Source organism: Streptomyces sp. NBC_00690, assembly GCF_036226685.1.
GTDB lineage: Bacteria > Actinomycetota > Actinomycetes > Streptomycetales > Streptomycetaceae > Streptomyces.
The window spans coordinates 3,452,014-3,682,699 of sequence record NZ_CP109009.1 but is presented as its reverse complement, the minus strand read 5'-3'; the positions used below and the strand labels follow the sequence as shown (position 1 = coordinate 3,682,699).

At 68.7% G+C, this 230,686-nt stretch carries 178 protein-coding genes, 2 tRNA genes, 3 rRNA genes and 1 riboswitch; of the genes, 104 read left to right on the top strand and 79 right to left on the bottom strand.

Features of this window, described 5'->3' with window-relative positions; genetic code table 11:
• The first annotated feature begins 336 nt into the window (after nucleotides 1-336).
• From OID54_RS16095 to OID54_RS16035, 12 genes are all read left to right on the top strand, one after another.
• Complete coding sequence (locus tag OID54_RS16095; protein ID WP_443055780.1) at nucleotides 337-1,491, top strand: ubiquitin-like domain-containing protein; 1,155 nt, start codon at nucleotides 337-339, stop codon at nucleotides 1,489-1,491.
• Nucleotides 1,488-2,345, top strand: coding sequence for a 16S rRNA (adenine(1518)-N(6)/adenine(1519)-N(6))-dimethyltransferase RsmA (gene rsmA / locus OID54_RS16090; protein ID WP_329020169.1), 858 nt, complete (start codon nucleotides 1,488-1,490; stop codon nucleotides 2,343-2,345). Before OID54_RS16095 ends, rsmA begins: the two co-directional genes overlap by 4 nt.
• Nucleotides 2,342-3,253, top strand: coding sequence for a 4-(cytidine 5'-diphospho)-2-C-methyl-D-erythritol kinase (locus tag OID54_RS16085; protein ID WP_329020166.1), 912 nt, complete (start codon nucleotides 2,342-2,344; stop codon nucleotides 3,251-3,253). Before rsmA ends, OID54_RS16085 begins: the two co-directional genes overlap by 4 nt.
• Nucleotides 3,254-3,337: 84 nt before the next feature.
• The gene (locus tag OID54_RS16080) at nucleotides 3,338-4,678 is read left to right on the top strand and encodes an acyltransferase family protein (protein ID WP_329020164.1); all 1,341 of its coding nucleotides are present in this window, start codon (nucleotides 3,338-3,340) and stop codon (nucleotides 4,676-4,678) included.
• Between the two features lie 91 nt (nucleotides 4,679-4,769).
• Nucleotides 4,770-6,569 (top strand): ABC-F family ATP-binding cassette domain-containing protein, encoded by a 1,800-nt coding sequence (locus OID54_RS16075; protein WP_329020161.1) that lies wholly within the window; start codon nucleotides 4,770-4,772, stop codon nucleotides 6,567-6,569.
• A 277-nt stretch (nucleotides 6,570-6,846) separates the two neighbouring features.
• Nucleotides 6,847-8,742 (top strand): outer membrane protein assembly factor BamB family protein, encoded by a 1,896-nt coding sequence (locus OID54_RS16065; protein ID WP_443055602.1) that lies wholly within the window; start codon nucleotides 6,847-6,849, stop codon nucleotides 8,740-8,742.
• 148 nt (nucleotides 8,743-8,890) lie between these two features.
• On the top strand, nucleotides 8,891-10,681 hold the full coding sequence (locus tag OID54_RS16060) for an outer membrane protein assembly factor BamB family protein (RefSeq protein WP_329020152.1): 1,791 nt from the start codon (nucleotides 8,891-8,893) through the stop codon (nucleotides 10,679-10,681).
• A gap of 224 nt (nucleotides 10,682-10,905) precedes the next feature.
• Nucleotides 10,906-11,637 (top strand): helix-turn-helix transcriptional regulator, encoded by a 732-nt coding sequence (locus OID54_RS16055; RefSeq protein WP_329020149.1) that lies wholly within the window; start codon nucleotides 10,906-10,908, stop codon nucleotides 11,635-11,637.
• A 385-nt stretch (nucleotides 11,638-12,022) separates the two neighbouring features.
• Nucleotides 12,023-13,066, top strand: coding sequence for a galactose-1-phosphate uridylyltransferase (galT, locus tag OID54_RS16050; RefSeq protein ID WP_329020146.1), 1,044 nt, complete (start codon nucleotides 12,023-12,025; stop codon nucleotides 13,064-13,066).
• Complete coding sequence (galE, locus tag OID54_RS16045; protein WP_329020143.1) at nucleotides 13,063-14,022, top strand: UDP-glucose 4-epimerase GalE; 960 nt, start codon at nucleotides 13,063-13,065, stop codon at nucleotides 14,020-14,022. The genes galT and galE overlap by 4 nt, the downstream gene beginning before the upstream one ends.
• Nucleotides 14,019-15,122, top strand: coding sequence for a galactokinase (gene galK / locus OID54_RS16040; protein ID WP_329020140.1), 1,104 nt, complete (start codon nucleotides 14,019-14,021; stop codon nucleotides 15,120-15,122). Before galE ends, galK begins: the two co-directional genes overlap by 4 nt.
• Before the next feature lie 474 nt (nucleotides 15,123-15,596).
• Entirely contained in the window at nucleotides 15,597-16,373 is a 777-nt protein-coding gene (locus OID54_RS16035; RefSeq protein ID WP_329020137.1) for a response regulator transcription factor, read from the top strand.
• Here the strand turns inward: OID54_RS16035 and tamR are convergent.
• The gene (gene tamR, locus OID54_RS16030; protein ID WP_329020134.1) at nucleotides 16,332-16,829 is read right to left on the bottom strand and encodes a MarR family transcriptional regulator TamR; all 498 of its coding nucleotides are present in this window, start codon (nucleotides 16,827-16,829) and stop codon (nucleotides 16,332-16,334) included. The two genes, OID54_RS16035 and tamR, sit on opposite strands and share 42 nt — an antisense overlap.
• A 129-nt stretch (nucleotides 16,830-16,958) precedes the next feature.
• Here tamR and OID54_RS16025 point away from each other — a divergent pair, with 129 nt between their 5' ends.
• Entirely contained in the window at nucleotides 16,959-17,837 is an 879-nt protein-coding gene (locus OID54_RS16025; protein ID WP_329020132.1) for a trans-aconitate 2-methyltransferase, read from the top strand.
• 176 nt (nucleotides 17,838-18,013) lie between these two features.
• Here the strand turns inward: OID54_RS16025 and OID54_RS16020 are convergent, their stop codons facing one another.
• Both OID54_RS16020 and OID54_RS16015 read right to left on the bottom strand, forming a co-directional pair.
• Nucleotides 18,014-18,694, bottom strand: coding sequence for a TetR/AcrR family transcriptional regulator (locus OID54_RS16020; protein WP_329027543.1), 681 nt, complete (start codon nucleotides 18,692-18,694; stop codon nucleotides 18,014-18,016).
• Nucleotides 18,694-19,683, bottom strand: coding sequence for an acyl-CoA desaturase (locus OID54_RS16015; RefSeq protein WP_329020128.1), 990 nt, complete (start codon nucleotides 19,681-19,683; stop codon nucleotides 18,694-18,696). The genes OID54_RS16020 and OID54_RS16015 overlap by 1 nt, the downstream gene beginning before the upstream one ends.
• 216 nt (nucleotides 19,684-19,899) lie before the next feature.
• On the opposite strand from OID54_RS16015, the gene ppc reads away from it, so the two are divergent.
• Nucleotides 19,900-22,629: a phosphoenolpyruvate carboxylase gene (gene ppc, locus OID54_RS16010; protein ID WP_329020124.1), complete on the top strand. Its 2,730-nt coding sequence runs from the start codon at nucleotides 19,900-19,902 to the stop codon at nucleotides 22,627-22,629.
• Between the two features lie 87 nt (nucleotides 22,630-22,716).
• On the opposite strand, the gene OID54_RS16005 is transcribed toward ppc, so the two are convergent.
• The 6 genes from OID54_RS16005 to OID54_RS15980 all read right to left on the bottom strand — a co-directional run bounded on the left by OID54_RS16005 (nucleotide 22,717) and on the right by OID54_RS15980 (nucleotide 27,543).
• Nucleotides 22,717-23,187 (bottom strand): hypothetical protein, encoded by a 471-nt coding sequence (locus tag OID54_RS16005; protein WP_329020122.1) that lies wholly within the window; start codon nucleotides 23,185-23,187, stop codon nucleotides 22,717-22,719.
• Between the two features lie 66 nt (nucleotides 23,188-23,253).
• Nucleotides 23,254-23,850 carry an aminoacyl-tRNA hydrolase gene (gene pth / locus OID54_RS16000; RefSeq protein WP_329020119.1) on the bottom strand — a complete coding sequence of 199 codons (597 nt, stop codon included), beginning with the start codon at nucleotides 23,848-23,850 and terminating at the stop codon, nucleotides 23,254-23,256.
• An 80-nt stretch (nucleotides 23,851-23,930) separates the two neighbouring features.
• A complete protein-coding gene (locus OID54_RS15995; protein WP_329020115.1) occupies nucleotides 23,931-24,530 on the bottom strand; it encodes a 50S ribosomal protein L25/general stress protein Ctc in 600 nt (199 codons plus the stop codon).
• A 293-nt stretch (nucleotides 24,531-24,823) separates the two neighbouring features.
• Nucleotides 24,824-25,801: a ribose-phosphate diphosphokinase gene (locus tag OID54_RS15990; RefSeq protein WP_329020111.1), complete on the bottom strand. Its 978-nt coding sequence runs from the start codon at nucleotides 25,799-25,801 to the stop codon at nucleotides 24,824-24,826.
• A 113-nt stretch (nucleotides 25,802-25,914) separates the two neighbouring features.
• Nucleotides 25,915-27,363, bottom strand: a complete 1,449-nt coding sequence (glmU, locus tag OID54_RS15985) for a bifunctional UDP-N-acetylglucosamine diphosphorylase/glucosamine-1-phosphate N-acetyltransferase GlmU (protein WP_329020108.1) — start codon at nucleotides 27,361-27,363, stop codon at nucleotides 25,915-25,917.
• 109 nt (nucleotides 27,364-27,472) lie between these two features.
• Nucleotides 27,473-27,543, bottom strand: a tRNA-Gln gene (locus tag OID54_RS15980).
• Between the two features lie 205 nt (nucleotides 27,544-27,748).
• Here OID54_RS15980 and OID54_RS15975 point away from each other — a divergent pair.
• The gene (locus tag OID54_RS15975; protein ID WP_329020105.1) at nucleotides 27,749-29,065 is read left to right on the top strand and encodes a sensor histidine kinase; all 1,317 of its coding nucleotides are present in this window, start codon (nucleotides 27,749-27,751) and stop codon (nucleotides 29,063-29,065) included.
• 874 nt (nucleotides 29,066-29,939) lie between these two features.
• Here OID54_RS15975 and OID54_RS15970 read toward each other — a convergent pair.
• Both OID54_RS15970 and OID54_RS15965 read right to left on the bottom strand, forming a co-directional pair.
• The gene (locus tag OID54_RS15970; RefSeq protein ID WP_329020102.1) at nucleotides 29,940-30,431 is read right to left on the bottom strand and encodes an SUKH-3 domain-containing protein; all 492 of its coding nucleotides are present in this window, start codon (nucleotides 30,429-30,431) and stop codon (nucleotides 29,940-29,942) included.
• Between the two features lie 10 nt (nucleotides 30,432-30,441).
• Nucleotides 30,442-30,957: a YwqJ-related putative deaminase gene (locus OID54_RS15965; RefSeq protein WP_329020099.1), complete on the bottom strand. Its 516-nt coding sequence runs from the start codon at nucleotides 30,955-30,957 to the stop codon at nucleotides 30,442-30,444.
• Between the two features lie 231 nt (nucleotides 30,958-31,188).
• Here OID54_RS15965 and OID54_RS15960 point away from each other — a divergent pair, with 231 nt between their 5' ends.
• The 4 genes from OID54_RS15960 (at nucleotide 31,189) to OID54_RS15945 (ending at nucleotide 37,078) form a co-directional block, all read left to right on the top strand.
• The gene (locus tag OID54_RS15960; RefSeq protein ID WP_329020097.1) at nucleotides 31,189-32,223 is read left to right on the top strand and encodes an SMI1/KNR4 family protein; all 1,035 of its coding nucleotides are present in this window, start codon (nucleotides 31,189-31,191) and stop codon (nucleotides 32,221-32,223) included.
• 7 nt (nucleotides 32,224-32,230) lie between these two features.
• Nucleotides 32,231-34,798, top strand: a complete 2,568-nt coding sequence (locus OID54_RS15955) for an SUKH-4 family immunity protein (protein WP_329020094.1) — start codon at nucleotides 32,231-32,233, stop codon at nucleotides 34,796-34,798.
• A gap of 233 nt (nucleotides 34,799-35,031) precedes the next feature.
• On the top strand, nucleotides 35,032-35,919 hold the full coding sequence (locus tag OID54_RS15950; RefSeq protein ID WP_329020091.1) for a cellulose-binding protein: 888 nt from the start codon (nucleotides 35,032-35,034) through the stop codon (nucleotides 35,917-35,919).
• Between the two features lie 247 nt (nucleotides 35,920-36,166).
• Nucleotides 36,167-37,078, top strand: a complete 912-nt coding sequence (locus tag OID54_RS15945; RefSeq protein ID WP_329027541.1) for an AraC family transcriptional regulator — start codon at nucleotides 36,167-36,169, stop codon at nucleotides 37,076-37,078.
• Between the two features lie 25 nt (nucleotides 37,079-37,103).
• On the opposite strand, the gene OID54_RS15940 is transcribed toward OID54_RS15945, so the two are convergent.
• A complete protein-coding gene (locus tag OID54_RS15940; protein ID WP_329020088.1) occupies nucleotides 37,104-38,648 on the bottom strand; it encodes an MFS transporter in 1,545 nt (514 codons plus the stop codon).
• Nucleotides 38,649-39,037: 389 nt separating this feature from the next.
• Between OID54_RS15940 and OID54_RS15935 the strand changes: the two genes are divergently transcribed.
• Nucleotides 39,038-39,826 (top strand): ABC transporter ATP-binding protein, encoded by a 789-nt coding sequence (locus OID54_RS15935; RefSeq protein WP_329020085.1) that lies wholly within the window; start codon nucleotides 39,038-39,040, stop codon nucleotides 39,824-39,826.
• Nucleotides 39,823-42,393: an ABC transporter permease gene (locus OID54_RS15930; protein ID WP_329020082.1), complete on the top strand. Its 2,571-nt coding sequence runs from the start codon at nucleotides 39,823-39,825 to the stop codon at nucleotides 42,391-42,393. The genes OID54_RS15935 and OID54_RS15930 overlap by 4 nt, the downstream gene beginning before the upstream one ends.
• Before the next feature lie 108 nt (nucleotides 42,394-42,501).
• On the opposite strand, the gene OID54_RS15925 is transcribed toward OID54_RS15930, so the two are convergent.
• Together OID54_RS15925 and OID54_RS15920 are read right to left on the bottom strand one after the other, a co-directional pair.
• Nucleotides 42,502-42,966, bottom strand: coding sequence for a hypothetical protein (locus OID54_RS15925; protein WP_329020079.1), 465 nt, complete (start codon nucleotides 42,964-42,966; stop codon nucleotides 42,502-42,504).
• Between the two features lie 215 nt (nucleotides 42,967-43,181).
• The gene (locus tag OID54_RS15920) at nucleotides 43,182-44,393 is read right to left on the bottom strand and encodes a helix-turn-helix domain-containing protein (RefSeq protein ID WP_329020076.1); all 1,212 of its coding nucleotides are present in this window, start codon (nucleotides 44,391-44,393) and stop codon (nucleotides 43,182-43,184) included.
• A 232-nt stretch (nucleotides 44,394-44,625) separates the two neighbouring features.
• Between OID54_RS15920 and mfd the strand changes: the two genes are divergently transcribed.
• The gene (gene mfd, locus OID54_RS15915; RefSeq protein WP_329020073.1) at nucleotides 44,626-48,156 is read left to right on the top strand and encodes a transcription-repair coupling factor; all 3,531 of its coding nucleotides are present in this window, start codon (nucleotides 44,626-44,628) and stop codon (nucleotides 48,154-48,156) included.
• A gap of 64 nt (nucleotides 48,157-48,220) precedes the next feature.
• Here the strand turns inward: mfd and OID54_RS15910 are convergent, their stop codons facing one another.
• Together OID54_RS15910 and OID54_RS15905 are read right to left on the bottom strand one after the other, a co-directional pair.
• Nucleotides 48,221-48,631: a DUF4259 domain-containing protein gene (locus OID54_RS15910; RefSeq protein ID WP_329020070.1), complete on the bottom strand. Its 411-nt coding sequence runs from the start codon at nucleotides 48,629-48,631 to the stop codon at nucleotides 48,221-48,223.
• Between the two features lie 66 nt (nucleotides 48,632-48,697).
• Nucleotides 48,698-49,123: a hypothetical protein gene (locus OID54_RS15905; RefSeq protein ID WP_329020067.1), complete on the bottom strand. Its 426-nt coding sequence runs from the start codon at nucleotides 49,121-49,123 to the stop codon at nucleotides 48,698-48,700.
• A 143-nt stretch (nucleotides 49,124-49,266) separates the two neighbouring features.
• On the opposite strand from OID54_RS15905, the gene OID54_RS15900 reads away from it, so the two are divergent.
• Nucleotides 49,267-50,028 (top strand): HNH endonuclease family protein, encoded by a 762-nt coding sequence (locus OID54_RS15900; protein ID WP_329020064.1) that lies wholly within the window; start codon nucleotides 49,267-49,269, stop codon nucleotides 50,026-50,028.
• A 145-nt stretch (nucleotides 50,029-50,173) separates the two neighbouring features.
• On the opposite strand, the gene OID54_RS15895 is transcribed toward OID54_RS15900, so the two are convergent.
• Both OID54_RS15895 and OID54_RS15890 read right to left on the bottom strand, forming a co-directional pair.
• Complete coding sequence (locus OID54_RS15895; protein WP_329020061.1) at nucleotides 50,174-51,025, bottom strand: hypothetical protein; 852 nt, start codon at nucleotides 51,023-51,025, stop codon at nucleotides 50,174-50,176.
• Nucleotides 51,026-51,561: 536 nt separating this feature from the next.
• Nucleotides 51,562-52,431, bottom strand: coding sequence for a DUF4352 domain-containing protein (locus OID54_RS15890; RefSeq protein WP_329020058.1), 870 nt, complete (start codon nucleotides 52,429-52,431; stop codon nucleotides 51,562-51,564).
• Nucleotides 52,432-52,644: 213 nt separating this feature from the next.
• On the opposite strand from OID54_RS15890, the gene OID54_RS15885 reads away from it, so the two are divergent.
• The 16 genes from OID54_RS15885 (at nucleotide 52,645) to OID54_RS15810 (ending at nucleotide 74,550) form a co-directional block, all read left to right on the top strand.
• Entirely contained in the window at nucleotides 52,645-54,783 is a 2,139-nt protein-coding gene (locus OID54_RS15885; protein ID WP_329020055.1) for an N-6 DNA methylase, read from the top strand.
• A gap of 271 nt (nucleotides 54,784-55,054) precedes the next feature.
• Entirely contained in the window at nucleotides 55,055-55,747 is a 693-nt protein-coding gene (locus OID54_RS15880; protein WP_329020052.1) for a hypothetical protein, read from the top strand.
• Nucleotides 55,744-57,291 carry a protein kinase domain-containing protein gene (locus tag OID54_RS15875; protein WP_329020049.1) on the top strand — a complete coding sequence of 516 codons (1,548 nt, stop codon included), beginning with the start codon at nucleotides 55,744-55,746 and terminating at the stop codon, nucleotides 57,289-57,291. The genes OID54_RS15880 and OID54_RS15875 overlap by 4 nt, the downstream gene beginning before the upstream one ends.
• Nucleotides 57,292-57,354: 63 nt before the next feature.
• On the top strand, nucleotides 57,355-57,822 hold the full coding sequence (locus OID54_RS15870) for a GtrA family protein (RefSeq protein WP_329020045.1): 468 nt from the start codon (nucleotides 57,355-57,357) through the stop codon (nucleotides 57,820-57,822).
• A gap of 517 nt (nucleotides 57,823-58,339) precedes the next feature.
• Nucleotides 58,340-60,487, top strand: coding sequence for an RNA polymerase recycling motor ATPase HelR (helR, locus tag OID54_RS15865; RefSeq protein WP_329020042.1), 2,148 nt, complete (start codon nucleotides 58,340-58,342; stop codon nucleotides 60,485-60,487).
• Between the two features lie 490 nt (nucleotides 60,488-60,977).
• Nucleotides 60,978-61,622, top strand: coding sequence for a SurA N-terminal domain-containing protein (locus tag OID54_RS15860; RefSeq protein WP_329020039.1), 645 nt, complete (start codon nucleotides 60,978-60,980; stop codon nucleotides 61,620-61,622).
• Nucleotides 61,623-61,758: 136 nt separating this feature from the next.
• Nucleotides 61,759-62,727 carry a nucleoside triphosphate pyrophosphohydrolase gene (locus OID54_RS15855; RefSeq protein WP_329020036.1) on the top strand — a complete coding sequence of 323 codons (969 nt, stop codon included), beginning with the start codon at nucleotides 61,759-61,761 and terminating at the stop codon, nucleotides 62,725-62,727.
• Between the two features lie 404 nt (nucleotides 62,728-63,131).
• Nucleotides 63,132-64,394, top strand: coding sequence for a cytochrome P450 family protein (locus tag OID54_RS15850; protein WP_329027539.1), 1,263 nt, complete (start codon nucleotides 63,132-63,134; stop codon nucleotides 64,392-64,394).
• A 112-nt stretch (nucleotides 64,395-64,506) separates the two neighbouring features.
• Nucleotides 64,507-65,481 (top strand): transglycosylase family protein, encoded by a 975-nt coding sequence (locus OID54_RS15845; RefSeq protein WP_329020034.1) that lies wholly within the window; start codon nucleotides 64,507-64,509, stop codon nucleotides 65,479-65,481.
• Between the two features lie 265 nt (nucleotides 65,482-65,746).
• Nucleotides 65,747-65,920, top strand: a riboswitch (cyclic di-AMP (ydaO/yuaA leader).
• Between the two features lie 4 nt (nucleotides 65,921-65,924).
• Nucleotides 65,925-66,623: a transglycosylase family protein gene (locus OID54_RS15840; RefSeq protein ID WP_329020031.1), complete on the top strand. Its 699-nt coding sequence runs from the start codon at nucleotides 65,925-65,927 to the stop codon at nucleotides 66,621-66,623.
• A gap of 685 nt (nucleotides 66,624-67,308) precedes the next feature.
• Nucleotides 67,309-68,595, top strand: coding sequence for a phosphopyruvate hydratase (eno, locus tag OID54_RS15835; RefSeq protein ID WP_329020028.1), 1,287 nt, complete (start codon nucleotides 67,309-67,311; stop codon nucleotides 68,593-68,595).
• Between the two features lie 284 nt (nucleotides 68,596-68,879).
• Complete coding sequence (locus OID54_RS15830; protein ID WP_329020025.1) at nucleotides 68,880-69,350, top strand: FtsB family cell division protein; 471 nt, start codon at nucleotides 68,880-68,882, stop codon at nucleotides 69,348-69,350.
• Between the two features lie 124 nt (nucleotides 69,351-69,474).
• The gene (locus OID54_RS15825) at nucleotides 69,475-70,014 is read left to right on the top strand and encodes a DUF501 domain-containing protein (protein ID WP_329020022.1); all 540 of its coding nucleotides are present in this window, start codon (nucleotides 69,475-69,477) and stop codon (nucleotides 70,012-70,014) included.
• 74 nt (nucleotides 70,015-70,088) lie between these two features.
• Complete coding sequence (locus OID54_RS15820) at nucleotides 70,089-71,003, top strand: Ppx/GppA phosphatase family protein (protein WP_329020019.1); 915 nt, start codon at nucleotides 70,089-70,091, stop codon at nucleotides 71,001-71,003.
• Between the two features lie 345 nt (nucleotides 71,004-71,348).
• Nucleotides 71,349-72,734 (top strand): NAD(P)/FAD-dependent oxidoreductase, encoded by a 1,386-nt coding sequence (locus OID54_RS15815; RefSeq protein WP_329020016.1) that lies wholly within the window; start codon nucleotides 71,349-71,351, stop codon nucleotides 72,732-72,734.
• Between the two features lie 409 nt (nucleotides 72,735-73,143).
• Complete coding sequence (locus tag OID54_RS15810) at nucleotides 73,144-74,550, top strand: cyclopropane-fatty-acyl-phospholipid synthase family protein (RefSeq protein WP_329020013.1); 1,407 nt, start codon at nucleotides 73,144-73,146, stop codon at nucleotides 74,548-74,550.
• Nucleotides 74,551-74,640: 90 nt separating this feature from the next.
• On the opposite strand, the gene OID54_RS15805 is transcribed toward OID54_RS15810, so the two are convergent.
• Nucleotides 74,641-77,187, bottom strand: a complete 2,547-nt coding sequence (locus OID54_RS15805; RefSeq protein ID WP_329020010.1) for an ABC transporter permease — start codon at nucleotides 77,185-77,187, stop codon at nucleotides 74,641-74,643.
• 49 nt (nucleotides 77,188-77,236) lie between these two features.
• The gene (locus tag OID54_RS15800; RefSeq protein WP_329020007.1) at nucleotides 77,237-78,007 is read right to left on the bottom strand and encodes an ABC transporter ATP-binding protein; all 771 of its coding nucleotides are present in this window, start codon (nucleotides 78,005-78,007) and stop codon (nucleotides 77,237-77,239) included.
• Nucleotides 78,008-78,568: 561 nt separating this feature from the next.
• Here OID54_RS15800 and OID54_RS15795 point away from each other — a divergent pair.
• Both OID54_RS15795 and OID54_RS15790 read left to right on the top strand, forming a co-directional pair.
• Nucleotides 78,569-78,650 (top strand) — tRNA-Leu (locus OID54_RS15795).
• Nucleotides 78,651-79,266: 616 nt separating this feature from the next.
• A complete protein-coding gene (locus OID54_RS15790; RefSeq protein WP_329020004.1) occupies nucleotides 79,267-80,154 on the top strand; it encodes a Bax inhibitor-1/YccA family protein in 888 nt (295 codons plus the stop codon).
• Nucleotides 80,155-80,249: 95 nt separating this feature from the next.
• Here OID54_RS15790 and OID54_RS15785 read toward each other — a convergent pair whose 3' ends face one another.
• A complete protein-coding gene (locus OID54_RS15785) occupies nucleotides 80,250-80,480 on the bottom strand; it encodes a DUF4287 domain-containing protein (RefSeq protein ID WP_329020001.1) in 231 nt (76 codons plus the stop codon).
• Between the two features lie 99 nt (nucleotides 80,481-80,579).
• Between OID54_RS15785 and OID54_RS15780 the strand changes: the two genes are divergently transcribed.
• Nucleotides 80,580-80,906 (top strand): hypothetical protein, encoded by a 327-nt coding sequence (locus OID54_RS15780; protein WP_329019999.1) that lies wholly within the window; start codon nucleotides 80,580-80,582, stop codon nucleotides 80,904-80,906.
• A gap of 40 nt (nucleotides 80,907-80,946) precedes the next feature.
• On the opposite strand, the gene OID54_RS15775 is transcribed toward OID54_RS15780, so the two are convergent.
• Nucleotides 80,947-81,807: a hypothetical protein gene (locus OID54_RS15775; protein ID WP_329027537.1), complete on the bottom strand. Its 861-nt coding sequence runs from the start codon at nucleotides 81,805-81,807 to the stop codon at nucleotides 80,947-80,949.
• Between the two features lie 219 nt (nucleotides 81,808-82,026).
• On the opposite strand from OID54_RS15775, the gene OID54_RS15770 reads away from it, so the two are divergent.
• On the top strand, nucleotides 82,027-82,155 hold the full coding sequence (locus OID54_RS15770; protein WP_329019996.1) for a hypothetical protein: 129 nt from the start codon (nucleotides 82,027-82,029) through the stop codon (nucleotides 82,153-82,155).
• Here OID54_RS15770 and OID54_RS15765 read toward each other — a convergent pair.
• Complete coding sequence (locus OID54_RS15765) at nucleotides 82,148-83,368, bottom strand: acetyl-CoA C-acetyltransferase (RefSeq protein ID WP_329019994.1); 1,221 nt, start codon at nucleotides 83,366-83,368, stop codon at nucleotides 82,148-82,150. The two genes, OID54_RS15770 and OID54_RS15765, sit on opposite strands and share 8 nt — an antisense overlap.
• 247 nt (nucleotides 83,369-83,615) lie before the next feature.
• Nucleotides 83,616-84,632, bottom strand: coding sequence for an SGNH/GDSL hydrolase family protein (locus OID54_RS15760; protein ID WP_329019991.1), 1,017 nt, complete (start codon nucleotides 84,630-84,632; stop codon nucleotides 83,616-83,618).
• Between the two features lie 143 nt (nucleotides 84,633-84,775).
• On the opposite strand from OID54_RS15760, the gene OID54_RS15755 reads away from it, so the two are divergent.
• The gene (locus tag OID54_RS15755) at nucleotides 84,776-86,176 is read left to right on the top strand and encodes a cystathionine beta-synthase (protein WP_329019988.1); all 1,401 of its coding nucleotides are present in this window, start codon (nucleotides 84,776-84,778) and stop codon (nucleotides 86,174-86,176) included.
• A 346-nt stretch (nucleotides 86,177-86,522) separates the two neighbouring features.
• On the opposite strand, the gene OID54_RS15750 is transcribed toward OID54_RS15755, so the two are convergent.
• The gene (locus OID54_RS15750; RefSeq protein WP_329019985.1) at nucleotides 86,523-86,954 is read right to left on the bottom strand and encodes a hypothetical protein; all 432 of its coding nucleotides are present in this window, start codon (nucleotides 86,952-86,954) and stop codon (nucleotides 86,523-86,525) included.
• A 210-nt stretch (nucleotides 86,955-87,164) separates the two neighbouring features.
• Here OID54_RS15750 and OID54_RS15745 point away from each other — a divergent pair, with 210 nt between their 5' ends.
• Nucleotides 87,165-88,010: a MurR/RpiR family transcriptional regulator gene (locus OID54_RS15745; RefSeq protein ID WP_329019980.1), complete on the top strand. Its 846-nt coding sequence runs from the start codon at nucleotides 87,165-87,167 to the stop codon at nucleotides 88,008-88,010.
• Between the two features lie 225 nt (nucleotides 88,011-88,235).
• The gene (locus tag OID54_RS15740; protein ID WP_329019977.1) at nucleotides 88,236-88,796 is read left to right on the top strand and encodes a hypothetical protein; all 561 of its coding nucleotides are present in this window, start codon (nucleotides 88,236-88,238) and stop codon (nucleotides 88,794-88,796) included.
• Nucleotides 88,797-88,944: 148 nt separating this feature from the next.
• On the opposite strand, the gene OID54_RS15735 is transcribed toward OID54_RS15740, so the two are convergent.
• The 5 genes from OID54_RS15735 to OID54_RS15715 all read right to left on the bottom strand — a co-directional run bounded on the left by OID54_RS15735 (nucleotide 88,945) and on the right by OID54_RS15715 (nucleotide 92,997).
• Entirely contained in the window at nucleotides 88,945-89,319 is a 375-nt protein-coding gene (locus OID54_RS15735; RefSeq protein WP_329019974.1) for a hypothetical protein, read from the bottom strand.
• A gap of 130 nt (nucleotides 89,320-89,449) precedes the next feature.
• Nucleotides 89,450-89,869 carry a roadblock/LC7 domain-containing protein gene (locus OID54_RS15730; RefSeq protein ID WP_329019971.1) on the bottom strand — a complete coding sequence of 140 codons (420 nt, stop codon included), beginning with the start codon at nucleotides 89,867-89,869 and terminating at the stop codon, nucleotides 89,450-89,452.
• Nucleotides 89,870-89,907: 38 nt separating this feature from the next.
• The gene (locus OID54_RS15725) at nucleotides 89,908-90,738 is read right to left on the bottom strand and encodes a transcriptional regulator (protein ID WP_329019968.1); all 831 of its coding nucleotides are present in this window, start codon (nucleotides 90,736-90,738) and stop codon (nucleotides 89,908-89,910) included.
• Entirely contained in the window at nucleotides 90,735-91,196 is a 462-nt protein-coding gene (locus OID54_RS15720; RefSeq protein WP_329019966.1) for a hypothetical protein, read from the bottom strand. The genes OID54_RS15725 and OID54_RS15720 overlap by 4 nt, the downstream gene beginning before the upstream one ends.
• Before the next feature lie 421 nt (nucleotides 91,197-91,617).
• Entirely contained in the window at nucleotides 91,618-92,997 is a 1,380-nt protein-coding gene (locus tag OID54_RS15715; protein WP_329019963.1) for an APC family permease, read from the bottom strand.
• Between the two features lie 268 nt (nucleotides 92,998-93,265).
• Between OID54_RS15715 and OID54_RS15710 the strand changes: the two genes are divergently transcribed.
• Nucleotides 93,266-94,042: a DUF5984 family protein gene (locus tag OID54_RS15710; RefSeq protein WP_329027535.1), complete on the top strand. Its 777-nt coding sequence runs from the start codon at nucleotides 93,266-93,268 to the stop codon at nucleotides 94,040-94,042.
• A 175-nt stretch (nucleotides 94,043-94,217) separates the two neighbouring features.
• On the opposite strand, the gene OID54_RS15705 is transcribed toward OID54_RS15710, so the two are convergent.
• Both OID54_RS15705 and OID54_RS15700 read right to left on the bottom strand, forming a co-directional pair.
• The gene (locus OID54_RS15705; RefSeq protein WP_329019960.1) at nucleotides 94,218-94,688 is read right to left on the bottom strand and encodes an SRPBCC family protein; all 471 of its coding nucleotides are present in this window, start codon (nucleotides 94,686-94,688) and stop codon (nucleotides 94,218-94,220) included.
• A gap of 302 nt (nucleotides 94,689-94,990) precedes the next feature.
• Nucleotides 94,991-96,304, bottom strand: a complete 1,314-nt coding sequence (locus OID54_RS15700; protein WP_329019957.1) for a diaminopimelate decarboxylase — start codon at nucleotides 96,302-96,304, stop codon at nucleotides 94,991-94,993.
• Between the two features lie 119 nt (nucleotides 96,305-96,423).
• Between OID54_RS15700 and hutU the strand changes: the two genes are divergently transcribed.
• The 6 genes from hutU (at nucleotide 96,424) to OID54_RS15670 (ending at nucleotide 102,679) form a co-directional block, all read left to right on the top strand.
• On the top strand, nucleotides 96,424-98,112 hold the full coding sequence (hutU, locus tag OID54_RS15695) for a urocanate hydratase (protein ID WP_329019953.1): 1,689 nt from the start codon (nucleotides 96,424-96,426) through the stop codon (nucleotides 98,110-98,112).
• A gap of 29 nt (nucleotides 98,113-98,141) precedes the next feature.
• Nucleotides 98,142-99,332: an allantoate amidohydrolase gene (locus OID54_RS15690; protein ID WP_329027534.1), complete on the top strand. Its 1,191-nt coding sequence runs from the start codon at nucleotides 98,142-98,144 to the stop codon at nucleotides 99,330-99,332.
• Nucleotides 99,323-100,678 (top strand): formimidoylglutamate deiminase, encoded by a 1,356-nt coding sequence (locus OID54_RS15685; RefSeq protein ID WP_329019950.1) that lies wholly within the window; start codon nucleotides 99,323-99,325, stop codon nucleotides 100,676-100,678. The genes OID54_RS15690 and OID54_RS15685 overlap by 10 nt, the downstream gene beginning before the upstream one ends.
• 58 nt (nucleotides 100,679-100,736) lie before the next feature.
• Nucleotides 100,737-101,873, top strand: coding sequence for a Fic family protein (locus OID54_RS15680; protein ID WP_329019947.1), 1,137 nt, complete (start codon nucleotides 100,737-100,739; stop codon nucleotides 101,871-101,873).
• Nucleotides 101,874-102,162: 289 nt separating this feature from the next.
• Nucleotides 102,163-102,387 carry a hypothetical protein gene (locus OID54_RS15675; protein WP_329027531.1) on the top strand — a complete coding sequence of 75 codons (225 nt, stop codon included), beginning with the start codon at nucleotides 102,163-102,165 and terminating at the stop codon, nucleotides 102,385-102,387.
• Nucleotides 102,353-102,679, top strand: a complete 327-nt coding sequence (locus OID54_RS15670; RefSeq protein ID WP_329019944.1) for a hypothetical protein — start codon at nucleotides 102,353-102,355, stop codon at nucleotides 102,677-102,679. Before OID54_RS15675 ends, OID54_RS15670 begins: the two co-directional genes overlap by 35 nt.
• A gap of 143 nt (nucleotides 102,680-102,822) precedes the next feature.
• Here the strand turns inward: OID54_RS15670 and OID54_RS15665 are convergent, their stop codons facing one another.
• Together OID54_RS15665 and OID54_RS15660 are read right to left on the bottom strand one after the other, a co-directional pair.
• Nucleotides 102,823-103,038, bottom strand: coding sequence for a DUF397 domain-containing protein (locus tag OID54_RS15665; RefSeq protein WP_329019941.1), 216 nt, complete (start codon nucleotides 103,036-103,038; stop codon nucleotides 102,823-102,825).
• Nucleotides 103,029-103,898, bottom strand: coding sequence for a helix-turn-helix domain-containing protein (locus OID54_RS15660; protein WP_329019938.1), 870 nt, complete (start codon nucleotides 103,896-103,898; stop codon nucleotides 103,029-103,031). Before OID54_RS15660 ends, OID54_RS15665 begins: the two co-directional genes overlap by 10 nt.
• 293 nt (nucleotides 103,899-104,191) lie before the next feature.
• Here OID54_RS15660 and OID54_RS15655 point away from each other — a divergent pair, with 293 nt between their 5' ends.
• Genes OID54_RS15655 through hutI form a run of 3 tightly spaced genes read left to right on the top strand, consistent with a single transcriptional unit; the run spans nucleotide 104,192 to nucleotide 106,276 of the window.
• Nucleotides 104,192-104,680 carry an ATP-binding protein gene (locus tag OID54_RS15655; RefSeq protein WP_329019935.1) on the top strand — a complete coding sequence of 163 codons (489 nt, stop codon included), beginning with the start codon at nucleotides 104,192-104,194 and terminating at the stop codon, nucleotides 104,678-104,680.
• Complete coding sequence (locus OID54_RS15650) at nucleotides 104,677-105,075, top strand: hypothetical protein (protein WP_329019932.1); 399 nt, start codon at nucleotides 104,677-104,679, stop codon at nucleotides 105,073-105,075. The genes OID54_RS15655 and OID54_RS15650 overlap by 4 nt, the downstream gene beginning before the upstream one ends.
• Nucleotides 105,076-105,103: 28 nt before the next feature.
• Nucleotides 105,104-106,276, top strand: coding sequence for an imidazolonepropionase (gene hutI, locus OID54_RS15645; RefSeq protein ID WP_329019929.1), 1,173 nt, complete (start codon nucleotides 105,104-105,106; stop codon nucleotides 106,274-106,276).
• On the opposite strand, the gene OID54_RS15640 is transcribed toward hutI, so the two are convergent.
• From OID54_RS15640 to OID54_RS39205, 7 genes are all read right to left on the bottom strand, one after another.
• Entirely contained in the window at nucleotides 106,255-107,121 is an 867-nt protein-coding gene (locus OID54_RS15640) for an SDR family oxidoreductase (RefSeq protein ID WP_329019926.1), read from the bottom strand. The genes hutI and OID54_RS15640 overlap by 22 nt on opposite strands.
• A 124-nt stretch (nucleotides 107,122-107,245) precedes the next feature.
• Entirely contained in the window at nucleotides 107,246-108,403 is a 1,158-nt protein-coding gene (locus OID54_RS15635) for a glycosyltransferase family 39 protein (protein ID WP_329019923.1), read from the bottom strand.
• Between the two features lie 82 nt (nucleotides 108,404-108,485).
• The gene (locus OID54_RS15630) at nucleotides 108,486-109,784 is read right to left on the bottom strand and encodes a cytochrome P450 (protein WP_329027530.1); all 1,299 of its coding nucleotides are present in this window, start codon (nucleotides 109,782-109,784) and stop codon (nucleotides 108,486-108,488) included.
• Nucleotides 109,785-109,786: 2 nt separating this feature from the next.
• On the bottom strand, nucleotides 109,787-110,374 hold the full coding sequence (locus tag OID54_RS15625) for a GTP-binding protein (RefSeq protein ID WP_329027528.1): 588 nt from the start codon (nucleotides 110,372-110,374) through the stop codon (nucleotides 109,787-109,789).
• 433 nt (nucleotides 110,375-110,807) lie between these two features.
• Nucleotides 110,808-111,167, bottom strand: coding sequence for a DUF742 domain-containing protein (locus tag OID54_RS15620; RefSeq protein ID WP_329019920.1), 360 nt, complete (start codon nucleotides 111,165-111,167; stop codon nucleotides 110,808-110,810).
• Entirely contained in the window at nucleotides 111,164-111,610 is a 447-nt protein-coding gene (locus OID54_RS15615) for a roadblock/LC7 domain-containing protein (protein ID WP_329019917.1), read from the bottom strand. Before OID54_RS15615 ends, OID54_RS15620 begins: the two co-directional genes overlap by 4 nt.
• Nucleotides 111,607-113,745 carry an ATP-binding protein gene (locus OID54_RS39205; RefSeq protein ID WP_443055598.1) on the bottom strand — a complete coding sequence of 713 codons (2,139 nt, stop codon included), beginning with the start codon at nucleotides 113,743-113,745 and terminating at the stop codon, nucleotides 111,607-111,609. Before OID54_RS39205 ends, OID54_RS15615 begins: the two co-directional genes overlap by 4 nt.
• Before the next feature lie 533 nt (nucleotides 113,746-114,278).
• Between OID54_RS39205 and OID54_RS15605 the strand changes: the two genes are divergently transcribed.
• From OID54_RS15605 to OID54_RS15595, 3 genes are read left to right on the top strand one after another with little or no spacing between them, the layout of a single operon-like run.
• On the top strand, nucleotides 114,279-115,295 hold the full coding sequence (locus tag OID54_RS15605) for a GNAT family N-acetyltransferase (RefSeq protein WP_329027526.1): 1,017 nt from the start codon (nucleotides 114,279-114,281) through the stop codon (nucleotides 115,293-115,295).
• A 47-nt stretch (nucleotides 115,296-115,342) separates the two neighbouring features.
• Nucleotides 115,343-116,632: a glycosyltransferase gene (locus tag OID54_RS15600; RefSeq protein WP_329019915.1), complete on the top strand. Its 1,290-nt coding sequence runs from the start codon at nucleotides 115,343-115,345 to the stop codon at nucleotides 116,630-116,632.
• Nucleotides 116,629-117,444 carry a polysaccharide deacetylase family protein gene (locus OID54_RS15595; protein WP_329019912.1) on the top strand — a complete coding sequence of 272 codons (816 nt, stop codon included), beginning with the start codon at nucleotides 116,629-116,631 and terminating at the stop codon, nucleotides 117,442-117,444. The genes OID54_RS15600 and OID54_RS15595 overlap by 4 nt, the downstream gene beginning before the upstream one ends.
• Before the next feature lie 207 nt (nucleotides 117,445-117,651).
• Here the strand turns inward: OID54_RS15595 and OID54_RS15590 are convergent, their stop codons facing one another.
• The 6 genes from OID54_RS15590 to OID54_RS15565 all read right to left on the bottom strand — a co-directional run bounded on the left by OID54_RS15590 (nucleotide 117,652) and on the right by OID54_RS15565 (nucleotide 126,801).
• Complete coding sequence (locus OID54_RS15590) at nucleotides 117,652-118,740, bottom strand: glycosyl hydrolase (protein WP_329019910.1); 1,089 nt, start codon at nucleotides 118,738-118,740, stop codon at nucleotides 117,652-117,654.
• 5 nt (nucleotides 118,741-118,745) lie between these two features.
• The gene (locus tag OID54_RS15585) at nucleotides 118,746-119,189 is read right to left on the bottom strand and encodes a hypothetical protein (RefSeq protein WP_329019907.1); all 444 of its coding nucleotides are present in this window, start codon (nucleotides 119,187-119,189) and stop codon (nucleotides 118,746-118,748) included.
• On the bottom strand, nucleotides 119,186-122,038 hold the full coding sequence (locus OID54_RS15580) for a hypothetical protein (protein WP_329019904.1): 2,853 nt from the start codon (nucleotides 122,036-122,038) through the stop codon (nucleotides 119,186-119,188). The genes OID54_RS15585 and OID54_RS15580 overlap by 4 nt, the downstream gene beginning before the upstream one ends.
• A gap of 50 nt (nucleotides 122,039-122,088) precedes the next feature.
• Nucleotides 122,089-124,389 carry a lipopolysaccharide biosynthesis protein gene (locus OID54_RS15575; protein WP_443055597.1) on the bottom strand — a complete coding sequence of 767 codons (2,301 nt, stop codon included), beginning with the start codon at nucleotides 124,387-124,389 and terminating at the stop codon, nucleotides 122,089-122,091.
• Nucleotides 124,382-125,653, bottom strand: a complete 1,272-nt coding sequence (locus tag OID54_RS15570; protein WP_329019903.1) for a DegT/DnrJ/EryC1/StrS family aminotransferase — start codon at nucleotides 125,651-125,653, stop codon at nucleotides 124,382-124,384. Before OID54_RS15570 ends, OID54_RS15575 begins: the two co-directional genes overlap by 8 nt.
• A gap of 170 nt (nucleotides 125,654-125,823) precedes the next feature.
• On the bottom strand, nucleotides 125,824-126,801 hold the full coding sequence (locus OID54_RS15565; protein ID WP_329019900.1) for an RNA polymerase sigma factor SigF: 978 nt from the start codon (nucleotides 126,799-126,801) through the stop codon (nucleotides 125,824-125,826).
• A gap of 429 nt (nucleotides 126,802-127,230) precedes the next feature.
• Here OID54_RS15565 and OID54_RS15560 point away from each other — a divergent pair, with 429 nt between their 5' ends.
• Together OID54_RS15560 and OID54_RS15555 are read left to right on the top strand one after the other, a co-directional pair.
• Nucleotides 127,231-127,599, top strand: a complete 369-nt coding sequence (locus OID54_RS15560) for an STAS domain-containing protein (RefSeq protein WP_329019897.1) — start codon at nucleotides 127,231-127,233, stop codon at nucleotides 127,597-127,599.
• 229 nt (nucleotides 127,600-127,828) lie between these two features.
• Nucleotides 127,829-128,320 carry an ATP-binding protein gene (locus OID54_RS15555; RefSeq protein ID WP_329019894.1) on the top strand — a complete coding sequence of 164 codons (492 nt, stop codon included), beginning with the start codon at nucleotides 127,829-127,831 and terminating at the stop codon, nucleotides 128,318-128,320.
• A gap of 422 nt (nucleotides 128,321-128,742) precedes the next feature.
• Here the strand turns inward: OID54_RS15555 and OID54_RS15550 are convergent, their stop codons facing one another.
• Complete coding sequence (locus tag OID54_RS15550; protein ID WP_329019891.1) at nucleotides 128,743-130,242, bottom strand: peptide MFS transporter; 1,500 nt, start codon at nucleotides 130,240-130,242, stop codon at nucleotides 128,743-128,745.
• 498 nt (nucleotides 130,243-130,740) lie between these two features.
• On the opposite strand from OID54_RS15550, the gene OID54_RS15545 reads away from it, so the two are divergent.
• The 4 genes from OID54_RS15545 (at nucleotide 130,741) to OID54_RS15530 (ending at nucleotide 135,185) form a co-directional block, all read left to right on the top strand.
• A complete protein-coding gene (locus tag OID54_RS15545) occupies nucleotides 130,741-131,418 on the top strand; it encodes a response regulator transcription factor (protein ID WP_250920445.1) in 678 nt (225 codons plus the stop codon).
• 105 nt (nucleotides 131,419-131,523) lie between these two features.
• A complete protein-coding gene (locus OID54_RS15540; protein WP_329019888.1) occupies nucleotides 131,524-133,122 on the top strand; it encodes a hypothetical protein in 1,599 nt (532 codons plus the stop codon).
• Between the two features lie 242 nt (nucleotides 133,123-133,364).
• Nucleotides 133,365-133,715 carry a hypothetical protein gene (locus OID54_RS15535; protein ID WP_329019885.1) on the top strand — a complete coding sequence of 117 codons (351 nt, stop codon included), beginning with the start codon at nucleotides 133,365-133,367 and terminating at the stop codon, nucleotides 133,713-133,715.
• Between the two features lie 201 nt (nucleotides 133,716-133,916).
• The gene (locus OID54_RS15530) at nucleotides 133,917-135,185 is read left to right on the top strand and encodes an ATP-binding protein (RefSeq protein WP_329019882.1); all 1,269 of its coding nucleotides are present in this window, start codon (nucleotides 133,917-133,919) and stop codon (nucleotides 135,183-135,185) included.
• 72 nt (nucleotides 135,186-135,257) lie between these two features.
• On the opposite strand, the gene OID54_RS15525 is transcribed toward OID54_RS15530, so the two are convergent.
• Nucleotides 135,258-135,878 carry a GtrA family protein gene (locus OID54_RS15525; protein WP_329019880.1) on the bottom strand — a complete coding sequence of 207 codons (621 nt, stop codon included), beginning with the start codon at nucleotides 135,876-135,878 and terminating at the stop codon, nucleotides 135,258-135,260.
• A 141-nt stretch (nucleotides 135,879-136,019) separates the two neighbouring features.
• On the opposite strand from OID54_RS15525, the gene OID54_RS15520 reads away from it, so the two are divergent.
• The 3 genes from OID54_RS15520 to OID54_RS15510 are packed head-to-tail and all read left to right on the top strand — an operon-like array spanning nucleotide 136,020 to nucleotide 138,986.
• Nucleotides 136,020-137,165, top strand: coding sequence for a 5-(carboxyamino)imidazole ribonucleotide synthase (locus OID54_RS15520; RefSeq protein WP_443055779.1), 1,146 nt, complete (start codon nucleotides 136,020-136,022; stop codon nucleotides 137,163-137,165).
• Nucleotides 137,162-137,698, top strand: coding sequence for a 5-(carboxyamino)imidazole ribonucleotide mutase (purE, locus tag OID54_RS15515; protein WP_329019875.1), 537 nt, complete (start codon nucleotides 137,162-137,164; stop codon nucleotides 137,696-137,698). Before OID54_RS15520 ends, purE begins: the two co-directional genes overlap by 4 nt.
• A 7-nt stretch (nucleotides 137,699-137,705) precedes the next feature.
• Entirely contained in the window at nucleotides 137,706-138,986 is a 1,281-nt protein-coding gene (locus OID54_RS15510) for a dipeptidase (protein ID WP_329019873.1), read from the top strand.
• Nucleotides 138,987-139,103: 117 nt separating this feature from the next.
• Here the strand turns inward: OID54_RS15510 and OID54_RS15505 are convergent, their stop codons facing one another.
• From OID54_RS15505 to OID54_RS15495, 3 genes are all read right to left on the bottom strand, one after another.
• Nucleotides 139,104-139,382 (bottom strand): hypothetical protein, encoded by a 279-nt coding sequence (locus tag OID54_RS15505; RefSeq protein ID WP_329019872.1) that lies wholly within the window; start codon nucleotides 139,380-139,382, stop codon nucleotides 139,104-139,106.
• A 220-nt stretch (nucleotides 139,383-139,602) separates the two neighbouring features.
• Nucleotides 139,603-139,965 (bottom strand): VOC family protein, encoded by a 363-nt coding sequence (locus OID54_RS15500; protein ID WP_329019869.1) that lies wholly within the window; start codon nucleotides 139,963-139,965, stop codon nucleotides 139,603-139,605.
• Nucleotides 139,966-140,122: 157 nt separating this feature from the next.
• On the bottom strand, nucleotides 140,123-141,460 hold the full coding sequence (locus tag OID54_RS15495; RefSeq protein WP_329019866.1) for a UDP-glucose dehydrogenase family protein: 1,338 nt from the start codon (nucleotides 141,458-141,460) through the stop codon (nucleotides 140,123-140,125).
• 158 nt (nucleotides 141,461-141,618) lie between these two features.
• On the opposite strand from OID54_RS15495, the gene OID54_RS15490 reads away from it, so the two are divergent.
• The 3 genes from OID54_RS15490 to OID54_RS15480 all read left to right on the top strand — a co-directional run bounded on the left by OID54_RS15490 (nucleotide 141,619) and on the right by OID54_RS15480 (nucleotide 144,289).
• Nucleotides 141,619-142,785, top strand: a complete 1,167-nt coding sequence (locus OID54_RS15490; RefSeq protein ID WP_329019863.1) for an acyl-CoA dehydrogenase family protein — start codon at nucleotides 141,619-141,621, stop codon at nucleotides 142,783-142,785.
• A 680-nt stretch (nucleotides 142,786-143,465) separates the two neighbouring features.
• A complete protein-coding gene (locus OID54_RS15485) occupies nucleotides 143,466-143,753 on the top strand; it encodes a hypothetical protein (RefSeq protein ID WP_329019860.1) in 288 nt (95 codons plus the stop codon).
• Nucleotides 143,750-144,289, top strand: a complete 540-nt coding sequence (locus OID54_RS15480; RefSeq protein ID WP_329019857.1) for a hypothetical protein — start codon at nucleotides 143,750-143,752, stop codon at nucleotides 144,287-144,289. The genes OID54_RS15485 and OID54_RS15480 overlap by 4 nt, the downstream gene beginning before the upstream one ends.
• Nucleotides 144,290-144,454: 165 nt before the next feature.
• Here the strand turns inward: OID54_RS15480 and OID54_RS15475 are convergent, their stop codons facing one another.
• Nucleotides 144,455-145,756, bottom strand: a complete 1,302-nt coding sequence (locus OID54_RS15475; RefSeq protein ID WP_329019855.1) for an LCP family protein — start codon at nucleotides 145,754-145,756, stop codon at nucleotides 144,455-144,457.
• Nucleotides 145,757-146,089: 333 nt separating this feature from the next.
• Here OID54_RS15475 and OID54_RS15470 point away from each other — a divergent pair, with 333 nt between their 5' ends.
• The gene (locus tag OID54_RS15470; RefSeq protein ID WP_329019852.1) at nucleotides 146,090-146,638 is read left to right on the top strand and encodes an acyl-CoA thioesterase; all 549 of its coding nucleotides are present in this window, start codon (nucleotides 146,090-146,092) and stop codon (nucleotides 146,636-146,638) included.
• A gap of 35 nt (nucleotides 146,639-146,673) precedes the next feature.
• Here the strand turns inward: OID54_RS15470 and OID54_RS15465 are convergent, their stop codons facing one another.
• Nucleotides 146,674-148,119 carry an LCP family protein gene (locus tag OID54_RS15465; protein ID WP_443055778.1) on the bottom strand — a complete coding sequence of 482 codons (1,446 nt, stop codon included), beginning with the start codon at nucleotides 148,117-148,119 and terminating at the stop codon, nucleotides 146,674-146,676.
• 382 nt (nucleotides 148,120-148,501) lie between these two features.
• On the opposite strand from OID54_RS15465, the gene OID54_RS15460 reads away from it, so the two are divergent.
• Entirely contained in the window at nucleotides 148,502-149,518 is a 1,017-nt protein-coding gene (locus tag OID54_RS15460) for a glycosyltransferase family 2 protein (RefSeq protein WP_329019849.1), read from the top strand.
• Nucleotides 149,519-149,615: 97 nt separating this feature from the next.
• Here the strand turns inward: OID54_RS15460 and OID54_RS15455 are convergent, their stop codons facing one another.
• From OID54_RS15455 to OID54_RS15440, 4 genes are all read right to left on the bottom strand, one after another.
• On the bottom strand, nucleotides 149,616-151,322 hold the full coding sequence (locus tag OID54_RS15455) for an LCP family protein (protein WP_443055596.1): 1,707 nt from the start codon (nucleotides 151,320-151,322) through the stop codon (nucleotides 149,616-149,618).
• A gap of 28 nt (nucleotides 151,323-151,350) precedes the next feature.
• Nucleotides 151,351-153,117: an LCP family protein gene (locus tag OID54_RS15450; RefSeq protein ID WP_329019845.1), complete on the bottom strand. Its 1,767-nt coding sequence runs from the start codon at nucleotides 153,115-153,117 to the stop codon at nucleotides 151,351-151,353.
• Nucleotides 153,118-153,341: 224 nt separating this feature from the next.
• On the bottom strand, nucleotides 153,342-155,042 hold the full coding sequence (locus OID54_RS15445) for an LCP family glycopolymer transferase (RefSeq protein WP_443055595.1): 1,701 nt from the start codon (nucleotides 155,040-155,042) through the stop codon (nucleotides 153,342-153,344).
• Between the two features lie 184 nt (nucleotides 155,043-155,226).
• Complete coding sequence (locus tag OID54_RS15440; RefSeq protein ID WP_329019842.1) at nucleotides 155,227-155,985, bottom strand: TIGR03089 family protein; 759 nt, start codon at nucleotides 155,983-155,985, stop codon at nucleotides 155,227-155,229.
• 128 nt (nucleotides 155,986-156,113) lie between these two features.
• On the opposite strand from OID54_RS15440, the gene OID54_RS15435 reads away from it, so the two are divergent.
• The 3 genes from OID54_RS15435 to OID54_RS15425 all read left to right on the top strand — a co-directional run bounded on the left by OID54_RS15435 (nucleotide 156,114) and on the right by OID54_RS15425 (nucleotide 159,999).
• Entirely contained in the window at nucleotides 156,114-157,487 is a 1,374-nt protein-coding gene (locus tag OID54_RS15435) for a peptidoglycan recognition protein family protein (protein WP_329019837.1), read from the top strand.
• Nucleotides 157,488-157,588: 101 nt separating this feature from the next.
• On the top strand, nucleotides 157,589-158,671 hold the full coding sequence (locus OID54_RS15430; protein WP_329019833.1) for an NDP-sugar synthase: 1,083 nt from the start codon (nucleotides 157,589-157,591) through the stop codon (nucleotides 158,669-158,671).
• A 290-nt stretch (nucleotides 158,672-158,961) separates the two neighbouring features.
• Nucleotides 158,962-159,999, top strand: a complete 1,038-nt coding sequence (locus OID54_RS15425; RefSeq protein WP_443055594.1) for a DNA-3-methyladenine glycosylase family protein — start codon at nucleotides 158,962-158,964, stop codon at nucleotides 159,997-159,999.
• A 34-nt stretch (nucleotides 160,000-160,033) separates the two neighbouring features.
• Here the strand turns inward: OID54_RS15425 and OID54_RS15420 are convergent, their stop codons facing one another.
• From OID54_RS15420 to OID54_RS15410, 3 genes are read right to left on the bottom strand one after another with little or no spacing between them, the layout of a single operon-like run.
• Nucleotides 160,034-161,329, bottom strand: coding sequence for a coenzyme F420-0:L-glutamate ligase (locus OID54_RS15420; protein ID WP_329019825.1), 1,296 nt, complete (start codon nucleotides 161,327-161,329; stop codon nucleotides 160,034-160,036).
• Entirely contained in the window at nucleotides 161,326-162,282 is a 957-nt protein-coding gene (gene cofD, locus OID54_RS15415; protein ID WP_329019822.1) for a 2-phospho-L-lactate transferase, read from the bottom strand. Before cofD ends, OID54_RS15420 begins: the two co-directional genes overlap by 4 nt.
• A 47-nt stretch (nucleotides 162,283-162,329) precedes the next feature.
• Nucleotides 162,330-162,830, bottom strand: coding sequence for a cysteine dioxygenase (locus tag OID54_RS15410; protein WP_329019819.1), 501 nt, complete (start codon nucleotides 162,828-162,830; stop codon nucleotides 162,330-162,332).
• Between the two features lie 707 nt (nucleotides 162,831-163,537).
• On the opposite strand from OID54_RS15410, the gene OID54_RS15405 reads away from it, so the two are divergent.
• From OID54_RS15405 to OID54_RS15395, 3 genes are all read left to right on the top strand, one after another.
• Entirely contained in the window at nucleotides 163,538-163,801 is a 264-nt protein-coding gene (locus OID54_RS15405; protein WP_006348971.1) for a WhiB family transcriptional regulator, read from the top strand.
• Nucleotides 163,802-164,698: 897 nt separating this feature from the next.
• On the top strand, nucleotides 164,699-168,367 hold the full coding sequence (locus OID54_RS15400; protein WP_329019816.1) for a glycosyltransferase family 2 protein: 3,669 nt from the start codon (nucleotides 164,699-164,701) through the stop codon (nucleotides 168,365-168,367).
• Nucleotides 168,364-169,914 (top strand): DUF5719 family protein, encoded by a 1,551-nt coding sequence (locus OID54_RS15395; protein WP_329019813.1) that lies wholly within the window; start codon nucleotides 168,364-168,366, stop codon nucleotides 169,912-169,914. The genes OID54_RS15400 and OID54_RS15395 overlap by 4 nt, the downstream gene beginning before the upstream one ends.
• Nucleotides 169,915-170,009: 95 nt before the next feature.
• Here the strand turns inward: OID54_RS15395 and OID54_RS15390 are convergent, their stop codons facing one another.
• The gene (locus OID54_RS15390) at nucleotides 170,010-170,435 is read right to left on the bottom strand and encodes a DUF3499 domain-containing protein (RefSeq protein WP_329019811.1); all 426 of its coding nucleotides are present in this window, start codon (nucleotides 170,433-170,435) and stop codon (nucleotides 170,010-170,012) included.
• A 297-nt stretch (nucleotides 170,436-170,732) separates the two neighbouring features.
• On the opposite strand from OID54_RS15390, the gene OID54_RS15385 reads away from it, so the two are divergent.
• The 8 genes from OID54_RS15385 to OID54_RS15350 all read left to right on the top strand — a co-directional run bounded on the left by OID54_RS15385 (nucleotide 170,733) and on the right by OID54_RS15350 (nucleotide 179,807).
• Entirely contained in the window at nucleotides 170,733-171,161 is a 429-nt protein-coding gene (locus OID54_RS15385) for a metallopeptidase family protein (RefSeq protein WP_329019808.1), read from the top strand.
• A 55-nt stretch (nucleotides 171,162-171,216) separates the two neighbouring features.
• Nucleotides 171,217-172,581: a phosphomannomutase/phosphoglucomutase gene (locus OID54_RS15380; protein ID WP_329019806.1), complete on the top strand. Its 1,365-nt coding sequence runs from the start codon at nucleotides 171,217-171,219 to the stop codon at nucleotides 172,579-172,581.
• Nucleotides 172,582-173,155: 574 nt separating this feature from the next.
• Nucleotides 173,156-173,338, top strand: coding sequence for a Trm112 family protein (locus OID54_RS15375; RefSeq protein ID WP_329019803.1), 183 nt, complete (start codon nucleotides 173,156-173,158; stop codon nucleotides 173,336-173,338).
• Nucleotides 173,339-173,531: 193 nt separating this feature from the next.
• Nucleotides 173,532-174,668, top strand: coding sequence for an SIS domain-containing protein (locus OID54_RS15370; RefSeq protein ID WP_329019801.1), 1,137 nt, complete (start codon nucleotides 173,532-173,534; stop codon nucleotides 174,666-174,668).
• A 45-nt stretch (nucleotides 174,669-174,713) separates the two neighbouring features.
• Entirely contained in the window at nucleotides 174,714-175,877 is a 1,164-nt protein-coding gene (gene manA, locus OID54_RS15365; RefSeq protein ID WP_329019796.1) for a mannose-6-phosphate isomerase, class I, read from the top strand.
• A gap of 114 nt (nucleotides 175,878-175,991) precedes the next feature.
• On the top strand, nucleotides 175,992-176,972 hold the full coding sequence (locus tag OID54_RS15360) for a cation diffusion facilitator family transporter (RefSeq protein ID WP_329019793.1): 981 nt from the start codon (nucleotides 175,992-175,994) through the stop codon (nucleotides 176,970-176,972).
• A gap of 414 nt (nucleotides 176,973-177,386) precedes the next feature.
• Entirely contained in the window at nucleotides 177,387-178,844 is a 1,458-nt protein-coding gene (gene ahcY, locus OID54_RS15355) for an adenosylhomocysteinase (RefSeq protein ID WP_329019790.1), read from the top strand.
• Nucleotides 178,845-179,177: 333 nt separating this feature from the next.
• The gene (locus OID54_RS15350; RefSeq protein ID WP_329019787.1) at nucleotides 179,178-179,807 is read left to right on the top strand and encodes a hypothetical protein; all 630 of its coding nucleotides are present in this window, start codon (nucleotides 179,178-179,180) and stop codon (nucleotides 179,805-179,807) included.
• 142 nt (nucleotides 179,808-179,949) lie between these two features.
• On the opposite strand, the gene OID54_RS15345 is transcribed toward OID54_RS15350, so the two are convergent.
• On the bottom strand, nucleotides 179,950-180,972 hold the full coding sequence (locus tag OID54_RS15345) for an RDD family protein (RefSeq protein WP_329019784.1): 1,023 nt from the start codon (nucleotides 180,970-180,972) through the stop codon (nucleotides 179,950-179,952).
• A gap of 119 nt (nucleotides 180,973-181,091) precedes the next feature.
• On the opposite strand from OID54_RS15345, the gene OID54_RS15340 reads away from it, so the two are divergent.
• The 4 genes from OID54_RS15340 to rrf all read left to right on the top strand — a co-directional run bounded on the left by OID54_RS15340 (nucleotide 181,092) and on the right by rrf (nucleotide 187,860).
• Nucleotides 181,092-182,099 (top strand): stage II sporulation protein M, encoded by a 1,008-nt coding sequence (locus OID54_RS15340; protein ID WP_329019781.1) that lies wholly within the window; start codon nucleotides 181,092-181,094, stop codon nucleotides 182,097-182,099.
• 590 nt (nucleotides 182,100-182,689) lie between these two features.
• A 16S ribosomal RNA gene (locus OID54_RS15335) occupies nucleotides 182,690-184,215 on the top strand.
• Between the two features lie 331 nt (nucleotides 184,216-184,546).
• A 23S ribosomal RNA gene (locus OID54_RS15330) occupies nucleotides 184,547-187,675 on the top strand.
• 68 nt (nucleotides 187,676-187,743) lie between these two features.
• A 5S ribosomal RNA gene (gene rrf, locus OID54_RS15325) occupies nucleotides 187,744-187,860 on the top strand.
• The 16S, 23S and 5S rRNA genes sit together here, the layout of an rRNA operon.
• A 151-nt stretch (nucleotides 187,861-188,011) precedes the next feature.
• Here the strand turns inward: rrf and OID54_RS15320 are convergent.
• Genes OID54_RS15320 through OID54_RS15300 form a run of 5 tightly spaced genes read right to left on the bottom strand, consistent with a single transcriptional unit; the run spans nucleotide 188,012 to nucleotide 193,397 of the window.
• Nucleotides 188,012-189,322, bottom strand: a complete 1,311-nt coding sequence (locus OID54_RS15320) for a DUF58 domain-containing protein (protein WP_329019778.1) — start codon at nucleotides 189,320-189,322, stop codon at nucleotides 188,012-188,014.
• An 11-nt stretch (nucleotides 189,323-189,333) separates the two neighbouring features.
• Nucleotides 189,334-190,317 carry an AAA family ATPase gene (locus tag OID54_RS15315; protein ID WP_329019774.1) on the bottom strand — a complete coding sequence of 328 codons (984 nt, stop codon included), beginning with the start codon at nucleotides 190,315-190,317 and terminating at the stop codon, nucleotides 189,334-189,336.
• Nucleotides 190,314-191,507 carry a DUF4350 domain-containing protein gene (locus OID54_RS15310; protein WP_329019771.1) on the bottom strand — a complete coding sequence of 398 codons (1,194 nt, stop codon included), beginning with the start codon at nucleotides 191,505-191,507 and terminating at the stop codon, nucleotides 190,314-190,316. Before OID54_RS15310 ends, OID54_RS15315 begins: the two co-directional genes overlap by 4 nt.
• A complete protein-coding gene (locus OID54_RS15305) occupies nucleotides 191,504-192,187 on the bottom strand; it encodes a DUF4129 domain-containing protein (protein WP_443055593.1) in 684 nt (227 codons plus the stop codon). Before OID54_RS15305 ends, OID54_RS15310 begins: the two co-directional genes overlap by 4 nt.
• Before the next feature lie 4 nt (nucleotides 192,188-192,191).
• Nucleotides 192,192-193,397, bottom strand: coding sequence for a DUF7544 domain-containing protein (locus tag OID54_RS15300; protein WP_329019765.1), 1,206 nt, complete (start codon nucleotides 193,395-193,397; stop codon nucleotides 192,192-192,194).
• 182 nt (nucleotides 193,398-193,579) lie between these two features.
• Between OID54_RS15300 and mtnA the strand changes: the two genes are divergently transcribed.
• The 6 genes from mtnA to OID54_RS15270 all read left to right on the top strand — a co-directional run bounded on the left by mtnA (nucleotide 193,580) and on the right by OID54_RS15270 (nucleotide 202,359).
• Nucleotides 193,580-194,722 carry an S-methyl-5-thioribose-1-phosphate isomerase gene (gene mtnA / locus OID54_RS15295; RefSeq protein WP_329019762.1) on the top strand — a complete coding sequence of 381 codons (1,143 nt, stop codon included), beginning with the start codon at nucleotides 193,580-193,582 and terminating at the stop codon, nucleotides 194,720-194,722.
• 4 nt (nucleotides 194,723-194,726) lie between these two features.
• Nucleotides 194,727-195,416: a two-component system response regulator MtrA gene (mtrA, locus tag OID54_RS15290; RefSeq protein WP_329019759.1), complete on the top strand. Its 690-nt coding sequence runs from the start codon at nucleotides 194,727-194,729 to the stop codon at nucleotides 195,414-195,416.
• Nucleotide 195,417: 1 nt separating this feature from the next.
• A complete protein-coding gene (mtrB, locus tag OID54_RS15285; RefSeq protein WP_329019756.1) occupies nucleotides 195,418-197,460 on the top strand; it encodes an MtrAB system histidine kinase MtrB in 2,043 nt (680 codons plus the stop codon).
• The gene (locus OID54_RS15280) at nucleotides 197,450-199,297 is read left to right on the top strand and encodes an LpqB family beta-propeller domain-containing protein (protein WP_443055591.1); all 1,848 of its coding nucleotides are present in this window, start codon (nucleotides 197,450-197,452) and stop codon (nucleotides 199,295-199,297) included. The genes mtrB and OID54_RS15280 overlap by 11 nt, the downstream gene beginning before the upstream one ends.
• A 1,408-nt stretch (nucleotides 199,298-200,705) precedes the next feature.
• On the top strand, nucleotides 200,706-201,398 hold the full coding sequence (hpf, locus tag OID54_RS15275; RefSeq protein ID WP_329027519.1) for a ribosome hibernation-promoting factor, HPF/YfiA family: 693 nt from the start codon (nucleotides 200,706-200,708) through the stop codon (nucleotides 201,396-201,398).
• A gap of 205 nt (nucleotides 201,399-201,603) precedes the next feature.
• Nucleotides 201,604-202,359 (top strand): response regulator transcription factor, encoded by a 756-nt coding sequence (locus OID54_RS15270; RefSeq protein WP_329019754.1) that lies wholly within the window; start codon nucleotides 201,604-201,606, stop codon nucleotides 202,357-202,359.
• A gap of 210 nt (nucleotides 202,360-202,569) precedes the next feature.
• On the opposite strand, the gene OID54_RS15265 is transcribed toward OID54_RS15270, so the two are convergent.
• Nucleotides 202,570-203,733, bottom strand: coding sequence for a winged helix-turn-helix domain-containing protein (locus tag OID54_RS15265; protein WP_329019751.1), 1,164 nt, complete (start codon nucleotides 203,731-203,733; stop codon nucleotides 202,570-202,572).
• A gap of 143 nt (nucleotides 203,734-203,876) precedes the next feature.
• A complete protein-coding gene (locus OID54_RS15260) occupies nucleotides 203,877-204,452 on the bottom strand; it encodes a GNAT family N-acetyltransferase (RefSeq protein ID WP_329019748.1) in 576 nt (191 codons plus the stop codon).
• A gap of 237 nt (nucleotides 204,453-204,689) precedes the next feature.
• On the opposite strand from OID54_RS15260, the gene secA reads away from it, so the two are divergent.
• Nucleotides 204,690-207,497: a preprotein translocase subunit SecA gene (secA, locus tag OID54_RS15255; protein WP_329019745.1), complete on the top strand. Its 2,808-nt coding sequence runs from the start codon at nucleotides 204,690-204,692 to the stop codon at nucleotides 207,495-207,497.
• Between the two features lie 193 nt (nucleotides 207,498-207,690).
• On the opposite strand, the gene OID54_RS15250 is transcribed toward secA, so the two are convergent.
• Nucleotides 207,691-208,113 (bottom strand): Rv3235 family protein, encoded by a 423-nt coding sequence (locus tag OID54_RS15250; RefSeq protein WP_329019743.1) that lies wholly within the window; start codon nucleotides 208,111-208,113, stop codon nucleotides 207,691-207,693.
• Nucleotides 208,114-208,390: 277 nt separating this feature from the next.
• On the opposite strand from OID54_RS15250, the gene OID54_RS15245 reads away from it, so the two are divergent.
• Nucleotides 208,391-208,897 (top strand): DUF6912 family protein, encoded by a 507-nt coding sequence (locus OID54_RS15245; protein ID WP_329019741.1) that lies wholly within the window; start codon nucleotides 208,391-208,393, stop codon nucleotides 208,895-208,897.
• An 80-nt stretch (nucleotides 208,898-208,977) separates the two neighbouring features.
• Entirely contained in the window at nucleotides 208,978-209,655 is a 678-nt protein-coding gene (locus OID54_RS15240; protein WP_329019738.1) for an HAD family hydrolase, read from the top strand.
• A 268-nt stretch (nucleotides 209,656-209,923) separates the two neighbouring features.
• Here OID54_RS15240 and OID54_RS15235 read toward each other — a convergent pair whose 3' ends face one another.
• A complete protein-coding gene (locus OID54_RS15235; RefSeq protein ID WP_329019735.1) occupies nucleotides 209,924-210,487 on the bottom strand; it encodes a DJ-1/PfpI family protein in 564 nt (187 codons plus the stop codon).
• Between the two features lie 468 nt (nucleotides 210,488-210,955).
• Between OID54_RS15235 and OID54_RS15230 the strand changes: the two genes are divergently transcribed.
• Nucleotides 210,956-215,893 (top strand): NAD-glutamate dehydrogenase, encoded by a 4,938-nt coding sequence (locus OID54_RS15230; RefSeq protein ID WP_329019732.1) that lies wholly within the window; start codon nucleotides 210,956-210,958, stop codon nucleotides 215,891-215,893.
• A 60-nt stretch (nucleotides 215,894-215,953) separates the two neighbouring features.
• Here the strand turns inward: OID54_RS15230 and OID54_RS15225 are convergent, their stop codons facing one another.
• The 3 genes from OID54_RS15225 to OID54_RS15215 all read right to left on the bottom strand — a co-directional run bounded on the left by OID54_RS15225 (nucleotide 215,954) and on the right by OID54_RS15215 (nucleotide 219,118).
• A complete protein-coding gene (locus OID54_RS15225; protein ID WP_329019729.1) occupies nucleotides 215,954-217,180 on the bottom strand; it encodes a glycosyltransferase 87 family protein in 1,227 nt (408 codons plus the stop codon).
• Nucleotides 217,181-217,370: 190 nt separating this feature from the next.
• The gene (locus OID54_RS15220; RefSeq protein ID WP_329019726.1) at nucleotides 217,371-217,895 is read right to left on the bottom strand and encodes a GNAT family N-acetyltransferase; all 525 of its coding nucleotides are present in this window, start codon (nucleotides 217,893-217,895) and stop codon (nucleotides 217,371-217,373) included.
• On the bottom strand, nucleotides 217,880-219,118 hold the full coding sequence (locus OID54_RS15215) for an XRE family transcriptional regulator (protein ID WP_329019723.1): 1,239 nt from the start codon (nucleotides 219,116-219,118) through the stop codon (nucleotides 217,880-217,882). Before OID54_RS15215 ends, OID54_RS15220 begins: the two co-directional genes overlap by 16 nt.
• Nucleotides 219,119-219,357: 239 nt before the next feature.
• On the opposite strand from OID54_RS15215, the gene OID54_RS15210 reads away from it, so the two are divergent.
• Nucleotides 219,358-219,768, top strand: coding sequence for an ATP-binding protein (locus OID54_RS15210; RefSeq protein WP_329019720.1), 411 nt, complete (start codon nucleotides 219,358-219,360; stop codon nucleotides 219,766-219,768).
• A gap of 172 nt (nucleotides 219,769-219,940) precedes the next feature.
• Here the strand turns inward: OID54_RS15210 and OID54_RS15205 are convergent, their stop codons facing one another.
• The 4 genes from OID54_RS15205 to OID54_RS15190 form a co-directional block, all read right to left on the bottom strand.
• A complete protein-coding gene (locus tag OID54_RS15205) occupies nucleotides 219,941-220,840 on the bottom strand; it encodes a carbohydrate ABC transporter permease (protein WP_329019717.1) in 900 nt (299 codons plus the stop codon).
• Nucleotides 220,837-222,189, bottom strand: a complete 1,353-nt coding sequence (locus OID54_RS15200; protein WP_329019714.1) for a carbohydrate ABC transporter permease — start codon at nucleotides 222,187-222,189, stop codon at nucleotides 220,837-220,839. The genes OID54_RS15205 and OID54_RS15200 overlap by 4 nt, the downstream gene beginning before the upstream one ends.
• 3 nt (nucleotides 222,190-222,192) lie before the next feature.
• Nucleotides 222,193-223,554 (bottom strand): ABC transporter substrate-binding protein, encoded by a 1,362-nt coding sequence (locus OID54_RS15195; RefSeq protein WP_329019712.1) that lies wholly within the window; start codon nucleotides 223,552-223,554, stop codon nucleotides 222,193-222,195.
• Nucleotides 223,555-223,701: 147 nt separating this feature from the next.
• Nucleotides 223,702-226,911 (bottom strand): FtsK/SpoIIIE domain-containing protein, encoded by a 3,210-nt coding sequence (locus OID54_RS15190; RefSeq protein ID WP_329019708.1) that lies wholly within the window; start codon nucleotides 226,909-226,911, stop codon nucleotides 223,702-223,704.
• A 503-nt stretch (nucleotides 226,912-227,414) separates the two neighbouring features.
• On the opposite strand from OID54_RS15190, the gene OID54_RS15185 reads away from it, so the two are divergent.
• Both OID54_RS15185 and OID54_RS15180 read left to right on the top strand, forming a co-directional pair.
• On the top strand, nucleotides 227,415-229,157 hold the full coding sequence (locus tag OID54_RS15185; RefSeq protein ID WP_329019705.1) for a serine/threonine-protein kinase: 1,743 nt from the start codon (nucleotides 227,415-227,417) through the stop codon (nucleotides 229,155-229,157).
• A gap of 145 nt (nucleotides 229,158-229,302) precedes the next feature.
• The gene (locus tag OID54_RS15180; RefSeq protein ID WP_329019702.1) at nucleotides 229,303-230,559 is read left to right on the top strand and encodes a protein kinase domain-containing protein; all 1,257 of its coding nucleotides are present in this window, start codon (nucleotides 229,303-229,305) and stop codon (nucleotides 230,557-230,559) included.
• Nucleotides 230,560-230,686 lie beyond the last annotated feature (127 nt).

Genomic DNA, 230,686 nt, shown 5'->3' with positions numbered 1-230,686 from the left:
CAGGCCAACGGCTCGGGGCCAGGCGTCGGAGGACTGTCCGACCACTTCGATCCGTACCACGCGTCCGATGAGCCGACCGGGCCGCCGCTGGACCACCGCTTCACCCCGGGCCCCGGGCCCGTCTTCCGCCCCCTGCCCAGCCTCTTCGACCAACCGGAAGCAGCGGCCGGCCACCAGCGCCCATGGTTCGAAGGCTCCCTCGGCCCCGAGGCGCACGACCCCGCACTGGACGTCGACCTCGGCCCGGACGCCTACGAGGATGCCCGGCCCGGACCGCAGCAGGCACCCCCGCCATCGCAGCCCGTACCGCCGCAGCCCGTACCGTCCGGGCCCGATGTGCCGAAGGCCCCGGAGCCGCGACCGCCCACCGCCCCCGTCCGTCGGCGCGCGGCCGACCGGCCGGACTCCCTGCGCAAACTCGTCCCCCAGGCCCTCGTGGTCGCCTTCCTCGCCGGCGGCACCTCCGCCTTCGTCGCCAGCGACAAGGCCGTGCGCCTCACCGTCGACGGCGTCCCCCGCACGATGCACACCTTCGCCGACGACGTCGAGGAACTCCTCGCGGACGAGGGCGTCGAGGTCGGCGACCACGATCTGATCGCCCCTTCGCCCAGTCAGGACCTCGTCAGCGGCGATGATGTCGTCGTCCGCTACGGCAGGCCCGTCACCCTCACGCTCGACGGGGAACGCCGTCGGGTGTGGACCACGGCCCGCACCGTCGAAGGCGCCCTGCGCCAACTCGGGGTGCGCGCCGAGGGCGCCCATCTCTCCGCGTCCCGTTCGCTGCCGATCTCCCGCCGGGGCCTCGCCCTCGACGTGCGGACCGAACGCGCCGTCACCTTCATGGCCGACGGCCGCGCACGCACCGTCCGCACCACCGCGGCCACCGTCGCGCAGGCCCTGGCCGAGGCCGGCATCACCCTGCGCGGACAGGACACCACTTCCGTGGCCCCGGACAGCTTCCCGCGCCAGGGGCAGACGGTGACCGTGATGCGGATCTCCGGCTCACGCGAGGTGCGCGAGGAGTCGATCCCGTACGACACGGTCAGGACCGAGGACCCACAGCTGTTCCGGGGCACCGAGATCGTCACCCAGCAGGGCCGGCCGGGCACCCGGCGGGTCACCTACGAACTGCGGAGCGTCAACGGCGTCCGGCAGAAGCCGAAGAAGCTCGCGGACGAAGTGGTCCAGGAGCCGGTGACCCGACTGATCAAGGTCGGCACCCAGCGGATGCCGCAATCCGTCGAGGGCGCCGAAGGACTCAACTGGGACGCGCTCGCCCGCTGCGAGTCCGGTGGCCGTCCCGACTCCGTGGACTCGTCGGGCACGCACGGCGGCCTGTACCAGTTCGACACCGGCACCTGGCGGGCCCTGGGCGGCAGCGGCCGACCGCAGGACGCACCCGCCGCCGAGCAGACGTACCGGGCGAAGAAGCTGTACGTGCAAAGGGGCGCGACTCCGTGGCCGCACTGCGGCCGTAGGCTGTATCGGTGAGCACCACTGAGCCCGACGCACTTCTGAGCCCCGCCGACATTCGCGAACTGGCCGCAGCACTGGGCGTACGCCCGACCAAGCAGCGCGGTCAGAACTTCGTCATCGACGCCAACACCGTCCGCCGGATCGTCCGTACCGCGCAGGTGCGCGCCGACGACGTGGTCGTGGAGGTGGGACCGGGGCTCGGCTCGCTGACTCTGGCGCTCCTGGAGGCGGCCGACGAGGTGGTCGCCGTCGAGATCGACGACGTACTCGCGAGTGCCCTGCCCGCCACGATCGTCGCCCGGCTGCCCGAGCGCGCCACGCACTTCTCCCTCGTCCACTCGGACGCGATGCTCATCGAGGAACTGCCCGGCCCGCCGCCGACCGCACTGGTCGCGAACCTTCCGTACAACGTGGCCGTGCCCGTGCTCCTGCACATGCTCGACCGTTTCCCCAGCATCGAGCGGACGCTGGTCATGGTGCAGGCCGAGGTCGCGGACCGACTGGCCGCGTCTCCGGGCAACAAGGTGTACGGAGTGCCGTCCGTGAAGGCGAACTGGTACGCCGATGTGAAGCGGGCCGGCTCCATCGGACGCAATGTGTTCTGGCCCGCTCCCAACGTGGACTCCGGTCTGGTCTCCCTCGTGCGCCGCGACCCACCGGAGACCACCGCCACCAAGGCGGAGGTGTTCGCCGTGGTCGACGCCGCGTTCGCGCAGCGCCGCAAGACCCTGCGCGCGGCCCTCGCGGGCTGGGCCGGCTCCCCCGCGGCTGCCGAACAGGCCCTGGTGGCGGCCGGGGTCTCGCCCCAGGCGCGCGGCGAGTCCCTGACGGTGGCGGAGTTCGCCAGGATCGCGGAGGCCAAGGCATGAGCGGTGTCGACGACCGGAGCGTGACCGTACGCGTCCCCGCCAAGGTCAACGTCCAACTGGCCGTGGGCGGTGCCCGCCCCGACGGCTTCCACGACCTGGCCAACGTCTTCCTCGCGGTGTCCCTGTTCGACGAGGTGACGGTGACGCCCGCGGCCCGGCTGACCGTCACCTGCGCGGGACCCGACGCCCACCAGGTCCCCCTAGACCCGACGAACCTGGCGGCGCGCGCCGCCACCCTGCTCGCCGAACGCCACGGCATCGCCCCCGATGTGCACATCCACATCGCCAAGGACATTCCCGTCGCCGGTGGCATGGCCGGAGGCAGCGCGGACGGTGCCGCGGCGCTGCTGGCCTGCGACGCCCTGTGGGGGCTGCGCTCCACCCGCGCAGCACTGCTCGCCGACTGTGCGGAACTGGGCAGTGACGTCCCCTTCAGCCTGGTCGGCGGGGCGGCGCTCGGCACCGGGCGCGGGGAACAGCTCACCGAACTGCCCGTGGGCGGCAACTTCCACTGGGTCTTCGCGGCGGCGGACGGCGGACTGTCGACCCCCGCGGTGTACGGCGAGTTCGATCGCCTCAACGAAGGCGTGCGGGTGCCCGAGCCCCAGGCGTCCGACGCACTGCTGGACGCGCTCCGCTCAGGGGACCCCACCGCACTCGCCGGAGCCCTCTCCAACGACCTCCAGCCCGCGGCCCTGTCCCTGCGGCCCTCCCTGCGCTCCACCCTGGACCTGGGCATGTCGGCCGGTGCACTCGCCGCTCTCGTCTCGGGTTCCGGTCCCACGACGGCGTTCCTGGCCAAGAACGCGGAAGCGGCGACCGAGGTGGCCGAAGCGCTCAGGACATCGGGCACCTGCCGCACGGCCCGGGTTGCGACCTCGCCCGCGCCCGGCGCCACCATCGTCTGAACGCCCGCGCCACCCGTACTCAGATACGGACATGAGTACGACGACCCTGACCGCGAACCCGCCCCGCGGGCGACCGTATGACGCATGGAAGCACGCGTTCGCGATCTCGCCGCCGCAACACCCGACACCCGGGACCGGTACGTCGACCTGCTCCGGGTCGCCTCCCTGGGTGTCGTGGTGCTCGGGCACTGGCTGATGGCCGCCGTCACGGACGACGGCGTCGGCAATCTCCTCGCCGTGATCCCCGAGTTGCAGCTGCTCACCTGGGCGCTCCAGATCATGCCGGTCTTCTTCTTCGTCGGCGGGTTCTCGCACGCGCTCTCCTACCGTTCCCTGCGCCGCAAGCACCCGGATGGATCGCCCCTCTACGCCGTGTTCCTGCGCGCCCGGCTCCAACGCCTGCTGCGGCCGACGGTGGTGTTCATCCTGGTCTGGGGCGTCGCAGCGCTGATTGTGCAACTCCTCGACGGCGACGGCGGGCTGACCGGCGTCGCCCTGCGACTGGTCACCCAGCCGCTGTGGTTCATCGGGATCTATCTGGCGATGGTCGCCTTCACTCCCCTGCTGCTGAAGCTGCACGAGCGCCACGGCTGGGCGGCCTTCGGTGCCCTCGTCGCCGCTGCCGCGGCCGTCGACGTGGCGCGCTTCGCCTTCGACGTGCCACACATCGCCTTCGCGAACTTCGTCTTCGTCTGGCTCGCCGTCCACCAACTGGGCTTCCTCCGGGCCGACGGCCGTATTCGGATGCCCGCCGCGCTCGCCGGCGCCGGACTGCTCGGCGCCGCCGCACTGGTCGCTTACGGGCCCTATCCGCTCTCCATGGTGGGGATGCCGGGCGAGAAGGTCTCCAACATGGCCCCGCCCACCCTCGCCCTGCTCTGCCACGGCCTCTGGCTCGTCGGAGCGGTCGAACTGCTGAAGAACCCGGGCACCCGGCTCGTGCGGCGCCCCCGCGTCTGGCACGCTGTCGTCGCCGCGAACGGCCTGGCCATGACCGCCTTCCTCTGGCACCTGACCGCGATGCTCGGGGTGTACGGGGCGATGCTCGCGCTCGACATCCCGCTGCCCGAGCCCGCATCCGCCGCCTGGTGGGCGCAGACCCCGATCCGCATCGCGCTCGCCGCGGGAATCACCGCACTCCTGGTCGCGACCTTCCGCAGCTTCGAGCGCCCCAAGGCCACCGGCCCGGGGGCGGGCGGCTCAGGACCCTTCGCGGCGGTGGGGATCACGCTCTGTCTGCTGGGCGTCCTCGGGCTGTCCATGGTGGGCTTCGCCGGACTGCTGGAGGGCAGGTCCGCGATGCTGATAGCGGTCGAGGTCACCGCCCCCACGACGGTTGCGATGGCGCTGATCGGCTGGCTGCTTGTCGAGCGGGCGGCCGGTGGGCGCCTGGCCGTACGGGACGGGGCGGCGGGACCGAAGTGACGGGCTCCCCGGGCGCTAGCTGAGCGCGATTCTGGGCGGCCCGCACGGCGACTACTCTGGAAGCCGATCCGTCCCCCCGTACAGGAGAGTAATGGCCGTCAATCTGGTCAATGTCGAGGCTGTCAGCAAGGTGTACGGGACCCGTCCCCTGCTGGACTCCATTTCCCTCGGCGTCTCCGAAGGTGACCGCATCGGTGTCGTCGGGCGCAACGGCGACGGCAAGACCACCTTGATCCGGTTGCTCGCCAAACTGGAGGAGCCCGACACCGGTCGGGTCACCCAGAGCGGCGGGCTCCAGCTGGGCGTCCTCACCCAGCACGACTCCCTCGATCCCAAGGCGACGGTGCGCCACGAGGTCATCGGGGACCTCGCCGACCACGAGTGGGCGGGCAACGCCAAGATCCGGGATGTGCTCACCGGTCTGTTCGGCGGGCTCGACCTGCCGGGATTCCCCCAGGGCCTGGACACCGTCATCGCACCGCTCTCCGGTGGTGAGCGCCGTCGGATCGCCCTGGCGCAGCTCCTCATCGCCGATCAGGACCTCCTCGTCCTCGACGAGCCCACCAACCACCTCGATGTCGAGGGCATCGCCTGGCTCGCCCGCCACCTCCAGGCCCGGCGCTCGGCGCTGGTCTGCGTCACCCACGACCGCTGGTTCCTGGACCAGGTCTGCACCCGTATGTGGGACGTCCAGCGCGGCGCGGTCTACGAGTACGAGGGCGGCTACAGCGACTACGTCTTCGCCCGGGCCGAGCGTGAGCGCATCGCCGCCACCGAGGAGTCCAAGCGGCAGAACCTGATGCGCAAGGAGCTGGCCTGGCTACGGCGCGGTGCACCCGCCCGCACCTCCAAGCCGCGCTACCGCATCGAGGCCGCCAACGAGCTGATCGCGGACGTGCCGCCGCTGCGGGACTCCAGCGAGTTGATGAAGTTCGCCAGTGCCCGGCTGGGCAAGACCGTCTTCGACCTGGAGGACGTGACCATTGAGGCCGGCCCGAAGCTGCTGCTGAAGCATCTGACCTGGCAGCTGGGCCCCGGTGACCGAATCGGCCTGGTCGGGGTGAACGGCGCGGGCAAGACCTCGCTGCTGCGGGCGCTCGCCGACGCCCAGAGCAGTGGCGGTGAGATCCAGCCAGCCGCAGGAAAGATCACTGCCGGCAGGACCGTACGACTGGCGTACCTCTCCCAGGACGTCACCGAACTGCCGCCCGCCCTGAGGGTGCTGGAGGCCGTCCAGCAGATCCGGGACCGCGTCGACCTCGGCAAGGGCCGGGAGATGACCGCGGGCCAGCTGTGCGAGCAGTTCGGCTTCGGCAAGGAGAAGCAGTGGACCCCGGTCGGCGACCTCTCCGGTGGTGAGCGCCGACGGCTGCAACTGCTGCGGCTACTGATGGACGAGCCGAACGTCCTCTTCCTGGACGAGCCCACCAACGACCTCGACATCGAGACCCTGACCCAGTTGGAGGACCTGCTCGACGGCTGGCCCGGCACGATGGTCGTCATCTCCCACGACCGGTTCTTCATCGAGCGCACCACGGACCGCACCTTCGCCCTCCTCGGCGATCTCACGCTGCGGATGCTGCCGCGCGGCATCGACGAGTACCTGGAGCGGCGGCAGAAGATGATCGAGGCCGCTGTGCCCGCGCTGGTGGTGTCCGCGGCGCCCAAGGCGAAGTCCGCCGGAGAAGCGCGAGCCGCCCAGAAGGAATTGCAGCGAATCGAGCGCAGGCTCGACAAGATTTCCGACAGCGAACGGAATCTGCACACCCAAATCGCTGAGAACGCCACCGATTTCGAGAAGGTCGGAAAGCTGGACGCGGATCTGCGCGCGCTGTTGAACGAGCGCGAGGAGTTGGAGATGCGTTGGCTGGAATTGGCTGAAGATTCCTGAGCCGTTCTTGGCGTCCCGCTTCCCACAAGAGCGTGGAAACTTGGTGGAGAAGGCGTAACAACGGCATTACAGGCCGGTCCGCCCTTGGGTACAGCGTGGACCGGACACGCATCTGAACTGACTCGGGTGATAGAAAGAAGTCCCGCTCAGATGCAGTGAGAACGCGGGACCCCTGTCCGAAAACGCTCCGTCCCGGTGGCGGCCCCTACCCACGGGGTCACCGGGACAGCGGGGGAGGCAGCTCGGGCGGCGGTTCCGTACGAAGGGGGATGCGCTGATGTCTCAGCCGCCCGATCAGGAACCGCAGGGAGGCTTCGGAGCTCCCCAGGACCCGCACCAGCAGGTCCCTCAGCCGCCCACCGCCCCACCGGGTTACGGCTATCCGCAGCAACCGCCGCAACAGCCGCAGCAACCCGGTCCGTACGGTCAGCCGCAGCAACCTGCCCCGTACGGTCAGCAGCCCGGCCCTCACCAGCAACAGCCGGGGCCCTACCAGCAGGCTCCCGGTCCATACGGCCAGCAGCCGCAACAGCCCGGTCCGTACGGCCAGCAGCCGCCGTCGCAACAGCCCGGTCCGTACGGTCAACAGCCGCCGGCCAGTGCGCCGGGCTACGGCTATCCGCAGCAGCCCGCGCCCTTCCAGCAGGCTCCCGGTCAGTACGGCTATCCCCAGCAACCGCAGTACCCGGGCGGTCCCGTACCGCCCCCACCGCCGAACAGCGGTGGACCCGGCCGGTTCTTCAAGGGCAAGCCGGGGGTCATCATCGCCGGGGCGGTGGCCGCCCTCCTCGTGATCGGCGGCGGCACGTACCTCCTCGTCGGCGGCGATGACGAGGGCAAGAGCAAGAAGAAGAACGTCAGCAAGAGTGAGGACCCGAAGCCCTCTCCCTCCGCATCGGTCGACGAGGGCGACGGCAGCGGCGGCGAGAAGGCCGACGACGACCTCAACGCCGGCCGCAAGAGCGGCGAGGCGAAGGTCCTCTTCCTGACGACGAACGATGTGGACCTGCCGCGCAACGGCTCCGATGTGTACGGGCCCTGGGTGTCGGGCGATGTCGTGGCCAAGGCCATGTACAAGGAAGTCGCCGGGTACTCGGTCACCGACGGCACCAAGAAGTGGTCCGTACCCGTCGCCACCGAGGTGTGCTCGGCACCCGCACAGGCGTCCGCCGGTGGGACGATCGTCGTCGGCGTCAAGAACGGCACCACCGACAAGGCCAAGTGCCTCGACCTCCAGATGATCGACATCAAGACCGGCAAGGCCGGTTGGAAGAAGTCCATCCCCGAGGGATTCGGCTTCTCCGGTCTGAGCGAGTTCACCCTGTCGATCAGCGGCAACACCCTTACCGCGGCCGGCACTGGCAGTTCCTACGGGTTCTCGCTCACCGACGGCAGCCAGCTCTTCAAGGGGCCGACCTCGGGCTGCAAGCCGTTCGCGTTCGCCGGCGGACCCAAGCTGCTCGCCGCCTCCAGTTGCCCATCGGCTGACTACAACAAGCCCCAGCAGCAGATCCACGAGGTGGACCCGACCACGGGCAAGCACCGGTGGACCTTCAAGCTGAAGCCGGGCTGGGAAGTCGACAAGGTCTACTCGACCAACCCGACGGTGGTCTCCCTGATCCAGCGCGAACCGAAGAAGTGGGCCATCCTCGCGCTCAACGCGAACGGCACCCAGCGCTCGCAGATCGACGGCGGGAAGGACAAGTTCCGCCCGCGCTGCGGCGGCTCGTTCGTCATCTTCGGCGAGAACCTGGAGGGCTGCACCGGCGTCGCCGCCGACGCCAACACCTTCTATATGTCGACCGAGGGCCAGCGGCTCGGCGGTGCCAACGAGGTCGTCGCCTTCAACCTCGACACCGGCAAGGCCAAGTGGCGCTCCCCGGCCATCGGCGACCGGGCGATGACCCCGCTGCGGATGGAGGGCGACGACCTCCTCGTCTACCAGTCGGGATCGTTCAGCAAGGGCGGCGCGGTGGCCACGATCTCCCCGGCCGGTGGTGCGCCCAAGGTGCTGCTCCAGCACCCGGAGTCGACCTCGCGGATCGAAGGCACCATCTGGACGCCGCGCATGGTCTACGCCGACGGCCGGTTCTTCATGGCGAGCACCCGTGTCTCCGCGTCCAACGACGCCGAGGAGAAGCAGGTCAAAACCATGATGGCGTTCGGCAAGTGAGCAGCTTCACCCCTGGTTCCCGGGGGCCGGTCCACACCGGTCCCCGGGCCGCTCGCCGGCTGGACGCGCCGGCCGCTCTCGGGCCAGTCCGCAGCACCCGTGCGGACCCCTTCCCGGTCTCCCACTCCCCTTCCGAGGTACGTACGCCATGACGCAGCCACCTCCGCCGAACCAGCCCCCGCAGGGCGGTGGTTTCGGCGCACCACAGGAGCCGCCCGCAGGGGGCTTCGGTGCCCCGCAGGAGCCTTCGGGCCAGGGCTTCGGTGCTCCGACGCCCGCTCCCCAGGGCCAGCCCGGATACGGCTATCCCCAGGCGCCCGGGGCGCCCCAGCAACCGCAGTACGGCTATCCCCAGCAGGCACCGCAACAACCGGGATACGGCCAACAACCGGCTTATGGCCATCCGACCACGCCCATGCAGCCGCAGTATGCGGCCCCGGGTCCGGGAGGCGGCCCCGGGGGCGGCAAGAAGATCAGCACCCAGATGCGGATCATCATCGCGGCTGCCGTCGCCGTGGTCCTGATCGTGGGCAGCGGGGTCTACTTCGCCAGCACCCGGGACGACGACGGCAAGAAGGACACCGCCGACAAGAACACGTCCCAGCCCAAGGACGGCTCGTCCGAAGGCGGTTCGGGGGGTGAGAAGGGCGAGGGCGAAGGACAGGCCGGTGACGGCCCGGGCAAGGAGAAGGCGCCCGCCAACGTCAACTCGAAGGTGGCCTTCCAACTGCCGGAGCCGGCCCGTACCGACCTCACGGACGTCCAGGGCTCCTGGGTGACCGACAAGGCGTATGTGAAGCCCGGGGTGCGGTCGATCACCGGCTACGACGCGGCCAAGGGCACCGTTCTGTGGACCCTGCCGCTGCCGGGCCAGATCTGTGCGTCCTCCCGTCAGCAGCCCACCGACAACAAGGTCGCGATCGCCTTCGAGGCCGGCAAGCGCACGCCCCCGCGCAACTACCAGAAGTGCACGGAGGTCGGTGTCGTCGATCTGGCGGCCGGCAAGCTGTTGTGGAGCAAGTCCCTCACCAGCACCACCACCGGCGACGGCAAGGTGAGCTTCAACGAGATCACCCAGAGCGGTCAGACGGTGGCCGCCGGCGGCCTGGACGGCGGAGCGGCCTTCGACCTCAACAGCGGCGCCATCCGCTGGAAGCCGACGGTCAACGCCGACCAGTGCGAGGACCTGGGATACGGCGGCGGCCCCGCCTTGGTCGCGATCCGCAAGTGCGGTGGCTACGACAATCCCCAGCTCATCGTGCAGGCGGTCAACCCCGACAACGGGACCCCGCTGTTCTCGTACAAGCTGCCTGCCGGTGTCGAGTACGCGAGCGTCGTGTCCAGCAAGCCGCTCGTGGTCGCAGCCGACGTGGGCGACACGGCCGGCTCCAGCGGTTTCTCCGACCTCTTCTCGCTGGACGACAAGGGCACGCTCCGGGCCAAGATCTCGGCGACGGGCGACAAGTTCGAGGCGCGCTGCCGGGTCACCGAAGTGGAGAACTGCACCAAGATCGTCGTCGGCAACGGCCGGGTCTACCTCCCGACCGCCGACCACGACGGCGCCAGCGAGTACGGCGACACCAACGAGATCGTCTCGTACGACCTCGCCACCGGAAAGCCCACCAGCGACCGGGCGGATGCGGGCGACCGCTACACGATGTTCCCGTTGCGCATGGACGGCGGGAACATCATCGCCTACAAGTGGCCCCCGTATGACGCGGGCGGTCAGGTCGTCAGCATCGACGGCGCCACCTTCAAACAGACCGTGCTCATGGAGAACCCGTCGGACCGTTCGGTACGGGAGTCAGAGACCGCCTTCTCCTCGGACTCGGCCGAGTACCGGTTCGCCAATGGCCGGCTCTATGTCGGTGCCACGTTGATGAGCAAGTCGTCCATCGGAAAGAAGTATCTGGCGGTCGCCTTCAGTACGGCCGACTGATAGCCGCTTCTCCCGCTTCCTTGGCCCGGCCGATCGGTGAACCGAAATGCCGGGCCAAGGTCATGCTTTGGTCATGGGAAGGTCATAAGTAGCCCTGTTTGGTGAAGAATTCGGCAGTACGGGGGACTTCTCACAAGTTAGCGCGGCGCAAAGTCGAACAAGCGTGTAACTTGCCGGGGCAGGGCCGGGGTGGAGCGGCAGCGGCGGGGGATAGGAGTTGCTCGATGGGCGTGCGGCTCATGGTGGTCGACGATCACCGACTGCTCGCGGAGGCGCTCGCCTCAGCATTGAAGTTGCGGGGGCACCGGGTGCTCGCCGCGGCGGCGCCGGCTGCGGGTGCGGCTGACCTGGTGGTCAGTAGGGCGCCGGAGGTTTGTCTGTTGGGCACGGCGACGCCGGCGGAGCCGGGCGCCTTCGATCCGATCGTGAAGATCAAGCGGGAGCGGCCCCAGGTGGCCGTGGTGGTGCTGGGCCCGGTGCCCTCCCCTCGCGGCATCGCAGCGGCCTTCGCCGCCGGTGCCTCCGGGTATGTGCGCCACGACGAGCGCATAGAGGGCGTCGAGCGGGCCATGGTCAAGGCGCGGGCGGGCGAGGCGGTGGTCGCCCCTCAGCTCCTCCAGGGCGCTTTTTCGGAACTGCTCAACCCGGTGGCCCAACCCGACGACGAGGGCCAGCGGTTGCTGCACCTGCTGACCCCGCGCGAGGTCGAGGTGCTGGTGCGGGTCGCCGAGGGGGAGGACACCCGGCTGATCGCGGCGGGCATGGGGATCGCGCCCAGCACCGCCCGTACCCATGTCCAGCGGGTCCTGATGAAGCTCGGCGTCGGCTCCCGGTTGGAGGCCGCCGCGCTGGCGGCCCGCACGGGGCTGCTGGACCGGGCGGCGGCGTCGCCGGGGGTCTTCCCGCCCGCGCTGTCGTCCATGGTGCCCCGGCCGTCGTTGCCGATGGAGCGCTGACCCCCGAGTCGTTACGCGTGCCTGCGGGCGGCGGTGTCCAGCACCGCGGTCCGGCCATGTCGCCGAGCAGTACGGATGTCGAAGACGCAGCGGCCTTGCCGCACCCCCGTTCGCGGAGGGTGCGACAAGGCCGCTCTGCTGTGTCCGTCGCGCTGGCTGTCTCTCTCGGTGTTGCCGGTGCTGCTGGCGGTGGCGCCTGTGCCGTTGACCGTCCTTCCGGTGTTGAGCTCGCTGGTTCCTCGAAGGGTCACCGGCCGCTGAGCGGGCGGTCCGAACGGGTGGTCCGATCGCGACAACATGACCGAAGAGCAGCCCGTTCCTTGCCATGAATGTTTGATTGTGATTTTTTATGTGTGATTCTGTTGGAGTAGGAGGGAGTCTGTGGGTGAAGAAGACCGCGACCCGTCTGGCCGATGGCCGGGAGCTGCTCTACTACGACTGCCGTGATGACACCGTGCGCGAGGTGGTCGACCGACGGCCCCTCGACCCCGTCACCACCGGCTCGGAGATCCGGCGCGATCCCCTGCTCGGCGACTTCGTCGCCATCGCCTCCCACCGCCAGGAGCGCACCTATCAGCCGCCGCCCGGCGAATGCCCCCTCTGCCCGTCCCGGGACGGCCGCGTCAGTGAGATCCCGGCCGCCGACTACGACGTGGTCGTCTTCGAGAACCGCTTCCCCTCCCTGGCGGGGGACTTCGGCCGCTGTGAGGTCGTCTGCTTCACCCCCGACCACCACGCCTCCTTCGCCGACCTCGACGAAGAGCAGACCGCACTCGTCCTCGACGCCTGGACCGATCGCACCGCGGCTCTCGCCGCCCGCCCCGGGGTCGAGCAGGTCTTCTGCTTCGAGAACCGCGGCGCCGACATCGGAGTGACGCTCGGCCACCCCCACGGACAGATCTACGCCTATCCCTTCGTGACCCCGCGTACGGCCTTGATGCTGCGATCGGTCGACGAACACCGACGGAGCACCGGCGGCAACCTCTTCGATGACGTGGTCGCCCGTGAACTGGCCCAGCGCGAACGGATGGTTCTCATGGGAGAGGAGTGGCTGGCGTTTGTGCCCTATGCCGCGCACTGGCCGTACGAGGTCCATCTATATCCACGACGTCGCGTCGCCGACCTTCGTGGACTCGATGAAGCGGCCCGAGCCGAATTCCCCCGGATCTATCTCGAACTCCTTCGAAGATTCGACCGATTGTTCGGAATCTCCGGGCCTCCGACGCCCTATATCTCCGCGTGGCACCAGGCGCCCTTCCACGCACCGGGCCGGGATGACTTCGCACTCCATCTAGAGCTTTTCACCATTCGCAGGACTTCCGGCAAGCTGAAGTACCTGGCCGGCTCCGAGTCCGGTATGAGCGTCTTCATCAACGATGTGCAGCCGGAGTCCGCGGCCCGGCGACTGCGAGAGGCGGCGAGTCAATGAGCAGGTACCTGGTGACCGGTGGAGCCGGATACATCGGCAGTGTGGTGACGCACCATCTGCTGTCGGCGGGACACGAGGTCACCGTCCTCGACAATCTCTCCACGGGGTTTCGCACGGCGGTCCCCGAGGGCGCCGACTTCATCGAGGGGGATGTCAGCGAGGCCGCCGACTGGCTCGATCCCACCTATGCCGGAGTCCTGCACTTCGCGGCCTTCTCCCAAGTCGGCGAGTCCGTCCAGCACCCGGAGAAGTACTGGGAGAACAACACGGCCGGCACGATGGCACTGCTCGCGGCCATGCGCAGCCACCGCGTGCGGACCCTCGTCTTCTCCTCCACGGCCGCGGTGTACGGGGAGCCCGCCCGCACGCCCGTCACCGAGACCGATCCGACCGCGCCCACCAACCCCTACGGCGCGACCAAACTCGCCGTGGACCACATGATCTCGGGCGAGGCCACAGCCCATGGGCTTGCCGCGGTGTCCCTGCGCTACTTCAACGTCGCCGGTGCCTACCGGGGCTTCGGCGAACGCCATGACCCCGAGTCCCATCTGATCCCGCTCGTCCTCGGCGTCGCCCTCGGCACCCGGGCGTCCATCTCCGTGTACGGGGACGACTACCCCACCCCTGACGGCACCTGCGTACGCGACTACATCCATGTCGCCGACCTCGCCGAAGCCCATCTGCTGGCGCTCGGTGCCGCAGCCCCCGGAGAGCATCTGATCTGCAACCTCGGCAACGGCCAGGGCTTTTCGGTGCGCGAGGTCATCGACGCCGTACGCGAGATCACCGGACACCCGGTGCCGGTGGTCCCCGCACCCCGCCGCCCCGGCGATCCGGCCGCCCTGGTGGCGTCCGCGACCCTCGCCCGGGAGCGCCTCGGCTGGACGCCTAAGCGCTCGGACCTCACCGGGATCATCACGGACGCCTGGGAGTTCGCCCGAGGGCGTGCCTCATGAGCGAGGGGGTGTGGACCGCGCCCGGCCGGGTGAACCTCATCGGTGAACACACCGACTACAACGACGGTCTGGTGATGCCCTTCGCCCTACCGCTGTCGATCGAGGTCAGCGCGGACCGGGGTACTCCCGGACGGCTGCGGCTCTCCTCGGCGAACGTCCCGGGCCAGAGCGTCGAACTCCGGGTCGAGGATCTCGCACCCGGCCGTGGACCCGGTGGGTGGAGCGACTATCCCGCGGGGGTGGTCTGGGCCCTGCGGGAGGCGGGCCATCCGGTCACGGGTGCCGACCTTCACTTCGAGTCGACGCTGCCGACGGGCGCCGGACTCTCCTCGTCGGCGGCGCTGGAGGTCGCCACCGCGCTGGCCCTCGGCGACCTCTTCGCACTGGACCTGGACCGTACGGAACTCGCCCTGCTCTGCCGTCGCGCGGAGAACGTCTACGCGGGCGCCCCCACCGGGATCATGGACCAGATGGCCTCGGCGTGCTGCACCGATGGGCACGCCCTGCTGCTGGACACCCGCGATCTGTCCTGCCGACAGATCCCCCTGGACCTGACTGCGCACGACCTGGCCCTCCTGGTCATCGACACCCGCGTCACCCATGCGCACAGCCAAGGGGAGTACGGGGAACGCCGGGCGGGCTGTGAGGCCGCGGCGCGGCTGCTGGGGATCCCCGCACTTCGGGACCTAGCTCCCGAACGCCTCCCCGCGGCGCTGGAGCGACTACCGCCGGCACTGGGGCCCCTGGTGCGCCATGTGGTGACCGAGAACGTCCGGGTGGAGCGGGCGGCGGACCTGCTGCTGACGGGTGCGCCCGAGGAGCTCGGTCCGATCCTCACCGAGGGCCATGCCTCGCTGCGGGACGACTTCCGGGTGTCCTGTCCGGAACTGGACCTCGTGGTGGAGGCGGCGCTGGCCGCGGGCGCGCTCGGGGCGCGGATGACCGGTGGTGGATTCGGCGGCTCGGCGATCGCCCTGGTCCCCGGGCCGCGGGTGCGGGCGGTGGGGGACGCAGTCGAGTCCGCCTTCGCCCGGGCGTCGTACCGCCCGCCCGAGGTGCGGGACGCCGTTGCTGCGAGTGGGGCGAGACGCCTTTCCTGAGCCGCTTCGCCGACCCCCCGACGAAGGGACTGCGCCGCGGGATTTCCTTTCCGGTGAAGGTTCGCGACCGCATCCTGTCCGGTAGCGCGGTGCGGGCTCCCGGTCGGGTGCCGGGAGGCCGGAGCGGGTTGGTCGCCGGTCGGGCGGGTTGGAGAAAGCGCGGGGTAGAAGAAGTGCGTCGACTCTCCATCGCCAACTCGTCGATCTCTGTCGACTTCCGCCCCAATACCAAACAATCAGCCCACCTGGCACAGTTCAGGCAATCAGTTCTGCAAATATCCTTCCCCCAGGTCCCCCCGCCCGTACTCTGATCCTCAGCGCCGGTGGGGGCCGGTGTTGATCAGGGGGCGAGACAGTCGGATAGGACACCCGGGGGCGGGGTACCAGGACCAGCACGGCGTCGGCCGGGCGGATGCTGCAACCATGTCTCCGGGCGCCGAGTCCGTCGATCGCCCTCCGAGCCAGGGGGTGTCTGTGGTCCGTATTCGGGTCCTGGTGGTTGATGACCACCGAATCTTTGCTGAGTCGCTCGCTGCCGCTCTTGCGGCCGAGCCCGACGTCGACGTCGCTGCTGCCGGTAGTGGACCTGCCGCGCTGCGATGTCTTGAGCGGGCAGCGGGTGAAGGTCGTACGTTCGACGTCATGCTCGTCGACGCCGATCTCGGCGCGGCGCACGGCGGTTTCGCCCGTGCGCCCGTTGCCCGTGCCGTTTCCGACGAGGGCGATGACGGCCTCGTGGATGGCATAACGCTGGTCGAGGGCGTGCGCTCCGGGCAGCCGGCCGTACGCACGGTGGTGCTGGCCGAGAAGGACGATCCACGCCGGGCCGCCCTGGCGCTCCAGGCCGGGGCCTCCGGCTGGGTCGCCAAGGACTGCTCGCTCCAGCGGCTGTTGGCCGTGATCCGTGGAGTGCTGCGGGACGAGACGCATCTGCCGCCGGCATTGCTCACCGGTGTGCTGCGGGAGTTGACGGCGGCGCGCAAGCACCGCACCGAGAGCGAGAGGCTCGTGGAGTCCCTCACCCCGCGCGAGCGCGAGGTGTTGAGGTGCATGGTCGCGGGTCTCGGTCGCAAGGCCGTGGCCGAGCGGCTCTTCCTGTCGCCGCACACCGTCCGCACCCATATGCAGAACGTGCTGGGGAAGCTGGGCGTGCACTCCACGCTCGCCGCAGTGGCGCTCGCACGCCGTGCGGGTGTGGGGCCGGTGGACCTAGCCGGGGATGTTGTCGAACGGGGCGGTCAGCTGGCGTAGCAACGCCGCCAGCTCCGCCCGCTGGGCCCGGGACAGCTCGCCGAGGATCGCACGCTCTTGGTCGAGCAGTCCCGCCAGCGCCTGGTCCGCGCGGTCCCGGCCCTCGGCGGTCAGGCGCACTAGTACGCCGCGCCGGTCGCTGGGGTCGGGCAGCCGCTCCACGAGACCCTTCTTGGCCAGCCTGTCGATGCGGTTGGTCATGGTGCCCGATGTGACCAGCGTCTGGGTCAGCAGTTGGCCGGGGGAGAGCTGATAGGGCGCCCCCGCGCGGCGCAGTGAGGTCAGCACGTCGAACTCCCACGGTTCGAGCTGGTGCTCCGAGAACGCGAGTCGACGGGCGCGATCGAGATGACGGGCGAGCCGGGAGACCCGGCTGAGCACCTCCAGCGGTTCCACGTCGAGGTCAGGGCGCTCGCGACGCCACGCTGCGACCAGTCGATCGACCTCGTCCTCCATAAAGATCAGTGTAGAGGGTCTGTCGACATGAAGTCTCTTGACGTCAAGATATTCCCTGCTGGACGATGACGCCGTCGGCGAAACCCGCTCCCGCCGTCCGTCCCCGTACGCCCCAGCAAGGAACTCACCATGACCAGCGAACCAACGGTCCCATCCGCACCGGCGACCTGGGACCCGCAGCAGTATCTGCGCCACTCCGGTCACCGCACCCGCCCGTTCCTGGACCTCCTCGCCCGCATCCCCGATCTGCCGGGCCAGGGCGGCACGGGCGGCGAGGCCGGCGCAGTGCATCCGATCCGGATCGCCGACCTCGGTTGCGGCGCCGGCAATGTCACCGCACTGCTCGCCGACCGCTGGCCCACCGCCCGGATCACCGGCTTCGACAACTCCCCCGAGATGCTCGCCGCGGCCGAACGCGACCACGCGGGCCCCACCCGCGGCGGCGGACACCTCGACTTCCGCCCCGGCGACGCCCAGGACTGGACGCCCCGACCGGCGTCGTACGCCCTGATCGTCTCGAACGCGCTCCTGCACTGGGTGCCCGACCACGCCGCCTCCTTCGGCCGCTGGATCGACGGCCTCACCCCGGGCGGCACCTTCGCCTTCCAGGCCCCGGGCAACTTCGCCGCCCCGAGCCACACCCTGCTCGCCGACCTCCTCACCGCACCGCGCTGGCACCAGCGCCTCGCCGGAGCGCGTGAGCGCGCCGCCGTACTGGAACCCACCGACTATCTGAACCGGCTGATGGACCTCGGCTGCACCGCCGACGTCTGGGAGACCACCTACGCCCAGCTACTGCCCGGCGAGGACCCCGTGCTCGACTGGCTCAAGGGCACCACGCTGCGCCCGGTCCTGACCGAGCTGGCGGACGACGAGGAGGCGCGGGAGGAGTTCATCGGTGAGTACCGGGAGCTGCTGCGCACCGCGTATCCAAGGGGAGCGCACGGCACGGTCTACCCCTTCCGCCGGATCTTCGCCATTGCCCGGAAGGCAGCCCCCACGGGTTGATGCAACGCATATGAGCGACGCCTCGGTGGGAAACCGTCCGGAGTTCCCGCAATCCGGCCGCCCACCGAGGGGGCCGGCCCGTGGCGTCGATGTCCCCTTCGAGGGGTCCGCACGACACCGCCCCGGTCGCTCATGAGGTGAGCGGCCGGGGCGGTCGAGTGTGCGTCGAGCGTCCGTCAGTTCTTGCGGTGGCCTATCAGCCGGGGCTTCTGTTCCAGCCCGTCGAGGCCGTGCCAGGCCAGATTCACCAGATGGGCCGCCACCTCGGCCTTCTTCGGCCGGCGCGCGTCCAACCACCACTGGCCGGTCAGCGCGACCATCCCCACCAGCGCCTGGGCGTACAGCGGGGCCAGCTTGGGATCGAAGCCGCGGTTCTTGAACTCCATCCCGAGGATGTCCTCGACCTGGGTGGCGATATCGCTGATGAGCGAGGCGAAGGTGCCCGTCGACTGGGCCACCGGAGAGTCCCGGACCAGAATCCGAAAACCGTCCGTGTAGCGCTCGATGTAGTCGAGCAGGGCGAAGGCCGCCTGCTCCAGCAGCTCACGCGGGTGGCCGGCCGTCAGAGCGCCCGTGACCCCCTCCAGCAACTGGCGCATCTCGCGATCCACCACCACCGCGTACAGCCCCTCCTTGCCGCCGAAGTGCTCGTACACCACCGGCTTGGAGACCCCGGCCTTGGCGGCGATCTCCTCAACCGACGTGCCCTCGAAGCCCTTGTCGGCGAACAGGGTGCGACCGATGTCCAGCAGTTGTTCCCGACGCTCCGCGCCGGTCATCCGCACCCGGCGCGCCCGCCGTCCTGCGCGGGCCTTGTCCGTACCACTACTGCTGCCTTCGGTCGCCACGTCCTCCATCATGCCGTGTCAGTGCTCGGAACGGGATCGCTCTTGCGCTTGGCATCGATACGGGACTCGCTGGGCCAGCGGACGTCGGAGGCCCAGCCGAACTGCTCGAACCAGCGGATCAGCCGGGCGCTGGAGTCCACCTGGCCCTTCAGCACCCCGTGCCGCGCGCTCGTCGGGTCCGCGTGGTGCAGGTTGTGCCAGGACTCACCGCAGGAAAGCACCGCCAGCCACCAGACGTTGCCCGAACGGTCCCGGGACTTGAACGGGCGCTTGCCGACCGCATGGCAGATCGAATTGATCGACCAGGTCACGTGGTGCAGGAGCGCCACCCGGACCAGGGAACCCCAGAAGAAGGCCGTGAACGCCCCCCACCAGGACATCGTCACCAGACCGCCCACGATCGGCGGGATTGCGAGCGAGAGGATCGTCCACCAGATGAAGTCACGGGAGATCCGGCGGATCGCCGGGTCCTTGATCAGGTCCGGGGCGTACTTGTCCTGCGGGGTCCGTTCCTCGTCGAACATCCAGCCAATGTGCGCCCACCACAGCCCCTTCATAAGGGCGGGAACCGTCTCCCCGAACCGCCACGGCGAGTGGGGGTCGCCCTCGGCGTCCGAGAATTTGTGGTGCTTGCGGTGATCGGCCACCCAGCGCACCAGCGGGCCCTCCACCGCCATCGACCCCGCGATGGCGAGCGCGATGCGCAGCGGGCGCTTCGCCTTGAAGGAGCCGTGGGTGAAGTACCGGTGGAAGCCGATGGTGATCCCGTGGCAACCGAGGAAGTACATCGCCGTCATCAAACCCAGGTCCAACCAGCTCACGCCCCAGCCCCAGGCCAGCGGCACGGCCGCGACCAGCGCCAGGAACGGAACCACGATGAACAGCAGCAGGGCGATCTGTTCGATGGAACCCTTGCTGTCTCCACCGAGGGTGGCGGATGGAAGGCCCTCGACGTCCTGTTTCTGGGCGTCGCCGAGCACATCGGGGCTTGTCGTCATGAAGGTCCCCTGGGGGGTGAGAGAGGTGAAGACCGGGGCGTGGCTACGGATGCGTAACCTACGGCAACGTAAGTATGTCAGTGCGTAGCTCCGCGGCAAGGGCCCTGTGGATAACGTCAAAGGGTGGGCGCCTATCCTTAGGTCTCGTCGGACAGCGCGGTCCGCAGCCTCCAGTACCCCTCCAGACGTGCTTAAACACTGCAAGGAGCCGCACCTGTGAGCAGTGCCGACCAGACCCCCACGGCCAGTGCCGAACTCCGTGCCGACATCCGCCGACTGGGCGACCTCCTCGGCGAGACCATCGTTCGCCAGGAAGGTTCCGATCTGCTCGACCTCGTCGAACAGGTCCGCGCCCTGACCCGCAGCGACGGTGAGGCGGCGGCGCAGCTGCTGGGCGATACCGACCTTGAGACCGCGGCCAAGCTGGTGCGCGCGTTCTCCACCTACTTCCACCTGGCCAACGTCACCGAGCAGGTGCACCGCGGCCACGAGATGCGCGAGCGGCGGGCGGCCGAGGGCAGTCTGCTGGCCCGTACCGCCGACCGGCTCAAGGACGCCGACCCGGACCACCTGCGCGAGGCCGTCAAGAACCTCAATGTGCGACCGGTGTTCACCGCGCACCCCACCGAGGCCGCCCGGCGCTCGGTGCTGAACAAGCTCCGCCGCATCGCGGAGCTGCTGGAGGCCCGCGTCGGCCAGGACGACCTGCGCCGCTCCGACCTGCGCCTCGCCGAGAACATCGACCTCATCTGGCAGACCGACGAGCTGCGCGTGGTGCGGCCCGAGCCCGCCGACGAGGCGCGCAACGCCATCTACTACCTCGACGAGCTGCACGCGAACGCCGTCGGCGACGTCCTTGAGGACCTCGCCGCCGAGCTGGAGCGCATCGGCGTCGAACTGCCCGCCGACACCCGTCCGCTGACCTTCGGCACCTGGATCGGCGGTGACCGCGACGGCAACCCCAACGTCACCCCCGCCGTCACCCGTGAGGTGCTGATCCTCCAGCACGAGCACGGCATCACCGACGCCCTGGCGCTGATCGACTCCCTGCGCGGACTGCTCTCCAACTCCATCCGCTACACCGGTGCCACGGAGGAGTTGCTCAGCTCGCTCCAGGCCGATCTGGAACGACTGCCGGAGATCAGCCCCCGGTACAAGCGCCTCAACGCCGAGGAGCCGTACCGACTCAAGGCCACCTGCATCCAGCAGAAGCTCGTCAACACCCGCGAGCGCCTCGCCAAGGGCATCCCGCACGAGCCGGGCCGCGACTACCTCGGCACCGCCGAGCTGATCAGCGATCTCACCCTCATCCAGACCTCGCTGCGCGAGCACCGCGGTGGACTGTTCGCCGAGGGCCACATGGACCGTACGATCCGTACGCTCTCGGCCTTCGGGCTCCAGCTCGCCACCATGGATGTCCGCGAGCACGCGGACGCCCACCACCACGCCCTCGGCCAGCTCTTCGACCGGCTCGGCGAGGAGTCCTGGCGGTACGCGGACATGCCCCGCGAGCACCGCGAGAAGCTGCTCGCCAAGGAGCTGCGCTCGCGCCGGCCGCTGGCACCGTCCCCCGCGCCCCTGGACGCGGCGGGAGAGAAGACGCTGGGGGTGTTCCTCACCGTCAAGGAGGCGTTCGAGCGGTTCGGACCCGAGGTCATCGAGTCGTACATCATCTCGATGTGCCAGGGCGCGGACGATGTCTTCGCCGCGGCGGTCCTCGCCCGCGAGGCCGGGCTGATCGACCTCCACGCCGGCTGGGCGAAGATCGGGATTGTGCCCCTGCTGGAGACCACGGACGAACTCCGGGCCGCCGACGTCATCCTCGACGGGATGCTCGCCGACCCCTCGTACCGTCGGCTGGTCTCCCTGCGCGGCGATGTGCAGGAAGTGATGCTCGGCTACTCCGACTCGTCGAAGTTCGGCGGCATCACCACCTCGCAGTGGGAGATCCACCGGGCCCAGCGACGACTGCGCGACGTCGCCCACCGCCACGGTGTGCGGCTGCGCCTCTTCCACGGCCGCGGTGGCACGGTCGGCCGTGGCGGCGGCCCCTCGCACGACGCGATCCTCTCGCAGCCGTGGGGCACGCTGGAGGGCGAGATCAAGGTGACCGAGCAGGGCGAGGTCATCTCCGACAAGTATCTGATCCCGTCGCTGGCCAGGGAGAACCTGGAACTGACGGTCGCCGCCACCCTTCAGGCGTCCGCCCTGCACACGGCACCGCGCCAGTCCGACGAGGCGCTGGCCCGGTGGGACGCGGCGATGGACACGGTGTCCGACGCCGCGCACTCGACCTACCGGAAGCTGGTCGACGACCCGGATCTGCCCGCGTACTTCTTCGCCTCCACCCCGGTGGACCAGTTGGCGGACCTGCACCTCGGTTCCCGGCCGTCCCGCCGCCCCGACTCGGGCGCCGGTCTCGACGGGCTGCGGGCGATCCCGTGGGTCTTCGGCTGGACCCAGTCCCGGCAGATCGTGCCCGGCTGGTTCGGCGTCGGATCGGGGCTCAAGGCGGTACGGGAGGCCGGGCTCGACACGGTCCTCACCGAGATGCACGAGCGCTGGCACTTCTTCCGCAACTTCATCGCCAACGTGGAGATGACGCTCGCCAAGACCGATCTGCGGATCGCCCGTCACTACGTGGACACCCTCGTGCCGGACGACCTCAAGCACGTCTTCGAAACGATTGTGGCCGAACACGAGCTGACGGTCAGTGAGGTCCTGAAGGTGACCGGGGGGACGACGTTGCTCGACTCCAACCCGGTGCTCCAGCAGACCTTCGCGATCCGCGATGCCTATCTGGACCCGATCTCCTACCTCCAGGTCTCGCTGCTCGCCCGCCAGCGCGGTGCGGTGGCGCGGGGTGAGGAGCCGGACCCGTTGTTGGCGCGTGCGTTGCTGCTGACGGTCAACGGAGTTGCGGCCGGACTGCGAAACACGGGCTGACACCCCGTCCCAACACCCGCTGCCCGGTGCGCCGTCAGCGCACCGGGCAGCGGTGTTTTCGGGGGTCTGTCGGGCGGGTCGGCAGCGCTAGATGGTCAGGAAGGCGCCGGCGAGTACCGCACCGCCCAGGGCCGCAGAGGCCCATGCACATCGGGTGAGCCCCAACCCGCCGCCGATGACGAGGGCACCGAGCACCAGCGCGCCGCCCAGCGGCATCCAGGCGTGGAAGAGGCCACCCGTGCCCGCCCGCACCACTTCGGCCGTACCGGGCTTCACCACCACCGGTAGCTTCTCGCCCTTCTGCACGGCCACGGACTTCTCGATCGTCATCCCGGTGCGCGGAGCGGCGGTGCCGTCGGGGTCGTACGAGCCGGTGCACGTCTCCTCGCCACAGCCCGCGATGGTGATCGTGCCGTGCTCCCGCCCCTTGGAGAGGATGACGTGCTGTGCCGTCTCCCAGGACGACCAGACTCCAGCCACCAGGAGCACCAGCGCGACCACCGACATCAGGAAGTACCGTCCGTACGTCAGCGCGCGGTGCGAAGAACTCCGCTTCATGGGGCGCGATCCTTGGCCATCCGACCGCACTCGGTCAACCTTTGGCCTGAACTGCTGGCTGACTTTTCAGGAGTTATACGTACTCTGTGCGCGCTCCAGGCCCTCGATCACCAGACACTCCACCGCGTCGGCCGCGCGGTCGACGAAGTAGTCGAGTTCCTTGCGCTCCGCACCGGAGAAGTCCTTGAGCACGAAGTCGGCGACCTGCATCCGGCCGGGCGGGCGCCCGATCCCGAACCGCAGGCGGTGGTAGTCCGGTCCCATGGTCTTGGTCATCGACTTCAGACCGTTGTGTCCGTTGTCCCCGCCGCCCAGTTTCAGCCGCAGCACGCCGTAGTCGATGTCCAACTCATCATGGATGGCCACGATTCGAGCGGTGGGCACCTTGTAGAAGTCGCGCAGGGAGACCACCGGGCCGCCGGAGAGGTTCATGTACGACATGGGCTTGGCCAGCACGACCCGGCGTCCGGCGTCTCCCGGAGGTCCGATGCGGCCCTCGACGACCTGGGCCTGCGCCTTCTGGGCGCGCTTGAACTTCCCTCCCACGCGTTCCGCGAGGAGGTCGGCGACCATGAAACCGATGTTGTGGCGGTTGGCCGCGTAGCCGGGGCCGGGGTTGCCGAGCCCCACGATCAACCAGGGGGCGTTCGCCTCTGTCGTCATCTGACCGTCTCCATCCGGACGACCAGCCGCCGCCCGGGCCGAAGGGCCCGGGCGGCGGCTGAAGAGAAAGCGGCGCAGACTCACGCCTCGGAGTTGCCCGCGTCCTCGCCGGACTCGCTGTCCGCAGCGGGCTCCTCGGCCTGAGCGGAGAGGATCTGGATGACGACGGCGTCCTCGTCGATGGCCAGGGTCGTGCCCTTGGGCAGGGTGATGTCCTTGGCGTGGATGGCGGCGCCAGCCTCAAGGCCCGCGATGGAGACCGTGACGGACTCGGGGATGTGGGTGGCCTCGGCCTCGACGGTGAGGGTGTTGAGGACGTTCTCCACGAGGAAGTTGCCCGGGGCCAGGTCGCCCTCGGTCAGGACGGGGATCTCGACGGTGACCTTCTCGCCGCGCTTGACCAGAATCAGGTCAACGTGCTCCAGGTGGCCCTTCAGCGGGTCGCGCTGCACGGCCTTCGGGATCGCGAGCTCAGCGTTGCGGCCTTCGATGTCCAGCGCGAGCAGGACGTTCGAGGTGCGGAGGGCGAGCAGCAGTTCGTGGCCCGGGAGGGAGATGTGGACCGGGTCGGTGCCGTGGCCGTAGAGGACACCGGGCACCTTGTTGGCGCGGCGGGTGCGACGGGCGGCGCCCTTGCCGAACTCGGTGCGGAGCTCAGCGGCGATCTTGACCTCGGACATATGCACTCCTCGTAGTGGTGAGAGAACTGGGGTCACCCGGCCACGACTGGCCTGCTACGAAGAGCGCGTCGATAACGGACCGCCGCGTCCGAAGACGCAGCCTCCCTCGCCGAGCAACTCGCACAGTCTACGCAAGCCGACCCCCAGCACCCAATTGATCACTGCGGGCCTGTGCTGTGGAGGTGTGCTGGAGCTGGCTATAGCTGGTCAGAGGCGGTCGGGGTGGTCGGGGGAGCGGCTGGATATGGCGCAGGGCCCGTACCCCGGAGCGGGGTACGGGCCCTGCGCCATGACTATGCCTGCTCGTCGAAGAGGCTGGTCACCGAGCCGTCCTCGAAGACCTCACGCACCGCGCGGGCGATCGTCGGGGCCATGGACAGGACCGTGATCTTGTCCAGCTCCAGGTCCAGCGGGTCGGGCAGGGTGTTCGTGAAGACGAACTCGCTCACCTTCGAGTTCTTCAGCCGGTCCGCGGCGGGACCGGAGAGCACTCCGTGGGTGGCGGTCACGATCACATCTTCGGCGCCGTTGGCGAACAGGGCGTCGGCGGCGGCGCAGATCGTGCCACCGGTGTCGATCATGTCGTCGACCAGGATGCAGACCCGGCCCTTGACGTTGCCGACGACCTCGTGGACGGTCACCTCGTTGGCGACATCCTTGTCACGGCGCTTGTGCACGATGGCCAGGGGCGCACCGAGGCGGTCGCACCAGCGGTCGGCCACCCGGACGCGACCTGCGTCGGGGGAGACCACGGTGAGCTTGGACGGGTCCACCTTGGCGGCCACGTAGTCCGCGAGGAGCGGCAACGCGAACAGATGGTCGACCGGACCGTCGAAGAAGCCCTGGATCTGGTCGGTGTGGAGGTCCACGGTGAGGATCCGGTCCGCGCCGGCCGTCTTCATCAAGTCGGCGACCAGACGGGCGGAGATCGGCTCACGGCCGCGGTGCTTCTTGTCCTGCCGGGCGTAGCCGTAGAACGGGACGATCACGGTGATGCTCCGGGCGGAGGCCCGCTTCAGAGCATCGATCATGATCAGCTGTTCCATGATCCACTTGTTGATGGGGGCCGTGTGGCTCTGCATCAAGAAACAGTCGGCGCCGCGCGCCGACTCCTGGAAACGTACGTAGATCTCGCCGTTGGCGAAGTCGAAGGCCTTGGTCGGCACCAGGCTGACACCCAGTTGATGTGCGACTTCCTCGGCCAGCTCGGGGTGGGCGCGGCCGGAGAAGAGCATCAGTTTCTTCTCGCCGGTCGTCTTGATCCCGGTCACAGCACTGTCTCCTCAGAGGGTGTTCTCTGGCCGCGGTGTATTCGCCAGTCGCGAGCCAGCCGAATTTGTGTGCACGTATCACGGTACGCCGAGTTCGGCGCAGCTGTTTCCGGTCAGTTCTCGTCAATGGCTCGATCCGTGGCCGCTGCGGCGGCCTGCGCAGCCGCGCTGCCGGGGCGCTTGCGGGCCACCCAACCCTCGATATTCCGCTGCTGGCCGCGGGCGACGGCCAGCGAACCGGCTGGTACGTCCTTGGTGATGACCGAGCCGGCCGCGGTGTAGGCGCCGTCCCCGACCGTGACGGGAGCCACAAACATGTTGTCCGACCCCGTCTTGCAGTGGGAGCCGATCGTCGTGTGGTGCTTGGCCTCGCCGTCGTAGTTGACGAACACGCTCGCGGCGCCGATGTTGGTGTAGTCGCCGATGGTCGCATCGCCCACATAGGACAGATGGGGGACCTTGGTGCCCTCGCCGATGACGGCACTCTTCATTTCGACATACGTGCCTGCCTTGGACTTCGCGCCCAACCGGGTGCCCGGGCGCAGATAGGCGAACGGGCCGACCGAGGCTCCGTCGCCCACCTCGGCCGAGTCGGCGACGGTGTTGTCCACCCGGGCGCCGTTGCCGACCTTGGTGTCCTTGAGTCGGGTGTTGGGTCCGACCTCGGCGCCTTCGCCGAGATGGGTGGAGCCCAACAGTTGGGTTCCGGGGTGCACGATGGCGTCTGGCTCAAAAGTGACGGTGACGTCCAGCAGTACGGACCCCGGGTCCATGAACGTCACCCCGGCCAGCATCGCCTGCTCCAGCAACTGCTCGTTGAGCAGCCTGCGGGCCTCGGCCAACTGGACGCGGTTGTTGATGCCGAGGATCTCGCGGTGATCGGTCGCCACCGAGGCTCCGACCCGGTGCCCGTCCGCGCGCAGTATGCCGAGGACGTCGGTGAGGTACTCCTCGCCCTGGCTGTTGTCCGTACGCACCTTGCCGAGGGCATCGGCGAGGAGTTGGCCGTCGAAGGCGAACACCCCGGAGTTGATCTCCTGGATCGCGCGCTGGGCGGCGGTGGCGTCCTTGTGTTCGACGATCGCGGTGACGGCGCCCGAGGCGGCGTCGCGCACGATGCGGCCATAGCCGGTCGAGTCAGGGACCGCGGCTGTGAGGACCGTCACGGCATTGCCGTCGGCGGAGTGGGTGGAGGTCAGCGCGGTGAGCGTCTCGCCGGAGAGCAACGGGGTGTCGCCGCAGACGACCACCACGGTCCCGTCCAGGCCCCCGCCCAGCTCTTCGAGCGCCATGCGGACGGCGTGGCCGGTGCCGTTCTGCTCGGCCTGGAAGGCGGTGCGGGTGCCGGCGTACTGCTCGGTGAGGTGCCCGGTGACCTGCTCGCTCGCATGGCCGACGACCACGACCAGGTGCTCTGGCTCCAGCTCGCGTGCGGCGCAGACGACATGGCCGACGAGGGATCGCCCACTGATTTCGTGCAGGACCTTGGGAGTCTTCGACTTCATGCGGGTGCCCTCACCCGCTGCGAGGACGACGACGGCTGCCGGGCGGTTGACGCTCACGGAAATGCCCTTCGGCTTCGAGTGGTGGACATCCGCAGGATACCGGGGGGTTTCGCCAAGAAAATAAGGGTGGGTCCCGACCTTTGAGGCCGGGACCCACCGCTCTGTGCTCCCAGGGAAGGAATCGAACCCTCATTCAATGGACCAAAACCATTTGTCCTGCCATTAGACGACCTGGGATAGATCGCCCCCTATGTCCGATCTGGCTCGTCGCTGAGCTTTGCGCGATCGGACGCGATAGGGCAGCCCCTACTATGCCGTACCAACGGCACTTGATGCGACGGTAGGGCGTGGCGCCCTCGAACGAACATCGATTTCGACGGCCGGAACCAGCCCCGTAAAAGTGCCGGGGAAAAGCCACACCCTCGCCCTTAGGCTGGGAGTCATGACCACAACGGGGGCACACCAGGACGCCACGGGCACGACCGCCCGCGGCTGGCTGTGGTGGGGACGGCGGCGCAGTGTTGCGTTGGATGTGGGGCTCGGCCTGTTCTCCGCCTTGGAATGCGCTGTGGAGGGGGTGGCCTTTGCGGACAGGACCGCACTGCCCGTTCCCATCGGAGTGCTGTTCGGGCTGATCGCGGGATCGGTGATCGTCCTACGGCGGCGCTGGCCGATCGCGGTGGTCCTGCTCGCCATCGCCGTCACACCGGCCGAGATGGGCTATCTGCTGTCCGTCGTCGGCCTCTACACGCTCGCCGCGTCCGAAGTGCCGCGGCGGATCATCGCCATCCTCACCGGGATGTCGCTGATGGGCACACTGATCGTGAGCTTCGTCCGGGTCGGCCAGGACGTCGCCGCATCGGACCTCGACGACCCGGGCGTCTGGTACGTCCCGCTGATGTCCGGCTTCATCGCCATCGGCGTCACCCTTCCCCCGGTGCTCTTCGGCCTCTACATAGGAGCCAGACGCCGGCTGATGGAAAGCCTGCGGGAACGTGCCGACAGCCTGGAACAGGAACTCTCCCTCCTCGCCGACCGGGCCGAGGAGCGCGCGCAGTGGGCACGCACCGAGGAACGCACCCGCATCGCCCGTGAGATGCACGACGTCGTCGCCCACCGGGTGAGCCTGATGGTCGTCCACGCCGCCGCGCTCCAGGCCGTGGCACTGAAGGACCCGCAGAAGGCCGTGAAGAACGCCGCGCTCGTGGGGGACATGGGTCGACAGGCACTGACCGAGCTCCGGGAGATGCTCGGGGTGCTGCGCACGGGCGAAGGAGAGCAGCGCGGGACGGCTTCCGTGCCGCTGGCCGCGGTCGGCGCGGCAGCGGCTGCCGCCGCGGCGGCAGCCGCAGAGGTCGGCCCCTCCCTCACCGAGGTGGACGCGCTCGTCGGCCAGTCAAGGCAGGCGGGCATGGTGGTGGAACTGCTGGTGCAGGGCGAGGTGAGGGAGTACGCGCCCGAGGTGGAGCAGACCGCGTACCGCGTGATCCAGGAAGCCCTCACCAACGTCCACAAGCATGCGGCGGGCGCCAAGGTGCGGGTGCGCATCGCTCACCGGGACGCCGAGGTGGCCATGCAGGTGGAGAACGGGGCCCCGGACACCTCGGGCGCGGGGGGTACGGGGGGTGCGGACCTGCCGAGCGGAGGGAACGGGCTGGTGGGGATGCGGGAGAGGGTGCAGGCGTTGGGCGGGGTGTTCGTGTCGGGGGCGACGGATGCGGGGGGGTTTAGGGTGTCGGCGGTGTTGCCGGGGGGGTGAGGTTGGGGGTGGGGTTGGCTCTCTCCGGGGGGCCTGTGCCTGGGTTTCCGCCTTGGGTGGCGGGGGGTTCCGTCCTCAAGCGCCGGACGGGCTGGGTTGGCTTGGGCTGCGGGTTTTGGCTCTCTCCGGGCGGAGCCCGTTCTGTGAGTTCGGCCCTGGGGGGTGGGGGGTTCCGTCCTCAAGCGCCGGACGGGCTGGGTGGGGCGGGTGGAGCTTGTGTTGTGGGCTTGGCCTTGGGGGGCGGGGCTTTGGGTGGTCCGGCTGGGGTTTGGGTGGGGTGCGGGTGGTGGGGGTGCTTTCGGGCGTGACTCCTCAGCGCCGGCGGCCAGCGGCTGGCCCGTTGGTGGCGGCTCTGAAGCCGCCGACGCTTCCGGGGACACCCCCTGCGCGCCCCCAGTGCCGCAACTGGCTCTGCCTGCCCCCGGCCCATCCACAAGTCGAGCTCAGGACGGCGCTACCCAACACCGCAACCAGGTCTTGCTTGCCCCACGCTCGTCCATGGGGTGGGAAGTCGGGCTCAGGGCAGGTGCCGAGTGGCGCAACCAGGTCTGCCCGGCCCTGGCCCTGGCCATGGGGTGGGCTCAGGACGGCGCTAGCCAATGCCGCGACCAGGTCTGCCCGGCCCTAGCCCGTCCACAAGTCGGGAAGTCGGGCTCAGGACGGGCGCCCAGTGGGCAACCAGTTCTGCTTGCGCCTGGTGCTGTTCGCGGGTTGAGCTCAGGTTGGTGCCCGGTGGCGCGACTGGCTCTGCCTACTCCCGGCCCTGTTCATGGGGTGGGCTCAGGGCGGGAGCGGCCAGGGGTGCGAGTGGTGCTGCTTGCCCCCTGCCCATCCATGGGTTGAGCCCCGGGCGGAGTGGTCGCCGGGGTGGGAGTCAGGTGAGGGTTAGGCGTTGGGGTTGGAGGCCGAGGAGCAGGGTGGAAAGGGCCTGGTCGATGTCTGCGCCCAAGTACCAGTCCCCGGTGTGGTCCACGCTGTACACCCGCCCCGACGAGTCGATCGCCAGTACCGCTTGGTCGTCCCCTTCCGCACCCAGCGGGGAGATCTCGGTTTCCAGGGCGCGCCCGAGGTCGGACAGGGTGCGCGCCAGATGGAGGCCGGCGAGCGGGTCGATGCGTACCGCGAGGGGGGTCGTCTGGCGGCCGGGGCCGGCAGCCGTGATGCAGAGGCCGCCGAACTCGGCCCACGCCTCCACCGCGGCGGGAAAGACCTTGTGCTGGTGTCCGGCCGGGGACGCGTAGGCGCGCAGGCTGTCGGCCCACTGCTCGGCGATCTTGATGTCCCAGCGGCCGGGCTGCCAACCCGACTCGCGCAGTGCGGCGTCGACGGCGACGGGGAACCGGGTCGTACTGAGGCGATCGGACATCGGTGCGGATTCAGCCGTTCTCGTTCGTGGACGGGCCCACCGCTCGTACGCCGAAGTGGTCGAGCATCGGCGTGCAGGAGCGGCACGGCGGTGCGTAGCTGCCGTGCAAGGGATCACCGTCCTCCCGGATTCTGCGTGCCGTCAGTTTCGCCTGTTTGAGTGCCCGTTTGGCCTCGCTGTGGCTAAGTGGCCTGCGGCGGGCCCGTTTGGAGCGTTTGCCTTCGGCGGTGGTGAGATGGCGTGAGAGCAAGATCGCCTCGGGGCAACGGCCGGTGAAGCGCTCCCGCTGGCCACTGGGAAGTCGATCCAGGAAGTCCTGGACGAGAGGGTGGAGCACAGGTGGCTGATCGCCCTTGCCCGCGGTGGACTTCAGCGTCTCTCCCTGTACGGAGAGCGCGGCTGCGACAGCCGGCAGGATGCCGTCCCTTCGATGGTTCAACGCCGGTGCGGGCACCTCATCGGTGCTGCTCCAGCTGAGACGAGGGTCACTTGTGGTGACCGGTTGACCTGACTGCGCTGTGTGCATGGTGTCGCTGTCCCCTCCCGTGCACTCCCCCGAGTTGGGTGAACACCTTGCCAAACGCCGTGCGCGGTGTGGAAGCGGGGTGGGTGAAACGTGTCCGCTCGTCGTCTTTCGGTCACTCGACCGTGACGTTTGGTGACGGCGGAAGGGTGTCCTGGGAGGACCGGTACTGCCTCCGGGCCCACCCGCATAGGCTGTCCTGAACAGTCGGAAGCCAGCAGGGGGCAGATCGCCATGACGACAGGTCGGCAAGGGCTGGGGGCACCGCCCGGCCCCCAGGGGCACGTCGCGCCACCGAACGGTCCTGTGAACGCCGCACCGCCGAACGCGGCCTACGCCGGTCAGATCGTGTACTTCCCCGACCCGGTACGGGCCGCCCGCCACCCGCGCGGTGTGCGGATCGACGCCGACGGCTATCCCGACTTCTCGCCTTACGCCCGTGCCATCGCCGAGATCGCAGAGCCGCCCCAGGGCTTCGGCATCGACGAACTGCGGCTCACCGACTACGTATCGGCGAACGCCGCGCTCCACGGGAGCGGCCACCAGTTGTGGGACACCCTGCCTGCGGTGGCCACGCCGCACGGTTGGACCTGGCACCACGTCCGCGGCACGCGGCGGCTGCAGCTGATTCCCGTCGAGGTGAAGGCGCTGCTGCGCCACCACGGCGGATTGGCCACCACCGCCGTCGATCACCACAAGCGGGGCACCCGCCCGCTCCAGGAGACCAGGCCCGCTCACTTCGGGCTCCCCAAGGGCGACCTGTCCGTCACCGAGCAGCAGATCCTCGGTGTGGAGGAGGAGCTCGGATACCGGTTGCCGGGTGCGTACCGCTCCTTCCTGAAGGCCGCCGGCGGCTGTGCCCCGGTGGGTGTCGCGCTCGATGCGGAACTCGGCCTGCTGGTGGACCAGCCCTTCTTCACCGTTCGCGACGAGGCCGCCGCCAACGATCTGGTGTACGTCAACAAGTGTCTGCGTGACCATCTGACCAAGGACTTCCTGGGCGTCGGCTTCGTCCAGGGCGGCATCCTGGCCGTGAAGGCCAGGGGGCCGCAGACCGGTTCCGTGTGGTTCTGCGCGTACGACGACGCGCGGGACCAGAACGGATGGCACATCCAGGACCGGGTCGAGCGACTGTTGTTGCCCTGCGGTGCCGACTTTGACGGTTTCCTGAAGCGGCTCGCCGGCAGTCCGCCCGAGTTGGAGACCGTGGCCAATCTGATGGTGGACGGCGGTTTCGCGTACGTCGTCCCGAACCCGGACGGGGAGTGACGCTCCGATGGTGACCTTCGCGCAGGCGCAGGAGCGTGCGGAAGAGTGGGTCAACGGCGACATGCCCGTGTACCAGCACCGTGAGGTGCTGGTCCGTGAATTCGAGTTGGGCTTCGTCGCCTGGGCCCAGGACCGCGAGGACGTGGCCACCCCCGACGGGGGGCACCAGCGTCTGGTGATCGCGCGGGACAGCGGAGAGGCGACGCTCTGGCCGGGACTGCCGATCGGTGAGGTGATCAGGCGGTACGAGGAGGAGTACGGCTCCCGGGCCCAGGCCGTCGCGGACACTCCGCCGCCCCAGCGGATCGATCTCAATCAGACCTCCTTCCTGCTCACTCCGCCCGAGTGGCTCCAGGACGCTGCCGATCGGCTGGGGACGTCAGGGGGGCAGCCCGCGGCCGGGGGCGCCGCCCCGTCGCAGGGTGCCGGGATCAGCCAGCAGGACAGCCGGCAAGACAGCCAGCAGAGCAATGGGCAAAACGGTCAACTGAGTAGTCAGCAGGACCCCGGGGCTGCGCCTGCCGGGGGTGGGGACAGCGCCGGAGCGGCTGGCGGTTCGGGGGCGGTCTTCGTGCCGACGGACGCGCCGATCGGTGCCACCCCCCGTGCTCCGATCTCCTACGTCCGACCGTCGGCGCCCGTCCCCGCGCCCGTCGTTGAGCCTGCGCCAGTGGTCGATCCCGCACCTTCGGTCCCGCCCTCGCGGGGACCGCAGGACACGCCCGCCCCTGCCGTGGGGGAGAGCAGCCAGGGCGGGTCGGTACCCCTGCCACGGGCGGACGACGGCCCGTCTGCCGGTGCTGCCGGAGCGGGCGCCCGCCCGATGGGAGCCGACCGCTCGCAGGGCGGCAACGCGCCGCAGGGCGGCACCGTATGGCTGGCCGGCGCCGACGCGGGGGAGCAGGAGCGGACCCCGTCCCACGGCAGGTCCTGGACCGACACCAGTTCCGTGAACACCGACGACGTCTCCGTACCCCTGCCCGACACGGTCTTCGCGCCGCCCATCGCCGGTGTGGACGACGACGGCACTCCTCCTTCCGGCGTCGGTCCGGACGCTCCCACCGCGCTGATGTCCGGCGGCAGCCAGTTGCCTCAGACGCTGAGGCAGGAGTCGACCGGTGGGCTTCGGCCACCGGTCGGTGGTGCCGCAGACATAGCGAATGCCGCGACGAGCAAGGCCCGACCGCCCTCGCGCTCCTCGCGCAGTGGCGGCCCGGCCACCCCGCCGCCCCCGGGCCCGCCCCCCGGTGTCCAGGGCCCGCCTCCGCCCCCCGGCCCGCCGCCCGCACCCGGCTCCACCCCGGCTGCCCCCGGCATTCCCGCCAACGGCTATCTGCCGACGCAGCTGACACCGCAACTCCCCTCGGAGCAGTCGGCCCGGCCCGGCCCTCCGGCACCGCCCGGTCCCCCGGGACCGCCGCCTGGCGCGAATCCGCCGCCCGGCGGGGTGCACCACGCCGCGACGATGCTCGCCGATCCGAGCCAGCCCGGCTTCGGCGGCCCCGGTGCACCCCCGCCGCCCGGCCCCCCGGGACCGCCGCCGGGTTCCCTCCCGGGCAATGGACCCGCTCCGTACGGCTATCCGCAGCAGCCGCCCGGCGTGCCGACCGTCGGCCCCGGCTACCAGGCCGTACTGCGCTACCGGGCGCCCGACGGTTCCGAAGCCCAGCTGATCCGCCGCTCGGCTCCCGGTACGCCGCATCCCGAGTGGCAGATCCTGCACGAGCTGCGGGCGCTCAACGTGCCGCCGCAGCAGGTGCTGGAACTCCACACCGAGTTGGAGTCCTGCCAGCTCCCGGGTGGCTACTGCGCTCGGATGATCAAGGAGACCTGGCCCCAGGCCCGGATCACCAACATCGCCCCCTACGGCCGGGACCACGCCGGTCGACAGCAGGGCATGCAACAACTGTTGACGCACCAGGGCGAGCTGCACCAGGTGGCCGACGGTCCCGCTCGGCCCGCTCCGGTGCGGGCGCCGCTCCAGCACGTCCAGCCCGCCCCCGCGGTGCCCCCGCAGGCGGTGGCGCAGGAGTTGGTGGGCGCGTTCGGGCCCCAGGGCATCTGCCGCTTCGACCAGCGTGCCGTCTCGCGTCAGGGGGTGCCGGAGGTCGTGGCGGCGACCCTGGTGTGGGCGGGGCTGCCGGGCGACTTCAACCCCTTCTTCTGGGCACAGCCGGCGCATCCGGTGGTGCCGACCCTGGCGGAGCTCGCCGCCCAGCGCCAGGTGCAGGCCGCCATGGACGCGGGTTCCTATCTGGTGGTGGGCAGCGACTTCGGCCGGGCGATCTGCGTCCAGTACGGCACCGCGCACATCGTGGCCGTACCCGTGGAGGCCGGCCCCGGGGGGCAGCCGACGGCGCCCCAGTTCGTCAACAGCGGGCTTCCTGAGTTCGTCCGCTGCATGGCTCTGCTCGGCCGTATGTGGCGCTTCCGCTACGGCCTCAACCCGGAGCAGGCAGGCCGCTGGACCGTCGACTTCCAGGCACAACTGGCGGCCCTGGACCCGGCCGCGCTGGCATCGCCCGAGAACTGGTGGTCGGTACTGCTGGAGCAGATGTGGGACGGTTTGCTCTAGGACGTGTCTGACGAATAGCGTCGCCGGCCGGACGGGATCTGTCAGACCCGGCCAAGTCCTGCCACGCCGTGCCCCGGGCGTCCGATCCGTTCTGATGGATCGGACGCCCCTTGGGTTTTTCTTTGGGCGGGTAGCGCATCCTTAGACCGATATGGACAGGTGGAGTGTCGCTTTCTCGGCGCTTTACCGGAATCCGGGATGATATGTGCAAAATCGCGGAAGGGGCTTGAAGGATGAGTGCCGCATCAGTGTCGCCTCATGGCTTCGCCGTCGTACGCCGTGGCTACCGGATGGAACAGGCCGACGCCCACGTCGACGCCCTGTCCCAGGACCGGGACGAGGCATGGGAGCGCGCGGCTCGGCTGACCGTACTCGCCAAGGAGATGGAGGCGGAGGCGGCCGGACTGCGCGAGACCGTCGCGACGCTGGCTCCCCAGACCTACGAGGCGATGGGTGAGCGCGCCCAGCGGTTGCTGGCCCTCACCGAGGAGGAGGCGCAGGACGTACAGGGCACTGCGCACGCCGCTGCCCGTGCAACGGCCGACGCGGCGGATGCGGAGGCCCGACGGTTGCGCGGCGAGGCCCGCGAGGAGGCCGACCGACTGCTGGCCCAGGCCAACGAGGAGTCCGAACGCACGCTGCGCGCCGCCCAGAAGTCCGCGGACGAAGCGCTGCGGGAGGCGCGCGACGAAGCGCAGGACCTGCGTGACGAAGCCCTCGCCGGTTGGCAGGACATGCGTGAGCGGGCCGAGGGCCTGCTCTCCGATCTGGAGACCCAGCAGTCGGCTCGGTGGGAGTCGGACAGCCGTGAACTGACTGCGCGCCTCGCCGAGCACGAGGCGCGCCACACGGAGTTGGCGACCCTGGCGGACAGCGTCCTGGCGAAGGCGAAGCGGGCGCTGGCCGAGACGGAGGAGAAGGCCCGTCACGACCAGGAGGACGCGGACGCCCGCGCGGCCGAGTTGATCTCGCAGGCCAGGGTCCAGGAGGAGCGGACCACCCGGGAGACGGATCGCATCCTGCGGGAGCACGAGGAGTCCCGCGAGGAGATGCAGGCCCACATGACGCATGTGCGCAGCAGCCTGGCCGCGCTGACGGGGAAGGCCCCCACGGACGGCTGACACGGACGGCTGACACGACTGCTCCACCGAGGAAGCGAGCGGGCTGTGCGAGAACGAGGTCGTTCTTGCACAGCCCCTTTGTCGTTCGGTGCGTTCCGGGCGGTGTGCAGTTGATCGGGGCGCCCGTGGTCGGTGCCCGGCTGTGTGTGCGTTCCGGTGGGGCTTCCCGACCGGAACGGGCACAGGATGTCGGGTCCGCCGGGGTGCGACCTTCCTAATGTGAGTGGGGAAAGGGAAGGAGGACCGGGTGCTGGAGCGGCTCAACCAGGCGATGGAGCACATCGAGTGCCATCTCGATCAGCGGATCGAGGTGTCCGATCTGGCGCGGATCGCGGTCACGTCGGAGTACCACTTCCGGCGACTGTTCTCCGCGCTGGCGGGGATCCCGCTCTCGGAGTACGTCCGGCGCAGACGGCTGACGGTCGCGGGCGCCGAAGTGCTGGCCGGGGAGCGGACGCTGCTGGAGGTCGCGGTGCGCTATGGCTACACCTCGGGCGAGGCGTTCGCGCGTGCGTTCCGTGCGATGCACGGCGTCGGCCCCGGTGAGGCCAGGCGGGCCGGTGCGAGTCTTCAGTCCCAGCCCCGGATGTCCTTCCGCCTCATCGTCGAAGGGAGTAGCAGCATGCGGTACAGAATCGTGGAGAAGGAGGAGTTCCGGGTGGTCGGCAAGAAGGCGCGGGTCCCCCTCGTGCACGAGGGGATGAATCCGGCCATCGTCGCCTTCATCCGGGGCCTCGCTCCGGAGACCTTGCAGCGGATCGCAAGCCTGTCCGATCAGGAGCCGGAGGGGATCGTCTCGGTGAGCGACGATCTCGACGACAGTCGCGCCGAGGGCACCGAACTCGACTACTACCACGGTGTGGTGACGAGCGTCCCGGCCCCCGACAGCCCCGACAGCCCCGACAGCCCCGACAGCCCTGAGTCCCCCGAGGAAATGGACGTACTCACCGTTCCGGCCGGGACCTGGGCAGTCTTCGAGAACTCCGGACCGTTTCCGCAGGCGCTCCAGTACCTGTGGCGGGATGTGTTCACCCAGTGGTTCCCGTCCAATCCGTATCGGAGCCGGCCGGGTCCCGAGATCCTGCGGACCCGGCTGTCACAGGACGCGGCGCAGGCGGACGCGGAGTTGTGGATACCCGTGGAGCGGACCGTGGTCTGAGCGGTGGAGTGATCCCGTGGTGCCGTCAGACGGGGTCTTCCTGCGCTTCGGTCTCGTCGAACACCGGGAACCGGCGCGGGGCGATGAACAGCAGGGCCAACAGGGCGAGTGCGGCTGCCATGGCGGCGCCGATGTAGACGTGGTCCACGGCGGCGTCCACCGCGCGCCGGAGCCGTTCCAGGGCGTCGGCGGTGAGGGAGTCCGGATTCTCCAGGGCGGTGGAGACCGAGTCGAGATCGCCGGCGCCGCCGAGTCGGGAAGTCAGTACGCCGTTGGCCACCGCGCCGAACAGGGCCGCTCCCACGCTCTGCCCTATCTGGCGGTAGAAGAAGACGGAAGCCGTGGCCGTGCCGCGTTCCGACCAGCCGACGGTGGCCTGTACGCCGACGACCAGCGGTAGTTGGAAGAAGCCGAGCGCCCCGCCGAGGAGCAGCATCAGCAGGGCGGGCTGCCAGGGGGAGCCCGGGTAGGGGAGGAGGGGGAAGACCGCCAGGATCAGCGAGGCGAGCCCGATACCGATCATGGCGGTCCTGCGGATCCCGATGCGGTTGTAGAGATGGCTGGAGAAGGCGGCGGCTGTCGGCCAGCTGATCGTCATCACGGAGAGGACGAAACCCGCGGCGACCGGTCCGAGGCCCAGGACGGCCTGGGCGTAGGTCGGCAGGAAGACGATGGGGGCGATCATGACGAGCCCCAGTGCTCCCAGTGCGAGGTTGGCGGCGGCGATGGTGCGTCGGCGCCACACCCAGCCGGGGAGGATCGGATCGGCGGCGCGCCGTTCCACGACGACCGTGAGCGCGATGCACAGGGCGCCCGCGGAGAGCAGGGCCACCGAGGTCGTGGAGAGCCAGGGCCAGGCGATGCCTCCCTGGACGATGGCGATGAGCAGACAGGAGCCAGCACCGAAGACGAGCAGTGCGCCCTGCCAGTCGATGGCCGGGCGGGGGGTCGTCCTCGTACGGGACGGTTCGTGCAGATGGCGATGGATCAGCCAGAGCGCGATCAGTCCGATGGGGAGATTGACCAGGAAGATCCAACGCCAGTGGGTGTAGGTGGCCAGCAGTCCGCCGATCGCCGGTCCTGCGATCGCCGATGTCGCCCAGACCGTGGAGAGCCTGGCCTGGATCTTCGGCCGTTCCTTCAGTGGGTAGAGGTCCGCCGCGATCGTCTGCACGGTGCCCTGGATGGCGCCACCGCCCAGGCCCTGGACGATCCGGAAGGCGATCAGTGACGCCATGCTCCAGGCGGAGGCGCACAGGATCGTGCCCACGAGGTAGATGACGATGCCCGCGATCAGCACGGGCTTGCGCCCGAGGGTGTCGGAGAGCTTGCCGTAGATGGGGATGGTGACGGTGAGGGCGAGCAGATAGCCCGAGAAGATCCAGGAGAAGAGGGAGAAGCCGCCGAGGTCTCCGACGATCTGGGGCACGGCGGTGGACACGATGGTGCCCTCCAGCGCGGCGAGCGCGGTGCTCATCATGAGTGCCGCGACCAGAGGTCGTCGCCCGCGCGGTTGATCGGGTGCGGGGGGCCGCCTGCCCGCCTTGGACAGCTTCGGTCTCTCTCGCACCCGAAATCCTTTCGGTGTACATCTTTTTGCCGGAGACACCTTCTCACTTGAGGTTCACGCAAGGGGAGGGTGCAGGCTCCCACTGAGGCGCATCTCTCGTCCCGGCGGACCCGTCGGGGCGGGGGTCTTCTCCATCCGGGGGTGGAGGTCCCCTAGGGGCTCCTCCCTACGTCGCGCGGCGGAACGTTGGTACCCCGGGACGACGAGGCGGGTGGGGCTCGTTGCCTACCTTGATTCCTACGGCGCCGGGGAGTTGGGAGCGCGGTCGGGGGTGGGGAAAACCCCCCGCTCAAGACTGCGCCCCGCCCCAGCGCGCCGGACGACTTTCGCCGACAGACTCATTCCCGTAGCGCGGCGACACCTGAACCAAGCGACATAGGAGACACAAAGTGACAACGGCTGTTACCACTCCCCGCCACGGGGGCACCGGAGGGCGTACGGCCGTCGCCGCACGCGGTCGGCAGGTCGTCAAGGCGTACGGCTCCGGCGAGACCCGCGTGGTCGCCCTCGACCACGTCGACGTCGACATCGCCAGCGGACAGTTCACCGCGATCATGGGACCGTCCGGCTCGGGCAAGTCCACGCTGATGCACTGCCTCGCCGGCCTCGACACCGTCACCTCGGGCAACATCTATCTCAACGACACCGAGATCACCGGGATGAAGGACAAGAAGCTCACCCAGCTCCGTCGGGACCGGATCGGCTTCATCTTCCAGGCGTTCAACCTGCTGCCCACGCTCAATGCCCTGGAGAACATCACGCTCCCCATGGACATAGCGGGCCGCAAGCCGGACACCGCCTGGCTCAACCGGGTCGTCGAAACTGTCGGCCTCTCCGAGCGGCTCAAGCACCGGCCCACCCAACTCTCCGGCGGGCAGCAGCAGCGCGTCGCCGTCGCCCGGGCGCTCGCCGCCCAGCCGGAGATCATCTTCGGTGACGAACCCACCGGCAACCTCGACTCCCGGGCGGGCGCCGAAGTACTCAGCTTCCTGCGCCGCTCGGTCGACGAACTGGGCCAGACCATCGTGATCGTCACCCATGACCCCGTCGCCGCGTCCTACTCGGACCGGGTCATCTTTCTGGCGGACGGCCGGATAGTGGACGAGATGTTCCGTCCCACCGCCGACGCCGTACTGGACCGCATGAAGGACTTCGACGCCCGGGGGCGTACCTCGTGAGCGTACTCAAGACTTCCCGGCGCAACTTCTTCGCGCACAAGGGGCGCATGGCCCTCTCCGCGATAGCGGTCATGCTGTCCGTCGCCTTCGTGTCGGGGACGCTCGTCTTCACCGACACCATGAACACCACCTTCGACAAGCTCTTCGCCGTCACCGCATCCGACGTCAACGTCAGTCCGCGCGAGAAGGACGAGGACGAGGTCCGGCAGTCCGGAAAGCCCGAGACCCTGCCCGCCTCCGTCCTGGCGAAGGTCGCATCGGCCCCGGGAGTGAAGTACGCGGAAGGCGCGATCTCCACCGACGGCGTCACCGTCGTCAACTCCAAGAACAAGGACATCGGCGCCAGCGGCGGAGCCCCGACCATCGCCGGCAACTGGACGAAGAACGACCTCCGCGCCATGGAGATCTCCTCCGGACGGGCCCCGCGCGGACCCACCGAGGTGCTGGTCGACGTCCAGACGGCCGACAAGCACGATCTCGCCATCGGCGATGAGGTCCGCACCATCAGCGCCGTCGGTGACTTCACCACCAAGGTCGTCGGCCTCGCCTCCTTCAAGGTCACCAACCCGGGTGCGGCGCTGTTCTTCTTCGACACTCCCACCGCCCAGCGCGAGTTGCTCGGCGCGGAGGGCCCGTTCACCTACGTCACCGCCGAAGCGGCCGACGGCGTGAGCAATACGCAGCTCAAGAAGGACATCGCCGGCCTGCTCGGCGCCGACTACGACATCAAGACCGCCAAGGAATCGTCCGACGAAGGCCGCGAGGAAATCGGCGAGTTCCTGAACGTCATGAAGTACGCGATGCTCGGCTTCGCCGGAATCGCCTTCCTCGTCGGCATCTTCCTCATCGTCAACACCTTCTCGATGCTGGTCGCCCAGCGGACCCGTGAGATCGGTCTGATGCGGGCCATCGGATCCAGCCGCAAGCAGGTCAACCGCTCCGTGTTGATCGAGGCGCTCTTCCTCGGCATCGTCGGATCCATCCTCGGTGTCGCTGCGGGAGTCGGCATCGCGGTCGGTCTGATGGAGCTCATGGGCAGCATGGGCATGAACCTGTCCACCGACGATCTGACCGTCAAGATCACCACACCCGTCGTCGGGCTCGCCCTCGGTGTGATCGTCACCGTCCTCGCCGCGTACATCCCGGCCCGCCGCGCCGGCAAGGTCTCGCCGATGGCAGCCCTGCGGGACGCCGGCACCCCCGTCGACGCCCGGTCCAGCTGGATCAGGGCCGCGATCGGTCTGCTACTGACCGGCGCCGGCGCAGCGGCACTCGCCGTCACCACCCAGGTCGACGAGGCCGCCGACGGCTCGCTGTTCCTCGGCCTCGGTGTGGTGCTCACGCTCATCGGCTTCATCGTCATCGGCCCGCTGCTCGCGGCGGTCCTGGTACGGGCGATCAGCGCGGTCGTCCTGCGCTTCTTCGGACCGGTCGGCCGCATGGCCGAACGCAACGCACTGCGCAACCCACGCCGTACGGGTGCCACCGGCGCGGCCCTGATGATCGGCCTCGCCCTCGTGGCGTGCCTGTCCGTCGTCGGATCGTCCATGGTCGCATCGGCCACCGAAGAGCTCGACAAGTCGGTCGGAGCTGACTTCATCGTCCGCACCAACACCGGTCAGCCGATCGTGCCCCAGGCGTACGAAGCCATGAAGAAGGCACCGCACGTCGACCACATCACCCAGTACAAGGACGTGTCGGCCAAGGTCACGGGACCCGACGGGAAGACCGCCAAGGAGACCGTCGTCGCGGCGGACCCGACCTACCCCACCGACCTGCGCCGCAAGACCGTGGAAGGCGACCTCGCCGCCGCCTACCGCAAGGGCGGGATCTCCGTCGGTGACGAGTACGCGGCCAAGCACAAGGTGAAGCTGGGCGACACGCTCACCGTCGAGTTCCCCGGTGGCGACACCGCACGGCTCAAGGTCGCCGCCGTCACCGCGGACGACACCAGCCTCGACCAGGGCGTGAAGTACATCAGCACGGCGACCCTGGAGCAGTACGTCCCGGCCGACAAGAGGCCGCAGAACCTGATGCTGCTCGCATCGGCCGAGGACGGCAAGGAGAAGGAGGCGCTCGCCGCCCTCAAGACCTCGCTGGAGCCGTACCCCCAGTACAAGGTGCAGGACCAGAGCGACTACAAGAAGACCCTCCAGGACCAGATCGGGCAACTGCTCGACATCATCTACGGACTGCTCGCCCTCGCGATCATCGTCGCGGTGCTGGGTGTGGTGAACACGCTCGCCCTGTCCGTGGTCGAGCGGACCCGTGAGATCGGTCTGATGCGGGCCATCGGCCTCTCGCGCCGCCAACTGCGCCGCATGATCAGGCTGGAGTCGGTGGTGATCGCCCTCTTCGGCGCACTGCTCGGCCTCGGTCTGGGCATGGGCTGGGGAGCCGCGGCACAGCAACTGCTGGCGCTGGAGGGCCTGAAGGTCCTGGAGATCCCCTGGTCGACGATCCTGACGGTCTTCGTGGCCTCGGCGTTCGTCGGACTGATCGCCGCCCTGGTCCCGGCCTTCCGGGCCGGCCGGATGAACGTACTGAACGCCATCGCCACCGAATAGGGCGACGGGAAGCCCTCCGGGGCTGCGGTAACGGGGGACGGCCCCGGGGTGCGCGGAGGAACCGCACCCCGGGGCCGTGCGTTGTGCCCGCACCGGGTCGTACGACCGCTACCGGTCGCCTTGTACGTTCTGCCGCCAGGCCGCGATGAGGGCGTCGATCTCCTCGCTCAGACGGTGGTATCCGGGGGCCTGGCTGAGCGCTTCGATCTCCGGATCGCACAGGTCGTAGCTGTGCCGCCCCGGGTGTCGGGCGAAGAGGGTGCAGGCTTCCTCATCCTGAGCCGACCACCCGTTGTGGGCGGGGCAGTCCGGCAGCAGGAGCACGACTTCGGGCGCGCGGCCATCTGTCCACACCGCCCACATCTCGCCCCGCCGCGCGTCGTCCAACTGCCACACCAGGTCGTAGTGACGCCCCTGCGCGTGCTCCTCCAACTTGCAGCGCAGGAATGTCTCCACGTAGAGCGGATCGCCCGCATCGGGCGCCAGCCGCATCATCTGCGCGGCGAGCGGCATGGGCATGACGGCGAGAGAGCCACAGACCTGGCGGCCGTCACCGTCGGGTGGATGGACCATGTCCCGCCCCCGCTCGCCCTGAGATCCGCCAGTCGGCCCTGGGACGGACCGGTACGTGTATGGCGTGCAGGAGGATCGCCGCGTCGGGTTGTCTCAGCGCACTCTTGCCGGTCATCGCTCTGGCCGTCCCTTCCGTCCGATCTCTTACACCAGAACCATTTCGTTCAGGAGCAGGGACCCGACAGGGACGGAACGTCCCAGTTTCCGCTGGGCTATTAGGTGGTGACGCCAAGGAACTCCGCAAGCGTCCGTAGCCCCGGCGGATGAACGGATCCGGCCCAGAGATCACTCACTATCGACACCGCGAGCGTGTGATGGCGCATCCAGCCAGGAGCCGCACGAAGCAGTGACTGCAGGGCCTGGACGGCTCCTTCGGCGTTACCCAGGTCCGTGTGCGCTCGGGCGACGTCCAAGAGCAACCAGGTCCGCCACGACACGGGCGTATCCGGACTCAGTCGCATTCCCCGTGCGAGGGTCAGGGCCTCGTCCGGGCGGGCGTGCTGCACCGCCAGACGGACCCGCTCGATACGCACGGAGGACCGGCTGAACACCGACACCATCCGGCCGTCCGTAGCAGAGGGAAGCCCGCCGAGCCGGCCTGCCGCGTCCTCGGCCGTGTGCATCATGCTGCCGGCCGTTTCATAGTCGCCGCTGCGAGCCACGCTCGTTGCGGCGGACATCACCAGCCCACCCCAGACCCGCATTGCCTCCGTGGTGGTGACACCCTCCCGGCCGAGGGAATCGGCAGCGTGCACTGCGAGCCGTTCGGCATCGGGCAGGCGATTTTGGCGTTGGTAGTTCCACGCCACCGAGTTGCTGACCATCGGAGCGAGCAGCGGGTCCGACGACTGCTCTGCTGCGGCCATCGCCCGCTCCAGAGCCGATAGCGCCAGATCGGTCTTGCCGAGACGAATGGCAAGATGGCCGCCGAGTTGGAGTGCCTTCCCCAGGGCGGCCTGGCCGGCTGCACGCTGGTCCGCCGTGCCCACCGCAGCGAGGAACCGGGCATCGGCGAGGACTCCGGGTAGGGCGTCCATCAGCGGGCCGAATTCTGCGCGGTGGTAGAGCGTCCACCCTTCGGCGATCGCCGCTTTGACCAGTGGCAGGGTCAGGGCGTCGGCGCCGGTCGGCTCCGCGAGCGGCGCGAACAGCGGAGGCATGATCGCCCGGCGCACCGCGACCAACTGGGGCGGGTCGGCCTCCCCGTTGGAAGGGACGCCGGGCGGATCGCCCAAGAGCGCGGTGAGCTCCACGCCCAGCCCTCTGGCCAGGGAGTGGAGGGTGGGCAGCCGAGCACTGTGCTTGCGCCTCTGCTCCAGCTTCCGGATCACGTCCACGGATACGCCCGACCGCTCCGCCAGACCTTCTTGCGTCTGGTCGGCAAGCCGCCGCAGCCGGCCCAACCGGTCTCCCAGGTGCTCAGCCATGTACAGAGGGTACGGTCGGCGGACACGTTGAGTACGTCTGTCGACCGGCATCGTCCAGTGCCGGACCACCCGGCCACCATGGCTCACCCGGCGTGGGGGCCACCGGCCCCCATCCCCGGCGCGGGTCGCAGCGGAGGCGGGTGTGTCCCCTGCGGGCGTACGCTGGAGAGCCCCGGCCCGTTGGACGTGTCGGGTCATTTGTGTTGCGCACCCCCGGGACGGAAACCCTTTCATGAGCCTGCACGGTCTCCTCGATGCCGTCGTCCGCGACCCTGCGCTTGCCGAGGCGGTGCAGGCAGCCCGGGGCCCCGGCCCCGGGCACATGGATCTGGTCGGTCCGCCAGCGGCCCGACCGTTCGCCGTGGCCGCGCTGGCGCGGGGCACCGGGCGTACCGTCCTCGCCGTCACCGCGACCGGGCGGGAGGCGGAGGACCTCGCCGCCGCCCTGCGCTCGCTGCTCCCCGAGGACGGCATCGTCGAGTACCCGTCGTGGGAGACGCTGCCCCACGAGCGGCTCTCCCCCCGCTCGGACACCGTCGGACGCCGGCTTGCCGTGCTGCGCCGGCTCACCCATCCGTCCGTCGACGACCCCTCCGCAGGTCCGGTCTCCGTCGTGGTCGCACCGATCCGTTCCGTGCTCCAGCCGCAGGTCAAGGGGCTGGGGGAGCTGGAGCCCGTGGCGTTGCGCTCCGGGCAGCAGGCCGATCTCGGGGACGTGGTGGACGCCCTGGCGGCAGCCGCGTACTCCCGGGTGGAGCTGGTCGAGAAGCGCGGCGAGTTCGCCGTGCGCGGCGGCATCCTGGATGTCTTCCCGCCGACCGAGGAGCATCCGCTCCGGGTGGAGTTCTGGGGCGACGACGTCGAGGAGATCCGCTACTTCAAGATCGCCGACCAGCGTTCGTTGGAGGTCGCCGAGCACGGGCTGTGGGCGCCGCCCTGCCGTGAGCTGCTGCTGACCGACGAGGTGCGGCGGCGGGCGGCGGCACTCGCCGAGTCCCACCCCGAGCTCGGCGAACTGCTTGGCAAGCTCGCGGAAGGCATCGCCGTCGAGGGCATGGAGTCGCTGGCGCCGGTGCTGGTCGACGAGATGGAACTGCTGTTGGACGTGCTGCCCAAGGGTTCGATGGCGGTGGTCTGCGACCCCGAGCGGGTGCGGACCAGGGCCGCCGACCTGGTGGCGACCAGCCAGGAGTTCCTCCAGGCGTCCTGGGCGGCCACGGCCGGCGGCGGCGAGGCTCCCATCGATGTGGGCGCGGCCTCGCTGTGGGGCATCGCCGACGTCCGGGACAGGGCCCGGGAGCTGGATGTGATGTGGTGGACGGTTTCGCCGTTCGCCGCCGACGAGGAACTGTCCGAGAGCACGATCAAACTGGGGATGCACGCCCCCGAGTCGTACCGCGGCGACACCGCCCGGGCGCTCGCCGACACCAAGGGGTGGCTGGCGAGCGGCTGGCGCACGGTCTACGTCACCGAGGCGCACGGCCCCGCGGCCCGTACCGCGGAGGTGCTGAGCGGTGAGGGCATTCCGGCCAGGCTGGAGGCGAGCCTCACCGAGATCTCGCCGTCCCTGGTCCAGGTCGCCTGCGGCTCCATCGACTACGGCTTCATCGACCCGGGTCTTAAGCTCGCCGTCCTCACCGAGACGGATCTGTCGGGTCAGAAGGCCGCCGGCAAGGACGGCCAGCGGATGCCGACCCGCCGCCGTAAGACGATCGACCCGCTGACGCTGGAGACCGGCGACTACATCGTCCACGAGCAGCACGGTGTCGGCCGCTATGTGGAGATGGTGCAGCGCACGGTCCAGGGCGCGACCCGCGAGTACCTGGTGGTCGAGTACGCGCCCGCCAAGCGCGGCCAGCCCGGCGACCGGCTGTACATCCCCACGGACCAGTTGGAGCAGATCACCAAGTACGTGGGCGGCGAGGCCCCCACGCTGCACCGGCTTGGCGGCGCCGACTGGACCAAGACCAAGGCACGGGCCAAGAAGGCCGTCAAGGAGATCGCGGCGGACCTCATCCGGCTGTACTCGGCCCGGATGGCGGCCCCCGGGCACGCGTTCGGCCCGGACACCCCCTGGCAGCGGGAGTTGGAGGACGCCTTCCCGTACGTCGAGACCCCCGACCAGCTCTCCACGATCGCCGAGGTCAAGGAGGACATGGAGAAGACGGTCCCGATGGACCGGCTGGTCTGCGGTGACGTGGGCTACGGCAAGACGGAGATCGCGGTGCGGGCCGCGTTCAAGGCGGTGCAGGACGGCAAGCAGGTGGCCGTCCTGGTGCCGACGACCCTGTTGGTGCAGCAGCACTTCGGCACCTTCTCCGAGCGGTACTCGCAGTTCCCCGTGGTCGTCCGCGCGCTCTCGCGGTTCCAGTCCGACGCGGACGCCAAGGCGACGTTGCAGGGGCTGCGGGAGGGCGCCGTCGACATCGTCATCGGCACCCACCGGCTGTTCTCGTCCGAGACGAAGTTCAAGGACCTCGGGCTCGTCATCGTCGACGAGGAGCAGCGGTTCGGCGTCGAGCACAAGGAGCAGTTGAAGAAGCTGCGGGCCAATGTGGATGTGCTGACGATGTCAGCGACCCCGATCCCGCGGACGTTGGAGATGGCGGTGACCGGCATCCGCGAGATGTCGACGATCACCACCCCGCCGGAGGAGCGCCATCCGGTGCTGACGTTCGTCGGCCCGTACGAGGAGAAGCAGATCGGTGCGGCCATCCGCCGTGAACTGCTGCGCGAGGGGCAGGTCTTCTACATCCACAACCGGGTGGAGTCGATCGACCGGGCCACGGCCAGGCTGCGGGACATCGTGCCGGAGGCGCGGATCGCGACCGCCCACGGGCAGATGACGGAATCGTCGTTGGAACAGGTGGTGGTGGACTTCTGGGAGAAGAAGTTCGACGTGCTGGTCTCGACGACGATCGTGGAGTCCGGCATCGACATCTCCAACGCCAACACACTCATCGTGGAACGCGGCGACAACTTCGGCCTCTCGCAGCTGCACCAGTTGCGCGGACGGGTCGGCCGGGGGCGGGAGCGGGGCTACGCCTACTTCCTCTATCCGCCGGAGAAGCCGCTGACCGAGACCGCGCACGAGCGGCTCGCCACCATCGCCCAGCACACCGAGATGGGCGCGGGCATGTATGTGGCGATGAAGGACCTGGAGATCCGCGGCGCGGGCAACCTCCTCGGCGGTGAGCAGTCCGGACACATCGCGGGTGTCGGCTTCGACCTCTACGTCCGGATGGTCGGCGAAGCGGTCGCGGACTACCGCACCTCGCTGGAAGGCGGCGTGCAGGAGGAGCCGCCGCTTGAGGTCAAGATCGAGCTGCCCGTGGACGCACACGTCCCGCACGACTACGCGCCCGGTGAGCGGTTGAGGCTCCAGGTGTACCGCTCGATCGCCTCTGTCAACACGGAGGAGGACATCAAGGCGGTGCGTGAGGAGATCATCGACCGGTACGGCAAGCTCCCCGAGCCGGTGGAGAACCTGTTGCTGGTCGCCGGGTTGCGGATGCTGGCGCGGTCCTGCGGTGTCTCGGAGATCGTCCTCCAGGGGTCGAACATCCGTTTCGCCCCGGTGGAGTTGCGCGAGTCCCAGGAGCTTCGGCTCAAGCGGCTGCATCCCCGTTCGGTGATCAAACCGGCCGCGCGCCAGGTGCTAGTGCCGCGGCCCGCGTCCGGGAAGATCGGCGGCAAGCCGGTCGTCGGTCGGGAACTGCTCGCATGGACGGGCGAGTTCCTGACGACGATCCTCGGGTCGTGAGCGCGCGGGCCCCCAGATCGCACGGGTCCTGGATGTCCGGACGGGCCCGCGCAGGAGAGGTGTGTCAGGCGCTGGCTTCGCTCAGCGTCTGACGCAGGCTCTCGACGCCCTTCCGCCACGGGCCGATGTCTGAGGTCTCGCCCCAGAGCTCCACCAACTCGGAGTCCTCGGCCAGCACTCGATCGAGGGCGCCGACGGCGAGCGGACGCAGGGAGACGGGAAGCTCGGGCAGGGCCTTCTTGGGTCCGTACGCCGTGGTGACCGGCTCGCCGCCGGGGCACTGCGCCGCTATCAGGGCCGCCGCGGCGATGGCCTGCGCCCCGTCGTCGCTGTCGAGGAAGTCCTCGGCGGCCGTGACGTGCCGCAGGAGGTCGGCGAGCAGATCGGCCCGCTGGTCCGCGGGGGTGTCGTCGATCCTGCCGCCGAAGTCGGCGGCGGTGTCGTTGTCGAAGTGCCCGATGTCCCAGGTGCCCATGGTGGTTCTCCCGTGCCTTTTCCGCTGAGGTGTTCCCATGGTGGCACCGGGCACTGACAACGGGCGTCAGCGCCGGGACTCCGTACAGATCACGAAGGCTCGAAGGGGGTGGGGGTCGGCTCGGTCGGTGTTCTTGCCGCGGGCGACCCACAGGGGGCCGGTCGCGAAGCCGTCGGTGAGATGGACGAACGTGTTGCCGTTGGACACACCCCCGCCGCTCGGGACCTGCCCCGTCGGGCAGCTGACGTGGGCGCTACCGCTCTGCCCGGGCCCGAGCAGCACGGCGTCGCCGAAGAGTCGATGGGTGGGGGCGAGGACCCTCAGGGATGCCGTCCCGCTGTCGGCGGTGCGGTTCTTCGCGGGATCAGGGCTCCCGTCCGACTGGACGGCCGCCAGGGCCATCCCGCCGGTGAGGGCGGTCATGGCGGCCATGGTGACGACCAGTGAGCGGTCCATCAGCATCTCCTCCAGATGCGGAAGTTCCTCTTCCATTCAGGATGACCGGAAGGGGTGGCGCTGCCGCAGGTCGCGACGGGTGCGCTGGAGGGGCGTACGGAAGCGATCCGGCCCGCCGGACGTACGGTGAACCGAACCGCCCAGAACGGGAACTGGTGCCCGCTCAGTAGCCTGTGCGGATGAAGAGACCCGAGGGACCGGCCGTCGGCTGTGCGGTGCTGATGCTCACAGCCGTGCTGGCGGGCTGTACGGGGAGCGGCCTTCCCGACGGGAGCGGTGCACCTGGCGGCGATTCCTCGGCCTCCGACGGGCATGGCACCAGCCCCTTGGCGGATTCCGACGGCACGAAGCCCGGCCTGGCCGCTATCTCCGCCACGAAGGACGAGACGGTGGCGCGCGAGCTGATCTCACAACTGCCCACCCGGGGGCGGGGACCGAAGACGGGCTACGCCCGCAAGGAGTTCGGCTATGCGTGGATGGACACCGCGGACGGGGTGCCGCTGGCGAGGAACGGCTGTGACACCCGCAACGACCTGCTGAAACTCCATGGCCGGAACGTCCAGTTCCGAGCTGGTTCCGACTGTGTGGTCGTGGCGATGAACCTGCACGACCCGTACACCGGCAAGGACATCGCCTGGAAGAAGACGAAGGCGACCGAGGTCCAGATAGACCACATGGTGCCGCTGTCGTACGCCTGGCAGATGGGCGCCGCCGGCTGGGACGAGGAGAAGCGGCAGCGGTTGGCCAATGACGCACTGAACCTGCTGCCGGTCTCGGGCGCCACAAACTCCGCCAAGCGCGATTCGGGACCGGCGTCCTGGCTGCCGCCGAGCAGGACGATCCGCTGTTCGTACTCCGTCCGGTTCGCGCAGGTGGCGTTGAAGTACGAATTGCCCGTCACGTCGGCGGACAAGCGCACGATGCTGGAGCAGTGTGGGTGATGACGTACTGCCGACCGACCGACCGGCACGGGACCGTGCCGGCCAGCCGGCCGCGCTCGCCGGACTTGTCGTGCTCGTGCGGCAGCGTGACATCGCCCGGCTCACCTGAGCGGTGTGGAAGGAGGGTGTCCTTCGCCGCCGGCGGTCATGACCGCTGCTGGCTCAGGTCGACGATCTGGCCGGCTGGGGGCTCCTGGGGGAAGAAGGGGATGTGGTAGTCCGTCACCGCCAGATAGCCGGTCCCCTCAGGGCCCGAGAGTTCGACCCGCCAGAGCCGGGGCGAGGGGTTTCCCGCGATGTAGTACGTGACCTGGCTACTGCTGTCCTTCGCCGTCACCCTGGCCGTGCGCGTGCCCCTGATCTTGAAGGTGCCCGCTCGCTCGTAGCGGAGGTCCGGGTCGTACCCCTCATGGATCAGCTTCTTGAAGTCGCAGAGATCGAAGACTGCGTTGCCTTCCGCGTCTGCCTTGGGAACCTTGATCCACTTGCCCTTGACCAGCGCGGCTTCTGCCTGGGAGTACGCCGGTACCCCGTCCTTGCCCGGTGTGCGCAGCATGGTTTCGTCTGGGCGGAGGTACGCCTGGCCGTCTTTCCGGAGAATCTCCATGGTGCCGTCCCGGCCGCGAAACAGCCTGCCCTCGCAGTCGCCCGATCCGCTGATGGTGATCCTGCCGCGGGTGTGGTTGCTCTTGGACCTCATATCCATGGCCACGATGAAGGAGGGATCGTTCACCGAGTCCATGACGGCGCGTTCCACCAGTGCGGGGCCGGAGAATTCGTGATGGGGGCCGGGCATCTTCGCATGCACCAACTCCGGGGTGCCTGGCGGCGTGAAGCCCGGAGCTGGCGGCGAGGAGGGGGCGGGCGGCTTCGACGCTGAAGGGGTGGCTCCCTTGTCATCGCTCCCGTTCTGGCAGGCGACGGCCAGGAGTGCTAGGGCGACTGTGAGGGCGGCTGTCGTGATGGGCTTGCGGCGGGCGGACAGGGCATCTGGCATCAACGGCTCCGGAGTTCGCGGCGCGGGGGACTTCTCCCTGGCGGAGCTTCCGTCCCCACGTGCGCCTGAGCGTCCCCGAAGCCTGCCGGCACCTGTCCTTCCGTCCGCGCGCCGCGGGCGGTGGACGCGGTGGCTCACCTGTGCCGAGTGATGGGGCTGCCCTAGGTGGAACGAGAGCCGGACGAGAGCCGAACGTGGTCTCTGTTGGGCAAGGTCGCGGTCGGCTGTGCCCCTGAACCGTAGTACGTATCAACCCAGTTGATGGAGCCGCCCCCGTCCCACTCCCTCCGAAACGCCTTTGTCGAAGCGCATCCGGATGCGCTTCGACAAAGGCAGGTCAGGGCGATCCGCGGACGCGTTGGAGCAGGGGTGGGGTGTGTCACCGATGGTAGGGAGCTCCCCGGGGTTCGGGGTCGCGTTGGTGCCGGGCCTGGACCTCGATGGCTTCCGGCACTGGGGGACACGGAGAAGGCCGCCCGATGCGGGCGGCCTTCTCCGTGTTCGTGTGGAAGGGCTGTTACCTCTCGTCCGGGAGGTCAGAGGGCGAGCTCCCACAGGACCGGGTCGTGCAGGAAGCCGGGGCTGACCTCAAGGGTGAGGTTCTTGGCGGCGGCGGGGGCGTCGAAGGCGTACTGCACGGTCGCCTTCTTGCCGGGCAGGATCGTTCCGGTGAATCCGGCGCCGACCTTGTCGTCGAAGATCTGCTCGGCGGTCACACCGTCGTCACCGGCGCGGGCGTCCGCGGTGAGCAGGGCCGACTCGAACTTCTTGTCGCCGGCGTTCTCGACGGTCACGGTGACCTGGTACGCCTTGTTGCCGACGGTGTGACCGATGGCGTACTCGCTCGGTGAGAACTTCTTGGCGGCCGAGACGGTGATCTTCAGGTCGTCCTTGTAGGTGGTGCTCTCACCGGCCGCGAGCGCGTCGGAGCTTCCGCCACCGCCCGAGCCGCCCTTGGCCTTGCTCTTCTTCTTGTTCTTGCTCTTGGACGTGTCGCCCGAGTCAGTGCCGGTGCCGGTGTCGGTGGTGGGTGCCTTGGTGCCGGTGCTGCTGGTGGCCTTGTCGAACTCCTTCAGACCCTCGTCGACGGCGTTGAAGCTGGCGACCATGCCGACCGTCGCGGCGACCATCGCCACCAGTCCGAGCACGGCGCCCGTGGTGGCCACCCCCTTGTTGCTGGCCTCACCGCGCTTGCCCCTACCGCGGCCGACCAGACCCAGGATCAGTGCGAGCAGGCCCAGTCCACCACCCAGGAAGAAGATGAACGGGATCCAGCCGGTGATGGCCCCGATGATGCCGAGCACCAGAGCGGCGGTGCCGAGGCCGTTGCGCATGTGTTGGGGCGGTGGGACGTAGGCCCCGTGTTGGGGGGCGGTGTCATGCGGGGGCTGCATGGAGTGCGACATGAATGTCCTCCCGGACAAGACGTGTGATCGGGACCATCTGCCAGCCCCTCGGTTCGACGAGTTAATAAGAACAGAGACTGTGAACCGAGTCAACATGGGGAATGGAGTTCACGTTGAATCACGCTGTGAAGGGGCTTCTTTTGTGCGGGTCGGTATGATCGGCGACACAACAGGGGGTCGTGACCAGCGGATACGAGTGACGGAGGCAGACAGGTGCCGGAGAACGCAAGCGAGGTGACCGCCGCCGGGATCGCCCGGCTGGCCGGCGTGGGGCGCGCCGCGGTCAGCAACTGGCGCCGCCGACACCCCGACTTCCCCAAACCCGTCGGCGGTACGGAGACCAGCCCCTCCTTCGCGCTCGCCGACGTCGAAGGCTGGCTGCGCACCCAGGGCAAGCTCGCCGAAGTACCCCTGAGGGAGCGGGTCTGGCAGCAGCTCGCCGACCATCCCGCCACCACGGCGACCGCCCTGGTACGCGTCGGTTGCGTCCTCCTGCTCGTCCGCGACCGGCCCACCACCTGGCAGGAGTTGACCGCCCTACCGGAAGAACGGATGGCGGAACTGCTCCCCACCGCACTGGAGCAGACCCTCGCGGCCCGCTTCGGTGAGGACCGCGCCCCCTTGCTGCACCGATTGACCGAGCACCACGCCGAGGGGCACGGGCCCTCCACCCTCGTACCGCTCCTGCGGTCCGTCGCCGAACTCGCCGCCGAACTCGGCCCCCGCCACGCCTACGAGTTCCTGCTCGGCCGCTACCTCGACGTCAATCTCCGCCAGTACACGCTGACCCCACCCGGCCCCGCCGCGCTGATGGCCCGACTCGCCGCCCTGCCACCAGGAGGCACGGTCCTCGACCCCGCAGCCGGCGCCGGACATCTGCTCTGCGCGGTCGCCGACGACCCGGGCCGGGCCCCCGCCGCCCTCTACGTCCAGGACCTCGACCCCGATCTGACCGCACTCACCGCCCTGCGCCTCGCCCTCTTCTCGGACGCCGCCGTACGCGCACGGACCGCCGACACCCTGCGCGCCGACGCCTTCCCGGACACCGCGGCCGACGCCGTCCTGTGCCATCCGCCGTTCAATGAACGCAACTGGGGCCACGACGAACTCGCCTACGACCCCCGCTGGGAATACGGCTTCCCGGCCCGTACCGAATCCGAACTGGCCTGGGTCCAGCACGCGCTGGCCCGGCTGCGCCCCGGTGGCACCGCCGTCCTGCTGATGCCCCCCGCCGCGGCCTCCCGCCGCTCGGGCCGCCGCATCCGCGCCGGACTGCTGCGCCGCGGAGCCCTGCGCGCCGTGATCGCACTGCCCGCGGGCGCCGCACCCCCCTACGGCATCCCGCTCCACCTCTGGGTGCTGCGGAAACCGGAACCCCACCAGCCGCCCGCCTCCGAGCTGTTGTTCGTGGACACCGCCGAACTCGCAGGCAGCGGCGGCGGACGCGACAAGCTCGACTGGCAGGCCGTCCAGCAGGCCGTACTGGACGCCTGGCACCCCTTCGACGACCCCACCGGCACCCCGCCCGCGACCGAGCGCGCCGGGGTCGGCCGGGCCGTGCCCGTCATCGAACTCCTCGACGACGACATCGACCTCGCCCCCGCCCGCCATGTCCCGCCCGCCACCACGGGCGCCGACGCCGACGACCTCCTGCGTGTGCGCAACCGGCTCACCGACACCCTGCAACTCACCGCGGAACTCACCCCTGCACCCGCCGTCACCGGACAGCCCACCCCCTGGCCCGCCACCACCCTCGGTGAACTCGCCCGCGCGGGCGCCCTGACCATCCGCGCCGGCAGCGTGACCGCGCTCGCCCCCGCCCACTCCGCACCTTCCGCTCCCACCCGTGCACTGGTCCTCACCGAGCAGGACGTCCTCTCCGGCGCCCCGCCGTCAGCACCCCTGCCCGACCAGACGGCGGACCCGAGCGGCACCGGCGACGCCGAGCGCGAAGTGGTGCGCGTCGAGACGGGGGACGTCGTCGTGCCCGTGCTCGGACAAGGCTCCGTCGTCCGGGTCATCGACGACTCCACGGCCGGCGCGGTCCTCGGCCGCAACCTCCAACTGCTGCGCCCCGACCCCGCCGCACTCGACCCCTGGTTCCTCGCCGGCTTCCTCCGCGCCACCGTCAACACCCGCCAGGCCAGCAGCTACGCATCCACGGCCACCCGCCTCGATGTCCGCAGACTGCAACTGCCCCGGATCTCCCTGGCGGACCAACGGCGCTACGGCGAACGGTTCCGGGCACTGTCGGCCTTCGAAGACGCGCTGCGGCTGGCCGGTCGGCTCGGGGAACAACTCGTCCAGGGTCTGTACGACGGGCTCACCGACGGGACCGTACGGCCCCGGTAACCGCCCGCCCCTGATGGGCCGGGACCGTACGACCACGATGGTTCCCATTGCCGGTGGGCGGCCCCCGAGCCTGGCCCACCGGCGACGGGGAGTCGGTGACGGCTGCCGTGAACCTGCCTCGTTCCATGGGGCAAGGTGGGACAGAAGTGAAGGAAAGGGCGACCGGGGCGCATCGACCAACACACTCCCTACAACCCTGGAGCCGTTGGCGTCGTCGATGTATACGCTCAATGCCTAACCCAGCCTCGTCCCCAGGCCATCAGGAGCAGGAATGCACGGCCCCGGCTATGCCCCGCCGCCCCCCGGTCGACCGCCGTCGCCCGCCGCGTTGAACGCGCTCCGCGTGCTCTTCGTGGCGCTCTCCCTGCTCAGCTGTGGACTGCTCGCCTGGAGCGCCATGCTCCGTATCGCGATCATCCGGCGACGCCCGCTCGACTGGGTGCTGTTCGGCATATCCCTGCTCCTGCCGATCATCATCCTGGGGTTCATCGTCGAGGTCAGCGAGGCCGGTCAGACGACGAAGCCCGCGGAGGAGGAGATGAGCGGCAGCGATCTGGTGGCCTTCCTCTTCCTCCTGGCGATGGCCATCGGTGTGCCCGTGCACTTCCTCGTCGCCGACATCCGCCACTACCAGCGTCCTGCCCCGAGTTGGCCGGCGCCCGCCTCCCCCTACACGGCCCCCCAGCCGACGTACGGACAGCAGTCGACCCCCGGTTACGGCTATCCGCACCCCGCCTCGACCCCGACCCCCACCCCGCCGGCGGGTCCCGCCCCGAGCTACGGCTATCCGCCCGTACCGCCCGTGAACACCCCACCGCCATCAGCACCCGTACCGCCCGTGAACACCCCACCGACTCCACCCACCGCGCCGCCGGCACCCGCGGCCGACGGCCGTCGCATCGATCAGGTCCGTGCCGAACTGGACGAACTGAGCGACTACCTCCGCAGGGAGCAGGGCCGGTGATCGGACGCGTCGTCGCGGATCGCTACGAACTGTCCACCGTCATCGGGCAGGGCGGCATGGGCCAGGTGTGGACGGCGTACGACGGACGGCTCGATCGCCGGGTCGCCGTGAAACTGCTCCGGCCCGACCGCATGGCCGCAGCCACCGCGGCGGGGGAGATGCGTCGACGGTTCGTCCGGGAGTGCCGCGTCACCGCCCAGGTCTCCCACCCCGGACTGGTCACCGTCCACGACGCGGGCAACGACGGCGACGACCTCTTCCTCGTCATGCAGTACGTCGAGGGCGCCGACCTCGCCGACCACCTCGCCGAACACGAGCCCTACCCGTGGCAGTGGGCCGTCTGTGTCGCCGCCCAACTGTGCGGCGTACTCGCCGCGGTGCACGCCGTACCGATCGTGCACCGCGACCTCAAGCCCCGCAATGTGATGGTCAAGCCCGACGGCACCCTCACCGTCCTCGACCTCGGCGTCGCCTCCGTCATCGACACCGACACCACCCGCCTCACCCACACCGGCTCACCCATCGGCAGCCCCGCCTACATGGCCCCCGAGCAGGCCATGGGCGGCGCGGTGGGCCCGTACACCGATCTGTACGCACTCGGCGTCCTCACCCATGAACTCCTCAGCGGCAATGTGCCCTTCGCGGGCTCCACCGCCCTCGGCGTGCTCCACCGGCACCTCTACGAACCGCCGCTGCCCATCCGCCGACTGCGCCCCGAGGTCCCCGAGCCACTGGAGGCACTCGTCCTGCGGCTGCTCGCCAAGGACCCACAGCACCGCCCGTCCGGAGCGCACGAGGTGTACGAGGCGCTGGCCCCGCTGCTGCCCGTGCGCGGCCCGTCCAACGGACCGCTCGACCCGACCCGGCCCTTCCTGCGCCCCTTCGCCCCCTGGCCCGACCGGACCCCCGCACCGCCGGCCGCCGTCACCTCTCCACCGCCGCCGCGCCTCGATGTCGCCGCAGCCGTCGACGAGGTCAAACGACTCCTTGGCGAGGGCAGCATCACGCAGGCCGTGGACACGCTCGGCAGCATCCTGCCCGCAGCCGCCGCCGAGCACGGCGAGCACTCCCCGGTCGTCAGGATCCTGCGCAAGCAGTACGCGACCACCCTGCTCGACGACGGGCAGTACCGCCGGGCACTGCCCGAGCTGCGCCGGCTCGCCGACGACCGGACCGCGGAAGCCGGCCCCGCCGACGCCCAGACGCTCCAGTTCCGCTACGACGCCGCCCACTGTCTGGAACAACTCGGCGAGACCGCCGCCGCCCTCGCCGAGTACCGCGCGATCCTGGCCCACTACCCGAACGAACAGCCCGGCAGCCCCGGGCAGGCCCGGGCCTTCGACCTACGGCACCGCATCGGCAATCTGATGCTGGCGACGGGCGACCACACCGCCGCCCAACGCCATCTGCAAGGGCTGCTGCTCGACTCCGAGCGGGCGTACGGGCCCTACCACCAGCTCCCGGCCGAACTGCGCCGGGCACTCAGCCGCCAGCAACAGTTCCACGGCCCGCAACACGGCCACGCAACCGGGCCGCCACGGTAGGCGCAGGCCCGCGGGCGTATGCTGCGGCATCGGAGTCGGGATGCACGGGGAGCTGGCACGACCATGGAAGTCCGGGGCCAACTGCTGAGATTCGCCCTGGTGGGAGCGGTGAACACCGGGACGTACTACGGTCTGTACCTGATCCTGCTGACCTGGCTGCCCTATGTGGCCGCGCATGTGCTCGCCTTTGTACTGAGCATGATCGGATCGTTCTTCCTGACGTCGTACTTCACCTACCGCACCAGACCGACCTGGCGGAAGTTCCTGCTGTTCCCCCTGACCAACGCGGCGAACTTCACCGTGACCACGGCCGGTGTGTACCTCCTGGTCGACGTCTGGGGAATGGGGAGTCGTTACGCGCCGCTCATCGCCGCGGCGGCGGCGATCCCCATCACGTTCGTCGTCTCCCGCACGATCATGTTGCGCCCGGACGGCAGGGGTGGCGGTGAGCCGTCGGGGCCGGCGCACCGGGGTGGGACACAGAAGCCGGTGCAGAAGCCCGAGCCCTCGGCGATGGATCCCGCCGCCTGAAGCGGGCGGGTAGCCCCCCGCAGCAGATTGCCGTACGCCGCAGCCCGGCAGTCGCTCTCGACGAGGACTCCCGGAAGGGAGGGCTTTCGGGGCGAAGGGCAACCGGCTGAAGTGTCCGGTGTTCAGATCACGCGGGAGTTCAGTTTGCGGGGCGTTCTGCGTGTGGGGCGTGCGGGGCGTGCAGGGCGTTTCAGATTGTTCGGGTCACCATCAGAAGGTGACCGAGGCACCGAGGCACACCCCTCGCCCTTTACAACGTATAGCGCACGGGGGGGCTTGCGGCAAGCCCCCGGTCGTGCCGCAGAATCGCAGGCCGAGGCCGGATCCTGCGGAAATGGGAGATTCACGAAGTGTGTGTGTTGTTGTCAGTCCGTGCAGCGGGAGCAGTGGGAGGGGTGTGCGATGCGGTCGAGCCGGCGAGGGGGCTCGTGCTGCGGTCGTGGGCACCTCGTGACCCCTCCCGGAGTTGCGCCGCCGCGGGACCTTGCAGGAATGACCTCGGATCGGAGCTGATGTCGTGAACCCCCAGTCCACCAGCGCGTTCGCCCTTCCTGACCGGCTCGCGGCCAAGGCCGACCCCCAACTGATCGCCGACGACGAACAGCACTTCGCCGCGATCGCCGAGAGCCTCGAACAGACCATCGCCGAACTCTCCGAGCGCCTCGACGCCCAGCTCAGGGCGCCCGGTGGCATCGGCAGGGAAGCGTTGGAACGGGACCTGGAGGTCCACCGGCTGACCGGACGACTGCGTGCCCTGCGGCGCTTCGGTCTGGATCTGTGCCTCGGCCACATCGTCGGGGCGGACGATCGGGAGCCCCTGTACATCGGGCGCCTCGGCCTCACCGACAGCTCCGGGCGCAGGCTGCTGCTCGACTGGCGTGCCCCCGCGGCCGAACCCTTCTTCGCAGCGACTCATGCCAACCCGATGGGGCTGGCCAGCCGCCGTCGGTACCGCTGGACCCGTGGCCGTATCAGCGACTACTGGGACGAGGTGTTCACCGCCGACGGGCTGGAACGTCGTGCTGCGCTGGATGACCAGTCCGCCTTCATCGCCAGTCTGGGCAGCAACCGGTCCGCCCGGATGCGGGACGTGCTCGCCACCATCCAGGCCGACCAGGACGCCATCATCCGGGCCGGCTCCCGCGGTGCTCTCGTCGTCGACGGCGGCCCGGGCACGGGCAAGACCGTGGTGGCCCTGCACCGCTCCGCCTACCTCCTCTACTCCGACCCGCGCCTTGGCCACCGACGCGGCGGCGTGCTGTTCGTCGGGCCGCACCAGCCCTATCTGGCGTACGTCGCCGATGTGCTCCCCAGCCTCGGTGAGGAGGGTGTGCAGACCTGCACGGTGCGGGACCTCGTGGCCGAGGGCGTCCGAGCGGTCGCCGAGGTCGACCCGGATGTGGTCCGGCTGAAGTCGTCCATGCACATGGTCAAGGCCATCGAGCCGGCCGTGCGGTTCTACGAGGAGCCGCCCGGCAAGGGAATGACGGTCACGACCTCCACCTCCAGCATCTGGCTGAGCGCCGACGACTGGGCCGAGGCGTTCGACGCACCGGAACCGGGCACTCCGCACAATGAAGGGCGTGAACAGGTCTGGGAGGCGCTGGTCACGATCCTGATGGACAAGTACCAGGGCGACCTCTCGCCGCAGCTGTTCCGCAAGTCCCTGCTGCACGACCGGGAGCTCGTCGGGGCCCTCAACCGCGCCTGGCCGATGCTCGAAGCAGCCGACCTCGTGTCCGACCTGTGGTCGGTGCCCGCCTACTTGCGGATGTGCGCTCCCTGGCTCAGTCGCGAGGAGGTCTCCAAGCTCCAGCGCCCGGACCCCCAGGCATGGACGGTGTCGGATCTGCCACTGCTCGACGCGGCCCGGCAACGGCTCGGTGACCCCAGGACCTCCCTGCTCAAGCGTCGGCACAAGGCGACCATGGCCGCCGAACGCGAGCGGATGTCCGCCGTCATCGACAGCGTCATCGCAGCCGATCCCGACGGCGAAGGCGCGGTGACGATGCTGCACGGGCAGGACCTCCAGGAGAGCCTGGTCGACGAGTCGGCGCTGCCCGGAACCGACCGGGAGCCCCTCACCGGCCCGTTCGCACACATCGTCGTCGACGAGGCGCAGGAGCTGACCGACGCGGAGTGGCAGATGCTGTTGCTGCGCTGCCCGTCCAGGAGCTTCACCATCGTCGGGGACCGTGCACAGGCCAGACACGGATTCACGGAGTCATGGCAGGAACGGCTCAAGCGGATTGGACTCAGCCGGATCGAGCTGGCCTCCCTGAGCATCAACTACCGCACGCCGGAAGAGGTCATGGCGGAAGCCGAGCCGGTCATCCGGGCCGTGCTCCCGGACGCCAATGTGCCGACCTCCATCCGCAGCGGTGATCTCCCCGTCGTCCATGGATCGGTCAAGGAACTGGACTCGATCCTCGACGCATGGCTCGCCGCGCACGACGACGGGATCGCCTGTGTCATCGGCGATCCCGCGTTCCGGGAGACCTCCCGCATCCGGTCGCTGACCCCGCAGCTGGCGAAGGGTCTCGAATTCGACCTGGTCGTCCTCGTCGACCCGGAGGCGTTCGGCGACGGCATCGAAGGAGCGGTCGACCGCTATGTCGCCATGACCAGGGCGACCCAACAGCTCGTCATCCTCACCAGTTCCTGACGGCGCCCGAGGCGATGGCTCCCGACAGTGCCCGAGGCGCTGTGGTGAGCCATCGCCTGCCATCTCTCACCGCCATCTCTCACCGCCATCTCTCACCGCCATCGCTCACCGCGATCGGTCACTACAAAAGCCGGCTCCCGGACCGTGCTTCGGCAGCGCCGGCCCTCCCGAGCGCACCCTTCCGTATCGCCCGCCTCCGGCCCCCGCACCCGGGTTGAGCAGCCATGTGAACGCTCGCGCGAAGCGCATCGGGGAAGGGCTGCGGCACCCCCGACGGCACCCCCGGAAGCCCTGTGTTCGCCGGCTGCGGGGGCGGCACGGCACGGCGAGCGGGAACGTACGACTCCAGAACGGTCCGAAACGGGAGCCCACCCTCCATCGTTGACCGAATCAGTGCCCGCGAAGAGGTGGCCCCGACCGCCCCGAACTGCCTAACATCATCACCGCTAGGACTTTGTGCATTGCCGCACAATCACGCCGGGAGGCTCCTTTGCACCGCCGCCGTCGCACCGCGATCATCGTCTCCGCACTGCTCGTCGCTGCGCCACTGCTTGCGGCCTGTAGTAATGAGGCCCGTCCTGGCGCTGCCGCCGTTGTCGGTGGGGACCGGATCGAGGTCTCCACCGTCCAGGCGAGCGTGAAGGACGTACGGTCCGCGCAGGAGCGTGCCCCCGAGTCCGAACAGTTGATCAAGGGCACCGGTCAGCTCGGACGCGCGAAGCTGTACGAGCTCATCGTCGCCGAGGTCGTGGAGCGCGCGGCCCACGACGCCGGGGTGAGCATCAGCCGCAAGGAGATCCAGGACGGCCGCGCCGCCTTCGTCCAGCAGGCCGGTGGCGAGGAGCAACTCGCCGCGATGTACCTCCAGCAGCGGGGAGTCGCCCCCGATCAGTTGAACGACGTGGTGCGCCGCGACATCCTCGTCGGCAAGCTGGCCACCGCGATCGGCGCGGCCAACACCCCCGAGGGCCAGCAGAAGGTCAACAAGTCGTTCACCGTCGCTGCCAAGAAGCTGGACATCAACGTCAACCCCCGGTTCGGCGTCTGGGACAGCCAGAAGCTCGAACTCGGTGACTACAAGGCTCCCTGGATCACCCAGGTCACCAAGGAGCAGCAGCCCGCCGAGACCGCCTAGCCGTTCTGCCGGATCTCATCGGGCTCCGGCCCGATGGGTCGGCGGAGCGAGCACGCCGGATGCCCGTCGGCCGGTGTGCGTACCGTTGGATCGGCCTGGTCGGTGGGAGTGCCACCGATCGAGGTAGGTTCGAGGGGTGACCACTGAACCCTCCGCCACCGGCCGCGTCGTCCTGCTGACCGCCAGCCACCGTGTGGCGCCCGGCCTGCTGTCCTGGCCCGCCTGGCACACCCTGCGGACCGCGGACCGTGTGCTGTGTGCGGACGGCGCGCATCCGCAGCTGCCCTATCTGCGCGAGGCAGGCGTCGAGGTGGAGATCGCCGCGCCCACCGCACGGGAAATGGTCGACGCCTGCGCGGGTGGCGCATCCGTCGTGGTGCTGGCATCCGGTGAGGGCGAGTCCGCCCTGACCGACGGACTCGCACGGATCGCAGGGTCGGGCCGGGAGTCGATGCCCGATCTGGAGCTGCTGCCCGGCTCCTACGACCTCCCCGGTGCCCGGCTGCTCGACCTGGTGCAGGTGATGGACCGCATTCGCGCCGAGTGCCCCTGGTCCTCTACCCAGACTCACCAGGGGCTCGCTAAGTACGGCATCGAGGAGGCGTACGAACTCGTCGAGGCCATCGAGGACGGCGACCGCGACGAACTGCGCGAGGAACTGGGGGACGTTCTCCTCCAGGTCGTCTTCCACGCCCGCATCGCCCAGGAGGACGGCGAAGAGCCCTTCTCCATCGACGACGTCGCCGCGACCATCGTGGACAAGCTGATCCACCGCCACCCTCATGTCTTCGGCGACGCAAGTGCCGAGACTCCGGAGGACGTCAAGGCGCACTGGCTGCGGACGAAGGCGACGGAGAAGCAGCGCAAGTCGATCACCGAAGGTGTGCCCATCGGACAGCCGGGGTTGGCGCTCGCCGCGAAGCTCGCGTCCCGGGTGCGGACGGCGGGGCTCCAGGTGTCCGTGCCCCAGGGCGAGGGCATCGGATATGACCTGCTCGCCCTGACCGTCGAGGCGGAGGCTGCGGGTGTCGACCCCGAGTCCGCCCTGCGCGCGGCTGCCCGTGTCTATCGGGACGCGATCCGTGAGGCGGAGCAGACCGCATAGCGGACCGCACAGCAAAGACAGAGCAGTGGCGCGGGCGCAGGACAGCAGCAGCGGCGGAAGTGCCGAGCAGCAAGTAGTACAGAGCGACAGCGCGGGGGACGGCCGTACCGAGCAGTGGCGCGGGTGCGGGGGTGTCGGCCGTACCAGTGCGGTCCGTGCTCAGTTCGGTCGGGTGGGGCGGATAACGTCGAGGGGTGAGTGACACCCCCGCGCCCGGCCCGCCGCCCCATCCCGCCGCCCGCTCTTCCGATGCCTCCGATCGCTCCGATCGCCCCTCGGGCACCGCCCGCGATGGCTCAGATCCGGACACTTTTCCCGACCAGGCGGCGAGGGCTTTGACCTCACGTCCGGGTTGTCCGGTTTCGGGCTCGCCCCACCATGGCAACGACGACGACACCGACGCCATCGATGACATCGACACCACCCCGGACACTCCCACCGCGCCCGAGCTGTTCACCTGGGAGTTCGCCACCGACCCCTACCCCGCCTACGCCTGGCTGCGCGAACACGCGCCCGTTCATCGGACCCGGCTGCCCAGCGGGGTGGAGGCATGGTTGGTGACCCGCTACGGCGATGCCAGGCAGGCACTGGCGGACACCCGACTCTCCAAGAACCCCGCCCACCACGACGAGCCCGCACATGCAAAGGGGAAGACGGGCATCCCCGGCGAGCGCAAGGCCGAGCTGATGACCCATCTGCTCAACATCGACCCGCCGGACCACACCCGACTGCGCCGGCTGGTGGCCAAGGCGTTCACTCCACGCCGGGTCGCGGCCTTCGCCCCCCGCGTCCAGGAGCTGACGGACCGCCTGATCGACTCCTTCGCGGAGAAAGGGGAGGCAGACCTCATTCACGACTTCGCCTTCCCGCTGCCGATCTATGCGATCTGCGATCTGCTCGGGGTCCCTGCCGAGGACCAGGACGACTTCCGCGACTGGGCCGGCATGATGATCCGGCACGGCGGCGGGCCGCGCGGCGGGGTCGCCCGATCGGTCAAGAAGATGCGGACCTATCTGGCCGAGCTGATCCATCGCAAGCGCGAAGATCCGGGCGACGATCTGATCTCGGGCCTCATCCGGGCCAGTGACCACGGCGAGCACCTCTCCGAGAACGAAGCCGCCGCGATGGCCTTCATTCTGCTGTTCGCCGGGTTCGAGACGACGGTCAACCTCATCGGCAACGGCGTCTACGCCCTACTGCGCCACCCCGAGCAACGCGAGCGCCTCCAGACCTCCCTTGCCGCGGGCGAAACCGGACTGTTGGAAACCGGAGTTGAGGAGCTCCTCCGATACGACGGACCCGTGGAGCTCGCCACCTGGCGATTCGCCACCGAGTCACTTGAGCTCGGTGGCAAGCGGATTGGCGCGGGCGACCCCGTGTTGGTGGTGCTTGCAGCGGCTGATCGGGACCCGGAGCGGTTCGCGGAGCCGAACGTCCTCGATCTTTCTCGACGTGACAATCAGCACCTCGGATACGGCCACGGCATCCACTACTGCCTCGGTGCGCCGCTCGCTCGACTTGAGGCCCAAACCGCGATCGCCACACTGCTGCGCAGGCTGCCCGATCTGCAACTCGCCGTGGATTCGTCAGATTTGCGCTGGCGTGGGGGTCTCATCATGCGTGGGCTGCGAACCCTTCCCGTTCAGTTCACATCCCGAAACATCTGACGGGCCGTCAAAAACGTGACATTGACGTAATCTCAGCTGCATCGACTTGTGACAGACGTTCGAGTGCGGCTACGTTCTGCGCGTCCTCAGCAGTCTCGCGAAAGGCAACCGCATGCTCTCCGGGAATGGTCGACATCGCCGACCCCGTCAGGCTCCTGCACTCGTCGTCGCCGCCGGGGTGACGGGATCCGCCATCGCGATCCCGCTCCTCGGCGCAACTTCGGCGTCGGCAGTCGAAGCCACCGCGTGGGACAAGGTCGCGGAGTGTGAGACCGGGGGCCTGTGGAGCGCGGACACCGGCAACGGCTTCTATGGCGGTCTCCAGATGTCACAGGAGACCTGGAAGGCGTTCGGCGGGACGCAGTACGCCTCCCGTGCGGACCTCGCCACCCCCGCGCAGCAGAAGGCCATCGCGGAGAAGGTCGTCGACTCCGAGGGCATTCGGCCCTGGAGGGCGTGCGCGACCCTCGCCGGGGTCGAGGTGGCCCTCGACCCCACCGAGGCGGCCACCGCTCCGGCGAAGCCCGCAGGGGAGCCGAAGCCCTCGGCGGAGCCCACGGAGATCCCGAAGCCGTCCGCTTCGACCGGCACCACTCCCGCCAAGGCTCCGGCGAAGACCCCGGCCCCGGCGAAGGGCACCCCGAGCAGTTCCGGGAAGGCGTCGCCGCAGTCCAGCCCGAAGCAGCCGGCCGACGCCACGGGCAAGCACCGTGGCGAGGCGTCGACGGAGTCCAAGCCCGCCGCTTCCGCCACCGCCGAATCGACGGGCTCGGCGTCGCCGACCGAGCCGGTCGGCGACGCCGGGACGCCGCGGGAGACCGGCAGCGCCCATCCCTCCCGGGGCGAGGACGCCCGCTCGGACCTCGGCACCACGGACGTGGGCGCCACGACCCCCGAGCAGCCCGGCACGGCCAGTGCCTCTCCCGGCTCGTACACCGTGCAGGCCGGCGACAACCTCTGGGTCATCGCCGAGAAGAACGAGTTGCCCGGTGGCTGGCCCGCGCTCTACGAGGCCAACAAGGAGACGGTCGGCGACGAACCCGATCTCATCCACCCTGGTCAGAGCCTCGACCTCGCCGCAAAGTAGCGGCTGTTAGCTATCGTTTGTCCCATTTTGACGAAGTGAGACAAGCGTCTCTTTGCCGTAGTTCGCTCACCCGGCCTGCCGGAATCCTGAGTTCCGCGCCTGACCTGCGGAAATGTAAACCGCATCCTTGGCGAGATGGGCGATTTCTCCCCGATGTTCGACTTTGAACATCGGGGAGAGTCATGCCTACGGTCTGAACCGCTCGCCACCGCGGGCACCGTCGACCGTCACGCCGAATCCTGCCGTCGGTCGGGGGGAGAACTCGTCGCGTAGAGCGCCGAAGGCAGGAGCGGGGGACCCAAGGTAAGTGCCGGTGAAGGCCGTTGGAGACGACGGTGGGAACCGGCTAGGGGTGAAGCCGTGCGCAAGGACGCACGGCCGGGCAACTCACTAGGCCCGAACCCGACAGCTCACCTCGTAGGCGTCGGTGAGGAGAAGACTCCATGCTGTTTTCGAGCAAGGCGAAGCACCGCCGCCCCAGCAAGGCCAGCCGACTCATGGCGCTCGCCGGTGTCACCGGTGTCGCCGTGGCCGCCCCGCTGATGGGCGCCACGTCCGCCAGCGCCGCCACCGCTTCCGAGTGGGACAAGGTCGCCCAGTGCGAGTCCGGCGGCAACTGGTCCATCAACACCGGCAACGGCTACTACGGCGGCCTCCAGTTCTCCGCCTCCACCTGGGCGGCGTTCGGCGGCACGAAGTACGCCTCCACCGCCGACCAGGCGTCCAAGTCCCAGCAGATCGAGATCGCCGAGAAGGTCCTCGACGGCCAGGGCAAGGGCGCATGGCCGTCCTGTGGCGTCGGCCTGTCCAACGCTGCGTACGGTGGCGGCGCGGCCGAGGCCCCGCAGCCCAAGGCCGAGCCCAAGAAGCAGGCGCCCAAGGCCGAGCCGAAGCAGGAGCAGGCCCAGCCGCAGCGCGGCGAGGTCCCCACCACCCGCTCCGAGCGCGCCGAGGCCCCCGCCAAGGCCAAGGGCTTCCAGAAGGGTGACGGCGAGTACCAGGTCAAGGCCGGCGACACCCTGAGCAAGATCGCGGACGCCGAGCAGGTCGAAGGCGGCTGGGAGAAGCTCTACGAGCTCAACAAGGACGTCATCAGCGACGCCGACGTCATCTACGTGGGCCAGCAGCTCCACCTGGGCTGAGCCCCAACGGGAACGGGTGCGCCCTGAGCTGACTTCCCGGTCGGGCCGATCGTCGACCGAGCCCCCACGAGGTCGCTCGGACCGACCGAAGCCCCCTCGGGCCACCCGCACCTTGTGCTCGGACCACTTCGGTGGAGCCCCCGAGCACGAGGGCCCGGGTTCCGCGCCGATCCATCTCCCCCCGGGATCGGCACCGGACCCGCCGCCCACCCCGGCAGTTCGCCGGGTGTCGTAGGACCGGCCGGCCGCCTTCTCCTGGCCGATCGCCCCCACACCCTGCGCCCTCGGTCGAGCCGCCCTTCGGCCCTTCCCCCGGGGCCCGAACCACCCCGGGTCGGTGCACTTCCCCCCCAAGTGCGCCGGCCCGGGGTTCTCCATATCTCCAGCCATGCCGTCCCCACCCATGCCGGGGCGGGCGGGCCGCTCATACGGGATTCCAGGCCGAGCAGTTCATACAGGCCGAGCAGTTCCCCCGAGCCCTGCGCACGACCGTGTGGACGGTGGTCGTGCTCCACCCGGTCCGCCCGTCCGCAGCCCGCCGCGCTACCCGACGGTAGCCCTGCCTATCAGGCCCCTTTTTCGTCCCAGGGGGCGGGCATCCGACGAACGGCACCCGCACGGCGGTTAGGCTCATGCCGCAAGGCCAAAGAGACCCTGCACCCCACGCGTCACATCCCAGAAGGAGATGCTCGTGCCGTCCATCGACGTCGTCGTAGCCCGGGAAATCCTGGACTCCCGAGGCAACCCCACCGTCGAGGTCGAGGTTGGCCTCGACGACGGCAGCACGGGTCGTGCTGCCGTTCCGTCCGGCGCCTCCACCGGCGCGTTCGAGGCTCTTGAGCTTCGCGACGGCGACCAGAACCGCTACCTGGGCAAGGGCGTCGAAAAGGCCGTCCTCGCCGTCATCGAGCAGATCGGCCCCGAGCTGGTCGGGTACGACGCCACCGAGCAGCGCCTGATCGACCAGGCGATGTTCGACCTCGACGCCACCCCCGACAAGTCCTCGCTCGGCGCCAACGCCATCCTCGGCGTGTCCCTGGCCGTGGCCCACGCCGCGTCCGAGGCGTCCGACCTGCCGCTCTTCCGCTACCTGGGCGGCCCGAACGCGCACCTGCTGCCCGTTCCGATGATGAACATCCTGAACGGCGGCTCGCACGCCGACTCCAACGTGGACATTCAGGAGTTCATGATCGCCCCGATCGGTGCGGAGTCCTTCTCGGAGGCGCTGCGCTGGGGCACCGAGGTCTACCACACGCTCAAGAAGGTCCTGAAGCAGAAGGGCCTGTCCACCGGTCTGGGCGACGAGGGCGGTTTCGCGCCGAACCTCGACTCCAACCGCGCCGCGCTTGACCTCATCCTTGAGGCCATCAAGGAGGCCGGCTACGTGCCCGGCAAGGACATCGGGCTCGCGCTCGACGTCGCCGCGTCCGAGTTCTACAAGGACGGCAAGTACGAGTTCGAGGGCAAGCCCCGCTCGGCCGCCGAGATGACCGAGTACTACGAGGAGCTCGTCGCCTCCTACCCGCTGGTCTCCATCGAGGACCCGCTGTATGAGGACGACTGGGCGGGCTGGAAGGTCCTCACCGAGAAGCTCGGCTCCAAGGTGCAGATCGTCGGTGACGACCTGTTCGTCACCAACCCGGAGCGGCTGTCCCGCGGCATCGACGAGGCCGCCGCGAACGCCCTCCTCGTGAAGGTGAACCAGATCGGTTCGCTGACCGAGACCCTGGACGCCGTGGAGCTCGCCCAGCGCAACGGCTTCAAGTGCATGATGTCCCACCGCTCCGGTGAGACCGAGGACGTGACCATCGCCGACCTGGCCGTCGCCACCAACTGCGGCCAGATCAAGACCGGCGCCCCGGCCCGTTCCGAGCGCGTCGCCAAGTACAACCAGCTGCTGCGCATCGAGGAGATCCTCGACGACGCCGCGGTGTACGCCGGACGCAGCGCGTTCCCCCGCTTCAAGGACTGAGTGCCCTCGGCGACCTCAGCCCCGCCGCACGGGCTGAGGCATGCTGAGGCGTCCTCGGTCGCGGGCAGCGGCCGGATCGGCCGCTGCCCCGCCAGTCTCCCTACGTCCCCGGCCACGGTCCCGTACCGTGTCCGGGGACGTAGGCACATGGCGGGCCCATCGGCCCCGGGCAGCAATCACCTCCGTACGCACCCGTCGTACGGAACGGACGGTCCCGTCACAACGGACGGGTCCGGGACGGCAGCCGTACGACACGGGTCACGGAGCAGGGGAGGCGGGACGACATGGCCGGGAAGAATCGCGACCGGTTCTCCACCGCGACCAGGCTGCGGCTGCTCGGCGAGCAGACCGCCGCCCGCGTCTACCGCTCCCAGACCAAGCGGCAGGCCCGCAGGTCCCGGCTCACCGGAAGGGCGGCCTTCCTCGCCCTCGTGGTGTGCTCGCTGATCGTCGCCCTGGCCTATCCCATGCGCCAGTACGTGTCCCAACGCGGCGACATGTCCGATCAGCGCGACCGCATGGCCGAGGCGGAGCAGCACGTCGAGCGACTGCGGGACGAGAAGGCACGCCTCCAAGACGATGCGTACATCCGGCGTCTCGCCCGGGAGCACCTGCACTACGTGCTGCCGGGGGAGCGGGGATACACGATGATCGACCCCGAGAACGCCGAGCAGGAACGCGGCCGGGACGACGCAGCCGACCGGCCCTGGTACTCCAATGTCTGGGACGGCGTCGACTCCGCGGACCGCGGCTGACGCGCGCATCTGCGAACCTGGTACGTCCCGGCGGCCCGGACGGGTCCGTGGCCGCGATCTCCACCCTGAGCCCGTAGGACTCGTAGAACCGTTAGACCGTAGAACCGTTAGAGCCAAGGCAGGCATGGAAACCCCTCCTCCCCACACCGACCCGACCGAGCCCACCGACGCGGACATCGCAGCGTTCAAGGAGCAGCTCGGCCGGCCGCCGCGCGGACTGCGCGCCATCGCGCACCGCTGCCCCTGCGGCCAACCCGACGTCGTCGAGACCGCACCCCGGCTGCCCGACGGCACCCCCTTCCCGACGCTGTACTACCTGACCTGCCCGCGGGCCGCATCGGCGATCGGCACGCTGGAGGCGAATGGCGTGATGAAGGAGATGACCGAGCGGCTGGAGAGCGACCCCGCACTGGCGGCGTCCTACCGCGCCGCCCATGACGACTACATCCAGCGCCGCGACGCCATCGAGGTGCTCCAGGGCTTCCCCAGCGCCGGCGGCATGCCGGACCGGGTGAAGTGCCTCCACGTCCTGGTGGGACATTCGCTGGCGGCGGGCCCCGGGGTGAATCCGCTCGGGGACGAGACGATCGCCCTGCTGCCCGAGTGGTGGCGCAAGGGCCCGTGCGTCACGCCCTGTGATCCCGCCCCCGCGGAAGCCGGCTGAGTCGCCGCTCCTCTCTTCTTTGCCTTCCCCGTCTCTTCCCTCTCGTCTCGTCCTTCTTCTTATGAGGAGCGCGCATGACCCGCGTCGCCGCGATCGACTGCGGTACCAACTCCATCCGTCTGCTCGTCGCCGACGCGGACCTCGCCACCGGGCAGCTGGTGGAGCTCGATCGCCGCATGACCATCGTTCGGCTCGGCCAGGGAGTGGACCGCACGGGCAGGCTGGCGCCCGAGGCGCTGGAGCGCACCTTCGCCGCCTGCCGCGAGTACGCCGCGGTGATCGAGGAGCACGGTGTGGAGCGGCTGCGCTTCGTGGCCACCTCGGCGTCGAGGGACGCAGAGAACAGGGACGATTTCGTCCGTGGCGTGCGGGATGTCCTCGGGGTGGAGCCCGAGGTCATCAGCGGTGATCAGGAGGCCGAGTTCTCCTTCACCGGGGCGACCAAAGAACTGCCCGGCCACGAGGAGCGGCTGGTGGTGGACATCGGCGGTGGATCGACGGAGTTCGTCATCGGACGGGAGCGGGTCGAGGCCGCGAAGTCGGTGGACATCGGCTGTGTGCGGCTGACCGAGCGGCACGTCCGCAGCGATCCGCCTGCGCCGGCGGAGATCGCGGCCGTGCGGGCCGATATCGAAGCGGCGCTCGACCTCGCGGAGCGGACCGTACCGCTCCGGGGCGCGCGCACCCTCGTGGGACTGGCCGGATCGGTGACGACGGTCGCCGGTATCGCGCTGGGCCTGGACGCCTACGACTCCACGGCGATCCACCATGCCCGGATCTCCTTGGAGCAGGTCAAGGGCATCGTCCAGAAGCTGATGGACGCCACCCACGACGAGCGGGCGGCGATCCCGGTGATGCACCCGGGACGGGTGGACGTCATCGTCGCCGGCGCCTGTGTGCTGCTCGCCGTCATGGAGCGGATCGGGGCCGAAGAAGTGGTGGTCAGCGAGCACGACATCCTTGATGGGATCGCCTGGTCCGCCGCCTAGAAATGAAGTTCGTGAAGTTCTTCACAAGGAAAAGGGCCCTGATGGGGGCGGTTCGCGGCCGAAAAGCCACCACTGAGGGCCGGTTGGGCCTGGAATGGGGGGTCGGCGGCCGGATCGGGGCCCTCCGGGCGGGTGTTTCCGTCAGCTGAACCAGATCAGTGGTTTCCTGCCCGCCCGGGTCTAAGGACCAGCTCACAGGCGGTTCCCAACGATCACCGAGGTGCAGTGGTTCCCTCGGGGATGCATGACCTCGGTCACGAGGGCGCGCAGTGTAGCAGAGGTAGACCTACTCCTTGTGAAGGGGCTCACGAGCACCCTGTGTCAGTGGGGTGGATACTCGATGGCATGAGCACCACGGAGCGTCCCAGGATCCTCGTAGTTGGCGGGGGGTACGTAGGTCTGTATGCGGCGCGCCGCATCCTCAAGAAGATGCGGTACGGCGAGGCGACCGTCACGGTCGTCGACCCGCGCTCTTACATGACGTACCAGCCCTTCCTGCCCGAAGCAGCTGCCGGCAGCATTTCGCCGCGGCACGTCGTCGTACCGCTGCGACGCGTGCTGCCCAAGGCCGAAGTGCTCACCGGACGTGTCACCACCATCGACCAGGACCGCAAGGTAGCCACGATCTCCCCGCTGGTCGGTGAGGCGTACGAGCTCCCCTTCGACTACCTGGTGGTCGCGCTCGGTGCGATCTCCCGCACCTTCCCGATCCCTGGCCTTGCCGAGCAGGGCATCGGCATGAAGGGCATCGAAGAGGCCATCGGCCTGCGCAACCATGTGCTTGAGCAGCTCGACAAGGCCGACTCCACCACCGATGAAGAGGTCCGCCGCAAGGCGCTCACCTTCGTCTTCGTCGGCGGCGGCTTCGCCGGCGCCGAGACCATCGGCGAGGTGGAGGACCTGGCGCGGGACGCCGCCAAGTACTACTCCAACGTGAAGCGCGAGGACATGCGCTTCGTGCTGGTCGACGCCGCGGACAAGATCCTTCCCGAGGTCGGGCCCAAGCTCGGCAAGTACGGCAAGGAGCACCTTGAGGGCCGCGGCATCGAGATCTACCTCCAGACCTCGATGGACTCCTGCGTGGACGGCCACGTGGTGCTCAAGAACGGCCTTGAGGTCGACTCCAACACCATCGTGTGGACCGCCGGTGTGAAGCCCAACCCGGCGCTCGCCCGCTACGGTCTGCCGCTCGGCCCCCGTGGCCACGTCGACACCTCCACCTGCCTCCAGGTGCAGGGTCTCGACTACGCCTGGGCCGCCGGTGACAACGCCCAGGTGCCCGACGTCGCCGCCCGCAAGGCCGGCGTCGAGAACGCCTGGTGCCCGCCGAACGCCCAGCACGCGCTGCGCCAGGCGAAGGTCCTCGGCGACAACGTGATCTCCGGTATGCGGGGCTTCCCGCAGAAGGAGTACAGCCACGCCAACAAGGGCGCGGTGGCGGGCCTCGGCCTCCACAAGGGCGTCGCGATGATCGTCGTGGGCAAGGTGAAGATCAAGCTCCGCGGCCGTCTCGCGTGGTACATGCACCGTGGCTACCACGGTCTGGCCATGCCGACCTGGAACCGCAAGATTCGGGTGTTCGCCGACTGGACGCTCGCGATGTTCCTCAAGCGCGAAGTGGTCTCGCTCGGCGCGATCGAGACGCCTCGCGAGGAGTTCTACGAGGCCGCCAAGCCCACCCCGGTCGCAGCCCAGGCGGCGCCCGCCCCCGAGAAGGCGAAGGCATCCTGACCTCGCCGCTCATCCGCAGTACCTGACCGAAGGGCCGTCCGCCATCCGTGGTGCGGGCGGCCCTTCGCCATGTCCGCACCCCGTCGGCCCCTCCCCTAGGGCGGCGACCGGTACCTGCCCCCGTGGCACAAGGCTCCGGCGCCTTTCGGGACCGTGTTCCCGCCCCTCCCCGTGACCGTTCGATGCCCTCGATCCGCACCGCCGACCGAGGGGCGCACAGCCCGATCCGTGCGGGAGTGCCCCGTGATGGGAAGCACCCACAGTGCGTGCGTTGTTCACCGATCAGCACGCGTCATCAGTAAGCGCCATCGGTAGGCGCCATCGGTAGGCGTCATCGGTACGCGTCATTAGTACGACGGAACGAGCAGCAGTACGCACGCAGGCAGAACACCACCACGGAGGTCACACCATGGCCGACGCCGCACTGCGGTTGACCGCCCTTGCCGAGGAGTTGCTCGGCACGCGCTTTCCCGTACGCATCCGGGCCTGGGACGGATCGGAGTCGGGACCACCGGGCGGGCCCGTGCTCGTCGTACGGCACCGCAGGGCCCTGCGCCGGCTGCTGTGGCGCCCGGGTGAGCTGGGTCTGGCACGCGCCTGGGTGGCGGGGGACATCGAAGTGGAAGGCGATCTCTACGCAGTCCTCGACCAACTGGCCGGGCTCGTCTGGGATCGGACACCCGGTCCCGCCGCGCAGGAGAGCACCGGGGCGAGACCCCTCCCACCGGTGCGGCAAGGCGCTCGGGCACATCGAGCCACCCGCGCCAAACGGCTCGGCACGGCAGCCCGCACCCGACTTCGCTTTCTGTTGGACCCCGCCCACCACTCGGCCGCCCGCACCCTCCTGCGCTGGGGCGGACCGCTGCCTCCGCCGGCTCCCCCCGCCGAGGAGGTCCCCCGGCGCCACGGCCCGCTCCACACCAAGCACCGCGACCGCCAGGCCATCAGCCATCACTACGACGTCGGCAACCCGTTCTACGAACTCGTCCTCGGGCCGTCCATGGTCTACTCCTGCGCCTACTGGAAGACCGGCCCTGGTGACGCAGTGGTGGAGACGTTGGAGGACGCCCAACGCGACAAGCTCGACCTGGTCTGCCGCAAGCTCGGTCTGACGGAGGGCGATCGGCTGCTCGACGTCGGCTGCGGTTGGGGCTCGCTGGCCCTGCACGCGGCCCGCGAGTACGGCGTCCGGGTCACCGGGGTCACGCTCTCCAGGGAACAGGCCGCCTACGCCCGCAAGCGCATCGCGGAAGCCGGCCTCACCGACCGGATCGAGATTCGCGTCCAGGACTACCGCGACGTCGGGGACGGTCCGTACGACGCGATCTCCTCGATCGGGATGGCCGAACACGTGGGTGCCGCCCGCTATCGGGAGTACGCCGATCAGCTCTACACCCTGCTCGCCCCGGGGGGCCGGTTGCTGAACCACCAGATCGGACGCCGGCCCGAGGGCGACGAGTCCGCGTATCGGCTCGACGACTTCATCGACCGCTATGTCTTCCCGGACGGTGAGCTGGCTCCCCTGGGCCGTACCGTCGGCACGCTGGAGGACGCCGGCTTCGAAGTGCGGGACGTGGAGTCCATCCGGGAGCACTACGGCCTCACCCTCCGTCGTTGGGTGGCCAATCTGGAGGCGCACTGGCCGACGGCGGTTCGCCTCACCTCGCCGGGGCGGGCGAGGGTCTGGCGGCTCTACATGGCGGCGAGTGCGTTGTCCTTCGAGCGCAACAGGATCGGCGTCAACCAGATCCTGGCGGTGCGGACCAGCCCGGACGGTGCGTCGGGCGTGCCGCTGCGCAGCCGTACCTGGAACTGAACGCGCCCCGCGTGCGGGGGACGTCATCAGAAAGCCCCGCGCCGCCGAGCGCAATGGCTCGGCGGCGCGGGGCCCGGAATAGGGCTGCGACTACTCCGTCTTGATCGCGGTCAGCATGTTCAGACGGGCGGCGCTGCGGGCCGGCCAGAGCGCGGCCAGTACCCCGACCACACCGGCCAGCAGCAGGAACAGTCCGATGCGGTCCATCGGGATGACCAGCTCGTAGTTCGGGATGCTGCTCTTGAACGTCTCGCCGATCGCCCAGGCCAGGAACGAGCCTAGGACGACTCCGATCACCGCGCCGAAGAGCGAGATCACGATGGCTTCCAGGCGGATCATGCGCTTGACCTTGGCCCGGTCCAGACCGATCGCCCGCAGCATGCCGATCTCCTGCTGACGTTCGAAGACCGACATCGCCAGGGTGTTGACCACTCCGAGGACCGCGATGATCAGGGCCATGCCCAGCAGTCCGTACATCATGTACAGCATGGTGTTGATCATTCCGCCGAACATATTGCGGATGTCCTGACGGTCCATGATGTTCATACCGGGGTTGTCACCCAGCGCGCTCACCAGGGCCTGCTCGTTGGCCTTGGTCTCGCCGCCGTCCATCTTGAGCCAGATCTCGGAGATGTAGGGCTTCTCGTAGTGCGGGTCCGCCAGCTTGGTAGAGACGACGAACGAGGAGAGGAACTCGTTGTCCTTGTAGATCGCGCCGACCGTCAGGTTCAGCGACTTGCGGGGCTCCGCGTCACCGATCTTGACGGCGAGCGGGTCACCGGCCTTCCAGCCGTTGTCCTTGGCGACCGACTCGGCGATGGCGACCTGTCCATCGGCGAGGGTGGAGAGCGAGCCGGAGATGGCCTCCATGGCGAAGACCTTCTCGACGTCACCGGGGGTGACGGCGGAGACGGCCCAGTCCTCGTCCTTGATCTCCATGTCCATCGCCTGCTGCGGAGTGATGGCCTCCACACCCTTGGCCTTCTGGAGCGCTTCGAGTGCCGAGCGGTCCATGGAGCCGCCGTTGGCCATGCTCACCAAGTAGTCACCGCGGACGTTGTCCGTGGTCATCCGGTCGATGGCCTGGCCCAGCGTGACACCGATGACGGTCAGGCCGGTGACCAGGGTGAGACCGATCGCCAGTGCGGAAGCCGTGGCACCGGTACGGCGGGGGTTGCGGACCGCGTTCTGCCCTGCGAGCTTGCCAGCGACCCCGAACATCCGCTGGAGCAGCGGCTTGACCACGGCGATCATCGGCCGGGACAGCAGCGGGATCAGGATGATGACCCCGATGAGGGTGAGGAACGCACCGGCGCCGATCATCAGCCGGCCCTCGTTGCCACCGGTCGAAGCACCGGCGAGGATGGCGCCCGCACCGGCGGCGGTGACGATGCTGCCGATGGTGTTCCGTACGACCAGGGACTTGGTCGAGGCCACCGCGTGCACGCTGCTCATGGCGGCGACCGGGGCGATCTTCGCCGCTCGACGGGCGGGCAGCCAGGCGGCGAGGACGGTGATCAGCACACCGACGGCGAGTGCGGCGAGCACGGCCGTGGGGGAGACGACCAGCGGGCCGTTGGGGAGCTTCGCACCGAAGCTGCTGATGGCGGAGCGCAGCCCGACCGCGAGGCCGAGGCCGAGGACGAATCCGACGATGGAGGAGAGCAGACCCACCACCAACGCCTCAAGGATCACCGAGCGCTTGACCTGTCGACGGGAGGCGCCGACGGCGCGCAGCAGGGCCAGTTCCTTGGTGCGCTGGGCGACCAGCATGGTGAAGGTGTTGGCGATCAGGAAGGTGCCGACGAAGAGCGCGATCGCCGCGAAGGCGAGCAGCATGTTGTTGATCGCGCTCAACTCGGACTCGATGTCCTTGGCCTCCTGGTCGGCCAGCTTCTGTGCGGTCTGGGCCGCGGCGCCTTCCGGGAGCAGGGGCTCGACCGCGGCGAGGAGCTTCGCGTCCGACGTGCCGGGCGTGGCACTGACGGTGATGTCATGGAAGAAGCCGGGCTTCAGATAGAGCTTCTGGGCGACTGCGGTGTCGAACAGGACCAGGCTGCCGCCCGCGTTGACCGCACCGTCCTCGGTGGTGAAGATTCCCGAGAGCTTGTACTCCTGCACCGGCCCGTTGGTGGCGACGCGGACGGTGTCGCCGACCTCGTACTTGCCCTTCGTGGCGGTGTCCTTGTCCAGGGCGATCTGCCGGGCCTGCGCCGGTCCGGACCCCTTGGCGAAGTCGTACGCGGCGTCCTTGCCGTCCTTGCCGGCGGCGTAGTTGCCGCCCTTGTTGGCCCAGCCGCTGCCGATCAGCTTGCCCGACGGGTCGGCGACCCCGGCGAATCCGGAGACCCGGCCGGTGACATCGGTGACACCGTCCAGCTTCTGGATCTTCTCCAGGGCGGCGGAGGGAATGCCCTCCTCCTTCTCGGCGCCGGCACCGATCTCGGAGGTGGAGCCGTTGGCCACCACGGCGATGCCGTCGTAGCTCTTGGCCGATTGCTTGCTGAAGGCGTTGCCGAGGGTGTCGGTGAAGACCAGGGTGCCCGAGACGAAGGCCACGCCGAGCATCACGGCGAGCGCGGTCATCAGCAATCTGGCTTTGTGCGCGAGCACATTGCGCAAGGCGGTACGGAACATGTCAGTCAGTCCTGTGGTGAGAGCCGGAGGTCGACGAGTCGGCCGATGGTCAGCTGGTCCGGCCCTTGGCGTCGAATGCCTTCATCTGGTCGAGGACGCCGTCCGCGGTGGGGTGCAGCATCTCGTTGACGACCCGGCCGTCGGCCAGGAAGATCACGCGATCCGAGTAGGAGGCGGCCACCGGGTCGTGGGTGACCATGACGACGGTCTGACCCAGTTCGCGCACCGAGTTGCGGAGGAAGCCGAGGACCTCAGCGCCGGAGCGGGAGTCCAGGTTTCCGGTGGGCTCGTCACCGAAGATGATGTCCGGCTGGGAGGCCAGGGCGCGAGCGACGGCGACGCGCTGCTGCTGGCCGCCGGAGAGCTCCGCGGGACGGTGGCTGAGGCGGTCGCGCAGACCCACCATGTCGATGACGGTTTCCAGCCACTGCTTGTCGGGCTTGCGGCCGGCGATGTCCATGGGGAGCGTGATGTTCTCCAGGGCGGTGAGCGTCGGCAGCAGGTTGAACGCCTGGAAGATGAAGCCGATCTTGTCCCGCCGCAACTGGGTGAGCTGCTTGTCCTTCAGAGTGCCGAGTTCGGTGTCGCCGATGCGCACGGAGCCGGAGCTGAAGGTGTCGAGGCCGGCGACGCAGTGCATCAGGGTGGACTTGCCCGAGCCGGACGGGCCCATGATGGCGGTGAACTCCGCCTGGCGGAAGTCCACGCTGACTCGGTCGAGCGCGACCACCTGGGTCTCGCCCTGTCCGTACACCTTGGACAGATCCGTGGCGCGGGCGGCCACGGCGGTGGCGCGGTGTGCGATGGGCGTGGTGGTCACGAGGAAGGGCTCCTGTTGCGTCGGCTGTGAGCTTGCTGGGGGGACGTGTCCCATCCTGGTCGCCGTTGTAGCGCCGATCGTCAGCCCCCGTGCCCGTTCCCAAGGCCCTCTTTGGGCGGACTGCGAGGGGTGGTCATCCTCCTTGGGTATGACGGTGTCCCCGAGGGGGAATGAGCCCGCAGACCGGAAGGGAAGCGTCCGTTCTCGCTCCCCGTCATGGCTCGACCAGGGCCGGTTGGCGGCCCGACATTCCGCTGAGTGATATACGGGAAGTCCCTACGCCGGGGCCAGTGTGACGAGGGTGACCCGGCGACTGATGCGCGCGACTCGGCCGAGCCATCGGGCAAGAGGTCGAACCAGTGGCAGTTGCGGCGAATTTCCGTCAATCACGTGTCAACGCATGGATGCCCACCTGTTGGGATGGCGCCGTCGGGATCTCCCTCCACCTGGGCTGACGCACCCTCAAGCGGCAATAAAATAAGACAACATCGGGCCAGGGGGGCACCGGGCGTATCGATCTACCCGGATAGGCTCCTGTGCTTACGCGGAGCCGCGCACCTGGCCCGGATGGTGGAATGCAGACACGGCGAGCTTAAACCTCGCTGGCCTTCGGGCCGTGCCGGTTCGAGTCCGGCTCCGGGCACTCTCCGGAGTCGAATTTCGACCCGGAGTGGTTGAATCCTTGACCTCCATTGACTCTCAGGGGTCACACGTTCGAGTGATTTCACCATCACTCGATAGGGCGGTTCCACGCGCTCCCCATTCTGGGGGGTGAGGGCGGACCGGGCGGAGGATGCATCCCCGAGCGCCCCGTGGTGGACGGTCCTGGTGGGCGAGTTGGCTTGATCTCAACTACTGCCGAGGTCTGACAGTGAGCGTCTCCCGTGACCCTGACCGCCCGGCTGTCCCTGTATCGAGCGCCCGCCTCGGCGGCTCTTCCTTCTCCCCTTCCCTTCTATCTACTCCCTCCCCGCTTACTCCTTCGCCGCCTCCCCTCCTTCCTGCCTTCGGTGGCGCTCAGGACTCCTCGACCTTCGGCGCCGGTCACCCGTCGGGTCGATTCGGCGGGCGTCGGAGTGATCCGTGGCACCCCCGATGGGTGTAAGGGCTTCCCTGCGCCTGAGGGAGGGTGAAATGTCGGGAATCGCCCGTTGTGTGGGTCACGATCGGGAAAGATCCTCCTGGAGCATTAGGGTGCTTTCTTTGCACCCGCATTACTCTTGACGCAAGGCCGCGCAGGGTGGCCATGGAGGAGTGAGATGAGGAGCAGTAACCCGGTCTTCTCGCGACGGGGGTTCAGCCGCGACAACGGCTATGCGGGCTTCAACGCGCAGCCGCAGGCCGGGGGCCCCGCCGTAGCGACCAACCCCTACGGGCAGGGCACCGGCAACCCGTACGCGACCAACCCGTACGCACCGGCTGACGCCCAGCTCGGTGGGGACCAGCAGGCCCCCGCCCGTTCCAATGTGATGACCATCGACGACGTCGTCTCGCGCACCGCGATGACGCTCGGCACCGTCGTGGTCACCGCCGCCCTCTCCTGGTTCCTGCTGCCAGTCGACCAGGACAGCATCGGCAAGTCGTACGGCATCGCCATCGGCGCCGCGCTGATCGCGATGGTCCTGGCGCTCGTCCAGGCGTTCAAGAGCAAGCCGGTTCCGGCGCTGATCCTGAGCTACGCCGCGTTCGAGGGTGTCTTCCTCGGAGTCATCTCCAGCGCGGTCAGCACCTACATCAGTGCGGGTGTCGTTCCGCAGGCCGTCCTGGGCACGATGGCCGTCTTCGCGGGCGTGCTCATCGCGTACAAGATGCGCTGGATCCGGGTCAACCGTCGCTTCTACGGCTTCGTCATGGCCGCGGCGATGGGCTTCATCATCCTGATGGCGGTGAACCTGCTGTTCGCGCTCATCGGTGGCGGGGACGGCCTCGGCTTCCGCAGCGGTGGCCTGGGCATCCTGTTCGGTGTCATCGGCGTCATCCTCGGTGCCTGCTTCCTCGCGCTCGACTTCAAGCAGGTCGAGGACGGGCTCACCTACGGTGCGCCGCGCGAGGAGTCCTGGCTGGCGGCCTTCGGCCTCACCCTGACCCTCGTCTGGATCTACCTGGAGATGCTGCGTCTCCTGTCGATCCTGCAGGGCAACGACTGACACGTCGTACAGAAGGGCCCGCAGGCGCTGCCTGCGGGCCCTTCCGCATGTCGAGAGGGGGAAATTGGGGTCGTCGGGGCAAGTAGGGGGGACGGCTACAGCAGTCTGCGGGCGGCACGCCTCAGGTCGTACTCGTGGATGATCGCTTTGGCGTGGCCGTACGCGAGATCGTGTTCGCCCCGGAGCCAACTGACCTTCTCCTCGAAACGGAAGAGGGAGGGGCCTTCCTCGACGGTGCGGAGCCAGTCGGAGATCTCGCGACCAGTGCATTGTGGGATTCGGGAGAGCAGATTGCGGTGTGTCTCTTCGGAGAAGACTTGGGACATCGGCGCCTCCGGACGCGTTGCGCGTGTGCTCCTTTCGGACACCGTGCCTGAGGGTTCGCGTATTGGCAACAGTCCGGGACGGGCGCATAGGGTCGCGGTGTGCTGGATACGACAGAGCTGACCGCGGTCGCCGACCGATTTGCCGACCGCCTGCGGGTCGCTCCGCAGAGCCGCCTCCAACGCGGGGCGGCGGCCGAGGCGCTTGCGCTGGCCAGGGAGTTGTCCCTACGGGCCCAACGGATCGAAGCCCCCGAGCAGCAGCCCAGAACCATGCCCGACGTCGGGCTCTTCGCCGTGGGGGATCAACTGCTCGTTGCCACGGCGGATTTGGCCGAGGCACTGCGAACGGCCCCGTCCCCCCGGTCGGCGGAGGTGGACGAGGCCGTGATTCTGGTCAGGGCGGCCATGGAGCGCGCCTTTACGTAGATGTGGCCGTTGGTGGGCCCCGCCCGCTGGTTCCCGCGGGTCAGAGCGAGGCTATGACGCGGTCGGCGAGTATGTAGACGCTCTCCTCGCCACAGACGAAGGTCAGGGCGTACGCCCCGGAGACGCTGGAGCCTCCCAGCAGGATCGGCGTGTCACCGGAGCGCAGGGCCGTCGCGAGGCGCTCGGCGGTCTCACGGTGGCCCGGAGTCATGCACAGCGTCGTGCCGTCGGTGAAGACGTACACGTCGAGCGTGCCGAGCGGCCCCGGCCTTACGTCCGCCAGCTCGGTCCGGGCCGCGGCGAGCTGCTCCAGGCGCTCCACGGTCCGCTCGTGGTCGGTGACCATCGGCGATTGGACGGGCACGAAGTCGGGGTGGGAGGGGTGACGGCGGCGGGCGGCGGCCAGCTCGGGCGAGTCCTCCGCGAACTCGGTCACCTCGGGGAGGTCGGCGAAGTCCACCAGATCGTCCTGAACGGCCTCGATCGCCTCCAGGTCGAGGGCCTCCAGACCGATGAAGTCGCTCTGTCGGGGGACGTAGTACGGCAACTCGTCTCCGGGTGCTCCCAGACCGCTCGCCAGGGCCGCGGGAGCGTCGCCCGCGAGGGCGGGCGCGTCGGCGGCATCGCGGGACTCCTGGGCGGCCCAGAAGGCGCGGGCCTCCGCCAGCTCCCGTTCACGCTCCTCGGCGAGGGCTTCGGCGACCGCTGCCCGGATCTCTGCGACAGGGGTCGCACGTGCCTGGGGCACGACCGCGATCGGGTGCTCAGCACCGACGCGATGGAGGTCGGACAGCTCGGTGCGCAGGGCCGTGACCTGCCGGCGAAGCCCGTGGGCGGCGTGCAGGGCAGCGGCACCCACGACCGTTGCGGCGGCCGTGGTCAGCAGCAGGGCAATAGACATGGCGCTCACTGACGTACTCCCGTATTCGTCGACACCCCCGACTTCCTACCTCAGCTTGCGATGGGCTTGGCCAAACTGTCAGTGCATTACGTCACAAACTGGACAGGTCTTTTGGCCCGGTGTTTACTGCCGAACAGGTTTGACCTGCGGATATATAGGCGCCGCAGGGCGTAGGTCACATCCTGGGGCAGTTTCGGTCACGACTTGGCCCTGGGTGCCATGACGGTGGCACGCGGTGGCGATCAAGCCATCGATCAGTGGCTCGGGCCGAGGGCGGCGACTTCGGCGCAGGTGCGTATCGCCCTGCTGAAGCGCCGCCGCTCGGTGTGGTCCCTCGTCGTCAGCTGAGCCGCTCGATGACCATGGCCATGCCCTGGCCGCCGCCGACGCACATGGTCTCCAGCGCGAACTGCTTGTCGTGGAACTGGAGGCTGTTGATCAGCGTGGCGGTGATCCGGGCACCGGTCATGCCGTAGGGGTGGCCGACCGCGATCGCGCCGCCGTTGACGTTCAGCTTCTCGATGTCGATGCCCAGATCCCGGTACGAGGGGATCACCTGGGCCGCGAACGCTTCGTTGATCTCGACGAGGTCGATGTCGTCCACGGTCATCCCGGCGCGGGCGAGGGCCTGTCGCGACGCCTCGACCGGCCCGTACCCCATGATCTCCGGCGAGAGCCCGGAGACTCCGGTGGAGACGATCCGGGCGAGCGGGGTCAGACCCAGCTCGCTCGCCTTGGTGTCACTCATGATCACCAGGGCGGCGGCGCCGTCGTTGAGCGGGCAGCAGTTGCCGGCGGTGATGAGTCCGTCGGGGCGGAACACCGGCTTCAGCCCGGCGACGCCCTCCAGGGTCACTCCGGCGCGGGGGCCGTCGTCCTGGCTGACGACCGTGCCGTCCGGGGTGGTGACGGGGGTGATCTCCCGCTCCCAGAACCCCGCGGCGATGGCCGCCTCGGCCAGGTTCTGCGAGCGGACGCCGAACTCGTCCATGTCCTGGCGGGTGACGTTCTTGAGTTGGGCGAGGTTCTCGGCGGTCTGGCCCATGGCGATGTACGCGTCGGGAAGCAGGCCGTCCTCACGCGGGTCGTGCCAGCTCTCGCCCCCGCCCTCCGCAGTCCTGGCGGTACGGGCCTGGGCCTGCTCGAAGAGGGGGTTGCGGGTGTCGGGCAGACCGTCGGACGAGCCCTTGGCGAATCGGGAGACCATCTCGACCCCGGCCGAGATGAAGACGTCCCCCTCACCGGCCTTGATGGCGTGGAAGGCCATGCGGGAGGTCTGGAGCGACGATGAGCAGTAGCGGGTGATCGTGCACCCGGGCAGATGGTCCATCCCCATCTGTACGGCCACGATCCGACCGAGGTTGTGCCCCTGCTCGCCGCCGGGGAGACCGCAGCCGAGCATCAGGTCGTCGATGTCCCTCGGATCCAGCTCCGGCACCTTGGCAAGGGCCGCCGCGATGATCGTCGCGGTCAGGTCGTCGGCCCGCAGGTCCTTGAGGGAGCCCTTGAAGGCCCTGCCGATGGGGGAGCGGGCGGCGGAAACGATGACGGCTTCGGGCATCGAGGGCTCCAGAGGCTGGGGGAGGGTTCCGTCGGAAGTTACCTGGAGGTAGTGGTGGGGGTCACGCATGCCGGCGTGTGATCGTCACCTCAATTCTAAGCGAGCGCTCGCTTCGGGGCGGGGGAGGGAAAGGGGGAAGGGGCGGCCTGGTGCACCGCCCCTTCCCCCGCCCTGCCTGGCCCCGCTGCCTGGAGACGTGCTCGCCCTGGCCCCGGGCGCGGGCTAGCCGTCTGCCACCAGGCACGGACTAGCGGTGCGTCGCCTCCGTCGGTGACGGCTCGGCCGCGTCCGGGGTGGAAGGGGGCTCTGGCAGCCGCCGCCTCCTGCGGTGCTTGAGCAGTGCCCAGGGCGCGCGGGCCCCCGTGACCTCGGTACCGGCCTCCTTCGCCGCCTCCGCCGCGGCCTTCGCCACCGGGAGCATCCCCTCGTCCCGACGGGCATCCGGCCGGTCCGACTCGGGCCAGACCCCGAGCGCCGCACAGACGGTCGGCAGCATCGCCATCGCCGCCGTCGCATATCCCTCGGCGGAGGGGTGGTAGTTGTCGGCGCCGAACATCTCCCGTGGATTGGCCGCGAACTCCGGCCCCAGCAGATCCCCCAGCGAGACCGTCCGTCCACCCTGCTCCACCGTCACGATCGTCTGGGCCGCCGCGAGTTGCCTGGATGCCCTGCGGGCCAGCCAGCGCAGCGGCTGGTACACCGGTTCGATGGTGCCCAGGTCGGGGCAGGTGCCCACCACCACTTCGGCTCCGGACGTACGCAGTCTGCGCACCGCGGAGGCCAGGTGGCGCACTGATTCAGTGGCCGGGATCCGGTGGGTGACGTCATTCGCACCGATCATGATCACGCAGACGTCCGGCTGTCTGGAGGTGTCCGCCAGCAGGGCGGTGACCTGTCGTTCCAGATCGTCCGACCGCGCCCCGGGCTGTGCGACGTTGCACACTTCGACCGGCCGTTCCGCGACCGCCGCGAGCCCCGAGGCCAGCAGCGCTCCCGGAGTCTGGCTGGCTCTGCGCACCCCCTGGCCTGCTGCCGTGGAGTCGCCCAGCAGCCCCAGGAGCATCGGGTTCGTGCGCCCGAAGGCCAGCCCGTAGAGTCCGTCGCCGCGGGGCGGAACGGGAGCCGTACCCCCTCCGACCGTGCGTTTCGCCAACTGCACCTCTGCGACCACCACGCCCATGGTCGCCACTCCGAGCAGGCCGATGCTTCCGCCGCCGTAGGCGGCGCCTGCTGCGATGCGCCGTGCCACTCTTGCCCTCGACACCGTCCGGACCTCCTCTCCTCGCCCTCCGACGCTGGGAGCTACTCGTCGGTTATGAGCTAACTGCCCCGTAGTCGCCATCGCCCAATCCCGCACCGGTCCGCTTACTCTGGCCGCATTCACTACGGAGATCCCGGAGAAACATTGTGCGCATTCACCACTCGATGATCAGTCTTGTCGGCAATACCCCTTTGGTGAAGCTCAACAGCGTGACCGAGGGCATTCAGGCGACGGTCCTGGCCAAGGTCGAGTACTTCAACCCAGGCGGCTCGGTGAAGGACCGCATCGCCGTGCGCATGATCGAGGCGGCGGAGGAGAGCGGGGCGCTGCTGCCCGGGGGCACCATCGTGGAGCCGACCAGCGGCAACACCGGTGTGGGGCTGGCGATCGTGGCCCAGCAGAAGGGGTACAAGTGCATCTTCGTCTGCCCGGACAAGGTCTCCACGGACAAGATCAATGTGCTGCGGGCGTACGGCGCAGAGGTCGTCGTCTGCCCCACCGCCGTCGACCCGGAGCATCCCGACTCGTACTACAACGTCTCCGACCGGCTGGTCCAGGAGACCCCGGGTGCCTGGAAGCCCGACCAGTACTCGAACCCCAACAACCCCCGTTCGCACTATGAGACGACCGGTCCCGAGCTATGGGATCAGACCGACGGAAAGATCACCCATTTCGTCGCGGGCGTCGGCACGGGCGGCACGATCTCCGGCACCGGTCGCTACCTCAAGGACGTCAGCGACGGCGCCGTCGCGGTGATCGGCGCCGACCCGGAGGGCTCCGTCTACAGCGGTGGTTCCGGTCGCCCCTACCTGGTCGAGGGCGTCGGTGAGGACTTCTGGCCCACCGCCTACGACCGGACGGTGACCGACGAGATCGTCGCCGTGTCCGACAAGGACTCCTTCCAGATGACCCGCCGCCTCGCGAAGGAAGAGGGCCTCCTGGTCGGCGGCTCCTGCGGCATGGCGGTCGTGGCCGCCCTGCGGGTCGCCGAGCGCCTCGGACCGGACGACGTGGTGGTCGTCCTGCTCCCCGACAGCGGACGCGGCTACCTCAGCAAGATCTTCAACGACGAGTGGATGGCCGACTACGGCTTCCTGGAGGGCTCTGGTCCCTCCGCATCCGTCGGCGACGTGCTGCGCCACAAGGAAGGGGGCAAGATCCCCAGCCTGGTGCACATGCACCCGGAGGAGACCGTGGGCGACGCGATCGAGGTGCTGCGCGAGTACGGCGTGTCCCAGATGCCGATCGTGAAGCCCGGCGCCGGCCACCCCGATGTGATGGCCGCCGAGGTCATCGGTTCGGTGGTGGAACGTGAACTCCTCGGAGCCCTCTACACCGAGCGCGCCACGCTGAGCGACTCGCTGGAGAAGCACATGAGTGCCCCCCTGCCGCAGGTCGGATCGGGTGAGCCGGTCGCCGACCTGATGAGCGTGCTCAGCGACACCACGCATGCGGCGGACGCCGCGATCGTGCTGGTGGAGGGCAAGCCCAAGGGCGTGGTGAGCCGCCAGGACCTGCTGGCGTTCCTCGCCGGCGGCGGAAACTAACGCTCTTCGCGGGGGCCGACCCCGTACCCCCGGAGCGCAGGGCGACGTCAAAGGTGGTTCCTGCGCCGCGGGTACGGGGTCGCACGATCGGCACACGGGCGTCACATCCAGGCAGCATCCGCTTAACACCCGTCCTGCACAGTGGTGGCTCACGAACGGCGTCGTGGATCCGGAGCGGCTCCCGGCTCGACGGCGTCGTGGACGCGGGTCCGGCCCTCACCAGGCCCGTGTCCCCCACGGGGATCGCCGATCCCGCCCCCCGGCCGGCGGCTGGGGGTGCGGCGGTCCCCGTGTCAGTCGTACCGGCGTCCATCAAGGGGAGGCACGACCTCCGGGAGCTCGGGGCTCACTCCTCCCACTCGGAGTGCCCCTCCTCCTTCGCGCGGCGCTTGCGCGACCAGGAGAAGCCCCCCGACGCATGGACGAAGTTCACTCCCACGATGCCGGTCCACGTCACGATCAGCCCGGGCAGACCGGCGTTCACCACACCGATCGCGGACAGCGGCACCGCCAGGATCATGGTGATGATGCCGTAGCCGAACCGCTCCCCGAAATTGGGGTCGGCCGGCTGCTGGGGCGGGCGGGCCCCGCGCGCCACCGACATCTGCTGCTCGGCGAGCTGACGTCGCACTCGACGGTCCACCGTGCCGTCGAGGCTTTGCTCGACCTTCTCCAGAAACGATTCGACGAGGGCGGAGTCATAGTCTTCGCCGAGTTCGCGGCGGGCGTGCAAGGTGGCGTCGAGCTCCTTCTTGAGCTCAGGGTCACGGGCGTCCATACCTCGTCACGCTACGGGGACGGACCGCTCACGTCAGTGGGGCTATCCCCACTGTTTCGCGCCCCGAGGATCCGGAGCGACCGGATCCAGGCCGTGGCGTGCCGCCCTGACCGATGATGGGACCGTCAGGGTCCGGCTCCCCGACCACCAGCAGACGACGACGGACCCAAGGAGTGCAGAGGCGATGACAGGCGCGACGAAGAGGACGGCATGAGCGACACCCCCGCCACCCGGCTGCAAGAGCTGTTCGAGGGGCATCGACTCACCCCCACCCAGCGGCGCATCGCCCACCACATGGTGCGCAGGGCGGCCGACGTGCCGTTCCTCTCCAGTGTGGAACTCGCCGAACTCGCCGGCGTCAGCCAGCCGTCCGTCACCCGCTTCGCGGTCGCCCTCGGCTTCGACGGCTACCCGGCACTGCGCCGGCACCTGCGCGAGATCACCCCACCCGGGCGACCGGCCACCACCACGGCCGATGGCGCACCGAACGAGTACCAGCAGGCCGTGCAAGCCGAGATCGAGAACCTGCGCCAACTCTCCGAACTGCTCGCCGACCCGACGCCCGTCGAACGCGCCGGCAGACTCCTCGCCGCATCCCGGCCACTGCCCGTCCTCGGACTGCGCGCGGCCTCCGCTCAGGCCCACGGGTTCGCCTACTTCGCGAGCAAGGTCCACCCGGACGTGCGCCTGCTGGACCAGGCCGGCAGTCTCCTCGCCGACCGCATCGACTCCTCACTGCGTGCGGGCGCGGAGGTCCTGCTCTGCTTCGCACTGCCCCGCCACCCCAAGGAGGTCGTGGAGGCGCTGGCGTACGCACGCTCCCGTGGGCTGACGGTGGTCACGGTCGCCGACTCCGCGTTCGCCCCGGTCGCCGAACACAGCGATCTGCTCATCCCGGCGGCGGTCGGCACGGGCTTCTCCTTCGACACGGCCTGCGCCCCGATGCTGCTCGGCAGGGTGCTGCTGGAGGCGATGTGCGACGCACTGCCCGATGCGCAGGCCCGGTTGGAGGACTTCGACGCCCGGGCGGCGGCCCGAGGACTCTTCGCGGAGTGATCGGCCGTGCGCGGATTCTCAGACGGCACTCAGAAATCGTCGCTAATCTCCGCGGCACAGCCGCCGCACGACACCGAGCCGGTCGCCCATGATCCCGGCGCGTGACGGCAGCCTGGCGATGGGCAAACAACAGCAGCACCGAGCAACAACAGCAGCACTGAGCAACAACAGCAGCACCGAGCAACGGCAACGAGTAGCAACAGGATCGACGGACGGAGTACGGAAGTGGGGCGCGGGGCGCAGTCGCTGGCAAGGGTCGCCGTGGTCGTACGGGCGGGGGCAGCGCCCCTGTGGTGGTCGGGACTGATCGCCGCGGGTATCGGGGTGCTCCTGCCCGGACTGACGGGACGGCGCATCGGCGTCCTGTCCGGGGCCGCCCTCTTTCTGATCGCGGCAGCCGTCACGGCCCTGCTGCGCCGCGGTCGCTATGCCCACTTCGCCGAATCCGCCACCCGCGCGGGCCGCACCGACATCCTCCAGGACCGTCGGGTGACCCTACGCAACTGGCGTCGCGCACACCGGTGGTACTGGGCGGCGGCGGTGGTCGCCGCCATCGTCAGCTCCTTCGCGCTGCCGGCTGCCGGCGGTCTGTTGCTCGCCGGCGCGGGCGCAGGACTGTGGATGAAGGCGCTCTGGCTCGGCCGGCGCGAACAGGACGCACAGAAGCTGCTGTGGCTGCGTACCGACTGGGCGGACGCCGGACCGCTGAGCAAGCGGGTCAAGGGCTTCCGCACGACGGGCATCGCCGCCGGGGACGCCGCGCCCGGTGGGGCGCGACGCCGCTAGCGCGTCTGACGAAGGGCGTCTGACGAACCGCGCCGGGCGTGACTGAGCGCCGGGCGCCATGGAGATCGGCGCCGGACGGAAGCCATCAGACACGGCCGGGGGGCATCCTGCGATGAGGGCCCCTTCGGCCGGACGCCTGCGGGGCCGATCAGATCTCCAACTCGCTCTCGATCTTCTTCAGCTGGTGACGCGCCATCGCCAGGTTGGAGCGGTTCTTGTCGAGCGCCAGATACAGGAAGAGACCGTCGGTCCCCCGCCCTCGCAGCAGCCGGATCAAGTGGTACTGGGTGCCCAGGGTGATCAGGATGTCCTCGATGCCGTCCTTGAGACCCAACTGCTCCATCGTGCGGACCTTGGCGCGCACCACATCGGTGTTGCCCGCCGCGGCCACCTGGAGGTCGAGGTCCTTGCCGCCGCCTATCGTCCCCAGCGCCATTCCGCTGGTGTAGTCGACGAGGGCGGCGCCCAGAGCGCCTTCGATGACGGTGGTCGCTTCCTTGAGGGCGGCTTCGGTGTTGGCCATGAGCTGTGTGCTTCCTTCCGATTTTCACTGCTACTGCTGGTGGTGCAGGGCGGTGATCCGTCGACGGCTCGAACCGTGCGACGCGCGCCCTTGGTGCTGATCGGCCTGTGGGACCGGTTGATGGGATCGGTCAGGTGGCCTCCGGCCGTTCGAGTGCGCCGAGGGCGTCGTCGACCAGATCGCCGATGCGGGCACCGGAGCGCCGCGCCTCCAGATGGAGCCGGCCGACATTGATCCGAGGACCGGCCAGCAGGGCGAGCACTGCCGAAGGGCCGGCTCCGTAGATCCCGGTGTAACCGAGTTCGCCACGGATCAAGAGTTCGCGGAAGCCGCCTCGGCCACTGACCGCGCCGAGGTGCGAGGCCGCACCAAGGACGGAGACGGTCAACGACGCCAGTCGGTCCGCGTGCTCCTTGGACTCCTCCGGCGCATGGCCGGTGTCCGATGCCAGCACCACACCATCCGTACTGGCCGCCAGCGCTGCCGTCAGCTGAGGCATCCGGACCCGAAGGCGCCGCAGTTCGGCGAGGACATCGGCCTCGGTCGTCATCAGCTGTCTCCTTTCGGCACGTAGCCGGGTGGCGCGCCTCATGAGGTACGACGAGGGGCCTGGCGGGCGGCCGGCGAACTCGCCGGGACGTCCAGCGCTTCACGGATGCGGCGGAGCAGGGCGCTGTCCGGGGCGGTGGGCGGTTCGTGCGCCTGCTCTTGTTGCTGCGTCCCGTCGTCCGACGATGTCTGGGCCCCTGCTCCTGGTACGCCGGCCGTTGCGTCGATCAAGCCTTCGGCGGCGAGTCTGCGCACTTCGACCAGGGTGTTGAAGGCGGGTCGCCCCAACTCCCGGGCGATGGTCGGCGGTGTGTGTACCCCGTCGGCCAGTTCCAGGAGTGCGCGGCGGTGGGGGCTGATGGCTCGTCCGCGGTGCGGGCGTCGCCGTACGGGTGCGGTGTCCACCTCGGGATGGGGCCAGATGGAGTTCAACAGCCGTACGCGACGCATCGATTCGCGCTCGACCGCACCGGGCGACACCGGCCGCACCGGGCCCAACCAGTGGGTGACCCCGTATCGGAACCGGGTTGCCCCGCTGCGGGTGGCGAGGGTGAAGAAGGCCGCGTCGAAGAGGGTGCCGAGATGGCAGATCTCCAGTTCGCCGGCGGTGATGGCCCCACTGTCGACGAGTTGGCGGGCGACCTGGCACCTGGCGCCCGCGGCGGCTATGGCGTCGTCCCAGTGGTCGGGGCGCAGCCGGCCGCTGGCGGCGGTGATGACGTCGAGTCCGGGGGCGGCGGCGGCTTCGGCATGGACCACCTGGCCGTCGACGAGGTAGAGCGCCCCGTGGTCCCGGATCAACACTCCGGTGGCGCGCTCGTCGGTGAGTCGTCGGAGCATGGGGGAGACGACCGAGAGCCGGTTGTTCATCCGAGTACCAGCCGTTCGGCCAGGTCGCGCATGCGTATGCGGGCCAGGGCGAGATTGCCGAGGTCGCGATCGAGCCAGAGGTGGAGGCAGACGGTGCTGTCGAAGGCCGTGTCCACGAATCGCACCATGTGGTAGCCGGTACGGGTGGTGAGGATGAGGTCCTCGACCAGCGGACCGTCGTCCGCCGCGGCCCGAGGGAGGGGGACTACCGTCGCCTCGTCCTCCGCCGGATGCTCGCCCTCTGTCGGCTCCGGTACGGGCGTGGTCGCGGCGAACGCCGCGAACTCCGTGCTGAGTCGGGCCAGTTCGCTGGTCTCCGCAGCATTGCTCTCGTGGTCGCCGCCGGCCGCTTCTCCCACGCTGCCGAGGGCCAATCCAGTGGCCCAGTCCACGACGGAGGCGCCGCGTGCGCCTGGCACCAGCATGGCTTCGAGCAGGCACTCGTCTATTCCGGGCACGTGGACTCCCTCCTTTCCCGCGCAGGTGTTCCGCGCACAGATGTACGGCGGCGGTGACCGGGAGGCTACGCTATGTGGTGGCCCCAGATGAGAGAACTTTCATTTTTCGCCGAGTTTGATCGAAAGTTGAATGAATTCCATAAGATTCGTGCACCACATACCCGTTTTTGGGGTGTTGCGGGTTCGGTGCGTGGCTTATCGGCTTCCGTCGGCTTCCGTTGGTATTGGGCGTGATCGATGCCACGGCCGTGCGATGGCTTGCCCCTCGATGGCTCGCGGGCATGGAAAGAAGGGCCCGGCGTCTGCCGGACCCCTCAAAGCCATGACCGGTGATTCAGTGACCAGTGATTCAGTAGCCGTCAGCCGTTGCTGTGACCTGTGGCCTGTGACCTGTGACCTGTGGCCTGTGACCTGTGGCCTGTCAGCCGTTGTCGGCGACGCTCTCGCCGCGCGCCTTCAACACCGCCTTGTTGACCGCCCACAGGACGATGCCGATGGCGAGCAGCACACCCGCCCGGATGTAGACCTCGGCATCCCGGTCCGCCAGCGGGCTGGCCAGGATCAGTGCGGTCACCGCACCGAGCACGGGCAGCGCGGTGGGAGTGCGGAAGTGCTTGTGGGCGACCCGGTCCCGACGCAGCACCAGGACCGCGATGTTGACCACGGCGAAGACGCAGAGCAGCAGGAAGGCCGTGGTGTCGCTGAGCCCCTCGATCTCGCCGGTGGTCACCAGACCGATCGCGAGCACCGACACGAACACGATGCCGACGACGGGAGTGCAGCGGCCGGGGAGCACCTTGCCCATGGCGCGCGGCAGGATGCCCTCGTTGGCCAGTCCGTAGCAGAGCCGCGAGGCCATCATGATGTTGATGAGGGCGGAGTTGGTGACCGCGAACAGGGCGATCAGGGCGAAGAGTTTGGGCGGGAAGTCCACGCCACCGGCCTTGACCACTTCCAGCAGGGGGCCGCTGGAGCCCGCCAGGGTGCGATGGTCGACCAGGAGTGAGGAGACCAGCGCCACCAGCACATAGATGGTTCCCGTGACGGCGACCCCGATGAAGATCGCGCGGGGGAAGGTGCGGATCGGGTCCTTCGTCTCCTCGGCCATGTTCACCGAGTCCTCGAAGCCGACGAAGGCGAAGAAGCCCAGGGCCGTCGCTCCCAACACGCTGGTGATCAGCGCGTATCCGGTGCCGGACGCTTCGAACTCGGTGAGCCGTGATGCCTCGCCGTCGCCCGAGAACACCGCCCATGCGCCGATGCCGAGGATGATGGCCAGTCCGCTGAGCTCGACGATCGTCAGCACCACATTGGCCTTCACCGACTCCGAGACACCGCGCAGATTGAGTGCGGCGAGGGCGAGGATGAAGAGGATCGCGATGAGGGTGGCCGGGACGGCGTCGGTGAACTCCAGGAAGTAGTCACCGCTGAACGCCCGTGCCGCGGCACTGGCCGACGCCAGGCCGGAGCACATCACCAGGAACGCGACAATAAAGGTGACGAACGGGACCTTGAACGCCTTCTGCGTGTACAGCGCGGCACCCGCGGCCTTGGGGTACTTGCCGACCAGTTCCACGTACGAGGCCGCGGTGAGCACGGCGACGATGAAGCCGATGAGGAACGGAAGCCACAGGGCGCCGCCGACCTTGCCAGCGACCTTGCCGGTCGTTGCGTAGATTCCGGTGCCGAGGATGTCGCCGATCACGAACAGGATGAGCAACTTCGGCCCGATGGCCCGCTTCAGCGGACCGTCGCCGTCCGGAACCTCTGCGGCTCTGGCGGTTTCGGATGCGGTGGTCATGGGCCTCTCTCCCGATCTCCTGGTGCGGTGTGGGAGGAGGTCTGCCCCCGAAGTCCCTTCTGATGCCTGGGGGATGTGCAGCTTCTGCGTTCGTTGTGTACCCCTCCTGTCCCTGACGGTGGGGCGACGTCCGCCTTTCGGCGACCTGGGAAGACGTCGTGGGGGTACGGGTGGGCACGGCCTGGTATCGGTTCTTCCGGCAACGCCCGGAGCGGGTGGGTTGTGGTGGGTTCGGGGGCTTGCGGCGGGCTGCCACACTCCTGTCGTGATGCGATTCCGATTCGAACTGCGACCGTTGGCGGACGTCCGGCCGTGGGGTGGGGAGAAACCCTCGCTGCATTGGTTCGGACTGACGGACGGCTGGTACTGGATCGAGGTGGGCGGCCACCAACTGCTGCGCTACTCAGATCGCACGCTGCACCGATGGGCGGCGAAGTTCGGTGCGGAGCGGGCGTTCCCCTATGCCGACTACTACGTGGCCCGTCTCTGGGAAGACGTGCTGGAGATGGTCCCCACGGTGTTGGAGCCGATCCCCGACGACCTCGTCGGCTTTGTGACGCGGGACCGGGACGACTGGCCGCGTGGTGACCGCACGCCGCAGGCGGAGACCGCGGAGCAGTGGCACGCCGAGCATTCGATCTATCTCGGTCCCCTGCGCAACCCTCCCCACATTCGGTGGTGGCGGACGATCACCGAGGACGGCGATCTCGTCACCGTCGACTGGATGCACCGCCCTGATGTCGAGATCGAGTTCAGCTGCCCCTTGATGGGGCGGGTCGAGGTGCCGACCAGTGTGTTCCTCGATGCGGTCACCGCATTCGATCGAGCGCTGCTGGCCGCCATGGATCAGCGCATCCTCGCTCTGGAGGCGACCGGACCGCCGGCCGGGGTCATCGTGGATCTGGCCGCACTGCGCCAGGAGCAACAGGAGCGAGCGCTCTGGTTGGGTCGGGCCAGGGCCCGTGAGGTGGCCACCGATGCGGACGCGATCAGGCTGGGGGTCAGGGAACTGCTCGGTGGCGGCTGGAGCGGCCCCGCCAACTGACATCCGGCGAGCACAGCAGCACAGCAGCACAGCAGCACAGCAGCACGGGAGCACCGGAGCGCGAGAGGGCTGAGCGAGCACGGGACCGCTGAGCGAGTACGAGCAAGTGGTGGGAGCGCCGAGCGGGCATGTGCAGGGGCGGAGCCCGGGGCCCGGTGCCAAGGGCCCCGCCTGCTCAGACCGTGCCGTATCCCTGCTCGACCGCCGCCGCCACGTCCGCCAGATCCCGGCCGATCGTCTTGGCCACGGCTCTGGCACCGATCGCCCCGAAGACCCTGGCGAGCAACCCACTGATCCCCGAGGGCGGCACCGCCGTGAACACCATCCGCACCTGTGTCTCCTCGGGCCCCACCTCCCGTAGGACGAACTCCGAGGTGTAGTGGGCGCCTTGGGAGTCGGCCTCCACCACATACCGGAGCGGTGGCTCGCTGGACGTCACGTACATCTCTTCCGTCGCCTGCTTGCCCATCATGCGCCGGGTCTCCCGCCAGCGCGTCCCGACCCCGAAGGGCCCTGGCGAGAGCACTTCGACCGCGTCCACTCCGCTGAGGACGGCGGGTGCTCTCTCCAGGTCCGTCAGTGCGCGCCAGACCCGCTCTGCGGGGGCCGCGATCCGGCGCTCCACGACCACGCTTCTGTTCGCCATGACTCCAGGAAAGCAGTCGGCTGTGACAATCGCCCCCGGAGCGACGGCGGTGGATGCCGAGCGGCCATACGGCCAGCCGGGCCCATGTCGTGCACAGGGTGCCGGGCGACCTCCCAGAAGTCGCCCGGAGCCCCGAAGCAGCTAACTCTTACAGCCCTGTCAGGCACCATGGGTGAGCGCTATGTCTTACGGTGTGTAAGAGGTCGAGGTGGGGATCTACCCGTTCAAACCCCAGCTCCTTTGAGCACCCCCGGCCCCTTTGAGTACTGAGCACCGCACCCCCGGTGGTCGTACTGCCACCGTTACAGCAGCGACCCCGCGAGCCCCCCGCCCGACTCGGCCACGATCTCCGCCATGGTCTGTGGGGCGCGTACCAGCGAGAAGCGCACGGAGTCGGACTCGTCACCCTCCACCGCATAGCCGTGCACCCCGACCCGCGGCAGGCTGTTGTAGCCGTAGTGGTTGGAGAAGTAGTAGGCGCCCGTGTCCAGGGCGGCCACCACATCGCCCGGCTCCAGCAGCGGCAGCGGACGCCCCGCCGCGAGCAGATCGCCGGCGAAGCACGCGGGCCCCGCCACGTCCTGCACGACCGGCTCGCCCGTCTTGGGCGACCCCTTGTCGTCGTAGGCGGCGATCCGCAGAGGCCAGGACGCCGGGTCGTAGACGGTACGGGTGGCCACCTGCACCCCCGCGTGCGTGACCGCGATCGGCCGGGAGCCGGACACCTTGGTGTACTCCACCCTGGCCAGGAAGAAGCCGTTCTTGGCGAGCAGCGAACGGCCGAACTCGGTCACCAGCCCGTACCGCCCGTCCAGCAGTCCGGGCACCTGCTCCTTGAGTAGCTGTGCGTACTGCGCGAACGTCGGTGCCGTCTCGTCCGATGCGAAGTTGACGGGCAGCCCGCCGCCGATGTCGATAGTGGTGATCTGTTGCCGTCCGGCCGCCGCGTTGATCTCCTCGGCGAGGCCGTGGACCTCCCGTACGCCGTCGATCATTCGGGCCAGCGGTATGCCCTGTGAGCCGGAGTGGGTGTGCAGTCGGGTCAGCCAGGGCCGGTCGAGGTAGGCGCGTACGACCGCGGCGCGTGCGCCTTCGTCCCGGAGCGCGATTCCGAACTTGGAGGTTGCCGTCGCTGTGGACAGTGCCTCGATGGAACCACCGCCGACCTGCGGATTGACCCGTATGCCGAGGGCCGATGCGGTGCCCTCGGCCCAGGCGTCGAGCCGGGCGAGCTCCTGGGGGTTGTCCGCGTTGACCGCGATGCCGAGGGTGAGCGCTTCGGCGAGTTCGGCGGGTGTCTTGGCGGGGGAGTCGAGGACGATGCGGTTCGCCGGCACCCCGGCCGCGCGGGCGAGCGCCAACTCTCCGGGGCTCGCCACCTCCGCGCCGATGCCTTCGTCGTTCAACAGGGCGAGTACGGGTACGAGCGGTGCGGCCTTGACGGCGAACGCGTGCAGTACGGGGGCGTCCGTCACGGCCGCGAACGCGGCGCGCAGAGCGGTGGCGGAGGCTCGGATACCTGCGATGTCGAGGAGGGCGACCACCGGTTGTTCCTCGGTGAGGAGTCCCTGTTGGAGGGCGGCACGTACGGCGTGGTGACGACGGTCAACAGTCATTGCAATAGCCAATCATTCGGGTCGACCCCGGCGCATCTGTTGACTAGAGGTATTCATCTAGTCAGGATGTGAATAACGGACACAATATTGGTCGTCGCGGCCATGAGGAGGCTCGTTCCATGTCAGCACCTTCGAAGCCCGCAGGGCCCCCTTCGGGTCCCCGCCCGGTCAGGGCTCCGCGCGGTACGGAACTGAGCACCCTGGGCTGGCAGCAGGAAGCCGCCCTCCGCATGCTCCAGAACAACCTCGACCCCGAAGTCGCGGAACACCCCGACCAGCTCGTCGTCTACGGCGGCACCGGCAAGGCGGCCCGCGACTGGCGCTCCTTCGACGCCATGGTTCGCACCCTGCAAACGCTCAAGCAGGACGAGACCATGCTCGTCCAGTCCGGCCGCCCGGTCGGTGTGATGCAGACCCACGAATGGGCCCCGCGCGTACTGATCGCCAACTCCAACCTGGTCGGCGACTGGGCGAACTGGGAGGAGTTCCGTCGCCTCGAAGCCCTCGGGCTGACCATGTACGGACAGATGACGGCCGGCTCCTGGATCTACATCGGCACCCAGGGCATCCTCCAGGGCACCTACGAGACCTTCGCCGCCGTCGCCGCCAAGCGCTTCGGCGGCACCCTGGCCGGCACCATCACCCTCACCGCCGGCCTCGGCGGCATGGGCGGGGCGCAACCGCTCGCCGTCACCATGAACGACGGTGTCGCGATCTGCATCGACTGCGACCCGCGCGCCATCGAGCGCCGCATCGAACACCGCTACCTCGACACCCGCGCCGACTCCCTGGAACACGCACTCCAGCTCGCCACCGAAGCACGGGACGCCCGCCGCCCGCTGTCCATCGGCGTCCTCGGCAACGCCGCCGAACTGCTGCCGCAGCTGCTCGCCATGGGCGCGCCCATCGACATCGTCACCGACCAGACCTCGGCCCACGACCCCCTGGCCTACCTCCCGCTGGGCGTCCCCTTCGACGAGATGGCGTCCTACGCGGCGGAGAAGCCCGCGGACTTCACCCTCAGGGCCCGGGAGTCGATGGCCCGCCATGTCGAAGCCATGGTCGGCTTCCAGGACGCGGGCGCCGAGGTCTTCGACTACGGAAACTCCATCCGTGGCGAAGCCCAACTCGCCGGCTATGAGCGGGCGTTCGCCTTCCCCGGCTTCGTGCCCGCCTACATTCGCCCGCTGTTCACCGAGGGCAAGGGCCCCTTCCGCTGGGCGGCGCTCTCCGGCGACCCCGCTGACATCGCCAAGACCGACCGCGCCATGCTCGAACTCTTCCCCGAGAACGAATCGCTGCGCCGCTGGATCACCCTCGCCGGAGAACGCGTCCACTTCCAGGGACTGCCCGCCCGCATCTGCTGGCTCGGCTACGGCGAACGCGACCGCGCCGGCGAGCGCTTCAACGACATGGTCGCCAGCGGAGAGTTGGCAGCACCGCTGGCCATCGGCCGCGACCACCTCGACTGCGGCTCGGTCGCCTCCCCTTACCGGGAGACCGAAGCCATGCTCGACGGCTCCGACGCCATCGCCGACTGGCCGCTCCTGAACGCCATGGTCAATGTGGCCTCCGGCGCCTCCTGGGTCTCCATCCACCACGGCGGAGGCGTCGGCATGGGCCGCTCCATCCACGCCGGTCAGGTCACGGTCGCCGATGGCACCGCACTCGCAGGCGAGAAGGTCCGCCGGGTGCTCACCAACGACCCCGGGATGGGCGTCATCCGTCATGTGGACGCCGGGTACGACACCGCCGAAGCGGTCGCCGACGCCCGGGGCGTCCGCATCCCGATGCGGGAGGGCGAGTGACCACCGCCGCACCGAGTTCCTTCCACACCATGTGGAAGGAGCTCGCCCCCATCGGCCGCGACCGGGACAGCGGCGGCTACCGGCGCTACGCCTGGACCGGCGCCGACGCCGACTGCCGCACCTGGTTCCAGGAGCAGGCGCACGCCCGCGGACTCCACTACGAGACCGACCGCAACGGCAACCAGTGGGCCTGGCTCGGCGACCCCGCCGCAGGGGACGCCGTGGTCACCGGCTCCCATCTGGACTCCGTCCCCGACGGCGGCGCCTTCGACGGCCCCCTCGGCGTGGTCAGCGCCTTCGCCGCGCTCGATGAACTCCGCGGCAGGGGAGCACGGTTCACACGCCCACTAGCCATCACCAACTTCGGCGACGAGGAGGGCGCCCGCTTCGGTCTGGCGTGCGTCGGCTCCCGCCTCACCGCGGGCCTCCTCAGCCGCGAGCAGGCGTACGAGTTGAAGGACGCGGCCGGCACCAGCCTGCCGCAGGCCATGGCGGACGCCGGATACGACCCCGAGGCCATCGGCCCCGACCGGGAACGACTCGACCGCATCGGCGCGTACGTCGAACTCCACGTCGAACAGGGCCGGGCCCTCGACCTCACCGGGGACGCGGTCGGCATCGCCAGCGCGATCTGGCCGCACGGACGGTGGCGCTTCGACTTCCGCGGCGAAGCCAACCACGCCGGCACCACCCGACTCGTCGACCGCCGCGACCCCATGCTCACCTACGCGGAAACCGTCCTCGCCGCCCGTCGCGCGGCCGAGTTGGCGGGCGCGGTCGCCACCTTCGGCAAGGTCGCCGTCGAACCCAACGGCGTCAATGCGATCCCCTCCCTGGTCCGGGGCTGGCTCGACTCCCGGGCCGCCGACCAGTCGGCGCTGGACACGGTCCTCGCCGAGGTCGAGCGGGCCGCACGGGAGCACGCGGAACGCAACGGGGTGGACCTCGCCGTCGTCCGGGAGTCCTTCACCCCGGTCGTGGAGTTCGAGCACGCCCTGCGGGACGAGATCAACCGCCTGCTGGGCGGCGCGACCCCCGTTCTCGGTACGGGAGCGGGACACGACGCCGGAATCCTCTCCGCAGCCGTCCCGACCGCCATGCTGTTCGTACGCAACCCCACGGGCGTCTCCCACTCCCCGGCCGAACGCGCGGACGAGGACGACTGCACGGCCGGGGTCCTCGCACTCGCCGACGTACTGGAAGGTCTCGCGTGCCGCTGACCCCGGGAATCGTGTACTGGGCCGAACACGCCTGGCTGGGCGTCCACACCGAACCCGGTGTGGTGCTGGAGGTAGCGGACGGTCGCATCTCGGCCGTCCGCACCGGCGCGGACACCCCACCGCCCGGCGCGGAAGTGCTGCGCGGCCTGACCATCCCCGGCCTGGCCAACACCCACTCACATGCCTTCCACCGAGCCCTGCGTGGCACGGTCCAGGTCGGCGGCGGTTCATTCTGGACCTGGCGCGAAATGATGTACACCGCCGTCCACCGCCTCACCCCCGACAACTACTTCGCCCTGGCCCGGGCCGTCTACGCCGAAATGGCCCTGGCGGGAGTGACGTCCGTCGGCGAGTTCCACTACCTCCACCACGGCCCGGGCGGCACGCCCTACGCCGACCCCAACGCCATGGGCGAAGCCCTGATCGCCGCGGCTGTCGAAGCGGGCATCCGCATCACACTCCTCGACACCGTGTACCTCCGCGGCGGCCTCGACCACAACGGTCACCGGCCCCTGGAGGGACCCCAACTACGCTTCGGCGACGCCTCGCTCGACGCCTGGCACGAGCGCTGGAGCCTGCTCCAGGCCAGCGACCGGGTACGGATCGGAGCGGCGATCCACTCCGTACGGGCCTTCTCCGACCGCGACGGCTACGAGGACTTCGCCGCCCGCACCGACGGGGTACCCGTCCACATCCACCTCTCCGAACAGCCCGCCGAGAACGAGGCGTGCCTCGCCGTCCACGGGCGCACCCCCACCCGACTGTTGGCCGACGCCGGCTTCTGGAAGCCCACGGTCACCGCGGTCCACGCCACCCATCTCACCGATGACGACATCACCACCCTGGGCGGCGCGGGTACCGGCATCTGCATGTGTCCCACCACCGAACGCGACCTCGCGGACGGCATCGGCCCGGCCGTCGCCCTCCAACGCGCTGGCTCCCCGCTCTCCCTCGGCAGCGACAGCCATGCGGTGATCGACCTGCTGGAAGAGGCACGCGCCATGGAACTCGACGAGCGCCTGCGCACCCGCACCCGCGGCCACTGGACCACCCCCGCCCTCCTCCGCGCAGCCACCGCCGACGGCCACGCCGCACTCGGCTGGCCGGACGCCGGCACCCTCGAACAGGGCGCCCTCGCCGACTTCACCACGATCGCCCTGGACTCGGTCCGCACGATCGGCCCCCCACGCCGGATGGCCGCGGAGGCGGTGGTGTTCGCCGGCACGGCGGCGGACGTCAGACATGTGGTGGTGGGCGGTCGCACCATCGTCCGCGACGGCGAACACCTGCTGGTCCCGGATGTCGCACTGGCCCTGGGGGACGCGATCGGGGCCCTGCGGGCGTAGCCGCCTGTTCGGGGCGGGGGGTTTTGACACTTCCTTCGGGCCGCCGTGTGATCGGGACATGCTGTACGCAACCCCCGCACTCGATGCCGACGATCTCCGTGTGCTCTCCGATATCGAGAAGATGAGTGATGGGCTTCTAGACGTCACCAACGGCGGGCCACCTTGGATGGTTCACCTGCGACGGAACCTGACCGCGCGAGCGATCGCGGGATCGAACACGATCGAGGGCTACGCAGCGACCGTGGACGATGTCGAAGCATTGATGACGGGCGAGGAGCCGTTGGAGACGGCTGATCGCACCCGGGCGGAGCTGGAGGGCTACCAGCGTGCCATGACCTACATCCAGGCCCTCGCGGACGCGGCAGACGACTTCCGCTACGACGCTGGCCTGCTCAACGGTCTTCACTTCATGCTCCAAGGCCACCACCTGAACAAGCGCCCGGGCCGTTGGCGCGATGGGCCGGTGTTCGTCACCAGCCCCGACGATCCGTTGGTGCCCGCCTACACGGCCCCGGACTCCGAACTGGTTCCCTCCCTCGCGGGCGAACTGATCGAGTGGCTGAACGACGGCGAACTGGATGCGCCGGTGCATGTCAGGGCATCCATGGCCCATCTGAACCTGGTGAACATCCACCCGTGGAAGGACGGGAACGGGCGGATGTCCCGGGCACTGTCGACGCTGGTGTTCGCCCGCGAGGCGCTGATGCCGCCTGAGTTCTCCTCCATCGAGGAGTGGCTGGGGCGGGGCCAGAACACATACGGCTACTACCGCGTACTCCAGCAGGTGGGCGGGCCCCGGTGGACTCCCGAGCGCGATACCCACCCGTGGATTCGCTTCTGTCTGGAAGCCCACCACCGTCAGGCCCAACAGGCACAACGCCGTACGGACCTGCTGTCGCGGGCATGGATCCATCTGGGCGATACCGCCGCAGAAAGCGGTCTGGACGAACGGGTCGTCTATGCGCTGCTGCCTGCGTTCTGGGGATCGAAGGTGCGGCGCACGGTCTACCAGCAGGACGCCGAACTCTCCGACCAGCAGGCGATCCGCGACATCCGCGAACTGGTCCGACTGGGCTGGCTCACACCCCACGGCAAGGCACGCGCCCGCTACTACGCGGCGGGGCCCCGCATGGCGGCGGCGAACGCGGAAGTACGGGGCAACTTGGAACCGTACGCCGATCCGTATGCCGACTGACGTGTGGCCCTCAACGGTGGAACGAAAGCACCGACGCGCTGTGTGGCTGCAACGACTACTCTCACGGCCTCATCGCCGTTGACCCTTGGGGGTCAGCGAGGCGCAGCAGAATGCCCATACAGAACCAGGACCGCGGCTTCTGTGGGTCCGCCTCCTGTCTGACTGGCTGCGGCCGTGCGCCGACTACTCTGGCGCGGCCTGCCGGCTGTCTCGTTGTCGGCACTCTTTCGAGTGGTGTGCTTGTCGGTCGGTACTCCCGCTGTGAGCGGCAGGAGTAATAAGTATGGTCATGGGGCTTGGGGATCGACATCAGAAGAAGGACATTGAGGCAGCGCTGAAGAGGGCCGAGGGGTGTGGACTTAAGGTGAAGCACGATAGAAATGGTCATCACTGGGGCTATGTCCTCTGCTGTCCGTGTAGCGAGACCTTCACCGTGTACTGCACCCCTCGGAACCCAGGGAATGAAGCAAAGAGGATCGATGAATTCACACGAAAGCATCGCGGATGCGCCTAGTTGGCACTTCATCATGCATGCGCATGAGCCAATTACGCCGGAGCAGGACGACATCATGGCCCATCTTGACTGCTTCGCCGATGGGTTCGTCGGAATTGAACAAGGGCCCGGTTTCACCAAGTTCGAGTGCTACTTCGAGGCGGACAACCTCATGGGTGCGATGAAGGAAGCCCTTTCTCGGATGGAGCAGGTTCCGGGTGTGCTCATCAGTAGCATTGAACTGAGTTCACGCTCCTTCGAACACAATGGCATGGACGCGGCTTCTGTTGTGCCGCCACCCACCTGGGACTAGCCTTCGCCCTCCAGCCGTGTCCACCAGGCTGCGAAGATGACGAACTTGCTGCTGCCCGGAAGTGCCACGTGCGGAGTGCCCCTCGTCCGAGTAGGAGGGAGGGGCACTCCGCACGCTCGTCCCCATGGGAGCTTGGCTGGTGGTCAGTCCAGTGGCGCGCGATTGGCTGCGAAGGCGACGAACTTGTGCCAAGCGGTCGATGGGACGGCCAGAGCCGGGCCCTGCTTGCGTTTGGAGTCGCGGATGCCGACCCGAGAGGTTAGCTGTGCGACTTCCAGGCAGTTGCCTCCAGAGTCGTTGCTGTGCGAGGACTTGAACCAGGCGGACTCTTCGGTGTGGCTGCTGATGGCTACTCCCACTCGCTAGCTAGCTTCTGGAGAAAGTCGGCTGTCTTGGTCGGAGGGAGGGCGCTGTCACGCATCGCATCGAATCGGCGGATGCTGCGCTGTACATCACTCCACTCGTCCGTCACGCTGATGGTGTTCCACATGTCGATCTGTAGGACGGATGCCAACGCGTCGTCGAAGTCGAGAATCGCGAAGTTCATCTCTGCGCGATAGGTCACGACATCGTGGGGGAGGATCTGCACCGTCACATTGTCTAGTTGGCCCATTTCTGCGATCGCTCTGTGCTGGTCCCGCATGACCTCGGGTCCGCCGATCACGCGTCTCACTGATGTCTCGTCCATCACAACGCGCAGCTCCAATGGGCTTTCCGAACGGGTGATCAACTCCTTCCGCTCCATCCGGAGATGGACGTTGCGCTCGATGTACTCGGAGGTGGTTTCGTCCACGGGCTTGGCAATCGAGTACAGCGCTCGGGCGTACGCGTCCGTCTGAAGCAGCCCGTAAACGAAACTGGGCTGGAACGCGCGCATCACCCGTGCGTCCTGCTCCAGTCCTCGAAACGTCGGCATCTTCGACGGCATGAATGCTTTGTACGGCGTCCACGGCTCCTTGCTCAGTGACTCACGGTGGAGCTTGAGCAGTGTGTCCCGGTCCTCCCGGGGCATGTGGGCGTCGTATAGGTCCATGAGGGCTTCGAGATCGCCTGACCTGGGCAGATCGTTCTCGCCGATCTCCACCCGAGCCAGTTTGGTGTGCGAGAAACCCAGCTCTTCAGATGCTTCCTGAAGGGTTAAGCCGGCCTTTTCACGAAGCTTGCGAAGCTCCTTGCCAAGCTCTCTGCGTCGGAACGTAGCTCCCCGTTTTGCTGCCACTTCGATGTCTCCTTTCGCCATCGGTCTGTTGGCGCATGCCGTGACCTCTGTGGGGCGCCGACGCAGGTCGTGCCCCCGAGTGTCCCACCCCTTGTCGAGGCTCCAGAAGCCCGTGTCAGTGCTCTGGCAATTGCCAATTTCCGAATGCTCTCTGTTGCGCTTGCACAGTAACTCGCCGATGCCCCACGGTGGTTGAGTCACAGCCAAGTCGGACGCCGATGAACAAAACTGGACCTTCTCTGCCTCTTGAGGTCCGGCTTTTGCCTGTCCGAAGATCGTGGAGGACCACACCCATGCCCCTCGCCGTCGTTCAGCCCGACGCCCCCACCGCCCACCACATCGGGCAACTGACCATCGCGCAGTCGGACATAGAGCTCGGGTTTCAGGTCAGCGTGTGCAGGACCGGGCGGGTCGGGGAGCCGATGAGTGTGCAGGATCGGACCTGGGCCGGTCTGATGCGGCGCATCGGGTTGGTGCATCTGCGGATCTGGCAGTGGGAAGCGCTCGCCGACAGGGTCGATCTGTTGCTGTCGGAGCTTGTCACCAATGGCTTTCAGCACGGGCAGGGCGAGACCGTCGACGTACGGCTGTGGCGCACCGGTGGTCACGTCGGAATCGAGGTGGCCAGTGGGAGCGGGCCGCAGGTGCCCTGTCCTCGGGTGCCCGGGTTGTTCGACGAGAGCGGGCGGGGTCTCGGGCTGGTCGCGGCCGTGGCCGATGCCTGGGGGATCGCTGACGGCGGGCGGATCTGGTGCCTGGTCGCCCGAGGGGAGTCGACATGAGCCGGCACACCGGGCAGGTGTGTGCGGCAAGCGCCGATCTCCCGCTCCAACTGCTGTTGTTCGCCCTGGAGATCGCACCGGACGAGCCCGGGCATCCGCTGGAGGTCGTGACCCGACTGCGGTGCCCGTTGGAGGGCGGCCACCTCGGTCCGCACCTCGATCTGGTGCGCGCGCTCGACGGTGATCGCGGCGATGTCTGGGCGCGGTGGGAGGACGGGCAGGAGCCCCGGGCCGTGGCCGTTCTAGCGGACTGCACCGCGGACAACGGACTGCCCGGAGGTGCCCAGGACGCCTGCACCCTCTTCCTGGGGCACCCCGGTGGGCACGGGTTCACCTTCGTCGATGCCGGGTTCGACACCGTCCCGGAGGCTGACCGGGCCGGCAGTGCGTCGTAACGTGTGGCATGACCTGCGAGAGGACGTCATGAGCACCACCCTCATCACCCATATCGGCAGCCTCGTCACCAATGACCCCGCGTTCGGCGATGACGGACCGCTTCACCTCATCGAGGATGCGGCGGTGGTCATCGAGGGGGAGCGCTACGCCTGGGTGGGCCGGGCCGCGGACGCGCCCGCCGCGGACACCGTGCACGACGCCGAAGGCCGCGCCGGCATCCCCGGGTTCGTCGACTCCCACTCACACCTCGTGTTCGCGGGGGACCGTACGGCCGAGTTCAATGCCCGGATGTCCGGTCAGGCGTATGCGGCCGGGGGCATCAGGACCACGGTCGCCGCCACCCGGGCCGCGTCGGACGCGGAACTGGAGGCCAACCTCAGCCGTCATATCGCGGAGGCCCTGCGCCAGGGCACCACGACCATCGAGGTCAAGTCCGGTTATGGACTCACCGTCGAGGACGAGGTCCGGGCACTGCGGATCGCCGGGCGGCACACCGACGACGTGACCTATCTCGGCGCCCACATCGTGCCTCCCGAGTACGCCGATGACCCCGCCGGCTATGTGGACCTGGTAACCGGGGAGATGCTGGACGCCTGTGCCCCGCACGCCCGCTGGGTCGATGTGTTCTGCGAGAAGGGCGCCTTCGACGAGGACCAGGCCCGGGCGGTCCTCACCGCCGGGATCGCGCAGGACCTCATCGCCCGTGTGCACGCCAACCAACTGGGCCACGGCCCCGGTGTGCAACTCGCGGTCGAGTTGGGGGCGGCCAGCGCCGATCACTGCACCCATCTGACGGATGCCGATGTGGATGCGCTCGCCAGTGGCTCCACGGTCGCCACCCTGTTGCCCGGGGCCGAGTTCTCCACCCGTGCCCCGTGGCCCGATGCGCGGCGGCTGCTCGATGCGGGAGTGAAGGTCGCGCTCTCCACCGACTGCAACCCCGGGTCGTCGTACACGTCGTCCATGCCGTTCTGCATCGCGCTCGCCGTGCGTGACATGGGGATGACCCCGGACGAGGCGCTGTGGGCGGCGACCGCGGGTGGGGCCGCTGCTCTGCGCAGTACGTCAGAGGGCAGGGTCGCGCCGGGGGCGCACGCGGATCTGGTGCTGTTGGACGCGCCCAGCCATGTCCATCTTGCCTACCGGCCCGGTGTTCCGCTGGTGACCGACGTCTGGCGTCATGGGATCAAGTGCGCGTAGGACTCCGGGTTCTCGCGGAGGAACTGCGCGAATGACTGTGCGGGGTGTCCCGCCAGTTTGGGCACCGAGTCCGAGACGGTCGCCATCTCACCGCTGGCGATCGCCTCGTACGAGGTGACCCAGCCGGCGACCTCCCATGACTCGGCGCCGTAGACGGACCTGGAGGCGTATGCCTCGTCCTCGGACTCCGTGACATAGCTGATGGTGCGGCCGGTGATCAGGGTCAGTTCGTCGGCGGCCTCCGCGAGGGTGATGGCGCTGGGGCCGGTGAGGTCGTAGGTGGCGCTGTCATGGCCCTCGCCGAGGAGTACGCCGACGGCCGAGTCGGCGATGTCGTCATGGGCGACCGCCGACACCCGGCCGGCGCCTCCGGGCCCCCTGATCACCCCGTCCGCGCCGGCCATCCGGGGGAGCGAGTCGAGGTAGAAGCTGTCGCGCAGGAAGGTGTAGCGGAGGTTGGAGGCGCGGATGTACTCCTCGGTGTGCCAGTGGTCGCGGGCGAAGGTGAACGTGGCATCGGGTGCGGCGTTCAGGAAGGACACGTACACCAGGCGTTCCACTCCGGCGGCCACGGCGGCGTCGACGGCCGTCATATGTTCCCGCACCCGGCCCCGGGACTCGTGTGCCGAGACCAGGAACAGCGTCTTCGCACCGGTGCAGGCGGTCCGCATCGCCTCGCCGTCGCCGTAGGCGGCGGCCGGACCGACGCGGGCTCCCGCGATCTTCGGCAGTCGGGCGGGGTTGCGGCCGAGGAGCCGTACGTCCTCCCCCTGCGCGGCGAGTCGTTCGGCGACCCGGCCGCCGATGCGTCCACTCGCGCCGGTGACGGCGATGACAGAAGGCATGGAGGGTCCTCTCCGGGCCTGGCGGCCGTGCGTGTTGTCCGCGAGAGCCAGCCTCGGTGAGCCGGTCCCGGTAAGCCAGTCTCGGTCAGCCGGGGAGCGTCCGCAGCCCGACCGCCCCCCGCGCCTACGGCGGACCCGAACCGTGCAGCCAGAACGCGCCGTACACCGCGGCCACCGCCGCCGCCCCCGCCACCACCGACCAGGCCACCGCCGCCCTGGTACGCGCGAGGGCCAGCCCGAGGGGGATCAGCAGGGGGAAGGCGGGCATCAGCAGTCGCGGTTTGGAGCCGAAGAACCCCGAGGAGCACAACGCCAGGACCACCACGATCCCGCAGTACACGAGCAGGGACGGCGGCTGCCCCTGTCGTACGCCCCGTACGTAGAGCCAGCCCACCAGGACGACGGCCGCCAGCAGACCGAGTCCGGCCGCGAAGGCCGGGCTGAAGAGGTGTTCGCCGATGAACCGGGCGAAGGCGACCCCGCCGTCGAAGCCGTTGCCCCAGGCGCCCTGGACATCGAGATAGCCGAAGAGGCTCCCGGTCCGCTGTCCCACCCACAGGACGTATCCGGCCGCGCCGAGGGGGGCGAGCACCACCCCGGCCACCAGTCGACGCCGATCGGTCGACGATTTCCAGGCCAGCAGCGCGGCCACCCAGAGCGCCGCCGCGACCGCGAGACCCACCGGCCGCGTCAGACCGGCGAGCGATGCGAGCACCCCGGCGAGCAGCCAGTTCCGTCGTTGCACCGTGTACAGCGCCCATGCGGCCAGGGCCGTGAACAGCGATTCGCTGTACGCCATCGACTGGACGATCGCGACCGGCAGTGCCCCCCAGATCGCCACCGTGAAGAGCGCGGCACGCTCCCCGTACACCGCGTCGACCACGCGGAAGATCCCCCAGGCGGCAGCGATGGACGCGACCGCGCTGATCAGTACGCCCGCGTCCGCCGGGCCCAGTGGGGTGATTGCGGAGAGTCCCTCCTCCAGCCAGGGGAGCAGCGGGAAGAACGCCATGTCGGACAGGACCCGACCGTCCGGGGCGGTCAGGGTGAAGTCGTAGCCGTGCTCGACGACCCTGACGTACCAGAGGGAGTCCCAACGCGCGGAGAGCAGTGTGTACGCATCGCGGTTCGCCAGCTGCGCCCAGAGGAAGAGGACGGCGAGGCACAGCGCCTTGACCGCCACGAACAGCGCCAGCGCTCGGCGCGGGGACGCGGGGGGTTCGGTGCGGGGCGCGGAGCCCCGCGGGGGCGGACCGGCGAGGGACGGGAGGTGGGTCGGCATAGGCCGTTCAGCCTACCGACCGCCCCGAGCCTCCCGTACCTGCTGTGACCTGCTGTGGAGTCTCCCCGGATGAGCTCTGGGGTCAGCTCTCCTGTGCTTGTGCCGACGGTTCGCGGTGCTCGGGCGCGTGGGGCAGTTGTGGCTTGGCGAAGCGCACCGGGAGCGCCGCGAGCCCCTTGCTCCATGGCGAGCGCACCCAGGCCAGCTCCGATTCCGGTACCGCCAGTTCCAGTTCGGGCAGCCGATGTTGGATGGTGTCCACCGCGGTACGGGTGATCAGCCGCGCGGGGTCCTGGGCGGGACACATGTGCGGGCCGGCGCCGAACGACAGGTGCGAGCGGTTCCCGACGACGGGCGTGCCGCCCTCGGGCAACACCTCCGGGTCCTGGTTCGCGCCGGCGAGACCGAGGACGAGCATGTCTCCCGCGCGAATGTGCCGGCCGCCGAGCTCCAGATCCCTGGTGGCGTACCGGGCGGGCACGTTCTGCGTCGGCGGATACCGCCACAGCACCAGGTCCAGGGCGTCGTCCACACTGAGGTGACCGATGCTGACCGAGGAGCGGAATCCGGGATCGCAGATCAGTACCCGCAGAGTGGTCGTGATCCAGTTCACCGTGGTCTGGTGGCCGGCCACGAACATCACGACCAGGTTGTGCAGGACCTCGTCCTCGGTGAGGTTCGCCGGGTGGTTCAGCAGCGCCGAGGTGAGATCGCCGGTCGGCCGGCGCCGCTTCTCCTTGATCAGCTCGCGCAGGATGGAGTCCATGCGTCCGCTGGCGTTGATGGAGTCCGCGTTGGTGACGATCACTCCCATGATCGCCTGCGCCAGGAGCTGTCCGTTGCGGTCGTCGAGCCCCAGCAGACCGGTCAGGACCTGGAGCGAGAGTCTACGGGCGTAGTGCGGTACGAGATCGGCTTCCCGGCGATCCGCGAAGGAGACGATCAGCGCTTCGGCCGAGGCCCGCACGGTGCGGCGCAGCGCGTGTCCGTCGATCGCGGCGAGCGCGTCGGACACCGCGGTCCGCATCCGGCGGTGTTGTTGCCCGTCGGTGTAGAGCAGCGCGGGACGCCAGCCGACGATGGGCAACAGGGGCGAGTCGGGCGGCACCCGGCCTTCGCGCAGCAGGGTCCAGTGCCGGGGGTCGTGGGAGAAGTCCTGTTCCTCGCGGGTGAGCCGGAGGACTTCGCGATGACCGATGACGAGCCAGGCCGAGACCCCCGGCGCGATCATCACGGGGGCCACGGGGCCGTGTACCCGCCGCAGTTGTTCGTAAAGGGCGGGGAGCGAGTCGCCGTCCAACTCGGGACCGTAGAGGGCGACCGCAGGACAGCGGCCGAGGAGCCGGGACCGCCCGCGGGGCGGTCCGGAGGGCGGCGGCAGGGTCACCAGGACTCCGTGACGGCCGGCACTGCGGGCCGGGCCGTGTTGATGAGATGGGTGAGCAGGGCGATCAGCGCACCGACCGACGAGCGCAGGTCCCGGGCGTCACAACGCACCAACGGGGTCTCGGGCAGCAGATCGAGTGCCGTCCGCAACTCCTCGTCCCGATAGGGAGGACTGTCGGGGAACGAGTTGACGGCGACCGCGAACGGCAGCCCCAGGTCCTCCAGATTGCCCAGTGCGTCGAAGGAGGCGGCGAGGTCACGGGTGTCGACGAGGGCGAGCGCACCGAGGGCGCCGCGGGCCAGGTCGCGCCAGGCGGGGAGGAACCGCTGCTGTCCGGGTGTACCGAAGAGGTAGAGCACCAGGGCGCCGTCGATGGTGATGCGGCCGAAGTCGAGGGCGACGGTGGTGGTGGTCTTGCCCGGGGAGTGCAGGGTGTCGACGAGCGCACCGGCCTGGGTCATCACGGCCTCGGTGGAGAGCGGTTTGATCTCCGACACCGTGCCGATCATGGTGGTCTTGCCCACGCCGATCGGGCCGACGATCAGGATCTTCGCGGAGCCCGTGACGGTGGGGTTGACGAAGATTCCTCCCGGGGCGGGGGAAGGGTGGTCGACCGGTGGTCGACCCGGTGCGGCGGTCTCCTGGGCGGGACCCCACGGTCGGCCCGGCTCGATCAGTGGGCCGGTTCCCGAGGGGGGCGTCGGAGGAACCGTTTCCCCGTTCCTGCCCACGGGCTGCGGTGGGTACGGGGACCCGGGCCCGAACGCCGCGGTGGGCGCGTGTGTGCCCTGCGGATACGGGGCGGGTGGGTAGGTGTCGGACCGGTGCGTGCCGGCCGGGTGCGCGCCGTCGGCGTATGTGTCCCACCCGGGCCGTGCTCCGGGCTGCGGTGGCCCGCCCGGACCCGGTGCGCCGCCCGAGGGACCTGTGCCGGCCGGCTGCCGGGGCGGAGCGTGGGGTCGAAGGCCCGGCGCCGTGCCCGGGCCCTGCTCGTGTCCCGACGCCCCGTCCTGGGCGTCAGAGACGGCTTTCGAGGCCATGGAGGACCTTTCTCAGCATGGTCACATCGTGGTGTTCGGCCGGCGGGATGGGCGGGCGGATCACGATGAGCCCCCACGCGATGAGGTCGGACAGCAGGACCTGTACGACCGGGGGTGGCTGACCGAGATGCGCGGCCACTTCGGCGACCGACAACAGCCCTTGACAGAACGTCAGAATCCTGTGGTGCTCCGGTTGGAGGGACGCGGGGAATGCGGCGTCCGTGGCCATCACCAGCGTCTCCCAGTCCAGCGGTGCCGTGCCGGTCTGCGAACGTCCCAGGGTGATCACGTACGGGCGTACCGCCGAAGGGGTCCGGTGCTCCGGACGGTTGGTCATGAGGAGTCGATCACCGGGTCCCGTGGCTGGCTGCCCATGTGTGCGCCGATCTTCGCCACCAGGAGTTGCATCTGCTGGGCGACCAGACCGACGTCCGCATCGGTCTCGGTGGCCACGCCCAGGTGTGCGCCCACTCCGGCATGGGTGAACAGGACGAAGCCATGCTCGGACTCCAACATCAACTGACGCACCCCCGCACCCCGGCCGAACAGCAGCGAAGCGGTGGAACGACCGGTCATCGTCATGGCGGCGCAGGCCGCCGCCAGTGACTCGGCTTCCGCCACGGACAGCGCGGGAACCGGACCGGACAGTCGCTCCGCGGAGACGTGCCCGAGGCGCAGACCGTCCTCGGAGACCACCACGGCATGCCGGACGCCGGGGATCTCGGTCAACGGGTGGAGCATCCAGCCCAGGTCGGGAAGTCTGGTGATGATCCCGGTCACAGCCGGCCTCCATGGTGCGGATTGGGTTCGGAAAGGTGCTCGGAGGGCGCGGCACCGGCCACGGCCGCGCGACCGCGGCGGGAGCCGGAGACCACACTGGATATGGACGCTCGGGCCGCCTCCGGTGTCCACGCGGGCCGGTCGGCCGGCACGGGGGGTGCCGCAGGTACGGACGGCTGGGGCTGGAGGGCCTGTTGGGCAGCCGCTTCCACGGCGGCCCCGCGACGGCTCCGTCGCCGGGGCAGGGGCTGTGGGGTGGAGTTCTGCGTCTGGCCCTGGTTCTGTCGGGCGCTCTCGCGCAGTCCCGGAGGGCGAAGGGGTGTGTCCGCCGTACCGCCCTGCTGGGCCCCGCCGTACCGCCCGGGTTCGACCCGCGCAGCCGTCTGGTGGACGTCCGTGCGGGGTGCGGTCGGCTGGGTGTCGGATCGTCCCTGGGTCGGGTGGGCGCCGGGGTGCTGCGCCGCGCCCTGCCCGTCCTGGTACGCCGTCGTGTGCTGGGGCGCGCCCGGCTGGGGGACCGGAGATTGGACCATACCGCGATAGGCGGCAGCCGCCTGGGCCGCGACCGCCCCCCGGTACGCCTCGGAGCCCCCGATCATCCCGTCCGCCGGGGGGTTCCCGAACACCGGGCCCGACGGCTCCTCGTACCCGTGGGAAACGTCCTCCTGCTGGGCGGCCTGGCGGTCCCGGTAGGCGGCTGTCGCCCTGACCTGGCTGTGGTAGGCGGCGGATGCTGTGCTGCGCCCCCTCGCCCGGTACACGGCACCGGGCGAGTCCTCGCCCTCGCCCGTGGCGCGCTCGCTTGGGCGACCGATTCCGCCGTACTCCGTACCGCTCGGCGAAGGTCCCGCGTACTGCGCACCCTCGTACTGGCCGTCGTCCGGACCCGCTCCGGTGTATTCCGTAGGGCCGTATCCGCCTCCCGCGTACGCGGCGCCTACGTTCACGGCATCCGTGTGCCGGGCGGCCGACGGCGGCGATCCGGGTGCGGGCCACCCGGCCCGGCCCGCCTGCTCCCGGGCCCGGACTTCGTCGAACCGGACGTTCCCCCGGTGCCGACCGTCCGAGAAGTGCGACAGCGGTTCGGTCAGCAGCCGGTAGGGCACGAAGGCCACCGCGCGGGTGCCGCCGTACGCCGAAGTGCCGGTCAGCTCCACGCCGAAGCCCAACTCCCGGCTCCAGCGCCCCACGCAGGCGAGCCCCAACCGGGGCACGGCCCCGAGGTTGGCGAGGTCCAGATCGGCCTTCAGCCGGGCCGTCGACTGGGTCAGCACGTCGGGCGGCATCCCCAGCCCGGCGTCGTCGATCTCCACCACTGCCCCGGCCCCCACCTCGCGGATGGTGACCACCACCTGGGTGCGCGACGGCGAGAACACGGTGGCGTTCTCCAGCAGCTCCGCGATGGTGTGCATCAGACCCTCGACCGCAGGGGGCACCACGTACAGCGTCTGACCGCCGTGGACCTCGATCCGGGTGAACTCCACGATCCGGGACTGGGCGCCGCGCACGCAGTCGTAGAGCGAGACCGGGTTGATCTCGCGCCGTGCGGGCCAGATGCCGCACATCACCAGCAGGGTCTGTGCCTTGCGGGTCATCTGGGCCGCCGCGTGGTCGGCCTTCATCACCTCCGCGAGCAGCCGGGGGTCCTCGATGGTCTGCTCGACCCGGTCCAGCACCTGCTGTTGGACCGTGGCCATGGCGTGCATGTTCCGGGCGACCGATTCGAAGGCCGCCTGCACGGAGTCCCGCAGGGTGCGTTCCCTGCGTACCGCATCCTCCGAGCCGAGCGCCTCGACGACGGCCTCCAGCGCATCGGTGAAGCCCTGGCCGACCTCGTCGGCGCCGGCGAGCGGGCCCGGCGCCGCATCGGGCCGCTCGCCGGTCCGCAGGTACTCCACGATCGCCGGAATGCGCACCTCCACGAGGTGGGCCACCTCGTCGGCGCGGGCCTCGGACATCCGTACATCGGCTCGTCGGCCCGTGCGCTCCAGCCGGAGCAGCCGTATCAGGAAGAGGGTCCACGCCAGTGCGAGAACGGCCGTGGCGGCGCAGGCCCAGGCGAGTATCTTCCCGAGTTCGGCGCTGGTGTAGAGGTCGGTGAGCGCCGAGGCCGTGATCACGACCGCCAACCCCATGAGGGGCGGCCACCACACGGTGGGTCCGGTGCCGGAGGAGCCAGAGGAGGTGATTGCGCCGGGCGTCCGGCTCACCATGACGATCCAGCCCTGCTCGACAGGATGTCTCTGTAGACCACGACCACGAAGACCGAGCCCTTCACGAAGACTGAGCCCTACCAGGACACACCGGACTCCCGCGGAGAATCGGGGAGCGTGAGGAATCCTACGATCAACGGGCAGGGTTCGAATATCAGTTGGCCAACTCACTTCAGATTGTTGCTGCGCCGCGCACGGATTCGTGCTAGGCCCCAGATGCAACATGAACACCAGGTGTATCTGGCCCCACGATTCTTCACGAATCCGCCACAAGATGGTGGGGTCCCCTCCGCCGCCCATCCCCCTGCCGGTACCGTCCGTGGAGATGGGTCGTGGGGAGGGACCGGGGGGTCGCGTTGAGCGGTTTTCAGAACTGCGGTGCTCAGAATGAGGGCGTCCGCATCCGAGTGGTCAAACCCGAGCAGCTGGGGGAAGACGAGATCGAGTCCTGGCGGATGCTGCGCGCCAAGACCGGCCTGCCCGCGAGCCCCTTCATGGAGCCCGAGTTCACCCTCACCGTCGGCAGGGTACGGCCCGCCGCCCGGGTGGCCGTGCTGCGCCAGGACGGCGAGGACGCCGGATTCTTCCCGTACGAGCGAGGTGCGCTGGGCCACGGCAGGGCCATCGGCTTCGGCGTCTCCGACTGCCAGGGTGCCGTCCTCAAGTCCGGCCTCGACATCACCGCACGCGATCTGCTGCGTGCGTGCTCCCTCACCGCCTGGGAGTTCGACAACCTCGAAGCGGGCCAGGAACTGTTCACCCCCGCCGTCGCCGAGGGATTCGACTCACCGGTGATCGAAATCGGCGAGGGGTACGACGTCTACGAGGAGCAGCTCCGCGGCGAGTCGCCCAAGTTCCTCAAGAGCACACTGGCCAAGGAGCGCAAGCTCGGCCGGCAGGTGGGCGAGGTGCGCTTCGTCTTCGACGAGCGCGACCCGGCCATGCTGCGCACCCTCATGGAGTGGAAGTCCGCCCAGTACCGCAGGACGGGACGCCGTGACCGGTTCGCCAAGGACTGGATCCACACCCTGGTGGGACTCCTCCATGAGACCCGGGCGCCCGGCTGCTCCGGCGTTCTCTCCGTCCTCTATGTCGAAGACCGCCCGATTGCGGCACATTTCGGGCTGCGTTCCTCCACCGTGCTCTCCTGTTGGTTCCCGGCCTACGATCCCGAGTTCGCCAAGTACTCGCCAGGGCTGATACTGCATCTGCGGATGGCGGAAGCCGCAGCGGCGGAAGGCATCGGCATGCTCGACATGGGGCGCGGCTCGGCCGAGTACAAGGACTCCCTCAAGACCGGACAACTACGCGTCCACGAGGGCTCCTCCACCCGGCCGGGCGCGGGAGCCGCCCTGTACTGGGTGAGTCGGGAGCCCTCGCGCAGAGCCCACGGCTTCGTCCGCAACAGGCCGAGGCTCGCCGGGCTCGCCCAGCAGACGCTGACGCGCATCGGCAAACTGCGCGGCAACTGACGGCCGGTTCCCTCACCGGCCGCACGTCTTACACAGCAAGGAAGAACATGGAAAACCCACCCAAGCTGCCTCCGATCCAGGTCGCCCAGCTCGACCTGGACGGACCCGAGGGCGCCGTACTCGACTTCCGCCCCGCGCTGGGCTCGGGGGCCGAGATCGGAGGCGGTGACGTCTATGCGCTGGTGCGGCTGAACGGCCGGCCCGTGGCGACCGTCGTCTGCCGGGTGGCCCCCGGGAAGAACGCGGCGGATGCGGTCGCCGCCGAAGCCAGGGCCCTGCTCGCCCGCTCCGCCCCCGAGCAGCCCGTCCTCACCGCCCCCGGCCCACTGCCGCGCACCAGCGTCATCGTCGCCACCCGGGAGCGCGCCGACTCGCTCGCCCGTGCACTGGACTCGCTCCTCGCACAGAACCACCCCGATTTCGAGGTCATCGTCGTCGACAACGCACCGGTGACCACTGCCACGCAGGATCTGGTCGAGCAGAAGTACGAGGGCCGGGTCCGCTACGCCCGCGAAGAGGTCCCCGGGCTCGCGATCGCCCACAACCGCGGAGTCGCCGTCGCAGGTGGCGAGGTCCTCGCCTTCACCGACGACGATGTCATCGCCGACCCCAACTGGCTCACCGCACTGACCACCCCCTTCGCCGCCGACCCGGCACTCGGCTGCGCGACGGGCCTGATCCTGCCCGCCCAACTCGGCACTCCCGCACAGATCCTGCTGGAGAGCCACGGCGGCTTCGCCAAGGGGTTCGCACCGCGCCTGTACGACCCGGCCGACCCACCGGCCGACGAACCGCTCTTCCCCTTCACCGCGGGCAGTTTCGGCTCCGGCGCCAACATGGCCTTCCGCGCGGCTGCGCTGCGCTCCGCGGGCGGCTTCGACCCCGCCACCGGCACCGGCACACCGGCCCGCGGCGGCGATGACCTCTATGCCTTCGTCAGCGTCCTCGCCGCAGGTCACAAGCTGCGCTATTCGCCCGAAGCGCTGGTCTGGCACCACCACCGCGAGACCTGGCAGGACCTGAAGAACCAGGCGTACGGATACGGCGCCGGGCTCACCGCCTTCCTCACCGCCACCCTGGTCCGACGCCCCTCCATGCTCCCTTCTCTGCTGCGGAAACTGCCCCGTGGCCTGGCCCATGCCCGTACGATCACGGCTCACCGTGATTCCGGTGACGCAGCCGTGCCCGGTGCGCACGGCGCCCAGGACTACCCCTGGCCGCGCCACCTCTCACGGCTGGAGCGCCGCGGCATGCTGGCGGGGCCCATCGGGTACGCGAAGGCCCGGCGTCGGGTCCGCGGCGTAGCCCTGCCGTGGGACAGAGAGGAGCAGAGATGAACGACGGCGGTGAGGCGACCGCGCCTCATATCCCCGTCCTGCTGTACCACGCCGTCATGGACGACCCACCGGAGTGGATCGCGGAGTTCACGGTCACCCCGAGAGACTTCGAGGCACAGCTGGACGCGATCGTCGCCAGTGGGCGCACACCGGTGACGGTCAGCGCCCTCGCCGCCCATCTCGCGGGCGGGGAACGGCTGCCCGAGCGGCCCGTGATCCTCACCTTCGACGACGGCTTCGCTGATCTGCCCGGGCCGACCGCGGAGGCGCTCGCCTCCCGCTCGCTCCCCGCGACGGCCTACCTCACCACCGGGGCGATCACCCCGGGCCGGCGCAGCCTGCTGCCACCCGCACCCATGATGACGCTGGAGCAGACACCCCTCCTGGAGCAGTACGGGATGGAGGTCGGGGCCCACACCGTCACCCACGCCCAGTTGGACACCCTGCCGGGCAAGGCGCTGCGCCGTGAGCTGCGCGAGTCGAAGTCCGTGCTGGAAGACGTGTTGGGGCACGAGGTGCAGCACCTGGCGTACCCCCACGGGTACAACAGCCGCGGTGTGCGCAAGGCGGCTCTGCACGAGGGGTACGTCTCGGCGGTGGCGGTACGCCACGCCCTGAGCTCCCAGACGGACGAGGCGTACCGCATCGCGCGCCTCATCCTGAGGTGCACGCACACGGTGAAGGACGTCGAGGAGTGGATGGAGGGAAGAGGAGCGCCGATGGCACCCTTCCCGGACTCGTTCCAGACGGTGGGCTGGCGGCTGTTCCGCAGGGCCCGCGCGGCGATCAAGGGTCCGGTCTTCGCAGGCTAGGTCGCAGCTCGTCGAGTACCGAATGCCGAGTGCCGCGGGTACCGGGTATCGGGTCGGGCGTCGGGCGTCGGGCGCACACCGGGCGCACCCGGGCGGCCAGGGCCGGTGTCACGAGAGCCCGCGCGGTCCCCGGGACAGAAAATCGAGAGCCGGGCCGCGATGCGCGGCCCGGCCCCTGCTGCGTACGTCTCGTACTGCCCCTCGGCGTCAGGGCCTGGGCTGGTTGAAGTACGGATCGGAGACGGCCTTCTTCAAGCTCTTCCACGATGCGTCCCGCGCGAGCGAGAGATCGCAGTGCGGGCCCGGGTCACGCCAGTTCCACTGGAGCGCCGCCTTCACACCGTCGAGCTCCTTCACCACCCGCGGCACCTCCTTGTACCAGCCGGCCTGGGCGGAGGGCTTGGACGGATCGTCCGCCGTTCCGAACTCCGACAGCATCAACGGCTTGGTGCCGGAGATGTTCTTCCGGATCCATGCGTGCGCCGTCTTCTGCGTCTGCTCGAACGTCATCCACGGCGCATCGTGGCAGCGGTAGTAGTTGTACTGGTTGTAGCCGACCCAGTCGACGTACCGATCGCCCGGGTAGAGCTGCGGGAAGAGCTTGTTGTGCCCCGAGTAGCCGGTGATGATCCACGTCCACACCACATTGGTGACGCCCAACGCGCGGAATCGGTCGTGGATGTGCCGGTAGGCCGCCACGTACTGCGCCGGAGTGCCCTCAGCTGGTGTCCGGGTGTCCATCTCCAGGTCGAAGGAGAGGAAGACCGGCTTCCCGTACTCCTTGATCCGCTTGGCCTGGACGTCGATCACGGTCCGGTCGAGCGCACCGGAGGAGATCTGGGGCCACTTCGGCTGCTGTTGCGGTGTGCCGCCCCACCACTTGCTCTCCCAGGACAGCAGCAGCATGCGGTCCTTGCCGACCCGCTTCTCCTGGTCGGTCAGCAACTGGCCTTCCAGACCGTCCGTGGACATGTCGTGGTAGGCGTAGACGATGTCCAGCTTGCGGTCGATGCGCTTCTCGTAGGCCAGGACCTTCTCTTCCAGGTCCGGCTTCTCATGTCGGACGTACGCACCGAACCAGGCCCCGCACCGGGGCTCCAGCAATTCGGTCGGTTTGCACTTGGGGTCCACGGCCACGGAGGACTTGGAGTCGTCCGCCATGGTGTTCTGGAGGGTGAGGGTCCCCACGAGCAGCACGCCGACGAGAGCCGCGGACAGGGTCCACAGCTTTCGTCGTCCGTGCGGCCTGCGAAGAATGCCTGGCGCCCCAGGCTCGGGGCGTCGGGGTTCCGTCACAGAGTTCAGCCTTTCCGAGGCGGTGATGCCACGCGTGCCGATCGGTGCCTTCCGATGGTGGGAGGCAGCTGCGGACAGCAGGCGGCGAGCATGGTTGCGAGGGTGAGCAGCGCCAGGACCAGGAACCCGCTGAAGAGTTCGACCGCGATCAACGCCGTGGCGACGATGACGCTGGCACTCAGGCTCAACAGGATGACGAGGAGGAACTGCTCGATACGGTCCGAGTCCCGCTCGAAGTTCCGGTCCCAGCTCTCCGCCGGCCCGACCGCACGATTGCGGTTCAGGGCCGGACCGCAGATCCGCAGGACGGCGAAGCCGGGGCCTGCGGCGAGGAACAGGGCCACGGGGGCTATTCGCAGCGGAGACGCGGCGGGCAGGGCGGTGGCGGCCATGGCCACCAGGCCCGCGGCGGGAGTCAGCAGTCGGATGGCGAGGGGGCGGTGCTTCATGGAGTCCTCCTCGTGAGGCCGGCGACATCGAGCGAACCGGCCGCAGTGGCCGCTGTGTCCGCTCTCCCGGCCGTGGCCTCGGGTTCCTGTGCGACCTTCTCTTGCGCTCTGTCCTCGGTGTCGGCCGTCTCGGTGTCGGGGGTCTTGGCGTCGGCCTTGGCGGGCGGCGCCGCGGGGCGCTTGAGCTCGAAGAAGACACCCGCGCTGTTGCGCCCCAACTCCTTGAAGAGCGGGGAGGCAGCCACCGAACGCTCGATGCGACGCAGATCGTCCCCCGTGAGCATGCCGTTCATCTCCGAGTTGGCGATCTGACCCTGGGTGAGCAGGAGATACGCCTTGCCCGGTGCTTCCACGCCCCCCATGTCCGACGCCAGGGTGCCGGCCGGATCCTTGACGATCTTGTCGACGTGCGTCTTGGCGTCGTCCAGGAACCAGTAGTGCCCGACATCCCAGTACGAATCGTACGCGAGGGGATAGTTCCGATGTGCGGCAACGACCAGAGAGCCCTTCGGCGCCTGGTCGAACAGCTGCTGCACCAGGTCGACTTCCTCCGGCGGGAAGTAGCTGAGCCGGTCCTTACCCGAGTAGCTGGGCACGAACAGCGCCGTCAGGACCACCAGCACCACGGCCGGCACCACGCCGTAGCGCAGTCCCTTCACGGTGGTCGGACGGCCCTGCCCGGCGGGTTCGGCCGCCAGCGGCCGGGGCACCGGCAGGAGCGCCGCAGCCGCGAAGAAGCAGATCGCCGGCAGCATGAACATCAGCACCCGGAAGATCATTTCGCTGCCGTAGCCATTGGCGATGGCGAGCATCGGGGGCATCACGGCCAGCAGCAACAGCGGCCGGGCCCGATGTCTCAGCAGCTTGCCGCCCCGCACCAACCCCACGGCCGCCAGCAGGAGCACGGCGGCCGACAGCAGCCGCGCGGCCCAGGATGCGACCAGCGCGCCCGTACCCGTCGGTTTGGAGCCATAGCCCCGCTCCAGGTTGTCGGCGACCTTGCCAAAGGAATTGATCATGTCGGGGACCGCTTCCTTGAGGAACGGCAGCGACGCGGTCAGATTCCAGGAGAGGAACACCAACATGAGGATGATCAGCAGTGTCCAGTCGCGATAGCGCCGCATCAGCAGCAGCGAACCGAGACTGACCGCCAGCATCACCGGCGTCAGTTGGTGGGCGATCACGATGCCGGCGATCAACGGCACCAGCAGCGCGGTCCACACCATCTGGCGGGAGCGCCGCCCCGGAGCCCTACGCTCCGCCCGCCGCAACGCCACCGCGATGACCCCCAGATGCAGGGCGAAGGCGAGCGACTGGGGCGAGTAGTAGTCCTGACCGACCCAGTTGGCGACGTAGAACAGCCAGACCGCCGTCCAGACCAGTCGACGGTCCTGGGTGAACGTCCGGTAGATCAGCAGCAGCGGGGCGAGCAGCAGCAGACTGGAGAACAGCGGCCACCACGCCATGAAGGACGCTGCGGTCTCCGCGCCGGTGAGCTTCACCAGTGCGGCCTGCGCCGTGAAGAATCCCGGCCACTGGTCGTACACGGCCATGTCGCCCAGTTCCGCACCACGCTGGAGACGACCCGCGTCGATCAGGTGGTCGATGACCGCGTCGTGCTTCCACGCCCAGGCGTAGAGCGGGGTGGGATAGACGACCGCCGTCGTGGCGCGTTCCATCACCAGGAGGCCCACGGTGTAGGCGAAGGGCCACCAGTTGCTTCGTTGGGGATCGCGGACGACCACCCAGAAGCCGACCGTCAGTGTCGCCAGCCCCACCCAGAAGATGATCGGGAGTTCGGGTACGAGCCCGTAGTCCGTCAGGTTCGAGGTGTCGGTGAGCGCCATCGCCACCGCCCACAGCACCAGCCCCACGGCCAGTGGAGCCGCCAGTCTGAGCAACTGGGGCCAACGCACCCGCTCGGTGACCGCGGCCCGCAGACCGGCGACCGACAGGTTCATCGTGGCCTGGTCGTCCAGAGCGGTCCCGTTGGCCGCAGCCGCCCTTCGGGCCTCCGCCATCCTGAGATCGGCAACCGCGAGCGCCAGCGTCGACTCGTTCAGCGACTCGTCCGGCGATGTGCGGCCCGTTCGCTTGGCCGCCTTCTGTCGGGCCGCTTCCTGTGCCGCTTTTTGTGCTTCGCGGAGGTCGGCGACGGAGAGGGCCATGGTGGATTCGTTGGGCTGTTCCTCGGTGGGTTCTGCTGTCTTTGGGCTGGTTGCTGCGCGCTGTTTTTTGCGCAGGTCGGCGACGGACAGCGCCATGGTCGACTCGTTGGGCCGCTCCTCGGCGGTGTCGGCCTGCTGCCGGGCCGCCTTCTGTGCTGCCTTCTGTCGGGCCGCTTCCTGTGCCGCTTTTTGTGCTTCGCGGAGGTCGGCGACGGAGAGGGCCATGGTGGATTCGTTGGGTCGTTCCTCGGTGGGTTCTGCTGTCTTTGGGCTGGTTGCTGCGTGCTGTTTTTTGCGCAGGTCGGCGACGGACAGCGCCATGGTCGACTCGTTGGGCCGCTCCTCGGCGGAATCCGCTTCCGGCCGACCGTCCTTCGACGCCGGTCGGGTCGTGCCCGGCTGCTCCTGAGCCGGCTCGGCCCCTACCTTCGCCCCGCCCTTCGGGCCGCCCTCCGGTTCGGTCTTCAGGCCGTCGGTCGGCCCGTCCTCCGGTTCGGCCTTCGCTGAGTCCTCCGGTTTGTCTTCCGGTTCGGCCTTCGCTGAGTCCTCCGGTTCGGCCTTCCGCTCCGCCGCCGCCTGCTGCGCCTTGCGGAGGTCCACGACGGACAGCGCCATCGTGGACTGGTCCTGTACGGGTGCGTCGCTGGGCTCGTCAGGGACACGTTCGCCAGGGGGTGCCACGGGTTTCCCGGTGTCAGTGGCTCGTTGTTGCACGGTTCACCCCAGGTAGCTCAGTTCCTTGACGGCGTACTACGCGCCGCGCGTATCCAGATGAGTGCCAATGCCGCACAGGCAAGGATCAGCTGAAGCGGCAGCGCAACGGGTGCCAGCGGGCGCTGGAGTGCCCAACCACACACCGCGAGCAGCCAGAGGACCCCCCACTGGGCCGGCACCGGAAGCTCCAGGCCGCGTGCCAGTGCCAGCACCGCCACCAGGCAGAACAGTTGGCAGACGGTCGGCAGCCAGCGCAACAGGGGCTCGGTGCTCTCCATCCCCCCGGCCGACGCGAGGAAGCGTGCCAGTGTCTCGTACCACGCGCCCTCCACCGGCTCCGGTTCCCAGCCGAGCACCGCGGGAGCGCTGTGCAGAGCGGCGAAGGTGGCCAGCATTCCGGCGCCCAACAGCCATGGACGCGGACGCAGCAGGGAGAGCGCAGCGCTGTGCACCACGATCAGCAGTACGCCCGCGGTCAGGGTGATGGGCGGCAGCGCCTTCATCAACTCGGTCCCGGAGAGTTCGCCCCCGGTGATGTTCGGGGCCCGGAACAGCGGCGCCCAGAACAGTACGGTCGCCAGCCCCAGCAGCACCCAGAGCGTGAGCGCGATCCGACCCTCGGCCGCATCGCTGACCGACACCTGTGTACTGGCGGCCCGCTGCTGTGCGGCCTGTTGCGCGGTCCGGTCCGGTACGTACATGGGGATGCCGAACGCCGGTGTCGCGGTGTCGTCGTGCACACCGCGCAGGTACGCCGTCTGGCGGGCCCAGTCCTCGCCGTACTCCTTGGCGTACTCCTCCGCCGCCGCCTCGCGGCGCTCGGCGGCCTTGCGGGCCCAACTGGTGCCGTACTCGACGTCCGGTGCTGCGTCCTTGCGCAGCGAGCGGGCGAGGCGGCCCAGCACCTTGGCGGTCCGCGAAGGCGCGGGCTCCCGGCCGACGAGCGTGGCCCGCAGCCCCGGTGCGGACACGACCGCCATCAGCAGCATCGAGCCGAGCATCGCCCAGCCCGCGCCGGCGATGCCGACCTCGCCGAGCAGCATCGCCGCACTGCCCAGCACCAGCGCGCACATGGTGCACTGGAGCGCGGCGAGCATTCCGGTGCGGCCCTGGACGCGCAGCACGCCGATGTACAACTCGACGGCGACCCGGGGCAGCGCTGCGGCGGCCAGCAGCCGTAGGACCGTGGTGCCGTTCTCGGCGTAGGCGGCCCCGAAGGGGGCGAGGATCAGCGGGGCGAAGAGCACCAGGAACAGCACGACCGGCACCAACAGCAGCGCCATCCGGCGCAGGGCTCCGCGTACGCCGGCGGCCAGGGTCTCGGGGCTGTGCGAGGCGTGCGCGGTGAGCGACGAGGCCATGTTGATGGCCATGAACTCCATCGTGCCGCCGACCGTGTACGCGATGTAGAAGAAGCCGTTGTGTTCGGCGTCGAAGTTGACGGCGACCATCACCGGCAGCAGGTTGATCATCGCCAGTGAGAACAGCGAACCCACCGAGTCACCGGCGAGGAAGCGGCCGATCTCCTTCATCCGCGGCGGCTCGCGGTCCCGGTCGGCCGCCGCCTGCTGGGGTATCAGCTTGCGGAAGATCAGCCAGGCCAGCGGGAACACCGACAGCACCATGGCCGCCGCCCAGGACACGAAGATCCCCAGCACGGGCAGGGTCGCGGCGAACGCGGCGAGCAGCAGCAGCTTCCCGATGGAGAAGACGGCGTTGCCGACCGGCACCCAGACGGCCTTGCGCAGACCGGTGAGCACTCCGTCCTGGAGGGTCAACAGCGCCCAACCGACGCAGGCCGCGATGAAGAAGAGCCCGGGGCCGACGCCGTCGAGCGGTTCGTACGAAGGTCCCCACAGGTCGAGCGTGAAGAGGAAGACCACCGAGGCCAGACAGACCACGAGCGAACTGGCCAGGTAGGTGCGCCACACCAGCGGACCGGTTGCGCGTCCGGCGCGCGGTACGTAGCGCACCACCGCGCCGATCATGGTGGTCGCGGTGATGGAGGCGAGCAGTCGCATCGCCGCGATCGCCGCGGAACCCTCGCCGACGGCGTCCTTGCTGTAGTAGCGGGCGGCGACGAGCCAGAAGCCGAGTCCGAGCCCCGCGGAGACTCCGGTGGAGAGCATCAGCATGTAGGCGTTGCGGAACATGGAGTCTCCGCTGCCGCCTTCCGCGTCCCCGGCCGGTTCTCCCGCGGCCGGCTCCGGGATCTCCCCGGGGGGCCGCGGATCGTGCACGTCGGGTGGGCCCGGATCTACCGGGGCGTCCCCGGAGCCGGGATTGGACGGCTTGCGCAGTCGGGTGATGTCAGCCACCGGTCTCGCCCTGGGTGGCGGGGTGTCCCGCCGCGGTCCTCGGGTGCGGTGCTGCGGTGCTGCGTAGGCCCGTCGCCACCTCGGTGGTCCGGCTGGTGCCGCTGGACGGATCGGTGGGGCGGGAGGCATCGGGAGCGGGTGGCGCCGGTCGTATGCCGGACCGGTGCAGTATCGACATGACCTGCTCGGCGCGGAGCGGATCGACGGGCAGCGCGTGCCGCGCGAAGTAGTCGGCGCTGCCGGGTGCCGGCGAGGGGTCGGTGAACGCCTCGCTCGCATAGGTGTCGAGCGGCGGGTCGTAGAGGTATCCGGTGGTGATCCGGTGCCGGGCGAGCGCGGTCATCGCCGCCGTCCGGTCATCCACCAGCAGGGGTACGCGAAAGAGGGGCTGGTGGGGTCCCGAGTGCGGGGCCGCCCAGCGGGAGGCGGCGAGGCGCTCCGTACCGCTGCGGCAGGCGTCCAGCCTCGGTTCCAATCGGTTGAGCAGTCGCTCGGTGCGCCGTAGGCGCGTTCTACCCGGGCTGAGTCGGTAGTCGTGCATGTCCACTCGTATCCAGGAGTCGAAGTCGTCGAGCGCGGGGGCGACCGCGACCGCGTCCTTCAGCTCGCCGGGCCGCAGTGCCATTCGGATGTCCTCGCGCTCCTCAAGGCCGAGCAGCCTCAGGGCGGCCCGGGCCGCTCCCGTGAGCCGCAGTCCCCGCACACCGGCCTCGGCGTACGGTCGCAGGCCGTAGGTCAGTTCCGCCGTCAGCCGCGTCGGCTGGAGGAGTTCGTCCCGGGCCCGCTCAAGTGTCCCCCGCAGCGCCGGATCGGCGACGGCGAGGAAGCCGCCCGTTTTGGCTCCCGTGTGTTTGGAGAGGCTGAAGACGGACGCGTCACCAAAGCTTCCCACGGGCTGGCCGGCCACCTCGCTGCCTATGGCGTGTGCGGCGTCCTCAAGGAGGGGGATGCCGAGTCGGTCGCAGCGGGCCCGCAGTTCGGGTGCGGGGTCGGGATTTCCGTACAGATTGGTGGTGAGCACGGCCGAGAGACCGGACCACAGCGACGCGGGCACCGCATCGACGTCGATCGAGGCGTCGTCGGCGCGCAGCGGCGCCTGCACCGGGCGCAGTCCTGCGGCGAGGACGACGAAGAAGATCACATCGTCGTTGACGGGTGACATCAACACCCGTCCGCCCGGCGGGCACCAGTGGCGCAGCGCGATGTAGAGCCCCAAACGGCATGACGGCACATACAGACATTCTCTGCCCAGGCGTCGGCGCATCAGCTCTTCCAGTGCTGAATACGCGGACGGGCAGCCCTCCCCAAGAGCCATTATTGTCCCCCCATTGATGCGGGCTCAATGGGAACCGATCCAGCCAGCCTCGTCAACATGAGGAAGGGCCCCTTCCCTAGGGGAAAAGGCCCTGTCCCGGGAGGTCGCGAGGGGGGTGTTCACTCATCGAGTGTGAGCCCTTTGCGCAGCTTGGCGAGGGTACGGGAGAGCAGTCGGGACACATGCATTTGAGACAGGCCCAACTCTTCGCCGATGTCGGACTGTGTCATGTTTGCGACGAAACGCAGGGAGAGAATTTTACGGTCCCGTGGCGGAAGGGTTGCAATCAGCGGCCTGAGGGATTCGATGTACTCGACGCCTTCGAGTCCATGGTCCTCGTAGCCGATGCGATCGGCGAGGGTGCCCTCGGTGTCACCGACGTCCTCGCCGTCCGACTGGGCGTCCAGCGAGGCGGCCGTGTAGGCGTTGCTGGCGACCATGCCTTCGACGACCTCGTCCACGCCGAGGTCGAGGTGGGCGGCGAGTTCGGCCGTGGTCGGGGCCCGGTCGAGCCGCTGTGAGAGCTCGTCGCCCGCGCGGGCCAGTTCGAGACGGAGCTCCTGGAGTCTGCGGGGGACGCGCACCGACCAACTGGTGTCGCGGAAGAACCGCTTGATCTCGCCGACGATCGTCGGCATGGCGAAGGTGGGGAACTCCACGCCGCGGTCGAGGTCGAACCGGTCGATCGCCTTGATCAGGCCGATCGTGCCGACCTGGATGATGTCCTCCATCGGCTCGCTGCGGGAGCGGAAGCGGGAGGCGGCGAACTTGACCAGCGCCAGATTGAGCTCGACGAGGGTGTTGCGGACGTACGCGTACTCGTAGGTGCCTTCTTCGAGGTTTTCCAACCGGGCGAAGAGGGTCTTCGACAGGGCTCGCGCGTCCAGCGGTGCCATCTCGTCGAAGGGGGCGTTCCCGTTGATGTCGCGGCTTCCGGTGAACTCCGTGGCTGCGGGGGCGTCGGCCTCGTCGAGTTCCGCGCCGTGGGCGGCTTCGGCACGGGTGGGCTGCCCTGGGTGCTCCACCAGGGCGGTGCCGACGCGAGGGGCGGCGGGGACGTCGGGGCGTCGGGGGTGGTGCGGGGTGGGGGCTGACATGGGTCTCCTCCATCGTGCTCGGCACAAGGCTGCCGATGCCTCTACATGCGCTGCGGTGAGCGGCGCCTCCAAAGCCGTCGTGGGGTTGGTTCTCGTGGTCCCTTCCAGACCTACCCGCTCCCCCGGGGGCGTTGCAAGTGTCAAATGTCCGAAATGCTTGGTTTGTTGGGGAGTTCTGCTGGCCGAGTCCCATGGAGGAGGCGTAATGTTCGAGGGAAGCCGCCGTGATGAGTCGTATGACGTCGCGGTGGTTCCGCACCGGACACCACCGGTCACGCAGCCGGCGCCTCGCCGTCCTGCGGACCGGCTGGCGAAGGCCCGCGGAGAGCGGAGACGGGCTGTGGCGCACGCCATGGCCGGTGCCGCGCGACGGACGGCTATATCCGGTGACACGGCTCACACGGCTCACACGGCGAAGTAGGGACGGACATGGATCGCGGGACGGTCGGTAGCGCGAATCGTGGCCGACTTCAGGTCGAGGTTCGGACCGAGGGCGGCAGTGAAGTGGTGCGGCCGGCAGGTGAATTGGATCACCACACGGCCGACCTGCTGAGCGTTCCTCTGGACGAGGCGCTCGCCAAGGGGCGGTCACGCCTGGTCGTGGACTGCTCCGAACTGGAGTTCTGCGACTCCACCGGGCTCAATGTGCTGCTCGGTGCGCGACTCAAGGCCGAGGCGGCCGGGGGAGGGGTCCATTTGGCCGGCATGCTGCCCGTTGTGGCGCGGGTGCTGGAGATCACCGGAGCAGAAGCGGTCTTCACCGTGCATGACACGGTTGAGGACGCTCTGGCGAGCTGAGTGCCCTATGCGGTGGATGCGGCGCATGCGCCGTCCGCGCGGTGAGATCCGCTTTCGGCGTAGTGAGTGTTGTCACCACGCGACAGGGCAGGAGAACTTCCGCGGGGCCACGCGAAGGTCCGCCGTCCGGCACTCTGAATGTGTGTGCGGCGGCGCTCTGACGCGCGGCGGCCACGCTGACCTGTTGAGATACGAACGCGAATTGGTGAATCGGTGAGGTGAAGCGCTGATGAGCACCACCCGGCCGCAGCAGCCGGGCGACCTCGGCCCCGAGCCGGAGGACGTCGTTGGCGCTGCTTCCGGCGTACCCGGTGGGCGGGTGCGCACCCTTGCCCTGGGGAGCGCCAGCGGCATTGTTCCGCTCGCCCGGGACTTCACGCGCCAGGCGCTCTACGACTGGGGCTGGCTGCCCGCCGCCACCGCCGATCGCCGTGCCGCAGCCGAAGATGTGCTGCTGGTCGTCTCGGAGCTGGTCACGAACGCCTGTCTGCACGCCGAGGGCCCCGAGGAGCTGAAGGTGGGCTGCGACGGCAAGGTGCTGCGGCTTGAGGTCTCCGACCGGGGCGCCGGCCAGCCCGCGCCCCGTACACCGCACCGCGCCGGTCGTCCCGGTGGCCATGGCATGTTCATCGTCCAGCGGCTCTGCCTGGACTGGGGCGTCGTCCGGGTGCCGGGCGCGCCGGGCAAGACCGTATGGGCGGAGCTGGCCGCGCCCGCCTGATCCCGACTCATCCAAGGGGTCCGCCCGATCCCGCAAGTCCCGTCCGACCCCGCAGTCCCGCCTGATCTAGTGGTTCCGTCTGATTTCCCGCCGTCCGGTCCGGGCGGCGCACGTCTGTTGCCGAGCACGCCGCCGAGGCGTGCTCTTTCGGCTTTCCTGGCATCCGGTTGGACGTTCCCCGCCCTGCTCGCACCCTTGCCGAGGCGTTCTGGACGTTGCAGGCCGTCCCTCTGTGCACCTCGGAGAGGCACCAGCACCCCACTCCACTACGGCGAGGCGGCCCCGGGCCGGCGCCGAACCACTTCCGTCCGGTCGGCAGCCATCAGCCAAGAAGGCCGCCGTCCGGAGTGATTCCGGATCGACGGCCCTCTCGTACGTACGAGATCACCCGCGGACGGTCCGTACCCGTCCACCGTGGATCGTCAGTTCACGCCTCCCATGAGCGGCTGTACCTTCCGCCGCCACATGAAGATCGCCACACCGGCCAGTACGGCGACGACGCCTTGGCTGGCGAACCATCCCTGTGTGTCCGTGGACGCGCCCAGCAACTGCAACAGGGCGATGACCGAGTTGCCCGCCGTCATGGCGAGGAACCAGACGCCCATCATCTGGGACGCGTACTTCCGCGGGGCGAGCTTGGTCGTCAGCGACATGCCCACCGGGGAGAGGCACAGCTCACCCACGGTCTGCATGAAGTAGACGCTGACCAGCCACATCGGCGACACCTTCACATCGCCCGTGGCCACCCCCTGCGCCACCATCATCACGAAGAAGGAGCCGCCGACCATCAGCAGGGCGAAGGCGAACTTCGACAGGGTGCTGGGCTCCTTGCTCCGCCTGTACAGCGCCACCCAGAGCATGGCGAACAGCGGCGCGAGCGTCATCACGAACAGCGGGTTCAGCGACTGGAACCAGGTGGTCGGGAACTCGAAGCCCAGCAGGGTCGCCTCGGTGTTGTCCTTCGCGAAGAGCGCGAGCACCGAACCGGTCTGGTCGTAGATCGCCCAGAACGCGGCTGCGGCGATGAAGAACCAGATGTAGCCGGACATGCGGGACCGCTCGACCTGGGTCAGATCCTTGTCACGACGGATCTTGAACAGGTACCACGCGGGCAGCAGCAGACCGAGGATCGTCAGCGGCCAGAGCACCCAGTCCACGGTGAAGGCGCCGGTCAGACCGACGATTGCATAAGCGGCTGCGGCCACGGTGACCCAGATCAGACCCTTGCGCAGCAGCCCGGCACGCTCCTCGGCGGACGCCGGCGAGGGGACCTGGTTGGAGTCGGGGCTCAGATGCCTAAAGCCCAGGAAGAAGAAGACCAGACCCAGCGCCATGCCGACGCCGGACATCGCGAACGCCAGGTGCCAGTCGACGTTCTGGCCGACCGAGCCGATCGTCAGCGGGGCGGCGACGGCACCCAGGTTGATGCCCATGTAGAAGATCGTGAAGCCACCGTCACGACGGGGGTCGCTCCGGTCGGGGTAGAGATGGCCCACCATCGTGGAGATATTGGACTTCAGCAGACCAGAACCCGCCGCGATGAACGCAAGCCCCACGAAGAACATCGCGTCCACCGGCACGGCCAACATGAAGTGGCCGCTCATGATGATCACGCCGGCGATGGCGGTCGCCTTGCGCGCACCCCAGACGCGGTCGCCGAGCCAGCCGCCGGGGAGCGCCAGCAGATAGACCATCGCGTTGTAGACGGAGTAGATCGCGACCGCCGTCGCGGTCTTCATACCGAGTCCGCCCTCGACCACTTCCGTGGAGAGGTAGAGGACGAGCAGCGCCCGCATCCCGTAGAAGCTGTAGCGCTCCCACATCTCGGTCATAAAGAGGAAGGCCAGTCCGCGGGGGTGGCCGAGGAAGGTCTTCTCGGTACCGGTGGAACCGGTCGAGTCCTTCGTCAGGCTTGACGCCATGGTCGATCCTTGCGTGCTCGGGACGCACCGCTTCGTGAGCGGTCGAGCGCCCGGTGGGGGGTGGCCGGCACCGGTACGAGATTGCCCCGCCCCACGCCAAGGGGCTGCTCCGGCTGGGTTGGCCGCAGTTGCAGGGACAGTACGCACCGGGATCCACGCCCCGAATGCTTCTTGCGCTCAGGGCCCGGCCCACAGGTCATTCACTGTCTTCGATGCCGGTAGTTCCGGCTTCGAGCACAGAAAGAGACCCTTGGATTCACTGCCGCGCTCACTGCTAGCTGCTTGCGCGCAGGCCAAAGGTCTCCGTGTAGTGCTACAGGCGTAGTCGACACCATACGACACGACACAACGCAATACGAAAGCACTGGAGAGCTGGATCACAGGCGATCTTGGAACCGCAGTCGCTGATTCCAAGGTCTTCAGCAAGATCCGCTCATAGACCCGCAGGGGTTCCGCATCGCACCCCGGTTCGAACGCCCCGCGGACTACCATCACTCCATGACGCGTGTACTGCTCGCCGAAGACGACGCATCCATCTCGGAGCCCCTGGCTCGCGCGCTGCGCAGGGAGGGATACGAGGTCGAGGTGCGCGAGGACGGACCGGCAGCGCTGGACGCCGGACTCGCGGGCGGTGTCGACCTCGTCGTCCTCGACCTCGGACTGCCCGGCATGGACGGCCTGGAGGTCGCCAGACGGCTGCGGGCCGAAAAGCACACGGTCCCCATCCTGGTGCTGACGGCCCGCGCGGACGAGGTGGACACCGTGGTCGGCCTCGACGCCGGCGCGGACGACTACGTCACCAAGCCGTTCCGGCTGGCCGAACTGCTGGCCCGCGTCCGGGCGCTGCTGCGCCGCGGTGCGACCGAGCCAGCACCCCCGCCAGCCACGCACGGCGTGCGCATCGACGTCGAGTCGCACCGGGCCTGGATGGGCGATGAAGAACTCCAGCTCACGGCCAAGGAGTTCGACCTGCTGCGGGTACTGGTCCGCGACGCCGGTCGGGTCGTCACCCGCGACCAGTTGATGCGCGAGGTCTGGGACACCACCTGGTGGTCCTCGACCAAGACGCTCGACATGCACATCTCCTGGCTGCGCAAGAAGCTCGGCGACGACGCGGCGAACCCCCGCTACATCGCCACGGTTCGGGGTGTGGGCTTCCGCTTCGAAAAGAGCTGAGCCGCACCTGCGTGATCCGATCTGGCGGGCCGGACGGTCGGGATCTGGCGCCTGACGGGCAGAGCCACCTCGCACGGGGCGGGGGCTCAGCCCGAGGAGCACCAGATGGCACCGACAGCACCCGACTTCGGCCCGGACATCGACCCCTACGCGCTGTACGAGCCCCAGCGCGACTGCGATCCCACGGCCAAGCCGGGGGTCCTGGACTTCCGTGACCTGCTGTTGGCCGCCTACCCCGGCACGTCCAACCTGGGGATCAGCCGGGCCTGCGGCAGCGGCGGCCAGAGTGAACACAAGGAGGGCCGGGCCTGGGACTGGGGGGTCGATCTGGCCGGCCAGGAGCATCTGGCGGACGACCTCATCAACTGGCTCCTGGCCACCGACCGGCACGGCAACGCCCATGCGCTCGTCCGCCGCTTCGGAATCATGTACATGATCTGGAATCGCCGTATCTGGATGGCGAACCGGTCGAGCGCCGGATGGCAGCCCTATCGGGGCAGCAGCCCTCACACCGACCACATCCACTTCAGCTTCGGTTGGGCCGGCGCCCGGAAACAGACCAGCTGGTGGACCGGGGGCCAGGGACCGCACTGGGTGCCGCGCGTCAGTGTGGGCGTCCCCTCGGTCGTCGACACCGGCACCGGCATGGTGATCTTCGGAGTCGATCCGGCGGGCGGCGTCACCCACCGCTGGCAGAACGCCCCGGGCGGCGCCTGGTCGGCGTGGACCGGGCTCGGCCGACCTGCACCGGGCGCCGTGGGCCGCCCGTATGCGTTGGTCGGCCGCTATGGCAAGCTCGCCGTCTTCCTACGGGGGGAGGACGGCGAGCTGTGGCACACCTGGCAGTCGGAGGCGGGGGAATGGGCCCCGGACTGGGTCCGTCTGGGCGGCAGATTGGCCGGTGACCCTTCGGTGGTGCTGAGTCCGAATGGTTCGTTGTCGGTGTTTGCTCGTGATCCGGGGGGTCGGGTGACGCATACGTGGCAGCGGGGGCCTGAGCATGGGCATGCGTGGAATGAGGGTTGGGTGGATATGGAGGGTGCGGTGGTGGGGCGTCCTGCGGTGTTGGTGGGGCGTGATGGTGGGATGGTGCTGTTCGCGCGGGGTGTGGATGGTGGGCTGCACCATCGTTGGCAGGGCGGTACGGGTGGTCCGTGGTCGGCCTGGACCCCGCTGCACGGCCATCTCAGCGCCGACCCCGCCGTCGTGCTGAGTCCGAACGGTTCGTTGTCGGTGTTTGCTCGTGATCCGGGGGGTCGGGTGACGCATACGTGGCAGCGGGGGCCTGAGCATGGGCATGCGTGGAATGAGGGTTGGGTGGATATGGAGGGTGCGGTGGTGGGGCGTCCTACGGCGTTGGTGGGGCGTGATGGTGGGATGGTGCTGTTCGCGCGGGGTGTGGATGGTGGGCTGCACCATCGTTGGCAGGGCGGTACGGGTGGTCCGTGGTCGGCCTGGACCCCGCTGCACGGCCATCTCAGCGCCGACCCCGCCGTCGTGCTGGGGCCCCTGGGCGGACTGTCCGCCTTCGGTCGCGACCCCGAAGGCCGGGTGACCCACACCTGGCAGCGCGGCCCGGAACACGGCTTCGCCTGGAACGACCGCTGGGTCGACATGGAAGGCGCTCTCGCCCCCGACCCGCTGCCCTCCGCATCTGCACCCGCATCCGCATCCGCATCCGCCGAGGCGACCAGCCCGGTCTGAGCCGAACGAGCGACCCCACCGAGCAGACACCCCGTCCGGACCCAGCCGGCGGGGTGTCCCGCATCGCGCCCGCTGCCCCGCTGCCCCTGTTGACCTCGATGTACGTCGCCGGGTGCCCTGCTGCGCCGAACGGGCGACAAGTGATCGTTTCCGCAGCCCGAGGAGGTGGGCTGGGGCGATCGCGCGGGGTAGTCCCCCGGCGTCCCCGCTCATCCGGGACCCCCGAAGGACAAGGAGCACCCGTGCGACCCCGTACCTCAGCCGCCGCCGTAGCCCTCGGAGCGCTCGCCCTCGTGGTGCCGCTCGCCTCCCCGGCCAGCGCGGCCGAAGGCGACTTCCACTACCGCTACACCGGCTTGAACGGACAGCCCCAACCTGGCGTGCTCGTCGATCCGCCCAGCCAGCGGTGCGTGGTCATCCCCGAAGCGGCCAACCCGGGCTCCTCGTCGCCCGCCTTCGGGCCGCGCAACGACACCGGCTCCGTCGCCATCGTCTACACCGAGCCCGACTGCACCGGTCAGTCCTTTCGACTGCGCCCCCACGGGGAGCAGACCACCGACCGGCTCCAGCTCCGCTCGGTGATCTTCAGCTGAGCGAACGGGAGCCTGCCCGCCCCGGCTCGCGCCACCCCCAAGGCGCGCGCCGGGGCTTCCCCGCGACGCCCGGAGCGAGCCCTACCGCGCACCCGCTCACCAGGGCGTACCCAAGAAGTGCCCTCAGGAGGGCAAAGGACCGGGAGGGCCGCGCGCCGGCGCATAGGCTCAAGGAGCCGTCACCCCACCCCGGAGGGCCCCTTGCGCCGACGACTCATCAACTCCACCCTCGCCGTCGTCCTGGTGGTGATCGGCGTCTTCGGCGTCTCGCTGGTCCTCGTGGAGACCCGCACGATCACCAGCAGCGCGGAGCAGAGCGTCAAGGCCGAGGCCCTTCGGCTCGCGAACATCGTGGACAGCCGGATCATCGGCGGCGAGCCCCTCAACAGCGCCGTCCTCGCCAAACAGGTCGGCGGCGGACGGTACGTACGGATCGAGATCCCGGGACGGCCCGACATTGAGGTCGGCGACCGCCCCCGCGGCAGCGTGATCCGCAGTGAGGCACAGGGGCAGCGGGAGGAGACCGTCATCGTGGAGGAGTCACGCTCCTCCATCACCCGTGAGGTGGGGCGCACCCTGCTCATCATCGGCGGGGTCGCGCTGGTCGCGGTGATCGCGGCGATCCTGCTGGCCGTTCGACAGGCCAACCGACTCAGCGCGCCGCTCACCGACCTCGCCGAGACCGCCGAGCGCCTCGGCTCCGGTGACCCCCGCCCCCGCCATCGTCGCTACGGGGTGCCCGAACTGGATCGGGTCGCCGACGTCCTCGACGCCAGCGCCGAGCGGATCGCCCGGATGCTCACCGCCGAACGCAGACTCGCGGCCGACGCCTCGCACCAACTCCGCACCCCGCTGACCGCCCTGTCCATGCGGTTGGAGGAGATCTCGGCCACCGACGACCCCGAGACGGTGAAGGAGGAGGCCAACATCGCCCTGACCCAGGTGGAACGGCTCACCGATGTGGTCGAACGACTCCTGACCAACGCCCGCGACCCGCGCACCGGCTCCGCCATCGTCTTCGACCTCGACGAGGTGGTGAAGCAGCAGATCGCCGAGTGGCGCTCGGCCTATCGCAGCGCCGGCCGTGCCCTGGTCTGCTCGGGCAAGCAGGGGATGCGTGCGGTGGGGACCCCCGGCGCCGTGGCCCAGGTGCTCGCGGCGCTCATCGAGAACTCGTTGATGCACGGTGGTGGCACGGTGGCGCTCCGTACACGCGTCACCGGCAACCAGGCGGTGATCGAGGTGACCGACGAGGGGCCCGGCGTCCCGGGAGAGCTGGGGGCGAGAATCTTCGAACGGGCCATCAGTGGCCGAAACTCCACGGGCATCGGGCTGGCGGTCGCCCGGGACCTCGCCGAGGCGGACGGCGGACGGCTGGAGCTCTTGCAGCAGCACCCGCCCGTGTTCGCGCTGTTCCTCAGCCGGGTGGCACGCAAGCGCAAGGACAACAGCTATCTGACCGTGCGCTGACAGCTACCGGGCTTCGGACGCAGTGGGTGGCGCCTGGCGTGGGTCAGGTCTCGCCGGATGCGGGGCCGGTCGCTAGCTGCGCGGACCCACGGCGTCCGGCTCGGCCGAGCGGGCCTCCTGCTCCAGCGTCTCCAACTCCAGCTCCTCGTCCAAGGAGGGCGCCAGAGCATGGTCGATGCCGTTGTCCGGGCACGCCTCGCCCTGGGGCTTCACCACGCGGTACGCGGGATCGGCGGCCACGGGCTCCGGCTCCCGGTCGGGCAGCGTACGGAAGACCCAGGTCCGGTACGACCAGAACCGGAAGAGGGTGGCGATCCCGATGCCGAGGAACTTGAAGAGATTGCTCTGCAACGAGCTGTCCCAGCCGAAGCCGTAGGTCGCGACGTACAGGATGCCGTTCTCGATGACCATGCCGACCAGGCTGAACACCATGAACAGCGAGAGCTCGCGCGTACGTCCGCTCTTGTCGCGGTCACGGTAGGTGAAGTACCGGTAGCCGAGGTAGTTGGTGATGATGGCGACCGCGTTGGCGATCAGCGACGCCCGCACCACGGGGATCTCGGTGGTGGCGCGCACCAGGTTGAAGATCGCGAGGTTGACGATGACACCCGCGCCACCCACCGCTCCGAACTTGGCGACTTCCCGCAGGAGCTGTTGCAGCTGCCCGCGCAGCGCACCGCCTCGTTCACTCATAGTGAGAGTCCAGCCCCATCAGATCGGTGTCGTCAACCCAGTCATGCTAACCACCCTTGCGTGCTCCCGCCCGGGGACGCCGGTGATGGTGTGGCGAGGCCGTGACACGCTCGTTCGGCGTTCGGGTGCGACAGATACCCTATAAGGGTGACGTTCCCGGTAGTCGGCATGGTCGGCGGCGGTCAGCTCGCCCGTATGACCCACGAGGCGGGCATCCCCCTCGGCATCCGTTTCAAGCTCTTGAGTGACACCCCGCAGGACTCTGCGGCCCAGGTGGTCAGCGATGTCGTCATTGGCGACTATCGCGATCTGGGCACGCTGCGTGAGTTCGCGCGGGGCTGCGACGTGATCACTTTCGATCACGAGCATGTTCCGATCGAGCATCTGCGTGCCCTGGAGGCTGAGGGCATCCCCGTACGGCCGGGACCTGCCGCGCTGGTCCACGCCCAGGACAAGGGCGTGATGCGGGCGCGGCTGATGGAACTGGGCGTGCCCTGCCCCCGCCATCGGATCGTGACCGATCCGGCCGATGTCGCGGCCTTCGCCGACGAGGTCGGCGGCTTCCCCGTGATCCTGAAGACGGTGCGCGGCGGGTACGACGGCAAGGGCGTCTGGTTCGTACGGACCGCAGCCGATGCGGCCGACCCCTTCCGTGCCGGTGTGCCCGTGCTCGCCGAGGAGAAGGTCGACTTCACCCGCGAGCTGGCGGCCAATGTCGTCCGCTCCCCGCACGGCCAGGCCGTCGCCTACCCGGTGGTGGAGTCCCAGCAGGTCGACGGCGTCTGCGACACCGTCATCGCCCCCGCGCCCGACCTCGATGAGGAACTGGCGGGCCGGGCCCAGCAGCTCGCCCTGAAGATCGCCGCAGAGCTGGGCGTGGTCGGTCACCTCGCCGTCGAGCTCTTCGAGACGCCCGATGGCCGCATCCTCGTCAACGAGCTGGCGATGCGCCCCCACAACTCGGGCCACTGGACCCAGGACGGCGCGGTGACCTCGCAGTTCGCCAACCATGTGCGCGCCGTACTCGATCTCCCGCTCGGAGATCCCCGCCCCCGTGCGCCGTGGACGGTGATGTGCAACGTCCTCGGCGGCGACTATCCGGACATGTACGCGGCGTATCTGCACTGCATGGCCCGGGACCCCCAGCTCAAGATCCATATGTATGGCAAGGACGTGAAGCCCGGCCGCAAGGTCGGTCATGTCAACACCTACGGCAACGACCTCGCGGACGTCCGCGACCGCGCCCGCCACGCAGCCGACTACCTCAGAGGAACGATCACCGAATGAGCACCCCCGTACCCGGCCCGCTCGTGGGCATCGTGATGGGCTCCGACTCCGACTGGCCCGTCATGGAGGCCGCGGCCCAGGCCCTGACCGAGTTCGAGATCCCCTTCGAGGTCGACGTGGTCTCCGCACACCGGATGCCGCGCGAGATGGTCGCGTACGGAGAGCAGGCGGACGCCCGCGGCCTCAAGGTGATCATCGCGGGTGCCGGGGGAGCGGCCCATCTGCCGGGCATGCTCGCTTCCGTCACCCCACTGCCCGTCATCGGCGTGCCCGTACCGCTGAAGTACCTCGACGGCATGGACTCCCTGCTGTCGATCGTGCAGATGCCCGCGGGCGTCCCCGTCGCCACCGTCTCCGTCGCCGGCGCCCGCAACGCGGGACTGCTGGCAGCCCGCATCCTCGCCACCCACGACTCCGAACTGCTGAGCCGGATGCGCGAGTTCCAGGATGAGCTGAACGAGCAGGCCACCGACAAGGGCAAGCGCCTTCGCGCCAAAGTCGAGGGCACTGGTTCCTTCGGCTTCGGGAAGTAAAGACGACATGCCAAACGATACGAACGGTACGCACGGCGACCCCGAGAACCCCGAGGGCGGTGCGAACGGCCAGGAGACGCTCACCCTCGCCGACGCCCCGGACCCCGCACATCTCGCCCGTGCCCTGGAACTGCTCGGCGACCATCCGGTCGTCGACGGCCACAACGACCTGCCGTGGGCCCTGCGCGAGAAGGTCCGCTACGACCTCGACCGGCTCGACATCTCCGCAGACCTCACCGGCAGCCTCCACACGGACCTCCCCAGGCTGCGCGCGGGCAAGGTCGGCGCCCAGTTCTGGTCCGTCTACGTCCGCTCCGGGATGTCCGGCGACGACGCGGTGAGCGCCACGCTGGAGCAGATCGACTGCGTACGCCAACTGCTGGACCGCTATCCCGCCGAACTGGCCCCCGCACTGACCGCGGCGGACATGGAGGCCGCACGCGCCGAGGGCAGGATCGCCTCACTGATGGGAGCGGAGGGCGGCCACTCGATCAACAGCTCCCTCGCCACCCTGCGCGCTCTGTTCACCCTGGGCGTGCGCTATCTGACGCTCACCCACAACGACAACGTGCCCTGGGCCGACTCCGCCACCGACAGCCCCGGCGTCGGTGGCCTCTCGCCCTTCGGGCACGAGGTCGTCCGGGAGATGAACCGGCTGGGCATGCTGGTGGACCTCTCCCATGTGGCGCCCTCCACCATGCGTGACGCCCTGGCCACGTCCACCGCCCCGGTGGTCTTCTCGCACTCGTCGGCGCGGGCGATCTGCGACCACGTCCGCAATGTGCCGGACGATGTACTGGCGCTGCTCCCGTCCAACGGCGGGCTGGCGATGGCCACCTTCGTACCGAAGTTCATCTTGCCCGAGGCGGTCGACTGGACCCTGGCCGCCGATGAGAACCTGCGCAGGAACGGCTTCCATCCGCTGGACATGTCCGCGGAGGCGATGAAGCTGCACGCCGTCTTCGAAGACGCCAACCCCCGTCCGATCGCCACCGCACACACGGTCGCCGACCACCTCGAGCACATGCGCGAGGTCGCGGGCATCGATCACGTGGGAATCGGCGGTGACTTCGACGGAACGGCGTTCACCCCGGCCGGGCTCGATGATGTCGCCGGCTATCCGAACCTCATCGCGGAGCTGCTGCGCCGGGGCTGGTCCGAAGCCGATCTGGCCAAGCTGACCTGGGGCAATGCCGTACGGGTCCTCGGGGACGCCGAGTCGGTGGCCCGCGACGAGCAGTCCCGCAGGGGGCCGTCGGTGGCGACCATCGGGCAACTCGACGGCTGAACGGGAGCGTGGGGGCGGGGAAACCTGCCCCCACGAAACAACGGTCACGCCCGTTCGCCGGCGCCTTCGTCCCCGTCCTGGCCCGCGGCTGGTGTCGCGCGCCCTGGGTGCTGCTCCCTAAGGGCTGTCTGTGGGCACGGCGTCCGCAGGCGTAACGGCGGCGTCGTCCGGTCGATCCGAGTCGGAGACCAACTCCGCGAGCTGGACCATATAGGCGTATTTGTTCATCCGGTTCTGGATCCGGATGAAGTAGGAGCGCTCGGAGACCCGGAACACCTCTCTCCGCCGGAGCTTCATAATACTGTCCGAGTAGGTGTTCGCCGCGGTCAAGAGGGCCTCCCGCGCCTCTTCCTCGGTGCCGTCCACCTCACGGACGATCTTGGTGTTGCAGTTCATGGTCGAAACGCCCTGCAAGGGGCTGACCAGGACGATCCATCTACTCATGGTGAGTGCGGTTCCCCTCGGGTGGTCTCTTGTTGAATGACCACAGTCTGCACGGTCCACCACGCCTGCCGCTGGCGTCCGATGCCTGAACCGCCCTTCCCCCGGAGGCACTTGCCGAGCCGCGGGCGCTCCGACGGACGGAAGCCCCCCGGGGACCGGACCCGGAGCCGGTTCAGTCGATGCAGAGGCAGAACGGATGGCCCGCCGGGTCCGCGTACACCCGCCAACTGCGGCGCTCCTCGTCCATCTCCAACACCTTCGCGCCCAACGCCAGCACCTCCCGCTCGGCCGCATCCAGATCGGTCACCGTGAAGTCGAGGTGGAACTGCTGGGCGCCTTGCACCGACGGCCAGACCGGTGGGGTGTGCCCCGGGGCCAACTGGAAGGCGAGTGTCGTCCCCGATGGGCTCACGAGGTCCACCCAGTCGTATCCGTCCGGTGTGACCTCACCGCCCAGCACCTGTTGGTAGAAGTGCGCCAGCGCGATCGGGTCCGGACAGTCCAGGACGACGGCGCGCAGGGTTGCGATGGTCATGGATTCCTCCTCGGTCGGGAAGCGAGGTCTCTTGGTTACCACTGAAAGCTCACGCGGTCACTGCGACGGTCCTGCGCCCGGAGATGGGCTCGACGCCTATCTCGCTCCCACCCGGGACTCTCTCGTGTCGGACCGTGCCGGACCGTGTCGGACCGGGTCAGGCGGTGGGACGCCCCATCGCGCGATACGTCCAGCCGGCCTCGCGCCACTTCACCGGATCGAGGGCATTGCGCCCGTCCAGCACGATCCGCGCGCTCGCCACCTCGCCCAGCTCCGCCGGGTCGAGTTCACGGAACTCACGCCACTCCGTAAGGTGCAGCACCGCGTCCGCACCGCGCACCGCCTCCAGGGCCGTTTCCGCGTACCCCAGGGTCGGGAAGAGACGCTCGGCGTTCGCCATGCCCTTGGGGTCGTAGACGGTGACCTGGCCGCCCTGGAGGTGGATCTGCCCGGCCACATTGAGGGCCGGGGAGTCGCGTACGTCGTCCGAGTCGGGTTTGAAGGTGGCGCCCAGGACCGCGATCCGCTTTCCGAGGAATGACCCGCCGCCCACGGATTCCCGGGCGAGCTCCACCATGTGCCCGCGGCGACGCATGTTGATGGAGTCGACCTCCCGGAGGAAGGTGAGGGCCTGGTCCACGCCCAACTCGCCGGCACGCGCCATGAAGGCCCGGATGTCCTTGGGTAGACAGCCGCCACCGAAGCCGATCCCGGCCCGTAGGAACTTGGACCCGATGCGCTCGTCGTGGCCGATGGCCTCCGCCAGCTTCACCACATCACCGTCGGCGGCCTCGCACACCTCGGCCATGGCGTTGATGAAGGAGATCTTGGTGGCGAGGAAGGAGTTCGCCGAGGTCTTCACCAGTTCGGCCGTCGGGAAGTCCGTCACCACGAAGGGGGACCCCTCGGAGATCGGCGTGGCGTACACGTCCCGGAGCAGCTTCTCCGCGCGCTCGCTGCCCACACCGGCGACGATCCGGTCGGGGCGCAGGGTGTCCTGCACGGCGAAGCCCTCGCGCAGGAACTCCGGATTCCATGCCAGCTCGACGTCTTCGGCCGCCTGCTCGGCCAGCAGTTTCGCCAGCCGCGCGGCGCTGCCGACCGGCACGGTCGACTTGCCGACGACCAGCGCGCCGCGCTTCAACCGCGGGGCGAGCGAGGAGAAGGCGGCGTCCACGTAACTCATGTCGCAGGCGTACTCTCCGCGCTTCTGCGGGGTGTTCACACAGACGAAGTGGACATCGCCGAACTCGCCGACCTCCTCCCAGGACGTCGTGAAGCGCAGCCGTCCACTGGACCCCTCGATGCCGGCGACATGTCTGGCCAGCAGCTCTTCCAGACCGGGCTCATACATCGGCACTCTGCCGGTCGAGAGCATCTCGATCTTCTCGGGGACGACATCGAGCCCCAGCACCTCGAAACCCAACTCCGCCATGGCCGCGGCATGGGTCGCCCCGAGGTAGCCGGTGCCGATCACGGTGATCTTGAGGGCCATGGGTGCTCCAAACAGCTCTGAGGGATGCGACCCGAGCATAGTCGGGCACCTCCGAGGGCAGCTTTGCCCCTGTCGCGTAGCTCACGTACGCCGGGGGGAGAGGCACCACTAAAATAGGTTACTTAACGGTAGTTAGCTTCTTTGGGGAGTGACAGAACGTGGCCGGATCGACCGGGAGCTCAGAGTTCGACCTATACCGCCCGTCCGAGGAGCACGACATGCTCCGGGACGCCATCCGCGCCTTGGCCGAGGCCAAGATCGCCCCGCACGCCGCTGCCGTTGACGAGGAGTCCCGCTTCCCGCAGGAAGCGCTGGATGCCCTCACCGCCAACGACCTGCACGCGGTCCACGTACCCGAGGAGTACGGCGGCGCCGGCGCCGATGCGCTGGCCACCGTCATCGTCATCGAGGAGGTCGCCCGGGTCTGCGCCTCGTCCTCGCTGATCCCCGCCGTCAACAAACTCGGCTCGCTCCCCCTCGTCCTCTCCGGTTCGGAGGACCTCAAGAAGCGCTACCTCGGCCCGCTCGCCAAGGGTGAGGGGATGTTCTCGTACTGCCTCTCCGAACCCGATGCGGGCTCGGACGCGGCGGGCATGAAGACCCGGGCGGTGCGCGACGGGGACTCCTACGTCCTCAACGGCGTGAAGCGCTGGATCACCAACGCGGGCGTCTCCGAGTACTACACGGTGATGGCCGTCACCGACCCCGACAAGCGCTCCAAGGGCATCTCCGCCTTCGTCGTCGAGAAGTCCGACGCCGGGGTCTCCTTCGGCGCACCGGAGAAGAAGCTCGGCATCAAGGGCTCCCCGACCCGCGAGGTCTACCTCGACAACGTCCGCATCCCCGCCGACCGCATGATCGGCGCGGAGGGCACGGGCTTCGCCACGGCCATGAAGACCCTCGACCACACCCGCATCACCATCGCCGCCCAGGCGCTGGGCATCGCTCAGGGCGCCCTCGACTACGCCAAGGGGTACGTCAAGGAGCGCAAGCAGTTCGGCAAGCCGATCAGCGACTTCCAGGGCGTGCAGTTCATGCTCGCCGACATGGCGATGAAACTGGAGGCCGCCCGCCAGCTCACCTACGCGGCGGCAGCCAAGTCCGAGCGGGTGGACGCCGACCTCACGTTCTTCGGCGCCGCGGCCAAGTGCTACGCATCCGACGCGGCCATGGAGATCACCACGGACGCCGTCCAACTGCTCGGCGGCTACGGCTACACCCGCGACTACCCGGTGGAACGCATGATGCGCGACGCCAAGATCACCCAGATTTACGAGGGCACGAACCAGATCCAGCGAATCGTGATGGCGCGAAACCTGCCGTAGCGGGTTTTCGCAGGGTAGAGCCTCTTGAGGGGGCAAAACGGAACTTCTGCCGCTTCTTGCCACTGTGGCCCGATCGGGACCGTTCCTGGGTGGCCCGCTGTAGTCCCCGACCAGGCACAGCGCTGAAGCAGCTGTTGACCTGCACAGACGGAACAGCCCTCGGCGCGATGCCGGGGGCTGTTGTCGTACGCCGATCAGAACCTCTGGCCCTTCTCCCCGCCCGGAACGGCCTCTGCCATCCGAGCGGCCCCTGCCACTTCGTCTACGCGACCGGGCAGGCCAGTTCAGGAACCGGCGGGAGTCTCGCCCTGCCCGTGGCCGCGTGTGAGTCGATGCTCCCGAGGGGAGCCGCGGGGGTCAAGCGATCACGGTTGACGGAACAGGAAGCCGGCCGCAGTCAGCGCCGGCTCACTCATCTGTGGCCGGCGCTCCAGCGCGAGCCTCCCCTCGTCGGCCCGGCGTGACTCTTCGGCGTTCCGGTCGAGGAGTGCAAGGGATTCGATTTCTCTGAGGAAACTTCATCGCTCATGCGTATGACCTCATGATTCGCACTTTGATCCAGGCTCATCCGATGGCTCGCACTCGAACGGCCGCAGCTCAAGCACAGCAAGCACATGGCAATCCGTGTTCATCTGATTACACACAGACATAATTTCGTTGGCGAAGGGTGGTAATTGGCCATGAACGGCAATGGCATCTCCCACGAACAGATGGAAGACCTGGCCGAGACGGGTGCGCGGGAGCACCCGTACGAGCCACGGGCGGGGGACATCGTGCGGGATGCCTGTTGCAAGCGGGTGGGGCAGGTGATGGGGCACGTGGGGGCGGAGTACCGGGTTCGGCCGCTCAACGGTGGGCGGGAGTGGGCGGCTCGGGTCGAGGACCTCGCTCCTGCCAGGGCCTCGGACGCGATGAGTGCGGACGTTGCGCAGGCCAATGCCATGAGCAGATGGGGAGCTTTGACATGACGGATCGAACGGATGGCGGGGAGAGACGCATGTGTGGGGCGCGGGCGGTGATGCCCCTGGGCCTGGTGTCGCTCGTCCTGGACGCCACTCCCGCGGCGCGTGACCCCGAGGAGTTGGAGACGGTTCTCCGCTGCCCGTTGGAGGCGCATGCAACCGGCTGGCACTACGACGTCGTATGGCAACTCGACGACCCCGACAGCGGGGATATGTGGGCGCTCTGGGCCGAGGGCGACACGCCCGAATTAGTGGTCATCCAGCCCGACTGCTCCGCTCGTGGTCGCGCATCCGGTCCGAACACCGTCCCAGTCGAAGCCCGTTCGGCATCCCACAACCGCAAGTCGGTTGCGCAGAACGAGGTGTGCTCCCTCTTCGCGCTCCATCCCGGTGGCCACAGCTTCGAGTTCACCGATTCGCAGGACGAGGACTTTCGGCTTGCCGCCGCCTGCCATGAGCTCAGGGCGGTGATCGCCCGGCAGGCGCAGTCGTCGCCCGACGGCCTCGGTGAACGGCCGTCACGCCGTCTGAGCGACGACTGAGGGCAACTGAGCGACGACTGAGGACGACTGAGGAACGCACGACAGTAACTGTGCTTCGTACAGGACCAGATGCTGGCGGGGCGCGGGCCGTCCCTCGATCGACGCGCCGTCCAGCACATGCAAAGGCCCGCCCCGGTAGGGCGGGCCCGCGAACGGTTCAGTCGGTCAGTTGCCCGACACCGTCACCTTCTCGTTGTTCTGGATCTGCTTGACCAACTGGCTCACCTTGGTCTTGTCCCAGACCAGATTGCCGCCGCGGTTGCCCGAGATGGGCATGTTCATCGACTTGCCGTCGCCGCCCGTGACGCTCTTCATCGACAAGAACATCTGGCTCAGGTCCCAGAGCGACATCTCCTTGTCGACGACGACCGTGTCCAGCCCCGCGCCCATCACCGGATAGAGCTTGAACGGGTTGAGGACCGTCCCCGGGGTGGCCGTCTGGCTGGCGAGCGCGGACAGGAACTTCTGCTGGTTCTTCGTACGCGCCAGATCGCCCTCGCCGAACGCATAGCGGGTCCGTACGAACGCGAGCGCCTGTTCGCCGTCGAGCGTCTGCTTGCCCGCCTGGAAGTCCGCGCCCGACTTCTTGTCCTTGAACGCCTTGGGGATGTCCAACTCCACCCCGCCGATCGCATCCACGATCTGCGCGAAGCCCGCGAAACCGATCTCCGCGTAGTGATCGATCCGCAGACCCGTGTTGTGCTCGATCGTGCGCACCAGCAGTTCAGGACCGTCCTCGGCGTACGCGGCGTTCAACTTCACCCGCCGGCCGGTGTTTTCGAACAGCTTGCCCGACTCCGAGCCCTTGAACGACGGGATCTCCACGTCGGAGTCGCGCGGCAGCGAGATCATGGTGTTTCCGCTGGAGCACTCGGCGAGGATCATCATCGAGTCGGTGCGCTTGCCCTCGGCGGAACCGGTGCGCAGCCGCTTCTTGTCCTCGGCCGACATGCCTTCTCGACTGTCGGAGCCGACGATCAGATACGTCGTGCAGTCGTTCTCCCTCGGTCTCTCGATGACCTTGGCGAGATCGACCTCGCGCTTCATCTTGGAATCGGCCCAGAAGTAGGTGCCGATCGAGACCACGAGGAGCGAGCCGACCAGGACCAGCGACCCGATCTTTATCCGGCGCCTCCAGTCCGGTGCGGGACGCGGCGGGCCGGCGGGCGGCGGCGGGGGAGCACCGTTGTTGCCGTAGCCGCCCTGGTTGTCGTACCCCCCTTGGTTGCCCTGTCCGCCGTACGCGGGCTGACCACCTTGGGGATCTTGACGATTCGCCCGTCCGGCGGGGGAGCCGTAGACCTGGCCCGTGTTGTAGCCGCTGTCGTACGGGGCACTATGACCGTCGTCATGTCCCTGCGACTGCTGCTGCGGGACCGGTCGTCGCTGCACATGGCGCATCGCGCGAGCGCCTTCGGGCTGGGAGCCCTGGCTGCCGCGTCCGTATCCTTCGGGCCAATCGTTCATGCCGGTAAGTGTGCCGGGGGTCGGGCCGGCACCAACAGGGTGGAAGAGGAATCGGGCCGGGCCTGTTGCCAAGCTGATGCAATGCACCAGGAAGGTTTACGGGCCTGGTCGCAGCACGTGGGCCGGGTGGCCCCGTCTCGCTCTGCTCGCACCGCGCTCCAGCCTCACCCACCCCAGCGGTCCACCGTACGCCCGGGAAGCCGTCGGCGCGCACCGCGCTGCTCCCGAAGGCCCGACGGCGGGAGATCGCACAGGACCCTGCGTCCGTCGTCTCCGTACGGTCGGGTTCGCCCGCGCGAGACCTGGTGAAACGTCCCGCTTAGGGTGGAGGGCATGACAGACCAGGCCCAGCGCACCGACCCCGATATACCGGGCAAGCCGACGTCCGCTTCCCGTACCACTCTCAGCCACATCATGACCGGCTCGGACACCAACCTCCTCGGGACCGTGCACGGCGGTGTGATCATGAAGCTGGTGGACGACGCCGCCGGTGCGGTCGCGGGGCGGCACTCGGGCGGGCCCGCCGTGACGGCCTCCATGGACGAGATGGTCTTCCTGGAGCCGGTCAGGGTCGGCGATCTGGTGCATGTGAAGGCCCAGGTGAACTGGACCGGTCGATCCTCGATGGAGGTCGGCGTACGAGTGCTGGCCGAGAGGTGGAACGAATCGACCCCCGCGCAGCAGGTCGGCTCCGCCTACCTCGTCTTCGCGGCCGTCGACGCGGACGGCAAGCCCCGGCCCGTACCGCCCGTGATGCCCGAGACCGAGCGGGACAACCGGCGCTACCAGGAGGCCCAGATCCGGCGCACCCATCGCCTGGCCCGCCGCCGAGCGATCATGGAACTCCGGGAGAAGCGGGCCGCCGACGGCATCGAGGACTGACCGGATGCGGTGAACGGGGCGCTCCCCTGCCCTGCTCAGGGGCACACGACCTGATCGCCGGTGACGGCACCGAACTCGCCCTGGTAGGCGTCCTGCGCCCGGACCGGCACAACACCCTGATAGTCGCTCCCCGCCGTCACCTTGAGCGTCCGTCCCTGTCCGGGCACCGGCTGCATCCGGCATCCGGGCAGCGCCGTGGCCAGCGAAAGCGCCGATCGGTCCCAGCGGGGGTCATAGGAGACGACCGTCTGATCCACCTCCGCAGCGGCGCCGTTGAGAGGGGCGCGTGTGGTGTCGAAGCCCGTGGACCTCAGCGCGGCATCCACCTTCCGTCCCAGGCCCTCGGCGCGCGTCCCGTTGTAGACCTGCACCCGGATCTGCTGGGGTGAGACATCCACCAGCTTCGCCTTCTTCCCCTTCGCACGAGTCCGTGAGAGCGGTTTGTCCTCACGGAGCATCTGGAAGAGTCGCTGCGCCTTGGCCTGGTCCCACCGCACCGCGGAGCCGACGCCGTCGATCGGCCCCATCGAGCCGATCGGTACCGATGCGAATTCTGACGAGGACATCGAAAAGCCGCGCATCGCCCGGCTGAGCGCCAGCATCTCATCGGTGCCGAACCCCTTGTCGGCCCGTACGGAGCCGAGCATGGCGGAGGTCACCTGGCGGAACTTCACCGGGTTGAGGAGCACCCCGCTGCCGGTCGCCTTTTTGATCAGGGCGGCGAGGAACCGTTGCTGGCGCTGCATCCGGCCCAGGTCGGATGCGCCGTCGACATGCCGGGAGCGCACGTATTGGAGGGCCTCGCCGCCGTCGAGCCGATGGGAGCCGGCGGCCAGGTCAAGCCCGGTGTAGGAGTCCTTCATCGGTTGCGTGGTGCAGATCTCCACCCCGCCCATCGCGTCGACCGTCTTCATGAAGCTGGTGAAGTCGACCTCCAGATAGTGATCGATCTTGACCTTGGTGAGCTGCTCGACCGTCCGCACGGTCAGCGCGGGCCCGCCCTCCGCGTAGGCGGCGTTCAGCTTCACCGGATGCGGACGATGGATGCTGCCGCTGTTGCGGTCCGTGTGCGCGGGGATCTCCGCATAGCTGTCGCGCGGCAGGCTCACCACGCTCGCCCGGCTCCGATCCCGCGAGATGTGCACCAGCATGATCGTGTCGGTGCAATGGCAGGGCGCCCCACCCAGCCGGTACTTCTCCTTCTCCTCCGCGGTGATCCGGTCGCGCCCGTCGGTGCCCACCAGCAGCAGATTCATGCCGTGCCCGGCCTCGGGCCGGTTCTTCATATCGCGGAAGGGGTCCACCCGGCTGATCCCGGTGTCCAGCCCGTTCATCAGCCCGTACCCGATGCCGCCGGCCCCCAGCACCAACATGGAGAGGGTGGTCGCCACCCGCAGCCCCCAGCGCGGCCGGATCACCGGCCGTCTGGTCCGGGGCCGGGGCCCTGGACGTGGTCGGGGACGCGGGGAAGGGGGCGGCATGGGCACGAGGGGGACACCTCCGCGGGTGGCGAGAGCGGGACGTGACGGGGCGAACGGGTGATCGAGCCACGATCTGTCGGGTCGCCGAGCCCGGCATCGAACGGACAGCGCCTTCGTACGACGACCGGCTGCACGCCCCATGCGGGGACCACGGAAGCGACGGAGGGAAGGAGGCGGACGGAAGCTGCGAGATCTCTGCAAACAGGGCGGACGGAGTGAACGGGGCGGGTGCAGTGAGCAGGGCGGACGGGGTGGGCGAGGGGGACAAGAGTGGACCAGTAGGGGGAATCCAGCACACCGTAGGCCCATACGATCTGCGGTCAACAGCACCGGCTCGCCCGGCGCGCTTCCACATCCCCCATTCGCGGTAACGTGGCAGGCGATGAACGCCACGCCTCCCGTTTCCGTGATCATGCCGGTCCTCAATGAGGAACGGCATCTGCGCAACTCGGTCCGCCACATCCTTGAGCAGGAGTACGACGGCGAAATGGAGGTGGTGATCGCGCTCGGACCGTCCACGGACCGCACCGACGAGATCGCCGCCGAACTCGTCCGCGAGGACCCCCGCGTCAGCACCGTCCCCAACCCCACCGGGCGCACGCCGGCCGCGCTCAACGCCGCCATCAAGGCGTCACGTCACCCGATCGTGGTACGCGTCGACGGGCACGGGATGTTGTCGGCGAACTACATCGCCACCGCGGTGCGGCTCCTGACGGAGACCGGAGCCCAGAACGTCGGCGGGATCATGCACGCGGAGGGCGAGAACGACTGGGAGCACGCCGTCGCCGCCGCCATGACCTCCAAGATCGGTGTCGGCAACGCGGCCTTCCACACCGGTGGCGCCGCAGGCCCCGCCGAGACCGTCTATCTCGGCGTCTTCCGACGCGAGGCGTTGGAGCAGCAGGGCGGCTACAACGAGGAGTTCATCCGCGCCCAGGACTGGGAGCTGAACTTCCGTATCCGCGAGGCGGGCGGTCAGATCTGGTTCTCGCCCGAACTGCGCGTCCAGTACCGTCCGCGCCCTTCCGTGCGGGCCCTCGCCAAGCAGTACAAGGACTACGGTCGTTGGCGCCATGTCGTCGCCCGCTACCACCAGGGCTCGATCAATCTGCGCTATCTGGCCCCACCGACCGCGGTCGTCGCGATCGCGGCCGGCACCCTCGTCGGCGCCGCGCTCACCCCTTGGGGGTTTGTGGTCCCCGGTGGTTATCTGGCGGCGATCGTCGCGGGTTCGATGCCCGCGGGGAAGGGGCTGCCGCTGAAGGCGCGGCTCCAGATTCCGGTGGCCCTCGCCACCATGCATATGTCGTGGGGCTTCGGCTTCCTGACCAGCCCGCGGTCGTTGGCGAAGAAGGTCATCGCCAGCCGCCGCCCCGCGGTCCGGACCGCGTCCGCCTGATCCGTACCCTTCCTGCCGGACCGCGTTCGGGCCGGACGGGGTAGCAGCCAGCGAAGAGGGCCCGGGTGCTCAGCACCCGGCCCCATGCGTCTTCCTCCTACCAGGTGTACCCCGGCTGCACCTTCATACAGGCGCTCTCGTCGTCGCCCCGTAGTGCCTTGGCCTCGGCCGGGGTGGTGTTGTCCTTCGGGGCTTCCTTCTTCGGATAGACATCGCCCTCGCGCCAGTCCGCACCCACCACCACGGCGATCCCGGTGACGTCCGTCGACTTCTTAGCCGAAGTCACCGGCAGCCCCAGGGCCTTGGCGACCGCTTGGGCGTCACCCTCCAACTCCGGACCGCCGTAGTGGACGACGGTCTCGGCCTGTGGGTTCCTGGTCTGGTTGGTGTACGCCTTGGTGTAGCCCTTGCCGTGCAGCAGGTTGGAGATCTCCGCGGCCCGACCGCGCTTGGGCGCCTGGCTGTCGGTGCCCGTGCCGTTCTGCACTCTGACCGCCATCTCCCCGGGGGCGGCAGCGGGGTCCTGGGACACGGGCGTCGGCTTCGGCTTCGGTGCGGTGACGCCCTTGCCGTCGAGCGGAATGTCCTCGCGGACCAGCCGGAACAACTGCTCCGCCTCGCCGGGGATGGGCTCCACCTTGCCCCGGAACCCGGGCAACTCCGAGTACCGGCTCGGTACCCGGGACATCGTGATCCGGCCGGTCGGTGCGCTCTTGAGCTGATTGCCGATGTCGTAGAGCTTCTTCACCGAGTCGATGCCCTCGTCGACGGTGAGCGCCCCGATCGCCGCCTCGGCGAGCTTGCGCAGTTTGTTGGGGTCGGTGAGCTTGGTGTTGCGCCGCAACTCCCGGACCATCGAGTTCATGTACATGTGTTGGGCGCGGGTGCGGGCCAGGTCGGTGCCGTCCTCGAACCCGTAGCGCGTACGGAGCCACTGGAGCGCCTGCTCGCCCTTGACCGGGTGCGTGCCCTTGGTGAGGGTCAGGCCCGAACCCTGGCCCCTGCTGTTGCGGGACTTGATGTTCTGGTCGACGCAGACGGGGACTCCGCCGATGGCGTCCGCCATCGAGACCACGCCGGCGAAGTCGATCATCATGAAGTGGTCGATGGTGATGCCGGTCAACTGGTGCCAGGTGGCGACCGTGCAGCCCGGGCCCCCGCGGCCGAGTGATTCGTTCGCCGCCTTCAGCCCGGTGGCGGGGTAGACGTTGTCGCTGTCGGGGTCGACGCACCTGGGAATCTTCACCAGGGTGTCCCTGGGCATGCTGATCACGGAGATGTTCGAGCGGTCGGCCGACAGGTGCACCAGCATCTGCACATCGGCGAGCGGCGGGCTGTTGAAGGTGTTCTTGGCCCCGCCGAGCTTCTGGTTCGCCTTGGTGTTCCGCGCGTCCGAGCCGATCAGCAGGATGTTCAGCGGGGTCTGGCCGGCGGCGTTCGCCTTGTGCTCGGGCATCTTGCCGCCGAGGGTCAGATCGTCCTTCTTGAGCTTGCCGTTGAGGTGCTCGTAGTACAGGTAACCGGCCGCCGCCGTGCCGAGTATCAGAAGCGACAGAACGGCGGCCACCCAGCGCAGTACGCGGCGTTTGCCACCCTTGCGACGGCGGGCGGAGGCACCAGCCCGGGCGCCGCCGTTCGCGTCGTGCTCGTCGTCGAGCCGCAAGCGGGCCCGACCCTCAGCGTCCTTCGGCGTACCGTCGTGCGCGTAGAGACTGTCGTCCCAGCCCCGATCGCGGGCGTGCGGGACGCTTGATCGCGTCCCCTTTCCCCGCACGCGTTCTTGTCGCACTGGTCCCCCTGTCATGCATGGCGTATGACGGGGGAGTCCCCTGTCACTTGGCACACACCTGTTTGTCGGCTTCGACGGTCTTGACTCCTTCCGGCGCCTTCGCCGGTCCGGAGATGGGCACTCCTACGCCCTTGAAGTCGGCGCCGAGGGTGAGCGTCATCGCTTCGAGCCCCTGGGCGTCCTTGGTGCCTTGCTTGAGCGCTGTGGCCGGCAGCCCCATCAGATCGGCGAGCGTACGGGCCTGGTCCGCCTGGTTCGGTGCGTACTCCAGAATCGTCCGGGGGAGCTTCTGCGGCGCGTTGCCCTCGTTGCTGGACTTCAGGACCCGCTTCTGGTTCTGGAGCCAGTCGAGTGTGGTGCCGGCCGCTCCCTGGGTGCCGCTGCCGTTGAACACCTTCACCCGGACATCGCCCACCGGGGCCCTCTTGCCGGCCAACTGGTTCTGCTGCTTCTTCTTCGCGTCCTTCTCCTTCTGCTCCACCTCCGTCAGGGAGGTGTCGCTCTGGATCATCGAGAACAGCGGTCGTGCCTGGCTCTCGTTGAGGATGACCGTCGCGCCGTCGTTGTCCAGCACCGGGACCGTGACGAAGGTGATGTTCTTGGGGTTCACCTTGGCCAGCTCCATACCGAGGTCCTGGAGCTTCTTGATGCTGCCTATGCCGGTGTCGACGGTCAGGGCCTTGGTCGCCGCGTTGGCCAGATCCCACATCTTCGTGGGACTGCTGAGCGTGTCGCCGGACTTCATCTTGCGGATCATCGAACTCAGGAACTGCTGCTGGATCTCGATGCGACTCAAATCGCCGCCGTGGCCCACGGAGTGGCGGGTGCGGACGAAAGCGAGGGCGTCCTCGCCCTTGAGCACGTGCTTGCCGGCGGGAAGTTTAAGCTTGGACTTCTTGTCGTCGATGTCCTTGTCGAGACACACCTCGACCCCGCCGACCGCGGTGGACATCGTCTTCACGGCGTTGAAGTCGGCCATCATGAAGTGGTCGACCTCGATGCCGGTGAGTTCCTTGACGGTCCGCATGGTGCAGCCGGGGTCCCGCTCCGACTGGCCCAGACTCTCGTTGAAACGGGTCCTGGGCGTTCCGGGGACGGTCTTGGTGCCCTGGTCCGTCTTGGTCTCGCAGGCGGGGATGTCGGTGATCAGGTCACGGGGGATGGAGAGCGCGGTCGCGTTGGTGCGGTCCTTGGAGACGTGGAAGAGGATCGTGGTGTCCGCGTGCCCGGGGCTGTTGCGGTCGCCGTAGGACCCATTGCCCGCGCCGGTCCGTTTGTCGGTTCCAATGACCAGGATGTTGACGGCCTGGTCCTTCTTGAAGCCGCCGCTGCCCGCGCCCTTGATGTCGATGGTGTTGAGGTTGCCGTCCAACTTGGAGTACACGAAGTAGGCTCCGGCACCGCCGACGACGATGGCGAAGGCCACGACCCCGCCCGTCCACATCAGGGCCTTCTTCTTCCCCGACTTCTGCTGCTTGCGCTTGCGACGCCCCGCTGCGGCTGCTGCGCTGCCGCCGGAGGCGTCGACCGAGCGCCGCGAACGCTGCGGGGGCACTTCGTTCGCCGGGGCCGACGTCTTGCGTCCCCCTGCTGACCTGCGGCCCTCAGCGTTGCGCGGCCCGGGTGTCCGTGAGGCGGAACGACTGCCGCGACCTGACGGAGGCTTCGATCTGCCGCCGGCAGACGGCGCGGTCGACGACTGCGCTGAGGATTGATCCAATCGCAGTTCGTAATTGCCGGTCTGCGGGTTGAGTACCCACTGGTCGGCGGGGTCGACCTCGTCCGCCCGCCCACGGCTCTGCGCATCCACGGTTGCCTGAATCCTCCGTCGCTGCCACGCGAAGCGCCTCCCCCCCGAACGGCGCTCGTCTCTCGATCCAGCAGTGCTCTACGACGCGGGGCCGGAGTACCGGATCGCGCCACACTATCCGCCCAGTTCAGCGTGGGTCGACGCCCGTGACAAATTCCACGCTGCTTACAACCGGGCAATCCACCCAATCCACATAGAGAGTGGGGCAGAGTTTGGTCATTGCTTTACCCGCACAGGCCCTCCGCTGCGTTTGTGCCGGTGAAACTCGGGCTCGGAGTAGGGTTCGCCGACGTCGTTCCATCCGGCTTCCGACTCGCCTTGTCTTTCTTGTCGCTCTCGTCCCGACTGCCACGGGGAAGCACCGTGATGGGGGTGTCCTCGCGTAGCTTCTTGAAGAGTTGCCGGGCATCTGGTTGTACTAGTTCGTCCCGATTCCGATTGGCTGAATAAGGCTGTCGAGGAACGGTGAGGAACTGGACTTTCTCGGTCGGAATGCTCTGTACCGACTGGGCGAGGTCATAGAGGTCCCGCAAGGAATCCAGGCCGGGGTCAGTGGTCAGCGACTTGGTCGCCGCGTCCAGCACCGGATAGAGCTTGGTCAGATTGAGCAGCACCCCATTGCTCTTGACCTTCTTCACCAGCGAACCGAGGAACTGTTGCTGGCGCTCCATTCGTTCGGTGTCGCTGCCGTCGCCCAGCGTCTTGCGCGCCCGGACGAAACCGAGCGCCTCCTCGCCGTCGAGGGTCTGGTGTCCGGCCGCAAGCTTCAACCGGGCCGCCTTGTCGTCGATGGGTTCCTTCAGACACACCTCGACGCCGTCCACCGCGTCGACCATCTTCTTGAAGCCGCGGAAGTCCACCACGATGTGGTGGTCCATCCGCACCCCGGTCATCAGTTCCACCGTACGGATCGAACAGGCCGCGCCACCGAACATGAAGGCCCAGTTGAACTGGGCCAACTGCTTGCGGGTGCGCGAGCCGTCGGCCTTGCGGCAACTGGGGATCGTCACCATCAGATCGCGGGGGATGGACATCGCCGTTGCGCTCTGTCGGTTCGCCGCGATGTGGAGCAGGATCGCGGTGTCCGCACGCTGACTGCCGCCCTCGTCGCGGCCGTACTTGCTGTTGCCCTTGCCGGCACGGGTGTCCGAGCCGAGCAACAGGATGTTCTGCGCGTCGAGCACCAGTGGTGTGGGCCGCTCCTTCTCGTACGTGCGCAGTTCGGCGGCGGCCGTGGTGTCCGTGGTGATGTTGCCGTCGAGCTTGGTGTAGAACCACCAGGCCACACCGGAGGCCGCGAGGACGACGATGGAGGTGCCGAGCGCGGCCCAACGCAACCAGATGCGCTTGCGTTTGGGGGGCGAGGCGCCGTCGCCACCGGAGGGGTCGGGGACCGCGGCCGTCTCGGGGGTCACCTTGGGCTCCACGGCCAGCAGGGCGGCCGGGGCGTCCGCCCCCTCGGGCGGTACTTCTGCTTCCGGCCGGTCCCCGGGGCGTTCGCCTTCGGCGGTCGGGGCAGTGCCCTCCCGACCCGCATCGGTATCGGCGTCGCTGTCGGTGTCGCTGTTGGCATCTGCGTCGGAATCAGGAGCTGTATCGCGGTCGGAATCCGCGTCCGTACCGGGGTCGGTGTGAGAGCCGGGGTCCGGGGTGGGCTCAGCGCCCCCTGCTTCTGCTTCTTCTGCCTCTGGGAGTTCCGGGCCTGCTGCGTCTTCCGCGCCTGCTGCCCGGCTTTCGGTCGAGGCATCGGTCGAGCCGTGCGGCCCTGGCGTCGGATCGGTCGGCGCCTGCGCGGCGGACTCGCCGGACGGCGGGGAGTCCTTGCCGGCCGCCGCGGAGTCGTTCTCCGCATCTGTCGCGCGCTCGGCATCGGAGTCAGATGCCTGACCGTCCGATCCGGTCGGCGTGCCGGCACTGTCGGTCACGTCTGCGTCCATCCTTCATGGCGTCGGCGGCGCGCTGGACCGTCGATCGCAGGACTAGACGGCTGAACCTCGCGCATGGTTGTGCGTTGAGAGTTGCGTTTCGCCGATCATCTACCGGAGTTGGGGGCACGGGCCGAGGGACCCGGCCCGAGGGTGGGCCACATGGGTGACCCCCCAGGGGTTGTCATACCGCAGTGTCGGTGATGCGTTCGCTGTCGATCCGCTGGGTGAGACCGTCCGGCGGCAGTTGGTCCAGATGGCGGCACAGCACCACCGAACCGCCGACCGCAAGAGGAGCGTAGAGCCCCGCCGACAGACCGGCCCAATCGCCGTAGCCCAGTCCGGACAGCAGTCGGGAGCCGCTCTTGAGCCCCAATGCCTCGGCATCGGCGCGCGCCCGCTCCACCACCTGCGTACCGTTCAGATCGATTCCATCCACACTGACGGACAGGGCAGGTCCCGCAGGGTCGACGGGAGCATAGGGAGCGAAACGGTCGCCCTGTGAGGGCACCTCCACCGCGTAGTCCGAGAAGCCCGCCGGAGTCTGCGGGAAACGGCCGCCCAGCGGGCGCAGCGCCAGGGCCACCCGCTCGCCGGAGCAGGCCCGCGCAGCCTCAAGGGTGTCCGGCCCGCTGACGACGAGATCCGCCCGCGCCGGGTCACCCCCCACATCGACCAGCACGCCGACAGACGAACACGCCAGCAGCCAGACAGCGCTCTGCCAGTGCGCGGGCAGCAACAGCGCGAGCCGGTCACCCGGCTCGGCGGCGAGGTCGCCCTGAAGGAGATTCGCCGTCTTGGCCACCCAATTGGCGAAGGTGGCGACGGACAATTCGACGCGCTCACCGGTGGCATCGTCGTAGAACGTGACCAAGGGACGAGTGGGGTCCGCGGCGAGCGCGGATCGCAGCAGGTCGGCAGGGGTAAGGTCGCTGGCATTCATCGCGGCAAGCCTACGCGCAGGGCTCCGCGGCCGAACCGCCGTACCGGTGACTGCGTACTCCGGTTGGACCGACGAGCCGTCAGTTTCCCAACGAGCGAGGTCGGGCAGCACGGACCACGATCGTCCGTATGCGTGGATTCCTGGCTTCCCCGATCGGTGTCGCGGCCTCAGCCGCGCTCGTCCTTCCGCTCTCGCTCCCGCTGGCCATGCCCGCACTGGCCGCGCCGCCCCCGCCCGCCTCAGTGCCGACCGCGGCCGACGCCGCACCGGGTCGGTCCGCGTTCGAACCGACCCCCGGCACCCCCGGCTCGACCCGCTCCCTGCCGATTTCCCCCTCGACGAACCGCTCTCTGGCCCCCACCGGAGAACGGGAGCTGCGGACCGTGGGCATCAGCCCGTTCTCGCTGGTCGGTGTGGTGTGGGAGAACCCGGCAGCCGAACTTGCGGGCACGGTCCAGGTACGCACCCGGACGCTCGCCACCGGCCGCTGGTCGACCTGGCAGGACGTGGAGACGCACACCCACGAACACGGTGCCGACCCCGACACGGCCGAGGCCAGATCGGAACGCACCCGAGGGGCGACCGCCCCGCTGTGGGTCGGGGCGTCCGACGGCGTCGAAGTGCGCGTACGGCCGGACGACCCGCATCCGAAGGCACTGCCCGACGGGCTGCGGCTCGAACTCGTCGACCCCGGCGCCGACCCGCCGGCGACCGACGCTGAACGCCCGCGCGTTCTGCGGGCCAAGGACGAACCCGGTAGCGCCACCGTGCCGGGCACGTCGTACCTGCCCGACCTCACGGACGTGTGGAACCTCGTGGGCAGGCCCGCGGGCGTGGACACCGGTCAGCCGCAGCAAACCTCCCAGCCCGCACCGAAAGCGGAGGCCGCAGCTCCGTTCATCGGGCCCCGTCCGAAGATCACCACCCGCAAGGGGTGGGGCGCGGACGAGTCGCTCCGGGAGAAGAAGTTCGCCTACACATCGACGGTCAAAGCCGCATTCGTCCACCACAGCGCCACGGGCAACAGCTACACCTGCAAGCAGGCACCATCCGTCCTCCGCAGTATCTACCGCTACCACGTTGTGAGCAGCGGCTGGCGTGACTTCGGCTACAACTTCGCCATCGACAAGTGCGGAAACATCTACGAAGGCCGCGCAGGAGGCGTGACCAAAGCGGTGCTCGGGGCACACACGCTCGGTTTCAACAGCAACAGCATGGGAATCGCGCTGCTCGGCACATACAGTCGCACCAATCCGCCCGCGGCAGCCGTGACCGCGGTCGCCAGGCTGACCGCCTGGAAGCTCGGGCTGTTCAAGCGCAATCCGAAGGCCAAGGTGACGCTGACTTCAGGGGGGAGCGGCAAGTACGCCAAGGGCAAGAAGGTCAGCTTCAACGTCATCGCCGGACATCGGAACGCCTTCGTCACCGACTGTCCGGGCGCCCGCCTGTACGGCAAACTCGGCGCCATCCGGAGCGCCTCCGCCGACTACCAGGGACGCTGACAATCCGGAAACGTACCAACCACGGCATTTCCACTGCATAGACTTGCCGGTCTCGAACGGATGACCACTCCGGCCTTGAACAGGAAGCAGAGACGACAAAGGTGACAGAAGCGATCCTCCTGGTCGGAGGCAAGGGCACGCGACTGCGGCCACTCACGGTCAACACGCCGAAGCCGATGGTTCCGGCCGCGGGCGTCCCCTTTCTGACCCACCAGTTGGCGCGGGCACGCGCCGCGGGGGTCGAGCACATCGTGCTGGCGACCTCCTATCTGGCCGAGGTCTTCGAGCCGTACTTCGGTGACGGTTCCTCACTTGGGCTCAGCCTGGAGTACGTCACCGAGGACGAACCCCTCGGCACCGGCGGAGCGATCCGCAATGTCGCCGAACGACTGCGGTCCGGACCGGACGAACCCGTCTTGGTCTTCAACGGCGACATCCTCACCGGACTCGACATCCGAGCCCTGGTGGACACCCATCGGACGTCCGGCGCGGACGTGTCCCTGCATCTGACGCGGGTCACTGACCCGCGGGCCTTCGGACTGGTGCCGACGGACGACAGCGGTCGGGTGACCGCGTTCCTGGAGAAGCCGCAGACCCCGGAAGAGATCGTCACCGACCAGATCAATGCGGGGGCTTACGTCTTCCGCCGATCCGTCATCGACTCCATCCCCGCCGGGCGACCGGTGTCGGTGGAGCGGGAGACGTTCCCCGAACTGCTCGCGGCGGGCGCTCATCTGCAAGGCATGGTGGACTCGACCTACTGGCTGGATCTGGGCACCCCGCAGGCTTTCGTCCGTGGCTCGGCCGATCTGGTGCTGGGTCGCGCTCCGTCCCCCGCCGTGCCCGGACGTTGCGGTGACCGCCTGGTCCTGGAGTCGGCCTCGGTGGCGGACGACGCCAAGCTGACCGGGGGGACAGTCGTCTGCGAGGACGCCGTGGTCCACCCCGGGGCTCGCATCGACGGAAGTGTGGTGCTGGCGGGAGCGGTGGTGGAAGAAGGCGCCGTGATCACCTCGTCCCTGATCGGCGTGGGAGCGAGGATCGGCGCTCGGGTCGCGCTGTCGGGAGCGGTCATCGGCGACGGCGCGGTCGTGGGCGCGGACAACGAACTGCGTGACGGCGCCCGGGTGTGGTGCGACGCGACCCTGCCGGCCGGTGCGGTCCGCTTCTCGTCCGACCAGTAGCCCCGGGGAGTCGGGAGCACCTGCCGCGTCGGGGATGCGGCAGGTGCCGTACGGGGTCAGCCCTCGGGAGCCGACCCCGTACGACCTGAACACTTGTTGTGGCGGTGTAGGCCGTGTAGGGCCTTGTGCGACCGTCGTGGCCGCGTACGGCAGGGCGGCCCTCTGCGCCCGTCGTGACCCGCGCCCCCCGCGATCGAGGGCACCTCGATGGCCCTGCGCCATCCCGCGATGCCAGGGAAGCCGACCCCAACACCTACCCTCGGTAGCACCAGCTACCACCGAGGACCCACGTGTCAGGCCGTTTCACACCCGAACCAGAGGCTCGCCCACCGGGCCAGCGTGCCCGTGGTCAGCGCGCCTCAGGGCAGGCCGTCCCGCCCCGGCAGGCCCGTGTGCAGCAGCCCGCTGAGGGACAGGGCACCCTGGCGCGCGACTGGACCCCTCCCTGGCCCCTCGACCTGGCGCTCGTACTCACCCCGTTGCGGCGTGGACCCGCCGATCCCACCTATCGCGCTGCCCCGGACGGCTCCTTCTGGCGGACCAGTCGCACTCCGCAGGGACCCGGCACGCTCAGGGTCGCCGTGGGCACGGACCGGTCGGAGGTCCGGGCGCAGGCGTGGGGCCCCGGCGCCGAGTGGCTTCTGGACGGGCTGCCCGCGCTGCTCGGAGCCGCCGACGACCCGGACGCACTCACACCGAGACACCGTCTTCTCGCCATTACGCGCCACCGACGGCCGGGGCTACGGCTGACCCGTACCGGACTGGTGCTGGAATCCCTGATCCCCTCCGTCCTGGAACAGAAGGTCACCACGGACGAGGCGTACCGCGCCTGGCGGCTGCTGGTGCGCAAGTACGGCGAGCCCGCCCCCGGCCCCATGAACGGCTTGTACGTGGTTCCCGAACCGCGCACCTGGGCGCTCATCCCCTCGTGGGAGTGGCACCGGGCGGGTGTCGACGACAAGCGGGCGTCCACCATCCTGCGTGCGGTGCGGGTGGCACGGCGGCTGGAGGAGGCGGTCACTTTCGCCCCCGAGCAGGCCCAGCGGCGGCTGGAACTGGTTCCCGGCATCGGCCCCTGGACGTCCGCCGAGACCATCCAGCGCAGCCATGGTGCCCCCGACGCCCTGACGGTCGGTGACCTGCATCTACCGGGCATCGTCGGCTACGCCCTGGCGGGCGACCGGGACGCCGATGACGCCGCCATGCTGGAACTGCTGGCTCCGTATGCCGGACAGCGCCACCGCGCCGCTCGGTTGATCCTGCTCAGCGGTCGGGTACCGGCGCGCCGCAAGCCCAAGATGCCGCGGGTCGACATCGGCTTGCTCTGAGCCTTCTAGGTGGTCAGCGAGCCTTCCAGGGTGGTCAGCGCACCTCGATGAACGCGGCGGCATCCCGCGGGGGCCGCTGCTTCGGCGCCGCTGAGGCGTGCCCCACGGCCACGGCGCCCATGGGGTCCCAGTCGTTGGGCAGCCCCAGCACCTCGCGGACGACATCACGGCAGAACATGGTCGACGACACCCAGGCCGAGCCCAGCCGTTCACCGGCGAGCGCCACCAGGAAGTTCTGTACCCCGGCACCGGTGGCGACGACGAACATCTCCCGCTCGGCGGTGTCGCGGCGGCTGTCTCCGTAGTGGTGCGAACCGTCCATGACGAGACAGGGCACGACGAGGTAGGGCGCTCTGCGCAGAACTTCCCCGCGGCGCACCCGCTGGGCGATGGACTCCTCCGATTTGCCGTCGCGTCGCAGATCGGCGATCCAGGCGTCGCGCATGGCATCGAGGAGTTCCCGGCGCGCTGCGGCGGTTTCGAGCAGCACGAAGCGCCAGGGGGTCGTGTGGTGGGGCGCCGGTGCGGTGACGGCCGCGGCAACAGCACGACGGACCGCCGCGGGGTCCACCGGTTCATCGGTGAAATCGCGCACCGTGCGCCGCTGGGTGACCGCCTCCCGTACTGCCTCGGACGTACCCAGCCGGAACATGTCCTCGGCGGCCGGGCGCACCAGCAGGCTGGCGCTGTCGTCTCCGGCGGGGTCGACCAGGTGCCCCAGACCGCTGATGACCGCCACGGGGAGCCCGGATGTCTTTCCCTTGACCAGGTCACCGGCGGCGGCGAGTTCATCGGCGAGGGCGACGATGGTGGCGTTCAGCGGGTTGCCGTGGGCGTCCGTGCCGCCGCGCAGGTCGTCGAGGACCTGGATGCCTGCGGCTCCGATGGCGACGTCGGTGACCCCGTTGCGCCAGGGCCGGCCGAAGGTGTCCGTGACGATCACGCCGATGTCCACACCGAGGTGTTCCCGGAGCCCGTCGCGGATGCCGCGCGCCGAGGCGTCGGGGTCCTCGGGCAGGAGCAGCACGGTTCCCGCGGGTGTGTTGGAGGCGTCGACCCCGGCCGCGGCCATCACCAGCCCCTGGCGGTTCTCGACGATGCGGATGGGGCCGCGTCGCGCGACCACCCGGACGGTCTCCGCGTCGATCGCGCTCTCGCGGTCGTCAGCGGCAACCAGACGGCCCTCGGCCTTGCTGACGATCTTGGAAGTGACGAGGAGGACATCGCCGTCCGCGAGTTCGGGGCGGGCCGTGGCGATCAGCTTGGCGAGGTCGTCACCCGCCGCGATCTCGGGCAGCGCGGCCAGGGCACGGACGGTGTACGCCGTCATGCCTGGACCTCCGTGGCGAGGGCCAGGGCGTGCCGAGCCATCTCGGCGGTTGCGTCCAGATCGGTCATCATCAGGGGGACGGCACGGCAGCGGATGCCCGCGGCTTCGACATCGGCGACGGTGTCGGCGTCGACGGTGTCGACCAGCCAGCCGTCGAGGAGCCCGGAGCCGTAGTGGGCGGCGACGGCCGCCGCGGTGGCCTCCACGCCGACGGCAGCGAGGACCTTGTCGGCCATTCCCCGCACGGGCGCGTTTCCGACGATCGGCGACAGCCCCACGACGGGGACGCCCGCTTCGGCGATGGCTTCCCTGATCCCGGGGACGGCCAGGATGGTGCCCACGCTGACGACGGGGTTGGACGGCGGGAAGAGGATGACGTCGGCGGCGGCGATCGCCTCCAACACTCCGGGTGCCGGCTTCGCCTGTTCGGCGCCGACGGGCACGATCGCCTCCGCCGCGACGGACGCCCGCAGCTTGACCCAGTACTCCTGGAAGTGGATGACCTTGCGTTCGCCGTCGACCTCGACGGCGACATGGGTCTCGATGCGGTCGTCGGACATGGGCAGCAGCCGGACGCCGGGGTTCCAACGCGTGCAGAGCGCTTCGGTGACCGCACTGAGCGGGTAGCCGGCGGCGAGCATCTGGGTACGGACGATGTGGGTGGCGAAGTCGCGGTCGCCGAGCCCGAACCACTCAGGGCCCACGCCGTACGCGGCCAGTTCCTCCTTGACCCGGAAGCTCTCGTCCGTACGTCCCCAGCCCTGCTCCTCGTTGATGCCGCCGCCGAGCGTGTACATCACGGTGTCGAGGTCAGGGCAGACCTTGAGCCCGAACAGATGGATGTCGTCACCGGTGTTCCCGATCACGGTGACGTCCGCCTCCGGTGCGGCCTGCAAGAGGCCACGTAGAAAGCGGGCACCACCGATACCGCCGGCCAAAACCACAATGCGCATACAAAACAGTCTGTCAGGCGAAGCCTGATCGTTGTCGGGGTGGTGGTTCAGACGGTTACCACGTCGTGGGCGGCCGGGGAGCACTGGGCGGAGTGCATCGGCATTTCGGTCAGGCCCGGGAAGTAGATGTGCAGGGAGACGGCCGGTTCGAGCGAGTCGTTGACCACTTCATGGACGTAGCCGGGTGCGAAGACGCGCTGGGATCCGGTCGTCAGTTCGCGGGATCCGCGCGGGGTGCGTTCGGTGAGTTGTCCTTCGAGGACGGTGAGCACTCCGGAGGAGGGGCCGTGGTCGTGGAGTCCGCTGCGCTGCCCCGGTACCCAGGACAGCAGCCACACCTCGTGGCCCGGGCCGGCGGCGAGCCGGTGGTACCAGCGGCTCGCCGCGTCGTACTGCACGAGGTGGGCCCAGCGGGCGCGGTCGGCGGTGATGGTGCGGGCGAGGCGGACGAAGTCGGAGACCGTGGAGGGGTGCTCCGGCGCGGGCTGGAGGAGGTGCTGTACGGCGAGGATGTCGCCGGCGATCTGGAGGTCGCTGTCGCTGTTCATGGGATGCGTGGGTCCTCGGCGATGAACGGTGCACGGGCGGCGTGGGGGGCACGGCGGCGAGCAGGAACACGGTGGGGTGCTGCGGCCGAGCGAGACGGCGGAGAAGAGTGCTGGAGCGCTAGGGCATCAACAGCTGGAACAGCAACAGCAACAGCGCACCTGGACAGCGTTGCGGAACCCTCGTGCGGGGGTCGCGAGAGGCGCTGAGATGGCTGGCATGACATCCAAGGTGCCGGGTTCGCCTCTTTCATGTCAACTCAATGACCGATTTGGCGGCAATGTTTCACCTCATCCGGTTACGGAATCCGGAGAAAGGTTTGTTCAGTGGGAGCCAGGGACACATGCGGCAGCAACCGCGCTCGTCGCGTCCATCGGGTTTGTGGAGGTCACGGTGCTCTTGGGGGTTCGGGTTCGGACTGTGATCCGGATCGCTTCGGCGGCCCGTTCGCAACAAGATCGAACCCGGCGTCGTCCTCTTTGGTGAGGGGGCGCGCATGAGTGCGGAGCGGGCCTGCTGGCGGGTGTCAGGTTTTTGGTGATTTGAACACTTTCCGCATAGCCTTGGTTCCGCAGAGTGAATACGGGGCCCAATAGCAGATCCCGGCTTGACTGGCCCGGATGCACACACTTGTAATTTCACTCGTGTCGTTCGGCCGATATCGATCACGGCAACATCACGGGGACGAAAAGACAGACGAGGGGCGCACATGACCGAGCTGTTCGAACAACTGCTGGTCGAGGACGCGGATGACGAAATCGGCTGGCAAGAGCGCGCGTTGTGCGCGCAGACCGATCCCGAGTCCTTCTTCCCCGAAAAGGGCGGCTCCACTCGCGAGGCGAAGAAGGTCTGCCTCGCCTGCGAAGTCCGTTCGGAATGCCTTGAGTACGCCCTGGCCAACGATGAGAGATTCGGTATCTGGGGAGGGCTGTCCGAACGGGAGCGGCGCCGATTGAAGAAGGCTGCCGTCTGAAAAACCGAACGGATATACCGAACCTGACTGAACGACACATAAGAGTATCGAAGACGGTTCGTCGATCGCGTTCTGAACGCGACCGGCGGACCGTTTTCCATGAGCGGTGGGCCTGTGCCTCGAACGGGATTCCCCGTCACCATCAACACGATCAGCAGCCTCCGTCCGGGATATCCGCTCGATGGGTCGACGCATAAACCCGGTTCGATTCCGATGGTGGAACGCTCAAGTGCGGCACCGGGCGGGCTCGTCCGGTTCGTTTGCTGGCCGAAGCCTGGGCGATCGACCCCACCCCAGATGCGGGGGAGTGGCCCGGGTGGGCCCAGAACCCCGGCCCACCGCACCTCCCGGACGCATCGGCCATCGGATGCCGGCCGCTGGTTGCGGTGTGTCGCCGGGTGACCCCTCCACAACCACCCGTCCCGTGACTCCTCCAGGGCCCCATACCCGACCTTCGCGACCCCGGCCGAAGCCGACCGATCTGCCCAGGGCTGCCGCGCCACTCCCGGCTGAGCGACTCCTCGCCGCCCGGGTCCGCCGACGGCTGCCCGCTGTCCCCTTTCTACCAACGGGCTGGAGAGCGTCCGGGATACGCCCCGGCAGTCATGGGTCGCCGACCATCGCGATCCACCCCCCTTCCCGTCTCCCTTCCCGCGCTGTGTACCCCTCGTTGATGCCGCGCCCCGCGCCCCCGAGACTCCGACCGAACTCCGACCGACCATCACATCAGCGGTCCCTGGCACCTGATGTGCATCTCTCGCCCCAACAGCACACTTCACCCCGTACGTCACATCGCTTAGCGCTCCTGCCCTTTTCCCTACCGTTAGTGTTGGGCCCCGTCCCAGATGCTTCAGCGCCCCCGCACGGGGCGACCCCGGCCGGAGGGCCCGTACCTCGATGTCCGCCACCACAGCCGCGTTCTCCCCCGCACACCCGCAGGAGTTCCCCCGGCACGTCGTCACCGCCGTGCTCGTCTCCCACGACGGCGCACGCTGGCTCCCCGACACCCTCGCCGGACTCCTCGGCCAGGAACGCCCCGTACAGAACGTCATCGCCGCGGACACCGGCAGTGCCGACGAGTGCGCGCGGCTGCTCACCGACTCCCTCGGCACCCATCGAGTGCTCCACCTCGCGCGCCGCACCGGCTTCGGCGGCGCGGTCGACGAAGCCGTGCGCACGGCCCCCGTGCTCACCCCGGAGGACCTGCCCTACCTGAAGCGGCCCAGCGGCTGGGACCCCGCCACCAGGACGTGGCACGACGACGCCTACGACATGCCGGAACTCCCCTACGGCGAGCCGGTCCAGTGGCTCTGGCTCCTCCACGACGACAGCGCGCCCGAGCCGAACGCGCTCGCCGAACTGCTGCGCGTCGTCGACGCCGACGACCAGGCCGCCGTGGCAGGCCCCAAGCTCCGCGGCTGGTACGACCGCCGCCAACTCCTCGAAGTCGGCGTGTCCATCGCCAACAGCGGCCGGCGCTGGACCGGGCTGGACCGCCGTGAACAGGACCAGGGCCAGCACGACCAGGTACGAACCGTCCTGTCCGTCTCCTCCGCCGGCATGCTCATCCGCCGTGACGTCTTCGAACAGCTTGGCGGCTTCGACCGCAGGCTCCCCCTGATGCGCGATGACATCGACCTCTGCTGGCGGGTCCAGAACGCCGGACACCGGGTGCTGATCGCGCCCGAGGCCGTTCTGCACCACGCCGAAGCCGCATCGCGCGAACGCCGCACCGTCGACTGCGCTGGTCGCTCCACCGCCAGTCCGCACCGCGTCGCCAAAGCCGGCGCCATCTACACGCTGCTCACCAACACCCGGCTCGCGGCCCTCCCCTACGTCCTGCTGCGGATCGTGCTCGGCACCCTGATCCGTGCTGTCGCCTATCTCCTCGGCAAGGCCCCGGGCCACGCCATAGACGAGATCGGCGCGCTCATCGGCACCCTGCTGCGCCCCGAGCGCATCATCGCCGGCCGGCGCAGGCGGGCTCGCACCCGGGCGGCCGACGCCCGTGAACTGCGTCCGCTCCTCCCGCCGCGCGGCGCCACCGTCAAGGCCACTGTCGAGCAGGCGATGGGCCACTTCGCCACCGGCACCGACGCTGCGGATTCGGCGCCGCGACACGGCGCCGTGGAATCCGGTCCGGGCGACGAGGACGCCGACTTCCTGGAGATCGAGCAGTTCGCCCGACTCAAGAAGCTCGGTCGGCAGCCCGAACCCGTGCTCTTCGCCCTCCTGCTGGTGGTCTCCGTCGTCGCCTGCCGGGGCCTCTTCGGCGGTGGCACCCTCATGGGCGGCGCCCTGCTGCCGGCGCCCACCGACGTATCGGAACTCTGGGCCCGCTACACCGAGACCTGGCAGCCGTTCGGCACGGGCAGCACCCGGACCGCGCCCCCCTATCTCGCCGTGCTGACCGGTCTGTCCGTGCTCTTCCTCGGCTCCACGGGCTTCGCACTGACCGTGCTCCTCGTCTGCTCGGTGCCCCTCGCCGGGCTCAGCGCCTATTTCGCCTCCCGCTCCCTGGTCGGATCCCGGCTGCTGCGGGCCTGGGCGAGCGTGGCGTACGCCTTCCTCCCCGCTGCCACCGGAGCACTCGCCACCGGACGACTGGGCACGGCGGTCCTCGCGATCCTGTTGCCCTTCCTCGCCCGCGCGGCCGTCGCGGCCCATGGGTTCCACCGCCCAGGGGTACGTGGATCATGGCGCGCGACCTGGGCGTACGCCCTGTTGCTGGCGCTGGCCATGGCGTTCACGCCCGTCGTCTGGCCGCTCGCCTTGGTGCTCGGGATCGGTGTGCTGATCTTCCGCCGCCAGGACCTCACCGCGTACGCCCTGAGGTTCGTCGCCGCGATCGGCACTCCCGTCCTCCTCCTCGCGCCGTGGTCGCTCTCGCTGCTGAGCAATCCGTCCACGCTGCTGCGCGAAGCCGGGCTCGACCTCGGCGCCGGCGGTGCCTCCGCGCTCGACCTGCTCGGCATCAGCCCCGCAGGGCCCAAGACCGTCGGCGGCATCGTCCTCGTCGGTGTGGTGCTCGCAGCGCTCGCCGCACTCGTGCGCGAGGAGCGGCAACTGCCGATCCGCGTCGCCTGGGTGGTGGCGCTCGTCGCGCTGCTCTTCGCCGTGCTGACCAACCACAGCGGCTGGGCCGGCCCCGCCACCCTCGTCTACGGCATCGCACTCCTCGTCGCAGCCGTCCTCGGCGCCGAACTCGGCCGTACGCGAGCGGGCGCACAGAACTTCGGCTGGCGCCAACCCGTCGCGGTCCTGATCGCGGTCGTTGCGGCCGTCGGTCCACTCTTCGCCGCGGCGAACTGGATGATGCACGGCGCTGCCGGTCCGCTGGAGCGCCGCGATCCCGTTCAGGTGCCCCCCTTCGTCGCCGAGGAGAGCGACACCAAGGACCAGCCGCGCACCCTGGTCCTGGGAGGCACATCGGCCGCGGACGTCCCGTACACCCTGGTGCGCGGGGTCGGCAGCCGTCTCGGCGATGCGGAACTCGCCGAGGCGAACGGCAGCGACGAGCGCCTCGACAAGGTGGTCGCCCACCTGGTGGCCGGCTCGGGAGCCGACCAGACCCGTCAGCTCAGCGGATTCGCGATCCGCTATGTCCTGGTACGGGAGGGAACGCCGCCGCAGATCAGCCGCACCCTCGACGCCACCCCCGGTCTGGGACGACTGAGTCGACTGGACGGCGGCGCCCTGTGGCGAGTGGACCGCCAGGTCGCCCGGGCCATGATCGTCGACGGCAAGCGCGATCCCCTCCCCGTGGCGTCGGACACCGTCGGCGCCGACACCCGGATTCCGGCCGGGAAGGAAGGCCGTACCCTCCGGATCGCCGATCGCGCCGATGCGGGCTGGCGCGCCACCCTGGACGGCCGCCCGCTACCGAAGAAGCTCGTCGACGGCTGGGCGCAGGGCTTCGAACTGCCCGCGGCCGGGGGACGGCTGATCCTGACCCATGAGAACCCCACCGGACACACCGGGTGGCTCTGGACCCAGGCCGGCCTGGTGTTCGTCCTGGTCGTCCTGGCGCTTCCCGGGCGGCGCGCCCGACTCGACGACGACCTTCCGGAAGAGACCACTGCGCTTCCCGCGCCACCGTCGCACCTGCGGTCGGGGATTCCTCCGCAGCCCGTGGGCGGATCGACTCGTACGGTCGGCGCCACGGACGCACCGACCGAGGCGGCGTACGCGACCACCCACGGCACACCGCCTTCGTACGGGAACGGCCCCGACTCCTCCCGTGGAACTGAGTCCTCCCGTGGAACTGAGCCCTTTTACGGAGCCGACTACGGAGCCGGGTCCTCCTACGGAATCGGGGAGGCCGAGGACCGCCCGCCCAGGTACGGAAGCGGGCGTTCCGAACGGGCGCCACAGCCGCGCCGTCCAAGGCCGGACCCCGACCCGTACGGACACGATCCGCACGCCCCCGGCGCCCGCCCGAACGACCTCCCCACCGGTGACCGGAGTTCGCCGGGAGTCCGTCGTACCAGGTCCGAACGCGACCCGTCACGACCCGCCGTCGACCACGATGCAGACCCCAACGCGACCAGAGGCACGTCAGAGTGAAGCGCACGACCCTGTCCCTGCTTGCCGCCGTGACCGCGCTCTCCGCGATCACGGGGATCGCCGCGATCACCGCGCCTGACACCGCCGACGCGCCCCCACAGGCCAAGGCTCCCGCCCGGCTGCCGGTCGAGCGCGTCCATCTGCTCTGCCCCGCGCCCGGCGGAACCGAGGCGGCCGAGACCACCTACACCTCCTACACACCGCTGGGGTCGGGGGGCGCGGTCAAGGGCAGCGCCGAGCTCAAGAGGTCGGTGGCGGCGCTGACGGACCGCAACCCCGGGACGAAGAAGGCCCCCGTGAGCCGACCCGCCACCGATGGCAAACCGGTGCTGTCGCTCGCCGAACAGGGCCGACCGGCCACCGCCAGGACCACCGCGGCCACCGCCCCCGCACTCGTCGGCACCGCCTCCGGACGGCTGGCCCCCGGCTGGACCGCCCAGTTGACCTCCGTCGCGAAGGGCGACGGGCGCGGGCTGCTCGGCGTCAACTGCTCCGTCCCCGACGCGGAGTTCTGGTTCCCCGGCGCGTCCATGGCCAAGGAACGCCAGGACTATGTGCACCTCACCAACCCGGATGACATTCCCGCCGTGGTGGACGTCGAGCTGTACGGCAAGGCCGGTCTGCTGCGCACCACCGTCACGGAGGGCATCCCGGTTCCGGCCGGCTCCAGCGTGCCGGTGCTGCTCTCGACGCTGACGACCGATGTCGCCGAGGACGTGACCGTGCGCGTCGCGACCCGCTCGGGCCGGGTCGGCGCGGCGGTGCGGGCCGCCGAGACCCGTCCGACGGCCGCGAAGGCGGGCGCAGCGTTCGCCGCCGAGGGCAGCGACTGGTTGAACGCCACCGCAGGCCCCGCGGCGACCGTCGTCCTCCCGGGCATCCCGGCCGATGCCACGTCCGTCCGGCTGGTGGCCTTCGCACCCGGCGAGGACGACGCCGACCTCAAGATCCAACTTGCCGGTCCCGGGGGGAAGATCGTCCCCGCCGGGAGTGAGGGCCTGCACGTGAAGTCGGGGATGACGGCGAGCATCGAACTCAAGGACGTCACCCGTGGTGAGGCGGGCTCCCTGATCCTCGGCCCGGCGCAGCGCGGACGGGCGACACCGGTGGTCGCGGCACTGCGCGTGGTCCGGGGCAAGGGGACGAAGCAGGAGATCGCGTTCATCCCGGCGACGGCGCCCGTGGGTGCCCGTGCCTCGATCGCGGACAACCGCGCCAAGGAGACCACGCTCTCGCTGACGGCACCGGGTGCGGCGGCGCGGGTCCGGGTCACCGCGTCATCGGGCAGTGGGGGCGGCACACCCGTGGTGAAGACCTACCAGGTGCCCGCGGGCACCACAACGGCGTTCGTCCCACCGGTGCCGGCCGGGTTGAAGGGGTCGTACGCCCTGACCGTGACCGTCGAGTCCGGCGGCCCGGTGCACGCGTCGCGTGCTCTCGCCCTACCGCTCGGTGGCGTCGCGGCGTTCACCGTCCAGACGTTGTCGGACGATCGTGGGACGGTGGCGGTGCCGCGCGTGACGGATGAACTCACCGTCCTGGACTGAGTCGTCCACTGGACTGAGCCGCCCAACGGCCCTGGACCAGCAGTCATGGGCGACGGGCGCGCTCGACGAAGTGCGGTCGGTGGGCCGAGTGGGGTTCAGGAGTCGGGGGAGCGGAGCACCCGGAGATGGCCGCGACGGGCGACCTCCATGGGGTCGGCGCCCCGGCGCCCGTTCTGCGCGGCCCCGGCAGCGCGTCCCTGGGGGCGGGCCGCCTCACGAACGGCATTGGCCAGCGCCTCAAGATCATCACCGCTGGGGCGGGCCGGAGCTGAACCGTCGGTGAGGCGCACGACCTCCCAGCCACGTGGCGCCGTCAGGCGTTCGCTGTGCTCGGCGCACAGGTCGTAGCAGTGGGGTTCGGCGTAGGTGGCGAGCGGGCCGAGGACTGCGGTCGAGTCGGCATAGACGTACGTCAGTGTCGCGACGGCAGGACGGCCGCAGGCGGTGCGCGAACAGCGACGTACAGGGCTCACGACGTTGGACGGTACCGCACTCTTGAGCGGGCTGCGACGACTCTCCACCAGGTCACTCCACCGTGTCGTGGTCTGCGGACTTGTTCGGAGGTTCCGCGATTCACCGCGCTGACCTGCGGTGAAAGGGCGGCGTACCGAAGACTGCCCCGCAGGATTCGGTCGGGGCGTGCCATTAATCAGGTCATTCACCGTCCATTCCATGATCGAAAACAGCTGTCGAACCGCACTGAAGTGCGACTCGAACGTTCATTTGGCGACACCTCGTGGCTGAGTTCGGTCTCCTGTGCGGTTTCCCCAGCGCGTACCCGGCCGCGGTGTGTTCCGGAGGGCTACCCTGCGTCAGTGATGGACAGTCCTGTACCGCCCCACCCGGTCGAGCCGCGGCCACGCCGTCGTGACCGCCACGGCCGGGGCATGCGCGGACCCGTCGCCCCACCACAAGTACCCCTCGCCGCCAGCCGGGCCGAATCCTTCCAGGACCTGGTGCAGGACTCCGTGGAACGGCTTGAGCGGCGGTGGCCACAACTGGCGGACGTCGACTTCCTCGTCGTGGATGTGCCGGGTGCACCGGAGGAATCGGTGCCGCTCGGCAGCTCGTCCTCCGCGGAGAAGGGACGGCCCGCACGGGTCGTGGTCTACCGACGGCCGGTCGAGATCCGGACGAAGAACCGCGAGGAGCGCGCACTGCTCGTCCACGAGGTCGTGGTGGAGCAGGTGGCCGAGCTCCTCGGACTGGCCCCCGAGTCGGTCGATCCGCGCTACGGCCAGGACTGATGAGCGAATGCCGGTAGTTTGATGCGACCGCAGAGTTTTCAGGAGGAGTTGACCCGTGACTGCTGATCTGTCGCAGATCGTGAAGGCGTACGACGTCCGCGGCGTGGTGCCGGACCAGTGGGACGAGGCGCTGGCCGAGCTCTTCGGAGCGGCTTTCGTCCAGGTGACGGATGCCGATGCGATCGTCATCGGCCATGACATGCGGCCGTCGTCACCGGGGCTGTCCGGGGCGTTCGCCCGGGGCGCTGCGGCGCGCGGCGCCGATGTGACCCTGATCGGCCTCTGCTCCACCGACCAGCTGTACTTCGCCTCCGGGCACTTCGGGCTGCCGGGGGCCATGTTCACCGCCTCCCACAACCCCGCCCAGTACAACGGGATCAAGATGTGCCGCGCGGGTGCCGCCCCGGTCGGCCAGGACACCGGACTCTCCGAGATCCGCTCCCTGGTGGAGAGCTGGTCGGACTCCGGGGCACCAACCCCCGTCGAGAAGCCGGGCAGCATTAGCGAGCACGACACGCTCGTCGAGTACGCGGCCCATCTGCTCTCCCTCGTGGACCTGTCCTCGATGCGCCATCTGAAGGTCGTCGTCGACGCCGGCAACGGCATGGGCGGTCACACCGTCCCGACCGTCTTCGCCTCGCTGCCCGTCACCCTCGTACCGATGTACTTCGAGCTCGACGGCACCTTCCCCAACCACGAGGCGAACCCCCTGGACCCGGCGAACATCGTCGACCTCCAGGCACGCGTCCGGGCGGAGGGTGCCGATCTGGGCCTCGCCTTCGACGGAGACGCCGACCGCTGCTTCGTGGTGGACGAGCGCGGCGAGGGAGTCTCCCCCTCCGCGATCACCGCACTCGTCGCGGCCCGGGAGCTCGCCAAGCACCCCGGAGGCACGGTGATCCACAACCTGATCACCTCCTGGTCGGTCCCGGAGGTCGTCCGCGAGAACGGCGGCGAGCCCGTACGCACCCGCGTGGGCCACTCCTTCATCAAGCAGGAGATGGCGAACACGGGCGCGATCTTCGGCGGTGAGCACTCCGCGCACTACTACTTCCGCGACTTCTGGAACGCGGACACCGGCATGCTCGCGGCACTCCACGTCCTGGCCGCCCTCGGCTCCCAGGAGGGCACCCTCTCCGAACTGCTGGCCCAGTACGACCGCTACCAGGGCTCGGGCGAGATCAACTCCACGGTGGACGACCAGGCAGGACGGACCGCCGCGGTGAAGGCGACCTACGCCTCCCTGCCCGGAGTGACCGTGGACGAGTTGGACGGCCTCACGGTGACCACCGAGGACTGGTGGTTCAACCTCCGTCCCTCCAACACCGAGCCGCTGCTGCGCCTGAACGTCGAGGCACGGGACAAGGAGACCTTGAACAAGGTGCGCGACGAGGTACTGGCCTTGGTGCGCGCCGAGTAGATCCATCTGGTTTGCCGCGCCTGTTCGGCGGGCGCGGTTGTCGGTGATGTTCGGCGGGGACGGGCAGCCCCTCCCCGCCGAACAACCACCTCATGGGCGCTCGCCCTGCCCGAACGCCAAGTACCGGGGTACGTCCTCGGAACCGGCCCGGGGCGGACCCGAAAGCCGACCGCCGTACGGCAGCCGCTGCAACCACGACGGCGGTGCGGCCCGCTCATGTCACCGAGCTCCTCCGAGCCGGCCCTTCGTTCTGTACGCCGCGCAGTTGTAGGCCCGCAGCCGCACGCCGTGGTCGCCCTGCACCCCCTCGCCCGCACCCGGCCGCTCGTTCCCTCTCGCCTCGGCTCCGAGTCCCCCACGGCAATCCGCCACCGGCCCCACCGCCCCACGGGCCCTGACCCGGCCCTGCCGCGTCCGACCGCCCGTCGCGCCCGCTGTGCGCAGCGCCCGGCGAAGGCCCAGCATCGCCAGAACGCGCCCCGCGCGTTCCCCCGGCGGTACGCTGACGTGGCCAATCCACCCAGACCCGGCCAACGCCGAGTCACTTCCAGTACCACGAGAGGACACCGCACCCATGCCGCTTGAAGCCGGCCTCCTTGAGATCCTCGCCTGCCCGGCCTGCCACGCACCCCTCGACGACCGCACGGCAGCCGATGACCCCGAGCTGATCTGCACCGGCCAGGACTGCGGCCTCGCCTACCCCGTGCGGGACGACATCCCCGTACTACTTGTCGACGAAGCCCGCCGACCCGCCTGACACGTGCCACCGGTGACACGCCCACCGCTCCGCCGCCATCCGGTGCACACGCCCGGTGCGTCGGCAGGGCACCGTACGGACCCGTGCCCCCGCCACGACAGCGTGAGCCGACCCGGAGCCGACCGACGCCCGGCGGCCCAATCCTCACGCCACTGACGTAGAAGCACCCGCACGGCGATCGGAGGCCCACCACATGCTCGACGAGTCACTCCTCGACGACCCGGAAGCGCTCGCCCGCGCCGACCGCCGAGGGCTCCTCCGCGGCGCGGCCGAAGCAGGCGCCCGCGTACGAACCGCAGCCCGGCACGCCGCCGAAGCAGGAATCGCGGCACTCAACCCGGAAGGGCGACCACGAGCCGTCCTGGTGGCGGGCTCAGGCTCCGCCGCCACCGGAGTCGCCGATCTGATCGGCGCACTCGCCGGTGCGAGCGCCCCCGTCACCCGCCTCACACCCACCGGTGTGGCCCCGGCCGCAGGTGCCCTGCGCTGGAACCTCCCCGGCTGGGCCGGCTCGCTCGATCTGCTCCTGGTGGTCACCACCGACGGAAGCGAACCCGGCCTCGCCGTCCTCACCGAGCAGGCGTACCGCCGCGGCTGCCAGGTCGTCGCGGTCACCCCCAAGGGCTCTCCGCTGGCCGAAGCAGTCGACGCAGCCCACGGCCTTGTCGTCCCCCTGGCCACTGCGCCGCACGAGTTGTACGAGGAGACGCTCGCGGCCAGCCCCGGCGCACTCTGGGCCCTGTTCACCCCGCTGCTCTCCCTGCTCGACCGGGTCGGACTGCTCGAAGCCCCGCCGGAGACCCTCGCGAAGGTCGCCGACCGGCTCGACCGCACAGCAGAACGCTGCGGTCCGGCCATCGCCACCTACAGCAACCCCGCCAAGACGCTCGCCGCCGAACTCGCCGACAGCCTCCCGCTGATCTGGACCGAAGGCGAAGGCGCGGCACCGGCCGGACGCCGCTTCGCAGCCGTGCTCGCCGAACTGTCCGGCCGACCCGCCCTCGCAGCGGAACTGCCCGAGGCACTGCCCGCGCACGGAATCCTCCTCGCCGGCGCCCTCGCCGCCGGAGCGGACGCCGACGACTTCTTCCGCGACCGGGTCGAGGACCCTCAGGCCCTGCGCGCCCGGATCGTCCTCCTGCGCGACCGCCCCATCGGCGGACTGACGGCCGCGCCAGCAGCCCGTGAACTCGCACTCGGACACGACACCGCGATTAGCGAACTCGAACCGGAGGAGGGCACCTTGCTGGAGTCCATCGCCGAACTCCTCGCCGTCACCGACTTCGCCGCCGTCTATCTGGCACTCGCGACCCCCGCCACCCCCTCCTGACACCTGCTCAGCACTCCGCACCACCGGGAAGGCCCGAGAACGACCATGGACCGCCTCTCCAACACCGTGCGCCCTTACGCCTGGGGCTCCACGACAGCGATCCCGGAACTCCTCGGCGTCGCCCCCACCGGCGAACCCCAGGCCGAACTGTGGATGGGCGCCCACCCGGGCGCCCCCTCCCGGCTCGAACGCGGCCCGCTCAACGAAGTGATCGCCGCCGACCCCGTACGCGAACTCGGCGCAGCCGCCGTCCGCAAGTTCGGCCCCCATCTGCCGTTCCTGTTCAAGATCCTGGCCGCGGGCACACCCCTGTCCCTCCAGGTCCACCCCGACCTCGCGCAGGCCCAACAGGGGTACGCCACCGAAGAGCGCGCCCACATCCCGCTCGACGCACCCCACCGCAACTACAAGGACGCCAACCACAAGCCCGAGTTGATCTGCGCACTCACCCCCTTCGAGGGCCTGTGCGGATTCCGTACACCACGGGACACCGCCGAACTCATCGCCGGGCTCGGCGTCGACTCCCTCAAGCCGTACGTCGACCTGCTCCAGGCCCACCCCGAGGAAGCCGCCCTGCGGGAACTCCTCACCGCGGTGCTCACCGCCGATCGTGAGGAGATGGCGGCCACCGTCACCGAAGCCGCCGTCGCCGCGCGTCACATCGGCGGACCGTACGCGCCGTACGCCGAGATCGCGCACCACTTCCCCGGTGACCCGGGGGTCATCGCGGCGATGCTGCTCAACCATGTCCGGCTGGAGCCGGGAGAGGCGATGTTCCTGGGCGCCGGAGTTCCCCACGCCTACATCAACGGCCTCGGCATCGAGATCATGGCCAACTCGGACAACGTGCTGCGCTGCGGCCTGACCCCCAAGCACGTGGACGTCCCCGAACTGCTCAGGGTCGTACGGTTCGACGCGGACGACCCCGCGGTGCTGCGACCCGAAGCGTCCGAACGGGGCGAAGAGGTCTACGACACCCCGATCGACGAGTTCCGGCTGTCCCGGTACGTCCTCGCCCCCGACGCCGCCGCGAGCGACCTCACCGCCGACACCCCGCAGATCCTGCTCTGCACGGCAGGTCGCGTCACCCTGGGCGAACTGGACCTCGGCCCCGGCGAGTCCGTGTTCGTACCGGCCGGCGAGGAACTCGCGGGCTCCGCGACGAACGGCGACACCGGGACCGTCTTCCGCGCCACTGTGGTGATCTGACCCACAGTCGCCCCGTCGTACTGCGAGAATGACGCCCCTCGCAACGGGTCGGTGACCGGGTGACTACAGCGGGCCACCCGGCACTCGGGCCCACGAAGGGACAACGGGGAACGTATGAGTGCGTCAGGCGGCACCAAGGCGATCGTGGCGGCTCTGGTCGCCAATCTCTCCATCGCGGTGGCGAAGTTCTTCGCGTTCTTGTTCAGCGGCTCGTCATCGATGCTCGCCGAAAGCGTCCACTCACTGGCGGACTCGGGGAACCAGGGCCTTCTGCTGCTCGGCGGGCGCAAGGCCAAGCGCGAGGCCACCCCTGAGCACCCCTTCGGCTACGGCCGCGAACGCTACATCTACGCCTTCCTCGTTTCCATCGTCCTCTTCTCCGTCGGCGGGATGTTCGCGATCTACGAGGGCTACGAGAAGATCAAGCACCCCCATGCGATCGAGCACTGGTACTGGCCGGTGGGCGTCCTGATCTTCGCGATCATCGCCGAGCTGTTCTCGTTCCGTACGGCGATCAAGGAGTCGAACGAGGTCCGTGGCTCGCTGACCTGGACCCAGTTCGTCCGCAGGGCCAAGGCACCCGAACTGCCGGTCGTCCTGCTCGAAGACCTCGGCGCGCTCGTCGGACTCGTACTGGCCCTGGCCGGTGTCAGCCTGGCGCTCGCCACGGGCGACGGCCTCTGGGACGGCATCGGCACCCTGTGCATCGGCGTGCTGCTCATCATCATCGCCATCGTCCTGGCCGCCGAGACCAAGTCACTCCTCCTCGGCGAATCCGCGGGCATCGAAGAGGTGCGCAGGATCGAGCAGGTGCTCGTCGACGGCGACACCGTCACCCGCATCATCCATATGCGCACCCTCCACCTGGGGCCGGAAGAACTGCTGGTCGCGGCTAAGATCGCCGTACCGAACGACACCACGGCCGAAGAGGTCGCCCGCTCGATCAACGCCGCCGAGGAGCGCATCCGCGACGCCGTGCCCATCGCCCGGGTGATCTATCTGGAGCCGGACATCTTCAACCCCTCGGCCGCCGCGAGCCCGACCGCGCCTTCCCCTGCACCCGAAGACGATTCCTCCACGGACCGTCCCCACTGACCCCCGCCCGGTACCGGCAGCTGCATCGGTCTCTGGGACGTCCGCACCGCTGGAGCTGTACCCCACCGACGGACGACGCGATCGATCCGACCGCGGACACCGTCACCTCTCGGACCGTCCGTGGAGGGACTCGGCAGCGACCCGTGGCGGCACCGGCAGGTGACTGGGGTCTCTATCCGGCCGGAACCTGACTCCCCATGGGCTGGGGCCGACCACGGGGATCGGTGTAGATTCGTTGACAGTGTCAGACGTCGCTGCTGATGGCGGTCGGGCGGTCCGTACACGGACCGGCCGAGTGGAGAGAGGGCCTCCGACGGACTGCACTGCGGTCGGTCCGGGCATTCGTATGTCCGCCGCCGCAGAGCCATGCCGTTTCCATCCCTCACCGTGTTTCCACACAAGGAGCAGCTCGTCATGACGACTGTCGCCACCGGACAGGACTTCAAGGTCGCCGACCTCTCCCTCGCGGAGTTCGGCCGCAAGGAGATCACCCTCGCCGAGCACGAGATGCCCGGCCTGATGTCGATCCGCAAGGAGTACGCCGAGCAGCAGCCGCTCGCCGGCGCCCGGGTCACCGGCTCCCTGCACATGACCATCCAGACCGCGGTCCTCATCGAGACGCTCGTCGCCCTCGGCGCCGACGTCCGCTGGGCGTCCTGCAACATCTTCTCCACCCAGGACCACGCTGCCGCCGCGATCGCCGTCGGCCCGAACGGCACCCCGGAGAACCCCCAGGGCGTTCCCGTCTTCGCCTGGAAGGGCGAGACGCTGGAGGAGTACTGGTGGTGCACCGAGCAGGCGCTGACCTGGCCCAACACGCCCACCGGCGGCCCGAACATGATCCTGGACGACGGCGGCGACGCCACGCTCCTCGTCCACAAGGGCGTTGAGTTCGAGAAGGCGGGCCAAGTCCCCGACCCCTCGACGGCGGACAGCGAGGAGTACTTCCACGTGCTCCGTGTCCTCAACCGCACGCTCTCCGAAGCACCGCAGAAGTGGACCCGACTGGCATCCGAGATCCGCGGTGTCACGGAGGAGACCACGACGGGTGTCCACCGGTTGTACGAGATGCACCGTGACGGCGTCCTCCTCTTCCCGGCGATCAATGTGAACGACGCCGTCACCAAGTCGAAGTTCGACAACAAGTACGGCTGCCGCCACTCGCTGGTCGACGGCATCAACCGCGCCACCGATGTCCTCATCGGCGGCAAGGTCGCCGTGATCTGTGGCTACGGTGATGTGGGCAAGGGCTGTGCGGAGTCCCTCCGCGGCCAGGGCGCCCGGGTGATCATCACGGAGATCGACCCGATCTGCGCCCTCCAGGCCGCGATGGACGGCTACCAGGTGACCACCCTCGACGAGGTGGTCGGCACGGCGGACCTGTTCATCACGACGACGGGTAACAAGGACATCATCATGGCCGCCGACATGGCCAAGATGAAGCACCAGGCCATCGTCGGGAACATCGGCCACTTCGACAACGAGATCGACATGGCCGGGCTCGCCAAGATCCCCGGCATCGTCAAGGACGAGGTCAAGCCGCAGGTCCACACCTGGACCTTCGCCGATGGCAAGGTCATCATCGTGCTCTCGGAGGGTCGTCTGCTCAACCTGGGCAATGCCACCGGACACCCCTCCTTCGTGATGTCCAACAGCTTCGCGGACCAGACCCTGGCCCAGATCGAGCTGTTCACCAAGCCGCAGGAGTACCCGACCGACGTCTATGTGCTGCCCAAGCACCTCGACGAGAAGGTCGCCCGACTCCACCTGGGCGCCCTCGGGGTGAAGCTGACCACGCTCCGTCCCGAGCAGGCGTCGTACATCGGCGTCCCGGTCGAAGGCCCCTACAAGTCGGACCACTACCGCTACTGAGCAGCACGCCGGACGGCCTCACGGCCGGCCCCCCGTTCGTCGATGACGACCAGTCTCGCCAACGGACGGGCCCACCGCGGAATCCTCGGTGCGTATCGTCACCCGAGTCACCCCGGGTGACGATCACGCCGGTGATACCCACCCCGCCCGCGGGCCCGGCGGCCGATCGAGGCCGACGACCCATGGCACCAGTGGTATGAGGTAGGCCCCCGCACCCCCGTGTCGGGGGCCTACCCATACCGTTCCGGACGGTTCCGACTCCGGATCGGAGCCGTCACCGCACCAGAGCCTCATCGCGCCAAGAGCTCATCTGCACAAGGACGTCCACGCCCCATGCCCCGCGGCCGATATTCGCTTCATGATCCGCACGATCATTCCCCCCTGGGCGAAGAACACTTCCAGTGCGCGCCAGGCCCGTCCGGCTGGCGCTATGTCTCCCAGACGACCACCCCCACCGGTGATCACGCCGGCTCCGTGGATCTCGCCCTCGATGAACTCGGTCGTCCCATCCGCCTCGAACTCCACGCGGCGAGTTGGCAGGTCCGCGGTGCAGCGCTGGAAGGCGTCACGTGGGTCCGCTCGGACCCCAGCGGCAGCCATGCCACCGAAGGCAATGTCCGTGCCCATGCCTTCACTGGTACGTCGCCCGCTTTCCTCATTGCCACTGCCCGTCTCCTGCGACTCACCCTTCACTCACCTCCCACGCGTGTGCGCCTCGTTGCGTTCACCGACCCCGTGCTTGCGCCACGTACGCTCGACCAGTCCTGGGCGCTGGTGAACAGTGAAGCGCACGCCACTGACAACGGGCCTCTGATGGTGGACGAGTACCAGGTCAGCGCCCTGGACACAGGTGAGCAGCACACGATCCACCTCGCCGGGGACGTCGTTCTGGCCGCACCGGGAATCGAGCTGGAAAGTCTGGAAACACCCCCCTCCGCCTTCCCGGATCCGCCACCCGCCTGACCAAGCGCAAGGGCAACCACCGCTTGCGAAAGCTGGGTTGGCGCAGGGGGCAGCACCCGGAGTTCCGCAGCGCGCAGAAGCTCGGGAAGGCTCGCTCCTCATAGACGGGCGGGAAGAGGGCTCTGCCGCGCCGCCGTCGCATCTAGCCAGGCGGGAGGAACCCGGTCGCGCCCGGTTGCCCTCGTACGGTCGAGGTCGGCTGCGCCTCCGTCACGGAAGACGCACCCATCCCACTGATGTCCGGCTCGGTCTGCGCCGACGCACCCTTGCCGTCGGTCCCGGACTCCCATGTCCAGCCTGTTCGACCGGGCCCGGCGCCCGGAGTCTCCATAGGACGGACCACTCGTCCGGACTCCGTTCGATCCTCGTGTAGGTAACCAGCCGCCGACGGGGGAACGTTCCCAGGAGTTGCCGGTCCTCCCCCCAGGGTCCGTCGTGCGTCCCGCGACTGGCGCTCGTTCACCACGGCAGCCAGATAGGCCGCGGGCGGTACCCCCTCGGGAGGCGGTGTTCCCGTACGGTCCACCACTTCGTTGGCCAGCCGCTCGGCCATTGACCAGCTGACAGCAGGGTCCAACTGCCCCATGCGGGTCAGATACTGACGCACGGCGAGCCAGAGGTCGTCCGGAACCCCCGACAGATCCAACTCGGTGAATCGACCCATCAGCCAGGGCGGCGGTGGTGGTACTCCTGTGCCACGCCCCGTCGGCACCCGCTCGCGTATCACCAAGGTCCCTGCGAACACGTCCCCGATCCGCCGACCGCGCGCCGACACGAGCGAGGCGATGCAGGCGACGACGCCGACGGTCATCAAGATCTCCACCACACCCATGGCTCCCCGCACCAGGGCGTGCCGAAAGCGGATCGGCCCGCCGTCGTCGCGCACCACCCGCAGTCCACAGGCGAGCTTGCCCAGCGAGCGCCCATGGCTCAGCGTTTCCACCGCTATGGGCCCGCCCACCAGGACCAGGATGAACGCCCCGATGGCGATGGCCATGGCTGCGGCTTCGTCCAGGGAGGACGTGGTGAGGGCGAGGACGAGGGAGATCCCGAGGTAGCAGGTCCACACCACCACCATGTCGATGGCCAGCGCGAGCGCCCGACTCGGCAGTTTCGCCGGCTGGACCCCAAGCACGACCGCGTCCCCCGTCACCAGCGCGCTCACCCGCAGTCGCCTCCACCCTCGGTCCTTCTCGTGCCGTCTCCATCAGTCTGCCAAGCTGACCGACAGAGCGCCCCAGTAGTACGTATGTATGCCCCCAGTCCCCGGAGCAGCTGCCGACCATGGACCTCGATGTCTTCGTGACCGCCCATCGCGCCGAGTGGGACCGCTTGGACCTCCTCATCAGGCGCGGTCGCCGCCTGACGGGTGCGGAGGCCGACGAACTCGTCGCCCTCTACCAATCGACCGCGACCCATCTCTCCCTGATCCAGTCCACGGCACCCGATCCCCAGCTGGTCGGACGGCTCACCCAACTCGTGGCCCGGGCCCGCGCGACGGTCACCGGTGCGCGTCGGGCGACCTGGCGGGACGCGGCCACCTTCTTCGTAGCGGGGTTTCCGGCAGCCGTCTACCGCTCGCGCCACTGGTGGATTCCGACCGCGGTCCTCTCCACATTGGTCGCGGCGATCATCGGTTGGTGGATCGGTGCCAACCCGGACGTCCAGTCTTCGATCGCCGCCCCCGATGAACTACGGGCGATGACCCGCCCCGGGGGTGAGTACGAGACGTACTACTCAAGCCACCCGGCCACCTCGTTCGCGGCTCAGGTCTGGACGAACAACGCCAGGGCCGCCGCCCTGTGCCTGACCCTGGGCGCCTTCCTCTGCCTTCCGGTCATCTGGATCTTGTTCCTGAACATGCTCAATCTCGGGGTGGGGATCGGGCTGATGGCCTCAGCCGGCCGGTTGGACACCTTCCTCGGCCTGGTCCTCCCGCACGGCCTCCTTGAACTGACGGCCGTCTTCATCGCCGCGGGCGCAGGGATGCGCCTGGGCTGGACGGTCATCGACCCGGGTCCGCTCTCCCGCCGAGCAGCCTTGGCCCAGCAAGGCAGAGCCGCACTGGGCATGGCGATCGGACTTGCGGTCGTCCTGTTTGTTTCGGGTGTCATCGAAGGCTTTGTCACACCCTCTGACCTGCCCACTTGGGCGCGTATCGGCATCGGCATCGGGGCGGAGGCCCTGTTCCTCGGCTATGTCTACGTCCTCGGCGGCCGAGCTGCCCGAGCGGGAGAGCACGGGGACCTCGACGCCACCGACCGCAGCGCCGAACTACCGATCGCCGCTTGATGTGCGTCCACCCCTCCTGACCTGCTAGTGTCCTCCTCGCCCGCAAAAACCATTGACAGTGGTCTTGCAGGGAGGTAGATTCAAACGGTTGCCTCGAACTGGACATGATCGAGGCCCATCGCTAGTATCTAGCTTGCTCTGAGTGGAAAGCGTAATTTCCGCAGAGCCAATCGACTTCTTCATTTAGATCGCGAAGACTGATTCGCTCAGTCAAATCGCTTCTGATAAAGTCGGCTCAGCCGAAAGGCGAAAAGTCCTTCCAATCGGGTGCTGGATCGAATTCGAAGTCCGGAAACGGAGTCAGAAAAAGGTCTGGTAGGGTTGGAAACGCAAGACCGGAGGGAAAAGCCCGGAGAGTCCTGAGAGGGATTTGAAGGAAGCGTCCGTTCCTTGAGAACTCAACAGCGTGCCAAAAGTCAACGCCAGATATGTTGATACCCCGTCTCTTAGGAGATGTGGTTCCTTTGAAAAAGTCCTCATGCCATTGGTTTGGTGTGGGGCGCACTACAGCGAGGACGCTGTGAACCATCCGAATATTCCTTCGGATGGTTCCGCTCTTGTGTGGTGTTTGACCCGGTTTCGGGTAGACATTCACGGAGAGTTTGATCCTGGCTCAGGACGAACGCTGGCGGCGTGCTTAACACATGCAAGTCGAACGATGAAGCCTTTCGGGGTGGATTAGTGGCGAACGGGTGAGTAACACGTGGGCAATCTGCCCTGCACTCTGGGACAAGCCCTGGAAACGGGGTCTAATACCGGATACCACCTGAAGGGGCATCTCTTCGGGTTGAAAGCTCCGGCGGTGCAGGATGAGCCCGCGGCCTATCAGCTTGTTGGTGGGGTGATGGCCTACCAAGGCGACGACGGGTAGCCGGCCTGAGAGGGCGACCGGCCACACTGGGACTGAGACACGGCCCAGACTCCTACGGGAGGCAGCAGTGGGGAATATTGCACAATGGGCGAAAGCCTGATGCAGCGACGCCGCGTGAGGGATGACGGCCTTCGGGTTGTAAACCTCTTTCAGCAGGGAAGAAGCGAAAGTGACGGTACCTGCAGAAGAAGCGCCGGCTAACTACGTGCCAGCAGCCGCGGTAATACGTAGGGCGCAAGCGTTGTCCGGAATTATTGGGCGTAAAGAGCTCGTAGGCGGCTTGTCGCGTCGGATGTGAAAGCCCGGAGCTTAACTCCGGGTCTGCATTCGATACGGGCAGGCTAGAGTGTGGTAGGGGAGATCGGAATTCCTGGTGTAGCGGTGAAATGCGCAGATATCAGGAGGAACACCGGTGGCGAAGGCGGATCTCTGGGCCATTACTGACGCTGAGGAGCGAAAGCGTGGGGAGCGAACAGGATTAGATACCCTGGTAGTCCACGCCGTAAACGTTGGGAACTAGGTGTTGGCGACATTCCACGTCGTCGGTGCCGCAGCTAACGCATTAAGTTCCCCGCCTGGGGAGTACGGCCGCAAGGCTAAAACTCAAAGGAATTGACGGGGGCCCGCACAAGCAGCGGAGCATGTGGCTTAATTCGACGCAACGCGAAGAACCTTACCAAGGCTTGACATATGCCGGAAAGCATCAGAGATGGTGCCCCCCTTGTGGTCGGTATACAGGTGGTGCATGGCTGTCGTCAGCTCGTGTCGTGAGATGTTGGGTTAAGTCCCGCAACGAGCGCAACCCTTGTTCTGTGTTGCCAGCATGCCTTTCGGGGTGATGGGGACTCACAGGAGACTGCCGGGGTCAACTCGGAGGAAGGTGGGGACGACGTCAAGTCATCATGCCCCTTATGTCTTGGGCTGCACACGTGCTACAATGGCCGGTACAATGAGCTGCGATACCGTGAGGTTGAGCGAATCTCAAAAAGCCGGTCTCAGTTCGGATTGGGGTCTGCAACTCGACCCCATGAAGTCGGAGTTGCTAGTAATCGCAGATCAGCATTGCTGCGGTGAATACGTTCCCGGGCCTTGTACACACCGCCCGTCACGTCACGAAAGTCGGTAACACCCGAAGCCGGTGGCCCAACCCCTTGTGGGAGGGAGCTGTCGAAGGTGGGACTGGCGATTGGGACGAAGTCGTAACAAGGTAGCCGTACCGGAAGGTGCGGCTGGATCACCTCCTTTCTAAGGAGCACTTCTTAACCAGTCTTTCGGGGTTGGTTCAGAGGCCAGTACATCGGCGAATGTTCGATGCTGGTTGCTCATGGGTGGAACGTTGACTATTCAGTGAGCTTGCTTGCTGGTTCATCACGAGTACTACTGCTTGATTTATTGAGTGGTGTGGAAAGTGGTGGCTGGTGGGTGGGTTTGTTGGGCGCGCTGTTGGGTGTCTGAGGGCATGGGCGATTTTTGCTTGTGTTCCTTCTGCCGGTCCCGGTGTACTCGCTCAGGTTTGGGTGGGGTGATGGGTGGCTGGTCGTTGTTTGAGAACTGCACAGTGGACGCGAGCATCTGTGGCCAAGTTTTTAAGGGCGCACGGTGGATGCCTTGGCACCAGGAACCGATGAAGGACGTGGGAGGCCACGATAGTCCCCGGGGAGTCGTCAACCAGGCTTTGATCCGGGGGTTTCCGAATGGGGAAACCCGGCAGTCGTCATGGGCTGTCACCCATGCCTGAACACATAGGGCATGTGGAGGGAACGAGGGGAAGTGAAACATCTCAGTACCCTCAGGAAGAGAAAACAACCGTGATTCCGGGAGTAGTGGCGAGCGAAACTGGATGAGGCCAAACCGTATATGTGTGATACCCGGCAGGGGTTGCGTATGCGGGGTTGTGGGATCTCTCTTTTACGGTCTGCCGGCCGTGAGACGAGTCAGAAACCGTAGTCATAGGCGAAGGACATGCGAAAGGTCCGGCGTAGAGGGTAAGACCCCCGTAGCTGAAATGATTGCGGCTCGTTTGAGAGACACCCAAGTAGCACGGGGCCCGAGAAATCCCGTGTGAATCTGGCGGGACCACCCGTTAAGCCTAAATATTCCCTGGTGACCGATAGCGGATAGTACCGTGAGGGAATGGTGAAAAGTACCGCGGGAGCGGAGTGAAATAGTACCTGAAACCGTGTGCCTACAAGCCGTGGGAGCGTCGCATATCAAGCTTTTGTTTGGTATGTCGTGACTGCGTGCCTTTTGAAGAATGAGCCTGCGAGTTTGCGGTGTGTTGCGAGGTTAACCCGTGTGGGGGAGCCGTAGCGAAAGCGAGTCCGAATAGGGCGTTTTAGTAGCATGCTCAAGACCCGAAGCGGAGTGATCTAGCCATGGGCAGGTTGAAGCGGCTGTAAGAGGTCGTGGAGGACCGAACCCACCAGGGTTGAAAACCTGGGGGATGACCTGTGGTTAGGGGTGAAAGGCCAATCAAACTCCGTGATAGCTGGTTCTCCCCGAAATGCATTTAGGTGCAGCGTCGTGTGTTTCTTGCCGGAGGTAGAGCACTGGATAGGCGATGGGCCCTACCGGGTTACTGACCTTAGCCAAACTCCGAATGCCGGTAAGTGAGAGCACGGCAGTGAGACTGTGGGGGATAAGCTCCATGGTCGAGAGGGAAACAGCCCAGAGCATCGACTAAGGCCCCTAAGCGTACGCTAAGTGGGAAAGGATGTGGAGTCGCAGAGACAACCAGGAGGTTGGCTTAGAAGCAGCCACCCTTGAAAGAGTGCGTAATAGCTCACTGGTCAAGTGATTCCGCGCCGACAATGTAGCGGGGCTCAAGCGTACCGCCGAAGTCGTGTCATTGCAGCATATAGGGCTAACGCCTGTTGTGATGGGTAGGGGAGCGTCGTGTGCCGGGTGAAGCCGCCGCGTAAGCGAGTGGTGGACGGTTCACGAGTGAGAATGCAGGCATGAGTAGCGATACACACGTGGGAAACGTGTGCGCCGATTGACTAAGGGTTCCTGGGTCAAGCTGATCTGCCCAGGGTAAGTCGGGACCTAAGGCGAGGCCGACAGGCGTAGTCGATGGACAACCGGTTGATATTCCGGTACCCGCTTTGAAACGCCCAATATCGAGCCCATTAATGCTAAGGCCGTGAAGCCGCCCTTGATCTCTTCGGAGTGAGGGGGAGTGGTGGAGCCGCTGATCCAAGGTGGTAGTAGGTAAGTGATGGGGTGACGCAGGAAGGTAGTCCAGCCCGGGCGGTGGTTGTCCCGGGGTAAGGGTGTAGGCCGTGTGGTAGGTAAATCCGTCACACATTAAGGCTGAGACCTGATGCCGAGCCGATTGTGGTGAAGTGGATGATCCTATGCTGTCGAGAAAAGCCTCTAGCGAGTTTCATGGCGGCCCGTACCCTAAACCGACTCAGGTGGTCAGGTAGAGAATACCGAGGCGTTCGGGTGAACTATGGTTAAGGAACTCGGCAAAATGCCCCCGTAACTTCGGGAGAAGGGGGGCCATTCTTGGTGATCCGATTTACTCGGTGAGCTGGGGGTGGCCGCAGAGACCAGCGAGAAGCGACTGTTTACTAAAAACACAGGTCCGTGCGAAGCCGTAAGGCGATGTATACGGACTGACGCCTGCCCGGTGCTGGAACGTTAAGGGGACCGGTTAGCTCCATTTCGGTGGGGCGAAGCTGAGAACTTAAGCGCCAGTAAACGGCGGTGGTAACTATAACCATCCTAAGGTAGCGAAATTCCTTGTCGGGTAAGTTCCGACCTGCACGAATGGCGTAACGACTTCTCGACTGTCTCAACCATAGGCCCGGTGAAATTGCACTACGAGTAAAGATGCTCGTTTCGCGCAGCAGGACGGAAAGACCCCGGGACCTTTACTATAGTTTGATATTGGTGTTCGGTTCGGCTTGTGTAGGATAGGTGGGAGACTGTGAACAGCACACGCCAGTGTGTTGGGAGTCGCTGTTGAAATACCACTCTGGTCGTGCTGGATGTCTAACCTGGGTCCGTGATCCGGATCAGGGACAGTGTCTGATGGGTAGTTTAACTGGGGCGGTTGCCTCCTAAAGAGTAACGGAGGCGCCCAAAGGTTCCCTCAGCCTGGTTGGTAATCAGGTGTTGAGTGTAAGTGCACAAGGGAGCTTGACTGTGAGACCGACGGGTCGAGCAGGGACGAAAGTCGGGACTAGTGATCCGGCGGTGGCTTGTGGAAGCGCCGTCGCTCAACGGATAAAAGGTACCCCGGGGATAACAGGCTGATCTTCCCCAAGAGTCCATATCGACGGGATGGTTTGGCACCTCGATGTCGGCTCGTCGCATCCTGGGGCTGGAGTCGGTCCCAAGGGTTGGGCTGTTCGCCCATTAAAGCGGTACGCGAGCTGGGTTTAGAACGTCGTGAGACAGTTCGGTCCCTATCCGCTGTGCGCGTAGGAGTCTTGAGAAGGGCTGTCCCTAGTACGAGAGGACCGGGACGGACGAACCTCTGGTGTGCCAGTTGTCCTGCCAAGGGCATGGCTGGTTGGCTACGTTCGGAAAGGATAACCGCTGAAAGCATCTAAGCGGGAAGCCTGCTTCGAGATGAGGACTCCCACCCCCTTTGAGGGGTTAAGGCTCCCAGGAGACTACTGGGTTGATAGGCCAGATCTGGAAGGCGGGTAACCGCTGGAGGTGACTGGTACTAATAAGCCGAGGGCTTGTCCATAGAGGCTCGCGTCCACTGTGTTGGTTCTGAAACCACGACCGTGACATTTCCGGTTGGTTTTATAGTGTTTCGGTGGTTATTGCGTTAGGGAAACGCCCGGTTACATTCCGAACCCGGAAGCTAAGCCTTTCAGCGCCGATGGTACTGCAGGGGGGACCCTGTGGGAGAGTAGGACACCGCCGAACAATCATTGTGATAAGGGCCCTGTACCGGGTAGGTACAGGGCCCTTTCGCATTCCCCAACACATTTCCCGGGCGCCCTTTCCGTACCGGTGGGTCTTTCCTGGTGGCTCTGCCGGTGTTGATTGGGGCGGACAAACGAAACCTCAAGGGCCGCTAGAGCCGGCCAGCTGCCTTCAAGGCCAGATAAATGTCTGCGAGAGAGGGAGCGAGAAGCTCCGGTGGTGCGTCCACGACGGTTGCGCCGTAGCGCTCAAGCTGTTGTGCCGTTCGACGACGCTGTTCCAGTGTCTGAAGTGCGGCAGCCGCCCCGTACACCGCTTGAATGTCGCCCCGCTCCAATGACATCTGCTGGACTTTTGGATCCATGACAGATGCGACGACCACCGTGTGGCGCTGTGCCAGTTGTGGGAGGACTGGGAGCAGTCCCTGCTCGATCGGGGCGGCATCCAGACCGGTGAGAAGCACGATCAGCGATCTCTGCGGCGCGTTTTTGAGGACGGCTGCAGCAAGTCCGCGGGTATCCGTCTCCACCAGTTCTGGTTCCAGCGGCGCCAGCGCGTCGACCATCGCAGGCAGGAGCTCATGTGCTGATCTCCTCAGCACCTGGGCGCGGATTCGACGGTCGTAAGCCAGCAGCCCAACCCGGTCACCGGCACGGGACGCCAGTGCGGTGAGGAGCAGTGCGGCGTCCATCGCGGCGTCGAGCCGCGGCACGTCGCCGACTCGTCCTGCCGATGTTCGCCCGGTGTCGAGGACGATGAGGATGTGGCGGTCCCGTTCGGGCCGCCACGTCCTGACCGCCAGCGTTGCCTGTCGGGCCGTTGCGCGCCAATCGATGGAACGTGTGTCGTCGCCTGGCACGTACTCCCGCAGGCTGTCGAACTCGGTGCCCTGACCCCGCGACAAGACACTTGTACGGCCGTCGAGTTCCCTCAGCCGAGCGAGGCGTGAGGGCAAGTGCTTGCGGCTGGTGAAGGGCGGAAGGACACGGACTGTCCAAGGGACCCTGTGACTGCCTTGCCGCGCAGCGAGCCCCAGGGGGCCGTACGAGCGGACGGTGACGAGTTCCGCCCGACGGTCGCCGCGACGGGTGGGACGGAGCACGGTGCTGAGGCGACGTCGTTCACCCGCCGGGACGTTCAGCCGGTGCCGGGATGCTGCCTGTTCCGTACCCGGGGTCCAACTGCTCGGTGGCCAGGCGTCCCGCACCTGCGCACGGAGTGGTCTGGCGGACGGGTTGGAGACCATGAGTTGTACATTCGCCTGCTCGTGCAATCGAACAGTTGTGTCACCACTTCGGGTGAATCGAAGCGTTCGCACTGGCGCGGCAAGGAGGTAGTCGCACAAGATTGCTAGTGAGAGGGGGGCGTTCACGGCAAGCATCCCAGCCCAACTGGGCGCGAGGATGCCTACGGGGAGAGAGCCGAGAGCGGCGAGGAGTGCGGTTCGTCCGGTGAGGGCCATCTGTGCTCGTCTCAGCGAGGTACGGGGACATGGCTGAGGATTGCGGTGATGACGGAGTCCGGGGTGGTCCCTTCCATCTCCGCTTCGGGCCGCAGCTGGATCCGGTGGCGAAGTGTGGGCAGGGCCAGTGCCTTCACATCGTCGGGGATCACATAGTCCCGTCCCGTTAGCCACGCCCAGGCGCGTGAGGTGGACAGAAGGGCAGTTGCCCCGCGGGGGGACACTCCGAGGGCGAGTGAGGGGGATTGGCGAGTGGCGCGACAGATATCGACGACGTACCCGGTGATCTCTGCCGAGACCGAGGTCTTGGCGACGGCGGCCCGGGCTTCTTCCAGATCCGTTGCACCGGCGACGGTCCGCAGGCCCGCGGCCTGAAGATCGCGTGGGTCGAACCCCTGGGAGTGACGGGTCAGGACCTGGATCTCGTCCTCACGTGAGGGCAGAGGGACCGTCAGTTTGAGCAGGAAGCGGTCGAGTTGGGCTTCGGGCAGGGGATACGTGCCTTCGTACTCGACGGGATTCTGAGTCGCTGCGACGAGGAACGGATCAGGCAGGGGGCGAGGTGTGCCGTCGATGGTGACCTGGCGTTCTTCCATCGCTTCCAGTAGCGAGGACTGAGTCTTGGGCGGCGTTCGGTTGATCTCGTCCGCGAGGAGGAGGTTGGTGAACACCGGGCCGGGTTGGAAGGAGAAGTCGGCGGTGCGGGCGTCATAGACGAGCGAGCCGGTGACATCGCTGGGCATGAGGTCAGGCGTGAATTGAACCCGTTTGGTGTCGAGGTCCAGGGTTGCCGCCAGGGCGCGGACCAGAAGGGTCTTGGCGACTCCGGGCACGCCCTCTAGCAGGACGTGGCCGCGGCAGAGCAAGGCCACGACGAGCCCGGTGACAGCTGGGTCCTGGCCGACCACTGCCTTCGCGATCTCGGTGCGCAGGGCCTCTAGCGAGGCGCGGGCGCGGTCCGAATTCTCGGCTCCGGCTGGGTTCGGGGCGCTCATGAACGTCGTACCTCTCTTTCGAGGGCGTCGAGTTGGTCTGCCAGGAGAACGAGGCCGGCATCGTCGGGCGGTGCGGGGCCGAAGAGAAGGGGGGTGGGATCCGTCTCGGTGGGGATCCGGGCGACGACAGCGGGGATCAGTACCGCGATGGAGTCCGCCTCGGCTGAGGGCACTTTGAGGAGCGTGGCCAATCGGCTTCGGGCGGCGGCGCGTAGGACGGTTGCCGTGTGGTCGCGGGCTTTTGCCTGGTGGTAGAGCCGGGCGCGACCCTCCGTCGCCTCGGAGGCGTGAACGACGACCGGCAGTCGTTCGGTGATGAGTGGGCCGAGGCGACGACTTCTCCAGATGGCGGCCAGGACCGCCGCTAGGCCGAGTTGAAGCGTCGACCAGAGCCAGCCCGATGGGATGAGTTCAAAGAATGTGCTCCCGCCGTCATCGTCGGGTGCCGCGGTGGAGCCGTCATGGAGCGAGGGGAGGTACCAAACGAGATGTTCGCGGGCACCGAGGAGTTGGAGGGCGAGCGAGGCGTTGCCGTGTTTCGCCAGCCGGTCGTTGTAGAGGATGTCGGCCGAGCCGAGCAGGACGGTGTCGCCTCGGTTGGGTGTGTCCAGACGGAGGAGGGTGGGGCGGCCGTCGCTGGGATAGCACCCGTCGGAGCCGGCGCTTGCCCCGGTCGTATAGCTTCTCCCCCCGAGGTCGGCGGTACCTGCCCTGTTCGCGGACGGGAAGGTGCACTGCGGAGCTCTGGGAGAAACGCGCCCCGCAGAGCTGGTCTGGACGCCCGGCGTCAGGGTCGCGATGGACTCGGGTCCGGGACCGAGCAGAACGGTGCGGCCTCCGGACGGGTCGATGGCGAAGTACAGGGCCTGCTGCTGTGCGTCGGTCAGCATGTCGGGACTCGTGACCAGCAGGGTCGTGTCCCTGCCCACGGCGGCGGTGGCTTCGTCGAGGGTTGTGACGACCCGGGTGGAGACGCCTCGTTCATCGAGGAGTTCTGCGATCGCGCGGCTGCCGAGGCGATCGGCGGAGCGAGGATCGAGGGTGCCGCGTGGTTCGTCGGAACGCAGCGCGGCCAGGGTGATGCCGCCGGCCACGATGATCAGGAGGGCGAGCAGCAGTCCGCGTGTGCGGTTCCACACCTGGCGGGTGGTGGGGGACATGGACGTCGTACCCGGAGCGGTCTCCGTCATCCGACCTCATGGTGGGCACTGGTCCATTGGGGTCTGGCGCTTTCCAGGGCGGTGTCGAGTTCCAGCAGGCGTAGATGGGCGTCGCGGGTACCCGTACGGCCGCCGTATGTCACCTCGTCGAATGCCGTTGCCGCGGAGTGCAGCTCCGGGGAGTGCGCGGGAAGCGAGAGGCTGGCTTCTGCGGCTGCCTCGTCGGCCGTTCGTCCGGGGCGGGGCTCCAGCAGGGCGCGTTCCTCCAGGGAGCGGACGATGGCGCGCATCCGTTCCTGGACAGCCGGAGTCCACTCCTTCTTGGCCGCATGGGAATCGGCTGCCGCGCGGTGTTCGGCGGCGCTGCGCGGGGAGTCGGCGAAGAGAGTGGCCGCCGTCCGACCGGCGCGGCGCGGTGGCCCGAGCCGCTTCCCGAGGGCGAAGAGCAGAGCGAGCACGATGAGGGCGATGACGACGACGCCGACCAGCCCGCCGGGTGTGGTCGTGGCCGCGGTGAAGGCATCACCGATCCAGTCCCAGAATCGGTCGACCGCCCGTTGGAGCAGGTTGGGATCGTGCTCGTGGTATTCGGGCCGGGACAGTTCCCGTTCGGCAGCTTCGCGGGCGGGTGCGCGGGGGGTGTCAACCGGTACCTCGTCGCTGGCGCGGACGTGGTCCCGTGCTGTGTTCACACCCCCCGCGATGAGCACTCCATCAGCTCCTGTGTCCGCTGTCGGGCGACGGGGCCCCGTATCCGGGGACGCCTGCGGCCCGGGCGAGGTCGATGTCCAGGGCCTCCCGGCGGATCCGCTGGTCGATGTAGAGCAGCGCCGTCACTCCTGCGGAGATCGGATAGGTGATCGAGGAGGAGATGACCGCCCCGATGCCGGTGATGATCAGGAAGGGCCAGCCGAGGTTCGGGGCGTCGTCGGTGAGGAGACTGCTGAGGCCGTCGCCGTCCACTGCAAAGGCGGCCATGCTGAACGGGATCGCGATGATCATCGAGACGAGGAGCGTCAGCACCACGGTCAGGCTGAGGATGCCGAAGGTCCGCCACCAGGCGCCCTGGACGAGCTTGGCGGAGCGGCGCATCGAGGCGATGATCCCTTGACGTTCCAGCATCAGCGCGGGCGATGCCAGAGCGAATCTGATCAGCAGCCAGACCATCGCGGGAAGTGCTACGAGAGCTCCGAGCACCGCGAGGGCCACTCCCGCCTCACCGCCCACCACCAAGCCGGGGAGCATGGCCACGAAGATGATGGCGCCGGCCATGAGCGGAAGCAGAAGGGTCAACCCGAGCAGTCTGCCCAGCCGGGGTCGGGCTTCGTGCCAGGACTCGGCGAGCGTCACCGGACGCCCCAGTACCGAACGGCTGATGACCACGGTGAGCAGGGCCGTCGTGAAGAGCGTGGCGATCAGGGTGATGCCCGCGGTGTAACTCAGGGTCGCGGTGCTGGCGTCGAGGGCGGCTGCCAGAGTCTCGGTGTCGTCCGCGTTCTTGTCGATCGCGGGCGGCTCCGGGAGCAGATAGCGCTCGCCGAGGACGGTCGCGATCTGAGAGATCACCGAGACGGTGATGGTGATGCCCAGGACCGTGCGCCAGTGGGCACGCAGGGTGGAGACGGCACCGTCGAGGATCTCACCGACGCCCAGGGGGCGCAGGGGGATGACGCCCGGCTTGGCGACGGACTGCGGTCCCCATTTGCCGTGCGGTGGGCGGCCACCCCACCCGGGCGGGGGCGTAGCGCCGTGCTGGTTCTTCCCGGACGGGGCGGACCACTGCCCGGCCGGGGGTTGGTTGGTCGACCATTTGGAAGCGGGGCCGTTCTCGTCGGCGGGCCCGGCAGGCCGGGGCACTCCGGCATCCTGTTCACCGGAGTGAGCCGATCCGGGCGAAGCCCAGCCCGGAGTGTCGTTCACGGTCGTCCACCTCATGGCTTGGGTCGGGGACCGGCTCACGGAGCCGGCTTGTGCGCAGGGCCTGTCCGCGTATCAGTTCGGCAGGCAGGCAGCCATCGTGCCACGCGGGGCCGTTCGACGGGTGGGCCCCTGTATCTCCTTCTCTCCTTCAATGTCGGTGGCTCACCAGGCAGACTGGGCGGATGGCTGATCAGTACGCACAAAACCCGGCCCGCGGTGAACCGCCCAGGCTCTCCGTCCTTCGCTGGGACGAGTTGCCGGAAGGACCCGTGGTGGTGCTCCTCGACCAGACGCGGCTGCCCGCCGAGGAGATCGAGCTGGTCTGTACCGATGTGCCGGCCTTGGTACAGGCGATCACGACGCTTGCCGTGCGGGGTGCGCCTCTCCTGGGCATCACCGGTGCCTACGGTGTGGCGCTCGCTGCTGCGCGGGGTTATGACGTGGAGGAAGCCGCGACCTTGCTGGCGCACGCGCGGCCCACCGCGGTGAATCTGGCCCATGGGGTGCGGCGGGCGCTGGCCGCCCATCGTGCGGCGGCCGGAGGGGGCAGTGTTCAGGCCGCTCGGGCGGCGCTTGCGGAAGCCAGGAAGCTACATCGGCAGGACGCGGAGGCAAGTGCGAGCATGGCAGCCCACGGGCTCGCTCTGCTCGATGAGCTGCTGGCGGGAGGAAGTCACCGAATTCTCACTCACTGTAATACCGGAGCTTTGGTCTCGGGTGGCGAGGGCACTGCGTTCGCGGTGGCGCTCGCCACCCATCGCGAGGGTCGATTGCGCCGGCTGTGGGTGGACGAGACACGACCGTTGCTGCAAGGTTCCCGATTGACCGCCTACGAGGCGGCGCGCAACGGTATGGCATACACCCTGCTCACCGATAACGCCGCAGGTTCACTCTTTGCGGCGGGTCAGGTCGACGCCGTCCTGATTGGCGCCGATCGGATAGCCGCGGACGGGTCGGTGGCCAACAAGGTGGGCAGCTACCCGCTCGCCGTCCTGGCCAGGTACCACCATGTGCCGTTCGTGGTGGTCGCTCCGACGACGACGATCGATCCGGACACACCGGACGGAGCCGGTATCGAGGTGGAACAGAGGTCTGGCCACGAGGTGACGGATGTGGCTGCCCCGCAGCTGGTGTCCGCCGGGCCAGGAGCGGTCGCGAGCACGTCGGTCGCGCCGCTGGGGACGCCGGCGTACAACCCGGCTTTTGATGTCACACCGCCCGAGCTGGTGACGGCGATCGTCACCGAGTCGGGGGTGTTGTCCCCTGTCACGGGGGACGGAATTGCGGAGCTGTGTGCCAGGTCACGCCAGGTAACGATTAGCTAATGGGATGATGTCGTTTATGAAGGGACGAGTCCTTGTCGTCGATGACGACACCGCACTGGCCGAGATGCTCGGGATTGTGCTGCGTGGTGAAGGTTTCGAGCCGTCTTTTGTAGCGGACGGTGACAAGGCACTTGCCGCTTTCCGTGAAGCCAAGCCGGATCTTGTACTGCTGGACCTGATGCTCCCTGGCCGGGACGGCATCGAGGTCTGCCGTCTGATCAGGGCCGAGTCCGGCGTGCCCATCGTGATGCTCACCGCCAAGAGCGACACGGTGGACGTCGTCGTGGGCCTTGAGTCCGGTGCCGATGACTACATCATCAAACCGTTCAAACCGAAGGAGCTGGTGGCCAGGATCAGGGCGAGGCTGCGCAGGTCGGAGGAGCCCGCACCGGAACAGCTGGCCATCGGTGACCTTGTCATCGACGTGGCCGGCCACTCGGTGAAGCGGGAGGGCCAGTCGATCGCGCTCACCCCGCTTGAGTTCGATCTCCTCGTCGCGCTCGCCCGCAAGCCGTGGCAGGTGTTCACCCGAGAGGTCCTGCTGGAACAGGTGTGGGGCTACCGTCACGCGGCTGACACCAGGCTGGTGAACGTCCACGTACAGCGGCTGCGCTCCAAGGTTGAGAAGGATCCCGAGCGCCCGGAGATCGTGGTGACCGTCCGTGGCGTCGGTTACAAGGCCGGGCCGAGCTGATATGCCTCACGGCAGTGTCGCTCCGCCGCCCGGGCAGCCGGGAGTCCGTACGGGGCGGACTGCCGGAAGTGAAACGTGGTCGTCGCGATTCGGTCGGTTGCTGCAAGGCGGCCGGTCGGATCGGGGCGGTGAGCCAGGACGTCTTCTGCTGCGTCTCCTGATGCGCTGGGTACGTCGTCCGCTGCTGCCCGCAGTACGGCTCTGGCGTCGGAACATCCAGCTCCGGATCGTGGTCACCACCCTGTTGATGTCACTGGGCGTGGTCGTCGTGCTCGGATTCGTCGTGATCGGGCAGGTGCGCAACGGTCTGCTCGATGCGAAGGCAAAAGCTGCCCAGAGCCAGGCCGCCGGCGGATTCGCCGTGGCCCGGGAGCGCGCCAATGCGCTGCTCGGGCCCGGCCCGGGCGGTGCGGACGGCGACGGTCAGGCCGCCACCAGTTCCTGGCGGTCCGATCTGGTGGAACAGCTCGCCAGCGGTGGCCAGGGCGCTTTCAACGTAGTCGCGCTGAGCCCTGAGCCCGTGGGTGAGGGCGGTCCCAACCACGGCCCGCGTACCTCCGGGGGCGTCGATGTTGCCTCCATCCCCGAGAAGCTCCGCACGACCGTGGGCCAGGGCACGGGGACGTACGAGACGTACATCCAGATCCAATACAAGAACGACGAACGCGAACCGCAGGCCGGGCTGGTCGTCGGAACTCGACTGACCGACATCGAGAACAACCCGTACGAGCTGTACTACCTCTTCCCGCTCGCACAGGAAGAGCAGTCCCTGAAGGTCGTCAGAACGACATTGGCGACCGCAGGGCTGTTCGTTGTGGTCCTGCTCGGCGCGATCGCCTGGTTGGTGGTCCGGCAGATCGTCACTCCCGTACGGATGGCCGCCGGAATCGCCGAACGGCTCTCCGCCGGGCGTCTCCAGGAACGGATGAAGGTGACGGGCGAGGACGACATCGCCCGACTCGGCGAAGCGTTCAACAAGATGGCCCAGAACCTTCAGCTCAAGATCCAGCAGCTGGAGGAGTTGTCACGGATGCAGCGTCGCTTCGTCTCCGACGTCTCCCATGAACTGCGCACCCCCTTGACCACGGTCCGTATGGCCGCGGACGTGATCCACGAGGCCCGTAGCGACTTCGATCCGGTGACCGCCCGCTCCGCCGAGCTGCTGGGTGACCAGCTGGACCGGTTCGAGTCGCTGCTCTCCGACCTGCTGGAGATCAGTCGCTTCGACGCGGGAGCGGCAGCGCTGGAGGCGGAAGCCATAGACCTGCGCGAGGTCGTGCGCCGGGTGATCGGCGGGGCGGAGCCCCTGGCCGAGCGCAAGGGCAGCCGCATACGTGTGGTCGGCGACGAGCAACCCGTGGTGGCGGAGGCCGATGCCCGCCGCGTGGAGCGGGTGCTGCGGAATCTCGTGGTCAATGCCGTGGAGCACGGCGAAGGCCGTGACGTCGTGGTTCGGATGGCGGTCGCGGGCGGAGCCGTCGCGATCGCAGTGCGCGACTACGGCGTCGGACTCAAGCCGGGCGAGGCCACCCGGGTGTTCAACCGCTTCTGGCGGGCCGACCCGGCGAGGGCACGGACCACCGGGGGGACCGGTCTCGGACTGTCCATCGCCGTAGAGGACGCCCGGTTGCACGGCGGCTGGCTCCAGGCGTGGGGCGAGCCGGGCGGAGGCTCCCAGTTCCGGTTGACCCTGCCCCGTACGGCGGACGAGCCGCTGCGCGGATCACCGATACCACTGGAACCGGAGGACTCGCGCCAGAACCGCGAGCGGGCCGCGACCGCGCGGACCCCTGGTGCCGAGCCCAAGTCGAACGGGCGCTCGTTGACGTCACTGCCCTCGCAGGCGGCGTCTTCCCACTCGTCGTTGTCCGTACCATCTCGGGTACCTCCACCGCCGAGGGCCGCCCCTGCGGGGGTGGATCCGGCTGCCCTGCCGGGAAGCGGTGCCCGTGTGGTGGCGCGCCCCACGGGCGGGCGCCAGGGCGACACCGATACCGCAGCGGAAGCATTCGCGGACCAGGAGGACACGACTCGTGGGCGTTGAGCGTCAAAGCAGGAGTCGTCGCAGTACGCTGCGTCTCGGCGCGGTGCTGGGCGGCGGCGGCATGCTGCTCGCGGGGTGCGCCTCAATGCCCGAGAGCGGGGAGGTCCGGGCCGTGAAGGCGTCGCCGCGGGCGGACTCCCAGGTCAGAGTGGATGCCGTACCGCCGAGGCCGGGCGCGACGCCCAGCGAGATAGTCGCTGGCTTCCTCGAAGCGATGACCAGCGACGACGCCAACTTCGCGACTGCTCGGACCTATCTGTCCGCGGAAATGGCCAAGGAGTGGCGGCCGGAGGCGGGGACGATCGTACTGGCCTCCGCACCCAACCCGGGCGACGCGATCAAGGGTCGCCACGAGAACCCGGGGGTTGACTACCCGCTGCTCGGGCAGCAGATCGCGACGGTTGACGCGCAGCACGCCTACCAGGCGATCACTCCTACCGACTACCGGGCGACGATCCACCTCTCCACGCAGAACGGCCCGGAGGGGCCGGAGTGGCGCATCGACAACCTGCCTCCGGGGCTGGTCCTCGGCGCCTCCGACTTCCAGCGCAACTACCTGCCGGTGAACAAGTACTACTTCGCGGCCGGGCGGAACAACCGCGTCGCAGATCCGATCTTCATTCGCCAGCGGATGGACCCGGTGACGTTGATGGATCCGGTGACCCAGTCGGTCAAGGCCCTGCTCGATGGTCCGACGAACTGGTTGAAGCCCGTGGTCGAATCGTTCTTCCCGGCCGGCACGACGCTGAAGGAAGGCGTCAAGTCGCTGACCATCGACGACCGGAACGCGTTGAAGGTGCCGCTGAACAAGAAGGCGTCGAGCGTCGGCCGTCCGGAGTGCAACAAGATGGCGGCGCAGATCCTCTTCACCCTGAAGGACCTCTCGTCCACCCGGATCGGTCAGGTGGAGCTCCAGCGCTCCGACGGCACCCAACTGTGCGTGCTCGACAGCGGTCAGCAGGACGGCTACGCACCGGAGCACTCCGCCGCGCGGCAGGGCAACCAGTACTTCGTCGACCAGAAGGGGCGCCTCTCCCTGTTGCCCCACGGTGCGAAGGAGACCCCCGACCCGGTACCGGGGGCGCTGGGGACCGGGCAGTTGCCGTTGGGGCCGATCGCCGTCGCCCGTGACGAGACCATCGCCGCCGCGGTCGCGCAGGATGGCCGTCAGCTATTCGTCGCGCCGATCACCTCGACCGAGGCCCCGGCGACGACGCTCGTGCAGAGCAAGGGCAAGAGCCGCGACAACCGGCTGTCGGCACCCAGTTGGGACGGCCGCGGCGACCTCTGGGTGGCGGACCGGGACCCAGCCCAGCCGCGCCTGTTGATGTCGGTGGGCGGCGCCACCGCTCCCCTCCCCGTCAACATAGCCTCGGAACTCGACGGTGCACGGATCGAATCCTTGAAGGTGTCCGTGGACGGTACGCGGATCGCCCTGCTGCTGGGAGAGCATGGCAAGACGACTCTGAAGATCGGCCGGGTGGAGCGCAAGGGGCCCAAGAGCGCACCCGTGGTCACGGTCGCCGACCTCCGCCCCGCAGCCCCCCAGATGGAGACGGTGACCTCGGTCTCCTGGGCAGGCGCCAGCCGTCTGGTGGTGGTCGGCAAGGAAGCCGGTGGGGTTCAGCAGGTGCGCTACATCCAGACGAACGGCTTCAGCTCGCCTTCCGCGGAACTGCCGGGGCTGAACGGTGCGACGGCGGTCACCGCATCGGACGATGAGCAGCGGCCCTTGGTGGCGCTCTCCGGGGACGGCATCGTGCGACTTCCGGCCGGCGCGGGCTGGCAGACGGTGGTCGTCAAGGGAGCCGGCTCGCACCCCGTCTATCCCGGCTGACACCTCCGCCGGGGCCGTACGGCCTGGCGTGCTGCTCTTGGCGTACAGCCATGGGCACTGAGGAACAGAGCAGGTCAGCCCCTATGTGGTGAGTTATCCACAGGAGTGGCGGGCGGGTCAGGACCTTGGCACAGTGGGTGCATGAGGGGGTGGTGGCAGGAGATCGCGGGCCTGGTGCTGCCAGCCGTCTGCGGTGGCTGTGGTGTTCTCCGTACACCGCTGTGTGAAGGGTGCGTGCATGAGCTGTACGGCTCCGCTGCGCGCCGTGCGAGGCCGGCTCCAGAGCCCCGGGGCCTGCCCGTGGTGTACGCGGCTGCGCCGTACGCCGATGAGGTGCGCGCGCTCCTCATCGCGCACAAGGAGCGCGGGGCTCTGGGGTTGGCGCGACCGCTCGGCGTGGCCCTGGCCGGGGCCGTGAGGGCTGCTGTCGTAGCGAGTCAGGAGGCGGCCGGGCCGCTGCTGCTCGTACCCATGCCATCGGCCCGGCGAGCGGTGCGGGCCAGGGGGCACGATCCGGCCCGGCGGATCGCCTTGGCCGCTGCCCGCGAGCTGCGGCGCGGGGGTCTGGAATCGCGGGTGCTTCCGGTGTTGCGGCAACAGCGGGAGATCTTGGACCAGGCCGGCCTGACGGCGGCGCAGAGGGCGCAGAACCTGGCGGGGGCACTGGAGGTGGCCCCGGGCTCTCGGCGGCTGCTGGAAGGGGGCAGGGCGGTGCTGGTGGACGATCTGATGACGACGGGTGCCTCCCTGACCGAAGCGGCGCGGGCCATCCGTGGGTCGATGGGTGGGGCGGGGGTGTCCGGATTTCGGTCCGGGTCCGGGTCCAGGGGCGGGGGCGGGGGCTCGGTCGGATTCCCTGCGTCAGGATCCCTTGCTTCTCCTACCGCTCCACTGGGGGCCAACGACGACCCACGGCCGGTGGGCGGAGCGTGGATCGGAAGAGCCTCGATGTCGAATGACGGGGACAGGATTGAGACGGGTGGTACAGGGGCACTTTCTGGATTCACACAGTTGTGCGCCGCGGTTGTTGCCGCGCCAGCAGTTTCCTTGGAAATAGAGCGGAACTGACTGGGTAGGCGCAACGTTGCAGGTAGTAAGAGATCAAAGTCCTCGGAACGGAGGTACGCGCTGGTAGCGGGTGCCGAGACCCGTCCAATCGAGCTATGTTCGGTTGTGAGGACGTGCGAATAAGGAGGCCGTACCCCATCGAATGCACTGCCGGGCTTCTGGCCAGGGATTCGGGGCAACGAGAAACCTCGAAAGTCGATGGGGTGGGGATCTTGTCGACTGGGGAGGAGGAGGTGAAAGTCGCCTAGTCCGAGACTTCGGTACTCACCGGGGTCTGGTGCAAGAGGGAGACGCTCCGCAGCCGATGAGCGAGCGGAGCAATCCGGGAACGGAGTTCTGCGTGGACATCGTCGTCAAGGGCCGCAAGACCGAGGTACCCGAGCGGTTCCGCAAGCACGTGGCCGAGAAGCTGAAGCTGGACAAGATCCAGAAGCTCGACGCCAAGGTGATCAGCCTGGACGTCGAGGTGTCCAAGGAGCTAAACCCGCGGCAGGCCGAGCGGTCTGACCGTGTGGAGATCACCCTTCACTCCCGGGGTCCTGTGATCCGTGCGGAGGCCGCGGCCGGTGACCCGTATGCCGCTCTCGACCTCGCTACGGGCAAGTTGGAGGCGCGGCTGCGCAAGCAGCACGACAAGCGCCACACCCGCCGTGGCAACGGACGGCTGTCGGCGGCCGAAGTGGTGGATGTGGTTCCCGGCGTCGCCGAACTGGACGCCCAAGGCCGCCCCCCGGCACCTGAGGTGCCGGAGACCATTCCCACCACCAAGATCGGCTCGCTCGAAGTGCAGGGCGAAGGACCGCTGGTGGTACGCGAGAAGGTCCATACGGCGGCACCCATGACGCTCGACCAGGCGCTCTACGAGATGGAGCTGGTCGGGCACGACTTCTATCTCTTCGTCGACTCGGAGACGAAGCAGCCCAGTGTCGTCTACCGGCGACACGCCTACGACTACGGTGTCATCCACCTGGAGACCGACCCCCTGGCGGGCACTGACCAGGGCGGCGGTGCCGGAGGCGCGCTCGGCGGCTGACCCGGCCGTTCCCCTTTTGAACAGGAGTCGTGGTGCCCCTGAAGCGCCCTGTGCGCCGTCAGGGGCACCACTGTGCGACCCAAAGGATCACCGTTTCGCCGTCCGGGCATGAAAGCATGGCGGTGTAGTGCCAACCGGTGCGCCATGCACCGGTGTTGGTCAACCTGACATGCCCTTCAGGCCACTGCCTTCAGGGGGAGGAACGATGGCGCACAGCTTCGGGCCGGTGCACGACCACACGGCCGACGCCGGAGACAGAGTCGCCGGGGCCGACCCGGCTCCCGCGGGCAGCTCCCGCGGCGAGCCGATCCGGGTCCTCGTGGTGGACGATCACGCGCTCTTCCGGAGAGGGCTGGAGATCGTCCTCGCCCAGGAGGAGGACATCCAGGTCGTGGGCGAGGCGGGTGATGGTGCAGAAGCGGTGGACAAGGCCGCTGACCTGCTCCCCGACATTGTGCTGATGGATGTGAGGATGCCGCGTCGCGGTGGTATCGAAGCCTGTACCTCCATCAAAGAGGTGGCCCCCAGCGCGAAGATCATCATGCTGACGATCAGCGATGAGGAGGCGGATCTCTACGACGCCATCAAGGCGGGTGCCACCGGCTACCTCCTCAAGGAGATCTCCACCGACGAAGTGGCGACCGCCATCCGCGCTGTCGCCGACGGACAGTCCCAGATCAGTCCGTCGATGGCGTCGAAGCTCCTGACCGAGTTCAAGTCCATGATCCAGCGAACCGACGAGCGCCGTCTTGTGCCGGCCCCTCGGCTGACCGATCGCGAACTCGAAGTCCTCAAACTGGTCGCCACGGGGATGAACAACCGTGACATCGCCAAAGAGCTGTTCATCTCCGAGAACACGGTGAAGAACCACGTGCGCAACATCCTGGAGAAGCTCCAACTGCATTCACGGATGGAAGCCGTGGTCTATGCGATGCGCGAAAAGATCCTGGAGATCCGCTAGCGGCCGGCGCACCGCCAGCCGTTCTGGTTCGCTGCCGCCACGATCCGCGGTCATGACCAGCGGGTCGACGGCGCGCCCGTGATGCCGATCAGGCCGTAGGAGCTCTTTGGCCAACTCCGTCCTCCGAGTGGTTGACGGCCGTGGCCGTCAACGGTGGTTCGCCCTTTCCACCAGCTCCGCCGCATAGAAAGCCGCGAGGGGCAGGGGGCGTCAGGCGAGAGCAGAGATGAGGGCGGGGGCGAGCTCCGCGCTGTCCACCCGCTCCACCCTCACGCTGTCGCAGCCCACCCACCCGGCCGCTTCCCGCAATGCCTGCGCCATGGGGGCCACCGCCTTCGGCGTGTCCAGTGAGACCTGCCTGGCGACCAACGTGGTGCCCTCGCGGGCGGGGTCCACCCGACCCAACAACCGCCCGCCGGACAGCAGAGGCATCGCGAAGTAGCCGTACACCCGCTTCGGTTTCGGTACGTATGCCTCAAGGCGATGGGTGAAGCCGAAGATGCGTTCCGTACGGGCGCGCTCCCAGATCAGTGAGTCGAACGGTGAGAGCAGAGTGGTGCGGTGGCGTCCTCGCGGCGTCGTGGCGAGGGCCCGGGGATCTGCCCATGCGGGCTTCGTCCAGCCCTCCACGGCGACCGGCACCAGACCGCTCTCGGCGACCACCGCGTCGAACTGCTCGCCCTTCAGCCGGTGGTAGTCCGCGATGTCCGCTCTCGTCCCCACTCCCAGCGCTTCCCCGGCGAGCCGGACCAGGCGACGCAAGCACTCCGAGTCGCTCAGCTCCACGTCGAGGAACTCAGCCGGGATCGCCCGCTCCGCCAGGTCGTACACACGCTTCCAGCCGCGCCGCTCGGTGCAGACCACCTCGCCGAACATCAGCGCGCGTTCCACGGCGACCTTGGAAGCCGACCAGTCCCACCACTCCCCGCCGTTCTTCGCACCCCCCAACTCGGTAGCGGTCAAGGGGCCCTCCGTCTCCAGCTGCTTGATCACCGTCTCGTACGCGCCGTCCGGGAGGTCGTGGTGCCACTGCGGGCGGGCGCGATAGGCACGGCGGCGGAACGCGAAGTGCGGCCACTCCTCCACAGGCAGGATGCAGGCGGCATGGGACCAGTACTCGAAGCTGTGGCCGTCCGTCCAGTACGCGTCCTCGACGCTCCGGCGCTCCACCGCGCCCAGTCGTGCGTAGGGGATCAACTCATGCGAGCGCGCGAGCACCGAGATGGTGTCCAGCTGAACGGCGCCCAGGTGTCTCAGCACACCGCGCACCCCTGCCCGACGGTCAGGCGCGCCGAGGAACCCTTGGGCGCGCAGCGCTATCCGGCGTGCCTCGTCGGCGGAGAGGTCGGCGGCTGGGGTCGGCAGCATGGTCATGCTCCGCACGATAGACGTGGGGACTGACAGTCGAGTACCCCGGTTCTCGTCATGAAGCCGTCAGGGCCGAGGCATCGGTGTTGCTCTGCTCGTTCGGTGCACCCGGTCCGGTTCGTTTGGTGCACCCGGTCCCGCGCAGATGGTCACCGCTGGGCCGGCAGATAGGCGTACGGGCTGGTCAGGCCCAGGTCCGAGGGGAGCAGCGAGGCCACCCAGGTGTCCCGCAACGTGTCCTTGTTCATCAGGGCGGCCCGCAGTGTGCCCTCGACGGTGAATCCGGCCTTCTCGGCGACAGCGCGCGATCCCGTGTTCCCCACCTCGGCCCGCCACTCCAGCCGGGTGGCGCCGAGCCGGGTGAAGGTCCAGTGGGCCAGGGCGGCGACACTCTCCGCCATGATCCCGCGCCCGCGGTACTCCTTGGCCGTCCAGAAACCGATCTCCCATGTGCCCGAATAGGTGCGGAGCGTGACGGCGATCGAGGCCATCAGGGGGCCGCCGGCGCGCGGGAGCACGGCGAAGGTGCACATCGTTCCGTTCGCCCAGCCCTCGGGCACGAGCTGTTCGGTGAATTCGGCGGCGTGTTCTTGGGCGTACGGGGAGGGCACGGTGGTCCAGCGTTGGATCTCAGGGTCCTGGCACGCCAGGTGGACCGCCTCCGTGTCGGCCGCGGTGAAGGTTCGCAGCAGGAGGCGCTCGGTGGTGAGTGTGATGGGGTCCATGGCCGGATTCTGGTGGGGGCACCGGACGGATGCGAGCACTTTTCGCGCCTCACCGGCACCTTCCGCGTGTCCCGTGCGTTCTCCATGCGGGTAACGGCGACCCCTGCCGACCGCGGACCTCCCGGCCCGGTCCGTTCCTCGCTTACGATGGCCGTTGCGGTGGGGCCCGCCTGCCGTGCCCGTGCCAGTGTCCAATCACGACCTAGCCAGGCCCGATCGGCAAGGAGACCAGCCTCAGTGTCCGTCTTCAACAAGCTCATGCGTGCAGGCGAAGGCAAGATCCTGCGCAAACTGCACCGCATCGCGGACCAGGTCAACTCCATCGAAGAGGACTTCGTCAGCCTCTCCGACGCCGAGTTGCGGGCGCTTACGGAAGAGTACAAGCAGCGCTACGCCGACGGCGAAAGCCTCGACGACCTGCTTCCCGAGGCGTTCGCCACTGTCCGTGAGGCTTCCAAGCGCGTTCTCGGCCAGCGCCCCTACGACGTACAGCTGATGGGCGGCGCTGCGCTGCACCTCGGGTACGTCGCCGAGATGAAGACCGGTGAGGGCAAGACCCTCGCCGGCGCGCTGCCCACTTATCTGAACGCGCTCTCCGGCAAGGGCGTGCACCTGATCACGGTCAATGACTACCTCGCCGAGCGTGACTCCGAGGTGATGGGCAGGATCCACAAGTTCCTGGGCCTGGAGGTCGGCTGCATCCTCGCGAACATGACGCCCGCGCAGCGTCGCGAGCAGTACGCGTGTGACATCACTTACGGCACGAACAATGAGTTCGGCTTCGACTACCTCCGCGACAACATGGCCTGGTCGCAGGAGGAGCTGGTCCAGCGCGGCCACAACTTCGCCGTGGTCGACGAGGTCGACTCGATCCTCGTCGACGAAGCCCGTACGCCGTTGATCATTTCCGGACCCGCGGACCAGGCCACCAAGTGGTACGGAGACTTCGCCAAGCTGGTGAAGCGACTGACCAAGGGCGAGCCGGGCAACCCCCTCAAGGGCATTGAGGAGACCGGCGACTACGAGGTCGACGAGAAGAAGCGGACCGTCGCCATCCATGAGTCCGGGGTCGCCAAGGTCGAGGACTGGCTGGGCATCGACAACCTCTACGAGTCGGTGAACACCCCCCTGGTCGGCTATCTGAACAACGCCATCAAGGCCAAGGAACTCTTCAAGAAGGACAAGGACTACGTCGTCATCGACGGCGAGGTCATGATCGTTGACGAGCACACCGGTCGAATCCTGGCCGGTCGCCGCTACAACGAGGGCATGCACCAGGCGATCGAGGCGAAGGAAGGGGTGGACATCAAGGACGAGAACCAGACCCTTGCCACGATCACCCTCCAGAACTTCTTCCTCCTCTACGGCAAGCTGTCCGGAATGACCGGTACCGCGATGACGGAAGCGGCCGAGTTCCACCAGATCTACAAGCTCGGTGTCGTTCCGATCCCCACGAACCGGCCGATGGTCCGCCAGGACCAGTCCGACCTCATCTACCGCACCGAGGTCGCCAAGTTCGCCGCCGTCGTCGACGACATCGAGGAGAAGCACGAGAAGGGGCAGCCGATCCTCGTCGGCACCACTTCGGTCGAGAAGTCTGAGTACCTCTCCCAGCAGCTCAACAAGCGCGGCATCCAGCACGAGGTGCTCAACGCCAAGCAGCACGACCGGGAAGCGATCATCGTCGCCCAGGCCGGCCGCAAGGGCGCCGTCACCGTCGCCACGAACATGGCCGGCCGTGGTACGGACATCAAGCTCGGTGGCAACCCCGACGACCTCGCCGAGGCGGAGCTGCGTCAGCAGGGCCTGGACCCGGTCGAGCACGTCGAGGAGTGGGCCGCCGCCCTCCCCTCCGCTCTGGAGAAGGCCGAGCAGGCCGTCAAGGCGGAGTTCGAGGAGGTCAAGGACCTCGGCGGGCTCTACGTACTGGGCACCGAGCGGCATGAGTCCCGTCGTATCGACAACCAGCTGCGCGGTCGTAGCGGTCGCCAGGGCGACCCCGGTGAGTCCCGCTTCTACCTCTCGCTCGGCGATGACCTGATGCGCCTGTTCAAGGCCCAGATGGTCGAGCGCGTGATGGCCATGGCCAATGTGCCCGACGACGTGCCGATCGAGAACAAGATGGTCACCCGCGCCATCGCCTCCGCGCAGTCGCAGGTCGAGCAGCAGAACTTCGAGACGCGTAAGAACGTCCTGAAGTACGACGACGTGCTCAACCGCCAGCGCAAGGTGATCTACGGCGAGCGTCGCCGCGTTCTGGAGGGCGAGGACCTGCACGAGCAGATCCGCCACTTCATGGACGACACCATCGACGCCTACATTCAGGCCGAGACCGTCGAAGGGTTCGCCGAGGAGTGGGACCTGGACCGGCTGTGGGGTGCGTTCAAGCAGCTCTACCCGGTGAAGGCCAGCATCGAGGAGTTGGAGGAGGCCGCCGGCGACCGCGTCGGAATCACGGCGGAATTCATCGCGGAGTCCATCAAGGACGACATCCACGAGCAGTACGACGAGCGGGAGAAGCAGCTCGGCTCCGAGATCATGCGTGAGCTGGAGCGGCGTGTGGTCCTCTCGGTCCTCGACCGCAAGTGGCGTGAGCACCTCTATGAGATGGACTACCTCCAGGAGGGCATCGGTCTGCGCGCGATGGCGCAGAAGGACCCCCTGGTGGAGTACCAGCGCGAGGGCTTCGACATGTTCACCGCGATGATGGACGGCATCAAGGAGGAGTCCGTCGGCTATCTGTTCAACCTGGAGGTCCAGGTGGAGCAGCAGGTCGAGGAGGTTCCCGTGGAGGACTCGGCGCAGCGCACCTCGCTGGACAAGACGGTGCCCGCCGCCCGTCCCGAGATCCGGGCGAAGGGTCTGGAGGCTCCGCAGCGCCCCAACCGGCTGCACTTCTCCGCCCCCACGGTGGACGGCGAGGGCGGTGTCGTCGAAGGCGACTTCGCCAACGACGACCAGCCGGCGCGCGGTGATGCGGACGGCATGACGCGGGCGGAGCGCCGTAAGGCGCAGCGCAGCTCGGGGCGTCGTCGCAAGAAGTAGGAGCGCTCCCGGGGGTGTCTCGGGATGTGCAGCCGGGCCGGACATCGCCACGATGTCCGGCCCGGCTCGTTTTCCCGAGCGTGCGTCCGGAGTCTCAGGGGAGTGCGGGCCGGTGCTTGGGGACGGAACCCCGTCCCTGCCTGGGCGCCGCGGGCCCGTCTTGGGCGGACCACGTCGTATCGCCGGGCACGGCTCAGCCGGGAACGCCGATCCTCTCGCCCCCGAGTTCCACGGCGGCGCATCGCCAGCGCTGGTCGGCTCCCTGTTCGAGGCGGAAGGCCATGGCGCTCACCCGGTCTCCCGAACCGATGCGGGCGAAGGCTTCGATCACTCCCGGACCTGGGTGGTACTCACCACAGTGGCGTACGACGGGAGTGACTCGGTCCGCGGGGCGCAGCGGTGCCCCTGGTGCCAGCCGTACGAGCTGTTCGTACGCCTCTCCGATGGTGTGGCCCAACATCCAGTGCACGGGCCGTTGGCCGCTGAGAACCGCGAGCAGACGGTCAGCGAACCAGTAGTGCGGTCGGTCCTGGCGTCGTGCGCGGGCCGTCGCGGATGCTGCGACGGCGGCGGGCCTGCGCTGGTCGCGTCGGCCTGCCGGCCGTGTCCTGTCCATGGTGTCGCCCCCGTTTGCTGGGCCCGGCCATTCGCTACCGGGCGGTAACTTCGTGTTGATCTTTTACGGGGCCCGGCGGGCGGGCGCAAGGGCCCGCCCGCCGGGCAGGGCGTCGGCGAAAGATCACCTATCAGGGTGAGGAGAGCGAGTTCGGGCGCTGGTCGCCGCGGTATGGAGAGGCCGGAGGTGGACGGTTCTCGGGCCCCCAAGGGGCACTCCGAAGGGGGACCTCGCACGTATCCTGAGGGCGTCTGTCGACTAGGAAAGCGGTCAGCCCATGCGTGTCTACGTCCCCCTGACGCTCTCCGGTCTCGCGGAGGCGCACAAGGTCGGTGAGCTGGGCCCGGGCCCGGTGGTCGCGTACGGCGTCACGCCCGGACTGCGCGAGTGGTACCTCTCCGACGACGTGGAGGAACTGGAGTACGCGGCGCTCAACCGTGCCGCCGCCGCCTCGCTGAGAATGATCGCCGGACGCCCGGACGAGCGCCGACGGCGGGTCGTGGTCGCGGTGGACATCGCCGACCAGGACGCCGTCGCGGACCCTGATCGTGCCCTCGACGCCAGTTCGCTCGGTGAGGTGAGCATCGCCGCCGCGGTGTCCTTGGCGAAGGCTGCGGCGGTGCACGTGGACGCGGACGATGCCGTGGACGATGTGACGGCTGCCGCCGCGGCCCTCGGCGCAGCGGATCAGGGCGATGACGACGCTCAGTTCATCGTCGACGGGGCAGAGGACCACGAACTGCTCTGGTACGGCGTGCAGGAGATCCCGGCACTGGTCGAGTGATCGTCCGGGCCGATACCGGCTGATCTGCGAATTCCATCCGGCCCGGACCGATTGTCAGACCCGACAGGTACGGTTTTTCCATGGGGAAGCACAGGGGCACTCACGATGCCCATCTCGTCTGGGACTGGAACGGCACACTGCTCGACGACATCACCGCGGTCATCGGGGCGACGAACGCTGCGTTCGCGGAGATAGGTCTTGCGCCGATCACGCTGGAGCGCTACCGCGAGATGTACTGCGTGCCGGTTCCCCGGTTCTACGAGCGGTTGCTGGGGCGGCTGCCGACGGACGAGGAGTGGGACTCCATGGACGGGATCTTCCACCGGTACTACAGCGAGCACCGGATCGGCTGCGGGCTGACCCAGGGGGCGGAAGAACTGCTGGGGGAGTGGCGCCGGGCGGGGCGTAGCCAGTCGCTGCTCAGCATGTTCGGGCACGACGAGTTGATTCCGATCGTCCGTGGATACGGCATCGAGGAACACTTCCTGCGGGTGGAGGGGCGCAGGGGGCGTTCCGGTGGCTCCAAGGCGATCCATATGGCGGCCCACCTCGCAGCGCTGGCCGATGCCACCGCTCCGGAGCGCACGGTGGTCATCGGCGATGCGGCCGATGACGCGATAGCGGCGGCACATGTGGGGGCGCGGGCCGTGCTCTACACGGGGGGATCGCACAGCAGGGCGAGTCTTGAGTCGGTGGGGGTGCCGGTGGTGGACAGCCTGGAAGAGGCGGTCGAGGTCGCGATAGACCTCGTGGCGTAGCTGCCCCGGTTCGAGGGGGGCCGATGGGTGCGGCGCCTGGCCGGGCGGGGGCAGCCCCAGCCCCAGCCGGCTCCCGCACGGCTGGAGCATCGGTCGGATGGCCCGCCCGGGCGAAGGGGCCGGAGCGCGCAGGCACGCACCCTGTTCTGCTGCACGGACTAGTCCATCCGGGCCGGGCCACCGCCCACGGCTTCAAAGAGGTTGTCCTAGTGGTGGACCGGGCGCTTTGCTCTCTCCGGCGTCAACAACCCCTACGACGGGGCTCGGCTCACTCCTTGGCAGTCGTCGCCAACACCTTGAGGAACTCCCGCATCCAGGAGGGGTGATCGGGCCATGCACGAGAGGAGACGAGAGTGCCGTCCACCACTGCCTCCGCATCCTGGAAGCTCGCACCGGCAGCCTGCATATCCAACTCCAGGGCCGGATAGGCGGTGACCCTACGACCTTCCAGACCACCGATCGCCGCCGTCAGCAGTGGGCCGTGACAGATCTGGGCCACGGGCTTGTCCGCGTCGAAAAATGCCTTGAGGATCTTGCGCAGTTCCGGATCGTTGCGCAGGTACTCGGGGGCTCGACCACCCGGAATGACCACGGCCACATAGTCCCCCGGATCCACTTCGGAGAAGGCCAGGTCGGCGGGCCAGGTATAGCCCGGCTTCTCGGTGTATGTGTCGAAACCCGGTTCGAAGTCGTGCACCACGAACTGGAGCTTCTTGCGGGTGGGGGCCGCGATGTGCACCTCGTACCCCTCCTCCAGCAGCCGCTGGTACGGATAGAGCACTTCCAGGGACTCTGCTGCGTCGCCGGTGACGATCAGGACCTTGGCTGTCATGGGCTGCTCCCGGTGTCGGGCTGGCGGGCCTGTCGGGCCCGGAAAGGGCGTTCCCGGGCGGCGGCAGGGCCGTCCGCGGTGACCGTGTGTCGTCAGCCGCCAACCTGCACCTCCCGGGACTGTTTGCCAAGAGGGCCTGTGTCGCTGTGCAGAGTGTCAAACTTCGCACCCCTCTTTTGTACACATAAGGCTCATGACGCTTCGGGGGTGCGGGGCGATAGCCTGGAGCCGTGATCAGTGCGATACGCCCTGGGGGCAGCGAAGCCCCCAGCCTTCGCCCGGAGCGCCACCGCGCCGGGGCAGTCGCCGATCCCCCAGCCCCTTGCCGATTGTTGATTTTTGTCGATTCCGGCTCGGGCAACTCTCATCGCGGCATAACGTCGACCCCGACCGGACACCCCGTGTCGTGGCGTTGCGTCGCTTCTTTCACCTACGTCACGCAACGGCGCGCGACAGGAGCCAGAGGACATGCAGACCAAGCTGGACGAAGCCAAGGCCGAGCTGCTCGCACGGGCTGCCCGGGTAGCTGAGAACAGCCCTGGCGGGGTGCATCATCCCGCCGGGGAGGAGCAGGGCGAGAGTCCAGATCGGGACACTCTGCTCAGCTACCTCCAGCGCTACTACCTGCACACCGCCCCCGAGGACCTTGCGGACCGCGATCCGGTCGATGTCTATGGAGCGGCGCTTTCCCACTACCGACTGGCTGAGGACCGTCCCCAGGGAACGGCCAATGTGCGGGTCCACACCCCGACGGTCGAGGAGAACGGCTGGACCTGTAGCCACTCCGTCGTCGAGGTGGTCACGGATGACATGCCCTTCCTCGTGGACTCGGTGACCAACGAGCTCTCGCGCCAGGGCCGCGGCATCCATGTGGTGATCCACCCACAGGTCACGGTGCGTCGCGACATCACGGGCAAGCTGATCGAGGTACTGCCCACGGTCAAGCGGCCGAGGGACCCCAAGGACCTTCCGCACGATGCGCTGATCGAGTCCTGGATCCATGTGGAGATCGATCGCGAGACGGACCGCGCCGATCTCAAGCAGATCACCAATGACCTCCTGAGGGTCCTCTCCGATGTGCGCGAAGCCGTCGAGGACTGGGAGAAGATGCGCGAAGCCGCGCTGCGCATCGCTGATGAGCTCCCCACCGAGCCGACCGCCGACGACCTTGCCGACCAGGAGGTCGACGAGGCGCGCGAGCTGCTGCGGTGGCTGGCGGCCGACCACTTCACCTTTCTGGGGTTCCGGGAGTACACACTCACGGAAGGTGATGCCCTGGCCGCGGTTCCCGGTACCGGACTCGGCATCCTGCGCTCCGACCCGCACCACAGCGAGGACGAGGACCACCCGGTCAGCCCCTCGTTCAGCAGGCTTCCCGCGGACGCTCGCGCCAAGGCCCGCGAGCACAAGCTGCTCGTGCTGACCAAGGCCAACAGCCGCGCCACCGTCCACCGGCCCAGCTACCTCGACTACGTCGGCGTCAAGAAGTTCGACGCCGACGGCAACGTCATCGGTGAACGGCGCTTCCTCGGCCTGTTCTCGTCCGCCGCGTACACCGAGTCGGTCCGTCGCATCCCCGTCATCCGCCGCCGAGTGGCCGAAGTCCTCGACGGCGCCGGTTTCTCGCCCAACAGCCACGACGGCCGCGACCTGCTCCAGATCCTGGAGACCTACCCGCGCGACGAGCTGTTCCAGACCCCCGTCGACCAGCTGCGCACCATCGCCACCAGCGTGCTCTACCTCCAGGAGCGCCGTCGTCTCAGGCTCTACCTCCGCCAGGACGAGTACGGCCGCTACTACTCCGCCCTCGTCTATCTGCCGCGTGACCGCTACACGACGGGCGTACGGCTGCGGCTGATCGACATCCTCAAGGAGGAGCTCGGCGGCACCAGCGTCGACTTCACCGCGTGGAACACGGAGTCGATCCTCTCCCGCATCCACTTCGTGGTCCGGGTCGCCCCCGGCACCGAACTGCCCCACCTCACCGATGCCGACACCGAGCGCATCGAGGCCAGGCTGGTCGAGGCCGCCCGTTCCTGGGCGGACGGCTTCTCCGATGCCCTCAACGCCGAGCTGGGCGAGGAGCGCGCCGCCGAACTGCTGCGCCGCTACGGCAACGCCCTCCCCGAGGGGTACAAGGCCGACCACTCGCCGCGCTCCGCCGTCGCCGACCTGGTGCACCTGGAAGCCCTCACCGACTCTGGCCGTAACTTCGCGCTCTCCCTCTACGAGCCGGTCGGCGCCGGCCCCGGGGAGCGTCGCTTCAAGATCTACCGAACCGGTGAGCAGGTCTCCCTCTCCGCGGTGCTGCCGATCCTCCAGCGACTCGGCTGCGAGGTCGTCGACGAGCGTCCCTACGAGCTGCGCTGCTCCGACCGCTCCCTGGTGTGGATCTACGACTTCGGTCTGCGGATGCCTCGCACCAACGGCGACCACCTCGCCGATGACGCCCGCGAGCGCTTCCAGGACGCCTTCGCCGCCGTGTGGACCGGAGAGGCGGAGAATGACGGCTTCAACTCCCTCGTCCTGGGCGCCGCGCTGAACTGGCGTCAGGCGATGGTGCTGCGCACCTACGCCAAGTATCTGCGTCAGGCCGGTGCCACCTTCAGCCAGGACTACATGGAGGACACCCTCCGTAACAACGTCCACACCACCCGGCTGCTGGTCTCGCTCTTCGAAGCCCGGATGTCGCCCGGCCGGCAGAGCGCCGGAACCGAGCTGACCGACGGTCTGATGGAGGAGCTCGACGGTGCGCTCGACCAGGTGGCGAGCCTGGACGAGGACCGCATCCTGCGCTCCTTCCTCACCGTGATCAAGGCGACGCTGCGCACCAACTTCTTCCAGAAGGCGGACAGCGGCGCGTACCACGGCTATGTGTCGATGAAGTTCGACCCGACGGCGATCCCCGATCTGCCCGCGCCCCGCCCCGCGTTCGAGATCTGGGTGTACTCCCCGCGTGTCGAGGGCGTCCACCTGCGCTTCGGCAAGGTCGCCCGCGGCGGTCTGCGCTGGTCCGACCGGCGTGAGGACTTCCGTACGGAGATCCTGGGCCTGGTCAAGGCGCAGATGGTGAAGAACACCGTGATCGTCCCGGTCGGCGCCAAGGGCGGCTTCGTCGCCAAGCAGCTTCCCGACCCTTCCGTGGACCGGGACGCCTGGCTCGCCGAGGGCGTCGCCTGCTACAAGACGTTCATCTCGGCGCTGCTCGACATCACCGACAACCTGGTCGCGGGTGAGGTCGTTCCGCCGGCCGACGTCGTGCGCCACGACGAGGACGACACCTATCTCGTCGTCGCCGCCGACAAGGGCACCGCCTCGTTCTCGGACATCGCCAACGAGGTCGCCGTCGCCTACAACTTCTGGCTCGGTGACGCCTTCGCCTCCGGTGGCTCCGCCGGCTACGACCACAAGGGCATGGGCATCACGGCCCGGGGCGCCTGGGAGTCCGTCAAGCGCCACTTCCGCGAACTCGGCCACGACACCCAGACCGAGGACTTCACGGTCGTCGGCGTCGGTGACATGTCCGGCGACGTCTTCGGCAACGGCATGCTGCTCAGCGAGCACATCCGGCTGGTGGCCGCCTTCGACCACCGACACATCTTCATCGATCCGAACCCGGACGCCGCCACCTCCTACGCCGAGCGCCGTCGTCTCTTCGAACTGCCCCGCTCCAGCTGGGCCGACTACAACAAGGAACTGCTGTCGGCGGGCGGCGGCATCCACCCCCGTACCGCCAAGTCGATCCCCGTCAACACCCATATGCGCGCGGCGCTCGGCATCGAAGCCGGGGTCTCCAAGATCACCCCCGCCGAGCTGATGCGCGCCGTGCTCCACGCCCCGGTGGACCTGCTCTGGAACGGCGGAATCGGGACGTACGTCAAGGCGTCCAGCGAGTCCAACGCGGATGTGGGCGACAAGGCCAATGACGCCATCCGCGTCAATGGCGAGGACCTGCGGGTCAAGGTCGTCGGCGAGGGCGGCAATCTGGGGCTCACCCAGCTCGGCCGTATCGAGTTCGACCGCATCGGCGGTCGGGTCAACACGGATGCCATCGACAACAGCGCCGGTGTGGACACCTCCGACCACGAGGTGAACATCAAGATCCTGCTCAACGGTCTGGTCGCGGACGGTGACCTCACCGTCAAGCAGCGCAACCAACTGCTGGCGAAGATGACGGACGAAGTCGGCGCGCTCGTGCTGCGCAACAACTACGCCCAGAACACCGCACTCTCCAACGCGGTCGCCCAGGCATCCTCCCTGCTCCACGCCCACCAGCGGTACATGCGCAGGCTCGGTCGGGACGGCGCGCTCAACCGTGAGCTGGAGTTCTTGCCGACCGATCGGCAGATCCGGGAGCTGCTCAACGGCGGCAAGGGTCTCAGCCAGCCCGAGCTGGCCGTTCTGATGGCGTACACCAAGATCACCACCGCTGACGAGTTGATCGTCACCTCGCTCCCGGACGATCCCTATCTGCGCCGGTTGCTGCACGCCTACTTCCCCAAGCCGCTGCGCGAGAAGTACCCCGAGGCCGTCGACGCCCATGCGCTGCGTCGGGAGATCATCACCACCGTGTTGGTCAACGACACCGTCAACACCGGCGGCTCGACCTTCCTGCACCGACTGCGCGAAGAGACCGGAGCCTCGATCGAGGAGGTCGTACGGGCACAGACGGCCGCCCGTGCGATCTTCGGCCTCAGCGCGGTCTGGGACGCGGTCGAGGGCCTCGACAACAAGGTCGCGGCTGATGTTCTGACCCGTATCCGGCTGCACTCGCGGCGGCTGGTCGAGCGTGGCACCCGCTGGCTGCTGGGCAACCGTCCGCAGCCGCTGGAGTTGGCCGAGACGGTCGAGTTCTTCTCCGAGCGAGTGGAGCAGGTCTGGGGGCAGCTGGCGAAGATGCTGCGGGGCGAGGACCTGGACTGGTACCACGGCATCCTCAAGGAGCTGACCGAGGCGGGCGTGCCCGAGGAGTTGGCCGCCCGGGTGGCCGGGTTCTCCTCGGCCTTCCCCACTCTGGACATCGTGGCCATCGCCGACCGGACGCAGAAGGAGCCGATGGCGGTCGCCGAGGTGTACTACGACCTCGCCGACCGGCTGCGGATCACCCAGCTGATGGACCGGATCATCGAACTGCCGCGTGAGGACCGCTGGCAGTCCATGGCCCGTGCGTCCATCCGTGAGGACCTGTACGCGGCCCATGCCATGCTCACCGCCGATGTGCTCTCGGTGGGCAACGGCAGCTCCAGCCCGGAGGAGCGTTTCGGCCAGTGGCAGGAGCAGAACGCATCGATCCTGGCCCGGGCTCGCGGCACCCTGGAGGAGATCCAAGGGTCCGACACCTTCGACCTGGCGAACCTGTCGGTCGCGATGCGGACCATGCGCCAACTGCTGCGGACGCACAGCTGAGCTGACGGCCGCTCCTGGCCGACCGCAGGGGCGCCCCGGGCCCACGGGGTGCCCCTGCGGTCATGCGCTCGCCCGCCACAACCGGTGACAGGACAGCACCGCGGCGGTGAGGAGCAGACCGTTCCTGAGCACCATCAACAGACAGCCCAGCGGGGTACCGGCCACCACGTCCTCGTACATCAGTGGAAAGGCCAGGGCGGTCAGACAGGCCGCGGGCAGCATCAGCAGGGCGACGGAACGCTGTGTGGTGCGCCGCGAGGTGAGACAGACCGCAGCGAGGCCGAGCAGCCAGATCATGTACTGCGGGCTGATGACCCGGCTCGTGACGGTGAACAGCAGGACGGCGGCGAACGCGGCGTCCAGCGGAGTGGCCGTGTCCCAGTGACGTGCCCGGACACGCCAGAGCACCAGCCATCCCAGCGCCAACACGCTCAGCAGCAGGGAGAGCCGCGCCACCTCGGCGGTGTATGGGCCGACCAGTTCGAATGCCCCGTACTGGAAGCGGACCTCGCCACCCCAGCCGCTGAGCCGTGCCAGTTGCAGCACGGTTCCACCAAGGGACTCGATCTGCACCCCCCGCTCGCCCTGCTGCTGGAGAAAGCTGAGGGGATGGCTGAATCCCAACATCAGAACGAAGAGGAGCACGGCCGCGGATGCGGCGGCGGATGACCAGACGGCCCGGGTGGTACGTCCGCGGGGCGTGCCCAGGATGGTGAGCAGCGGCCACACCTTGATCATGGCGCCGATCCCGGCGAGCGCTCCACCGGTACGCGGGTTCCGGCGCAGGGCGAGGAGCGCCAGCACGGCGACCGCGGTGACGGGAACGTCGTAGCGGGCGAGCGGCAGGTGGAGCAGCAGCGGCAGTCCGCCCACCCACAGCCAGGCGCCCTGGCCCCCGGCGCGGGCGAGTGCCCAGGTGATGACGGCGTCCGCGAGGAGGATCAGTGCGACGAACGCTTGGAAGTACGTCAGCCACGGCACCAGCGCGGGAGCGAGGAAGACGAGTGCGGCGCCGGGCGGGTACTGCCAGGTGGGGTCGTCGAGGGGGAAGGCGCCCTGGCTCAGCTGCTCGTACCAGTGGCGGTAGAGGGTGTGCACCTCGCCCGCCAATCCCGAGTCGCCGATGTGGTCGATGAGCAGCAGGACGACCAGGCCGATCCGGGTGATCGTCCAGGCACCTGCGAGCAGGACGGCGTTCCGGCGGGCGGTTCGGTCCGGTGGAGGCTGCCTCGGTCCGAGGGACAGGGGGTGGCCGACCGGGAGCGGGGCGATCCGAGGGGACGTCATCAGCCCGCACCTTAGCCCGCTTTGGGGTATTTCCTCGCTATTTCTTAGGCCGTGCGAAGACAGCGGGCCTCCGAGAGGAGGCGCCTCGTGGGATCGCCCGGCGCCGGACGTATGGCCCATGGCCGGACGTCTGGCCCACCAGGACGGGGCCGTCTACAGGAACGGGCCGCCCACAAGATCAGAACAGGGCTCAGCGCAGCGCTCGGAGCATCACCGCGTACAGCGGCGCATCGGGGAACGGTCGCCGCTCGCCGATTTTGCGGTACTGCCAGGACTCGTAGAGCGCCTGCACCCGCGGATGCGTGGTGTCGACGAGGAGCACGGCCATGTGTTCCCCGCGCTGCCTCAGCAGGGACTCGTGCAGACGGGCCGACACCCCCGTCTTGCGCCACCGCGGTCGGACCATCAACTCCGAGACTGCGAAGGTCGACGGATTGTCGGGAGTGGCGGGCAGGTGCTCGCGCCACCACTCGCGGCCGTTGCCCGAGGGCGCGCCGTAGACGAAGCCCACCGGCTCCCGGCCCTCGTAGCCGATGACGCAGGCGAAGTCCGGATTGCCGCCCCAGTGGTCGACGAACCAGGGGAAGCGCTGGACGAAGGGGTCGCCCGCCTGTTCGGCGTACGCATCGGCGTGGACGTCCAGCAGCACCTGTCGGATGCCCGGAAGATCGCCGTGTCCGTACCGTCGCAGCTCGACGTTCACGATCGACTCCATTGGTCGCGGTAGCGGTCGCCCCAGGAGCGCGCCACCGCACTGGTCGGTGCCTGCTCCATGAGGTCGCGGTAGAAGTCGCCCATCAGCGAGCGCATCCGTCCCGGCAGTTGTCCGCCGGCCATCAGCTCGAAGACGGACGACGCCGTGTCGCACGCCTGCTCGGTGTCCCCCTGGTGGAGCTGGGCGAGTCCGAGGCGCGCGGTCGTCAGCGCTCGATTGCGGCGGAACTGGTCCGGCAGTACCGCCAGGGCCCGGTGCGATGCGGCCTCCGCCTCGGCGGCGTCACCGAGCCGGTCCTGCACGATCGCGCTGAGGGCGTGTAACTCGGCGGGACCGTAGAAGGCTATCCAGGACGGTCGTGCCGTATGGGCATCCGCCTTGCCCAACAGGTCCTGGGCGAATCCGAGCGAGCGCAGGGCGGGTTGGCGATCGCCTTTGTTCGCATGGCCGATCGCGGTACGGGCGTGGGCCAGGGAGGCGAACAGTGGATCGCGCCGGGTGATGCCGGTGGCCTGTGCCGCGTGCGCGGCATCCACGGCCGCTCCGTGCTCCTTGCGCTGGTGCGCCAGCATGGCCACGGAGTTCCACACCCGCATCTCGGTGGTGGGGTCGTCGGCCATCCGCGCCAGGTAGAGCGCTTCTTTGAGCTGGCTCTGTGCCCGACCGAGGTGACGCGCGTCGATGTTGGACCAGGCCGCTGTCGCCGTGAAGTCGGCGGCGAGTCCCAGGAGTCTTTGCCGTACGCGCTGGGAGCTGGCCCGGCTCTGGTTGCCCAGACACTCGGACGCCCCGGCGAGGGCGGTTCTCTCCAGGGCGGCATGGCCGCCGCGCGCATCGTCCAGTGCCATCAGACCGTCCAGACTGGCGCGCAGTCTGGCCACGTCCGATGTGCCCACCCGGCCGGTTGCGCCCGGGGTGGCGGGCAGTGCGGACCCGGCCGCTGTGGCCGTGGTGGAGGCGAGGAAGGTGCGGCGGAGCAATGGGCCCTCCGGTGGAACGAAGCCGAGTTCGACGGTCGGACGCCCGAATACTGCCTCTAACGCGGCCCGTTGGCGCGGGTGCGGCCAGCGGGATTTTCCGGTCAGCCAATAGCGGACGGTCCTGTCGCTCACTGTGCCCCGATGGCCTGCGGTCCTCAGCTGCTCGTTCAGCTTCTCGACCAATTCGGCCTGGGTGAACCCTGCTTCCTCCACCGCTGTTTTCAAGCGGACGTTGGCAGTCACGGGGTTCACGGTAGCGGTTCTCCCTGTGGCTGTTGAGGCTTCCGTTCCGCTACTCGGCTTGGAAATTTCCGGTCGCACGCGACCAGCCCCGCCCGGTTTTTCCTGCCCTGACCGGATGCCGAAGCGGTTGTATGAGCCCCTGGCTGCCCCTGCCAGGCGGCCGTCCCCGCTTCCGCCCTCAGCCCCCGCCCAGGCGGAAGCGGGTTCCCCCCGCGCCCCCCACCTGTCATGAGGCTCCCATGATGACGAAAGCAGAATCCGTACCCATCGGATGTCCGAGCTACAGCGAAGTGCTCGACGGGGTACCGCAGTCGGTGCGTAGAGCCAGGGTCCTGGTGATGGACGCGCTGGAGAAGTGGGATCTGGCGGAGCTGACGGATTCTGCCGTACTGGTGGCGAGCGAACTGGTCGCCAACAGCGTGGAGCACTCCGGGTGCCGGGTGATTCACGTCGTCGTCTCACGGCCCACACGGTCGGCGGTCCGGGTGGCGGTCCTCGACGCCTCCCCCCGACTGCCCGTGATGCGGGAGGCCGATTTACACGCGGAACGCGGGCGCGGATTGGCAGTGATCTCCGCGCTGTCGTGCCGCTGGGGCACCGAGCAGTTGGACTGGGGCAAACGGGTGTGGGCAGAGCTCACCCTGTCATGAGGTCCGTCGTCCGGATGTCATCGACGGATCGCCTCAGTCCAGGGGTCCGAGGCCGCTGGACCCTTCCCCGAGAGGTGGCGCGCATCGAACGCCGATACGGTGCGCGCCGCCTGTGGGACGTGCGCACCGACGGGCGGCGAGACCTCCCGCCCCGGGACGCCGGGACCGATCCCTACTTCACGGCTCCCGCCATCACCCCCGAGACGAACTGCCGTTGGAACGCGAAGAACACGGCGAGCGGAATCACCATCGACAAGAACGCCCCGGACGCCAGTACATCGATGTTGTTCCCGAACTGCCGCACCTGCCGCTGGAGGGCCACCGTGATCGGCGCGCTCTCCGAATCGGCGAAGATCAGCGCCACCAGCATGTCGTTCCACACCCAGAGGAACTGGAAGATCCCGAGCGAGGCGATGGCGGGTGCTCCGAGCGGCATCACCACCTGTGCGAACAGCCGCAGTTCGCCGGCGCCGTCCAACCGGGCCGCCTCCAACAGCTCCCGCGGGATCTCCGCGAAGAAGTTCCGCAGCAGGAAGATCGCGAACGGCAGTCCGAAGGCGACGTGGAAGAGGATGACGCCGAGCGTGGTCTCGAAGATCCCGATGTCACCGAAGAGCTTGGACACCGGTACGAGGGCCACCTGCACCGGGACCACCAGCAGGGCCACCACCGCCATGAACCACCAGTCGCGGCCGGGGAAGTCCATCCAGGCGAAGGCGTATCCAGCCAGCGCGCCGATCACCACCACCAGGACGGTCGCCGGCACGGTGATCGCCACGCTCGCCCAGAGCGAGTCGGTGATCGCCTCGTTCGACAGGAGCCTTTCGTAGTTCTCCGCCGTGAGTTGGGCCGGCTGGCTGAACACCTGCCACCAGCCGCTCGCGGCGATGTCCGAGGGGTCGCGCAGCGAGGAGACCAGCAGTCCGAAGGTGGGCATCAGCCAGAACAGCCCGACCAGGACGAGGAAGATCCGCATCGCACCGCCGCCGGTCATGGCGGCTATCCGTGCCGGGAGTGACTGCCGGGCCTTCACCCCATCGCCGGCGGAGGTCTTCGGGGCCTTCGAGGTCATCGGCGGCTCTCCCTTCGCATCCGACGGATGTTCACGAACATCACGGGGAGCACCAGCAGCAGCAGAAGCACTGCGATGGCGCTGCCGAGGCCGAGGTGCGAGTCCGTGCCGAACGATGAGCGGTAGAGCTGGAGCGCCAGCACGTTGGCGTCGTCCTGGGACGAACCCGGCGCGATGATGTACACCAGATCGAAGATCTTCAGCACATTGATCATCAGCGTCACCAGCACCACCCCCAGGACGGGGGCCAGCAGGGGCACGGTGATGCGGCGGAAGACCTGCCACTCGTTGGCGCCGTCCATCCGCGCCGCCTCCAGCAGTTCCCGCGGCACGCTCGCCAGCCCCGCGGCGATGAGCACCATCGCGAAGCCGGCCCACATCCAGACGTAGCTGCCGATGATCGCGGGGGTCACCAGCGAGGGGCCGAGCCAATCGACCCCGTTGTACGGCTCCCGGAAGTTCTCCGCGGGCAAGCGGAGCTGTGCTCCTTCGGCGGCGGCTGGTAGGGCGAACGTGCCGTCCGCGCCGGCCCGCGCCGAGGCGACGACCTTTCCGTCCTTGACCGCCTCCACCTTGAGGCCCTTGAGCCCGAGCTCCGTGCCGTCGACGACGTTCGGCTTGCCGCCCCCACCGCGGGTGAAGTCCAGCCAGGCCGTGCCCTCGATCTTCCCGTCCGACGCCGATGTGAGCGCCTTCGCCGGCCGGGCGTCCTCCGGCATCACGGCAGGGGCCACCCCCACCAGGGGCAGCAGTACCGGCGTACCGGCGGACACCGGCTCCTTGGTGACGAAGGAACCGCCGCCTCCGGCCCTGAGTGGATGCACCGGGAGGGGGCGGGCCCGCGGGAAGACCGACGACTCGGCGAAGGTGTCGTGCACGCCCACCCAGACCGCATTGGCGACCCCGCGGTCGGGGTCCTGTTCGTACACCAGTCGGAAAATGATGCCCGAGGCGAGCATGGAGATCGCCATGGGCATAAAGATGATCAATTTGAACGCGGTGCCCCACCGGACGCGTTCCGTCAGTACGGCAAAGATCAATCCGAGTACGGTGGCGACGGCCGGAGCCACCACCACCCAGATCGCATTGTTCTTCACCGCGGTGAAGATGCTCTCGTCGGTGAAGATCTCCACATAGTTGTCGAATCCCGCGAATGCCTCGCCGGACCGGTCGAAGAACGAACGGTGAACCGAGTACCCGATGGGGTAGACCACGAGCGCGCCCAAAAGCACCAGTGCGGGCAGCAGAAAGCCGGCCGCCATCAATGCACGGGTCCCGATCACGCTCTTACGCTGCGGAGCGGGGGAGTCCGGTCGTGCCGGACCCCCCGCCGGAGCCGTGGTGGACATCCCCTAGCCCTGGTACGCCTTGGCCGCTTCGGACTCCAGCTGCTGCTGAATACCCGTGATGTCCTTCGGATTCTTGAGGAAGTCCTGAAGGGCCTTCCAGAATCCCTTGCCCGGAGTACCGCCGAAGGACTGCGGCATCTGGTCCGACATGTCGAATCGGAAATCGTCGCCCGATGCGATCAATGCCTTTGCGATGTCGCGGAGTACGTCATTGGGATACGCGGCCGGGTCCAGCGCCTTGTTGGGCGAGAGGAATCCCCCCGCCGCGGCCGAGATCGCCGCCGCGTCGGGTGAGGCCAGGAAGGTCAGCAGCGCCTGGGCGCCCTTGCTGTCCTTCAGCGCCACCGCCGCGTCCCCGCCCGTGACGACCGGTGGTTGTGCTCCCACCGCGGGGAAGGGGAAGACCTTGGCATCCGTGCCGATCTTGGCGTCCGTCTGGGCGATGTTGACCGAGACGAAGTCACCCTCGAAGACCATGGCCCCCTTGGGCTGGTCACCACCGGTGAACGTCTGGGTGACGGATGCCGGGAACTCGGTCTGGAGCGCACCGCTGGCCCCGCCCGCGATTAGGCTCGGCTTGCCGAAGAGTTGCGCCAGGGCCGTCAGTGCCGCCTTCACGGAAGGATCGGTCCACTTGATCTCGTGCTTGGCGAGTTGGTCGTACTTCTCGGGCCCGGCCTGCGAGAGGTAGATGTTCTCGAACCAGTCGGTCAGCGTCCAACCGTCAGCGCCCGCCACCGAGACGGGGGTGACCCCCGATGCCGAGATGGTTTCGGCGGTGGTCAGGAATTCCTTCCAGGTCTTCGGTTCCTTGGCACCCGCATTGTCGAAAGCGGCGCTGTTGTACCAGACGAGCGACTTGTTGGCGGCCTTGTAGTAGACGCCGTACTGCTCGCCCTTCACCTGGCCGATCTTCTGCCAGCCGGCCGAGTAGTTCTTCGCCAGTTCCGCTTTGGCCGCCGACCCGACGGGTTTGGCCCAGCCGCGCTGTACCGCCTGTTGGATGGCGCCCGGTTGGGGCAGCAACGCCACATCGGGCGGGCTGCCACCGGCGATCTTGGTGCCGAGGAAATTGACGATCGGGTCCTGTGCCGGGACGAAGGTGACTTCGGCCCCCGTGCGTTTCTCGAACTCGTCCAGGACCTTGACGAAATTCTCCTGCTCGGGCCCGCTCCAGACGGCCGCGACTTCGACCTTCTCCCCCTTCAGTTGGGGAAGTTGAACCGTCGAGGTGGGCGCGGTGTCCTTGGCTTCGCCAGATTTCTTTGGAGTTCCCCCGCCATCGCCACCGCATCCAGCCACCGTGAGCGCGACGACCGCGGTTAATACCGCCGTGGCCCTGCCCGTACGAAGAGTTGTGTGCATTGCTGCCCCGTCTCTTGCGTGCGTTCCCATTGAGCGACAGGTCTACGCCGGGTCCAGCAGCGTCGCAATACCGCCGTCGGGCCGCGGCGGGCTTTTGTGATCCCCCTGTGACGTCATGCCCCCTCGAAGGGCTTTAATACGTGCCCGTCAAGGATGAACAGGAGTCAGCGGCGGCAGGGCTCGTGCGTCCACCAGGCTGGCGGCCCGCTCCAACGCACTCGCCAGCAGGGCGAGATCGGTTGGCCCGTTGCCCAACTCGCGTACGGGACGGCGGGTCGGCGGGTCTCCCATCCGCTCCCACTCCAGGGGGACGACAGTGGGGCGCAAGGTGGCCGTACGAGGGATGCGCCCGGTGACCCGGCCGCTGTGGAACGGTGTCTCCCGCCCGTCGCGGTGTCTCAGGCGACCCCGCCCCGGGGTGGGCTCCTGGGGGCCCGGTGCGGCCGGCGGCGCATCCAGGACGGCCCGCAGCCGCGTCCCGCGGGCCAACTCGGTGTCGGCGGTGTACTCGGGACGGGCCGAGGTGGCGACCAGATGGACGCCGAGCCGCTCGCCGTCACGGGCCACGGCCTCCAGCGCCCGCACCACCGAACCGGCCGCCGGGCGCCCGGTACTGCCCAGCGCGGGGGCCACCAGCGCGTCGTAGTCGTCGACCAGCACCACCAGTTTGGGCAGCGGTCGTTCGGCGGTGGGAGCGGTCGGGGTCCGACCACCGGGGCGCAGCCGCAGGGTGCCGCTCGGAGGGGATTCGAGGTCTCCACGGGCGGAGGTTCCGGGGGCAGCCGCGGGCGGATAGGAGGGGGCAAACTGCCCCTGGGTGCCCGACGGGCGCTGGCCAGCCGTACGCCCGCTCGACCGTTCATCGGCGAAGTTTGTGGACCCGAGGATCTCCGCCCGCCGCTTCAGCTCCGCGCCGAGCGCCTGGGCGAAGGCGCGCATCCGCACCGGATCGTTGGCGATCAGGTGCTCACAGGCGTGCGGCAGTTCGGTACAGACGCCGAGGCCGTCGCCGCGCTCACCGCCCGCGCCGTCCACGAGCAGCAGACCGAGGCGGTCGGGGCGGGCGCTGGCGGCGAGGGACGCGGCGATGGACCGCAGCAGTTCCGTACGCCCGCTCCCCGGAGGCCCCTCGATCAGCAGATGGGGACCGTCCTTGACGAGGTCCACGGCGAGTGGCCCCCGAGGACCCGCACCCAGTACCGCGGTCCCGTCCGACCACCTGTTTGCCGGTTGATCGGTCGCGGACCTGCCGTTCTGCGGGGGTACGTCGGCGGCCGATGCCCAACGTGCCATCAGCGAGGCGGGCGTGGCACGGGCGAGCCCCAACTCGTCCAGCAGGCGGGCCGAGCGGGGCAGGGCGGCAGCCGCTCGTCCGGTGCCCGGGTCTGCTCCCGCGGGCCCTTCGGTGCGCAGCGGCGCCAGCGCCCGGGCGAAGCGCTCCGCCCAGGCCGCCGACACGGCGTCCACCGTGGCCAGCGTGCCCTGGCCCGCCGGTAGCCCACCGGCCGTCCGCAACAGTCGCAGTGCCGTCGCCACATCTCCGCTGAGCATGGCGACCGCTCCGCACTCACGGAAGGCGAGCGAGGCCGCGCACGCCGTCTCGTAGGTCGCCGCGATCGGTGAGTTCGGCGATGCGGCCGGGGTCTCCGCCAGCACGATCAGATGGATTCCGGTGGCCCTGCCGACGCTTGCGAGCCGCGCCGTCGCCTCCCGCAGTGCGGCGGAACCCGGGTCCCCGTCGACGATGACGACGGTGTGCCCGCCGACGTGGTGCGCGGCGGCCTCCGCCACAGCCTGGGGGTCGGCACTGGGCCAACCTGGTCCCCACGGGCCGTCGTCGAGCCGGCGCGTCAACTCGGCCGTACGCGCGGCGGCCTGCTCGCGGTCGTAGGCCAGCAGGAGCCGGCAGTCCTGGCCGCGGGCCGGGCGCAGATGTGGCAACCAGCCCAGCCAGGCCCACTCCGCGCGGCGTTCCTCCAGGCTGCGCGAGCGATCCGCGCTGATCAGCACGATCTCCAGCTCGGCGGGGCAGTGGGCGGCGGTGAGCTGCGCCAGGGCCCAGCGGGCGAGCCCCGCCAGCCGCGTGCGCGGCCCGGCGAGCCCCAGAGAGCCGGCCTCCCTGAGTCCCACGGTGACGGGTACGGAGGGCAGTCCGTCGCGGTCGTCGGTCCCGAGTCGCAGAACCAGGGACTCGGGGTGTCCCGGGCCGCGCTCCCAGAGCCGGGGGCCGGGTCCGAGTGCGGTGAGCAGGACGGCAGCGGGATCGGGCCAGCGCTCGGCCGCGGCCGGGCCCGGCCGCTCCGACCGGGCGGCGGGCACGGATCCCGCTGGCGGCCACGGTGGGGGAGCGTCGGCAGTTGCGGCGCCCTCCGTACCCTCCTTGCCACCCGTCAGTCGCCGCGCCCACGCCCCTATCCCGCGTTTGCGCCCGCCGCGCACCTCGTGGTGGCCGGGTCCGCGCGGTCCTTCGGGGTGGTCGGACGGTTCGAGGTCCAGGAGGTGGGGAGGGGGCGAGCCGGCTGTCGCGGGTTGCTCGGGTGTGAACTGCGCTGGCACTCGCCCTGGGGGCGCGAACGCTCCGGCCGGTCCTGGCTCGCCGTGCTGCCCGCCGCCTTCCGTCGCCTCCGGGTGCTCGGCCCGGCTCGGGTCGTCGTCGGTGAGGTGTGCGCAACCGGGGTCGGGGACCCGCAGGTGTCCCTCGCCGTCCGGGTCGGTCGGCAGTGCGGGCGCCGGGGTGCCCGGCGCCAGCCGCAGGGCGGACTCGCCGAGCCGCAGCAGGGCGCCCGTGCTGAGCCGGGTGGGGCGGGAGCCGACCGGTCTGCCGTCCAGGGTGGTGCCGTTGGTCGAGCCGAGGTCGGCGACGGTGACCCGGCCGTCTTCCGCGACCGTCACCGAGCAGTGCAGCCGGGAGACGTCGGGGTCGTCCAGCGGTACGTCGGCGTCGGCGGAGCGCCCCACGCTGATCTGTCCGCCGTGCAGGAGGTGGACCCCGCCGGCATCCGGACCGGCGACGACGTGGAGTTGCGCGGATGCGTCCGTTCCGGGGGGCTCTGCCTCACCCGGGAACTGGAGGGACAGCACGGCGCCGTCCACCAGTGGTGGTTCGCCGAGGATGCGGCGCTGCGCGTCGAGCCGTTCCTGTCCGGCGTACAGCACGACGGCGGCACCGGATATGTCGGAGCCTGCGGCGGCGGTCGCCAGACCGGACGCCACGGCGGCGAGGGCCGTCCCGGCGGGTGCGGTGACGAGCACGTCGCAAGCGCGGGCACGGGCCGGTCCGGCCTGTCCTGCGACGGCTCCTGCCACCGTCGCGGACTGCCCGCCGCGTGGCGCGAGAACGGTCAGCCGGATCTGCATCGCCGTCTGCAATCCCTTCAGCACGGGGTGCCCGGCAGGGGAGCCGCCTCCGATGGCCCCCACCCGGCAGGTCGGCACGGAACACGAGGGCTCCCGTCCCACGGCTCCGTGCTGGGGGCATCCTCGCACCTGCATCTGACAACGCGCCCGGCAACCGGCGATAAGTGATCTTGAATGATCCTATCCGGGCGGAAAAGTGCCTGGTTGGGTCCAGGACGGACACTGTGGTGTTGTCTGCCGGTCCCTGCGTTCGGGTACGACATGCGCCGTCGGCAACCTTCCGTGCGGCTCCGGCGTCTTTGCTGCGGACGACCCCGGTGTAGCCGCACACGGCGCGACCGGCGTGAACCCGCCGGTGCGCCGCAGGACGGGTCCTGCGAAGGAACACCTGTGGACAACCGACCGGCGACTTGTTGGCCGGCATTAAAGTGGGTCGGACACCCGGGCGGCGCCACCGTGGGCCCGGACCACGCAAGGACCACGATCAGCAGGGAGCGCATGACGTGCGGCCTGTAGGCAGCAAGTACCTCCTGGAGCAGCCACTCGGCCGCGGAGCCACCGGCACCGTTTGGCGTGCCCGGCAGCGCGAGACCGCGGGCGCCGAAGCGGCGGTGCCGGGCCAGCCCGGCGAGACGGTCGCGATCAAGGTCCTCAAGGAGGAGCTGGCGAACGACCCGGACGTCGTGATGCGCTTCCTGCGCGAGCGCTCCGTCCTGCTCCGGCTGACGCACCCCAACATCGTGCGCACCCGCGACCTGGTCGTCGAGGGTGACCTCCTCGCCCTCGTCATGGACCTCATCGACGGCCCGGACCTGCACCGCCACCTCCGGGACAACGGCCCCTTCACCCCGGTCGCGGCCGCCCTGCTGACCGCACAGGTCGCCGACGCCCTCGCGGCCAGTCACGCCGACGGAGTCGTCCACCGCGACCTCAAGCCGGCGAACGTCCTGCTCAAGACGGACGCAGACGGTCAGATGCACCCGATGCTCACCGACTTCGGCATCGCCCGCCTCGCCGACTCCCCGGGCCTGACCCGGGCCCATGAGTTCGTGGGCACCCCGGCGTACGTCGCGCCCGAGTCGGCCGAAGGCCGTCCCCAGACCTCAGCCGTCGACATCTACGGCGCCGGCATCCTGATGTACGAGCTGGTCACCGGACGGCCGCCGTTCGCCGGTGGCAGTGCGCTCGAAGTGCTCCACCGACACCTCAGCGAGGAGCCGCGCCGTCCCACCACCGTGCCGGAGCCGCTGTGGACGGTGATGGAGCGGTGTCTGCGCAAGGAGCCCGACGAGCGCCCCAGCGCGGTCAACCTGGCCCGTGCGCTGCGCACCGTGGCCGCAGGTGTCGGGGTCCACTCCACCGGCGCCCAGGTCGACGCCGCCCTCGGGGTCGCCGCCCTGCTGGCTCCCGATCCCTCACCCACCCGGGTTCCCGAGACACCGGGCGCAGCCGACCCGACGCAGGTACTGCCCAGCGGTAGCCCGAGCGGCCCCCGGGCGGGCTACGACCCGAACGCCGCTACGAGCGTCATGCAGCAGACCGGCTCCCCTGCGGGCGCCGCCGACCCCACGAGCGTGCTCCCGCGCGGTGGCGCGCCCGATCCGACCTCGGTGATGCCGCCGGTGCCCCCGCGTCCCGAAGGCACCCCGGGCGCTCAGGACCCGCACCCCTGGCAGTCGCAGCTCCAAGCCGCCCGCGATCGCAATGACCAGACGCAGGTCCAGTACCTGGACCCGAGTCAGGACCCGCTGCGCCGCCGCCCCCAGCGTCAGCCGCAGCAGCCGCCCCAGCAACCGCCACAGCAGCCCCACCAGCAGTACGCGCCGCCGCAGCCCCAGCCCCAGCCGCGTCAGCAGCCGCGCCCTCAGCGCCAGCAGCCGCGTCCCCAGCCCCCTCAGCGCCAGCAGTACGCGCCCCAGCCCTACGCACCTCAGCCAGCGCAGCCACAACCCCAGCAGCCCCAGCCGCCCGCTCCGCGCCCGCCCCGGCAGCGCAGCGCCAACCCCATGCGGATCCCCGGGCTCGGCTGCCTCAAGGGGTGTCTGTTCTCGGTGTTCATGCTGGTCGTCGTCTGCTGGATGATCTGGGAGCTCACTCCGGTTCAAGGCTGGATCGCGGAGGGCAAGAGCTTCTGGACCGCGATCGGTGACGGCATCACCAGTGTGAAGGACTGGGTGAACGAACTCGGCGCGTCCGACCCGGCTGCGAACGAGCCGAGCACCTCCGACCCGGGCAGCGGCCAGTAGCCGCAGCCAGCGGCTGCCGAGTGGTTTTGTCGACTTCCGCGGGTAAAAACCACCCGCGGAAGTGAAGGTTGGTGCCATCCGGGGCGCGCGGGTGCCCTCACCACGCGTACGTTTATGGACAACGCCAGCCGCTGAGGGAGCAGTCTTGGCACGGAACATCGGCAGCCGGTACACGGCTCACCAGATCCTCGGTCGCGGCAGCGCAGGCACGGTCTGGGCAGGTGAAGGGCCTGACGGCCCCGTCGCCATCAAGCTGTTGCGCGAGGACCTCGCCTCCGACCAAGAACTGGTCGGACGCTTTGTCCAGGAGCGCACGGCCCTGCTCGGCCTCGATCACCCCAGCGTGGTCGCCGTCCACGACCTCGTCGTCGACGGCAATGACCTCGCCCTGGTGATGGACCTCGTCCGGGGCACCGATCTGCGCACCCGTCTCGACCGGGAACGCAGACTCGCCCCCGAAGCCGCCGTCGCGATCATCGCGGACGTCGCAGACGGGCTCGCGGCGGCCCATGCCGCCCATGTCGTCCACCGGGACGTCAAACCTGAGAACATCCTGCTCAACATGGAAGGGGCACTCGGCCCCGGCGGCGCCCACCCCGCGCTCCTCACCGACTTCGGCGTCGCCAAGCTGATCGACACCCCGGGCCGCACCAAGTCGACCCGCATCATCGGCACCCCGGACTACCTCGCCCCCGAGATAGTCGAGGGACTCCCACCGCGGGCCGCGGTCGACATCTACGCCCTCGCCACCGTCCTGTACGAACTGCTCGCGGGCTTCACCCCCTTCGGCGGCGGCCACCCGGGGGCGGTGCTGCGCCGCCATGTCACCGAGACGGTCGTGCCGCTGCCCGGCATCCCGGACGAGTTGTGGCAACTGATCGTCCAGTGCCTGGCCAAGGCACCCGCCTCCAGGCTGCGCGCGTCCGAGCTGGGCACCCTGCTGCGCGATCTGCTCCCGCTCCTCGCCGGCCTGCCGCCGCTCGACGTCGACGAACCGGACTCCGAACAGCCCTTGGACTCCTACGAGGAGCCAGTGCCCGAGGCCCCTGGCGAGGTCCGCCGACGCGGCGCCGTACCGCTGGTCCCCGGTGCCGCACCCGCCGACTCCAACCGGGACACCCACACCTCGATGCGCGTCCCCGCCCCCGACGAGCTCGCGGGCGGAGCACACGGCACCGCTCGTGCGCCGCGCAGCCCGGGTCAGCCCCGCCCCGGCTCGGCCCGCAACAAGCCGGGCAAGGCGGGCGTCCGTTCCAGCGCGGTCCGTAAGAGGCGGATCACCCTCGGTGTGGCCTCGCTCGCGGTCATCACCGCGGTGAGCATCGGCGGCTGGTTGGCGACCGCCGACGGCGAGCCCGCATCGCCCCCGAAGGACTCCAAGTCCTCCACCGCAGAGCCCTAGGTCGCAGCCCACACAGGGACCGACACCTTCTGTTCTGTGCCGGGCCCGCCCCGACACGGGCGGCCCGGCGAGCCCCTGAGAGCGTCTGCGGAGCCCTCGCGGGCCGGTATGTCGCGGCCAGCCGTTA

Excerpts from the sequence above, each read along its gene's own strand:
- OID54_RS16085 (WP_329020166.1), top strand. The coding sequence starts at position 2,342 with ATGAGCGGTGTCGACGACCGGAGCGTGACCGTACGCGTCCCCGCCAAG.
- OID54_RS16080 (WP_329020164.1), top strand. The coding sequence starts at position 3,338 with ATGGAAGCACGCGTTCGCGATCTCGCCGCCGCAACACCCGACACCCGG.
- OID54_RS16075 (WP_329020161.1), top strand. The coding sequence starts at position 4,770 with ATGGCCGTCAATCTGGTCAATGTCGAGGCTGTCAGCAAGGTGTACGGG.
- OID54_RS16065 (WP_443055602.1), top strand. The coding sequence starts at position 6,847 with ATGTCTCAGCCGCCCGATCAGGAACCGCAGGGAGGCTTCGGAGCTCCC.
- OID54_RS16060 (WP_329020152.1), top strand. The coding sequence starts at position 8,891 with ATGACGCAGCCACCTCCGCCGAACCAGCCCCCGCAGGGCGGTGGTTTC.
- OID54_RS16055 (WP_329020149.1), top strand. The coding sequence starts at position 10,906 with ATGGGCGTGCGGCTCATGGTGGTCGACGATCACCGACTGCTCGCGGAG.
- galE (WP_329020143.1), top strand. The coding sequence starts at position 13,063 with ATGAGCAGGTACCTGGTGACCGGTGGAGCCGGATACATCGGCAGTGTG.
- galK (WP_329020140.1), top strand. The coding sequence starts at position 14,019 with ATGAGCGAGGGGGTGTGGACCGCGCCCGGCCGGGTGAACCTCATCGGT.
- tamR (WP_329020134.1), bottom strand. The coding sequence starts at position 16,829 with ATGGAGGACGAGGTCGATCGACTGGTCGCAGCGTGGCGTCGCGAGCGC.
- OID54_RS16025 (WP_329020132.1), top strand. The coding sequence starts at position 16,959 with ATGACCAGCGAACCAACGGTCCCATCCGCACCGGCGACCTGGGACCCG.
- OID54_RS16020 (WP_329027543.1), bottom strand. The coding sequence starts at position 18,694 with ATGGAGGACGTGGCGACCGAAGGCAGCAGTAGTGGTACGGACAAGGCC.
- OID54_RS16015 (WP_329020128.1), bottom strand. The coding sequence starts at position 19,683 with ATGACGACAAGCCCCGATGTGCTCGGCGACGCCCAGAAACAGGACGTC.
- OID54_RS16005 (WP_329020122.1), bottom strand. The coding sequence starts at position 23,187 with ATGAAGCGGAGTTCTTCGCACCGCGCGCTGACGTACGGACGGTACTTC.
- pth (WP_329020119.1), bottom strand. The coding sequence starts at position 23,850 with ATGACGACAGAGGCGAACGCCCCCTGGTTGATCGTGGGGCTCGGCAAC.
- OID54_RS15995 (WP_329020115.1), bottom strand. The coding sequence starts at position 24,530 with ATGTCCGAGGTCAAGATCGCCGCTGAGCTCCGCACCGAGTTCGGCAAG.
- OID54_RS15975 (WP_329020105.1), top strand. The coding sequence starts at position 27,749 with ATGACCACAACGGGGGCACACCAGGACGCCACGGGCACGACCGCCCGC.
- OID54_RS15970 (WP_329020102.1), bottom strand. The coding sequence starts at position 30,431 with ATGTCCGATCGCCTCAGTACGACCCGGTTCCCCGTCGCCGTCGACGCC.
- OID54_RS15965 (WP_329020099.1), bottom strand. The coding sequence starts at position 30,957 with ATGCACACAGCGCAGTCAGGTCAACCGGTCACCACAAGTGACCCTCGT.
- OID54_RS15960 (WP_329020097.1), top strand. The coding sequence starts at position 31,189 with ATGACGACAGGTCGGCAAGGGCTGGGGGCACCGCCCGGCCCCCAGGGG.
- OID54_RS15955 (WP_329020094.1), top strand. The coding sequence starts at position 32,231 with ATGGTGACCTTCGCGCAGGCGCAGGAGCGTGCGGAAGAGTGGGTCAAC.
- OID54_RS15950 (WP_329020091.1), top strand. The coding sequence starts at position 35,032 with ATGAGTGCCGCATCAGTGTCGCCTCATGGCTTCGCCGTCGTACGCCGT.
- OID54_RS15925 (WP_329020079.1), bottom strand. The coding sequence starts at position 42,966 with ATGGTCCATCCACCCGACGGTGACGGCCGCCAGGTCTGTGGCTCTCTC.
- OID54_RS15920 (WP_329020076.1), bottom strand. The coding sequence starts at position 44,393 with ATGGCTGAGCACCTGGGAGACCGGTTGGGCCGGCTGCGGCGGCTTGCC.
- mfd (WP_329020073.1), top strand. The coding sequence starts at position 44,626 with ATGAGCCTGCACGGTCTCCTCGATGCCGTCGTCCGCGACCCTGCGCTT.
- OID54_RS15910 (WP_329020070.1), bottom strand. The coding sequence starts at position 48,631 with ATGGGCACCTGGGACATCGGGCACTTCGACAACGACACCGCCGCCGAC.
- OID54_RS15905 (WP_329020067.1), bottom strand. The coding sequence starts at position 49,123 with ATGGAAGAGGAACTTCCGCATCTGGAGGAGATGCTGATGGACCGCTCA.
- OID54_RS15900 (WP_329020064.1), top strand. The coding sequence starts at position 49,267 with ATGAAGAGACCCGAGGGACCGGCCGTCGGCTGTGCGGTGCTGATGCTC.
- OID54_RS15895 (WP_329020061.1), bottom strand. The coding sequence starts at position 51,025 with ATGCCAGATGCCCTGTCCGCCCGCCGCAAGCCCATCACGACAGCCGCC.
- OID54_RS15890 (WP_329020058.1), bottom strand. The coding sequence starts at position 52,431 with ATGTCGCACTCCATGCAGCCCCCGCATGACACCGCCCCCCAACACGGG.
- OID54_RS15880 (WP_329020052.1), top strand. The coding sequence starts at position 55,055 with ATGCACGGCCCCGGCTATGCCCCGCCGCCCCCCGGTCGACCGCCGTCG.
- OID54_RS15870 (WP_329020045.1), top strand. The coding sequence starts at position 57,355 with ATGGAAGTCCGGGGCCAACTGCTGAGATTCGCCCTGGTGGGAGCGGTG.
- OID54_RS15845 (WP_329020034.1), top strand. The coding sequence starts at position 64,507 with ATGCTCTCCGGGAATGGTCGACATCGCCGACCCCGTCAGGCTCCTGCA.
- OID54_RS15840 (WP_329020031.1), top strand. The coding sequence starts at position 65,925 with ATGCTGTTTTCGAGCAAGGCGAAGCACCGCCGCCCCAGCAAGGCCAGC.
- eno (WP_329020028.1), top strand. The coding sequence starts at position 67,309 with ATGCTCGTGCCGTCCATCGACGTCGTCGTAGCCCGGGAAATCCTGGAC.
- OID54_RS15830 (WP_329020025.1), top strand. The coding sequence starts at position 68,880 with ATGGCCGGGAAGAATCGCGACCGGTTCTCCACCGCGACCAGGCTGCGG.
- OID54_RS15825 (WP_329020022.1), top strand. The coding sequence starts at position 69,475 with ATGGAAACCCCTCCTCCCCACACCGACCCGACCGAGCCCACCGACGCG.
- OID54_RS15820 (WP_329020019.1), top strand. The coding sequence starts at position 70,089 with ATGACCCGCGTCGCCGCGATCGACTGCGGTACCAACTCCATCCGTCTG.
- OID54_RS15815 (WP_329020016.1), top strand. The coding sequence starts at position 71,349 with ATGAGCACCACGGAGCGTCCCAGGATCCTCGTAGTTGGCGGGGGGTAC.
- OID54_RS15810 (WP_329020013.1), top strand. The coding sequence starts at position 73,144 with ATGGCCGACGCCGCACTGCGGTTGACCGCCCTTGCCGAGGAGTTGCTC.
- OID54_RS15805 (WP_329020010.1), bottom strand. The coding sequence starts at position 77,187 with ATGTTCCGTACCGCCTTGCGCAATGTGCTCGCGCACAAAGCCAGATTG.
- OID54_RS15790 (WP_329020004.1), top strand. The coding sequence starts at position 79,267 with ATGAGGAGCAGTAACCCGGTCTTCTCGCGACGGGGGTTCAGCCGCGAC.
- OID54_RS15785 (WP_329020001.1), bottom strand. The coding sequence starts at position 80,480 with ATGTCCCAAGTCTTCTCCGAAGAGACACACCGCAATCTGCTCTCCCGA.
- OID54_RS15775 (WP_329027537.1), bottom strand. The coding sequence starts at position 81,807 with ATGTCTATTGCCCTGCTGCTGACCACGGCCGCCGCAACGGTCGTGGGT.
- OID54_RS15770 (WP_329019996.1), top strand. The coding sequence starts at position 82,027 with ATGACGGTGGCACGCGGTGGCGATCAAGCCATCGATCAGTGGCTCGGG.
- OID54_RS15765 (WP_329019994.1), bottom strand. The coding sequence starts at position 83,368 with ATGCCCGAAGCCGTCATCGTTTCCGCCGCCCGCTCCCCCATCGGCAGG.
- OID54_RS15750 (WP_329019985.1), bottom strand. The coding sequence starts at position 86,954 with ATGGACGCCCGTGACCCTGAGCTCAAGAAGGAGCTCGACGCCACCTTG.
- OID54_RS15745 (WP_329019980.1), top strand. The coding sequence starts at position 87,165 with ATGAGCGACACCCCCGCCACCCGGCTGCAAGAGCTGTTCGAGGGGCAT.
- OID54_RS15735 (WP_329019974.1), bottom strand. The coding sequence starts at position 89,319 with ATGGCCAACACCGAAGCCGCCCTCAAGGAAGCGACCACCGTCATCGAA.
- OID54_RS15730 (WP_329019971.1), bottom strand. The coding sequence starts at position 89,869 with ATGACGACCGAGGCCGATGTCCTCGCCGAACTGCGGCGCCTTCGGGTC.
- OID54_RS15725 (WP_329019968.1), bottom strand. The coding sequence starts at position 90,738 with ATGAACAACCGGCTCTCGGTCGTCTCCCCCATGCTCCGACGACTCACC.
- OID54_RS15715 (WP_329019963.1), bottom strand. The coding sequence starts at position 92,997 with ATGACCACCGCATCCGAAACCGCCAGAGCCGCAGAGGTTCCGGACGGC.
- OID54_RS15710 (WP_329027535.1), top strand. The coding sequence starts at position 93,266 with ATGCGATTCCGATTCGAACTGCGACCGTTGGCGGACGTCCGGCCGTGG.
- OID54_RS15705 (WP_329019960.1), bottom strand. The coding sequence starts at position 94,688 with ATGGCGAACAGAAGCGTGGTCGTGGAGCGCCGGATCGCGGCCCCCGCA.
- OID54_RS15700 (WP_329019957.1), bottom strand. The coding sequence starts at position 96,304 with ATGACTGTTGACCGTCGTCACCACGCCGTACGTGCCGCCCTCCAACAG.
- hutU (WP_329019953.1), top strand. The coding sequence starts at position 96,424 with ATGTCAGCACCTTCGAAGCCCGCAGGGCCCCCTTCGGGTCCCCGCCCG.
- OID54_RS15690 (WP_329027534.1), top strand. The coding sequence starts at position 98,142 with ATGTGGAAGGAGCTCGCCCCCATCGGCCGCGACCGGGACAGCGGCGGC.
- OID54_RS15680 (WP_329019947.1), top strand. The coding sequence starts at position 100,737 with ATGCTGTACGCAACCCCCGCACTCGATGCCGACGATCTCCGTGTGCTC.
- OID54_RS15675 (WP_329027531.1), top strand. The coding sequence starts at position 102,163 with ATGGGGCTTGGGGATCGACATCAGAAGAAGGACATTGAGGCAGCGCTG.
- OID54_RS15670 (WP_329019944.1), top strand. The coding sequence starts at position 102,353 with ATGAATTCACACGAAAGCATCGCGGATGCGCCTAGTTGGCACTTCATC.
- OID54_RS15655 (WP_329019935.1), top strand. The coding sequence starts at position 104,192 with ATGCCCCTCGCCGTCGTTCAGCCCGACGCCCCCACCGCCCACCACATC.
- OID54_RS15650 (WP_329019932.1), top strand. The coding sequence starts at position 104,677 with ATGAGCCGGCACACCGGGCAGGTGTGTGCGGCAAGCGCCGATCTCCCG.
- hutI (WP_329019929.1), top strand. The coding sequence starts at position 105,104 with ATGAGCACCACCCTCATCACCCATATCGGCAGCCTCGTCACCAATGAC.
- OID54_RS15640 (WP_329019926.1), bottom strand. The coding sequence starts at position 107,121 with ATGCCTTCTGTCATCGCCGTCACCGGCGCGAGTGGACGCATCGGCGGC.
- OID54_RS15635 (WP_329019923.1), bottom strand. The coding sequence starts at position 108,403 with ATGCCGACCCACCTCCCGTCCCTCGCCGGTCCGCCCCCGCGGGGCTCC.
- OID54_RS15620 (WP_329019920.1), bottom strand. The coding sequence starts at position 111,167 with ATGACCAACCGTCCGGAGCACCGGACCCCTTCGGCGGTACGCCCGTAC.
- OID54_RS39205 (WP_443055598.1), bottom strand. The coding sequence starts at position 113,745 with ATGGGGTTGGCGGTCGTGATCACGGCCTCGGCGCTCACCGACCTCTAC.
- OID54_RS15605 (WP_329027526.1), top strand. The coding sequence starts at position 114,279 with ATGCTGCGCGCCAAGACCGGCCTGCCCGCGAGCCCCTTCATGGAGCCC.
- OID54_RS15600 (WP_329019915.1), top strand. The coding sequence starts at position 115,343 with ATGGAAAACCCACCCAAGCTGCCTCCGATCCAGGTCGCCCAGCTCGAC.
- OID54_RS15595 (WP_329019912.1), top strand. The coding sequence starts at position 116,629 with ATGAACGACGGCGGTGAGGCGACCGCGCCTCATATCCCCGTCCTGCTG.
- OID54_RS15585 (WP_329019907.1), bottom strand. The coding sequence starts at position 119,189 with ATGAAGCACCGCCCCCTCGCCATCCGACTGCTGACTCCCGCCGCGGGC.
- OID54_RS15570 (WP_329019903.1), bottom strand. The coding sequence starts at position 125,653 with ATGCGCCGACGCCTGGGCAGAGAATGTCTGTATGTGCCGTCATGCCGT.
- OID54_RS15565 (WP_329019900.1), bottom strand. The coding sequence starts at position 126,801 with ATGTCAGCCCCCACCCCGCACCACCCCCGACGCCCCGACGTCCCCGCC.
- OID54_RS15560 (WP_329019897.1), top strand. The coding sequence starts at position 127,231 with ATGGATCGCGGGACGGTCGGTAGCGCGAATCGTGGCCGACTTCAGGTC.
- OID54_RS15555 (WP_329019894.1), top strand. The coding sequence starts at position 127,829 with ATGAGCACCACCCGGCCGCAGCAGCCGGGCGACCTCGGCCCCGAGCCG.
- OID54_RS15550 (WP_329019891.1), bottom strand. The coding sequence starts at position 130,242 with ATGGCGTCAAGCCTGACGAAGGACTCGACCGGTTCCACCGGTACCGAG.
- OID54_RS15545 (WP_250920445.1), top strand. The coding sequence starts at position 130,741 with ATGACGCGTGTACTGCTCGCCGAAGACGACGCATCCATCTCGGAGCCC.
- OID54_RS15540 (WP_329019888.1), top strand. The coding sequence starts at position 131,524 with ATGGCACCGACAGCACCCGACTTCGGCCCGGACATCGACCCCTACGCG.
- OID54_RS15525 (WP_329019880.1), bottom strand. The coding sequence starts at position 135,878 with ATGAGTGAACGAGGCGGTGCGCTGCGCGGGCAGCTGCAACAGCTCCTG.
- purE (WP_329019875.1), top strand. The coding sequence starts at position 137,162 with ATGAGCACCCCCGTACCCGGCCCGCTCGTGGGCATCGTGATGGGCTCC.
- OID54_RS15510 (WP_329019873.1), top strand. The coding sequence starts at position 137,706 with ATGCCAAACGATACGAACGGTACGCACGGCGACCCCGAGAACCCCGAG.
- OID54_RS15505 (WP_329019872.1), bottom strand. The coding sequence starts at position 139,382 with ATGAACTGCAACACCAAGATCGTCCGTGAGGTGGACGGCACCGAGGAA.
- OID54_RS15500 (WP_329019869.1), bottom strand. The coding sequence starts at position 139,965 with ATGACCATCGCAACCCTGCGCGCCGTCGTCCTGGACTGTCCGGACCCG.
- OID54_RS15495 (WP_329019866.1), bottom strand. The coding sequence starts at position 141,460 with ATGGCCCTCAAGATCACCGTGATCGGCACCGGCTACCTCGGGGCGACC.
- OID54_RS15485 (WP_329019860.1), top strand. The coding sequence starts at position 143,466 with ATGAACGGCAATGGCATCTCCCACGAACAGATGGAAGACCTGGCCGAG.
- OID54_RS15480 (WP_329019857.1), top strand. The coding sequence starts at position 143,750 with ATGACGGATCGAACGGATGGCGGGGAGAGACGCATGTGTGGGGCGCGG.
- OID54_RS15475 (WP_329019855.1), bottom strand. The coding sequence starts at position 145,756 with ATGAACGATTGGCCCGAAGGATACGGACGCGGCAGCCAGGGCTCCCAG.
- OID54_RS15470 (WP_329019852.1), top strand. The coding sequence starts at position 146,090 with ATGACAGACCAGGCCCAGCGCACCGACCCCGATATACCGGGCAAGCCG.
- OID54_RS15465 (WP_443055778.1), bottom strand. The coding sequence starts at position 148,119 with ATGCCGCCCCCTTCCCCGCGTCCCCGACCACGTCCAGGGCCCCGGCCC.
- OID54_RS15460 (WP_329019849.1), top strand. The coding sequence starts at position 148,502 with ATGAACGCCACGCCTCCCGTTTCCGTGATCATGCCGGTCCTCAATGAG.
- OID54_RS15455 (WP_443055596.1), bottom strand. The coding sequence starts at position 151,322 with ATGACAGGGGGACCAGTGCGACAAGAACGCGTGCGGGGAAAGGGGACG.
- OID54_RS15440 (WP_329019842.1), bottom strand. The coding sequence starts at position 155,985 with ATGAATGCCAGCGACCTTACCCCTGCCGACCTGCTGCGATCCGCGCTC.
- OID54_RS15435 (WP_329019837.1), top strand. The coding sequence starts at position 156,114 with ATGCGTGGATTCCTGGCTTCCCCGATCGGTGTCGCGGCCTCAGCCGCG.
- OID54_RS15420 (WP_329019825.1), bottom strand. The coding sequence starts at position 161,329 with ATGACGGCGTACACCGTCCGTGCCCTGGCCGCGCTGCCCGAGATCGCG.
- cofD (WP_329019822.1), bottom strand. The coding sequence starts at position 162,282 with ATGCGCATTGTGGTTTTGGCCGGCGGTATCGGTGGTGCCCGCTTTCTA.
- OID54_RS15410 (WP_329019819.1), bottom strand. The coding sequence starts at position 162,830 with ATGAACAGCGACAGCGACCTCCAGATCGCCGGCGACATCCTCGCCGTA.
- OID54_RS15405 (WP_006348971.1), top strand. The coding sequence starts at position 163,538 with ATGACCGAGCTGTTCGAACAACTGCTGGTCGAGGACGCGGATGACGAA.
- OID54_RS15400 (WP_329019816.1), top strand. The coding sequence starts at position 164,699 with ATGTCCGCCACCACAGCCGCGTTCTCCCCCGCACACCCGCAGGAGTTC.
- OID54_RS15385 (WP_329019808.1), top strand. The coding sequence starts at position 170,733 with ATGGACAGTCCTGTACCGCCCCACCCGGTCGAGCCGCGGCCACGCCGT.
- OID54_RS15375 (WP_329019803.1), top strand. The coding sequence starts at position 173,156 with ATGCCGCTTGAAGCCGGCCTCCTTGAGATCCTCGCCTGCCCGGCCTGC.
- OID54_RS15370 (WP_329019801.1), top strand. The coding sequence starts at position 173,532 with ATGCTCGACGAGTCACTCCTCGACGACCCGGAAGCGCTCGCCCGCGCC.
- manA (WP_329019796.1), top strand. The coding sequence starts at position 174,714 with ATGGACCGCCTCTCCAACACCGTGCGCCCTTACGCCTGGGGCTCCACG.
- OID54_RS15360 (WP_329019793.1), top strand. The coding sequence starts at position 175,992 with ATGAGTGCGTCAGGCGGCACCAAGGCGATCGTGGCGGCTCTGGTCGCC.
- ahcY (WP_329019790.1), top strand. The coding sequence starts at position 177,387 with ATGACGACTGTCGCCACCGGACAGGACTTCAAGGTCGCCGACCTCTCC.
- OID54_RS15350 (WP_329019787.1), top strand. The coding sequence starts at position 179,178 with ATGCCCCGCGGCCGATATTCGCTTCATGATCCGCACGATCATTCCCCC.
- OID54_RS15340 (WP_329019781.1), top strand. The coding sequence starts at position 181,092 with ATGGACCTCGATGTCTTCGTGACCGCCCATCGCGCCGAGTGGGACCGC.
- OID54_RS15320 (WP_329019778.1), bottom strand. The coding sequence starts at position 189,322 with ATGGCCCTCACCGGACGAACCGCACTCCTCGCCGCTCTCGGCTCTCTC.
- OID54_RS15315 (WP_329019774.1), bottom strand. The coding sequence starts at position 190,317 with ATGAGCGCCCCGAACCCAGCCGGAGCCGAGAATTCGGACCGCGCCCGC.
- OID54_RS15310 (WP_329019771.1), bottom strand. The coding sequence starts at position 191,507 with ATGACGGAGACCGCTCCGGGTACGACGTCCATGTCCCCCACCACCCGC.
- mtnA (WP_329019762.1), top strand. The coding sequence starts at position 193,580 with ATGGCTGATCAGTACGCACAAAACCCGGCCCGCGGTGAACCGCCCAGG.
- mtrA (WP_329019759.1), top strand. The coding sequence starts at position 194,727 with ATGATGTCGTTTATGAAGGGACGAGTCCTTGTCGTCGATGACGACACC.
- mtrB (WP_329019756.1), top strand. The coding sequence starts at position 195,418 with ATGCCTCACGGCAGTGTCGCTCCGCCGCCCGGGCAGCCGGGAGTCCGT.
- OID54_RS15270 (WP_329019754.1), top strand. The coding sequence starts at position 201,604 with ATGGCGCACAGCTTCGGGCCGGTGCACGACCACACGGCCGACGCCGGA.
- OID54_RS15265 (WP_329019751.1), bottom strand. The coding sequence starts at position 203,733 with ATGACCATGCTGCCGACCCCAGCCGCCGACCTCTCCGCCGACGAGGCA.
- OID54_RS15260 (WP_329019748.1), bottom strand. The coding sequence starts at position 204,452 with ATGGACCCCATCACACTCACCACCGAGCGCCTCCTGCTGCGAACCTTC.
- OID54_RS15250 (WP_329019743.1), bottom strand. The coding sequence starts at position 208,113 with ATGGACAGGACACGGCCGGCAGGCCGACGCGACCAGCGCAGGCCCGCC.
- OID54_RS15245 (WP_329019741.1), top strand. The coding sequence starts at position 208,391 with ATGCGTGTCTACGTCCCCCTGACGCTCTCCGGTCTCGCGGAGGCGCAC.
- OID54_RS15240 (WP_329019738.1), top strand. The coding sequence starts at position 208,978 with ATGGGGAAGCACAGGGGCACTCACGATGCCCATCTCGTCTGGGACTGG.
- OID54_RS15235 (WP_329019735.1), bottom strand. The coding sequence starts at position 210,487 with ATGACAGCCAAGGTCCTGATCGTCACCGGCGACGCAGCAGAGTCCCTG.
- OID54_RS15230 (WP_329019732.1), top strand. The coding sequence starts at position 210,956 with ATGCAGACCAAGCTGGACGAAGCCAAGGCCGAGCTGCTCGCACGGGCT.
- OID54_RS15225 (WP_329019729.1), bottom strand. The coding sequence starts at position 217,180 with ATGACGTCCCCTCGGATCGCCCCGCTCCCGGTCGGCCACCCCCTGTCC.
- OID54_RS15220 (WP_329019726.1), bottom strand. The coding sequence starts at position 217,895 with ATGGAGTCGATCGTGAACGTCGAGCTGCGACGGTACGGACACGGCGAT.
- OID54_RS15210 (WP_329019720.1), top strand. The coding sequence starts at position 219,358 with ATGATGACGAAAGCAGAATCCGTACCCATCGGATGTCCGAGCTACAGC.
- OID54_RS15205 (WP_329019717.1), bottom strand. The coding sequence starts at position 220,840 with ATGACCTCGAAGGCCCCGAAGACCTCCGCCGGCGATGGGGTGAAGGCC.
- OID54_RS15200 (WP_329019714.1), bottom strand. The coding sequence starts at position 222,189 with ATGTCCACCACGGCTCCGGCGGGGGGTCCGGCACGACCGGACTCCCCC.
- OID54_RS15195 (WP_329019712.1), bottom strand. The coding sequence starts at position 223,554 with ATGCACACAACTCTTCGTACGGGCAGGGCCACGGCGGTATTAACCGCG.
- OID54_RS15190 (WP_329019708.1), bottom strand. The coding sequence starts at position 226,911 with ATGCAGATCCGGCTGACCGTTCTCGCGCCACGCGGCGGGCAGTCCGCG.